Source organism: Bacillus mojavensis, assembly GCF_012648005.1.
Lineage (GTDB): Bacteria > Bacillota > Bacilli > Bacillales > Bacillaceae > Bacillus > Bacillus mojavensis.
The window spans coordinates 754,214-940,000 of sequence record NZ_CP051464.1; the positions used below are offsets into that span (position 1 = coordinate 754,214).

General features: G+C 46.4%; 169 protein-coding genes, 2 rRNA genes and 5 pseudogenes (2 of these 176 only partly in view). 121 read left to right on the forward strand and 55 right to left on the reverse strand.

From position 1 onward, the window contains the following. The 23 genes from HC660_RS03890 to HC660_RS04000 all read left to right on the forward strand — a co-directional run. On the forward strand, positions 1-154 hold the 3' portion of the coding sequence (locus tag HC660_RS03890; RefSeq protein WP_168747140.1) for a YesK-like family protein. The gene continues 128 nt to the left of window position 1, outside the view; 154 of the gene's 282 nt are visible here — the last part of the coding sequence; its start codon lies off the left edge, out of view; the stop codon is at positions 152-154. Positions 155-268: 114 nt separating this feature from the next. Then, positions 269-898, forward strand: a complete 630-nt coding sequence (locus HC660_RS03895) for a YesL family protein (protein WP_168747141.1) — start codon at positions 269-271, stop codon at positions 896-898. Beyond that, entirely contained in the window at positions 895-2,628 is a 1,734-nt protein-coding gene (locus tag HC660_RS03900) for a cache domain-containing sensor histidine kinase (RefSeq protein WP_168747142.1), read from the forward strand. The genes HC660_RS03895 and HC660_RS03900 overlap by 4 nt, the downstream gene beginning before the upstream one ends. Then, on the forward strand, positions 2,628-3,743 hold the full coding sequence (locus tag HC660_RS03905; protein WP_168747143.1) for a response regulator transcription factor: 1,116 nt from the start codon (positions 2,628-2,630) through the stop codon (positions 3,741-3,743). The genes HC660_RS03900 and HC660_RS03905 overlap by 1 nt, the downstream gene beginning before the upstream one ends. 103 nt (positions 3,744-3,846) lie before the next feature. After that, the gene (locus HC660_RS03910; protein ID WP_168747144.1) at positions 3,847-5,130 is read left to right on the forward strand and encodes an ABC transporter substrate-binding protein; all 1,284 of its coding nucleotides are present in this window, start codon (positions 3,847-3,849) and stop codon (positions 5,128-5,130) included. Continuing rightward, on the forward strand, positions 5,127-6,056 hold the full coding sequence (locus HC660_RS03915) for a carbohydrate ABC transporter permease (RefSeq protein ID WP_168747145.1): 930 nt from the start codon (positions 5,127-5,129) through the stop codon (positions 6,054-6,056). The genes HC660_RS03910 and HC660_RS03915 overlap by 4 nt, the downstream gene beginning before the upstream one ends. Before the next feature lie 3 nt (positions 6,057-6,059). Beyond that, positions 6,060-6,950, forward strand: a complete 891-nt coding sequence (locus HC660_RS03920) for a carbohydrate ABC transporter permease (protein ID WP_168747146.1) — start codon at positions 6,060-6,062, stop codon at positions 6,948-6,950. 15 nt (positions 6,951-6,965) lie between these two features. Further along, entirely contained in the window at positions 6,966-8,000 is a 1,035-nt protein-coding gene (gene yesR / locus HC660_RS03925; RefSeq protein ID WP_168747147.1) for a rhamnogalacturonyl hydrolase YesR, read from the forward strand. A gap of 22 nt (positions 8,001-8,022) precedes the next feature. Next, positions 8,023-10,308 carry a transcriptional regulator YesS gene (yesS, locus tag HC660_RS03930; protein ID WP_168747148.1) on the forward strand — a complete coding sequence of 762 codons (2,286 nt, stop codon included), beginning with the start codon at positions 8,023-8,025 and terminating at the stop codon, positions 10,306-10,308. A 13-nt stretch (positions 10,309-10,321) separates the two neighbouring features. Then, positions 10,322-11,020: a rhamnogalacturonan acetylesterase gene (locus HC660_RS03935; RefSeq protein ID WP_168747149.1), complete on the forward strand. Its 699-nt coding sequence runs from the start codon at positions 10,322-10,324 to the stop codon at positions 11,018-11,020. Next, positions 11,013-11,675, forward strand: coding sequence for a YesU family protein (locus HC660_RS03940; RefSeq protein WP_168747150.1), 663 nt, complete (start codon positions 11,013-11,015; stop codon positions 11,673-11,675). Before HC660_RS03935 ends, HC660_RS03940 begins: the two co-directional genes overlap by 8 nt. Continuing rightward, positions 11,672-12,301 (forward strand): YesL family protein, encoded by a 630-nt coding sequence (locus tag HC660_RS03945; protein WP_168747151.1) that lies wholly within the window; start codon positions 11,672-11,674, stop codon positions 12,299-12,301. The genes HC660_RS03940 and HC660_RS03945 overlap by 4 nt, the downstream gene beginning before the upstream one ends. Positions 12,302-12,440: 139 nt before the next feature. Beyond that, positions 12,441-14,285, forward strand: coding sequence for a rhamnogalacturonan lyase (locus HC660_RS03950; RefSeq protein WP_483398306.1), 1,845 nt, complete (start codon positions 12,441-12,443; stop codon positions 14,283-14,285). Positions 14,286-14,334: 49 nt separating this feature from the next. Next, complete coding sequence (locus HC660_RS03955) at positions 14,335-16,173, forward strand: rhamnogalacturonan lyase (protein ID WP_168747153.1); 1,839 nt, start codon at positions 14,335-14,337, stop codon at positions 16,171-16,173. A gap of 9 nt (positions 16,174-16,182) precedes the next feature. Next, entirely contained in the window at positions 16,183-17,193 is a 1,011-nt protein-coding gene (gene mgrA, locus HC660_RS03960; protein WP_168747154.1) for an L-glyceraldehyde 3-phosphate reductase, read from the forward strand. A gap of 3 nt (positions 17,194-17,196) precedes the next feature. After that, positions 17,197-17,850, forward strand: coding sequence for a rhamnogalacturonan acetylesterase (locus HC660_RS03965; RefSeq protein ID WP_168747155.1), 654 nt, complete (start codon positions 17,197-17,199; stop codon positions 17,848-17,850). Positions 17,851-17,855: 5 nt separating this feature from the next. Continuing rightward, positions 17,856-19,850 (forward strand): beta-galactosidase, encoded by a 1,995-nt coding sequence (locus HC660_RS03970; RefSeq protein WP_168747156.1) that lies wholly within the window; start codon positions 17,856-17,858, stop codon positions 19,848-19,850. Between the two features lie 44 nt (positions 19,851-19,894). Further along, positions 19,895-22,468 (forward strand): exo-rhamnogalacturonan lyase family protein, encoded by a 2,574-nt coding sequence (locus HC660_RS03975; RefSeq protein ID WP_168747157.1) that lies wholly within the window; start codon positions 19,895-19,897, stop codon positions 22,466-22,468. Between the two features lie 121 nt (positions 22,469-22,589). After that, a complete protein-coding gene (locus HC660_RS03980) occupies positions 22,590-24,098 on the forward strand; it encodes an extracellular solute-binding protein (protein ID WP_168747158.1) in 1,509 nt (502 codons plus the stop codon). Between the two features lie 54 nt (positions 24,099-24,152). Continuing rightward, positions 24,153-25,109: an ABC transporter permease gene (locus HC660_RS03985; protein WP_168747159.1), complete on the forward strand. Its 957-nt coding sequence runs from the start codon at positions 24,153-24,155 to the stop codon at positions 25,107-25,109. Between the two features lie 12 nt (positions 25,110-25,121). After that, positions 25,122-26,009, forward strand: a complete 888-nt coding sequence (locus tag HC660_RS03990; RefSeq protein ID WP_010333314.1) for a carbohydrate ABC transporter permease — start codon at positions 25,122-25,124, stop codon at positions 26,007-26,009. Between the two features lie 8 nt (positions 26,010-26,017). Continuing rightward, a complete protein-coding gene (gene lplD, locus HC660_RS03995) occupies positions 26,018-27,361 on the forward strand; it encodes an alpha-galacturonidase LplD (protein ID WP_168747160.1) in 1,344 nt (447 codons plus the stop codon). Between the two features lie 76 nt (positions 27,362-27,437). Then, on the forward strand, positions 27,438-28,133 hold the full coding sequence (locus HC660_RS04000; protein WP_010333316.1) for a DUF421 domain-containing protein: 696 nt from the start codon (positions 27,438-27,440) through the stop codon (positions 28,131-28,133). A 37-nt stretch (positions 28,134-28,170) separates the two neighbouring features. On the opposite strand, the gene hmoA is transcribed toward HC660_RS04000, so the two are convergent. The 3 genes and pseudogenes from hmoA to HC660_RS20920 form a co-directional block, all read right to left on the reverse strand. Then, positions 28,171-28,494 (reverse strand): heme-degrading oxygenase HmoA, encoded by a 324-nt coding sequence (hmoA, locus tag HC660_RS04005; protein ID WP_168747161.1) that lies wholly within the window; start codon positions 28,492-28,494, stop codon positions 28,171-28,173. A gap of 112 nt (positions 28,495-28,606) precedes the next feature. After that, positions 28,607-28,790 (reverse strand): annotated as a pseudogene (locus HC660_RS04010) (VOC family protein); the annotation flags it as partial. A gap of 108 nt (positions 28,791-28,898) precedes the next feature. Then, on the reverse strand, positions 28,899-29,453 hold the full coding sequence (locus HC660_RS20920; RefSeq protein ID WP_211090769.1) for a hypothetical protein: 555 nt from the start codon (positions 29,451-29,453) through the stop codon (positions 28,899-28,901). 196 nt (positions 29,454-29,649) lie between these two features. Between HC660_RS20920 and HC660_RS04020 the strand changes: the two genes are divergently transcribed. From HC660_RS04020 to HC660_RS04030, 3 genes are all read left to right on the forward strand, one after another. Continuing rightward, positions 29,650-30,519, forward strand: a complete 870-nt coding sequence (locus tag HC660_RS04020) for an STAS domain-containing protein (RefSeq protein ID WP_168747162.1) — start codon at positions 29,650-29,652, stop codon at positions 30,517-30,519. 155 nt (positions 30,520-30,674) lie between these two features. Beyond that, positions 30,675-30,842, forward strand: a complete 168-nt coding sequence (locus HC660_RS04025; protein WP_010333321.1) for a YezD family protein — start codon at positions 30,675-30,677, stop codon at positions 30,840-30,842. A 115-nt stretch (positions 30,843-30,957) separates the two neighbouring features. Beyond that, the gene (locus HC660_RS04030; protein WP_010333322.1) at positions 30,958-31,602 is read left to right on the forward strand and encodes a Bax inhibitor-1/YccA family protein; all 645 of its coding nucleotides are present in this window, start codon (positions 30,958-30,960) and stop codon (positions 31,600-31,602) included. Positions 31,603-31,780: 178 nt separating this feature from the next. Here the strand turns inward: HC660_RS04030 and yetL are convergent, their stop codons facing one another. After that, entirely contained in the window at positions 31,781-32,284 is a 504-nt protein-coding gene (yetL, locus tag HC660_RS04035; protein WP_168747163.1) for a transcriptional regulator YetL, read from the reverse strand. 161 nt (positions 32,285-32,445) lie between these two features. On the opposite strand from yetL, the gene HC660_RS04040 reads away from it, so the two are divergent. Both HC660_RS04040 and HC660_RS04045 read left to right on the forward strand, forming a co-directional pair. Beyond that, positions 32,446-33,555: an FAD-dependent oxidoreductase gene (locus HC660_RS04040; protein WP_168747164.1), complete on the forward strand. Its 1,110-nt coding sequence runs from the start codon at positions 32,446-32,448 to the stop codon at positions 33,553-33,555. A gap of 183 nt (positions 33,556-33,738) precedes the next feature. Then, positions 33,739-35,244, forward strand: a complete 1,506-nt coding sequence (locus HC660_RS04045; RefSeq protein ID WP_168747165.1) for an excalibur calcium-binding domain-containing protein — start codon at positions 33,739-33,741, stop codon at positions 35,242-35,244. A 74-nt stretch (positions 35,245-35,318) separates the two neighbouring features. Here the strand turns inward: HC660_RS04045 and HC660_RS04050 are convergent, their stop codons facing one another. Further along, complete coding sequence (locus HC660_RS04050) at positions 35,319-36,392, reverse strand: DUF3900 domain-containing protein (protein WP_168747166.1); 1,074 nt, start codon at positions 36,390-36,392, stop codon at positions 35,319-35,321. Between the two features lie 149 nt (positions 36,393-36,541). On the opposite strand from HC660_RS04050, the gene HC660_RS04055 reads away from it, so the two are divergent. The 7 genes from HC660_RS04055 (at position 36,542) to HC660_RS04085 (ending at position 47,160) form a co-directional block, all read left to right on the forward strand. Next, on the forward strand, positions 36,542-39,730 hold the full coding sequence (locus HC660_RS04055; RefSeq protein WP_168747167.1) for a bifunctional cytochrome P450/NADPH--P450 reductase: 3,189 nt from the start codon (positions 36,542-36,544) through the stop codon (positions 39,728-39,730). 454 nt (positions 39,731-40,184) lie between these two features. Beyond that, on the forward strand, positions 40,185-42,104 hold the full coding sequence (ltaS1, locus tag HC660_RS04060) for a lipoteichoic acid synthase LtaS1 (protein WP_024120525.1): 1,920 nt from the start codon (positions 40,185-40,187) through the stop codon (positions 42,102-42,104). Positions 42,105-42,344: 240 nt separating this feature from the next. Continuing rightward, positions 42,345-43,109, forward strand: a complete 765-nt coding sequence (locus HC660_RS04065; protein WP_010333331.1) for a glucose-1-phosphate cytidylyltransferase — start codon at positions 42,345-42,347, stop codon at positions 43,107-43,109. Positions 43,110-43,115: 6 nt separating this feature from the next. After that, a complete protein-coding gene (locus tag HC660_RS04070; protein WP_168747168.1) occupies positions 43,116-44,084 on the forward strand; it encodes a GDP-mannose 4,6-dehydratase in 969 nt (322 codons plus the stop codon). Positions 44,085-44,106: 22 nt separating this feature from the next. Further along, positions 44,107-45,018, forward strand: coding sequence for a putative nucleotide-diphospho-sugar transferase (locus HC660_RS04075; protein WP_010333333.1), 912 nt, complete (start codon positions 44,107-44,109; stop codon positions 45,016-45,018). A 28-nt stretch (positions 45,019-45,046) separates the two neighbouring features. After that, positions 45,047-46,210 (forward strand): glycosyltransferase family 2 protein, encoded by a 1,164-nt coding sequence (locus tag HC660_RS04080; RefSeq protein ID WP_010333334.1) that lies wholly within the window; start codon positions 45,047-45,049, stop codon positions 46,208-46,210. 14 nt (positions 46,211-46,224) lie between these two features. Next, positions 46,225-47,160 carry a putative nucleotide-diphospho-sugar transferase gene (locus tag HC660_RS04085; protein WP_168747169.1) on the forward strand — a complete coding sequence of 312 codons (936 nt, stop codon included), beginning with the start codon at positions 46,225-46,227 and terminating at the stop codon, positions 47,158-47,160. Between the two features lie 29 nt (positions 47,161-47,189). On the opposite strand, the gene HC660_RS04090 is transcribed toward HC660_RS04085, so the two are convergent. The 3 genes from HC660_RS04090 to bcaP form a co-directional block, all read right to left on the reverse strand. Beyond that, positions 47,190-48,422 carry an MFS transporter gene (locus tag HC660_RS04090; RefSeq protein ID WP_010333336.1) on the reverse strand — a complete coding sequence of 411 codons (1,233 nt, stop codon included), beginning with the start codon at positions 48,420-48,422 and terminating at the stop codon, positions 47,190-47,192. A 113-nt stretch (positions 48,423-48,535) separates the two neighbouring features. Continuing rightward, positions 48,536-49,246 carry a YjjG family noncanonical pyrimidine nucleotidase gene (locus tag HC660_RS04095; RefSeq protein WP_168747170.1) on the reverse strand — a complete coding sequence of 237 codons (711 nt, stop codon included), beginning with the start codon at positions 49,244-49,246 and terminating at the stop codon, positions 48,536-48,538. A 103-nt stretch (positions 49,247-49,349) separates the two neighbouring features. Beyond that, positions 49,350-50,735 carry a branched-chain amino acid transporter BcaP gene (gene bcaP / locus HC660_RS04100; RefSeq protein ID WP_010333339.1) on the reverse strand — a complete coding sequence of 462 codons (1,386 nt, stop codon included), beginning with the start codon at positions 50,733-50,735 and terminating at the stop codon, positions 49,350-49,352. A 247-nt stretch (positions 50,736-50,982) separates the two neighbouring features. Here bcaP and yfmT point away from each other — a divergent pair, with 247 nt between their 5' ends. The 6 genes from yfmT (at position 50,983) to HC660_RS04130 (ending at position 57,712) form a co-directional block, all read left to right on the forward strand. After that, on the forward strand, positions 50,983-52,440 hold the full coding sequence (gene yfmT / locus HC660_RS04105; RefSeq protein ID WP_168747171.1) for a benzaldehyde dehydrogenase: 1,458 nt from the start codon (positions 50,983-50,985) through the stop codon (positions 52,438-52,440). Positions 52,441-52,908: 468 nt separating this feature from the next. Next, positions 52,909-53,313 carry a methyl-accepting chemotaxis protein gene (locus tag HC660_RS21335; RefSeq protein ID WP_369888597.1) on the forward strand — a complete coding sequence of 135 codons (405 nt, stop codon included), beginning with the start codon at positions 52,909-52,911 and terminating at the stop codon, positions 53,311-53,313. Positions 53,314-53,447: 134 nt separating this feature from the next. After that, the gene (locus HC660_RS04115) at positions 53,448-55,337 is read left to right on the forward strand and encodes an ABC-F family ATP-binding cassette domain-containing protein (RefSeq protein WP_168747173.1); all 1,890 of its coding nucleotides are present in this window, start codon (positions 53,448-53,450) and stop codon (positions 55,335-55,337) included. A gap of 124 nt (positions 55,338-55,461) precedes the next feature. Then, on the forward strand, positions 55,462-55,908 hold the full coding sequence (locus HC660_RS04120; protein WP_168747174.1) for a YfmQ family protein: 447 nt from the start codon (positions 55,462-55,464) through the stop codon (positions 55,906-55,908). Positions 55,909-56,033: 125 nt separating this feature from the next. Beyond that, a complete protein-coding gene (locus HC660_RS04125; RefSeq protein ID WP_095714401.1) occupies positions 56,034-56,456 on the forward strand; it encodes a MerR family transcriptional regulator in 423 nt (140 codons plus the stop codon). Positions 56,457-56,521: 65 nt separating this feature from the next. Then, positions 56,522-57,712, forward strand: coding sequence for an MFS transporter (locus tag HC660_RS04130; protein ID WP_168747175.1), 1,191 nt, complete (start codon positions 56,522-56,524; stop codon positions 57,710-57,712). Positions 57,713-57,746: 34 nt separating this feature from the next. Here HC660_RS04130 and HC660_RS04135 read toward each other — a convergent pair whose 3' ends face one another. Then, positions 57,747-58,292, reverse strand: a complete 546-nt coding sequence (locus HC660_RS04135; protein WP_168747176.1) for a GNAT family N-acetyltransferase — start codon at positions 58,290-58,292, stop codon at positions 57,747-57,749. A 284-nt stretch (positions 58,293-58,576) separates the two neighbouring features. Here HC660_RS04135 and HC660_RS04140 point away from each other — a divergent pair. Further along, positions 58,577-58,730 (forward strand): annotated as a pseudogene (locus tag HC660_RS04140) (hypothetical protein). A gap of 118 nt (positions 58,731-58,848) precedes the next feature. Here HC660_RS04140 and HC660_RS04145 read toward each other — a convergent pair. Continuing rightward, on the reverse strand, positions 58,849-60,405 hold the full coding sequence (locus tag HC660_RS04145) for an ABC-F family ATP-binding cassette domain-containing protein (RefSeq protein WP_168747177.1): 1,557 nt from the start codon (positions 60,403-60,405) through the stop codon (positions 58,849-58,851). 172 nt (positions 60,406-60,577) lie between these two features. Here HC660_RS04145 and HC660_RS04150 point away from each other — a divergent pair, with 172 nt between their 5' ends. Beyond that, a complete protein-coding gene (locus HC660_RS04150) occupies positions 60,578-61,711 on the forward strand; it encodes a DEAD/DEAH box helicase (protein ID WP_168747178.1) in 1,134 nt (377 codons plus the stop codon). 68 nt (positions 61,712-61,779) lie between these two features. Beyond that, a complete protein-coding gene (locus HC660_RS04155) occupies positions 61,780-62,226 on the forward strand; it encodes a GNAT family N-acetyltransferase (RefSeq protein ID WP_168747179.1) in 447 nt (148 codons plus the stop codon). A gap of 48 nt (positions 62,227-62,274) precedes the next feature. On the opposite strand, the gene HC660_RS04160 is transcribed toward HC660_RS04155, so the two are convergent. From HC660_RS04160 to HC660_RS04185, 6 genes are all read right to left on the reverse strand, one after another. After that, positions 62,275-63,294: an NADP-dependent oxidoreductase gene (locus tag HC660_RS04160; protein ID WP_168747180.1), complete on the reverse strand. Its 1,020-nt coding sequence runs from the start codon at positions 63,292-63,294 to the stop codon at positions 62,275-62,277. Positions 63,295-63,399: 105 nt separating this feature from the next. Beyond that, the gene (gene yfmF, locus HC660_RS04165) at positions 63,400-64,197 is read right to left on the reverse strand and encodes a Fe(3+)-citrate ABC transporter ATP-binding protein YfmF (RefSeq protein WP_010333352.1); all 798 of its coding nucleotides are present in this window, start codon (positions 64,195-64,197) and stop codon (positions 63,400-63,402) included. A gap of 12 nt (positions 64,198-64,209) precedes the next feature. After that, positions 64,210-65,211, reverse strand: a complete 1,002-nt coding sequence (gene yfmE / locus HC660_RS04170) for a Fe(3+)-citrate ABC transporter permease YfmE (RefSeq protein ID WP_101860588.1) — start codon at positions 65,209-65,211, stop codon at positions 64,210-64,212. Continuing rightward, entirely contained in the window at positions 65,208-66,209 is a 1,002-nt protein-coding gene (gene fecD, locus HC660_RS04175) for a Fe(3+) dicitrate ABC transporter permease FecD (RefSeq protein ID WP_024120546.1), read from the reverse strand. The genes yfmE and fecD overlap by 4 nt, the downstream gene beginning before the upstream one ends. A gap of 71 nt (positions 66,210-66,280) precedes the next feature. After that, the gene (locus HC660_RS04180) at positions 66,281-67,231 is read right to left on the reverse strand and encodes a Fe(3+)-citrate ABC transporter substrate-binding protein YfmC (RefSeq protein WP_168747181.1); all 951 of its coding nucleotides are present in this window, start codon (positions 67,229-67,231) and stop codon (positions 66,281-66,283) included. 118 nt (positions 67,232-67,349) lie between these two features. Then, positions 67,350-67,718, reverse strand: a complete 369-nt coding sequence (locus tag HC660_RS04185; RefSeq protein WP_010333356.1) for a DUF3212 family protein — start codon at positions 67,716-67,718, stop codon at positions 67,350-67,352. Positions 67,719-67,954: 236 nt separating this feature from the next. On the opposite strand from HC660_RS04185, the gene HC660_RS04190 reads away from it, so the two are divergent. From HC660_RS04190 to HC660_RS21340, 4 genes are all read left to right on the forward strand, one after another. Next, positions 67,955-68,302 carry a YflT domain-containing protein gene (locus HC660_RS04190; protein WP_010333357.1) on the forward strand — a complete coding sequence of 116 codons (348 nt, stop codon included), beginning with the start codon at positions 67,955-67,957 and terminating at the stop codon, positions 68,300-68,302. 198 nt (positions 68,303-68,500) lie between these two features. Beyond that, a complete protein-coding gene (locus HC660_RS04195) occupies positions 68,501-69,763 on the forward strand; it encodes a pectate lyase (RefSeq protein ID WP_168747182.1) in 1,263 nt (420 codons plus the stop codon). 126 nt (positions 69,764-69,889) lie between these two features. Further along, entirely contained in the window at positions 69,890-71,326 is a 1,437-nt protein-coding gene (locus HC660_RS04200) for an anion permease (RefSeq protein ID WP_168747183.1), read from the forward strand. Between the two features lie 310 nt (positions 71,327-71,636). Then, the gene (locus HC660_RS21340; protein ID WP_168747184.1) at positions 71,637-74,525 is read left to right on the forward strand and encodes an NTTRR-F1 domain; all 2,889 of its coding nucleotides are present in this window, start codon (positions 71,637-71,639) and stop codon (positions 74,523-74,525) included. A 104-nt stretch (positions 74,526-74,629) separates the two neighbouring features. Here HC660_RS21340 and HC660_RS04210 read toward each other — a convergent pair whose 3' ends face one another. Genes HC660_RS04210 through HC660_RS04225 form a run of 4 tightly spaced genes read right to left on the reverse strand, consistent with a single transcriptional unit; the run spans position 74,630 to position 78,471 of the window. Beyond that, on the reverse strand, positions 74,630-75,301 hold the full coding sequence (locus HC660_RS04210; RefSeq protein ID WP_168747185.1) for a glycosyltransferase family protein: 672 nt from the start codon (positions 75,299-75,301) through the stop codon (positions 74,630-74,632). Further along, positions 75,298-76,005: a class I SAM-dependent methyltransferase gene (locus HC660_RS04215; protein WP_168747186.1), complete on the reverse strand. Its 708-nt coding sequence runs from the start codon at positions 76,003-76,005 to the stop codon at positions 75,298-75,300. Before HC660_RS04215 ends, HC660_RS04210 begins: the two co-directional genes overlap by 4 nt. Next, a complete protein-coding gene (locus HC660_RS04220; RefSeq protein ID WP_168747187.1) occupies positions 75,992-77,098 on the reverse strand; it encodes a glycosyltransferase in 1,107 nt (368 codons plus the stop codon). The genes HC660_RS04215 and HC660_RS04220 overlap by 14 nt, the downstream gene beginning before the upstream one ends. Next, positions 77,095-78,471, reverse strand: coding sequence for a glycosyltransferase (locus HC660_RS04225; RefSeq protein ID WP_168747188.1), 1,377 nt, complete (start codon positions 78,469-78,471; stop codon positions 77,095-77,097). The genes HC660_RS04220 and HC660_RS04225 overlap by 4 nt, the downstream gene beginning before the upstream one ends. A gap of 233 nt (positions 78,472-78,704) precedes the next feature. Here HC660_RS04225 and HC660_RS04230 point away from each other — a divergent pair. The 6 genes and pseudogenes from HC660_RS04230 to nosA all read left to right on the forward strand — a co-directional run bounded on the left by HC660_RS04230 (position 78,705) and on the right by nosA (position 85,513). Continuing rightward, positions 78,705-80,337 (forward strand): annotated as a pseudogene (locus HC660_RS04230) (sensor histidine kinase). Further along, positions 80,309-80,989, forward strand: a complete 681-nt coding sequence (locus tag HC660_RS04235; RefSeq protein ID WP_010333368.1) for a response regulator — start codon at positions 80,309-80,311, stop codon at positions 80,987-80,989. Before HC660_RS04230 ends, HC660_RS04235 begins: the two are co-directional and overlap by 29 nt. 2 nt (positions 80,990-80,991) lie before the next feature. After that, complete coding sequence (locus HC660_RS04240) at positions 80,992-81,951, forward strand: tripartite tricarboxylate transporter substrate binding protein (RefSeq protein ID WP_168747190.1); 960 nt, start codon at positions 80,992-80,994, stop codon at positions 81,949-81,951. Positions 81,952-82,149: 198 nt separating this feature from the next. After that, complete coding sequence (citM, locus tag HC660_RS04245) at positions 82,150-83,451, forward strand: Mg(2+)/citrate complex secondary transporter CitM (RefSeq protein ID WP_168747191.1); 1,302 nt, start codon at positions 82,150-82,152, stop codon at positions 83,449-83,451. Positions 83,452-83,506: 55 nt separating this feature from the next. Then, positions 83,507-84,301 carry an MBL fold metallo-hydrolase gene (locus tag HC660_RS04250; protein WP_168747192.1) on the forward strand — a complete coding sequence of 265 codons (795 nt, stop codon included), beginning with the start codon at positions 83,507-83,509 and terminating at the stop codon, positions 84,299-84,301. A 120-nt stretch (positions 84,302-84,421) separates the two neighbouring features. After that, entirely contained in the window at positions 84,422-85,513 is a 1,092-nt protein-coding gene (gene nosA / locus HC660_RS04255; protein WP_168747193.1) for a nitric oxide synthase, read from the forward strand. Here the strand turns inward: nosA and HC660_RS04260 are convergent. Then, positions 85,504-85,779 carry an acylphosphatase gene (locus tag HC660_RS04260; RefSeq protein WP_168747194.1) on the reverse strand — a complete coding sequence of 92 codons (276 nt, stop codon included), beginning with the start codon at positions 85,777-85,779 and terminating at the stop codon, positions 85,504-85,506. The genes nosA and HC660_RS04260 overlap by 10 nt on opposite strands. Before the next feature lie 66 nt (positions 85,780-85,845). On the opposite strand from HC660_RS04260, the gene HC660_RS04265 reads away from it, so the two are divergent. Next, positions 85,846-86,511, forward strand: a complete 666-nt coding sequence (locus HC660_RS04265; protein WP_168747195.1) for an MOSC domain-containing protein — start codon at positions 85,846-85,848, stop codon at positions 86,509-86,511. A gap of 37 nt (positions 86,512-86,548) precedes the next feature. Here the strand turns inward: HC660_RS04265 and HC660_RS04270 are convergent, their stop codons facing one another. From HC660_RS04270 to map, 4 genes are all read right to left on the reverse strand, one after another. Continuing rightward, complete coding sequence (locus HC660_RS04270) at positions 86,549-86,686, reverse strand: YflJ family protein (protein ID WP_010333376.1); 138 nt, start codon at positions 86,684-86,686, stop codon at positions 86,549-86,551. Between the two features lie 159 nt (positions 86,687-86,845). Continuing rightward, a complete protein-coding gene (locus HC660_RS04275; protein ID WP_010333377.1) occupies positions 86,846-87,001 on the reverse strand; it encodes a hypothetical protein in 156 nt (51 codons plus the stop codon). 105 nt (positions 87,002-87,106) lie between these two features. Beyond that, on the reverse strand, positions 87,107-87,421 hold the full coding sequence (locus HC660_RS04280) for a DUF3243 domain-containing protein (RefSeq protein ID WP_010333378.1): 315 nt from the start codon (positions 87,419-87,421) through the stop codon (positions 87,107-87,109). A gap of 72 nt (positions 87,422-87,493) precedes the next feature. Then, on the reverse strand, positions 87,494-88,243 hold the full coding sequence (map, locus tag HC660_RS04285; protein ID WP_010333379.1) for a type I methionyl aminopeptidase: 750 nt from the start codon (positions 88,241-88,243) through the stop codon (positions 87,494-87,496). Positions 88,244-88,413: 170 nt separating this feature from the next. On the opposite strand from map, the gene nagE reads away from it, so the two are divergent. Continuing rightward, positions 88,414-89,772 (forward strand): N-acetylglucosamine-specific PTS transporter subunit IIBC, encoded by a 1,359-nt coding sequence (nagE, locus tag HC660_RS04290; protein ID WP_168747196.1) that lies wholly within the window; start codon positions 88,414-88,416, stop codon positions 89,770-89,772. Positions 89,773-89,806: 34 nt separating this feature from the next. Here the strand turns inward: nagE and ltaS are convergent, their stop codons facing one another. Beyond that, entirely contained in the window at positions 89,807-91,756 is a 1,950-nt protein-coding gene (gene ltaS, locus HC660_RS04295) for a lipoteichoic acid synthase (protein ID WP_168747197.1), read from the reverse strand. Positions 91,757-92,011: 255 nt separating this feature from the next. Here ltaS and HC660_RS04300 point away from each other — a divergent pair, with 255 nt between their 5' ends. From HC660_RS04300 to HC660_RS04325, 6 genes are all read left to right on the forward strand, one after another. Beyond that, positions 92,012-92,404 carry a DnaJ family domain-containing protein gene (locus tag HC660_RS04300; protein WP_168747198.1) on the forward strand — a complete coding sequence of 131 codons (393 nt, stop codon included), beginning with the start codon at positions 92,012-92,014 and terminating at the stop codon, positions 92,402-92,404. 137 nt (positions 92,405-92,541) lie between these two features. Then, positions 92,542-93,957: an alanine/glycine:cation symporter family protein gene (locus HC660_RS04305; protein WP_168747199.1), complete on the forward strand. Its 1,416-nt coding sequence runs from the start codon at positions 92,542-92,544 to the stop codon at positions 93,955-93,957. 642 nt (positions 93,958-94,599) lie between these two features. Continuing rightward, entirely contained in the window at positions 94,600-96,012 is a 1,413-nt protein-coding gene (gene treP / locus HC660_RS04310; RefSeq protein ID WP_168747200.1) for a PTS system trehalose-specific EIIBC component, read from the forward strand. A gap of 73 nt (positions 96,013-96,085) precedes the next feature. After that, on the forward strand, positions 96,086-97,774 hold the full coding sequence (treC, locus tag HC660_RS04315) for an alpha,alpha-phosphotrehalase (RefSeq protein WP_168747201.1): 1,689 nt from the start codon (positions 96,086-96,088) through the stop codon (positions 97,772-97,774). Positions 97,775-97,794: 20 nt separating this feature from the next. After that, complete coding sequence (gene treR / locus HC660_RS04320; protein ID WP_168747202.1) at positions 97,795-98,511, forward strand: trehalose operon repressor; 717 nt, start codon at positions 97,795-97,797, stop codon at positions 98,509-98,511. A gap of 137 nt (positions 98,512-98,648) precedes the next feature. Next, positions 98,649-99,314: an NAD(P)H-dependent oxidoreductase gene (locus HC660_RS04325; RefSeq protein ID WP_168747203.1), complete on the forward strand. Its 666-nt coding sequence runs from the start codon at positions 98,649-98,651 to the stop codon at positions 99,312-99,314. Between the two features lie 33 nt (positions 99,315-99,347). Here HC660_RS04325 and HC660_RS04330 read toward each other — a convergent pair whose 3' ends face one another. Beyond that, the gene (locus tag HC660_RS04330; RefSeq protein WP_168747204.1) at positions 99,348-103,730 is read right to left on the reverse strand and encodes a multifunctional 2',3'-cyclic-nucleotide 2'-phosphodiesterase/3'-nucleotidase/5'-nucleotidase; all 4,383 of its coding nucleotides are present in this window, start codon (positions 103,728-103,730) and stop codon (positions 99,348-99,350) included. 242 nt (positions 103,731-103,972) lie between these two features. Here HC660_RS04330 and HC660_RS04335 point away from each other — a divergent pair, with 242 nt between their 5' ends. Beyond that, positions 103,973-104,491, forward strand: a complete 519-nt coding sequence (locus HC660_RS04335) for a type 1 glutamine amidotransferase domain-containing protein (protein ID WP_168747205.1) — start codon at positions 103,973-103,975, stop codon at positions 104,489-104,491. 34 nt (positions 104,492-104,525) lie between these two features. Here HC660_RS04335 and HC660_RS04340 read toward each other — a convergent pair whose 3' ends face one another. Continuing rightward, positions 104,526-105,722: an MFS transporter gene (locus tag HC660_RS04340; protein WP_168747206.1), complete on the reverse strand. Its 1,197-nt coding sequence runs from the start codon at positions 105,720-105,722 to the stop codon at positions 104,526-104,528. Between the two features lie 201 nt (positions 105,723-105,923). Further along, complete coding sequence (locus HC660_RS04345; protein WP_010333391.1) at positions 105,924-106,139, reverse strand: DUF1128 domain-containing protein; 216 nt, start codon at positions 106,137-106,139, stop codon at positions 105,924-105,926. Between the two features lie 201 nt (positions 106,140-106,340). Here HC660_RS04345 and HC660_RS04350 point away from each other — a divergent pair, with 201 nt between their 5' ends. The 3 genes from HC660_RS04350 to HC660_RS04360 are packed head-to-tail and all read left to right on the forward strand — an operon-like array spanning position 106,341 to position 108,004. Beyond that, complete coding sequence (locus HC660_RS04350; protein WP_010333392.1) at positions 106,341-106,811, forward strand: low molecular weight protein-tyrosine-phosphatase; 471 nt, start codon at positions 106,341-106,343, stop codon at positions 106,809-106,811. Between the two features lie 18 nt (positions 106,812-106,829). Then, positions 106,830-107,153, forward strand: a complete 324-nt coding sequence (locus HC660_RS04355; protein ID WP_010333393.1) for a hypothetical protein — start codon at positions 106,830-106,832, stop codon at positions 107,151-107,153. 23 nt (positions 107,154-107,176) lie between these two features. Beyond that, positions 107,177-108,004 carry a YihY family inner membrane protein gene (locus HC660_RS04360; RefSeq protein ID WP_010333394.1) on the forward strand — a complete coding sequence of 276 codons (828 nt, stop codon included), beginning with the start codon at positions 107,177-107,179 and terminating at the stop codon, positions 108,002-108,004. A gap of 198 nt (positions 108,005-108,202) precedes the next feature. Here the strand turns inward: HC660_RS04360 and HC660_RS04365 are convergent, their stop codons facing one another. Next, positions 108,203-109,378, reverse strand: a complete 1,176-nt coding sequence (locus tag HC660_RS04365) for an MFS transporter (RefSeq protein ID WP_168747207.1) — start codon at positions 109,376-109,378, stop codon at positions 108,203-108,205. Between the two features lie 167 nt (positions 109,379-109,545). Between HC660_RS04365 and cax the strand changes: the two genes are divergently transcribed. Next, positions 109,546-110,601 (forward strand): calcium/proton exchanger, encoded by a 1,056-nt coding sequence (gene cax, locus HC660_RS04370; RefSeq protein WP_168747208.1) that lies wholly within the window; start codon positions 109,546-109,548, stop codon positions 110,599-110,601. 70 nt (positions 110,602-110,671) lie between these two features. Further along, positions 110,672-111,466, forward strand: coding sequence for a YfkD famly protein (locus HC660_RS04375; protein WP_081720826.1), 795 nt, complete (start codon positions 110,672-110,674; stop codon positions 111,464-111,466). 34 nt (positions 111,467-111,500) lie between these two features. Here the strand turns inward: HC660_RS04375 and mscC are convergent, their stop codons facing one another. Continuing rightward, complete coding sequence (mscC, locus tag HC660_RS04380) at positions 111,501-112,343, reverse strand: mechanosensitive ion channel protein MscC (protein WP_168747209.1); 843 nt, start codon at positions 112,341-112,343, stop codon at positions 111,501-111,503. Then, on the reverse strand, positions 112,344-113,465 hold the full coding sequence (yfkAB, locus tag HC660_RS04385; RefSeq protein WP_168747210.1) for a radical SAM/CxCxxxxC motif protein YfkAB: 1,122 nt from the start codon (positions 113,463-113,465) through the stop codon (positions 112,344-112,346). 145 nt (positions 113,466-113,610) lie between these two features. Here yfkAB and HC660_RS04390 point away from each other — a divergent pair, with 145 nt between their 5' ends. Beyond that, positions 113,611-113,796 (forward strand): SE1561 family protein, encoded by a 186-nt coding sequence (locus tag HC660_RS04390; RefSeq protein ID WP_010333401.1) that lies wholly within the window; start codon positions 113,611-113,613, stop codon positions 113,794-113,796. Between the two features lie 99 nt (positions 113,797-113,895). After that, positions 113,896-114,687 carry a delta-lactam-biosynthetic de-N-acetylase gene (gene pdaA / locus HC660_RS04395; RefSeq protein ID WP_059291644.1) on the forward strand — a complete coding sequence of 264 codons (792 nt, stop codon included), beginning with the start codon at positions 113,896-113,898 and terminating at the stop codon, positions 114,685-114,687. A 35-nt stretch (positions 114,688-114,722) separates the two neighbouring features. On the opposite strand, the gene HC660_RS04400 is transcribed toward pdaA, so the two are convergent. Then, on the reverse strand, positions 114,723-115,586 hold the full coding sequence (locus tag HC660_RS04400; RefSeq protein ID WP_244956484.1) for an NAD(P)-dependent oxidoreductase: 864 nt from the start codon (positions 115,584-115,586) through the stop codon (positions 114,723-114,725). Positions 115,587-115,685: 99 nt separating this feature from the next. Continuing rightward, the gene (gene corA, locus HC660_RS04405) at positions 115,686-116,645 is read right to left on the reverse strand and encodes a magnesium/cobalt transporter CorA (RefSeq protein ID WP_168747212.1); all 960 of its coding nucleotides are present in this window, start codon (positions 116,643-116,645) and stop codon (positions 115,686-115,688) included. Between the two features lie 116 nt (positions 116,646-116,761). Here corA and HC660_RS04410 point away from each other — a divergent pair, with 116 nt between their 5' ends. The 11 genes and pseudogenes from HC660_RS04410 (at position 116,762) to HC660_RS04460 (ending at position 128,567) form a co-directional block, all read left to right on the forward strand. After that, positions 116,762-117,625 (forward strand): DNA-3-methyladenine glycosylase family protein, encoded by an 864-nt coding sequence (locus HC660_RS04410; protein ID WP_168747213.1) that lies wholly within the window; start codon positions 116,762-116,764, stop codon positions 117,623-117,625. A 113-nt stretch (positions 117,626-117,738) separates the two neighbouring features. Continuing rightward, on the forward strand, positions 117,739-119,139 hold the full coding sequence (rlmD, locus tag HC660_RS04415) for a 23S rRNA (uracil(1939)-C(5))-methyltransferase RlmD (RefSeq protein ID WP_168747214.1): 1,401 nt from the start codon (positions 117,739-117,741) through the stop codon (positions 119,137-119,139). Positions 119,140-119,476: 337 nt separating this feature from the next. Further along, entirely contained in the window at positions 119,477-120,457 is a 981-nt protein-coding gene (locus HC660_RS04420) for a tRNA dihydrouridine synthase (protein WP_168747215.1), read from the forward strand. Positions 120,458-120,629: 172 nt separating this feature from the next. Further along, positions 120,630-121,082, forward strand: a complete 453-nt coding sequence (locus HC660_RS04425) for a DUF6884 domain-containing protein (protein WP_168747216.1) — start codon at positions 120,630-120,632, stop codon at positions 121,080-121,082. 29 nt (positions 121,083-121,111) lie between these two features. After that, positions 121,112-121,549: pseudogene (locus HC660_RS04430) on the forward strand (YfjL-like protein). Positions 121,550-121,776: 227 nt separating this feature from the next. Beyond that, positions 121,777-122,778: an acetoin:2,6-dichlorophenolindophenol oxidoreductase subunit alpha gene (gene acoA, locus HC660_RS04435; protein WP_168747217.1), complete on the forward strand. Its 1,002-nt coding sequence runs from the start codon at positions 121,777-121,779 to the stop codon at positions 122,776-122,778. Position 122,779: 1 nt separating this feature from the next. Beyond that, complete coding sequence (acoB, locus tag HC660_RS04440) at positions 122,780-123,808, forward strand: acetoin:2,6-dichlorophenolindophenol oxidoreductase subunit beta (protein ID WP_010333415.1); 1,029 nt, start codon at positions 122,780-122,782, stop codon at positions 123,806-123,808. A 13-nt stretch (positions 123,809-123,821) separates the two neighbouring features. Next, positions 123,822-125,018, forward strand: coding sequence for a dihydrolipoamide acetyltransferase family protein (locus tag HC660_RS04445; protein ID WP_168747218.1), 1,197 nt, complete (start codon positions 123,822-123,824; stop codon positions 125,016-125,018). A gap of 20 nt (positions 125,019-125,038) precedes the next feature. After that, positions 125,039-126,415 carry a dihydrolipoyl dehydrogenase gene (gene lpdA, locus HC660_RS04450; protein ID WP_168747219.1) on the forward strand — a complete coding sequence of 459 codons (1,377 nt, stop codon included), beginning with the start codon at positions 125,039-125,041 and terminating at the stop codon, positions 126,413-126,415. A 102-nt stretch (positions 126,416-126,517) separates the two neighbouring features. Further along, the gene (acoR, locus tag HC660_RS04455; protein ID WP_168747220.1) at positions 126,518-128,335 is read left to right on the forward strand and encodes an acetoin dehydrogenase operon transcriptional activator AcoR; all 1,818 of its coding nucleotides are present in this window, start codon (positions 126,518-126,520) and stop codon (positions 128,333-128,335) included. 52 nt (positions 128,336-128,387) lie between these two features. Continuing rightward, a complete protein-coding gene (locus HC660_RS04460; RefSeq protein WP_010333419.1) occupies positions 128,388-128,567 on the forward strand; it encodes a small acid-soluble spore protein H in 180 nt (59 codons plus the stop codon). A gap of 36 nt (positions 128,568-128,603) precedes the next feature. Here the strand turns inward: HC660_RS04460 and HC660_RS04465 are convergent, their stop codons facing one another. The 5 genes from HC660_RS04465 to HC660_RS04485 are packed head-to-tail and all read right to left on the reverse strand — an operon-like array spanning position 128,604 to position 131,865. After that, positions 128,604-128,933, reverse strand: a complete 330-nt coding sequence (locus HC660_RS04465) for a YnfA family protein (RefSeq protein ID WP_081720824.1) — start codon at positions 128,931-128,933, stop codon at positions 128,604-128,606. A 50-nt stretch (positions 128,934-128,983) separates the two neighbouring features. After that, positions 128,984-129,541 (reverse strand): YfjD family protein, encoded by a 558-nt coding sequence (locus tag HC660_RS04470; protein ID WP_168747221.1) that lies wholly within the window; start codon positions 129,539-129,541, stop codon positions 128,984-128,986. Positions 129,542-129,554: 13 nt separating this feature from the next. After that, on the reverse strand, positions 129,555-130,331 hold the full coding sequence (locus HC660_RS04475) for a YfjC family protein (protein WP_168747222.1): 777 nt from the start codon (positions 130,329-130,331) through the stop codon (positions 129,555-129,557). A gap of 11 nt (positions 130,332-130,342) precedes the next feature. Continuing rightward, the gene (locus HC660_RS04480; protein WP_168747223.1) at positions 130,343-131,545 is read right to left on the reverse strand and encodes a YfjB-related protein; all 1,203 of its coding nucleotides are present in this window, start codon (positions 131,543-131,545) and stop codon (positions 130,343-130,345) included. Between the two features lie 5 nt (positions 131,546-131,550). Continuing rightward, on the reverse strand, positions 131,551-131,865 hold the full coding sequence (locus HC660_RS04485; RefSeq protein ID WP_010333424.1) for a WXG100 family type VII secretion target: 315 nt from the start codon (positions 131,863-131,865) through the stop codon (positions 131,551-131,553). Between the two features lie 333 nt (positions 131,866-132,198). Between HC660_RS04485 and glvA the strand changes: the two genes are divergently transcribed. From glvA to lnrN, 12 genes are all read left to right on the forward strand, one after another. After that, positions 132,199-133,548 carry a maltose-6'-phosphate glucosidase gene (glvA, locus tag HC660_RS04490; RefSeq protein ID WP_168747224.1) on the forward strand — a complete coding sequence of 450 codons (1,350 nt, stop codon included), beginning with the start codon at positions 132,199-132,201 and terminating at the stop codon, positions 133,546-133,548. Positions 133,549-133,613: 65 nt separating this feature from the next. Beyond that, positions 133,614-134,378, forward strand: coding sequence for a MurR/RpiR family transcriptional regulator (locus HC660_RS04495; RefSeq protein ID WP_010333426.1), 765 nt, complete (start codon positions 133,614-133,616; stop codon positions 134,376-134,378). A 14-nt stretch (positions 134,379-134,392) separates the two neighbouring features. Further along, positions 134,393-135,979, forward strand: a complete 1,587-nt coding sequence (gene malP / locus HC660_RS04500) for a PTS maltose transporter subunit IIBC (RefSeq protein ID WP_168747225.1) — start codon at positions 134,393-134,395, stop codon at positions 135,977-135,979. 105 nt (positions 135,980-136,084) lie between these two features. After that, positions 136,085-137,806, forward strand: coding sequence for an ABC transporter ATP-binding protein (locus HC660_RS04505; protein WP_168747226.1), 1,722 nt, complete (start codon positions 136,085-136,087; stop codon positions 137,804-137,806). Further along, positions 137,800-139,614, forward strand: a complete 1,815-nt coding sequence (locus HC660_RS04510; protein WP_168747227.1) for an ABC transporter ATP-binding protein — start codon at positions 137,800-137,802, stop codon at positions 139,612-139,614. Before HC660_RS04505 ends, HC660_RS04510 begins: the two co-directional genes overlap by 7 nt. Positions 139,615-139,776: 162 nt before the next feature. Beyond that, positions 139,777-140,181: a DoxX family oxidoreductase CatD gene (gene catD, locus HC660_RS04515; RefSeq protein WP_024120620.1), complete on the forward strand. Its 405-nt coding sequence runs from the start codon at positions 139,777-139,779 to the stop codon at positions 140,179-140,181. 17 nt (positions 140,182-140,198) lie between these two features. After that, positions 140,199-141,056 carry a catechol 2,3-dioxygenase gene (catE, locus tag HC660_RS04520; RefSeq protein ID WP_168747228.1) on the forward strand — a complete coding sequence of 286 codons (858 nt, stop codon included), beginning with the start codon at positions 140,199-140,201 and terminating at the stop codon, positions 141,054-141,056. A 330-nt stretch (positions 141,057-141,386) separates the two neighbouring features. Then, positions 141,387-142,589: a two-component system sensor histidine kinase LnrJ gene (locus tag HC660_RS04525; RefSeq protein WP_168747229.1), complete on the forward strand. Its 1,203-nt coding sequence runs from the start codon at positions 141,387-141,389 to the stop codon at positions 142,587-142,589. After that, complete coding sequence (locus HC660_RS04530) at positions 142,586-143,248, forward strand: response regulator (protein WP_168747230.1); 663 nt, start codon at positions 142,586-142,588, stop codon at positions 143,246-143,248. The genes HC660_RS04525 and HC660_RS04530 overlap by 4 nt, the downstream gene beginning before the upstream one ends. Positions 143,249-143,391: 143 nt before the next feature. After that, on the forward strand, positions 143,392-144,327 hold the full coding sequence (locus tag HC660_RS04535; RefSeq protein WP_168747231.1) for an ABC transporter ATP-binding protein: 936 nt from the start codon (positions 143,392-143,394) through the stop codon (positions 144,325-144,327). 11 nt (positions 144,328-144,338) lie between these two features. Then, complete coding sequence (gene lnrM / locus HC660_RS04540; protein WP_168747232.1) at positions 144,339-145,529, forward strand: linearmycin resistance permease LnrM; 1,191 nt, start codon at positions 144,339-144,341, stop codon at positions 145,527-145,529. A gap of 14 nt (positions 145,530-145,543) precedes the next feature. Continuing rightward, entirely contained in the window at positions 145,544-146,701 is a 1,158-nt protein-coding gene (lnrN, locus tag HC660_RS04545) for a linearmycin resistance permease LnrN (RefSeq protein WP_168747233.1), read from the forward strand. Positions 146,702-146,809: 108 nt separating this feature from the next. Here lnrN and HC660_RS04550 read toward each other — a convergent pair whose 3' ends face one another. Further along, a complete protein-coding gene (locus HC660_RS04550; protein ID WP_168747234.1) occupies positions 146,810-147,373 on the reverse strand; it encodes a transcriptional regulator PadR in 564 nt (187 codons plus the stop codon). A 402-nt stretch (positions 147,374-147,775) separates the two neighbouring features. On the opposite strand from HC660_RS04550, the gene HC660_RS04555 reads away from it, so the two are divergent. After that, positions 147,776-148,408, forward strand: a complete 633-nt coding sequence (locus tag HC660_RS04555; protein ID WP_029441297.1) for an esterase EstB — start codon at positions 147,776-147,778, stop codon at positions 148,406-148,408. Between the two features lie 108 nt (positions 148,409-148,516). Here HC660_RS04555 and HC660_RS21345 read toward each other — a convergent pair. After that, positions 148,517-148,627: pseudogene (locus HC660_RS21345) on the reverse strand (TetR/AcrR family transcriptional regulator); the annotation flags it as partial. A 251-nt stretch (positions 148,628-148,878) separates the two neighbouring features. Between HC660_RS21345 and HC660_RS04560 the strand changes: the two are divergent. Together HC660_RS04560 and bstA are read left to right on the forward strand one after the other, a co-directional pair. Next, a complete protein-coding gene (locus HC660_RS04560) occupies positions 148,879-149,967 on the forward strand; it encodes an acyltransferase family protein (RefSeq protein ID WP_168747235.1) in 1,089 nt (362 codons plus the stop codon). 157 nt (positions 149,968-150,124) lie between these two features. Then, the gene (gene bstA, locus HC660_RS04565) at positions 150,125-150,661 is read left to right on the forward strand and encodes a bacillithiol transferase BstA (RefSeq protein ID WP_029441296.1); all 537 of its coding nucleotides are present in this window, start codon (positions 150,125-150,127) and stop codon (positions 150,659-150,661) included. Here bstA and HC660_RS04570 read toward each other — a convergent pair. Next, positions 150,658-152,214 carry an MFS transporter gene (locus HC660_RS04570; RefSeq protein WP_168747236.1) on the reverse strand — a complete coding sequence of 519 codons (1,557 nt, stop codon included), beginning with the start codon at positions 152,212-152,214 and terminating at the stop codon, positions 150,658-150,660. The two genes, bstA and HC660_RS04570, sit on opposite strands and share 4 nt — an antisense overlap. A 114-nt stretch (positions 152,215-152,328) precedes the next feature. Continuing rightward, positions 152,329-152,811, reverse strand: coding sequence for a MarR family transcriptional regulator (locus HC660_RS04575; protein ID WP_168747237.1), 483 nt, complete (start codon positions 152,809-152,811; stop codon positions 152,329-152,331). 172 nt (positions 152,812-152,983) lie between these two features. On the opposite strand from HC660_RS04575, the gene mprF reads away from it, so the two are divergent. Further along, entirely contained in the window at positions 152,984-155,554 is a 2,571-nt protein-coding gene (gene mprF, locus HC660_RS04580; protein ID WP_168747238.1) for a bifunctional lysylphosphatidylglycerol flippase/synthetase MprF, read from the forward strand. Between the two features lie 18 nt (positions 155,555-155,572). Here the strand turns inward: mprF and HC660_RS04585 are convergent, their stop codons facing one another. Further along, positions 155,573-156,550: an ABC transporter substrate-binding protein gene (locus HC660_RS04585; RefSeq protein WP_029441294.1), complete on the reverse strand. Its 978-nt coding sequence runs from the start codon at positions 156,548-156,550 to the stop codon at positions 155,573-155,575. A 156-nt stretch (positions 156,551-156,706) separates the two neighbouring features. Here HC660_RS04585 and HC660_RS04590 point away from each other — a divergent pair, with 156 nt between their 5' ends. The 4 genes from HC660_RS04590 (at position 156,707) to HC660_RS04605 (ending at position 160,399) form a co-directional block, all read left to right on the forward strand. Next, positions 156,707-157,708: a FecCD family ABC transporter permease gene (locus tag HC660_RS04590; protein WP_168749397.1), complete on the forward strand. Its 1,002-nt coding sequence runs from the start codon at positions 156,707-156,709 to the stop codon at positions 157,706-157,708. Further along, on the forward strand, positions 157,705-158,736 hold the full coding sequence (locus tag HC660_RS04595) for a FecCD family ABC transporter permease (RefSeq protein ID WP_010333443.1): 1,032 nt from the start codon (positions 157,705-157,707) through the stop codon (positions 158,734-158,736). The genes HC660_RS04590 and HC660_RS04595 overlap by 4 nt, the downstream gene beginning before the upstream one ends. Before the next feature lie 112 nt (positions 158,737-158,848). After that, the gene (locus HC660_RS04600; RefSeq protein ID WP_168747239.1) at positions 158,849-159,727 is read left to right on the forward strand and encodes a PhzF family phenazine biosynthesis isomerase; all 879 of its coding nucleotides are present in this window, start codon (positions 158,849-158,851) and stop codon (positions 159,725-159,727) included. Positions 159,728-159,814: 87 nt separating this feature from the next. Continuing rightward, the gene (locus HC660_RS04605; RefSeq protein WP_024120644.1) at positions 159,815-160,399 is read left to right on the forward strand and encodes a nitroreductase family protein; all 585 of its coding nucleotides are present in this window, start codon (positions 159,815-159,817) and stop codon (positions 160,397-160,399) included. A 38-nt stretch (positions 160,400-160,437) separates the two neighbouring features. On the opposite strand, the gene HC660_RS04610 is transcribed toward HC660_RS04605, so the two are convergent. The 3 genes from HC660_RS04610 to HC660_RS04620 all read right to left on the reverse strand — a co-directional run bounded on the left by HC660_RS04610 (position 160,438) and on the right by HC660_RS04620 (position 161,770). After that, the gene (locus HC660_RS04610; protein WP_010333446.1) at positions 160,438-160,629 is read right to left on the reverse strand and encodes a YfhD family protein; all 192 of its coding nucleotides are present in this window, start codon (positions 160,627-160,629) and stop codon (positions 160,438-160,440) included. A 65-nt stretch (positions 160,630-160,694) separates the two neighbouring features. Further along, the gene (locus HC660_RS04615) at positions 160,695-160,805 is read right to left on the reverse strand and encodes a YfhE family protein (protein WP_010333447.1); all 111 of its coding nucleotides are present in this window, start codon (positions 160,803-160,805) and stop codon (positions 160,695-160,697) included. Positions 160,806-160,858: 53 nt separating this feature from the next. After that, positions 160,859-161,770 (reverse strand): TIGR01777 family oxidoreductase, encoded by a 912-nt coding sequence (locus HC660_RS04620; RefSeq protein WP_168747240.1) that lies wholly within the window; start codon positions 161,768-161,770, stop codon positions 160,859-160,861. 88 nt (positions 161,771-161,858) lie between these two features. On the opposite strand from HC660_RS04620, the gene recX reads away from it, so the two are divergent. The 3 genes from recX (at position 161,859) to HC660_RS04635 (ending at position 164,309) form a co-directional block, all read left to right on the forward strand. Then, positions 161,859-162,650, forward strand: a complete 792-nt coding sequence (gene recX, locus HC660_RS04625; RefSeq protein ID WP_168747241.1) for a recombination regulator RecX — start codon at positions 161,859-161,861, stop codon at positions 162,648-162,650. A gap of 7 nt (positions 162,651-162,657) precedes the next feature. Then, positions 162,658-162,978, forward strand: coding sequence for a YfhH family protein (locus tag HC660_RS04630; protein WP_010333450.1), 321 nt, complete (start codon positions 162,658-162,660; stop codon positions 162,976-162,978). Between the two features lie 137 nt (positions 162,979-163,115). After that, positions 163,116-164,309 (forward strand): MFS transporter, encoded by a 1,194-nt coding sequence (locus HC660_RS04635; protein WP_168747242.1) that lies wholly within the window; start codon positions 163,116-163,118, stop codon positions 164,307-164,309. A gap of 33 nt (positions 164,310-164,342) precedes the next feature. On the opposite strand, the gene HC660_RS04640 is transcribed toward HC660_RS04635, so the two are convergent. Beyond that, the gene (locus HC660_RS04640) at positions 164,343-164,495 is read right to left on the reverse strand and encodes a small, acid-soluble spore protein K (protein ID WP_010333452.1); all 153 of its coding nucleotides are present in this window, start codon (positions 164,493-164,495) and stop codon (positions 164,343-164,345) included. A 124-nt stretch (positions 164,496-164,619) separates the two neighbouring features. Here HC660_RS04640 and HC660_RS04645 point away from each other — a divergent pair, with 124 nt between their 5' ends. Further along, on the forward strand, positions 164,620-164,889 hold the full coding sequence (locus tag HC660_RS04645; RefSeq protein WP_024120650.1) for a YfhJ family protein: 270 nt from the start codon (positions 164,620-164,622) through the stop codon (positions 164,887-164,889). A gap of 36 nt (positions 164,890-164,925) precedes the next feature. Here the strand turns inward: HC660_RS04645 and HC660_RS04650 are convergent, their stop codons facing one another. Together HC660_RS04650 and HC660_RS04655 are read right to left on the reverse strand one after the other, a co-directional pair. Then, positions 164,926-165,309, reverse strand: a complete 384-nt coding sequence (locus HC660_RS04650) for a hypothetical protein (RefSeq protein WP_168747243.1) — start codon at positions 165,307-165,309, stop codon at positions 164,926-164,928. A 1-nt stretch (position 165,310) separates the two neighbouring features. Next, positions 165,311-165,439: a helix-turn-helix transcriptional regulator gene (locus HC660_RS04655; protein ID WP_244956485.1), complete on the reverse strand. Its 129-nt coding sequence runs from the start codon at positions 165,437-165,439 to the stop codon at positions 165,311-165,313. A gap of 145 nt (positions 165,440-165,584) precedes the next feature. Between HC660_RS04655 and HC660_RS04660 the strand changes: the two genes are divergently transcribed. The 5 genes from HC660_RS04660 (at position 165,585) to HC660_RS04680 (ending at position 171,249) form a co-directional block, all read left to right on the forward strand. Then, positions 165,585-166,103: an SH3 domain-containing protein gene (locus HC660_RS04660; protein WP_010333456.1), complete on the forward strand. Its 519-nt coding sequence runs from the start codon at positions 165,585-165,587 to the stop codon at positions 166,101-166,103. 85 nt (positions 166,104-166,188) lie between these two features. Then, the gene (locus HC660_RS04665) at positions 166,189-166,521 is read left to right on the forward strand and encodes an SdpI family protein (protein WP_168747244.1); all 333 of its coding nucleotides are present in this window, start codon (positions 166,189-166,191) and stop codon (positions 166,519-166,521) included. After that, positions 166,508-167,371 carry an alpha/beta fold hydrolase gene (locus tag HC660_RS04670; RefSeq protein WP_010333458.1) on the forward strand — a complete coding sequence of 288 codons (864 nt, stop codon included), beginning with the start codon at positions 166,508-166,510 and terminating at the stop codon, positions 167,369-167,371. The genes HC660_RS04665 and HC660_RS04670 overlap by 14 nt, the downstream gene beginning before the upstream one ends. A 232-nt stretch (positions 167,372-167,603) precedes the next feature. After that, the gene (locus HC660_RS04675) at positions 167,604-168,593 is read left to right on the forward strand and encodes a glycosyltransferase family 2 protein (protein ID WP_010333459.1); all 990 of its coding nucleotides are present in this window, start codon (positions 167,604-167,606) and stop codon (positions 168,591-168,593) included. 70 nt (positions 168,594-168,663) lie between these two features. Continuing rightward, complete coding sequence (locus HC660_RS04680; protein WP_168747245.1) at positions 168,664-171,249, forward strand: YfhO family protein; 2,586 nt, start codon at positions 168,664-168,666, stop codon at positions 171,247-171,249. On the opposite strand, the gene HC660_RS04685 is transcribed toward HC660_RS04680, so the two are convergent. After that, positions 171,246-172,229, reverse strand: a complete 984-nt coding sequence (locus HC660_RS04685; protein ID WP_168747246.1) for a metal-dependent hydrolase — start codon at positions 172,227-172,229, stop codon at positions 171,246-171,248. The genes HC660_RS04680 and HC660_RS04685 overlap by 4 nt on opposite strands. Before the next feature lie 215 nt (positions 172,230-172,444). Between HC660_RS04685 and mutY the strand changes: the two genes are divergently transcribed. Then, complete coding sequence (mutY, locus tag HC660_RS04690; RefSeq protein ID WP_168747247.1) at positions 172,445-173,560, forward strand: A/G-specific adenine glycosylase; 1,116 nt, start codon at positions 172,445-172,447, stop codon at positions 173,558-173,560. Positions 173,561-173,566: 6 nt separating this feature from the next. Here mutY and HC660_RS04695 read toward each other — a convergent pair whose 3' ends face one another. Next, on the reverse strand, positions 173,567-173,791 hold the full coding sequence (locus HC660_RS04695) for a mother cell protein YfhS (protein ID WP_010333463.1): 225 nt from the start codon (positions 173,789-173,791) through the stop codon (positions 173,567-173,569). A gap of 82 nt (positions 173,792-173,873) precedes the next feature. Between HC660_RS04695 and fabL the strand changes: the two genes are divergently transcribed. The 5 genes from fabL to HC660_RS04720 all read left to right on the forward strand — a co-directional run bounded on the left by fabL (position 173,874) and on the right by HC660_RS04720 (position 177,889). After that, positions 173,874-174,626 (forward strand): enoyl-[acyl-carrier-protein] reductase FabL, encoded by a 753-nt coding sequence (gene fabL, locus HC660_RS04700; RefSeq protein WP_010333464.1) that lies wholly within the window; start codon positions 173,874-173,876, stop codon positions 174,624-174,626. A gap of 70 nt (positions 174,627-174,696) precedes the next feature. After that, the gene (gene sspE, locus HC660_RS04705; RefSeq protein WP_010333465.1) at positions 174,697-174,954 is read left to right on the forward strand and encodes a gamma type acid-soluble spore protein SspE; all 258 of its coding nucleotides are present in this window, start codon (positions 174,697-174,699) and stop codon (positions 174,952-174,954) included. A 173-nt stretch (positions 174,955-175,127) separates the two neighbouring features. After that, entirely contained in the window at positions 175,128-175,388 is a 261-nt protein-coding gene (locus tag HC660_RS04710; protein WP_010333466.1) for a YgaB family protein, read from the forward strand. A gap of 143 nt (positions 175,389-175,531) precedes the next feature. Next, positions 175,532-176,062, forward strand: a complete 531-nt coding sequence (gene ntdP / locus HC660_RS04715; RefSeq protein WP_003223272.1) for a nucleoside tri-diphosphate phosphatase — start codon at positions 175,532-175,534, stop codon at positions 176,060-176,062. An 84-nt stretch (positions 176,063-176,146) separates the two neighbouring features. Continuing rightward, entirely contained in the window at positions 176,147-177,889 is a 1,743-nt protein-coding gene (locus HC660_RS04720; RefSeq protein ID WP_168747248.1) for an ABC transporter ATP-binding protein, read from the forward strand. Between the two features lie 72 nt (positions 177,890-177,961). On the opposite strand, the gene HC660_RS04725 is transcribed toward HC660_RS04720, so the two are convergent. Both HC660_RS04725 and HC660_RS04730 read right to left on the reverse strand, forming a co-directional pair. Further along, positions 177,962-179,023 (reverse strand): aromatic acid exporter family protein, encoded by a 1,062-nt coding sequence (locus HC660_RS04725; RefSeq protein WP_101863566.1) that lies wholly within the window; start codon positions 179,021-179,023, stop codon positions 177,962-177,964. A gap of 220 nt (positions 179,024-179,243) precedes the next feature. Beyond that, positions 179,244-180,533, reverse strand: a complete 1,290-nt coding sequence (locus HC660_RS04730; RefSeq protein WP_168747249.1) for a glutamate-1-semialdehyde 2,1-aminomutase — start codon at positions 180,531-180,533, stop codon at positions 179,244-179,246. A 151-nt stretch (positions 180,534-180,684) separates the two neighbouring features. On the opposite strand from HC660_RS04730, the gene bcp reads away from it, so the two are divergent. Then, positions 180,685-181,158 (forward strand): thioredoxin-dependent thiol peroxidase, encoded by a 474-nt coding sequence (gene bcp, locus HC660_RS04735; RefSeq protein WP_168747250.1) that lies wholly within the window; start codon positions 180,685-180,687, stop codon positions 181,156-181,158. 134 nt (positions 181,159-181,292) lie between these two features. Then, the gene (perR, locus tag HC660_RS04740) at positions 181,293-181,730 is read left to right on the forward strand and encodes a peroxide-responsive transcriptional repressor PerR (protein ID WP_010333472.1); all 438 of its coding nucleotides are present in this window, start codon (positions 181,293-181,295) and stop codon (positions 181,728-181,730) included. Between the two features lie 30 nt (positions 181,731-181,760). Here perR and HC660_RS04745 read toward each other — a convergent pair whose 3' ends face one another. After that, the gene (locus HC660_RS04745) at positions 181,761-182,114 is read right to left on the reverse strand and encodes a YgzB family protein (protein WP_010333473.1); all 354 of its coding nucleotides are present in this window, start codon (positions 182,112-182,114) and stop codon (positions 181,761-181,763) included. 206 nt (positions 182,115-182,320) lie between these two features. On the opposite strand from HC660_RS04745, the gene HC660_RS04750 reads away from it, so the two are divergent. The 3 genes from HC660_RS04750 to HC660_RS04760 all read left to right on the forward strand — a co-directional run. After that, positions 182,321-183,205, forward strand: a complete 885-nt coding sequence (locus tag HC660_RS04750) for a nucleotidyltransferase-like protein (RefSeq protein WP_168747251.1) — start codon at positions 182,321-182,323, stop codon at positions 183,203-183,205. 229 nt (positions 183,206-183,434) lie between these two features. Continuing rightward, positions 183,435-184,984, forward strand: a 16S ribosomal RNA gene (locus HC660_RS04755). 169 nt (positions 184,985-185,153) lie between these two features. Further along, a 23S ribosomal RNA gene (locus tag HC660_RS04760) occupies positions 185,154-185,787 on the forward strand (it continues 2,294 nt past the right edge of the window). Together the 16S and 23S rRNA genes form the textbook arrangement of a ribosomal RNA operon.

Below are 185,787 nucleotides of genomic sequence, written 5' to 3' on the forward strand. Positions count from 1 at the left end.
TGTGATCACAATTTGGTGCAGCATCTTTTTTGTCGGCGGCTGGGATGGCATGGCGCTGGGCATGCTTGGGATTCATGTGATAGTCGGAGCGTTTGCCGGGTACTTGATCGAGACGGTGTTCCGGCTGTTGAAAAGGCAAATCAAGAGAAGGTAAGGCATTTGCCGTCTCAAATGATGTCGAATTTTTTACGGGGCGGCAGGAATTTTCTTTCGAGTGGAGAAATACATATTACTTTACAATGAAAGCGTTTTCTGTAGTAGGAAGGTGATGTTGATGATACATAGCCTGACAAATGGGCTGAATCGTTTTTGTACATGGGTAATGAGACTGGCTTATGTCAATGTGCTGTGGGTCTTGTTTTCTCTTGCCGGGCTCGTTGTGTTTGGGTTGATGCCTGCTACGGCCGCGATGTTTTCGGTGGCGAGAGAGTGGGCGAAGGGGAACACGGATGTCCCGGTGTTTTCTGTCTTTACCCGGACGTTTAAGAAGGAGTGGGGGGCAGCTCAGCTGTTGGGGCTCATTCTGGTGACGGCCGGCTTGTTTTTGTTTGCGGATATACGGATTGCCGCTCAGATGAATCAGCCTGTGCTGGTGAATGTGTTTATGAGCATCGGATTGATTTTCGCGTTTGTGCTGTTATATGTGTTTCCGGTCTTTTCTCATTTTGACGTAAAGCTCAGACAGGTGCTGAGCATCAGCTTTTTGATTGCCTTCAGCCGGCCATTGGTGACGCTGATGATGGCAGCGGGTGCGGTCGGAATGTTGTTTCTTGTGCTGTTTCATGTGACGTTTTTGCTGTTTTTCAGCGGCAGTGCGCTGAGCTTGTTGTTAACGAAGCTGTCATTTAAAGCATTTATGTCAATAGATCAGCGTCAGGAGAAAGAAAAGGCGGCATGAAAGGAAGAGTCGCGGGCTGGTACAGGCGGATGAAGATTAAGGATAAGCTGTTTGTGTTTCTGTCATTGATTATGGCCGTGTCCTTTTTGTTTGTATACAGCGGGGTGCAGTACGCTTTTCATGTCTATGATGAACAGATTTACCGCAAATCCTCGGAGGTGCTGCGGATGTCTTCTGAACGGATTGAAGACGAGCTGAAGAAAATTGAAGATGTATCGTATGAAATTATTACCGATGAACACATTCAGCGCATTCTCAGCATGCAAAACCGTGATGATACGTATGACCAGTATCAAATGAAGCAGGAGCTGTGGGATCAGCTTGCGCAATATGCCGGCGATGAAAAGTACATTGATTCGATTCATTTGATTGATGCCCGCGGCTCAGAGTATTCCGCCGGAAGCAGTTCATCGGACCTTATGAAGCAGCAGCAGGAAGAGGTATTTGAACGGGCGAAAGCGCAAAAAGGCAGAAATCTTTGGATGACCCTAGGCAGTTCAGATCCTGTCCTGATTTCAGCGCGGCAAATCAGATCGTTTCATCAGCTGAGTTTAAATGGCTTGGGCATGGTGCTGATTCAAGTGAATGTGAAACAGATGATTCGTGATTTGCCGAAGGATTGGGGCGATTCGGTCGGAGATATGATGATCGCAGACAAGGACGGCAATCTGGTATATTCGGCACATGCATCGGTGCTTACGCCTGAGATGACAAAGCAGACGCTGCGGCATCCTGGTTATGACTTGGTAAAAAAGAATGGCAAACGTTATTTTATTTCTTTCCTTCAATCATCCTATCAAAACTGGAGCTACTACAATGTCATCCCCTTTGATCAGATGTTCGCGAAAATTTCCTTTATGAAAACGGTGATCGGTACGTGCTTTCTTTTGTTTTTTAGTGTGGTTTTGCTTTTCGGGCGGAAGATTGCCAACAGCATCACAGAGCCGATCGAGCAGCTTGTATCCGCAATGAAATCGGTGCAGCACGGCGGGATTGAGGCGGGCGTGTCGCTGTCACTGCCGGAACACACACAGGATGAGGCGGGAACGCTGAACCGCCATTTTACCGTAATGATGAAGCGGATCAATGAGCTGATGGAAGAAAATGTGGAAAAGCAGCTTATTATTAAAGAAACAGAATTGAAGGCGCTGCAAGCCCAGATTAACCCGCATTTTTTGTATAACACGCTTGAGTCCATCAATTGGCTGGCGAAAGCGAATCAGCAGAAGCAAATTTCTCAAATGGTAGAGTCGCTCGGTTTTCTCCTGCGAAACAGCATTCATATCAAAGAAGATACAGTGACCCTTCAGGAGGAGGCGGATATTGTGCTTCACTATATGACGATTCAGCGGTTTCGGTTTGAAGAGCGCTTGAACTTCACACTGGACATCGCCGAAGAGGTAAAGCATTGCCGAATTCCGAAGCTGACACTCCAGCCGCTGGCGGAGAATGCGATTCAGTACGCGCTTGAGCCTTTTACTCGTCCATGCGCCATCCGCATTCAAGCGAAAAAAACGGAGGACTGCGTCTGTATTACTGTCGAAGATAACGGGCCTGGCATGAACGAACGTATTCTTGAAAAAACGGGCGGAAGAGGGATCGGGCTCTGGAATATTCATGAACGCATCCGACTGATGTTCGGGGAGCCGTATGGCTTACGCATTCAAAGTGAGAAAGGGAAGGGAACGGCGATTTTGCTGACTATACCGTGCCGAAATGAGGTGGTGTGATGTACAAAATACTGCTTGCTGATGATGAGAGAATTATTCTTGACGGAATGGCAGGGATCATTGAGTGGGAGACGCTTGGCGCTTCTTTAGTCGGCAAAGCGCAGAACGGAATTGAAGCGTATGAGAAGATCGTAAACAAGCAGCCGCATATCGTCGTCACTGATGTAAAAATGCCCGGTATGGACGGGCTTGAGCTGATCAAAAAGGTGTCAGCCGTCTGCCCGTCCGTGCAATTTATCGTCCTGTCTGGTTTTGGGGAGTTTGAGTACGCGAAGGAAGCGATGAAATACGGGGTAAGGCATTATTTGCTGAAGCCCTGCAATGAACAGCAGATTATCCGTTCATTAGAGGAGATCATCGCCGAGCTGAAGCAGCATGATGTGCGGAAGAAGAAAGCCGCCCACCTGAAACATGAGCTGAATCATATCCGTTCCTTTGCGGCTGATCAATACCTGGAAGGTTTGATCGCCGGTGTCACCCAACTGTCTCCGCCGCCTTCGCTTGCAGGAAAGAAGATTCGCCTTATCATCGCGGAGAATACTCAGCCTGGAGATTCTGCGGCCAGAGAGGCGTTTGGTTCCGCGCTGACAGCTTTTTGCTGCAGCGGAGGACGTGCGGTGTTTGCCGTGGAGGAGGGCACGCCCGATCTGGAGAACAAGGCGGAAGACGGCTTGGCAGGCTGCCGGGTAATCATCAGCCGGACGGGGGAGCTGCGTGACGCAGGACAGCTATTCCGGGAAGCAACTGAAACAGCCGGTGACCAAAAGCGGAGTGATTTGATTTCTAAAATCACCAGGCTTGTCGCCGACGAGCTCGGCAATCCGAATCTCTCTCTGAAATGGGCAGCAAAAGAAATGCTGTTTATGAACCCTGATTATCTGGGGAAAATCTTTAAGCAGGAGACAGGGGAAAAGTTTTCTCAATATGTTACACGGGTGCGTCTTGAGCATGCGATGAAGCAGATGAAGCTGAGGCGGGATGTGAGTGTATCAGAAATCGCGGAAGAAATCGGATTCGGTGATAATCCGAAGTATTTCAGTCTTGTCTTTAAAAAATATACCGGTCTGACACCGTCAGAATTCAGAAGAAAACAGGGAGGCGCTTCCGCAGGATAGCCATCTCTGTTTTTTTTACTTTCGCCACTGTTTTTTGAGTGTTTCGCCCCGTCACAACCCTTTAAAATAAAATGTAAGCACTTACATTAAAGGGGGGATTGATTTGAAGAAGGTTTATTACGTGCTGCTGTCACTTGTATGCGTCTTTTTCTTCAGCGGATGTTCTGCGGGTGAAGAGGCGTCAGGGAAAAAAGAGGACATGACGCTCAGAATCGCATGGTGGGGCGGACAGCCGCGGCATGACTATACAACAAAGGTCATTGAATTATATGAGAAAAAGAATCCGCATGTCCATATTGAAGCGGAATTTGCGAACTGGGATGACTATTGGAAGAAGCTTGCGCCAATGTCTGCCGCGGGCCAGCTGCCTGATGTCATTCAAATGGATACGGCATATTTGGCGCAATACGGAAAGAAAAATCAGCTTGAGGATTTAACGCCATATATGAAGGACGGAACAATTGACGTCAGTTCAATCGATGAGAATATGCTGTCCGGCGGAAAGATTGACGGAAAGCTTTACGGATTTACACTTGGGGTCAACGTGCTTTCAGTGATTGCGAATGATGATCTGCTGAAGAAAGCCGGTGTTTCAATTCATCAGGAAAACTGGACGTGGAAGGATTATGAGAAGTTGGCGTATGAGCTGCAGGAAAAAGCCGGCGTATACGGATCTAACGGAATGCATCCGCCTGATATTTTCTTCCCGTATTATTTGCGCACGAAGGGTGAGCGTTTTTATAAAGAGGACGGCACGGGCCTTGCGTATCAGGATGACAAGCTGTTTGTCGACTATTTTGAGCGGCAGCTGAGGCTGGTCAAAGCAAAAACATCGCCAACGCCGGACGAAAGCGCCCAAATTAAAGGGATGGAAGATGACTTTATTGTCAAAGGCAAATCAGCCATTACATGGAACTACTCCAATCAATATTTGGGCTTTGCCCGGCTGACAGACTCACCGCTGTCTCTCTATCTGCCGCCTGAACAAATGAAGGAAAAGGCACTGACGCTGAAGCCGAGTATGCTGTTTTCCATTCCGAAAAGCTCTGAGCATAAAAAAGAGGCCGCGAAGTTCATTGATTTCTTCGTGAATAATAAAGAAGCGAACCAGCTGATTAAAGGCGAGCGGGGCGTTCCGGTATCCGACAAGGTGGCAGATGCGATAAAACCGGAGCTGAATGAGGAAGAGGCCAACATTGTGGAATATGTGGAAGCCGCGTCGAAAAACATCAGCAAAGCCGATCCGCCGGAGCCGGTGGGAAGCGCTGAGGTTATTAAGCTGCTGAAGGATACGTCTGATCAGATTCTGTATCAGAAGGTATCGCCGGAAAAAGCCGCCAAAACGTTCCGGAAGCAGGCCAACGACATTTTAGAGAGGAATAATTGACGGGAAATGGGGCTGACAGAATGAAAATAAGCCGGAGTAAGAGAAAAGACAATCTGGCGGGATATGCTTTTATTTCTCCGTTTATTATCGGCTTCTTTTGTTTTACGGTGATTCCAATGGGCGCGTCTCTGTTTCTGTCCTTTACAAGCTACGATCTGTTTACGGCGCCGAAGTGGATCGGGCTCGATAACTATAAGGAAATGTTTACGGGTGACGAAAAGTATTGGCAGTCGCTGAAGGTCACTTTCACGTACGTGCTTGCCGGGGTTCCGCTCCGCCTCGGCTTCGCGCTTTTTATTGCCGTCATTTTAAACAACGCGGCAAAGGGAACAGCCATCTACAGGACGCTGTTTTATCTGCCTTCGATCATCGGCGGAAGTGTGGCTGTTGCCATTATGTGGCGCAATATTTTCGGCAATGACGGGGTCATCAATGCGCTGCTGTTTTTCGTCGGGATCGATCAAAAAATTCTCTGGTACCAGGACCCGACAAGCGCGTTATGGACGCTGATTCTCTTGTCCGTCTGGCAGTTCGGGTCATCCATGCTGATTTTTCTGGCCGGGCTGAAAAACATTCCGGCATCGTATTTGGAGGCGGCCAGCGTGGACGGCGCAAACCGCGTGCAGCGCTTCTTTAAGATCACGCTGCCGATGCTGACGCCGATTATTTTCTTTAACCTGGTCATGCAGACGATTTCTGCTTTTATGACCTTTACCCCAGCCTATATCATCTCAAAAGGCGAGGGCGGGCCGCTTGACGGAACGCTATTGTATTCACTCTATTTGTTCCAGCGGGCGTTTAACTATTTTCAAATGGGCTACGCCTCGGCGATGGCGTGGATCATGCTGATTATTGTCGGGCTGATTACACTGATTTTATTTAAAACATCATCATATTGGGTTCACTACGAATCAAAGGAGGAATAACGGATGGAGCCGGTCAACCAGCCTGTCAGGCAAGCCCCGGTGTTTGAAGGGAAAAAAGCCGGGCGCATCAAGCCAAAACGCATTCTGTTCCATGTTCTTACGGCGTCACTGGCGGTGTTATTGCTGTATCCCGTCATTTGGCTGTTTGTCAGTTCTTTTAAAGAAAGCTCCAGTATTTTCACAACCTCTCATTCTCTCATTCCAGATCCTTTTATTCTCAGCAACTATGCTGAAGGGTGGAAGGGCATTGCGGGTCAGCCGTTTTGGGCCTTTATTAAAAACTCGGCGATCATTGTCGGGCTGTCTACAATCGGCGCCGTCCTGTCATCGGCTGTCATTGCCTACGGCTTCGCGCGCATCCCGTTTAAAGGAAAAGCATTTTGGTTCGCCTGCATGATGGGGACGTTAATGCTGCCGCATGAAGTGCTGATGATTCCGCAGTACATTATGTTTGCGAAATTAGACTGGCTGAATTCTTTTAAACCGATTGTCGTTCCGCAATTTTTCGGGCATGCGTTTTTTATCTTTCTGATGATCCAGTTTATCCGAACGATCCCTGAGGAGCTGGATGAAGCAGCGAGAATCGACGGGTGCGGGCGCTTTGCCTGTTTTTGGCGGATCATTCTGCCGCTCATTGCACCGGCGCTTGCAACGTCTGCGATTTTTTCTTTCTATTGGAAGTGGGAGGAGCTGATTCAGCCGCTGCTCTATTTGAATAAGCCGGAGCTTTATCCTGTTTCTCTTGCGCTGAAGCTTTTCCTGGACACGGAATCAGCTTCAAACTGGGGCGCGATGTTTGCCATGTCGGCCGTCTCTTTACTGCCTGTGATTCTCGTATTCTTTCTGTTTCAAAAATATATCGTTCAGGGCATCAGTACGACCGGATTAAAATAAAAAGGAGTGTTGCAGATGGCACAGCTTATCTTTGATGAAGAAAAGGTCACATCCGTTATGGACAGAATTGTGAAACGGACATTTCAAATGGATTTTGCGTGGGATTGGCCGGGCGGCGTCGCGTTTTACGGCGTGGCAGAGGCGTATGAAGCGACGGAAAACGAGGAGTATATCAAACTGTTAAAAACGTGGGTGGATGAACAGCTTGAGGATGGGCTGCCGCCGCTATCGATCAACGGTGTATCGATCGGGCATACGCTTTTGTTTCTGCATCAGGTGACGGGAGATAACGTCTATTTGGAAACGGCTGGCGAGATGGCGGAATATGTGCTTCATCACGCGCCCCGCTTTGGGGAAGGTATTCTTCAGCATACGGTGAACTCGTCGGATTATGTGTTTCCTGAGCAGGCATGGGCGGATACGCTGATGATGGCGGGGCTGTTTATGCTGAGAATCGGCCGTGTGATGGAGCGGGAGGATTATTTTGAGGACGGCCTGCGCCAGTTTCATGGACATGAGGACGTGCTGCAGGACCCCGTGACCAATCTGTATTACCATGCCTGGGACAATAAAGCGCAAAACCACCTGTCGGGGATTTATTGGGGACGGGCGAATGGCTGGGCTGCGCTTACGATGGCAAAAGCGCTCCCGCTCATCGAGGTGACGCATCCTTCTTTTATGATCATTGACGGATCGCTTAGAGACCAGTTAAGCGCGCTTGTCCGGCTGCAGGACGATTCAGGGCTGTGGCATACCATTTTGGATGATCCGGATTCGTATTTGGAGGTTTCGGCATCGGCGGGTATTGCCTCTGCTTTGCTGTCGAGCGGGAAGCTCTATACAAAATACGCGCAGAAATCACTTGCCGCTATTTTGGATGCGGTGGAAGAGGACGGACGTGTCAGCAAAGTATCCGCGGGCACAGCCGTCATGAAAAATGCGGAAGGATACAAACAAGTGCCTTACAAACGAATACAAGGCTGGGGACAGGGACTTGCACTCACATTTCTCGCTGATGTGCTGAGAACGAAAAAACGCGTGTATCAGTAAAGACGGCGGCGGGGGGAAAGGGATGAAAAAACAGCCTCAACAGAAAGAACGGGTTTCACGCTGGAAGGGAACGTATTTCAAAAGAAACTTTGTTTTCATTTTGCTGATTGCCTGTATTCCCGGACTGCTGACAGGCGGGGCCATCTACTTTTTATCTATCGATAAAGTGGAGAAAGAGCTGCAAAAGTCGCATGAAACACAGGTGGCGCGTGAAGTCAGCCGGATGGATGAGAAGCTGGAAGGGCTTGAGCTGACGCTTGCCCAAATGGCATACGATTCCTCGCTGATGAACGGATTGGCCGAAAAGGATTTGGAGAAAGACTTTACATTCTCCTATCAATTAACGAAAAAGCTGTTTCTATTGCGGGACCAGCAGCCGCTGATTCAGCAGGCTGCTATCTTTCTGAACAGCCCCCGGCCTCTTGTGCTGAGCCCTGAATACAGCGTGCTAACAGAACAGGATATGCTTCATAAATACCGCTCCCTTCTCGACTCCGATCGGAGTATTTATTGGAGCCGATCGGGAAAAGACGCCGCGCTGATTCAGCTCATTCCGGGTGCGGCTGAGAAACCGTTTGGCGCGATCATGCTGACGGTAGATCCGAAAGAAATGGAGGCGCTTCTGCAAAGTTTGTCTCCTTACCCTGAAGGCAGCGCGCTACTTCTTGATCAAAAGCGGGAGGTGCTTTTCCATGGAGGAGATAAGGATTTTGAAAATGCTTTAATGAATGAGGTGAAAAAACAGCCTCGCCAGAAAGGCCATTTTCAGATGGATTGGAATGGCACGGTGTATTCCGTCTCCTATGGAGAAATGAAGCGAATGCACCAGAAGTGGACCTTTGTTTCTGCGGCGCCTCTTTCAGCTATCACAGCGCCGATGGTGTTTTTATCAAAGGTGATTATTGTGATGCTTGTCGTTTGTATCGGCTTGGCTGTGTGCATGACGTGGTACGCTTCGAGGAAAATCTATCGCCCGATTCAGCATCTGCTCGGACTGTTTACGGGAGGAGAGAAACAAGCATGGCAGGCGTCAGGTCAGGACGAATTTAAGTGGATTGAAAAGAGATGGAATGATCTTTCCCTTGAGAGCCGGAGGCTTCATGAGCAGCTGCTCCGGCAGACGCCCCATATGAAAAAGAGTTTTTTGCAGCACCTGCTTCAGGGTGACTTTTACTATGACACAGAGGACAGCCTCAGATCGCGGATGGAGGATGCGGGATGGGACATCGGGGAAAACGTATTTCACGTGCTTGATCTTCAGGTGACAGGGCTTCGCTGTGATAATAGCATGTTCTATGCCGACGATGAACAGCTTGCTGTGTTTACACTGACCAATTTACATGAGGAGCTCGCGGCAAACCGGCGTTTTCAACCTTTAATTCTTGATATTGGGCGCCTTTCCGTCACCGTGCTTGTGATGAAAACGAGCGGCTCGGATCTGAAGGCGCATCTTTCAGAGCTGGCCCACATATTTGGTGCTGTCACGGGACTAAGCCTGACCGGAACAATGAGCAGGCAATCGGCCCGTATTAAGGATATCCCATCTTTGTTTAAGGATGTGAAAAGCGGCAAGTCCCGCAGATGTTTTGCCAATCGCCATCAGATCATCGATTTGCAAGATGATGTTTTTCAGGCTGAGCCATCCGCACCCTACTATCCTTTTGAACTTGAAAAACAAATCGTTCAGGCCATTCGGCTGGAAAGAAAAGCGGAAGCAGAGGAGCTGATTCGCTTATGTATGGCTGAAATGGCTGAAATGGCGGTCAGCGACAGACAAGTGCATTCTGCGCTGATACAACTGTTTTCCCGCATCCAGGAGGATATTCTGCATTCCGGCCTTCACCCGAGCGAGCTGTTCGGCAACAGGGATATGCTTCGCGAAATATCTGAGCTGCATGAGCCTGTCCAAGCGGCTGCCTGGCTGATGGATGCGGTTGTCACCCCGTACCTTGCCAAGCTTGAAGGCAGGAAAAACAGACAGCAAAAACAGGTGGCGGAACGTGTGATTGCGATGATTCATGAGCAGTATATGGCGGATCTTTCTCTTGAAAGCTGCGCGGATGCGCTGGGCATGAATTCTTACACCTTGAGCAAGGCCTTTAAGCAAGTGACGGGCGTTAATTTTATTGATTATGTGACCCGCATCAGAATCGAAAAAGCAAAAGAACTGCTGGTCAATACAAATAAAAAAATTCATGATGTGTCAGAAGAAGTCGGCTATCGCCACAATTATTTCAACCGGATTTTTAAAAAGCAAGTCGGCATGCCGCCGGGAGTCTTCAGGCAAATGTATCAGGAAACGCCGTGAAAGGAGAGGACATGTGATGGAAAAAACGATTCAGGTATTTTTAGCAGGGGATTCCACCGTAAGCGACTGCCCGCCGCATGAAGCGCCGATGGCAGGCTGGGGGCAGGTTTTCGGTCAATTGTTCACTGAACAGGTGAAGGTGTGCAATCACGCCAAAGGGGGAGCCAGCACCAATTCATTTGTTGAGGAAGGAAGGCTTCAGACGATTGCTGAGCGTATATCCCAAGGCGATTATTTGTTTATCCAATTCGGCCACAATGACCAGAAACCGCGGGGAACGAAACCATACTCGACGTATCAGCAATTTCTCACTTTGTTTGCGGACACAGCGCGTGAAAAAGGCGCGCAGCCTGTGTTCGTTACATCGGTGCAGCGCCGCCGCTTTGATGAAAACGGAAGGATTGAGCACACGCTCGGTGAGTATCCGGATGCGATGAAAGCGTTAGCGAAGGAGCTTGATGTGCCAGTCATTGATTTGCTAACGAAAACGAAGGCGCTTTATGAAGCATACGGCCCGGAGGAGTCAAAGCGTTTGTTTATGTGGTTTCAGCCGGGTGAACATCCGAATTATCCAGACGGCATTGAGGATAATACGCATTTTTCAGAAGAAGGGGCCATGGAGGTTGCGAAGCTCGTTGCTGAGGGCATCGAAGAAATCGGCTTTCCGCTGAAGGATCATCTCGTAAGCCGGGAGGGGAAAGAACATGTATAAAGAAGGCGCGTGCCTGTACCGCAATCCGCTCCGTTCAGCAAGCGATGTGAAAGACTGGCGGATGGAGGGAGGCGGGCACGTTTCATTCGAAGATCAGCGTATGCACCTGTCACATGTAGAGGACGAAGCGCACTTTGTTTATTGGTGTCCAGAAACATTTCCCGACGGCATCATTGTGAAGTGGGATTTTTACCCGATTGAACAGCCGGGGCTGTGTATGCTGTTTTTCGCGGCTGCCGGCATCGGAGGCGAGGACTTATTTGACTCGCGACTCAAGAAAAGAACAGGAAAGTACCCCGAATACCATTCCGGAGACATCAATGCGCTCCATCTGTCGTATTTCCGCAGAAAATACCCGGAGGAAAGAGCGTTCCGCACCTGCAATCTAAGAAAAAGCCGCGGTTTCCACCTCGCTGCACTGGGAGCTGATCCGCTGCCTTCTCCGGACGACGCTGTTTCCCCGTATCATATGAAGCTCATTAAGGATAAAGGATATGTGCATTTTTCGATCAATGATCTGCCCATTCTGGAGTGGCAGGATGACGGAAGCACATTCGGGCCTGTGTTAACGAAAGGAAAAATCGGGCTGAGGCAAATGGCGCCGATGAAAGCCGCTTATCGTGATTTGTCTGTGCACCAAGCGGTGAGAGGATGAAGACGACTGTGACGGATGCGCTTTATGCAGGCTGTGAAGCGGTTGTGAAAATCGCGTGGCTGAACGGGCTGTGGCTGTTGTTTACGCTTTTGGGCGGCGTTCTTTTCGGATGGGCGCCGAGCACAGCCGCGATGTGTGCCGTCATACGGAAATGGCTGATGGGGCATAAAGATGTCCCGGTATTTGCGTTATTTCTGGATACCTACAAAAAAGAGTTTCTGAAGGTTAATGTAATTGGACTTGCGTTTATTGCTCTTTTGCTTATGTTGTCCGCCAATTATTATTATTTTTCGGCAAGTGCGGATTGGCTGTCCTTTACTGTGACGAGCTGCACACTCTTGGCGGGGCTTTTGTACACCGTCGCGCTCATGTATGTGTTCCCTCTTTATGTGCATTACGAGCTTCCGCTTCGCCAATATATTCCGCAAGCGCTGCTGTTCGGCGCCATGCGGCCGCTGACCACCGGCTGCATGTTGATCGGCTGCGGATTTGTGCTTTACTTGCTGTATACGCTTCCGGGTCTGATCCCATTTTACGGTCCTAGTTTATTTGGGCTCGTGTCGATGTTTTTTGCTTACAGAGGGTTTCAAAAAACAGAGGCCCGGCACCGTCATCAGGCCGGGTAAACAAAAAAATGACAAACCGGCAAAAAAGTGCAGCCAACCAAAAACGTTTATGCAAAAAAGTGACATTGAAGACAACTTCTTAAGCGCATAAAATCCAATTTAAGTAAGCGCTTACAGATAAATGATAAGGAGCTGTCTGATGATTAGACGAAGAAAAAGCATGTTTACCACTCTCACACTGTTGGTGTTATTGATGATGGGGGCTTCTGTATTTCCTGTCAAAGCAGAAGGAGCGGCGCGGCAGATGGAAGCGTTGAACTGGGGCCTTGTGGCAGTCAAGACGGAAGGCGGCATTTTTGTCAGCTGGCGGTTTCTTGGGACAGAAAACGCAGCCGTGGCGTTTAATGTGTACAGAGACGGACAAAAGCTGAATGCTTCGCCTGTCAAATCCACGAATTATATCGATAAAAACGGATCTGCGGGCTCAACGTATTCCATTCGGGCTGTTGTAAACGGTACCGAGCAGGCAGCTTCTGAAAAAGCCTCTGTATGGGCACAGCCGTATCACTCCGTTCCACTTGATAAACCGGCTGGCGGCACGACGCCAAAGGGTGAAGCCTATACCTACAGTGCCAATGATGCCAGTACGGGTGATGTGGATGGAGATGGGCAGTATGAGCTGATCCTCAAATGGGACCCGTCTAATTCAAAGGATAATTCACAGGACGGCTATACGGGTGAAGTATTTATTGATGCGTATAAGCTGGACGGAACAAGATTATGGCGAATCGGTCTCGGCAAAAACATCAGAGCAGGCGCACACTACACTCAGTTTATGGTGTATGACCTGGATGGTGACGGAAAAGCGGAAGTGGCGATGAAGACCGCTGACGGAACAAAAGACGGCACGGGAAAAGTGATCGGAAATGCGAATGCCGATTACAGAAATGAGCAGGGGCGTGTGCTTTCTGGTCCTGAGTACCTGACTGTCTTTCAAGGTGAAACGGGGAAAGAGCTTGTCACTTCAAACTTTGAACCGGCACGAGGGAACGTATCGGATTGGGGCGACAGCTACGGCAACCGGGTCGATCGTTTTCTTGCGGGCATTGCGTATCTCGACGGGCAGCGGCCGAGTCTGATTATGACTAGAGGCTATTATGCCAAAACCATGCTTGTTGCGTATAACTTCAGAGACGGAAATTTGTCAAAACTCTGGACGCTTGATTCCTCTCAGTCGGGCAATCAAGCGTTCGCCGGACAGGGCAATCACAATCTTAGCATTGCGGATGTTGACGGAGACGGAAAGGATGAAATCATCTTCGGCTCAATGGCTGTTGACCATGACGGCAAAGGCATGTACTCGACAGGCTTAGGCCACGGTGATGCCCTCCATACCGGGGATCTTGATCCGAGCCGGCCGGGGCTTGAAGTATTTCAGGTTCATGAGGACAAAAACGCGCAATATGGCTTATCCTTCCGGGATGCCGCGACAGGAAAAATCATTTGGGGTGTTCACGCCGGCAAGGATGTAGGCCGGGGGATGGCCGCTGATATTGATCCGCGCTATTCGGGACAGGAGGTTTGGGCGAACGGTTCTCTTTACACATCGAAAGGCGCCAAAATCGGCAGCAGTGTGCCGTCGTCAACCAATTTCGGCATCTGGTGGGACGGTGACCTGCTGCGGGAACAGCTGGACAGCAACAGGATCGATAAATGGGATTATCAAAACGGCGTTTCTAAAAACCTGCTGACTGCATCAGGTGCTGCCTCCAATAACTCTACAAAAGCAACACCGGCTCTTCAGGCTGATCTGCTCGGTGACTGGCGGGAGGAGGCTGTGTGGAGAACCGAGGACAGCAGTGCGCTCCGCATCTATACCACCACCATCCCGACCGAGCACAGGCTGTACACGCTGATGCATGACCCTGTGTACCGGCTCGGCATCGCCTGGCAAAATGTCGCGTATAACCAGCCGCCGCATACAAGCTTCTTTTTAGGAGACGGCATGGCGGCACAGTCTAAACCGAATATGTATACGCCTTAACAGAAGGGGGGAAGGAACGGGCCGCACGCTTGGCCCGTTCCCATTTAAAATGAAACCAAAAAAGAGGCAGATGGAGTATTTGACCAGAGGCTTAATTGCGGTCAAGACGGAGCAAGGCGTATTTGTGAGCTGGCGTTTTCTCGGAACGGATCATGAGACGATGGCTTTTCACCTTTATCGGGATGGAAAGCGGATCACCCGCAAGCCGATCGCGGACAGCACCAATTTTCTCGATCAAAACGGAATGGCGGACTCTGTTTACCAGGTGGCAGCCATCAATAAAGGACGGGAAGAAAAGCTGTCTAAAGAAGCTCCCGTCTGGCGGGAAAATGTCCTAGAGGTGCCGCTTAACAAACCGGAAGGCGGTATCACGCCGGACGGAAAGCCGTACACGTACAGCGCCAATGATGCGAGCGTCGGAGATGTGGATGGGGACGGAGAATATGAAATCATCCTGAAATGGGACCCGTCCAACTCAAAAGATAACGCTCACCATGGATATACCGGAGACGTTCTCATTGACGCCTATAAACTGGACGGCACTTTTCTGTGGCGAATCAACCTCGGCAGAAACATCAGAGCGGGTGCCCATTATACGCAGTTTATGGTCTATGACTTAGACGGTGACGGAAAAGCAGAAATCGCTATGAAAACAGCCGACGGCACAATAGACGGCAAAGGAAACATCATCGGTGACGAGCATGCTGATTTCAGAAATGAGCAGGGCCGAATTCTGTCAGGTCCGGAATATTTGACAGTGTTTAAAGGGGAAACCGGTGAAGCGCTCACGACTGTCGATTATGAACCGCCTCGGGGAAAACTGGAGGATTGGGGAGACGGCTACGGCAACCGCATGGACCGTTTTCTCGCCGGAATCGCTTATTTGGATGGAGAGCGGCCGAGCCTGGTGATGGCACGGGGCTATTATACGAGAACAGTACTCGTCGCTTATGATTTCCGGAACGGCAGGCTGAAAAAACGCTGGACGTTTGATTCAAATCAGCCGGGGCATGAAGCATACGCGGGACAGGGAAACCACAGCTTGAGCGTGGCTGATGTTGATGGAGATGGAAAAGATGAAATTATTTACGGCGCCATGGCGGTTGATCATGACGGAACCGGTCTGTACACGACGGAACTCGGCCACGGAGACGCCATGCACGTCGGCGATCTTGATCCGTCACGCAAAGGGCTTGAAGTGTTTCAGGTTCATGAGGACGCAAGCAAGCCGTATGGGTTGTCGCTGCGTGATGCCGGAACAGGTGAGGTGTTATGGGGCGTCCATGCCGGAACAGATGTTGGCAGAGGAATGGCTGCTCATATTGACCCTCGGTATAAGGGATCGCTTGTCTGGGGAATCGATCCGCCCGGCAATGATGGAATGTCATATGGGCTCTATACGAGCAAAGGAGAAAAAATCAGCGCCAAAGCGCCTGCTTCAGCCAATTTCGCCATCTGGTGGGACGGAGACTTGGTCAGGGAGCTTTTGGATCATGATTGGAATGGAACGATCGGCAAACCAAAGATTGAAAAGTGGGATGCTGAAAACCGCTGTTTAAAAACGATTTTTCAGCCGGAAGATGTGCTGTCCAACAACGGGACAAAAGGAAACCCGGTTCTTCAGGCCAACCTGTTCGGAGACTGGCGGGAAGAGGTCATTTGGAGAACCGAAGACAGCAGAGCGCTCCGTATCTATACAACGACACATTTTACCCATCACCGTATTTACACGCTGATGCACGATCCGGTTTACAGGCTCGGGATCGCTTGGCAGAATACAGCGTACAACCAGCCGCCGCATACAAGCTTTTATCTCGGAACAGGGATGAAAAAACCGCCGAAACCCGCTCTGTACATAGCGGGAAACAAAGCGGAGACCCCGCTTTAGGAGGAATGTATGGGATACGAAGCAAAGGCTGAACGCTATGACAAAATGACCTATCACAAAGCCGGGCGAAGCGGATTAAGACTTCCCGCTATCTCTCTCGGCCTCTGGCATCAGTTTGGCGATGCCTATTCTTCGGAAAACGCGCGGTCCATGCTGAGAGCTGCATTTGATGCAGGCATTGTCCATTTTGATCTGGCCAACAATTACGGCCCGCCGCCCGGCTCCGCTGAGGAGATGCTCGGGCGCATGCTGAAAACGGATTTTGCGCCTTACCGTGATGAACTCATCATCAGCACTAAAGCCGGCTATGACATGTGGAAAGGGCCGTACGGTAATGGCGGATCGAAAAAACATTTGACTGCCAGCTTGAATCAAAGCTTAAAGCGGCTGGGTCTTGATTATGTGGATCTCTTCTATTCGCACCGTCCTGATCCTGAAACGCCGCTTGAGGAAACGATGGAGGCGCTGGCGGACTTTGTGAGCCAAGGAAAAGCTTTGTATGTCGGACTGTCAAACTACAGTCCTGAAGAGACTGAGCGCGCGGCCGAACTTTTACATCAACTCGGCGTTCGGCTCGCCATTCATCAGACGCAATATTCAATGTTTCACCGCGATCCGGAAAAAGGGCTGCTTGATGTGCTGGACAAAAAGGGAGCCGGCTGCATCGCGTTTGCGCCGCTTGCTCAAGGGCTTCTCACGACAAAGTACGTTTCAGGCATCCCGGAAACATCAAGAGCTAAAGATGCGAACAGCCCTTTCCTGCAGACGGAGCATATAACCGAAAGGGCGGTCAATAAGGCGCAAAGGCTGAATAAGATTGCGAAAGAACGGGGACAATCGCTCCCGCAAATGGCGCTCTCATGGCTTTTAAAGGATGCCCGGATGACCTCTGTTTTAATTGGAGCAAGCCGGCCGCAACAAATAGAGGAAAACGTTCAAGCCTTGCAATCAGCGGACTTTTCAAACGAAGAGCTTTCTGCCATTGAGTTTATATTAAGTGAAAAAAACGAGGGGGAATGAGACATGGCAAATCATATTTATCTTGCTGGTGATTCGACTGTCCAAACGTATGGAGAAAGGACAAATCAAGGGGGCTGGGGGCAGTTTCTCGGTTCGCATCTGCCGGAGCATATTCAGGTGATCAATAAAGCGATCGGCGGCAGAAGCTCAAAAACCTTTGTGGAGGAAGGCAGGCTTCAGGCGATCCTTGATGTGATCGAGCCGGATGATTGGCTGTTTGTGCAGATGGGCCATAATGACGCGTCGAAAAACAAACCTGAGCGCTATACTGAGCCCTATACCACCTATAAACAATATTTAAAGCAATATATCGCAGGCGCGCGGGAAAAAGGCGCGCATCCGCTTCTCATTACCCCAGTAGCCCGCTTTCATTATGAAAACGGCGTGTTTTTGAACGACTTTCCTGATTATTGCATTGCTATGAAGCAGACGGCTGCTGAGGAGAATGTCCAGCTTATTGATCTAATGGAAAAAAGCCTCGCTTTCTTTACTGAGAAGGGCGAAGAAAAAGTATACACCTATTTTATGGTTTCTGAGGGGATTGACGATTACACGCACTTTACAAAAAAAGGCGCAAATGAAATGGCAAAACTCGTAGCGAAAGGCATGAAGGAGCTCGGACTGCCATTAACAGAATCTATCGTCAAAGAAGGGTGAAGGACTTGGGGAAAAAACTATATCACGGCGCATGCTATTATCCGGAATTATGGGATGAAGACACGATTCAGCAGGACATTGACAGAATGCGGGAGGTCGGCATCAATGTTGTGCGAATTGGTGAATTCGCCTGGTCTGTGATCGAGCCGGAAGAAGGAAACATTGACGTGAGCTTTTTTAAGGAAATGATCAAAAGGATGTATGACAACGGCATCGAAACGATTATGTGCACACCGACGCCGACACCGCCTATTTGGCTCTCGCACGGGCGGCCGGAGCGAATGCACATTAACGAAAAAAGAGAGGTGATGGGGCACGGCTCCCGTCAGCATGCGTGTACAAATAACCCATATTTCCGAAAAAGAGCCGCCATCATCACCACAAGCATCGCCAAAGAGCTGGGACACCTGCCGGGGCTGATCGGCTGGCAGCTCGATAATGAATTTAAATGCCATGTGGCTGAATGCATGTGTGAGACGTGCCTAAGCTTATGGCATGAATGGCTCAGAAACCGTTACGGTGTGATTGAACGGTTAAATGAAGCGTGGGGGACTGATGTGTGGAGCGAAACCTATCAAACCTTTGAGCAGGTGCCGCAGCCGGGTCCGGCCCCATTTTTGCATCACGCTTCATTGCGCACGATGTATCAGCTGTTTTCGATGGAGATGATCGCTCAATTTGCGGATGAACAGGCGAAAATCATTCGCAGTTATTCGGATGCGCCGATTACTCATAACGGCTCGGTCATGTTCAGCACAGACAATGAGCGGATGTTTCAGAATCTCGATTTTGCTTCCTATGATACGTACGCTTCCCAGGATAATGCATCTGCATTTTTATTAAATTGTGATATTTGGAGGCATTTCAAAAAAGACCGCCCGTTTTGGATTTTGGAAACAAGTCCGTCGTATGCAGCATCGCTCGAAAGCTGTGCCATGCCGCACGCCGATGGGTATTTACAAGCTGAAGCCGTGTCTTCTTATGCCTTGGGGAGCGAGGGATTTTGCTACTGGCTGTGGCGCCAGCAGCGTTCCGGCAGCGAGATTTCACACGGTTCCGTCCTTAGTGCATGGGGAGAGCCGACGATCGGTTATCAAAACGTTTTGGCGGTTGAGCGGGCAAGAAAGAAAATCGAACCGATCATTCTTTCTACTGTGCCCGTGCAGGCTGATGTTGCGATGACCTATTCCGACAGGGCGAAAGTGTTTCTGAAAACAGAACCTCACCGGGGACTCCAACACCGAACGCTTATCACACACTTTTACGAGCGCATCCTCAACACGGGCATTCATCGTGATCTCGTTCCGGAAGGCTTTCCGCTGGAGGGCTATCGTGTGCTGTTTACGCCATTTATGCCTTATCTGTCCTCTGCTTTTATCAAAAAAGCTTCCGCATTTGCTGAAGAGGGCGGCATATGGATTGCCGGGCCACTGACGGGAGGGCGTACGGGCGAGCATACGGTTCATACCGATTATGGCCTTGGAGAACTGGAGAAAACAGCCGGAATCAAAACGCTGTTTACGTTCCCGATGAACGAGGATGCACATACAGGAAAAGCGTTTGGCATGACGGCGCCGCTCGGACTGTGGAGCGCGGTGTTTGATGCAGGGAGCGGAAATACTCTCGGCACGGTTGAATCCGGGCCTGGTGCCGGCCATGCCTTTCTGTCAGAACGAGAGCACGGCAAAGGGAAAATCGTCTTGCTCGGCTCGCTTCCATCAGGCAAAAAAGGAGATGCGATGCTGGAAGCACTCGTCAGGCATTATGCGGGAGAAGCAGCAGTTTCTGTCAGATCCGATGTCACCCCCGGCACGATTGTTGCCCCGAGAAAAGGAGAAAACGGCCTCGTATGGGTCATCGTTAATATGAATGGAAAAGGCGGAAGTGTGACGCTTCCAAAAGAGGGGACCGACCTTTTGGCCAATCGTTCAGTCGGAGCCGGGAGACTGTCAGTCGGACCACACGAATACCATGTGATTCAGTTTGATAATCGCAGCTGATTCTTTGCATTGAATCAGCTTTTTTATATGGAAGGAGAGAACCGATGAAAAAGATCAAATGGCTATCAGAACAGCCTCAGCTGAAAAGCGGTGTAACGTGGGGGGTGCCTTGGAAAAAAGGAGAATTGAAAAAGGGAGACTGTCTGGCGCTTATCAATGCAAAGGGTGAAAGCGGCTATGTGCAAAGCGAGCCGTCGGCCTATTGGCCGGACGGGAGCATCAAATGGACGAAGCACGCGGCTGTGTTCAGTCAACAAACCGATACAAGCTTTACCCTGCAAAAAGAAGAGACCCAGCCGCCAGCGAAAAAGCTCATGATCCACGAGTCAAAGAATGCAATCCAAGTGGATACCGGAGCGCTTGTCTGCACTGTGAATAAAACGGGCTCCGACATCATTCAATCGCTGGTGATGAACGGGAAGCCGATTGCCGCAGGCGGGCGGCTGATCGCAATAAAGGAAACGAGAAAGGAGATGGCGGCAGAAAAGGTTTTTTTTCATGAAACATCGGTCAGTCTTATCAAACGTGTGGTCATTGAACAGAGAGGTCCTGTAAAAGCAGTCATCAAGATGGAGGGGGTTCATGTACTCCGAAAGACAAAAGAAGAGTGGCTGCCCTTTATCATCAGATTCACATTTTATGCCGGGCTTTCAGAGATGAATATCATGCACACTCAGCTGATCGACAGGAATTTCAAACGAGAGTTCATCAAAGGGCTTGGCATGCAGTTTGACCTCTTGTTACAGGGAGAGCCGTACAACCGCCATTTCCGTTTTGCGGGGGACAAAAGCGTTTATAAAGAACCCGCCCAGCTGTTTGGCACCCGCAAATGGAGTGAACGGTATCCTCTTTATCAGCGGCACATCAATGGCGAACCGATTTCTCCAAGTGAAGAGCACAAGGAATGGTTCGCACACGGCGTACAGAACGCAATTTGGAATGATATGAAACTCGTTCAGGACTCCAGCGATCATTACCGTCTGGCAAAACGGACCGGCAAGGAATATTCGTGGGTTGACGTGCTGCATGGCAAGCGGGCGAAGGGGCTTTGCTATGCGGGCGGCGAAAATGGAGGGGTAGCACTCGGTCTGCGGTATTTTTTTGAGAAATATCCATCGTCACTTGAAATAACAGGTCTTGCCGTTGATCAACCGAACATGACCGTCTGGCTCTGGCCGCCAGACGCGGAAGCAATGGATTTCAGGCATTATACAGGGAACACCCATGTCGTCAGCGCGTACGAAGGGTTTGATGAGATGCGTTCTGATCCGACAGGCATTGCCAACACAAACGACATCAGCCTGTCATGCTTCTCTCAGATGCCGTCAGATGACGTGCTGAATGCGTTAGCGGACAAATGGCAGGCACCGCCATTGCTCATTTGTGAGCCGGACGTTTATTACGAGTCAAAAGCGCTTGGCGTTTGGAGTGTGATCGATACGGCCGATCCGGTCAAAAAAGAGCTGGAAGAACAGCTGGACGCCGCCTTCTTGTTTTATCAAAAAGAAGTGGAGCAGCGCAGATGGTACGGGTTCTGGAACTATGGGGACGTCATGCATACGTATGACCCGATCCGGCATATGTGGCGGTATGATCTCGGCGGATACGCCTGGCAAAATAATGAACTCGTTCCGACCTTGTGGCTGTGGCAGGCGTTTTTCCGCTCCGGCAGAGAAGATCTGTTCCGAATGGCTGAAGCAATGACCCGCCATACAAGTGAAACCGACTGTTTTCATCTCGGAGAATATGCGGGGCTTGGCTCCCGGCATAACGTGGTGCACTGGGGATGCGGCTGCAAGGAAGCGAGAATCAGCATGGCCGGCCTTTATAAATTCTACTATTATCTGACGGGGGATGAGCGCACGGGAGATCTTTTGACAGAAGTGAAGGACGCCGATGCCACCCTAGTGAACACCGATCCGATGCGTGCCTTCTACGAGAAAGGAGAGCACCCGACTCACGTCAGAACGGGGCCGGATTGGGCGGCGTTTTGCTCGAACTGGCTGGCGGAATGGGAGCGGACTGAGAATCCTGAATATCTGAGGAAAATCCAAACGGGCATCAGCTGTCTGAAACGCCTGCCGCTTCGCTTATTATCAGGTCCAACGTTTGAATATGATCCGGCGACGTCTATGCTTCATCACATGGGAGACGGTATCGCGGGCGGCTATCATATGATCATTGCGTTTGGCGCGCCGCAAGTGTGGATGGAGCTGGCTGAGCTTCTCGATGACCGCGAATGGGAGGAAATGCTGAGTGAATTTGGCGAGTTTTACACATTCAGTGATGAAGAAAAACGCAAAAAAAGCGGAGGTGTGCTCCATGACGGGCACTTTCACTGGCCAATGTTTGCGGCTGGTATGACAGCCTATGCTGCGAGAAAAAAACAAGACCATTACCTCGCCGAAAAAGCGTGGAATCTTTTGCTCGACCATAAACTGAGCCATACGCCGCTTCCGATCAAACCCGTGCCAATCGAGACATGGACTCAGCTTGAAGAGCTTCCGTGGGTAACGACAAACACTATATCTCAATGGTGTTTAAATGTCATTGCGGCACTTGAATTAATAGGTGAATACCTCCCTGCAAAAAAAGATATATCCTGCAAAAAAGGATAACAGCCTTCATTCTATAGGAAAAATGATGCAAAAAATGAAGATTGCAGGAATTTATGTAAGCGCTTTATATTAGGGGTGGCAAAGGTGAAATGAAAAGGAGAAAAAGGGGGACTGACGCATCATGAAAAAAAGAATACGAAAAAAATGGCTCGCTCTACCGCTCGCTGCCATGATGATAGCCGGGTGCAGCAATTCAGAAACATCCAATTCAGCGAGCGATTCAAAAAACACGATCAACATCATGGCGCCGCTGCTGTCACCGGAAAGCCCGAGTGATAAAAGCCCATCATTAAAAGCGTTAGAGAAATACACAGGCAAAAATATTAAGGTCACATGGGTGCCTGATTCATCCTACAACGATAAATTTAACATCGTCATGGCCTCTGGAGAGATGCCTCATGCGATTGTGATTAAAGATAAGTCAGCCGGCTTTATCAAGTCTGTCAAAGCGGGCGCTTTTTGGGAGCTGTCTCCTTATTTAAAAGACTACAAGAATGTAAGCCAGGCTGATGAAAAGATACTCAAGAACAGCTCAATAAATGGCGAGGTGTACGGGGTCTACAGATCGAGAGACTTGATTAGAGCCTGTATGATCATCAGAACCGACTGGCTCAAAAACGTCGGACTCGATATGCCGGAAACGCTAGATGATTTTTATGAAGTGCTGAAAGCCTTTAAGGAAAAAGATCCTGACGGAAACGGCAAGGACGATACGTACGGCATGGTCGTGCCGAAATGGATGGGGCTTGGCAACGGAAGCCCGTGGGATGTTCTGCAAATTTGGTTCGGCGCCCCGAATCGCTACGGCGTTGAAAACGGGAAGCTCGTGCCTGATTTTACAACGAAGGAATATATGGAGGCGCTCACCTTCTTTAAGAAGCTGTATGATGAAGGGTTGATCAACAAGGATTTTGCTGTTATGGATTCGGCGAAGTGGAATGACCCGGTTGTAAAAGGAAAAGCGGGTGTCATCGTTGATACAGGCTCCAGAGCGTCGCAAATTCAAAGTGCCATGGAAGAAGCGGATGAGTCGAACAAGGATGTCATTGATATCGTCGGCACAGTAGAAGGACCAAAAGGCAAGCGCACCTTCCCGACATCAGGATATTCAGGCATGATTGCGATACCAAAATCAAGCGTGAAAACGGAAAAAGAGCTGAAAGAGGTACTGTCCTTCCTTGATAAGCTGAACGATAAGGAAGCACAGATTTTGACCAACAACGGAGTGGAGGACCGAAATTATGAGCTGAAGGACGGCGTATTCACCTCTCTTGAAAAAAGCAACAAATCCCTCCTGTATGAGCATGAAGGCTTGGCCCAGTTCAGCATGTCCATCCCGAAAAGCGAGTACTACATCGAAGATCAGAAAACAAAGCTCTTCCAGCATCGCAAGGACATCATCACGAAAGGAGAAAAAATAGCTGTCTTTAACCCGGCGGAGTCGCTTGTCTCCGATGTCTATACCCAAAAAGGAGCCCAGCTTGACAACATCATTCTTGATGCGAGAACGCAATTTATTATCGGAGAAATCGATGAAAAAGGCTTCAAGGATGCGGTGAAGCTTTGGGAAAACAGCGGCGGCAATGAACTGATGAAGGACTTAAACAAATTGTATCAAACGTCAAAATAAACCGATGCGCCTGCCGTTCGGCGGGCGCGCCGGTATCACGAAAGGAGAACAGATATGGAAACGGTGCCGAAGAAGGGAAACGCACCTGTTCTCACTGCTGAGAAAGGCATCAGCTGGATGGCTGCGCTCAAAAGAGACAAATGGCTTTATCTTCTTCTTATTCCCGGTCTGCTTTATTTTTTGGTTTTCAAATACCTGCCGATGTGGGGCGTTCTCATTGCATTTAAGGATTATTCGCCATATCTAGGATTCTGGAAAAGCGAATGGGTCGGTCTTGATTATTTTAAAGACTTTTTTATGAATCCGGATTTTTTCCGGCTGCTGCGCAACACGCTCATGCTGGCAAGCCTTGATCTGCTCTTTGCCTTTCCTGCGCCGCTCATTTTGGCTTTGCTGTTGAATGAGCTGAGGAAGGCTGTGTATAAAAGGTGCGTTCAGACCCTTATTTACGTGCCCCATTTTGTCTCATGGACAATCGTGGTCAGCATCACCTTTGTTTTCTTTACAGTCGATACAGGCGTCATCAACAAAATGGTCATGAGCCTGACGGGGAATCAGATCTCTTTCTTATCAGACGCTGACTGGTTCCGGCCGATGATTGTCATGCAAAGCATCTGGAAGGAGACAGGCTGGGGAACGATTTTATTTCTCGCCGCTTTGGCAACGGTGGATCAGGAGCAATATGAGGCGGCGATCATGGATGGGGCCGGCCGGTTCAGGCGGATGTGGCATATTACGCTTCCGGCAATCAGGGGCACCATCATTGTACTTTTAATTTTACGGATCGGAAGCTTTTTAAATATCGGTTTTGAACAGGTGTATTTGATGACAAACTCGCTCAACCGCAGCGTGGCCGACATCTTCGACACGTATGTTTACATGATGGGGATTACCCAAGGCGCATACAGCTACAGCACGGCTGTCGGTTTGTTTAAATCGGTTGTCGGGATTATCTTAATTTTCGGTGCCAATTACATCGCGAAAAAGTTCGATCAGGAAGGATTGTTTTAGAGGAGGGAGAGTATGGCTGACATACACACGATGCACAACACAAAAGCCGGACGGGTATTTGATGTCTGCAACATTCTGTTTCTCGGCGGCGTCGGCGCGATTACCATTTTGCCGTTTTTGTATATTATCGCAGGTTCCTTTGCGACAGAAGCTGAGCTGGCTCAGCGCAGTTTCTTTATTTTCCCGGAAACCTTTACCCTTGACGCTTATCGGTACGTGTTTTCGACACCGACGTTTATCAGAAGCATGGGCGTATCCATCTTCATCACTGTTGTCGGGACAGCCGTGCAATTGTTTTTCACTTTTACGATGGCGTATCCGCTGGCGAAACGGCATGTGAAAGGACGGAATCTGCTGTTAAACCTGGTGATTTTCTCGATGCTGTTTTCCGGGGGGATGATTCCGACGTACCTTGTCGTCAAATCACTTGGGTTGCTGGATTCCTATTGGGCGCTGATTCTGCCGATGGCGATCAATCCGTTTAACCTCATAATTATCAAAAACTTCTTTCAGCAGCTGCCGCGGGAGCTTGAGGAATCAGCAAAAATTGACGGCTGTTCGGAAATCGGCGTCTTTTGGCGGATCGCCTTGCCGCTGTCAAAGCCGGTCATTGCCACTTTTGCGCTGTTTTATGCGGTCGGGATTTGGAATGATTTCTTCCATGCTCTCTTATATATCAATGACAGTGCAAAATGGCCGCTGCAAATGGTGCTTCGCCAGGTCACGATTTTATCGGACTTAACGGCGACCAATGGCGATACGATGCAAAATACAATTCCGCCGGAGCAGGGCATTAAGCTTGCTGTCATCGTCATCGCGACCATACCGATACTGGCGGTTTATCCATTTTTACAAAAACATTTTGCCAAAGGCATGCTGATCGGTTCTGTGAAAGGCTGAGAAAGGGAGTGTTTCATATCAGTACGTTAGATCAGGTCAAAATCGCGTATATCGGCGGAGGTTCCCAAGGCTGGGCCCGAAGCTTGATGAGCGATTTGTCCCTTGATGAACGAATGTCAGGCACGGTGGCGCTCTATGATCTGAATTTTGAAGCGGCAAAGAAAAATGAAATCATCGGCAATCACAGCGGAGACGGCAGATGGAGGTATGAGGCGGTTTCTACTTTGAAAAAGGTATTATCCGGTGCAGATATCATCATTATTTCGATTTTGCCGGGTACCTTGGATGACATGGAAACGGACGTTCATCTGCCTGAGCGATACGGCATCTATCAATCGGTTGGTGATACTGTCGGACCTGGGGGAATCATGAGAGGTTTGCGGGCCGTTCCGATGTTTGCAGAAATTGCCCGGGCAATAAGAGACTACTCCCCCGAATCATGGGTCATCAATTATACAAACCCAATGTCTGTGTGCACGAGAACGCTGTATAAAGTGTTTCCCGGTATAAAAGCATTCGGCTGTTGCCACGAAGTATTCGGCACGCAAAAACTGCTGGCGGAGATGGTCACAAATAGGCTTGGACTAGAGGTGAATCGGCGTGAAGACATTCATGTTCATGTGCTGGGCATTAACCATTTTACATGGGTGACAGCAGCCTCTTACCGGCATATTGATCTGCTTCCAATTTTCCATGATTTCTGTGCGCATTATGCCGAATCCGGCTATGAGCTGGAGGGGGAAAGCTGGAAGGACAGCGTATTTCGCTCTGCACACCGTATTGCATTTGATTTATTTGAAACATACGGTGCCATCCCCGCTGCGGGTGACAGGCATCTGGCTGAGTTTTTCCCCGGTTGTTATCTCAAACAGCCTGAGACATGGAAGTTTCACCTCACACCCATATCCTTCAGAAAACAGGACAGAGACCGGAAACAAAAAGAAACGGATTACATGGCACAGCAAAAACGGGGTGTTGAGAGGAAAGCATCAGGAGAAGAGGGCGTGAACATCATGGCGGCACTCCTCGGGCTGGGCGAACTTGTAACAAATGTAAATCTGCCGAATCAAGGCCAGGTCGCTCATCTGCCATTAGATGCGATCGTGGAAACAAACGCATTTATTACCCGCAACCGTGTCCAGCCGATTGTTTCCGGAGCGCTGCCGAAGGGTGTGGAACTGCTGGCTGCACGACACGTATCCAATCAGGAGGCAGTGGCGGAAGCGGGATTAACAAAGGACCGCGGCCTCGCTTTTCAAGCGTTTCTCAATGACCCGCTTGTCACACTCGACCGCCAGGATGCGGAGCAGCTTTTTGACGACATGCTGTCAAAGCACCAGCCGATTTTATAATAGCAGACAGTGACCGTTTAGAAATAGTGCAGTTGACCATAATGATAGTAGCTCTTAAGAAGTAGGTGCTATCAACATGGGAGATTATCTCAGTGTAGCGGCAGAATTAGTTTGCGGTTTGGGTATTTTATTTGTCATTTTGAAGTTTCTCGGAAAAACCCAATTCTCTCAAATCACTCCGTTTGACTTTATTTCTGCTTTGATTTTAGGGGAACTGGTCGGAAATGCAGTGTATGATCATGAAATTAAGATCAAAGAGATCATTTTTGCTTCACTGCTGTGGGGATTGCTGATTTATCTGATTGAATTCATTACCCAAAAAATAAAGGGCTCCAGAAAGTTCCTGGAAGGTGAACCGAGTATTGTCATTCATAGAGGGAAGCTGAAATATGAGATGCTAAAGAAAAACAAGCTCGACATTAATCAGCTGCAGAGCCTTTTAAGGCAGGCAGGCTGCTTTTCCATACAGGAAGTGGAATATGCCATATTAGAAACAAACGGGATGGTCAGCGTTCTTCAGAAATCCGATTTTGGCAATCCGACGAGAAAAGATATGAATCTTCCGCCGCAAGATGTGTCTTTGCCCACCACGTTAATTCTTGATGGAGAGATTGTGTATGACAACCTGCAAGAAGCGGGGGTAGACGAACAATGGCTGCGGCAAACGCTGAAAAAGCAGGGAATTGAAAAGACTGAGGATGTGTTATTTGCTGAATGGCATGCTAATAAACCGCTGTACGCCGTCACATTTGAAGAAAGCAGATTTTCATGAAAAAAAGAGCTTGCGGCACAGCCCAAGCTCTTTTCCGTTATTGATGAGTCCCTTGTTTGACAGCTCTCACGTGATACATGCTCACTTCAGTGCTAATCATATAGTCAGGCTTTGGCTTGCCTTTGTTCGCTTTATGCCCGGCGATATGCGCATCGCTTTTTTCCCACTGCTTCCAGTGATCCTCGGATTCCCAGCGGATCATGACAACGACTTCCTCATCGCCGCGGCGGACGTTTTTCTCAAGCACGGTCACATCAATTAAGCCTTCCTGTTTTTCAATGATTCCTTCAGCGCTGAAACGGTCAATCACCTGATCAGCATGGCCCTCTTTTACCGTCATTTTTCTCAACTGAACAAACATTTATCTCTCCCCAATCACACTCATATATCCGTTATTGTAAATGAAATTCATTCTCAATGTCAAAAAAAGAGCACGGCGGAGCATTTTCTCCGCCGCCGCATTATGCTTTCAATCAAAACTCATTGCCGTCCTCGTCCTGAAATTGAACAAAGGTGCCCCACTCCATTAGGTTCGGCTCACTGAGAATTCTACACTGTTTGCCCTCATTCAATCATATGAACCAAAGATGCCTTCACACTCAAAGAGACCTCCAGCCAGCTTGCGTTTGGTCCCATCGGATGGTCCGCCACAATGTCGATTTGTTGATCATAGGGAGACCTCCAATTCAATAGATATGTATATCTTAACCTGTTAAAGCTAAAGGAACACAGAAAAATCAGCCGGAAGAACCGGCTGATTGACCATTAATATGAACAGCTTACGACATCTATATGTTTTGTGTCCAAGGCGTAATAAAACCAGCGATGGTGTGAGGCATCCCAATAAAAGCCGCCGACGGATTCTCTTCCAAGAATGATTGGGAAGAACCAAAATGAGCTGCCGTTGGTTAACCAAACATAGGTAAATCGGAAGAGACAAGGCTGAATGAGAACGGGTTCAACTAAATAAGCTGCCCCATGCAAGCCCTGAGGCTTTTGCGGTTTTGCCGGCTTTTTATGAGGCGGAGGCCCTTGCGGCGCTCCTCCGCCAACACCCGGCACGGCGCCTCCGCCGATACCAGGCACGGCACCTCCGCCAATACCAGGCCCAGCGCCTCCACCAATTCCCGGCACGGCGCCTCCGCCGATACCAGGAACAGCACCTCCGCCAATTCCCGGCACAGCACCTCCGCCAAATCCAGGTACGGCGCCTCCGCCGATACCAGGCCCTGGATATCCAACTGGGTAGCGGTAATCATATTCTACTGGGGACCATGGATCATAGATCGGCCCATCATACATATATGGATCATAATACATATCATAACGTCCTTTCTCAAGTAAACTGTACATTTGACAGGATATGAAAGTGGGCTTATTTTGGTGAATCTGCCTATGGATAGAATTGGCATGCGCTCAGTGTGCAGAATCAATCTATTTTTCCCTAGTCCCATTCACAATTTCGATTTATAATTTTATAATATAAGAGCTTCTATTACGAAAAAGGAGACAGACCGTGAATATCGATCAAAAACTATATCAATATATCATAGACCATACGGCTGACATTACTGAGAAATGGTTCAGTTTACGGAGGCAGCTGCAGGGCGAATTATATTCCGCCGAGCATTTAAGTGAAGATACGAAAAAGCTTTTGACGGAGCAACATACGTTTACTAATATAACAATCGCAAGTGCATTCCTGGAGGAACAAACCGAATTTCAAGACAATATGGCAAAATGGGCGCTGAATGTTGCGAAAAAAAGAGTAGAGCAAGATGTTCCGGTGCATGAGGTCGTTGAAGCCATATCAAATTCAAGAATCGCATTCTGGGATGCTGTTGTTACGTTTATAAAAGAGCATCGGGATATCGTCACAAATGAGGATGCTGACCGCTGGAATCGTATTGTGAATCAGTCTTTCGATAAGCTGATTATTGAGTTTTCCGAGCAGTATCAAAAATTTATGCTGATGAGGCTCACTTCTCAGCAGGAATTAATCAGTGAATTAGGCTGTCCGGTGATTTCCATTGCGGATGGAATCGGCATATTGCCGCTGATTGGCTCTGTCGACACAAAACGTGCGCAGGTGATTTTAGAGACAGTGCCGGTACGATGCATTGAGAGAAAAATTACAAGCCTTGTAGTCGATCTTTCCGGCGTCCCGATTGTGGATACAATGGTTGCGCAGCAATTGTACAACCTGTCGAAAACACTTTTCTTACTTGGCGTCAAAGCCGTTTTTTCAGGTATTCGACCGGATGTCGCCCAAACATCGATTCAATTAGGGCTTGATTTCAGTGAATATGAAACATACGGCTCGTTGAAGCAGGCGCTTGAAAACATGGGCGTCCGTTGTATTATTGAGGAATTGGAAGAAAACTAAGATGAAATCTGATGAGGCATATGACCGTCCCTTGAGTGGGTGATCATATGCCTTTTTGATTTGAATGGAAATCACCATTGATTTATTGGAAAAAACATAATATTATAATTCTTATAAGAATACTATGAATTAAAACTGAACAGGGGGTAAGGTCATTGCTTTCAAAAACAACCGTTGATCCGAAAGTGATTGAAAAAATCATCAGCTCGTTGGAAACACTGGATTTCGGCACCGTTCAAATCACCGTACATGATTCCCAGGTCACCCAGATTGAGAAGGTGGAAAAGCACCGTTTCTCACTGAAAAGCAAAGAATCGAAGTAAAAGAGGTGTTTTAAAGGTTTTTGTTCGACATTAAATTCTCCTTAAAACATATACATATTTCATCCATTTTTTATATAATAGACCTTTAAGATCATTTCTTAGGAGGATTTTTGACATGCAAGCTACAGTTCATGAGAGTAAGCATTCGATCATGCAGCGCATTTTGACAGTGTTTATCTTTACACTGCTGATCGCAACCGTCGGGCTGTACATCGGCCAGTTTATTCCTGTCGCTTTGATGCTGCCGCTTTCGATCCTTGAAGTGGCGATGATCATTATCGCCTTCTGGATGCGCAGAAGAAAAGCGGTCGGGTATGCGTTTGTTTATACATTCGCCTTCGTTTCCGGCATTACCCTATTTCCGATTGTCAGCCACTACGCTTCGATTGCCGGCGCCTATGTGGTACTTGAAGCGTTCGGATCTACATTTTTAATTTTTGCTGTGCTCGGTACAATCGGCGCAAAAATGAAGAAGGATTTATCGTTCCTGTCATCGTTTCTGCTCGTAGCGCTCATCGCACTAATTGCGGTTGGCATTTTCAGCATCTTCAGCCCGCTGAATTCCGCGGCGATGATGGCGTATTCCGTTATTGGAACCATCGTCTTTTCCCTTTATATCTTGTATGATTTGAACCAAATCAAACACCGCGATATTACGGAGGACTTAATTCCGGTTATGGCATTATCACTGTACCTTGACTTTATCAACTTGTTCATCAACCTGCTTCGCTTCTTTGGCATTTTAAGCAGTGATGATTAATCAGAAAGCGCCTGTCATTGAGATAGGCGCTTTTTGTGACGGTTGGCGTTTTATTATGTACCAGTGGTGTCCGGCATTTTTACATCTGTTCTGAGCGGCATTGTGTTTGTGATCAGCGGCATATTTGTCACCGTGCTTAAAAAAAAGTACTGTAGCCTGTCCAGATCAGACGGGTTTTTTAGTCTTTAAACACGCTTAGCTTTTCAAACATATCACTCAGCATATTTACGAACATGTCTTTTTCCTCATTGCTGTAGTTCTCCATTACTGCGGAAATCCTGCTGAAATGGCCCGGCAGAAATTGCTCCAGCCGTTCTTTGCCTTCCTTTGTCAGCTCAATGCTGATTTTTCGTTTATCCTCGTTGTGATGCCTGCGCCGGACAAATCCGTCCCTCGTCAGTCCGTCAAGCAGGCCGGTAATCGTTGCCTTCGTGACGTTTGATTGCTTGGCGAGCTCCGTTGGGCTTAACGTGTGGTCCTTTGCGTCGAACAAAAGCATCAGGATTTTAAATTTTCCTTCAGACAATCCGCGTCTGGAAAAATAATGCTCCATCACATGATTCATTTTTTTCGAGATATCAAACAAAGATAAAAACAATTCAAGAGAGCCGGCGTCCACATTGGAATACGTCTCGGCGTGTTCTGTTATATGCTTGTATTGCGGTAAATGTTTTAATTCCATCACAATAAGCTCCCGTACGTTTGTCGTGACACGATTATAATGGAGAGAAAATCAGAACGCAACCTGTGTTGGAGGTGATTGACAGCTGTTTACCGGACATAGTAAGGTAATGTAGTTAGGTGCCTAACTACATACAGCGAACTGAAAAGGTGGTTATCAACATGAAACATATACTGATAGCGGGAGGCGGAATTGGCGGGCTGTCGGCAGCCATTTCTCTCAGGAAAGCAGGTTTTTCCGTCACCTTATGTGAAGCGGCTGCAGAAAACCGCAAGACCGGCGCGGGGATTCTCCAGCCGCAAAACGCACTGGCGGTGTTAAAGGAGCTGGGCGTATTTGAAGAGTGCTGCGAGCATGGATTTCAAACAGCGTGGTTTAAAACATTCGATAAGCAGGGGAATCTATTATTCAAAGTCAGTGAGTCTTTCTTAGATGATAAGCTTCCGGGCCGCAATAATATCCTGCGAAAAACGTTAAATGACATTCTCATCAAGCATGCCGAAGCTTCGGGCGCAAGGATTTTGTGGGGGAAAAAGATTGTGGCTTATGAAGAAACGCCTGAAGCGGTTACTGCTGTATGTGATGATGGAGAAAAGATGCAGGCTGACATTCTGGCGGGCTTTGACGGCATTCATTCCATTGTGCGGGATGCAATGCTGCAAAAAGAAATAGAAAAAGAGTTTCTCGGCATGGGGGCGTGGCGCTTTTATATCGAGCTTCCCGATTACACATTTGAGGACGCGACATTGATGTACAGAAGCGGAGAGACACAAATTGGCGTCGTGCCATTGGCGGAACACGCCGGCTATGTCTTCGTCCTCCAGCCTTGCACGAGCGATTACTGGGATGAGGAAGAGACCCGGTTTGATAGAGTCAAAGAGATCCTCTCAGGCTTCCCGGGGCTTGATTTTGTCACAAAGCATATGTCAAAAGAACACCCCGTCATTTTTAATAAACTGGAGCAGGTCGCCGTGCAGGAGCCATGGTACAAAGGCCGCGTTGTCATCGGAGGAGACGCCGCCCACGCCGGAGCGCCGACCTTGGCACAAGGAGCGGCCATGGCCATTGAAGATGCGATTGTGCTTTCCGAAGAGCTCAAAAAGCATGACGACCTCGAAACCGCGTTTCAGGCATACGACGAAAGAAGAGCACCAAGAGCGCTCAAAGTGCAGGACTTATCTTCAGAAATCGTCCGCCGCGGGCTGAAAGGAGAGCCGGGAGCGGAAGAGCTGATTGGGGAGTGCTATGCGGTGTTGAGGGAAGGGTATTAAAAAGGAAAAGTCCAGAATTGAATTCTGGACTTTTTAATTTTTTAAAGAGGTAGGTACTTTATGACAATTAGGATTTTTTAATATCAATCTCTTGATGTAAATACATTCTCTATTTGGTAAAATTAACTTAAAATTATTTCTTGCTGACTAGTTTTTATTAACGGTTAACATAGGGAGGAAATTATGCAAAAGTGGGTAGGTAAACGCCCTACAATGGGGCAAAAAAACTTAGTAGCAAAGTACAAAAGATTATTACAAAAGGAAGAAAGTGTTACCTTAACGTCACAAGAAAAAGTTCTAAAGATCATTGAAGTTGAATGTGATAAAAAAAGTAGCCGGGAACTAAAAGGAGTACTAGGACTTACTACACAAGCCATTTTCTTCGTTTCCAAGCATGAAAGAATGAGATATGAGTATTCCCAGATCAGTGATATTGATGTAAGAAATGATGAAAAAGAAAAAAATAATTTGAGATTAAGCCTTAAGATAGGTCGGTCAAAGCGCAGGTTTGATGATATTAAAAAGAATGATGATAGCCAAGAATTTATAGAGATTTTAGAATACATGATATCTAATCAATCAAAAGAAATTCTAACAACTGTTACACATGATTTTGATTATTTTTTACATGCTGAAAAATTAGCTGTTTTACAAAATCAAAACGTTCATATTACCTCTTTTCTATTGGAGAGAGACAATCTAAGTTTTACGAAAAATGGTGAACGCTTATTGCGTGAAAAACATAAAAATGCTGCCTTAGTAGCTGAAGGTTTTTTCCAAGAGGATAAACAAAAAAAGGGTAATTTTATTGTGCTTGAATCTCAAGTGGTCTATTTATATGAATTTGATAATAAAGAGAGAAAAGCAAGATTGCTATACAAATGGGATTTTATATACTTTTCTGGCGCAATGGTTGATCGGTTTGCAATAAAAACAGTTGTTAATGTTCCGGAAACAGGCAATAGACTGGTTATATATTTATTTGGCAAGGAATTTGTTTCTATTTTAAATGACGCAAATATTCTCCTTAAACAGAAGAAGCGCAAGTGGTATCAAAAAATATTAGGATTCAGGAGCGGTATATGGTGGAAGAGATCGATTGCTTCGCTGGTATACCTTTTGTTATTGCTATTAATCTTTAGCACAATTTTTGGAGAGGAAACTAAAGAATCTAATTCTGCAGAATCAAGCGATAAAACTTCTGTTTCAAATACCGAACAAAAGGTAGAACAGAAAGAAAAAGAAAGCAATCATGAAGATAATGGGCAACAAAATAATAAGTCTAAGCAAGAGGAAAAAGCAGAAAAGCAAGCAGAAGAAAAACGTAAGCAAGAGGAAGAAGCAAAGCAAGCAGAGAAAGAACGACTAGCAGAAGAGAAACGTAAGCAGGAGGAAGAAGTGCGACTAGCCGAAGAAAAGCGTAAGCAAGAGGAAGAAGCAAAGCAAGCAGAAAAAGAACGACTAGCAGAAGAGAAACGCAAGCAGGAGGAAAAAGTGCGGCTAGCCGAAGAAAAGCGTAAACAAGAGGAAGAGGCACAACAAGCAGAAGCTCAAGAACAACAGACTAATGTCTATTACAAAAATTGTACAGCAGCACGTCAAGCTGGTGCAGCTCCTATACATATCGGTGAACCCGGTTATGGAAAACACCTCGACCGTGATGGTGACGGAATTGGTTGTGATCGTTAACTAATAATGAATATATGACTGTTTTAGAAAAAGAGAGAATGTTATATTCTGAATCATTCTCTCTTTTTATTTATTTAATCATCATTTAAATGTTTCCCTTTTATCCGCTCAATCACCTCATGCAGCCCCTCCGGTTTATAAAACTCCACCGGCGAACTGCCCTTCTCAAACGAAATCGTCTCCGCTTCAATCAGCGCGACATAGCGCCCGTTCACTTTTGCGAGATGAATCGATTCGCCAAAATCAGCTAGCAATCCTTTAATCTCGGTTTCTCCGACTTTCATTTTCAGCTCGGCCTCCGGCGTGTGCTCAATGATCTGGGCGGAGGCTTCGATCACTTGATGTGTGTCGAGGCGTTCTTGGATTTCCCGCTTTTCGCTCGCTTCCCAGATTTCGATGTCTTGTTCAAACTGCTTGAGCTCTTCGCTATTGTCCTCAAATGTCTCATAGACGTGTTCCTGCACCATGTTCATGACCTGGGTTTTCATGATTTCCGGCATTGATTCACCGTACTCAACGAATTTCAGGAAATCCTCGAAATAGCGGGCGTGCGAGGCCTGGTGGATTTTCAGCTCGCCTTCCTCGATCATTCCTTCCTCCGGCATGAACGGGTATTGGATGCTCTTCATGTTTTTTGTCGTGATGGCCATTTCGACTTTTTTAATGAGGGAAGACGCGTCTGAGATGCGGGCGACCTTCGGCTCAAAATCACATTTCATAATGAAGACAAATGACTCGTCGAAGTATTTTCTCGGCACAGCCGAAGCGACTAAGAACACACCGCCGCGGACCGCGCTCGTGTCGAGGTACGTGCGGACGAACTGTTCGCTCAGCTCGTTAAAGTCCTCTTTTGTTTCCGCCAGGCGGGCGCGGTTGAACAAGTTGTAGTTCGGGTTGGAATCCAGCTCGTGGCCGGGCTCGACGATAAAGTGGCCGATTTTCGTCGGCACCTGCTCGGATGGCGGATGGCGGTCGGCTTTCCGTTTGACGATTTTTTTTAGCTCTCCGTCAAGAAAGTCCTTCAGCTCGCTTTCTTCAAACTCCTCTGTATCAAGGGTCTGGAAGTGCTTGAATTGCTTGTTTGCCTGCTCATCCTTGCCTTCCACCTGTATGACATAAAAGGATAAAAATCGAATTTCAAAATCCATATGTGAACTCACCTTATTTGCGTATTGTACAGCTTCTCAAGTATAGAAAAAACAACGATCAGGCGTCAATCAGAGAAATGGAATAATCGTCACCATGAAAGGGAAATGTAGTCAGATAGAAAGCATTACATACGGAAAGGAATGGTTCGATGAAGGAAACAAGCCCGATTCCTCAGCCGAAGACGTTTGGACCGCTCGGCAATCTTCCTTTAATTGATAAAGATAAACCGACTCTGTCACTGATCAAATTGGCGGAAGAACAAGGCCCCATTTTTCAAATTCACACACCGGCGGGTACGACAATTGTGGTGTCCGGCCATGAATTCGTGAAAGAAGTTTGTGATGAAGAGCGTTTCGATAAAAGCATTGAAGGCGCTTTGGAAAAGGTTCGAGCGTTTTCGGGTGACGGATTGTTTACAAGCTGGACGCACGAGCCCAACTGGAGAAAAGCGCACAACATTCTCATGCCGACGTTCAGCCAGCGGGCCATGAAGGATTATCATGAAAAAATGGTTGATATCGCTGTTCAGCTGATTCAAAAGTGGGCTCGGCTCAATCCGAATGAAGCAGTCGATGTTCCCGCTGATATGACCCGGCTGACATTGGACACGATTGGGTTATGCGGGTTTAACTATCGTTTTAACAGCTACTACAGAGAAACGCCTCATCCGTTTATCAACAGCATGGTGCGCGCGCTGGATGAAGCGATGCACCAGATGCAGCGGCTCGATGTTCAAGATAAACTCATGGTCAGAACAAAGCGTCAATTCCACCACGATATTCAAACGATGTTTTCGTTAGTCGACAGCATTATTGCGGAGCGCAAGGCGGATGGAGATCAGGATGAAAAAGATTTGCTCGCCCGGATGCTGAAGGTGGAAGATCCGGAGACCGGGGAGAAGCTTGATGATGAAAATATCCGTTTTCAGATCATTACATTTTTAATTGCCGGGCATGAAACAACGAGCGGCCTGCTGTCGTTTGCGATCTACTTTTTATTGAAGCATCCTGACAAACTGAAAAAGGCGTATGAAGAGGTCGACCGGGTGCTGACGGGTGCAGCGCCGACCTATAAACAAGTGCTCGAGCTGAAATACATACGGATGATTTTAAATGAATCACTGCGCTTATGGCCGACGGCTCCGGCTTTCAGTCTTTATCCGAAGGAAGATACGGTCATTGGCGGAAAATATCCGATCACAACCAAGGACAGAATTTCTGTCTTGATTCCGCAGCTTCACCGCGATCAAGACGCATGGGGAGAGGACGCTGAAGAATTTCGTCCAGAACGGTTCGAACATCAGGACCAAGTGCCTCATCATGCCTACAAGCCGTTCGGGAATGGACAGAGAGCCTGTATTGGCATGCAGTTTGCCCTGCATGAGGCTACGCTTGTGCTGGGCATGGTATTAAAATATTTTACTTTGATTGATCACGAGAATTACGAGCTTGATATCAAACAAACGCTGACACTTAAGCCCGGTGATTTTCACATCCGAGTTCAAACGCGAAATCAGGAAGCGATTCATGCCGGCGTCCCGTCGGAGGAAAAAGCGGCGCACGACGATGAACAAAAGAGCAAACAGGAAACGAAGAGTGCTTCGGTTATCGGTCTCAACAACCGGCCGCTACTCGTACTGTATGGCTCTGATACCGGCACCGCGGAAGGCGTCGCCCGGGAGCTTGCCGATACAGCGAGTCTTCACGGGGTAAGGACTGAGGTGGCGCCCTTGAACGATCAGATTGGAAAGCTGCCGAAAGAGGGAGCCGTTGTGATCGTCACCTCTTCCTATAATGGAAAACCGCCAAGCAATGCGGGTCAGTTTGTGCAGTGGCTTGACGAAATACAGCCAGGTGAGCTGGAGGGTGTCCATTATGCGGTGTTTGGCTGCGGAGATCATAACTGGGCAAGCACGTATCAGTACGTTCCGCGAACCATCGACGAGCAGCTAGCGGAAAAAGGGGCGACCCGTTTTTCTGCACGCGGAGAGGGCGATGTCAGCGGTGATTTTGAAGGACAGCTTGACCAGTGGAAAAAAAGCATGTGGTCGGACGCCATCAAAGCCTTCGGACTCGAACTTAATGAAAACGCTGATAAGGAACGAAGCACGCTGAGCCTTCAGTTTGTCAGGGGGCTGGGAGAATCCCCATTAGCCCGGTCGTATGAAGCGGTTCACGCATCCATTGCGGAAAATCGAGAACTCCAGTCCGCAGACAGTGGCCGCAGCACCCGCCATATCGAAATTGCGCTGCCTTCTGGCGTCGAATATCGGGAGGGCGATCACCTTGGCATTCTTCCAAGGAACAGCCGGACAAATGTCAGCCGGATTCTTCACAGATTTGGCTTAAAAGGAACGGACCAAGTTACACTGACGGCAAGCGGGCGCAGCTCCGGGCACCTGCCTTTGGGTCGGCCTGTCAGCCTGCATGATCTGCTCAGCTACAGCGTTGAGGTGCAGGAAGCGGCAACCAGGGCGCAAATACGCGAGCTGGCCGCATTTACCGTCTGTCCGCCTCATAAACGTGAATTGGAAGATATGACGGAAGAGGGCGTTTATCAGGAACAAATTTTGAAAAAACGGATTTCCATGCTGGATCTGCTCGAGCAATATGAATCATGTGAAATGCCGTTTGAACGGTTTTTAGAGCTTTTACGCCCGTTAAAACCGCGGTATTATTCGATTTCAAGCTCCCCGCGGGTGAATCCGGAACAAGCCGCGATAACTGTAGGCGTTGTGCGCGGGCCGGCTTGGAGCGGCAGCGGCGAATATCGTGGAGTGGCATCGAATGACTTGGCGGAGCGGAAGGCGGGAGATGATGTCGTGATGTTTGTCCGCACGCCGGAATCCCGATTTCAGCTTCCGGAAGACCCTGAAACACCAATCATCATGGTGGGGCCGGGAACAGGAGTTGCGCCATTCCGCGGATTCCTGCAAGCCCGGTCAGCTTTAAAACGCGAGGGAAAAACGCTCGGCGAAGCCCATCTTTATTTTGGCTGCAGAAACGATCGCGATTTTATTTACCGAGATGAGCTTAGGCAGTTTGAACAAGACGGAATTGTTACTGTGCACACGGCTTTTTCCCGTAAAGAAGGCATACCGAAAACGTACGTTCAGCACCTCATGGAGGAGCATGCGGAAACCTTAATTTCGATCCTCGACCGCGGCGGCCGTCTTTATGTATGCGGTGACGGCAGCAGGATGGCGCCTGATGTGGAGGCCGCGCTGCAAAACGCGTATCAATCTGTTCATGGCACCAGTGAAGAAGAAGCGCAAAACTGGCTCAGACATCTGCAGGAAACAGGCATGTATGCAAAGGATGTCTGGTCGGGAATTTAATTGATTGTTTTTACAAAGGACTGGAGAGATCCAGTCCTTTTGTTATGTCCTTTTTAAAAAAATGTGATCTCGCTAAACGTCTGTGCATACAATAACCACAGTCCGCCTGAAGGGCGGGCTGTCCTTAAGACCTATTTTTCGTTTTTGCTAGTTTATGTTATTCTTATACTCGGTATCTATTTCTTTTTTTCCAAAAGCGGGCAGGACAAAAGAAACCTTTTTTATTTCCGAGAAAAAAGTGAAACGAATTGAGGGCTTCTTTCGTCCAGTGTTTGGTTTGAAATAGGTGTAATAGAAATGGTATGTGCAAAACGTAAATATCCCGGTATAGCGCGGTATATTTATTTGTTGTGTGATGACTTGATTTTGTTGGAAAGAAGGAATTGGAAGACAGGATAAAAGAGAAAGTAAAAGTAAATAAAGACTTAACGTGTTTAAGAAAGTAGAGGTTGCCATGAAGAAACTTTTTTCTTACAAACTTAGCTTTTTTGTGTTGGCTGTTATACTGTTTTGGGCAAAAACGTATTTATCCTACAAAACAGAGTTTAACCTTGGGGTAAAAGGCACAACCCAAGAAATCCTTTTGGTGTTTAACCCGTTCTCAAGCGCCGTCTTCTTTTTAGGACTGGCTTTGCTTGCGAAAGGGCGAAAATCGGCTATTATCATGCTGATTATTGATTTTGTGATGACGTTCATTTTATATGCAAATATTTTATTCTATCGTTTCTTTGATGATTTCTTAACGTTCCCGAACATTAAACAGTCCGGCAACGTCGGAAACATGGGCGACGGTATTTTCAGCATCATGGCCGGTCATGATATTTTCTATTTCTTAGATATTATCATCTTGATTGCGGTATTGATCTGGAGACCTGAATTCAAAGGATTCAAAATGAAAAAACGTTTTGCGTCTTTGGTGATTCTTTCCGGGGTCGCACTGTTTTTCATCAACCTGCATTTTGCGGAAAAAGACCGCCCGCAGCTGCTGACAAGAACGTTTGACCGCAATTATATCGTAAAATACTTAGGTCTTTACAATTACACCATTTATGACGGTGTGCAGACGGCTCAAACAGAAACGCAAAGAGCGTATGCAAGCAGCGATGATCTGACAAGTGTCGAGAATTACACGACGTCTCATTACGCGAAGCCGAACGCTGAGTACTTTGGGTCTGCCAAAGGCAAAAACATCATTAAGATTCACCTGGAAAGCTTCCAGTCGTTCCTGATTGATTACAAGCTGAACGGTGAAGAAGTTACGCCATTCTTAAATAAACTGGCCCACGGCGGCGAAGACGTCACGTACTTCGATAACTTCTTCCATCAGACAGGTCAGGGGAAAACATCTGATGCCGAGCTGACAATGGATAACTCGATCTTCGGTCTTCCAGAAGGCTCCGCATTTGTAACAAAAGGCGAAAACACATACCAGTCGCTTCCTGCGATATTGGATCAGAAGGAAGGCTATACTAGCGCCGTCCTGCATGGTGACTACAAATCGTTCTGGAACCGCGACCAAATTTACAAACATATCGGCTATGACAAATTTTTCGACGCAAGCACGTATGACATGTCAGAAGAAAACATCATTAATATGGGGCTCAAGGATAAGCCGTTCTTTACAGAATCAATTCCAAAACTTGAATCTCTGAAAAAGCCGTTTTACGCACATTTGATTACCTTGACAAACCATTATCCGTTTAACTTGGATGAAAAAGACGCGACGATTAAGAAAGCGACGACTGGCGATAATACAGTCGACAGCTATTTCCAGACTGCCCGTTACCTTGACGAGTCCCTTGAGCAATTCTTCAAGGAACTGAAGGAAGCAGGTCTGTATGACAACTCAGTCATCATGATTTACGGTGACCACAATGGTATCTCTGAAAACCATAACCGCGCGATGAAAGAAATTCTCGGAAAAGAGATCACAGATTATCAAAACGCGCAAAACCAGCGCGTGCCTCTGATGATCCGCATCCCTGGCAAAAAAGGCGGAGTGAACCATACGTATGGCGGCGAAATTGACGTCATGCCGACACTTCTTCACTTGCAAGGTATTGATTCTGAGAAATATATCAACTTCGGTACCGATTTATTCTCTAAAGACCACGACGACACAGTGGCGTTTAGAAACGGCGACTTCGTAACGCCGAAGTACACATCTGTCGACAATATCATCTATGATACGAAGACAGGTAAAGAAGTAAAAGCGAATGAAGATACGAAGAACCTGAAAACAAGAGTGACACAGCAGCTGAAGCTTTCTGACAGTGTCCTTTACAAAGACCTGCTGAGATTCCACAAACTCAGTGACTTTAAAGCCGTTGATCCGTCTGATTATCATTACGGCAAGGAAAAAGATATCGAATAAGACAAAGAAGAGCCTTGAGCGGGCGTATTGCCGCGCTCAGGGCTCTTTTTTTGTGTGGTTACATAACCAAGTTGAAAAAATAGATTCCATTTGGTCACCAAGGCCGCCTCTCTCTCATATCATTACAGTAGATTTTGAAACCGGTATTGGAATCGGACAAATTATCGGGGAAATGCCTTGATAGATTGTAAGGAGGTACCAAGGTTTCGAACTCAATATTCATAGAGATGAGGGGTAGAGATGAAAGCGGTCATTCTCTGCGGCGGAAAAGGAACGAGAATGAGTGAGGTCACGAATGAACTTCCTAAACCGCTCGCCATGATAGGCGGAAAACCGATTCTATGGCATATTATGAAAATCTATCAGTACTACGGAGTGAACGAGTTTATTCTGCTTTTAGGCTACAAAGGAGAAAAAATCAAAGAATATTTTCTGAATTACGAATGGAAGCACAACAGCCTCACGCTCGACAGCTCTACAGGAGAGGTGCAGATGCTGGGACAGCCTGAAACGTGGAAAATTACGTTTTTGGAGACAGGGGAAGATACGCTGACAGCCGGAAGAATCTTGCAGGCAAAGGACTATATCGGCAATGAAACGTTTATGCTCACCTATGGGGACGGGCTGGCCAATATCAATCTTTTTCATCTCATCAGCTATCATCAGACAAAGGGTGCTGCTGCGACTGTCACCGGCATTGATAAAGTCTCGCAGTTCGGCACCTTGACGGTTGAGGATGGTATAGCGAAAACTTTTTCTGAAAAGACATCGAGTGACGGCATCATCAATGGCGGATTTTTCGTTCTCGATCCAAAGGTTTTCGATTATTTGCCGAAGGACGGGAACGCCATGTTCGAAGACGAACCGCTGAAAAACCTTGCGAAAGACGGTGAACTTGCCGTGTATCGCCATTACGGATTTTGGACGGCAATCGATACGTATAAAAATCTTTTGGAAGTCAACAAGATGTGGGATCAAGGACAACATGTATGGAAGGTATGGTGAACTGATTTGAGTTTCTGGAAAAATAAAAACGTATTTGTTACGGGTTGTACAGGTCTTTTAGGAAGCTATTTGGTGAAAGAGCTGATCGAACAGGGCGCAAACGTGACGGGGCTTGTCAGAGATCATGTGCCTCAGTCCAATCTTTATCAGGGTGAACATGTGAAGAAAATGAACATCGTGCAGGGCGCTCTTGAAGATTTGCCCGTGATTGAACGCGCGCTTGGAGAGTATGAAATCGATACGGTGTTTCACCTCGCTGCACAAGCGATTGTCGGCGTTGCGAACCGCAACCCGGTTTCCACTTTTGAGGCGAATATTCTCGGCACGTGGAATGTTCTTGAGGCCTGCCGGAAGCATCCGTTAATCAAGCGTGTCATTGTCGCGTCAAGCGATAAAGCATACGGCGATCAAGAAAACCTTCCGTACGATGAAGATATGCCGCTGCAAGGCAAGCATCCGTACGACGTATCGAAAAGCTGCGCGGATCTGATCAGCCATACGTATTTTCACACCTATGGCCTGCCGGTCTGTATTACGCGCTGTGGAAATCTATACGGCGGCGGGGATTTGAACTTCAACCGTATCATTCCGCAGACGATTCAGCTTGTGCTGAACGGGGAAGCTCCCGAAATCCGCAGCGACGGCACCTTTGTCCGCGACTATTTCTATATTGAAGATGCCGTTCAGGCTTACCTGCTTCTGGCGGAGAAAATGGAGGAACTCAATCTCGCCGGGGAAGCCTTTAACTTCAGCAATGAGATTCAGCTGACTGTGCTTGAATTAGTCGAAACAATATTAAAGAAAATGAACAGCAATCTGAAGCCAAAGGTGCTGAACCAGGGAAGCAATGAAATCAAGCACCAATATTTATCCGCGGAAAAAGCGAGAAAGCTGCTGAATTGGACACCTGCTTACACCATTGATGAAGGACTTGAAAAAACCATTGGGTGGTATACAGAATTCTTCAAAAAGTAACGCGAAATGAGGTGAACATACCATGACGAGCGCCTATTGCACCGTTTTATCAAAAGGAAGATTATATCAGGCAGTCGCCTTATTTAAGTCTTTAGCGCAAGTCGATCAAGACAGCCCCATTTTTACGCTTTGTATGGATGATGACACGCACCGCGTATTGCAGAAATTGAATATGAAGCAGCTGACTCTTGTGCCGGTGGCAGCGCTTGAAAATGAAACGCTCCTGAAGCTGAAGGATACAAGGGATCAAAGCGAGTACTGCTGGACGATGAAGCCGATCTTTCTGCAAGCTGTGCTGAACAGCAATCCCGAGCTGGAACGGGTGACGTATATTGACGGAGATTTATTTTTCTACACCGATCCGTCACCGATATTTACGAATCAGCCGGACTGCTCGGTGCTGCTTTCCCGGGGCGATATCATTATTCCTTCGTTTGAAAGAGAGCAAATTGATATGCTGCAGCGTCTGTTAGGCAGATATAACTCTGGCTTTATCAGCTTTAAACATGATAAAGCAGGGACGGATTGTTTGGAGTGGTGGAAGGAGCGCTGTCTTGAGGAATGTAAAAATGCGCCGGGGGAAGGGAAATTCGGGGATCAGGGCTATTTGGATTATATGTCTGAGCTGTTTCCGAATGTGTGTGACATTACGACACCAGGTGTGAACATCGGCCATTGGAATTACGGACAGCACACGTTTTCCTGGAAGGATGGCCGGATTGTATTGGAAGATGGAAATCCGCTGATCTTCTATCATTTCAGCGGATATCGAATCGTCAGCATCAATGAAATCAAACAGATTCACGAAACAACACGCACAGACCTGCCGTTTGTGCATGAGCTGTACCAGCAGACCCTGCCGCATATCATTCAGCATATCAAAGCGCTAGACCCTGAATTTAACGGTTTTGCTTCAAAAGATGATAACAAATAAATGATTAAATACAGGAAGTGAAAATGAAGTGAAAGCAAGCGTTATTATTCCTGCATATAATTCAAAGGAGCGCCTCTATAACAGTCTTCTGTCCTTAAACCAGCAGGAGTGCGCTGAAGAGTTTGAGGTCATCGTAGCGGATAATGGCTCTGAGGACGGGACGCTCTCGATGCTCAAATCGTTTCAAGCGGACTTTCCGTTGATTTTTGTACGGATTAAAGAAAACAGGGGCATTGCCTACGGAAGAAATCAGGCGGTCCGCAATGCCAGAGGAGATATTCTGATATTCCATGACAGCGATATGCTTGCTGCCAAGGATCTTGTGGCAAAGCATATCAAAGCGCATGAAAACGAAGAGAATCTTGTCGTGTGCGGTTTGTTTTGGAAAAGAATCTACAGCTATTATTATGAGCGCTTTGAAGATGAACATAAGAAGCAGCTTGCAAAGTTATATGATGAAATGCCGAAAAAAGACAAACAAAAGCTTCTGTCAGAGGCGGATATCAAAAACGAAAGCTTCTTAAATCAAAGCTTTGACCTTGATACCGATTTTATTGACGTGCTGAAGCGGATACTGGATGAATACGGCGATGACTTAAAGGGCTACCATATGCCGTGGCGTTTTTTTATCACAAACAATTCATCAGTAAAACGAAAGCATGTGGCTGATCTCGGTTTGTTTGACGAAGGCATTGTACGGTACGGGTTCGAGGATTATGATCTTGGGATCAGGCTCCATCAGGCCGGACTGACGTTCAGACTGCATCGCGATATTGTCAGCGTTCATCAGGAGCACCCAAGCAATTGTCAGTCAGTAGACGATATCAGAACAAACATTGCCTATATGTGCGACAAATATAACAACATTCAGTCATTAGATGTTCATCTTGCCTTTAACGGCCCATTCCCTCCAGACATGACCAACAGGATCATGTCTGATATACACAAACTGCTGGACTCGAAGAAATACGACATGCTGTTGCATCTGTTTCTTGAGCTGCTCCATGTCGTGAAGGATCGCAATCTGGACCCGGATTGGCAGAAAAAAACACCGAGGGTGACTGCGAAAAACTTTGATTTGCAAGCCGTTAAAAAGCTTCTGCCAAAAGCGAAGAAGAAGCTTGGCGTGAACGATTTTTCTAATGCACTGTATGCGCTTGTCAATGATTTACTGCACGTGGATCTTAGATAAATGGATGTGGTATGGTGAGTCAATTTCATTTTTCAACAATAGTGTCAAGGACGCACATCTTTAAACTGATGCCTATGATTCATTCCCTCCATGAGCATTGTGATGATTTTCATTTATATGTGCTGTGTGTTGATCAGAAGGCATATGAATTGCTTCAGCACGTGCCATGGGAGCATGTCACCTTTGTGCAGCTTCATGAAATGGAAGATCCGGAGCTATTGGAAGCGAAAAGCAACAGAACGTTCCATGAGTATTGCTGGACACTGAAGCCCGCATTTTTGTTCCATGTCATGAGCCAGTGGGATGACGCCGAATATTATGCCCATATGGATACCGATCTGTTTTTCTTTTCTGATCCAGCGCGCATTTTTGCCGAAAACCCGGCGGCTGCTCTGTATTTGACCGATCACCGCAACTCGCCGCGGTTCATGTCTTATTATGAGCGGACCGGACGTTTTAACACAGGCTTTGTCGGCGCCCGGAATACAGAAGAAGCTTATAAAGCGGTATGGCAATGGAGACAGGATTGCATTGAATATTGCACGGTGGAAATGAATACGGAAAGAAAGACGTACGGAGATCAAAGGTATGTGGAGAAGTGGCCGGCGCAGTATCAGGGTGTGCATGTTGTCAAATCAACCGGAGTCAATACGGCGCTTTGGAATATAGAAAATTATAAGGTGACTCAAAAGAGCGGGCGCGTTTATCTAGATGAAACGCCGCTGATTTTCTATCATTTCTCCGGGTTTACGTTGGTGACGGAGAACGAATTTAATCTTTGCTGGTATTACCGCATTGAAGACGAAGCGGCAATTGAAATGATTTATATGCCGTATGTGTTAAATCTGAAAAGGTGGATTGACGAAATACAGACGGCATTTCCGGACTTTGCAGACGGCTTTATCCCGAAACACGCGGTGCCGGACACTCATTTTATACAGCTTGATTAAAAAACCCCTGCCGCCCGGCAGGGGTTTTTTCAGCTATGCCATTCTCTCAGTTTCTGGTCACTCGGCAAAAGAAACGCGAGGATGCCAAGAATCGGGAGAAACGCGATGGCAATCATGGTCGGGGTCAGTCCCGCGGCGTCAATTAGAGCACCAAGTGCCACAGCGCCGATTGCTCCCATACCGAAGGCAAGGCCGACGGTTAAACCGGACATCGTGCCGATTTTTCCGGGGACAAGTTCCTGTGCATATACAACCGTTACGGAAAAGCTCGACATGAGAACCAAGCCGATCAAAGCGAGTACGCCATAGGCCAGAACCGGACCGGCAAATGGAAGCAAAATCGCCAGCGGCGCTGAGCACAGCAGCGAGCAGAGAATGACGAATCGTTTTCCGAAACGGTCTGCGAGCGGGCCGCCGAGAAAGGTTCCGACAGCGCCAAACAGCAAAAAGACGAAAATATAGCTCTGAGCCTGCTGAATGCTTACGTGATATGTATTCATCGCATAAAACGTGTAAAAGTTGCCGATCGCACTCGTATACCAAGAACGCGCGAAAATCAAAAAGATAATAATAATAAGAGCAGATATAACGGACTTGGTGACAGACGAGTTTTGTACAGCGGCTCTCTTTTGGGTGCCCTGCTTCTGTGCAAGACTGCCGAGCCGAGCGGCGTACCATTTTGCAATATAAAGCAGAAACATAACTGCGAGCGCGGCAACAAGTGTAAACCAGACAGCACCGAATTGTCCGAGCGGAACAAGGATCAGCGCGGTAATCAGGGGTGCCATCGCTTGGCCTGAGTTTCCTCCGACCTGATAAATGGACTGGGCAAGCCCGCGTTTTGTGCCGGCGGCCATATAAGCCACACGGGAGCCTTCCGGGTGAAAAATAGCGGAGCCTAATCCGATGAAAAACACACAGCACAAGATCGTCACAAATGACGGGGCAAATGCAAGGCCCAATATGCCGAGCATGCTGGCAGTCAGGCCGATCGGCAGGGCGTACGGCCGCGGCCGTTTATCCGTATACCAGCCGACAACAGGCTGCATGACGGATGACACCATGTTTAACGTGAAAGCGATGATGCCGAGCTGTGTGAACGTCAAGCTCATGGAGCGTTCCAATATCGGAAACATGGCCGGAATCACAGCTTGCAGCGAATCGTTGAGCATGTGGCAGATTCCGATGATCATCAAGATCGGATACACGGTGGTGCCGGGTTTTTGAACAGGTTTTTCTTTAAGCGGGGCGGCAATAGCCAAATGATTCTCCTCCTAACATATATAACCAGTGCATACCACCATATTATTCATAAGGTGAAGGATTTATCAACAGGAAAAAAGACTCCTTCTGGAAGGGAAGCAGCACCTGCCGCTTAACAGTTGATGATTGTGTTTTCGATTTTGAGAATATGATATAGCTCTTCAAGCTTACGGATGTGATACGTCGGCACAACCTCTGTTTCATTGACATTCATGCCAGGGTTAAGCCAGCACGTATCAATTCCGGCGAGCTGTCCGCCTTTGATGTCCGCTGTCAGCGAATCGCCGATGAGTAAGGTGTGCTCCGCTGAAAAATGGGGAATCCGTTCGAACACATAGTCGAAGTACTCTTTCATCGGTTTTTGGAAACCTGTGTCTTCAGAAACGAAAATGTCCTTGAAGAACGGAAATAATCCTGAATCTCTGAGACGCTTATATTGAGTTCTGGAAACGCCGTTTGTCACGATATACAAATCAAAATGCTGTTCCAGTTTTGTGATGAGATCAAATGCCCCGTCCATAAGCTGGTGCCCTTCTTCAAGAAAGCTGCGATATTTCTGGTCTAGCAGCACTCCGTCTGCTTCATAGCCATATTCCTTGAACAAAGCGGAAAAGCGGGTGATCATCACTTCATCGCGAGTCATGTTTCCTCCTTCAAAGGCTCTCCAGAGGCCTTGATTAATTGTTCGATAACGGGACTCTATTTCATCGGTAAGAGGAATGTTCTGATCTTCAAACAGCAGGCGGAGCGCTGATTTTTCTGCTGCTGTAAAATCCAAAATGGTATTATCTACATCAAATAATAAAGTGCGGTATGGTTTCAAGGCTTGTCTTCCTTTCTGTATGTGTACTCAAAGTATAGCACACGCCAAAACGAAAAAAGCCGGCGGATTGGACGTTTAAAATGTCCGCACCGACGGCTTATCATTATTTGTTTAATAAGCTGTGTTTTTTTGCATAAAGGAAATAAACGAGCGTTCCGACGGCGATCCAGATAACAAATGAAAGCCATGTGATGCCTGGAAGGCTGTACATAAACCAAAGGCATATTCCAGCACTGATGATTGGCACAACCGGAACGAAAGGCACCCTGAAGGAGGCTTTGATTTCCGGATGTTTCTTTCTTAACACAATAACAGCGATCGAAATGACTGTAAATGCCGCAAGCGTCCCCATGTTTACAAGGTGCGCAAGTGTGCCGAGATTAATGAACCCTGCGATTCCCGCCGCGACGATTCCTGTCAGCCATGTGTTTCGGAACGGCGTTTTGAATGACGGATGAATTTTTGCGAACAAACCCGGCAATAGACCGTCTCTGCTCATGGCAAAGGTTAAACGGACCTGGGCGTACAGCAATGCGAGCATCACTGTTGTAATTCCGATGATGGCACCGACAGAAATAATTCCCGCAACCGCATCCTGGCCGACGAATTTAAGCGCAAAGGAAACCGGATCACCGACATTTAATTTGGCATAAGGCATCATCCCTGTCAAAACAAGCGATACCGTGATGTACAAAATGGTACAGACGGCCAGAGCTGAAATGATGCCGATCGGCATGTTTTTTTGCGGATGCTTCACTTCTTCTGAAGCGTTGGATACCGCGTCAAATCCGAGATACGCGAAGAAAACCGTTGCCGCGCTGACAATGACGCCTTTCATTCCAAACGGCATAAAAGGCGTCCAGTTATCAGGTTTGACATAACCGAAGCCGACAATAATGAACAATAAAATGATTCCAATTTTCATCAGCACAATCACGTTGTTGAAGCGTGTGCTTTCTTTGACGCCTCTGCTGACAATTGCAGTGATGATGAGAATAATGACCGCAGCCGGAAGGTTAAACACGGCACCCGGCGTACTTCCCGGAGCTCCTGCCAGCGCAGCAGGAATATGATAGTTGAAGCCGGCGAGCAGCGATTGAAAGTATGACGACCAGCCCGTGGCAACCGCCGACAGCGCAATGACATATTCAAGCATGAGATCCCAACCGATTAAAAAGGCGAGCAGCTCTCCAAGTGTGATATAGGAGTATGAGTACACGCTTCCCGAGATTGGTATCGAAGACGAAAACTCAGCATAACAGAAGGCGGCAAGCGCACAGGCAAGGCCCGCTAAAATAAACGATAAGATCAGGGCGGGACCGGCACCGGTCGCGGCCACTGTTCCTGTAATAACGAAGATCCCAGTGCCGATGACACACCCGATACCGAGAAGTGTTAAATCAAATGCGCTTAAAGTGCGAGCGAGGCTGTTGGATTGGCTCTGCGCATTTAATGTTTCAAGCGGTTTTTTCCTAAATAATGAACTCATGAAAAGTTCCTCCTGAAGATTTCAAAATATTCTAATCATTATATACATTTCTTGTTGTATTATATTGTCGAAATTTGACACAGTCAATCATATATTTTTCTGCTTTAAACGATAGAAGCTAAAAAGCGTTGTCGTATCATAATATAGTAATTTTTACAAAGGGGATATTGAATTTTGCTGATGGTGAACCGATAGAAATGATAGATTGGCCATATTTTGATTTGCTGGTAAAAAGGAGATGCTGACCATGTTTCAATATGAAGAATTAAACAAACAATTTATTGGCGGAAAATGGCAGGAGGGCAGCAGCCCAAATGTATTGGAAAACAAAAATCCTTATACTCAAAAAACAATCACATCCTTTCAAAAAGCGACAGCTGATGATGTAGATGAAGCGTACCGGGCGGCGGCTTTGGCAAAGAAAAAATGGGATGCGGTCAACCCATTCGAGAAAAGAGCAATCTTAGAAAAAGCCGTTACGTATATTGAAGAGAATGAAGAAGCCATCATTTATTTGATTATGGAAGAGCTGGGCGGAACAAGGCTGAAAGCAGCTTTTGAAATCGGACTCGTGAAAAACATCATCAAAGAAGCGGCGACGTTCCCTGTCCGCATGGAAGGGAAAATCCTTCCTTCTACAATAGACGGCAAGGAAAACAGATTATATCGAGTGCCGGCAGGCGTTGTCGGTGTCATCAGTCCTTTTAACTTCCCATTCTTTTTATCTATGAAATCAGTAGCCCCGGCACTGGGAGCAGGCAATGGCGTCGTTTTGAAGCCGCACGAAGAAACACCGATTTGCGGCGGTACGCTGATTGCGAAGATTTTTGAAAATGCGGGCGTTCCGGAAGGACTGCTGAATGTTGTTGTCACTGACATCGAAGAAATCGGTGACAGCTTTGTCGAACACCCGGTGCCGCGGATCATCTCATTTACAGGCTCTACGAAAGTGGGCAGTTACATCGGCCAGCTTGCGATGAAGCACTTTAAAAAGCCGCTTCTTGAGCTTGGCGGAAACAGCGCCTTTATCGTGCTTGAAGATGCGGATATCGAATATGCAGTCAATGCGGCAGTGTTCAGCAGATTTACCCATCAAGGACAGATTTGTATGTCAGCCAATCGCGTACTGGTTCACTCATCAATTTATGATCAATTCCTTGAGCTGTATCAGGCAAAAGTGGAATCGCTGAAAGTTGGTGACCCGATGGACCCTGATACGATTATCGGGCCTTTAATCAACAGCAGGCAGACTGACGGGTTAATGAAATCTGTTGAGAAAGCGATTGAAGAAGGGGCTGTTCCGGTGAAGCTAGGCGGATTTAACGGAACGATCGTGGAGCCGACCATCTTAAAAGACGTGAAACCGTTTATGAGCATTGCCAAGGAAGAGCTGTTCGGGCCAGTCGTCTCCTTCATGACATTTGATTCAGAAGACGAAGCGGTGGATATTGCAAACGATACCCCGTTTGGCTTAAGCGGAGCCGTACATACCTCCAACCTTGAACGCGGTGTGGCTTTTGCGAAACGCATTGAAACAGGCATGATTCACGTGAATGACACGACGATTAATGATGAACCGAATGTGGCATTCGGCGGTGAAAAGCAATCTGGCCTCGGCCGATTAAATGGCGAATGGAGTCTTGAAGAATTTACGACACTGAAATGGATTTCAGTTCAGCACGAAAAACGCAGCTTCCCTTACTAATAAAAGGAGTGATTGGAATTGAGCATAAGAACGGAAAATGAAACAGCAGATCTTCTAGACGCATTTGTAAAAGTAGCCCCTTATTTAAACAGCCTGGTTCAGGATGATATTACAATCGGCATTTATGATACAGAGAAATTGCTGGTCAATATTCCGGCAAAAACCTTCTCCCTTAACGTAAAAGCCGGAGATCCGCTGCAAGAAGGAGATATCATCACAGACGCGATCCGCAGCAATCAGAAAAAAACGAGCATGGTGCCGAAGGAATTGTTCGGTTTCCCATTGATCGCACGCGCCATCCCGCTTCATGACCAGAACGGAAGAGTGATTGGAGGAGTGGGCCTCGGCACGAGCCTTGAGGCGTCCTCTAAGCTTCATGATGTAGCGGAAAGCTTATCGGCTGTCGTTGAACAAACGGCTGCGGCCATTTCCGATATATCTGACTCCATTAATGGATTCTCATCGCAAATGTCGGGCATTTCCTCACAAGCGAAAAAGGTAAGCGAAAGCGCGGGAGAAATCGCCGATATTTCAGTAACCGTGAAAGGCATTTCTGATCAGAGCAATCTGCTCGGTTTAAATGCTGCGATTGAAGCCGCACGGGCAGGGGAGTCCGGAAAAGGCTTTTCTGTCGTAGCCGATGAAATCAGAAAGCTTGCGACGCATTCGAAAGAAAATGTCGGCCAGATCGATCAGATCACGAAAAAAATCCACAGCCTGTTAAAAGGGCTAGAAGAATCGATTGAATCGATTAATCAGCATACTGACGGACAAGCTGCGGCTGTTGAACAGATTTCCGCCACGATGCAGGAGATCTCAGGCAGTGCGCAGCATCTCGCTAAAATGGCAGAAAAAGCGCTTGAAGAAGAGTAAGAGACTGGGGACAGAGTCCCCGGTCTTTTTTTCTGTCCGGTACTTCCATGAAATTTGTCTGCTCTTTTACTAGTTTTATTCCAGCGGCTGATTTAAAATGTACACATGAACTTACGTGAGGATTGATAGGAACCATGAGCATATTAAAAGCGGAGAACCTTTACAAAACATACGGAGATAAGACGTTATTTGACCATATCTCCTTTCATATTGAAGAGAATGAGAGAATCGGATTAATCGGGCCGAACGGCACCGGAAAATCAACGCTGCTGAAAGTGATCGCCGGCTTGGAATCTGTTGAAGAAGGCGACATCGCCAAATCCGGCAGCGTGCATGTTGAATTTCTTCATCAGGACCCGCAGCTGCCTGCTGGACAAACTATTCTTGAGCATATTTATTCCGGTGAATCGGCTGTCATGAGAACGCTCCGTGAATACGAAAAGGCGCTCTATGAGCTGGGAGAAGACCCGGAAGATGAAAAACGCCAGAAACACCTGCTGGCGGCGCAGGCGAAAATGGATGCAAACAACGCGTGGGATGCGAATACCTTGGCGAAAACGGTATTATCGAAACTGGGAGTAACTGACGTGACAAAGCCTGTGAACGAGCTCTCAGGCGGACAGAAAAAACGGGTGGCGATTGCGAAAAACTTAATTCAACCCGCTGATCTTCTGATTTTAGACGAGCCGACGAACCATTTGGATAATGAAACGATTGAATGGCTTGAAGGGTATTTGGCGCAATATCCAGGCGCCGTCATGCTGGTGACGCACGACAGGTACTTCTTAAACCGCGTGACAAACCGCATTTATGAGCTTGAACGGGGCAGTCTTTATACCTACAAAGGCAACTATGAAGTCTTTTTGGAAAAGCGCGCGGAACGGGAAGCGCAGGCTGAGCAAAAAGAAACGAAGCGGCAAAATCTGCTGCGCCGTGAACTGGCCTGGCTCAGACGCGGAGCGAAAGCACGCTCCACAAAACAAAAGGCGAGAATCGGCAGGGTAGAGTCGCTTAAGGAGCAGAAAGGCCCTCAGTCAGCCGGATCGCTCGACTTTGCGATCGGCTCCCACCGTCTTGGAAAGCAAGTAATTGAAGCGGAGAACGTGATGATCGCTTATGGAGGAAACGTGCTTGTCGATCGATTCAATGAACTGGTTATACCAGGTGAACGAATCGGGATCATCGGGCCGAATGGCATCGGAAAAACAACGCTGTTAAACAGCCTTGCCGGACGAATCACTCCTGACGGCGGCCATATTACGATCGGCCAGACAGTACGAATCGGCTACTATACCCAGGATCACAGTGAAATGAACGGTGAGCTGAAGGTGATTGAATATATGAAAGAAACAGCGGAAGTCGTGAAAACAGAGGACGGCGATATCGTCACCGCTGAACAAATGCTTGAGCGCTTCCTCTTCCCGCGCTCCATGCAGCAAACCTATATCCGCAAGCTGTCCGGCGGAGAAAAGCGGCGCTTATACTTGCTTCAGGTTCTAATGCAGGAGCCGAATGTGCTGTTTCTCGATGAGCCGACAAACGACTTGGATACAGAAACGTTAAGCGTGCTTGAGGATTATATTGAACAGTTCCCTGGCGTTGTCATCACCGTATCCCATGACCGCTACTTCCTTGACCGCGTCGTAGACCGTTTGATTGTCTTTGAAGGGAATGGCGTGATTTCTCGCTTCCAAGGCTCCTACAGCGACTATATGGAGCAGGCCAAAGCAAGAAAAACGGCTGAAAAACCCGCAGCTGAAGTCAAAACAGCTGAAGCGGAACCGAAGAAAAAACGGAAAAAGCTTTCTTACAAAGATCAGCTTGAATGGGACGGCATTGAAGATAAAATTGCCGAGCTTGAAGAAAAGCATGAACAGCTCGAAGCGGATATCGCCGCGGCGGGCAGTGATTTCGGGAAAATTCAAGAGCTGATGGCCGAGCAGGCAAAAACAGCGGAAGAGCTTGAGGCAGCGATGGATCGCTGGACAGAATTGTCCCTCATGATAGAAGAGCTGGAAAGCTAAAAAAGTGCGGCCTACTGCAGGCCGCACTTTTTTTCACATAATGTACAAAAACGAAACAGCCAGCTTATGATAGGATGGAATTGTGTGCCAGCGGCACATGGAAAACTAACGGAGATGATGAAGTATGACATGGGCTATCGTGATGTTAATCCTCATGAGTCTGGTGAAAATCGTTTTAACCTGCCTTCCAACAGGCGTCATAGAATGGCTGCTTAGCAAATTCGAGGTGCACGCCAAGGTGAACAACGAAGATGCTGTTCTCTCTGTAAATGGAAAGCGTCTCGAGGGTGAAGAGAAAAGGAACATGATTGATCAATTTAACGAAGCTGTCTTCCTGGAGAAATATTATATTTACCCAGGCGACGAGGAGCGTTATTTATACCCTGAAAACGGCGGTACACCGCTTGTGATAGATACGAAAAAAGGCAAAAAAGATGTAAAGCTGTTTGTGTACAGCTACGACGACCATATCGACGTCGTGAAACAGTATAAGAAGAAAGTGATTGCGTATCGATTGCTTTCTGAAAGCATGCAAAAGCAGTCTTTGTCAGTGACAGGGAGCTTAGCTTAAAAATAGGCTAATGAAGGACGGGTGCTTTACGTACTCGTCTTTTTTATTGCATTTCAAAACTTAACGTTTACGTTAAGGTGTAAAAGGTGTATAATGATTACAGAAACGGCGAAGGGGGATTTACCTTGGAATGGATGAAGATTGATCAAGTTGCCAAAAGAAGCGGGCTGACAAAGCGAACCATTCGGTTTTATGAAGAAATCGGCTTAATTCCAGCACCGAAACGGACGGACGGCGGCGTAAGACTTTATTCAGAGGATGATATGGAGGAGCTTGAGAAAGTGATCAGCACAAAGGAAGTGCTTGGCTTTTCCCTTCAGGAGCTTCAGCATTTCATGGAAACCAGCCGCCAGCTAGAGTTAAACAAAGAGGGGTATTTGTTGTCACTGGATCCAAAGGAACGGAAAGAGAAGCTGGAGGAAATTCAGGAAACGCTGAATCACCAGCTGAATTTGATTGATGAAAAAATCCGCACATTCCAAAGCTTTAAGGAACGTCTGCACGGCATGAAAGATAAAGCGGAGCGTGCCATTCAATCAATCGAATGAAAAGTTTGCCAAACGCTATTTTTGTAGCGTTTCTTTTAATGGAATAAAGATGGAGGTTAGGTCAAATGGATAAGACAAAACAAGTAAAGCAGAAAACGGGCTTGCTCAGTCAGCCGAAAGCTGTATGGGCTGTCGCGTTTGCCTGTGTGATTTCCTTTATGGGAATCGGGCTGGTCGATCCTATTCTTCCGGCGATTGCCGCACAATTACATGCTTCACCTAGTGAAGTATCACTCTTATTTACAAGTTATTTGCTCGTTACCGGATTTATGATGTTTTTCTCAGGAGCCATTTCCAGCAGGATCGGCGCAAAATGGACGTTAATTCTCGGACTTATTTTTATTATTGTCTTTGCAGCGCTTGGCGGAAGTTCAAGCTCAATTGCTCAGCTTGTTGGCTATCGCGGCGGCTGGGGACTAGGTAATGCTTTATTTATTTCAACAGCGCTTGCGGTCATTGTCGGCGTTTCTGTCGGCGGCAGCGCTCAAGCAATTATTTTGTATGAGGCAGCGCTCGGACTCGGGATTTCAGTCGGACCGCTTGCAGGCGGAGAGCTTGGAAGCATCTCATGGCGCGCGCCGTTCTTCGGGGTATCGGTCCTGATGTTTATTGCGTTAATCGCGATTTCTTTCATGCTGCCGAAATTGCCGAAACCGGCGAAACGCGTTGGGGTATTTGACGCCATGAAGGCACTCAAATATAAAGGCCTGCTGACAATGGCGGTATCGGCTTTCTTATACAACTTTGGATTTTTTATTTTGCTCGCTTATTCTCCGTTCGTTTTGGATTTAGATGAGCACGGCCTTGGATATGTCTTCTTCGGCTGGGGCCTTCTGCTGGCCATTACATCAGTCTTTACCGCGCCGCTCGTGCACAAAGCGCTGGGCACAGTGCGTTCCTTGGTTGTTCTCTTTATCGCTTTTGCGGTCATTCTGATCATCATGGGGATCTGGACAGACCATCAGACTTTGATTATTACATGTATCGTTGTCGCTGGTGCTGTCCTTGGTATGGTCAACACGATCATGACAACCGCTGTGATGGGGGCTGCGCCTGTTGAACGATCAATCGCGTCCTCAGCCTACAGCTCAGTCCGCTTCATCGGCGGCGCGCTCGCTCCGTGGATTGCGGGAATGCTGTCAGAACACTTCACCGCAAGCACGCCGTATACAGTTGGCGGAATCGTCGTTTTTGTCGGCATGCTTGTCCTTCTCATGGGACGTAAACATCTTGCCGGAATTAAAGCGGGACATTAATAACGAAAGACACTGCGCATATGCAGTGTCTTTTTTAATCATGGAACCTTCCCATTACAACCGTATTGTAGTAGTTTCCGTCAGAAAGCAATTTCTCCTTTTTTAAGATTCCTTCTGCTTCAAATCCGTATGTCTTATATAGTGAAATGGCTCTTTCGTTTGTTTCCAGGACATTCAGTGAGATTTTTTTCATTCCGTTGGTGTCCGCCCAAGAGAGAGACTGCTGTAAAAGATGCTTCCCGATGCCATAACCCCAAAATTCTTTTAACACGCATACACCGAACTCCACTTTATGAGAGGATCGCTTTAAATCAGTACCCTCACATCTGGAAAACCCCGCGAGCCTGTCCTGCACTTCAGCAACTAAAAATAAATTTCTCTTCTTCTCAGTATCTTCCTTTATCCGTTGTTCAAAACCGGGTGCATCTATGAAATCCTCACCCTTCTCCCGATCCATGTATTCCGTTTCTCCATCAATTTTCAGCCTTAATACAGACAGCTTCTGTGCATCCTCTGCACGAGCTGATCGAATGGTGTATTGAAGTTCATTTACATTGAATTCTTTTTTGTCGATGATCATGATATACCCCTTGACTATCAGTAAATATTATTCGTTATAATGGCATCATAATCGAATTGGTGCAGGAAAGGACAGCCTTTATGACACAATTTTACTATTTAACGGCTAAAACTCCTTTAGAAACCGGTTTTTTCGGTCAGCAAGAACGGCGTTCACGGAAAGGGCATCCGCTTCGGTCAGGCATCGACGCGGCGGGCATTTATCTTGAAGAAACTGAGGATGTATCCGTTCATTTGCGATTGCCATATCAGGTGATGGTTCATGCTGAAGAGGGGGCGTTTGCCATGGATAAGGCAAAGCCTGACGAATATGATCAGAAGTGTTTACAGGTGCTCTATCATTACATACACGGCGTCATGAAAAACAGCTTTTCTGTCGAGTGGTTCACCGCATGGGCTGATGAGGAAGACTTTGAGCTGTCTGCCAAAAGAGAGCTGACACTTGATGAATTCACCTCGCCATTGCAGCTCATTTTAAAAGACAGAGAGCTATTGAGAATCGTTCAGAAAAAATGGCAGTAAAAAACCCGCCCTTCAGCAGGCGGGTTTTCTTCGGTTTAAAGCACTTTCGTCGTCCAAGACTCGCAGTTCCATGTTTCTGTCGCTATGTCCATATAGAATTCAGGCTCGTGAGAAATAAGAAGAATGGAGCCTTTGTATTCTTTAAGGGCGCGTTTGAGTTCTTCCTTGGCGTCAACATCCAAGTGGTTTGTCGGCTCATCGAGCACCAGCAGGTTGGTTTCCGAATTGATCAGCTTGCACAGTCTGACCTTCGCTTTTTCGCCTCCGCTTAAGACAGAGACGCGGCTTTCGATATGTTTTGTTGTCAGTCCGCATTTTGCCAGAGCGGCGCGGATTTCATACTGGGTATACGAAGGGAATTCGCTCCAAACTTCTTCAATACACGTATTGTTGTTTGTTTCCTTGACCTCTTGCTCGAAATAGCCGGTAAAGAGGTGCTCGCCTCGTTCAACAGAGCCTTCGAGCGGCTGAATCTCACCAAGCAGGCTTTTCAGCAATGTCGTTTTCCCAATCCCGTTTGCGCCGTAGAGGGCAATTTTTTGGCCGCGCTCCATGCGGAGGTTCAGCGGACGGGAGAGCGGGGAATCGTAACCGATCACGAGATCCTTCGTTTCGAAAATCAGCTTGCCTGACGTTCTCGCCGGCTTGAAGTGGAATTCCGGTTTTGGCTTTTCTGCCGCAAGCTCGATCATATCCATCTTATCGAGTTTCTTTTGGCGGGACATCGCCATGTTTCTCGTGCTGACGCGGGCTTTGTTGCGGGCAACAAAATCCTTCAGCTCTGCGACTTCCTGCTGCTGCTTTTTGTAGGCTGCTTCAAGCTGCTGTTTCTTCACCTCGTAGACTTCCATAAACTGATGATAGTCACCAACGTAGCGTGTCAGCTCCTGATTTTCTACATGATAAATCAGGTTGATGACACTGTTTAAGAACGGAATGTCATGGGAAATCAAGATGAACGCATTCTCGTACTCCTGCAGGTAGCGTTTCAGCCATTCGATATGCTGTTCATCAAGGTAGTTGGTCGGCTCATCGAGAAGCAGGATTTCCGGTTTTTCCAGAAGCAGCTTGGCGAGAAGCACTTTTGTGCGCTGACCCCCGCTCAGATCAGTAACGTCACGGTCCAGTCCGATATCACTCAAGCCGAGGCCGCGGGCGATTTCTTCTACCTTGGAATCAATCACATAAAAATCATTGTTTGTCAGCGCGTCTTGAATCACACCGACGTCTTCAAGAAGCTTTTCAAGCTCGTCAGGATCAGCTTCACCCATTTTGTTATAAATCTCATTCATTTCTTCTTCCATTGCAAATAAGTAATGGAATGCGTCTTTCAGCACATCACGGATGGATTTTCCTTTTTCCAGCACGGTATGCTGATCCAGATAGCCGACACGGACATTTTTTGACCATTCGACTTTTCCTTCATCAGGTTCAAGCTTTCCGGTAATAATATTCATGAAGGTCGATTTTCCTTCACCGTTTGCGCCGATCAGACCGACGTGCTCGCCTTTTAAAAGACGGAAAGATACATTATTAAAAATGGCCCGGTCACCGAAGCCGTGGCTTAAGTCCTTTACAGATAAAATACTCATGTTTACACCTCTATCGTTATCAAACACGCACAATCGGCGTGTAATATTCACCCTTTTGATTATAAAGGAGGAAGTCGATTGTTGAAAGGCATAGGAAAGAAAAAGAAAAATTGCGTTCCGCGCGCTGTTTTGAGATACTATGGAATAGATTTTAAGAATCGAGGAGAACAAAATGACGCAAACTTGGCCATTTTTACATAATGCACAATCATTTATCAAAGAAAATTGGAACGCTTCAGGCTTCCAAGAGCCGACTCCTGTACAGGAGCAGGCAGCCGAACTCATCATGGAAGGTAAGGATGTCATCGCTGAATCGCCGACAGGAACGGGTAAGACGCTTGCCTACGCACTGCCGGTATTGGAGCGCATCAAACCTGATCAGAAGCATCCGCAGGCTGTGATTTTAGCACCTTCACGTGAGCTGGTGATGCAGATTTTTCAGGTGATCCAGGACTGGAAAATGGGATCAGAATTACGTGCAGTTTCCTTAATCGGCGGGGCGAATGTGAAGAAGCAGGTCGAAAAGCTGAAGAAAAATCATCCGCATTTGATCGTCGGGACGCCTGGCAGGGTGTTTGAGCTGATTCAAGCGAAAAAACTCAAGATGCATGAAGTAAAAACGATCGTACTTGATGAAACCGATCAGCTTGTCCTGCCGGAGCATCGTGAAACGATCAAGCAAATCATTAAAACGACATTAAGAGACCGCCAGCTTCTTTGTTTTTCTGCCACACTGAAGAAAGAAACAGAAGATGTGCTCCGCGACATGACGAAAGAGCCTGAGGTTCTGAAGGTAGAACGCAGCAAGGCGGAAGCGGGAAAAGTGAAGCATCAATACATCATCTGTGACCAGCGCGACAAAGTGAAGCTGCTGCAAAAGCTTTCAAGGCTTCAAGGCATGCAGGCGCTTGTGTTTGTGAGAGATATCGGCAACCTGAGTGTGTACGCGGAAAAGCTGGCGTACCATCATGTCGACCTTGGCATCCTTCACAGTGAGGCGAAAAAAATGGAGCGTGCGAAAATCATTAAAGCGTTTGAGCAGGGCGAGTTCCCGCTGCTTTTGGCAACTGACATTGCCGCGCGCGGTTTGGATATTGAAAACCTGCCGTATGTGATCCACGCCGATATTCCTGATGAAGACAGCTATGTTCACAGATCAGGGAGAACAGGACGGGCTGGAAAAGAAGGAAACGTGCTGAGTCTTGTCACGCGTATGGAAGAATCAAAGCTGAAGAAAATGGCGAAGAAGCTTGGCGTGGAGCTGAGTGAAGCTGTGTATGCCGGCGGAAAATTGAAGACGAAATAAAAAGGAGGGCAAAAGCCCTTCTTTTTTGTTGTAAAATAATAGAAAAGGTTTCGCGCGGGGGTGGGAAGATGGTTTCAATAGACAGATTTCAAGTAGTGAAGGAGCCAGAGCTGAAAATCCTTGAACACTGGTTTGAACATGAAGATACCAGGCGGAGAATGGATGGCATGCTGCCATTAGATGAGTGGTATGCACGAGTAAATAAAGATGAACAGGATACTGTCATCATGGCATATGATGGACAGCTGCCAGCAGGGATGGCCGTTATTGAGTTCGGGGAGGAGCGGACGTATATTGGATTGATCGTTAATCCTATGTACCGGCTTCAAGGGTACGGAAAACGGATATTGCAAAAACTGCTGACCGAACCTGATTTTACTAGCGTGCGGGAATGGGTGGCATGCATTGAAGAAGACAATCAAATCAGTTTAGCTTGCTTTCAAGCAGTAGGTTTCACTTTGGAGGATACGGAACCAGATGAAGATGGTTTTCTTACGCTGATTCTTCGTAGCTGACCTCATATAAACCCAAAAGGAGGGCAAAAAGCCCTCCCATTTTCATCTTCAGCTCGGATCGCTGACTTTGATCAGCTGTTTTCCTTTATTTTCTCCTTTAAATAAGCCAAGAAACGCATCCGGAATGTTTTCGAAGCCTTCAGTGATGGTTTCCTCATAATGAAGCTTTCCATCTCTCAGCCATTCCGCCAGCTGTTTTGCGCCTTCAGGAAAACGATCGGAGTAGTCGCTTACGATAAACCCTTGCATCAGCGCCTTCGTTTTGATTAGCTTGGATTGGACGCGAGGGCCCATGTCATCCGCTTCGTTTTCCGCGTTGTAGGAAGAAATGGCGCCGCACACCGGAATGCGGGCAAACTCATTAAGGAGGTTCATGACCGCATCTGAAATCGGCCCGCCGACATTGTCAAAATACACATCGACACCGTTCGGACAAGCGTCAGCGAGCGCTTTTTGAATATCATCTGCGGTTTTGTAATTAATCGCTTCGTCAAATTGCAGTTCATTCTTTAAGTAGTCAATTTTATCATCAGAGCCTGCGATCCCGACGACGTGTGCGCCTTTGATTTTGGCGATCTGTCCGACAGCGGAACCGACAGCCCCTGCAGCTCCGGAGACAACCACGGTTTCGCCTTCCTTCGGGCGGCCGATGTCCAATAGGCCAAAATAAGCCGTCAAACCGGTCATTCCTAAAATGCCGAGATACGCTGAAGCAGGAGCGAGACTTGTATCAATTTTTCGCACGGCGGACTCGCTGACAGCGGAATATTCCTGCCAGTTCAGGTTTCCGATGACGATTTCACCTTGTTTGAGCTTATCTCCGTCTGACATGACTTCAGCAATGACACCGCCTGACAGCGCTTCGTCTAAGGCAAATGGCTCTACATATGACTTCGTGTCTTGCATTCGCCCGCGCATGTAAGGATCGACTGACACATAGAGTGTTTTGACAAGCACCTCACCTTGCTTCGGCTCAGGAATGGATATCGTTTCAAAGCGGAAGTCTTCGTGAACAGGCACCCCTTGCGGACGTCTGGCTAATTGAATCTGCTGTTGAGCTATTGTCATATTCATCCTCCTATCATTTGATTGACACCAATGTAACACGGACAAGTGATGAAATACAAAAAGTAAGCCGCATAAAAAAAGGAGAGGGTATCCTCTCCTTTTTCATCACGTCCGTAGTTTCGGGCACAGTCCCATCGGCAGGCACATCGGCTTCTGGTCGATCGGGCTTCTCATGATGCAGCATTCCAAGCCGAAGACTTCCCGGAAAAACGGCTGGGTAAAGACGTCTTCCGGTGTTCCGGCATTGTAGATTTTTCCGTCCAGTACACTGATCAGATAGTCAGCATATTGAGCGGCTTGGTTTAAGTCGTGAAGCACCATGACAACTGTGCGTCCATGATCCCGGTTCAGCTTTTTCAGCAGCTCCAGCACCTCAATTTGGTGAGAAATGTCCAAGTAAGTGGTCGGTTCATCGAGCAAGAGCAAATCAGTGCCTTGTGCAAGCGCCATGGAAATCCAGGCTCTTTGTCTTTGACCGCCTGAAAGGGCATCAAGTGTCCGATCCTTCAGCTCATTCATCCCGGTTGCGTCAAGCGCCCACTCTACCATATCGTGATCCTCTTGCGTATGCTTGGATAACAGTTTTTTATGAGGATGTCTGCCGAAATAGCATAGTTCCTGTACCGTCAATCCTTCTGGCGCCTGAGGAGACTGAGGAAGAATCGCCAGCTTTTTAGCCACTTCTTTGGACGGCTGGCGATGAATATCTTTTCCTTCTAATAGAACCGTGCCGCTTTTTGGAGCCATCAGCCTGGCAAGCGATTTGAGGATTGTTGATTTTCCGCAGCCGTTGGCGCCGATGAGCACAGTGATCTTTCCTTCTTCAATCTTTAAATCGACTCCGTCAATAATCACTGTGCTGTCATATGAAAGAGTGAGCTGGTCTGCAGCCAGTTTTCCCATGGTATCCTCTCCCTACTGTTTCCTCGCTTCGAATTTCAATAAATATAAAAAATAAGGCGCGCCGATCACAGCTGTCAATATGCCGGCTGGTATCTCAACCGGAGGCATGATGCCGCGTCCTAATGTATCTGCGATTAGTAATATAATAGCACCGATTAATGCCGATGCAGGCAGTAAATATTTAGCTTTTTCTCCGGCAAGCCTTCTGGCGATATGCGGAGCGAGCAGCCCGATAAAACCGATTGATCCGACGACGGCTACACAGCTCCCCGCCAGCGCAACTGCGGTGAAAATCAGAATGAATCTCAGCCTGTTTGCGTTTTCGCCGAGACCCTGCGCTAGCTCATCTCCGAGTGACATCAGATCCAGCTTCGGAATGAGGATGCAGACAATCGGCAAAAGGACAAGCAGCCATGGCGCAAGGAGCTTGACTTCTTCCCAGTTTCTCCCCCAGAGGCTGCCTGTCAGCCAAATGAGCGCTGCATTAACGTCCCCCGGAAATTTGACCATCATATATTGCATGCCGGCGTGGCAGACCGCGCCTAAGGCAATGCCTGATAAAGCCAATGATGAGGGCTGAATGCTTTTTTTGCGGGCTATCATTAATAATACTACAGCAATAATGGCTGCTCCGGCAAATGCGGAGAACGGCAGCACGTAGACCGGAGACTCAGGAAAAATGAGAATAACGGCCATGGCGGCCAGTCCGGACCCTTTTGAAATTCCGACAACGTCCGGAGACGCAAGGGGATTTCGGATGACACCCTGCAAAATGGCTCCGGCAGCGGCAAGCCCGGCGCCTGCCAGAATCGCCAGTATAATGCGGGGGAGCCGGTACTGCTGAATAATAAACTCGAAGGAATGATCCATCCCTAACAGATTCGTAACCACCGCATCAGGTGAAATATACAATGCCCCGAAGCCGATGCTGATCACGGACAGCACTAGCAAGATGACAGCCAATATAAGGATGGCCAGCAAGGGGCGTTTTTGTTTTCTGGTTGATTTCTTCATTTCAGATTTCGCCCTTTCCTTGCTAAATATAAGAAAAATGGTGTGCCGATAATGGCGGTGACAATGCCGACCGGGGATTCATAAGGGAATGCAATCCATCTGGCCAGGACATCTGCGTACACCAATAAGATGGCGCCGAACAGTGCCGAAAACGGCAGCACATACTTGTAATTTTCTCCGATCAGCTTACGGACGATATGCGGAACGAGCAGCCCGACAAAGCCGATTGGGCCGGCAACCGCCACAGAAGCGCCGGAAAGAATTAAAATGATAAAGCTGATCAGAATCCGCATGCCGTTCATGTTTTGCCCGAGTCCTTTTGCCGTTTCATCACCGAGTCCGAGAACAGAAACGGGACCTGAAAACACAAGGGCAAGTCCGATACCGATGACAGAAAACGGGGCAATGGTCATGACGTCCTGCCAGTTGCTGCCGTCAATCGCACCCGTCATCCAATACAGCACATCCTCTCCCGACTCATTTAAAATAATAATCGCCTGTGTCATGGAGGACAGGAACAAATGCACCGCCATTCCAGACAGCGCCAGTTTGACAGGTGTCATTCCACCGGAAGAGGCAATCATATACACAATTGCGCCGCCTGCCGCCGCACCTGCAAAAGCAAACACGACCGATGAGTAGGACGATGCCGGCAGAATGACGAGAGAAGCAACGACAAACAGCGATGCACCCGCATTCACACCGAAAATTTGAGGTGAAGCCAGAGGGTTTCTTGTCATGGCCTGCATCAGCGCCCCAGCTACAGCCAGGCTGGCGCCGACGAAAACACCGATTAATGTGCGAGGGAGGCGAAGAGTAGAGATGATAAGCTGTTCTTTTGATCCGTCCCATACAAAAAGATATGTCAAAGCATCAATGATGCCGATGTCTGAGGCGCCTACTGAGAGATTCAGCCCAAGCCCGAAAATAAGGATGATCAGTGCAATGATAAAAACCATTAATCTTGATGATGAGCGCCGTTTGGCTGAGTAATACAACAGTCTCACTTCCTTACTGCGTCTGTTTGCAAAAACGAAGAAGCAAGGATTCTCCTCGCTTCTCTTTTGTCCTACTTATTATACACTTTTTTGAGCACGTCTTTGGCGCTTGTTTCACTGGATTTGATTCCTCTGAATCTTGTCCAAATGTCGCGGTCTGCATCGTAGATTTGTCCGTTTTTCACCGCTTTTAGGTTTTTCCAGAGCGGATTCTTTTTCCACTCATCTACGATTGTTTTACCCTCGTTGGCTGAAATAAACAAAATATCAGGATCGATTTTGCTTAACTGCTCGAGGCTGACCTCTTGATACGCGTTATCTGACTTCACGGCGTGCGTAAAGCCGAGCATGCTGAAGATTTCTCCGTCATAAGAAGATGACGTATGAAGCTGGAAGGAATCGGCTCTTGCCACTCCGAGAACGATGCTGCGGTTTTCATCTTTCGGAAGCTCCGCTTTCAGACCGTTAATGACCTTTGTATGGTCGGCGAGTTTTTCTTTTCCTTCTTTTTCTTTATTTAATGCTTTAGAAATGGTTTTGAAGCTGTCCATTGTTTCATCATAAGTCGCTTCCCGGCTTTTTAATTCAACGGTCGGCGCAATTTGTTTCAGCTGTTTGTAAATGTTTTTATGGCGTTCAGCGTCAGCGATGATTAAATCAGGCTTCAAGGAGCTGATGACCTCAAGATTCGGTTCGCTTCGCGTGCCTACTGATGTATAATCAATCGAGCTGCCAACCAGCTTTTGAATCATGTCTTTTTTGTTGTCATCGGCGATGCCGACCGGCGTGATGCCGAGATTGTAGACAGCATCCAGGAATGAAAGCTCAAGCACAACGACTCTTTTAGGTGTGCCGGTCACTGTTGTTTTCCCGTCTTCGTGCTGAATGACTCTTGAATCCTTAGATTTGCTTCCGGCTTTGCTGCCGCTGTTATCCTGACTTGATGAACAGCCGGATATAAGGAAACAAGCGATTAATAAAACACTGATGATGGCAATAAACTTATTAGGATAGGTGCGCATTTGTTTTCTTCCTTTTTTTCTGAATTTAATAATGAGAATCATTATCACAAATAAACACTATAATAGTATGGCTTTCTATGTCAATATTTTTTAAATAAAGAAACAGAAGCCCTCTGTTTTATGTTTTTTTGATGTAAGCGTCATCTGGCACAAATAAATCGTACACAGCATCGCCATGTCTGTGGGATAAAAACGAACTGGCGTTGGCTTTAGAGGCTTCAAGCATATCTCTGCTGACATGGGGAAGGAGAACGCTGAGATAGCCGGACAATTTTTTTTCTATTTCTTCAGAGATCGCAAATTCAATGTCACCGATATTCATAACAATAGAGAAAACAAAGTCAATATCGATGTGAAATGTTTTCTCGGCGAAGATGGCAAGCTGATGAATGCCTGCTGAATAGCCGACACGCTGATGGAAGACCTGTTTTACTAAATCACTCACAACCCACGCATTGTATTGCTGTTTTGGTGAAAAGTATTGCATTGGACATACCTCCTGCTTGTACGGATAAAGATGGCGATTCAAAATCGGACACTCCGTGCAGCGGTTTTGATTTAAGACTATTCTGAAAATACTATGTTCCTATCACTTTACCATGATCAGAAAATAAATATCTACTACCATTCTTCCTGTTTTTATGCCTAATGCTCTGGATGCTGTTTCATAGAAACAGGATCGGGTATAAACATAACATAGACATGATGAAGGAGGAATTAGAAATGAAACCAGTTGTAAGAGAATATACAAACGACGAACAGCTCATGAAGGATGTAGAAAAACTACAGCAAATGGGTGTCGCAAAAGAGGATGTATACGTCTTAACTCACGACGATGACAGAACGGAACGACTGGCAGACAACACCAATGCCAACACGATCGGAGCCAAAGAAACAGGTTTCAAACACGCGGTAGGGAACATGTTTAACAAAAAAGGGGATGAGCTTCGCAATAAAATTCATGAAATCGGTTTTTCAGAAGACGAAGCGGCTCAGTTTGAAAAACGGCTCGATGAAGGGAAAGTCCTTCTCTTTGTGACAGACAACGAAAAAGTAAAATCTTGGGCGTGATGCAGGATTGTAACCCCAAAAGGCGATTATCGTCCTTTTGGGGTTTTTTATTTTTGCGGTCTTTGCGGTGTTTTTTTGCAGGATACCGCAATAATAGGCGGTACATTTTCGGTTATGGATGTCCATGAATTTGCTATTATATTTTTGTGAGAAAATGGAACAAATTCTCATAAAATAGAAAATGGGGGTTCATACTGAATGAAAAAAGTGATGTTAGCTACGGCTTTGCTATTAGGCTTGACTCCGGTTGGGGCGAACGCAGCGGATTTGGGCCATCAGACGTTAGGATCGAATGATGGCTGGGGAGCCTACTCGACCGGTACAACAGGCGGATCAAAAGCCTCGTCATCCCACGTGTATACAGTCAGCAACAGGAATCAGCTCGTTTCGTCTTTGGGCAAGGACACAAACACAACGCCAAAAATCATTTATATCAAGGGAACGATTGACATGAATGTTGATGACAATCTGAAGCCGCTTGGTCTGAATGATTATAAAGATCCAGAGTACGATCTGAACAAATATTTGAAGGCCTATGACCCAGGCACATGGGGCAAAAAAGAACCATCCGGAGCACAGGAAGAGGCCAGAGCACGCTCACAGAAAAACCAAAAAGCACGCGTGATGGTGGATATCCCTGCAAATACGACGATCGTCGGTTCAGGGTCAAATGCTAAAATTCTGGGCGGAAACTTCCAGATCAAGAGCGATAACGTCATTATCCGCAATATCGAATTCCAAGACGCATATGACTATTTTCCGCAATGGGATCCGACTGACGGAAGTTCAGGAAACTGGAACTCACAATATGACAACATCACAATAAACGGCGGTACACATGTATGGATCGATCACTGTACATTTAATGACGGTTCCCGTCCAGACAGCACCTCTCCAAAATATTTTGGGAGAGAATATCAGCACCATGACGGCCAAACTGATGCCTCTAACGGCGCTAACTACATTACAATGTCTTATAACTTCTATCACGATCATGATAAAAGCTCCATTTTTGGATCAAGCGACAGCAAAACTTCTGATGACGGCAAATTAAAAATCACACTGCATCACAACCGCTACAAAAATATCGTTCAGCGCGCACCGAGAGTCCGTTTTGGACAGGTACACGTTTACAACAACTATTATGAAGGCAGTACAAGCTCTTCCAGTTATGCTTTCAGCTATGCCTGGGGAATCGGAAAATCATCTAAAATTTACGCACAAAACAATGCCATTGACGTTCCGGGATTGACCGCTGCTAAAACGATCAGCGTATTCAGCGGAGGAACGGCCTTATATGATTCCGGCACACTGCTGAACGGTACGCAGATCAACGCATCGGCTGCAAACGGGCTGAGCTCCTCTGTCGGATGGACGCCATCTCTGCACGGAACAATTGATGCTTCCGCCAATGTGAAATCAAATGTTACATCTCAAGCGGGCGCGGGTAAACTAAATTAAGTAGAAAAAAACACAAAGGGTGCTCACCTTTGTGTTTTTTTAATTAATTAAAATGTTTATTAACTTAGTTAAGGAGTAGAATGGGAAAGGGGATCGGAAAACAAGTATATAGGAGGAGACCTATTTATGGCTTCAGAAAAAGACGCAGGAAAACAGTCAGCAGTTAAGCTTGTTCCATTGCTTATTACTGTCGCTGTGGGACTAATCATCTGGTTTATTCCCGCTCCGTCCGGACTTGAACCTAAAGCATGGCATTTGTTTGCGATTTTCGTCGCGACAATTATCGGCTTTATCTCCAAGCCCTTGCCAATGGGTGCAATTGCAATTTTTGCATTGGCGGTTACTGCACTAACTGGAACATTATCAATTGAGGATACATTAAGCGGATTCGGGAATAAGACCATCTGGCTTATCGTCATCGCATTCTTTATTTCCCGGGGATTTATCAAGACCGGACTAGGTGCGAGAATTTCGTATGTATTCGTTCAGAAATTCGGGAAGAAAACCCTTGGACTTTCTTATTCACTGCTGTTCAGTGATTTAATATTATCACCTGCTATTCCAAGTAATACGGCGCGTGCAGGAGGCATTATATTTCCTATTATCAGATCATTATCCGAAACATTCGGATCAAGCCCGGCAGATGGAACAGAAAGAAAAATCGGTGCTTTCTTATTAAAAACCGGTTTTCAGGGAAACTTGATTACATCTGCTATGTTCCTGACGGCGATGGCGGCAAACCCGCTGATTGCCAAGCTGGCCCATGATGTCGCAGGGGTGGACTTAACATGGACAAGCTGGGCAATTGCCGCGATTGTTCCGGGACTTGTAAGTTTAATCATCACGCCGCTTGTGATTTACAAGCTGTATCCGCCGGAAATTAAAGAAACACCGGACGCAGCGAAAATCGCAACCGAAAAACTGAAAGAAATGGGACCATTTAAAAAATCAGAGCTTTCCATGGTTATTGTGTTTCTTTTAGTGCTTGTTCTTTGGATTTTTGGCGGCAGCTTCAACATCGACGCAACCACAACCGCATTGATTGGGTTGTCAGTTCTTTTATTATCACAGGTTCTGACTTGGGATGATATCAAGAAAGAACAGGGCGCTTGGGATACGCTCACTTGGTTTGCGGCGCTCGTTATGCTGGCCAACTTCCTGAATGAATTAGGCATGGTTTCTTGGTTCAGCAACGCCATGAAATCATCTGTATCAGGATTCTCTTGGATTGTGGCATTTTTAATTTTAATTGTTGTGTATTATTACTCTCACTACTTCTTTGCAAGTGCGACGGCTCACATCAGTGCGATGTATTCAGCATTTTTGGCTGTGGTCGTGGCAGCGGGCGCACCGCCGCTTTTAGCAGCGCTGAGCCTCGCATTCTTCAGCAATCTGTTCGGGTCAACAACCCACTACGGTTCTGGAGCGGCTCCGGTCTTCTTCGGAGCAGGCTACATTTCGCAAGGCAAATGGTGGTCTATCGGATTTATCCTGTCGATCGTTCATATTGTCACATGGCTTGTGATCGGCGGGTTATGGTGGAAAGTATTAGGGATATGGTAGAAAGAAAAAAGGCAGACGCGGTCTGCCTTTTTTTATGTTTGATCGCATTACTTCAGGGCGTGAGTAACAGATGATGAATGGCAGGTGATTGCTTAACCTAGTGAGAAATGTCCGGCGTACTTTCAGCATATCTAGCTTAGATGCGGCAATTCGTGTTTTTCATGCAACAGGTTTTCCGCAAATACAGGGAAAAAAGGTGATGCAGGGACAATCACCTTTTTTTATTTTTGCTAGTGACCTTACAGACCGATGATAGTTTTGCTGCATATAATAGCTGGAACTAAGAAAAGAGGGCGGGGAATGATGTAGGGTGAATAATGTGATTGTAAATGGAGGTTTTGAAACCGGCAATCTGACGGGGTGGGCTTTTGCAAATACGTCCCTTATTAATACTTTTGCCCATTCTGGAAGCTATTCCGCACAGTTTATCAGCAGCCAGCCTTATGCTTTTTTAGGGCAGATCGTGCCTGTCGTTTCTGGACAATCTCTTATATTCACTGTTTCGCTTGGGAAAACGGGGAACAATCCAAGTCCTCAAGTCACTATACAAATTTTATTCGTTAACAGTGAAGGAGAACAAATTGAAGGCGGACAGAAATTTATCATTGCTACTGGAAAATTGCCAAATGTCTCATTTAATACATGGAATGAAATATATAGAACAATTGAAACCCCCGCTGAAGCAGTAAACGCAGTAGTGGTAATAAGTAAAACTACTTTTGGGTCTGTTCTAATTGATGATGTTTCTTTAATAGAGTCTGCTGGGGGGATTGGACCGACCGGGCCAACAGGTCCTCCAGGATCAACAGGATCAACCGGTCCAACAGGATCAACGGGAGCAACCGGACCAACTGGTGCAACAGGATCAACCGGTCCAACGGGATCAACAGGATCAACCGGTGCAACAGGAGCAACGGGATCAACAGGAGCAACGGGATCAACCGGATCACCCGGACCAACAGGACCAACAGGAGAAACCGGAGCAACGGGATCAACAGGAGCAACAGGAGCAACGGGAGAAACAGGACCAACAGGAGCAACCGGAGCAACCGGACTGACCGGTGCAACCGGAGTAACCGGACCAACAGGAGCAACCGGAACAACAGGACCAACCGGAGCAACGGGATCAACAGGACCGACCGGTGCAACCGGAGTAACCGGACCAACGGGAGTCACGGGATCAACAGGAGCGACTGGACCAACTGGTGTAACAGGAGTAACCGGATCAACAGGTGCAACAGGAGAAACCGGACCAACAGGTCCAACGGGAGTCACGGGATCAACGGGAGCGACTGGAGCAACAGGTGTAACCGGATCAACGGGATCAACCGGTCCAACGGGAGTCACGGGATCAACCGGAGCAACAGGATCAACGGGAGCGACGGGATCAACAGGAGCAACCGGATCAACCGGATCAACCGGTCCAACCGGACCAACAGGAGTAACTGGACCAACGGGAGAAACAGGAGCAACCGGATCAACCGGATCAACCGGAGCAACCGGAGTCACGGGATCAACCGGTGCAACAGGAGAAACCGGATCAACGGGAGCGACCGGATCAACAGGTGCAACCGGACTAACCGGATCAACGGGATCAACAGGACCGACCGGTGCAACCGGAGTAACCGGATCAACGGGATCAACCGGACCGACCGGAGCAACCGGAGTAACCGGAGCAACGGGAGAAACAGGACCAACAGGAGTAACCGGATCAACGGGATCAACCGGTCCAACGGGAGTCACGGGATCAACGGGATCAACAGGTGCAACAGGAGAAACCGGACCAACAGGTGCAACCGGATCAACAGGATCAACAGGATCAACAGGAGTAACAGGATCAACGGGATCAACAGGATCAACAGGAGTAACCGGATCAACGGGATCAACCGGTCCAACGGGAGTCACGGGATCAACGGGAGCGACTGGATCAACCGGACCAACAGGTCCAACAGGATCAACGGGAGTCACGGGATCAACAGGACCAACCGGAGCAACAGGATCAACGGGAGTCACGGGATCAACGGGAGCGACGGGATCAACCGGACCAACAGGAGTAACTGGACCAACGGGAGAAACCGGAGCAACAGGTGCAACAGGAGTAACCGGAGCGACTGGATCAACAGGTCCAACAGGATCAACGGGAGCGACTGGATCAACAGGTGCAACAGGAGTAACCGGAGCAACCGGAGTAACCGGAGCAACGGGATCAACAGGACCAACAGGATCAACGGGAGTCACGGGATCAACAGGACCAACAGGTGCAACAGGAGTAACCGGAGCAACCGGACCAACGGGAGAAACCGGACCAACAGGATCAACCGGACCAACAGGTCCAACGGGAGTCACGGGATCAATAGGATCAACAGGACCAACAGGTCCAACAGGATCAACCGGTGCGACCGGATCAACAGGATCAACCGGACCAACAGGTCCAACGGGAGTCACGGGATCAACCGGAGCAACGGGAGTCACAGGATCAACGGGAGCGACGGGATCAACGGGAGCGACTGGATCAACAGGTCCAACAGGATCAACAGGATCAACAGGTCCAACAGGATCAACGGGAGCGACGGGATCAACAGGATCAACAGGTCCAACAGGATCAACGGGAGTCACGGGATCAACAGGACCAACCGGATCAACAGGATCAACGGGAGTCACGGGATCAACAGGAGCGACGGGATCAACAGGTGCAACAGGATCAACAGGACCAACCGGAGTAACTGGACCAACGGGATCAACAGGAGCAACAGGACCAACAGGATCAACGGGAGTCACCGGACCAACCGGACCAACCGGGGCAAATCCGCAGCTGTTTTACAATGAGGTAGCAGGCCCAGTTACAGTTGCTGTTAACGGTACTGAAACGTCAATTGGAACTTTAAGTCTGCCAACAGTCGCTGGCCAATTAATAAAATTAGATCTTGCCATTTCTGTTGATGTGACAACGACAGCTAACTCGAACTTTACTTTCCAAACCAGAATTTATAGAAACGGAGTATTGATAGACACACGCGCTGTCCAAAGAAATGTTAATGTTGCCATTACGTCAAGATTTCCAATGGCTACAACGTATGTAGATGCTACAACAGTCACAGGCACGACTGCTTATGAGGTTAGGATAATTTTTACCACAGTAAGTAATGTGAGTGGCAGCTCCGCACTAAACCTAGATATAAATGCTATTAGGTTCCCTTAATAATAGAGAATGAGAGTCACTTCTTTTTTAAAATTCAAGCATATGAAACAAGAAACCTACTTTATAAAAAAGTAGGTTTCTTGTTGTGCTCAATGGAAGACTTATCATGTTTGAAAGTACTCCCTCAAAAATTTTTCAAGGTAATCAGAATACTGGTCAGAATCAAACTCATTGCCGCATGCATGTATGACCCATGGCTCTTTTTGATGGGGGATGCCGACCAAATACCCCTTTTTCCTGAACTCAAAGCATTGCGAAGTATCATACAAATGCCAGCCGTCAAAGATCTCTTTCCGCCACGGGAGATCGTACTGGGTGGCCAGCAATAAACCGTCTAATGCTTCAACTGTTTTTACGGTCTCGTCTATCTCATCAAACGACAAATAGCTATACGTACTGCGATATTCAATGACTTTTCCCGCTTTTTTAGAAGCCTCCCACCAAATTCCGCTTTGCGGCACTTCTTCAGCTCCTATGACGCCTATCATGCCAAGCGCATCGTTCTGCTGAAAGACATGCAGGATATCGTAAATAAATGAACGATTGATGATAAATGTATCCTGATGGACATACACTTTATATTTTGCGTCTGACTGATGCATTGCCGCCTGGTAGCCGGAGGCCATACTGTCAGCCTTTCGTATATCAATTAACTCAACCTCCATATGCGGCGGCACTGATAGAGACTGGATATGTCTCAGGCAGAGGTCATAAAGGGTGTCATCATTAACACATGTAATGAAGCAAATGGAATTTTCATTTAGATGCTGTTTCATCTTTTTTGCGCCTTTATGACATATTGATAGGCCCTGGCTTCCTCCTCGAAATTTGCATGGTGAATTCCCATGTTGGCTTTGACATGTGCCAGTTTGCTGATCATTTTTTCGTAATAGTGAGTCGTAAAGGAAATAGGCTCAATTTGGCTGACCTTGTAACCCGTTTCATGAAACATTTTCTTCATTTCCTGCAAGGTGAAGAAACGGAAGTGTGTTTTATCGAGCAGCCCAGCCTGTGTATACGTCCATTTGCCGGACAGCAGACTTTCAAAAATTGAGATATGCCCGATATTCGGAATGCTTGCCAAAATGCTCCCTGTTTCGTTTACGTAAGGCTTCATGTTAGCTAACACTGCCCAAGGGTCTATTAAGTGCTCCAATACATCCCCGAAGATGATGTGATCAAATGTGTTTTTTTCAAAAGGCAGCTTCAGTGTTTCGATGTCTCCTGTTATCACTTCGTCAATGTGATGAGCGGCTTTTTCGGCAGCGGGCGGATATGATTCAATCCCATAATAGGAGCATTTCGTTTTTTTCTTAACAGCTGCGCCAAACAGGCCTTCAGCACAACCGACTTCAAGAATGGTTTTCGCATGGGGTTCTACCAGGTCAAACAGCTGCCGGTTGATGCCTTTGTAATATTCTTTATCTTTTCGCTCATATTCTTTCATAGAATCAGCAAGTGACCTTTTATTGATTTCCATGATGTTCACCTCCGGAGCCAGCCTGCTGCTGCAGGATCTCTTCAAAGTATGTTTTGTTGGCAAGCATTCTTGAATCATGAGGACGGTATTGTAAAGCCGATTCATTATGCTGATAGGCAAGCTGATGCTGGCCAAGCTTATCGTAGCAGACAGCTAATTGTAAGTGAGGCAGCCAGGTGGCACAGGCGCGGTTTTGAAAAGCCAAGCTTTCTGAGCCTCTATTTTCAATTGCTTTTTCATACCAATAGACCGCGCTTTGGACATCGTTTTTTTCTAAAAAAGAGAACCCCAATCTGCAGCACGTTTCCGCTCTGGGAGGCCCGTAGACGAGCGTGTGGAGCACCCAGCTTAATTCTTTTTCCTTCAATCCCAATGAATGATAGCAATCTGCTAATTTATTGCATGCTCTGATATTATCCTCGACCCACCCCTGCTTGGTTTTCAAATAACGCAAATAGTATTCTATCGCTTTTTCTATTTTTCCGTGATCACACAGCTCGTTTGCATAGTAAAATAAATCTCTTGGCGAAAAATCCTTCCCTGACGAGGCCATGTTTTCATAAATTCGCAGATTTCGGTGAGCGTCATGACTAAGCGGCATATGAGAAACCGCTGCGTCACTGTGTTGGAGATTTCCGTACACCTCTAAATATTCATGGACCGCGCCGATCCACTTAAAGCCCCTTTCCCGTTTTACGAGCCGGTATCTTCGTAAGCTGGATGTGACGTTGCCTTCTTCATCAAACGCCAGGTGATAGTTCATTGATACCGCGTCAATATGCGGATCAAGCGTTCTTTTTAGTTCCAAGAACAGTTCTTGATCCTTCTCGGTAAACACATCATCGGCATCAAGCCATAAAATATAGTCAGCTGTTGCCTGCTGAAACGAAAAATTTCGAGCGGCCGCAAAATCGTCTATCCATTCAAAATCAAAGATACGGTCTGTATAACGGGCAGCGATGTCTTTCGTCTGATCAACTGAGCCGGTATCCACGATGTTAATTTCATCAGCAATCCTCCGCACAGAATCTAAGCAGCGGCCGATGACGGCTTCCTCATTTTTCACGATCATACATAGACTGATAGAAATCAAATCGCCACCTCCGCTTCAGGCTGTTTTTTCTTCATTGCATGGACAAACATGTAATCAATTTGAGCATGTTTTGACAAGTCATCTAAAGGCAAACCAAATTGCCCGGCAAGATATTCAGCTTCTTGTAAAAATAGCTGTATGTTCGATTCAGGAACGGCTGAATGAGAGGTGGTTGATTTTATGTCATAAAGGTGTTCGGGAAATAGTGTGTTCACGTTTTGAGGCGTGATGAAATGTGTGTGTGCCGGTGTTCCGCATAATAATGAGAAAAGCGTGTCTGCATAAGCTGTATTCGGGATGCTGCAAATCAATGAACCTGAAGGCTTTAGATAAAGGGCAAGAGCTTCAATCGTTCGCTGGGGATACATCGCGCAGTTCAAAAGGTCTCCTATCAAAATGGCATCGAAAAAAGCTTCAGGATAAGGAAGGCGGCATGTTTCGGTATCGGCAGAAGTGACTTGTTCATAATAGGCGCTTGCTATTGTACGTAGCAATGTATCTTCTTCAATGCCGTGCAATGTACAGGTTTGCCGGTTCAACAGCTCTGCACCCGCAGCTCCTGCGCCGCAGCCGATATGCAGGATGGAGCGGGCTTTTGAAGGCACAAGGGCTGTCAGCTCTGGCTGGGGATCAATAAAAGCCGTCACATCCTGCTTCCATTTATCTACGAAGGCTTGGCGGTTGACCTGATATAGTCGGCTGATACTTACATCCGGATTGCCGGAAAACGTGGCATGCCCGTGATGATGCACGAACGAATCAAGGGCGATTTTCAGCTGATAACCGGCCTGCAGAGCGCGAAGGCACAAATCATCGTCCTCAAATGAACCGCCTCCAAAACGCTCGTCAAAGCAGCCGATTTTGTCCAGCACCTCTTTTTTGACAAGAAGGCAAAATCCGACCAGCCTTAAAACGCTTCTTGATTTGCCCCGGTGCCGCATGCAATGGCGCTGAGAAAAATCTTCAATTCCTTCTAAACTGGTGTAATCAACTGAAATTTGCTGAGGACCGCTGACATAATTGCTTACAGGCCCGACCATGCCGATTTTATCATTATGATAAAGCAGCTTGATCATTGGCTCCAGCCAATGATTCGTCACAACAGTATCATTGTTTAAAAAAAGAACATTGTCTCCAGAAGCGGCCTCAAGGCCTTGATTGCAGGCTTTCGCGAACCCCTTGTTTGTTTCATTAAAAATCGTTTTGATTGAAGGAATCTGTTTGAGGTAGTCCTGTGTCCCGTCATGAGAGCCGTTATCTACAACAATCACTTCTATACAGTCATCATCGGTATGCGTCCATATGCTCTCCAAGCATTGTTTTGTCAGCGCCAATTGATTATAAGTCAGCACAATAATACTCGTTTTCACCATAACCACCGCCCTTCACCAAATCATTCAGATACTATATATATATCGAAATGTTCAGATGGAATGATTCCTTCCTGAAAAAAGGAGTGTTCAGCAAAACAGGCTGCTGGAAATCTGGAGAGGAAAAATCATGATCTGAATCATAAACTCTGATCATCAATGAAATGGATTTTGAAAAATAAGAAAATTTACGGGAGAAAAATGGTATGATCTAGGTAGAAAGGACGGCTGGTGCTGTGGTGAAAAAGCGTTTCCATTTTTCTCTGCAAACGAAAATAATGGGGTTGATTGCGGCGCTGCTGATCTTTGTGATTGGCGTGCTAACGGTCACGTTTGCCGTTCAGCAAACAAAAGAAGGGCGAAAACAGGCAGAGCAGCTGGCGGTGCAGACGGCGAGAACGATTTCCTATATGCCGCCGGCAAAGGGACTCATCGTGACGAAAGACGGGCAAGCTGCCGAGGCGCAGGAGGTCATTGAACAAATGAAAGAACAGACCGGCGCTTATGCCATTTATGTGCTTGATGAAAAAGGAATGGTCCGAATCGCCTCGGACAATAGCGAAAATAAGCATCTGACGAGAAGCAGAGAAATCCTGTTTGGAGGCTCTCACGTCTCAGAGACAAAAGCGGATGGACAAAGGGTGATTCGTGGCAGCGCACCGATTATCGAGGAACAAAAGGGGCGCAGCCAAGTGATCGGCAGCGTGTCCGTTGATTTTCTGCAAACGAAGACAGAGCAAGGCATTAAGAGACATCTGCGAGACTTAAGCTTCATGGCTGTACTCGTGCTGCTGCTTGGATTTGCCGGTGCCGCCGCGCTTGCCAAAAGCATCAGAAAGGATACGCTTGGCCTTGAACCGCACGAAATTGCCTCTCTCTATCGGGAGCGGGATGCGATGCTGCGGGCGATTAAGGAAGGGATCATCGCCACCAACCGTGAAGGCATTGTGACGATGATGAACGTATCAGCGGCTGAGATGCTTAAGCTTTCTGAGCCTGTGATGAACGTGCCTATTGATGACGTAATGCCGGGAGCAGAACTGATGTCTGTGCTTGAGCAGGAAGAAATGCAATCGAATCAGGAGGTATGTGTCAACGACCAAGTCTTTATTATCAATACAAAAGTCATGACACAAGGCGGACAGAGGTACGGAATCGTTATCAGCTTCAGAGAAAAAACAGAACTGAAAAAGCTGATTGACACGCTGACAGAGGTGCGGAAATACTCAGAGGACCTGCGCGCCCAGACTCATGAATTTTCCAATAAGCTCTACGCGATTTTAGGGCTGCTTGAGCTTGGCGAATATGAGGAAGCGATTGAACTGATTAAAGAGGAATACGCCATCCAAAATGAACAGCATGATATTTTATTCCAAAACATTCATTCGCAGCAGGTGCAGGCGATTTTGTTAGGAAAGATGAGCAAAGCATCGGAAAAAAAGGTGAAGCTGTCGATCGATGACAACAGCACACTAGGACCTCTTCCTCCTCATGTCGGCTTGTCTCATCTCATTACGATTATCGGCAACTTAATTGATAACGCTTTCGAAGCTGTAGCAGATCAAAGCGTACAGGAGGTCTCATGTTTTATTACAGATATCGGACGGGATGTTGTTATCGAAGTATCTGATACAGGGGCGGGAGTGCCGCCCGATAAGATGGAAGCGGTGTTTGAAAGAGGCTACTCTTCAAAGGGGATGAAGAGAGGCTACGGGCTCGCCAACGTAAAAGAGTCAGTGCGTGAACTGGGAGGCTGGATCGAACTGACAAATCAAAAAAGCGGGGGAGCGGTATTTACTGTTTTTATACCGAAGGAGAAACAGACAAAGGGGGAATCCATTTGATTCACATCGTGATTGCGGAGGATGATTTTCGGGTTGCGCAAATCCATGAGAGATTGATTCAGCAGCTAGATGGATTCAGCATTATCGGCAAAGCGGGTAATGCCAAAGAGACAATGTTGCTTTTAAAGACACACAAAACGGATTTGCTGTTATTGGATATTTATATGCCGGACGAGCTCGGAACAGCATTGATTCCAGAGATACGGAGACGGTTTCCGGACGTTGATATTATGATCATTACAGCCGCAACGGAAACCCGCCACTTACAGGAAGCGCTACGGGCGGGAATCGCAAACTATTTGATAAAGCCCGTAACGGCTGATAAGTTCAAGCAGGTGCTGCTCCAGTATAAAGAAAAAAGGCAGGTGCTGCTGTCTCAGCCGGAGGTCAGCCAATCCATGATTGACCATATTTTCGGGGGCGCCCCTAAGGAAGCTGTCACTGCGGAGAATTTGCCGACAGGCATCAATCCGATCACACTGAAAAAAATCAAAGAGGCGCTGCGTACTGCGGCCGGAGGGATGACAGCGGAAGAACTCGGAGAAACAATGGGCGCGTCACGAACAACAGCCCGCCGTTATGCCGAGTATCTTGTGTCTAAGGAAGAAGCGCGGGCCGAGCTGGAGTACGGGATTATCGGCAGACCGGAGAGAAAATATTATTTGGCGGCAGAATAGTCATGAGAAAAATTGTGATCATATTCATTTGTCTATTAGTCTTCACACAAGGTGATATCCGGCAGGCGGCCGCTCCCCGACTGCCGGACGGGCCAGTTGAGATCGTTGTGCCTGCCGAGCCTTCCGGGGGCTGGGATGTAACGGCGCAGGCCATCCAATCCGTGCTCAGGCAAAAACAGCTGATGAAAGGCAGTATTCATATTGTGTATAAGCCCGGGAGCGGAGGCGACAAAGGCTGGAAATATGTCAACCAAAGCGGTAAGCAGACCATCAGTATGATGTCCAGTTTAATCCTGAGCAATTACCTGCTTGGACAAAGTAATTTAAAAACAGATGATTTTACGCCTCTGGCGATTCTCGCTAAGGAATGGCAGACTGTCGCTCTTCCGAAAGGATCGTCTATGAAAAGCGGGAAGGATGTGCTGAAGGAAATCAAGATGCATCCAGGCAAAGTCAAAATCGGTTTTTCTCCGGGCCTTGGCAATGACGATCAGCTCTCATTCGTCAGAGCCGCTGATATGTACGGGATTGATCCTTTTGACATTGAGTTTTTACAGTTTGACAGCAGTGAAGAATTGATTCAGGCGCTTATCAGACATGAAGTTGAAGCAGCTTCCATGACCGTTTCAGAAGCCAAGCCGTACGAGCGAAACGGCGAGATTACATTAGCCGCCGTCACGTCAGAGAAAAGGCTGCCCGGTTTTCCAAAAGTGCCGACGTGGAAAGAACAGGGCATTCCGTTTGTCTTCTCTCATTGGAGAGGGGTGCTGGGACCGAAAAACATGTCTGAGGAAGAGATTTCTTACTGGGACCAAGCATTAAAAAAGGTGACATCCTCGCCCGAATGGAAAAAGAAAATAAATGAGCAGGATTGGGAAAGCTTTTATTTAAACAGCAAGGAAACGAAACGGTTTCTTGAAGAACAATCAGCGTTTTATCAAACCATTATGACAGGCAATTAAGCAAAAAGCATTCTGCCGTATGCGGAATGCTTTTTTGTGTTGGAGAAATGACCAAAAAGAACAAAACGGTTTTAAAAAATTAAAAATACATAAAAACCAAATTATTTACTTGAGACCGTTTTTCTCATACGATGACAAAAAGGCAAAAGGGGAATAGGGGATGAAATGTAAGCGGATTCATTTAAAGGGGGAATGAATGTGTTAGCAATCTTAGGATTTCTTATGATGCTTGTGTTTATGGTACTGATCATGACAAAACGGCTTTCTGTCCTGACCGCATTGGTTTTGACGCCGATTGTGTTTGCGCTGATAGCCGGTTTCGGGTTCACTGAAGTTGGCGATATGATGATCTCGGGGATTCAGCAGGTGGCGCCGACGGCTGTTATGATTATGTTTGCGATTTTATATTTTGGAATTATGATTGATACTGGGCTTTTTGATCCGATGGTTGCAAAAATATTAAATATGGTCAAAGGCGATCCGTTAAAAATCGTTGTCGGGACAGCGGTTCTTACGATGCTCGTTGCTTTGGATGGAGACGGTTCAACAACCTATATGATTACAACAAGCGCGATGCTTCCGCTCTATCTGCTGCTCGGCATCCGGCCGATTATATTGGCGGGAATCGCCGGAGTCGGCATGGGGATTATGAATACGATTCCATGGGGAGGCGCGACGCCGCGGGCGGCGAGCGCGCTCGGGGTTGATCCGGCTGAGCTGACCGGGCCGATGATCCCTGTGATCGCAAGCGGAATGCTTTGTATGGTCGCAGTTTCGTATGTTCTGGGTAAAGCGGAGCGCAAACGGCTCGGTGTGATTGAACTGAAACAGCCGGCCGATGTCAACGAACCAGCCGCTGCGGTTGAAGATGAGTGGAAGCGGCCGAAGCTTTGGTGGTTCAATTTGTTGTTAACGCTTTTACTGATAGGGTTTTTAGTATCAGGCAAAGTCAGTTTAACGGTGCTGTTTGTCATCGCATTCTGTATTGCACTTATTGTGAATTATCCGAACCTCGATCATCAGAGACAGCGTATTTCAGCACATTCAAGCAACGTACTGGCCATTGGCTCCATGATCTTTGCAGCCGGCGTTTTTACGGGAATTTTAACAGGCACCAAAATGGTTGATGAAATGGCGATTTCGCTTGTGTCGATGATTCCTGAACAAATGGGCGGGTTTATCCCGGCGATTGTAGCCTTAACTAGCGGCATTTTCACATATCTCATGCCAAATGACGCGTATTTTTACGGAGTGCTGCCGATTTTATCAGAAACGGCTGTCGCATACGGTGTGGATAAAGTGGAAATTGCCAGGGCTTCGATTATCGGCCAGCCGATTCATATGCTGAGCCCGCTTGTGCCATCAACACATTTGCTTGTCGGGCTTGTCGGAGTCTCCATTGACGATCATCAAAAATTCGCTTTGAAATGGGCGGTTCTCGCCGTGATTGTCATGACGGTTACCGCTTTATTGATCGGTGCCATTTCGATTTCTGCATGATAATTCGGGCGGAATGACATACACTAACGGCATACAACGTACCGGAGGTGTCTACATGAGTGATCCTTATATGCCGCTGACTTCAGTCAGAAGCGGGACTGGGTTCGAAGCCGCAAAGGGTGTACATGGTCTGACCGTGCAAATTGCGAATGTCTATTTTATTCAATATCCTTCTGAACCTCATTCATTTATTTTAATAGATGCCGGCATGCCTCAATCAGCCGGCATGATTCTAAACGAAGCAAAACAGAGATTCGGCGATGACTATCACTTGAAAGCCATTATTCTGACACACGGGCACTTTGATCATATCGGGGCCATTGAAGAGATCCTTGAGCATTGGGATGTTCCTGTTTATATTCATTCGCGGGAGATGCCTTTTGTAACCGGAAAAGAGGATTATCCGCCGGCGCGGCCAGACAGCAAAAGCGGGCTGGTCGCCAAGCTGTCGCCGCTGTTTCCGCGCCACTCAATCGATATTTCCTCTCATGTTCAAGCATTGCCTGAAGACGGCACTGTTCCGTTTCTGGACGAGTGGATCTGGATCGCCACACCTGGCCATACACCCGGCCATATTTCACTATTCCGCGAGGACGGCCATGTGCTTGTCGCAGGTGATGCGGTGATTACAGTTGAACAGGAAAAAATGGCGGACGTCTTCATTCAAAAACAGGAGCTTCACGGCCCGCCGGCTTATTTCACACCTGACACCGAGACGGCCGCCGAGTCCATTCAAAGACTTGCCGAACTAGAACCGGAAGCGCTGCTGACCGGGCACGGCATCCCAATGACAGGCAGAAACTTTCGCAGTGATTTAATGGAATTGGCCAATCATTTATCATCCCTTTGACACTCGCAAACGCGGGTGTTTTTTTTATTTGTTTTTCCAAGAAGATGCAGAAAAATCATTTGTCTTCCCGCTCAAAAACGATACAATGAGAAGCATGAATGCGATTTGGAGGAGAGTTTGTTGGAAGATAAAGAAATACTATGGAATGAAGCGAAAGCGTTTATTGCCAATTGCTATCAGGAACTCGGAAAGGAGGATGAAGTGCAAGACCGTCTCGATGATATTAAAAGTGAGATTGACCGAACTGGAAGCTATGTACATACAAAGGAAGAGCTGGCGCACGGGGCGAAAATGGCTTGGAGAAACAGCAACCGCTGCATCGGGAGACTATTCTGGAATTCGCTGAATGTCATTGACAGACGTGACGTCCGGACAAAAGAAGAAGTGCGGGACGCTTTATTTCATCACATTGAAACCGCAACAAATAACGGGAAAATCAGGCCGACGATTACGATTTTCCCTCCGGAAGAGAAGGGCGAAAAGCAGGTAGAGATCTGGAATCATCAGCTGATCCGGTACGCGGGATACGATTCCGACGGAGAAAGAATCGGCGATCCTGCTTCCCGTTCTCTTACCGCAGCCTGTGAGCAGCTTGGCTGGCGCGGAGAGCGGACTGATTTTGATTTGCTGCCGCTTATTTTCCGCATGAAGGGTGACCAACAGCCGGTCTGGTATGAGCTGCCCCGGTCACTGGTGATAGAAGTTCCGCTGACCCACCCGGAATTCGAAGCGTTTTCTGACCTGAAGCTGCAATGGTACGGCGTGCCGATTATTGCGGATATGAGGCTTGAGATCGGCGGCGTTCATTATAATGCCGCACCATTTAACGGCTGGTATATGGGAACGGAGATCGGTGCGAGAAACCTGGCTGATGAAAAGCGGTATGATAAGCTCAAAAAAGTGGCATCCGTTATCGGTATGGCCACTGATTACAATGCGGATTTATGGAAGGATCAGGCGCTTGTTGAATTGAATAAAGCTGTTTTGCATTCATATAAAACGCACGGCGTCAGCATCGTTGATCATCACACGGCTGCAAGCCAGTTTAAACGGTTTGAAGAGCAGGAGGAAGAAGCGGGCAGAAAGCTGACGGGTGACTGGACATGGCTAATTCCGCCGATTTCACCAGCTTCCACACATATTTTTCACAGGTCCTATGACAATTCAACCGTCAAGCCGAATTACTTTTATCAGGATAAGCCTTACGAATAGACTATTGAAAACCGATGATGGCCTTCAAGGCTGCTGGATTCAGTGACAGAGATGCCGGTAACTTTTGAAAAGGGGCTGCCTTTCTTCACGGCCTCAAGAAATGATTGCAAGGCGTTTTCCGGCCCTTCGGCCAAAATCTCGACACGCCCGTCTTCACGGTTTTTGACCCAGCCGGTGAGTTTATGCTTATCGGCTTCCGCTTGAACAAAGTAGCGGAAACCGACTCCTTGAACCCGGCCGTCTGCAACGATTCGATATTGAAGCATGTAAAAACCACCTTTTCTTTTTATGATAATCAATCATTTTATATACTGTAAAGGGGATGTGTTCGTATGACATCAGCGCATTATTCCATTCTTTCTCTTAACCTGGGAAAGCCGCAGACGCTTGAATACGATGGAAAGAAAATAGAGACCGGCATCATGAAGCGGCCGGCTGCTTCCGCGGTTATGCTGTATCGGGAGAATTTTGAAGGAGACGGACAGGCAGACCTCGTCAATCATGGCGGCCCTGATAAGGCTGTCTGTGTCTATCCCGCGGAGCACTATCCGTTTTGGACGGAGTTTCTCTCCAGATCGCTCCCGGCCGCCGCGTTTGGTGAAAATCTCACGGTGCAAGGCCTGACTGAGGAGGACGTTTGCGTAGGGGATGTCTTTCAGCTTGATGATGCCGTTGTTCAGGTCAGCCAGCCGCGTCAGCCGTGTATAAAACTGGCCAAAAAGTTTGGTGTGAAGGATATGGTGCTGAAAGTTCAGCAAACCGGATATACAGGATTTTATTTTCGCGTGCTGGAAGAGGGCAGGGTCGCTCCGGATGCAAAGCTCGAACTGCTGTCCAGAGGCGAAAAAGGCATATCCGTCCAATTCGCAAACCATATCAAATACCATGACACAAAAAATCTCACTGCCATTGAACGGATGTTAAGTGAAGAAGCATTGTCTGAAAGCTGGAGATCTTCCTTTATCAAAAAACGGGACAGGCTGCTTTCGATTCAATAAAAAAGCCGCGCATCTAAACGTGCGCGGCTTCACCATGTCAGGATTGTTTTTTCTTTGTTTCAAGCAGGTTGGCAAGAAAATAGGTTTTATAGCTTTGAAGCTTTCTTCCTTCATATTTCGTGATGCCCTGCTTTTTTAATTCTGCTACATACCAGCCTTTACTGCCGTAATGCATGTCAGAAAACTCCTTTCCCTATCTGATTGACCAAACGATTGGCATTGTAACATCTATCAAAAGATGCTGAAAAGAGATGCGGGGGAAACTGAGTCTTTCGCACTAGTGATGCGAACGTTCTTCCTGTATGTATATGCGGAGTAAACGCTGAATATGATTTTAATGCCCGGTGAGTTTCAGCACGACAATGCCAAGTGTCATGATGCTGAACACAATACCGATATATGTAAGCATCCCGTTTTTTTTCTTCACGCCGAAAACGGTCATGATGATGCCTTCAATGAAAAAGACGATTCCAAAAATAATAAACCACATGCGGACAAAGGCTCCTTTCACAGACATTAATCCTAGTGTAGCATATCTGGATGGGCCGGGCTGTGACAATATAAAGAAGCCGGGCATACGCCCGGCTTAGGTGTTTTATTGTTTCTCAACCAATTTGACTAATAGCTGTGCCAAATGATTTTTCTCATCATCATCCGCAACGCTCCAAAGTTCCTGAAGCAGCATTTCTTCGCCGTTTTGCGGCTCTTCATGTTTCGCGAGGTAGTCTCCCAGGATCGCAGCGCTTTTGACAAGCTTGCCGTCATCTAATCCTAATTTCTTGCCCCGGTTAACTTGTTTTTTCAGGTAGTCTTTAAATTCTTCAAAGTCTTTTAAAATTTCTTCTTTTATTGTTCCGTGCATTGCATTCATTTCGTTTTCAATTTGGATTTTTTCTTGATCTCTGTTCATTACAGTGCCTCCTCCTGTGAATAGTGATGATTTACCTGTAAAAGGAGGAGGTTAAACATACGAAATGTGTTTTTACAGCTTTGTCAGGATAATCGGCTCGTCTTTGGTGATGACGATGGTGTGCTCAACTTGGGCGACCATGCTTTTATCCGGCGTCTTAAAGGTCCAGCCGTCTCCAGCTTCGACGATGGTTTCCGCTTTTGTTGAAATGAATGGTTCAAGTGCAATCACTGTGCCGTTTTTGAAGAGTGCGTTATCAAATGGATCATAATAGTTCATGATGTGGTTCGGCGCTTCGTGAAGGCTTCTGCCGATTCCGTGGCCGGTCAAGGTTTTAATGACGGTAAATCCTTGAGAACGTGCTTCATGATAAACGGCTCTCCCAATCTGATTTTGGCGCTTGCCGGCTTTTGCCTGCTGCAGGCCTTTTTGGAAGGCATCCTCCGCGCATTGGCATAGCTTATGAAGGCGTTCTTCTCCTTCACCGAGCACAAATGAGATGCCTGTATCGGAGTAGAACCCACCGAATTCAGCAGAGATATCAATGTTCACAAGATCTCCGGCTTTTAAAATAGTGGATGTGCTTGGAATACCGTGCGCCACTTCATCATTTACACTGATGCATGTAACACCGGGAAAGTCGTATTCTTTTTCCGGAGCCGAAACAGCGCCATGCTCGTCAAGCACCGCTTTTCCGATAAGGTCAAGGTCTTTTGTACTCATGCCGGGCTCTGCTTTCCGCTTCATTTCTTCACGCGCCAGCGCTACGATTCTGCCGATTTTTTTCAGGCCTTCTAATTCTTGATCGTTTGTTACAATCATCTGTCATTCCCGCTTTCTTTTTTAAATAATCTAGTTTAAGCTTACCACAATTGGCTCTAGAATAGGAAACACACGAACCTGAGAAAAAAGAAATAGGCCGGGAAAATTGGTATAGATCACTAGATATCTTGTATGGTATATTTTTAAAAAAGGGTAAGAGGGGGATGGGTATGCTTTCATTTTTACAAAAGCTTGGAAAGTCATTTATGCTCCCGATTGCGGTTTTGCCTGCAGTCGGGATTATCCTTGCACTTGGCAGGGAGGATTTATTCGATATCCCGTTTGTTTATCAAGCGGGAACTGCTGTTTTTGATCACCTGCCGCTTATTTTTGCGATTGGGATTGCCATCGGCATTTCAAAGGACAGCAATGGGGCCGCGGGTTTATCAGGGGCGATATCGTATCTGATGCTCGACGCGGCAACAAAATCAATTAATGAAGCAAACAACATGGCGGTATTTGGGGGAATTATTGCCGGTTTAATAGCGGGTTACACCTATAACCGCTTCAAGGATACAAAACTGCCGGAATATCTCGGATTCTTTAGCGGCAGACGGCTTGTGCCGATTGTCACCGCTATTTTCACAATCATTTTAGCAGGGATATTCGGTGCGATATGGCCACCAATTCAATCGGGAATTAACGCGTTTGGGGAGTGGATGCTTGGGCTTGGCGGGATCGGCGCGGGCATATTCGGTTTATTCAACAGGCTGTTAATTCCGCTTGGTCTTCACCACGTGCTGAATAATATTTTCTGGTTCCAATTCGGCGAATATAACGGAGTGACAGGCGATTTGGCGCGCTTTTTCGCTAAAGACCCGACAGCGGGCACATACATGACGGGCTTCTTCCCGATTATGATGTTCGGTCTTCCGGCCGCATGTCTGGCAATGATTGTGACTGCCAAGCCGTCAAAACGAAAAGCAACGGCCGGAATGATGATTGGTTTTGCTTTGACTGCCTTTATCACAGGAATTACGGAGCCGATTGAGTTTGCATTTATGTTTTTATCTCCGCTGTTATACGCTGTGCATGCAGTTTTAACCGGACTGTCGTTATTCATCGTTAATTTGCTCGGCATACGCTCTGGATTTTCTTTTTCAGCCGGTGCCATCGATTATCTTTTGAGCTACGGAATTGCAGAAAAGCCGCTGCTTCTGCTTCTGGTAGGTATATGCTATGCGGCTGTATACTTTGTCGTGTTTTACGTCTTAATTAAGACGTTGAATTTGAAAACGCCGGGACGGGAAGATGATGACTTGGGTGAGGTGCTGGATGAGAACACAGCACAGTCTGTCAATGAAAACATCATGCTGAAGGGGCTTGGCGGAAAAGAAAACCTGCAGACGATTGATCACTGTGCGACAAGGCTGAGACTGACAGTGAAAGATACTTCTTTAGTGGATGAAGCGTTATTAAAGAAAGCAGGCGCAAAAGGAGTCGTCAAATCGGGCGGGCAATCAGTACAAGTCATTATTGGCCCGAATGTCGAGTTTGCGGCAGAGGAATTACGTGCTGCGGTGAAATAGAAAAAGCAGAGAGGCTGGCCTCTCTGCTTTTTTCTTATTTATCTTCGTCTTCTGTTGACGTCTCTGAATCTTCGCCGTGTTTTGTGTAATCATAATCGGAAGGGTTCACCTTTTTAAAACCTTTCGGGTTGTAGAAACGCAGCAGGTCTCCGTTTATGATTTTATCGGACATTTCGAGTTCCTTCTTGACGAGTGAGTCTTCTGACTTGTCGATCTCAGATTCATCAAGCTGTTTACCGGTTTTTGTGTCATAGTACTTGCCGGATATTTTCGTGTACTTCGGTGATATAAAGTCTCCGTTACGGAACGGAATCACTTCACGGTGTTCTTTAGATAAAATATCAGAACCGGACATCAAGTAGTCTTTCGTATCCACTCCGAGCAAATGCAGAAGGGTTGGAGCCACATCGACGTCTCCGGCATATTTATGAACTTTTTCGCCCTTCACGCCGGCAGCATGGATAAAGAGCGGCACCCGCTGAAGCTGGGCGTTGTCATAATCGGTAATTTCATCTTTGCCAAGCACTTTGGCCATCGCGTTATTGTGGTTTTCAGAGATGCCGTAGTGGTCTCCGTACATCACGATAACCGATTTATCATATAACCCGTCTTTTTTCAGGTCATTGAAAAATTGTTCAATGGACTGATCAAGGTAATGGGCTGACTGGAAGTAGTTGTTGACGACAGAGTCACCAAAGTCTCCAGCCGGGAAGTCCGTATCCCCCTCATCCATTCCGAATGGGAAGTGGTTCGACAGGGTAATGAACTTCGTATAGAACGGCTGCGGCAAGCTTTCTAACAGCGGCATTGATTCTTTGAAGAACGGTTTGTCTTTCATGCCGTAGTTTTTCGTGTTTTCTTCGTTCATGTCATAGTAGGCAGAGTCGAAGAACTTATCGATGCCTTCCGCTTTGTACATTTCGTTTCGGTTCCAGAACGTCTGCGTATTCCCGTGGAACGTAGCAGATGTGTAATCTTTAGACTTCAAAATCGCCGGAACGGATTGAAGCGTGTTTTGCGCTTTGTTAACGAAAACGGAACCTTGAGCCAGCGGATACAGAGAGTTTTCCATCATAAATTCCGCATCTGATGTTTTACCTTGTCCTGTTTGGTGGAAAAAGTTATCAAAGTAGAACGTTTCGTTATCGTGTGCCAGTTTATTTAAGAACGGTGTAACTTCTTTGCCGTCAATCTTATAGTCGATGATAAAGGACTGCAAAGATTCAAGTGAAACGTAAATGACGTTTTTTCCTTCCGCTTTGCCGAAATACACATTGTTCGGCACATCGTAATTGGCTTTCATGTAGTTCTCAACTTCCGTCACGTCACTTGAATCGGCGAGTGCGCGCTGGCTGTTGGATTTGACATTCTGCACAGCATCATAAATCGTGAAATTGTATGTTCCTAAATATTTGACAAGGTAGTTTCGGTCAAATGATCTAGTCAGCAATTCAGGACGGTCTGATTCCGCAACTGCCAGGTTGATTAAGAAAACGAGAATCGAAGACGCAAGAACGATTCGGAATGATTTTTTGTTAGACGACGCCTCGGCAGGCTTGTTCACTTTAATCGCTAAGATAATCAGAATGATCGTATCAATAAAGTAAAAGGCGTCAGTCGGTCTCATCAGCGAAAATGCGCTGTCACCGAGTTGGCCGCCGTTTGTTTTAGCCTGCATAATGACCGGAATCGTAATAAAATCATTGAAGAATCGATAATACACAATGTTTGCGTACAGTAAAAAAGACATTAAAAAATGAATCACTATGATGGCTGTCTGCTGTAATTTTTTCTTGAACAAAAGTCCAAATCCAAGAAAGAATAAGCTTGAGCTGAGCGGATTCACAAAAAGCAATATTTTCTGGATCGTGTTGTCTATTCCTAAGTTAAAGTTCAGGACATAACCGACATACGTCTTTACCCATAACAGGACGACCGCAATTAAGAAGAAGGCCAGTCCTCTTTCTTTTATAAATGTTTTCATTGTTACACTCCTTTTTTCCGATCACAGTTCGAGCGAAACGATAGAAAAAACGAACGTATCCAATATAACACGAATCGGCTGATTAGAAAAGTGAAAATCGTCCGATGGAAAATGTGGCGAAAAACGCCGTCGAATCAACGTTTTCCTAGGAAATCGCCAGATGTAAAAACAGGTTTCTTTCTGTCAATAAAGGAATAATATGGTTTGTACAGCTGTATGATAAAATATGTTCATTACATGAATAGAGGTGGGACGATGGATTTTTCTCATATTGTGTCTGAAGATAAGATTAAACGCGCCATCAAAGACGGAGAATTTGACAACCTGCCGGGAATGGGAAAACCGCTGCCAAAGGATGATGCGGCCCACTTGCCGGAATCTCTGCGGATGGGATATCGTATGTTAAAAAATGCAGGGATGGCTGATGATGAGGGGGCACTTAAAAAAGAGCTTATGACCCTCAACCATTTAATCTCCAAGTGCTATGACGAAAAGGAACGTGAACAATTAGTAAGAAAAAAATCAGAGAAGCAGCTGATGCTCGATAAGCTTGCCGACAAAAAAGGCATGTTTTCCAAACCGGCGTCATCGTTTTATAAGAATCAAGTATATGATCGCCTTGGGCGAAACAGACCTTCTTCCACTTAATTTTCCTTGCCAGACGGCTGTTTTTTAGCCATCCAGCTTCCTTTCTTCCTCAATTTGACTCAGTTCTGTCTGTTCTAAAAGGTTTATGTTTTTCCATCTGTGGGGAAATGACCCGTAAACGGGTAAAGGGTGATGGGATGGAACGACTATTGGAATGGGTAGAGCGTATATCTGATTGGCTGTGGGGACCCCCGCTAATCATCTTACTGACGGGGACGGGATTGTACTTCACCATTTTGCTGAAGTTTTTTCAATTTCGCTATCCTCTATACATTTTGAAGCAGACGATCGGCAGCGTAGGAAAAAAGCCGAAGGGAGAGGGGACAGTTACGCCGCTTCAGGCATTGACGTCAGCCCTCAGTTCGACGATTGGGGCGGCGAACATTGTCGGGGTGCCTGCGGCTATCATGTTTGGCGGTCCCGGGGCTGTTTTTTGGATGTGGCTGGTTGCCTTATTTGCTATGGCGATTAAGTTTTCAGAAAGTGTGCTTGCTGTTCATTACAGGGAAAAAAATGAGCAGGGTGAATTTGTCGGGGGACCGATGTATTACATAACAAAAGGACTGCGCATGAAATGGCTCGGCGTGTTTTTTTCTGTTGCACTGATCGTAGAGCTGATTCCAAGCATAATGGTTCAGGGGAATTCAGTTTCAGTCTCTCTTGCCGAAACGTTTTCTTTCAATAAAATATACGCCGGAATCGGCATCGCGTTTTTGATTGGTTTAGTTGTAATTGGCGGGGTGAAGCGGATCGGAAAAGTAACTGAGTTTGTCGTGCCTCTCATGGCAGGGGCATACGCGGGAGCCGGTCTCCTGATTGTTCTAATGAATCTTTCATCTGTGCCGGTGTTTTTCTCTCTTATTTTTTCGAATGCGTTTACTTCTTCTTCGGCAGCAGGAGGATTTGCAGGCGCTGCCTTGGCTGAAACCATCCGCTGGGGGTTTGCCCGCGGCCTGTATTCTAATGAAGCCGGGATGGGAACAGCCCCGATTGCACATGCGGCGGCAATGACTGACCACCCCGTAAGACAAGGCTTCTGGTCTGTGATCGGAATTGTCATTGACACCTTGATTATCTGCACCACCACGGCATTTGTCGTCCTTGCATCCGGTGTCTGGACAGGGAAGGACGCCTCAAATGACCCAGCAGCATTGACTACGGCTGCATTTCAGCATTATTTCGGAGCTGGCGGAGGGTACTTCGTTTCGATTTCTCTCGTCTTTTTTGTTGTCTCGACCATTATGGTTGTCATATTTTACGGCGTAAAACAAGCTGAATTTCTATTCGGACGGCTGTCGGGACATGTCATTAAATTCGTCTATTTAGCGGCTATTATCATAGGTGCCGCAGGCGGAGCAAAAGCCATCTGGGGCTTTCTGGACTTAGCGTTAGCTTTCATTCTCGTTCCGAATGTGATTGCGCTGTTATTATTGAGCAAGAAGGTAAAAGCGCTCTATACCGAATTTTTCACATCTGAACAGTATTACCTGAAAGATAGAAGAAAAACGAAACAGGGCCCTGTTTACCAAACAAAAGAAGCTAAAAATTCGTAGTGGTCTTGGAATTCAACATCGTCTAACTCTTGATGATCAAATAGATGAACAAAGGCAGCACAATCGCATCACCCCATTAATGAGCGTTATTGACTCTGAGGCTTTCTGTAAAGCCTCTCTTGAACCTCCTTTAGCCGCCTTTCATTTTTTCAATCAGGCATTTTGACGCCGACAAAATAATAGTTTTAAACTCGTCTCTGCCAATACACTGGAAATAGACAACGTATTGGCAGAGATTCCTCCTCTTTCTCTATTTCATCCTTCAGTTGCCGCAAAAAGGAAGGAGGGCGTGATCCTGAATAGATTTACGATTCCTTCGATATATACAACAAATCCGCACAGACCATTTCCGAAGTCAAACCCCAGCCTTCTGTTAATAGTGTTTTCCTTGAGATAGGAGAAAGCGGCCCTTCCTTGTTGGCCTCGAGCTCACGGAGGAACTTGCAGGGTATTCTCGTGTTTATTTATAGGGCTCACCTCTCAAAACAGTTGCTAGCTTTTTAGAGCAACCTTTCTGTTAAGCCATTCTATGACTTTACGAATAGTATGAAAGCGCTACAAAAAGTTGTTGACTACATGTATATACAGGACTACAATATAAACATAAGTTGTATATACAAGTTATCAAACGGAGGGGTTGGCATGGGGGAACTGAACAGATCAGCACGGCAAATTGTTGAAGCAGTCGGCGGTGCTGAAAATATTGCAGCGGCAACTCATTGTGTAACACGTTTACGCTTCGCGTTAATAGATGAAAGCAAGGTTGACCAAGAGGCGCTGGATCAAATCGATGTTGTAAAGGGATCGTTTTCGACAAACGGACAGTTTCAGGTTGTAATCGGCCAGGGAACAGTCAACAAAGTATATGCGGAACTGGTCGAGGAAACGGGGATTGGCGAGTCAACAAAGGACGATGTGAAGAAGGCCTCAGAAAAAAATATGAATCCTTTGCAGCGTGCTGTGAAAACGCTTGCAGATATCTTTATTCCGATTTTGCCGGCGATTGTCACGGCAGGTCTCTTAATGGGGATCAACAATATCTTAACGGCGCAGGGGATTTTCTTCAATACGAAGTCGATTGTGCAGGTGTATCCGCAGTGGGCGGATCTCGCCAATATGATCAATTTAATCGCAGGCACGGCCTTTACGTTCCTGCCAGCGCTGATCGGCTGGTCGGCGGTGAAGCGGTTTGGCGGAAATCCGCTCCTTGGCATTGTACTCGGCGTTATGCTCGTGCATCCTGATTTACTGAATGCGTGGGGCTATGGCGCCGCGGAACAAAGCGGAGAGATCCCCGTATGGAATCTTTTCGGCCTTGAGGTGCAGAAGGTCGGCTACCAGGGGCAGGTGCTCCCGATTTTGCTCGCTTCGTATTTGCTTGCCAAGATTGAATTGTTTTTGACGAAACGGACGCCCGAGGGAATACAGCTTTTAGTCGTCGCGCCGATTACCCTGCTCGTGACGGGTTTTGCGTCCTTTATCATTATCGGTCCGGTCACATTTGCAATCGGGAATGTGTTAACTTCAGGGCTTATCTCGGTGTTCGGCTCATTTGCCGCGCTGGGCGGGCTGCTGTACGGCGGCTTATACTCAGCGCTGGTGATTACCGGAATGCATCATACGTTTTTGGCAGTTGATCTGCAGCTGATCGGCTCTAAGCTCGGAGGCACATTTTTATGGCCGATGCTGGCGCTTTCAAATATCGCCCAAGGATCAGCGGCGCTGGCGATGATGTTTATCGTAAAGGATGAGAAACAAAAAGGTCTTTCCTTAACATCAGGCATTTCCGCTTATCTGGGCATTACAGAGCCTGCCATATTCGGGGTGAACCTTCGCTACAGATTTCCTTTTATCATTGCGATGATCAGCTCAGGGCTGGCCGGGATGTATATCTCATCTCAAGGCGTTTTGGCAAGCTCCGTCGGTGTCGGCGGCGTGCCCGGCATTTTCTCGATTATGAGCCAGTACTGGGGCGCATTCGCAATTGGAATGGCGATTGTCTTAATTGTTCCGTTTGCCGGAACATACGCTTATGCGCGACTGAAACGTAAATAACAAAGGGGAGCGGGACGTGTGATTGACGGTCCCTTTTTCCTTTTTTCATTAAAAAAGACGGTGGTGGAGACAGATGACAACAGAACAAACACCATGGTGGAAAAAAGCCGTGGTTTATCAAATTTATCCGAAAAGCTTTAAAGATACGACGGGTAACGGCATTGGCGATTTGAATGGAATTATTGAAAAGCTTGATTACTTACAAACGCTTCAGGTTGATGTTCTTTGGCTAACGCCGATTTACGACTCGCCGCAGCATGATAATGGATATGATATTCGGGATTACTACACGATTTATCAAGAGTACGGCACAATGGAAGATTTTGAACGCTTATTAGCGGAAGCGCACAAAAGAGGCTTAAAAGTCGTCATGGATCTTGTGGTCAATCATACGTCAACTGAGCACAAATGGTTTAGAGAGGCGATTTCTTCAAAAGACAGTCCATACCGTGATTTTTATATATGGAAAAACCCGAACGAAGACGGCACAGCCCCGACAAACTGGGAATCGAAATTCGGCGGCTCGGCATGGAAGCTTGACGAAGCCTCAGGCCAATATTATCTGCACCTGTTTGATGTTACACAGGCTGATTTGAATTGGGAAAATGAAGAGGTCAGAAAGCATGTTTACGAGATGATGCATTTTTGGTTTGAAAAAGGAATTGATGGCTTCAGGCTTGATGTTATCAATCTGATTTCAAAAGACCAGCGCTTTCCGAATGCCAAAGACGGCAGTGACGGCCGTTCCTTTTATACAGACGGACCGCGTGTACACGAGTTTTTGCATGAGATGAACAGGGAGGTATTCGCAAAATATGACAGCATGACAGTCGGTGAGATGTCTTCTACATCGATTGACCATTGCATCCGTTATACAAATCCGGGCAACGAAGAGCTTGATATGACGTTTAACTTCCATCATCTCAAGGTCGATTATCCAAACGGAGAAAAATGGGCCTTGGCTCCGTTCAATTTTCTGAAGCTGAAGGAGATCTTATCCGTGTGGCAGACGGAGATGCAGGCGGGAGGGGGCTGGAACGCTTTATTCTGGTGCAATCACGATCAGCCGCGCATTGTATCGAGATATGGAAATGACGGTCCATATCGGGTGAAATCGGCAAAAATGCTTGCGACGGCCATTCATATGATGCAGGGCACACCTTATATTTATCAGGGTGAAGAGCTCGGCATGACGAATCCGAGATTTACCGGCATCAGCTCCTATCGGGATGTTGAGTCGCTGAACATGTATCACGCTTTCAAGAAAAAAGGCATGCCGATGAAAGAGATTTTAGCCATTTTACAGGAAAAATCCCGTGACAATTCCAGAACACCCGTCCAGTGGGATGATACGCCAAATGCCGGATTCACATCAGGCACGCCATGGATACCAGTTGCCGGCAATTACCGGGAGATCAATGCAGAGGCGGCGCTGAAGGACAAACATTCGGTCTTTTATCACTACCAGAAGCTGATTCAGATTCGCAAAGCGTATGACATTGTCACAGACGGAACGTATGAACTGATCGCAAAGGACGATCCAAACGTGTTTGCGTATATGAGACATGGCGAAAATGAGAAACTGCTCGTCATCAATAATTTTTACGGGACGGAGGCAGCCTTTACACTGCCGGACACGCTTAAGCCCGACGAGTGGGAGGCAGAGGTGCTTCTGACAAACGATGAAGAGAGAGAGGAACTGAAGAATATGACGCTCCGCCCGTATGAGTCCATTGTTTATCATTTAACAAAACCGTGCTAAACTAAGCTGGGTGGTCATAAATGAAGGTGAATAAATTTATCACAATCTATAAAGACATCGCACAGCAAATTGAAGACGGCCAATGGAAGGCGGAGGAGATTCTTCCGTCTGAACATGAATTGACTGCACAGTACGGCACATCAAGAGAAACGGTCCGAAAGGCGCTTCACATGCTGGCTCAAAATGGATATATCCAGAAAATCAGAGGGAAAGGCTCTGTGATTCTCAACCGTGAAAAAATGCAGTTTCCGGTCTCAGGGCTTGTCAGCTTCAAGGAACTGGCGCAAACTTTGGGGAAAGAAACGAAAACAGCCGTTCACAAATTCGGGCTGGTGCCCCCGTCAGATCTGATCCAAAAACAGCTTCGGGCACAGCCGAATGATGACATATGGGAAGTCATCAGGTCAAGAAAGATTGACGGGGAGCATGTCATTTTGGACAAGGACTACTTTTTCAGAAAGCATGTGCCTCACCTGACGAAAGAAATTTGCGAAAACTCCATTTATGAATATATTGAAGGAGAGCTTGGTCTTTCGATCAGTTACGCACAGAAAGAAATTGTGGCCGAGCCTTGTACGGATGAAGACAGGGAATTGCTTGATTTACGCGGCTATGACCATATGGTGGTTGTGAGAAACTATGTCTTTTTAGAGGATACAAGTCTCTTTCAATATACGGAAAGCAGACACCGTCTGGACAAATTCAGGTTTGTCGATTTTGCGCGACGGGGAAAATAAAGAGCGCCTGCCTGCGGCAGAGCGCTTTTTCTCTTGGTATCAAAATTGATACTATCATACAAAAATGTGCGTACTTTTACTTTTTATGAGAATGGCTACAATAGAAGTGAGAGTAACCAAAAGGAGAGGTGTTTAACATGGCAGAATTAAAAAAACAAATTCTGGATGCGTACCATTTCAGACATGCGACGAAAGAATTTGACCCGAATAAAAAAGTATCAGACAGCGATTTTGAATTTATTTTAGAAACAGGAAGACTGTCTCCGAGTTCACTCGGCCTAGAGCCTTGGAAATTCGTTGTCGTGCAGAATCCGGAATTCCGCGAGAAGCTTCGTGAATTCACATGGGGCGCGCAAAAGCAGCTGCCGACTGCAAGCCACTTTGTACTGATTCTGGCACGTACGGCGAAGGATATCAGATATGACGCTGACTATATCAAACGCCATTTAAAAGAAGTGAAACAAATGCCTCAGGACGTGTACGAAGGCTACCTGAGCAAAACCGAAGAATTCCAGAAAAACGATCTGCATTTGCTTGAAAGTGACAGAACATTGTTTGACTGGGCATCCAAACAAACCTATATTGCGCTTGGCAACATGATGACAGCCGCTGCGCAAATCGGCGTTGATTCCTGCCCTGTGGAAGGCTTCCAATATGATGAAATTCATCGTATTCTTGAAGAAGAAGGCCTTCTGGAAAACGGAAGCTTTGATATTTCTGTTATGGTGGCGTTCGGCTACCGTGTGCGAGACCCTCGTCCGAAAACAAGATCTGCTGTTGAAGATGTTGTGAAGTGGGTATAAAAAAGAAAGCTGCTCGATAACGAGCAGCTTTTTTTATGCCTGATTCGCTCTGTTCTGTTTTCTTCGCTGATGCAAATATAACGCTGTTCCGAGTGCGCTGATCAGAAATCCGGCCAGCAGGATGGAATACATGGATGTGGCTGTGTCAGGAAGCAAGCCGCCGGCTGGGCCATCGGTTCCCGAACCGCCCGATCCATTTGTTGGTTCAGTGCCGGGAGGTGTTTGATCCCCGCCTCCGCTGCCTTTGCCGTCAGTTGGCTGTTTTCCGCCTGGTTTATCGGAGCCTCCGCCATTGCTGCCGTCATCACCGCCTGTCGGCTGATCGGACGGGAATGCCGGCGGTTTATTGTTCTCACCGGAATTTAAGATCGTGTATTCGCTGAAGTGGTTTGTGTATCCTGTTACCATATCATTGTCAACTGATCCGTTTTCTGTCTTTGTGAAAGCTTTCTTTTTCCGGTCGACATGGTAAATGGCAGGGTTGTGAGCTTCTTCAATATCAAACATCCGAAGCGAAAGCTGAACGGGTTCTTTAAATGATTTCACTTCTTTTCCTTTTTGCTTCAATGTAAAGTCATATACATTTGATAAAGAGACGTTTAATTCTCCTTTAGATTTAATTCCGATCTCAGTATCCGCGGTTTTGATGTTCGCCATCGGAAGCTTCATGCTGTACCAATAGTTGAACACCGTCAGGGAAGGATCTAAATCTCTATCTTTCAATAGCTTGACCTGATCTTTTTTCATTTTTAGATTGATAGGCTTCTCTTGAGATCCTTCAGCCATTTCATAATAGACAAATGGCGTGTTGGCATTTTTAGCATAAATCGCAAATTTGTCTTCATCGAGTGCCCAGCTGCCATCCTTCTGCTTAGTCGGCAGGAATACTTCTTTAATGCGTCCTTCGATTTTAGGAGAGACCTTGTTTCCTAGTTTTTTCAGCTGTTCGGTGAAAATCTCATAATCTACGTAACCAAGGTCTTCACCATGGGATGCCTCCGTAAAGACAGAGTATCCGTCTCCACCGCCGCCGACAAACTGATTTGTTGCGACGCGGTAGGTATCATCTGAATTCAAATCAACTTTTTCTCCGTTAGGCGATTCGAATTTCACGTCTACAACACGGTGTCCAGGTTCGTTGTTTAATGTAAAGGTATATTCGATTCCAGCCACCTGAGGGAAAGCGCCGCCTCCGTTTTCCACATTGCTTAAGCCTTGTTCAAGAGCTTCTTTAATTTGTTTTCCGGTTAAATCAGCGACGTAAAGTGTGTTGCCGAACGGCATGACGTTCAGTACTTCGCCGAGAGTAATCACGCCTTTGTCTATGCCGGCTCTGATGCCGCCGCCATTTGTGATCGCAATGTCGGCTCCTGCTGATGCTTTCGCTTTTGCCAGCATGCCGTCCGCGATGAAGTTTCCGAGGTTTGTTTCCTTCGTTCGCACATGCTCACGCTGGCCGTCAAGCGCCACATCCGTGTAACCGACTTCTTCATTTTTAACGTCCTCTAATTCATTTTTGAACTGATCAAGCTCTTTTTTTGCTTCTGCGTTTTCTTCTGTATGTTCATCAATTGGCAGCACGCTCAGATTTGATTTGTCTGTTTGTACAACGCCATTTTCATCAAACACGACATCGACACGCCCTAAGAATTGGCCATATTCTTTTGCCTGCGCCACGATAGTCGGTTCGTCGTTTTCCACGACCTCCATTTTGTCCACGAGGGTGTGGGTGTGTCCGCCGATGATCAAGTCAATGCCTTTCACTTTTTTGGCTAGCTCAAGATCGCGGTTATGCCCAATGTGGGTGAGTGCGATAATTTTGTTTACTTTTTCATCTTCCTGAATCGTTTTCACGGTGTTCTGCGCAGTTTGAAATGCGTCGTTAAATACAATGCTTTTGCCCGGGCTTGATGTTGTGGCTGTGTCTTCTGTTGTCAGTCCAAAAACGGCGACTTTTTCACCGTCAACGTCTAACAGAATGTACGGATGGATGCCCGGCTCTTTCTTTTCTCCCGCAGTAAAGGTCTGTGGCTTTTTGACATATGATTTCAGCTTAGGTTCATTTGATACGTCCACGTTCGCGCTGACGATCGGAAAATCGGGCGCTTCAAAGTGATACCGGTTTGCCGGATCGACAGTTGTGCTGTTCCCGCTGAGAAAATCAGAAAGCACGGACGGACCTTTATCAAATTCGTGGTTTCCGAAGGTCATGGCGTCATAACCCATCATGTTCATCAGCTTCAGGTCGGCTAAACCGTTCCATTTCGTGAAATATAGGTCGCCGGAAAACACATCTCCCGCGTCAAGCAGGATGTTGTGGTCTGTTTCGTTTCTTACTTCGTTGATTTTCGTCATTCGTCTGGCTGCGTCATCCAGGTGCGCGTGCGTATCATTCGTATGCATGACGGTAAGATCCCATAATCCGCCTTTAGGAGGATCGGTATCTGAATCGTCGTCAAATTGAAGCTTGTACACGCCATAGCCTTCATTTGAAGAATGTTTTACATAAGCAACATCATCGGCTTTGTCAGCAAAAGGCTTGGCTAAAAGTGAAGATTCAAACGTCAAATTCGTGCCGGAAACCGGTGCAATCGACCAGTTGTTGTCGGCTTTTGGATTTAATGTTTCCTGTTCAATAATGTAATCCATTAGCACCTGTCTGTTTTCAACTGCGGAGCCGTGGACAATCTTATCACTCGTCAGATGAGGGAAACCGCCTCCGCCGGATGCGCGGTAATTATTTGTCACTACGAGAAATTCCTGGCTCGTGCTGATTGGTTTGCCTTCATAGGAAAGATTGATGATCCGGCTTGAATTCCCGTTGATCACTTTTCCGTTTTCGTTGTATTTGGCCGGTTTTGTGACATCGACTTGATAGGTGACGCCGTCAATTACATCAAAGTTGTAGGAGCGGAAATTCTCATTCAGTAAGGCTTGATCGCCGCCTTTTGACGGATCGATTTGATTAAATTGGCCCGCTGACATGTCGAGCCAGTCCTTCACTTCGCTGCCGGTCAATTTTACGATCTGGAGGGTATTATCGTACAGATACAAGTCACCGACGTTTTTAATCGCAAGATCCCCGGCCGGAATGTTGGTATAGTAATTGGCTCCGTTTCTGCCGCCGGCTTTAAACGGCGCGCCGGCTGACAAAATCGGGAGATCCTTATACTCGGTATCCTTCATTTCGTTTTCCGCGTACCATTTTTGCGCATCTGTCACAATTTGAATAGAAGGATCGTCCTTGACCTGTGCAAAGAAGCTGTTAATGTCAGCTTCTGTTTTGCCGACAGGCTTTCTGACATATTCCAGCGTGTTTTGATGTGTTTGCTGAATGGTGTTTGTGACGGCTTCGTTTCTGGAAGCGACACTGCCGGCAATTGATTCGATGCTGCCCTTGGAATCTGCGACCTTCCACGAGCCTTCTGTTTTTTCAAGCTTGAGGTCAATAACGCCTAAATATTTGCCCCAGCTGCTTGGCATGACGACCGGAATGCCGTTTATTGTTCCTTTTTCAACATCAAACTGAGCGGCACCCGCATATTCTGCGGAAGGGAAGAGTCCGTGCTGGTGGCCCGAGACAATCGCATCAATGCCCTTGGTTTTCGTGGCCAGGTCAAAAACGACGTTTTCTGCACCTGACGATTGCGCCTGCTTTTCAATACCAGTGTGGGCAAGGGCAATAATGACATCCGCGCCTTCTGCCTTCATTTTCGGAATCGTTTCATTGGCAGATTCGACAATATCCTGCACCTGAACCTGTCCTTCGAGATTTTTTTTGTCCCAGGTCATGATCTGCGGCGGGACAAAGCCTATGTAGCCTATTTTGACCTTCTGTTCGTTTCCGTTTTCATCTGTGACTGTTTTTTCGTTAATAACATACGGCGTATAACGGTGTTTGCCGCCAGTTGTTTTGACATTGGCATTTACAATCGGGAAATCGGCTCCTTTGATCGTGCCGTCGAGAAAGCCGAGCCCGTAATTAAATTCATGATTCCCCAATGTGCCGGCGTCGTATTTCAGCGCATTCATGACGCTGATGATCGGGTGGGTTTTCGCGCCGGAGATAATGTCGTCTTTTTCATATTTCACCACGTATTCGCCCAGCGGATTCCCTTGAATCAAGTCGCCGTTATCGACGAGCAGGGTGTTTGGGTTTTGCTCACGGTGCTTTTGGATCAGCTGAGCCGTTCTGGCAAGCCCGAATTCTGTCGTTTCTTTGTCGCTGTAGTAATCGTAATCCATCATGTTGGCATGAATATCAGTTGTAGCCAAAATACTGAGATTCACTTGAGGAGCCGTGTTTTCTTCTGCGTAAACGGGCGGTGTTGGGAGGATTAGGCTAAGTATCATAATGAGGGGCAGCAGAATACGGAGAATGTTACTGACGTCTTTTCGTCTTTTCTGTATTCTCACCAGTTCTCCACCTTTCAACGAAATTTATGTTACAGGTTCTATTGTAAGAATATTTTGTAAGCATTTGTAGATGTTTCTTTATGATTATTGTAAAAGGGAGAAAAATAAGTATTATGTATCATCTTTGGGTGATGTGAATTGGGTCATTGTGCTTATCGTGTGTCAGATCTGCAAAATGTTTATTATATTGTGGCTGGGGTAGAGTGTTTTATGTAGACATATTAAGGGGGAGGTTATCAATCATGGGTAAAAAAATCGCCGTTGTGCTGACAGATTATTTCGAAGACAGCGAGTATACTGAACCAGCCAAAGCATTTAAAGAAGCGGGGCATGAGCTGACCGTTATCGAAAATGAAAAAGGGAAAACCGTAAAAGGCAAGCAGGGGAATGCGCAAGTCACAGTCGATGCGTCCATTGATGACGTAAACCCTTCCGACTTTGACGCGCTGTTAATTCCGGGAGGGTTTTCACCCGACCAGCTTCGTGCCGATGAACGGTTCGTCCAGTTTGCAAAAGCGTTTATGACGGACAAAAAGCCAGTATTTGCGATCTGCCACGGCCCGCAGCTGCTGATTACTGCTAAAGCGCTGGAAGGCAGAAAAGCGACAGGCTATACGTCTATTCGTGTAGATATGGAATACGCGGGGGCTGATGTCGTCGACCAAGAGGTAGTGGTTTGCCAAGATCAATTGGTCACCAGCCGAACGCCGGATGACATTCCTGCATTTAACCGCGAGTCTTTGGCACTGCTTGAAAAATAACAAAAACGGACGCCCTGCGGGGACGTCCGTTTTTTCATGATCGCTTGGAGCCTGCGGTTAGTTTATTGTATCTGTAATACAAAAAGGCAGCGGAGGCTGTCCCGATGACTGCAATGCCGAAGTCGAACATAAAGATATGGGCTATGCCTCCCGCTTTTGCAATGAGTCCTGTAGCAATCGGCAGCAGAATCGACGCAAGACTTGAAGCTGTCGCAACAATTCCGGTGACGGTGCCTTTGCGTTTCCAGAAAAGCTCTGTCATTAATGTAACGGTAATTTGAAACACGCCAGCGGTTGAAAATCCTAAGAAAAAGGCTGTGATGTCCAGCACCACTGGTTCGTGAACTGTCAGCATAACCGCAAGCGTACATAATGTAATAACAGGGTACAGCAGCGTAATCATCACCGGTTTTACCCATCTGTTCAGCAAAAGAGCTAATAATAAAACCGATACCAAAGATCCTATACTATAGTAGCTCAGCAATTGTACGGATGCTGATTCAGCTAACCCTGCAGCCTTTTGGGCATAGCTTGGGAGCCAAATTTGAGATACTGTAAATAAAGCTGTTGAAGTAAAGCCAATAATAATCAGGGCAGCGCCTTCTTTCTTCATGTCGGGTTCTGATAAGAAAGCTGGAGATCCCTGTTGCCCGGAGCTGATTGGTTGTTTCTGTTTTTTTGGCAGCGAAACTGCTGATAAATAGAGGATATTCAGCGCATAGACGGCTGCCGGCAAATAAAATGCAAATCCGTAGAATAGGCTATGGTCTGCCAAAACTGTAATCAGGAGCGGCAAAAGAGCGGCCCCGAGAGACATAAAAGCTTTTACCAAGACATTCGCCGAGCTGGGGGCAGTTGGAAAGAGCTCCGTTAAAGCCGGATATGTTCCTGCGTCCATGGCTGAATTTGCGACTCCGGCTAATAAAGCAAACACAAACGCAAGTTCATAACTCGGTGATAAGGGAATACCGACTAAAAAGACAGCCATCATTCCGGCGGAAGCCACAATGAGCGGTTTTCTGCCTACTTTATCTGATAAAACGCCAGATATTCCGTACGTCAGCAGCTTGCCGAATCCGATAGCAGCAATCACATAACTGATGCCTGTCGGGTCGGTATTCCACTGCTTTGTTAAGGAGGACATGTTGGATGCGAGAATAATATTGACCATTCCGAGCAAGAAGTAGTTTATGTACATTCCGGTTGCTGTTTTGACGTATTTCGTTTTCATTCTAGTACTCCTTCAAAATCTTATTCGACCATTTGCTGTGTTCGCCAAGACCGGCCCCTTGCTGTCATCATGCTGATGTCATCGGGTAGATGTTTGCGGGCATGCCTGCTGCCGCGTCTTTCCGGCTCCCAACGAACGAAAGCAAAAAGAATCATCTTTATCCATAATAAAAAAAGACTTGCCGAATGCCGGCAAGCCCCATTATTTTCGAAGTGATGCAAGTTCTTGAGCGATCGCCTGCATTTCGCTCGGGCTGAATGCTTCTTTTTTCATCACCATTTTATGAAGGTAGGTGAGATCCTCTATTTTTTCGTCGCTGAAGTCTTCCGCTTTGATAACCCCGACATTCAGCATGTTCAGTTTTTGTGAAATCTCTTCAATCATTTGAGTTAATGTTTCTGTATTTTGGCTGGACAAATGATTACATCCTTTCTTTCGCGTCATTTGGTATGTTTTATTCTAACAGAATTCCATCAGAAAAAAACCCTATTCTCATTTCGTCCATTTATTTCAAAAAAGTAGTGACATCAGTTGAAATGTGATTGAACATCCTACTAAGATAGCGGTAAAGGTTTCTTTTTAGAGAAATATGGGCAAAGAATAGGGAGGTTGCACAACATGATCAGCGTATTATTTGTTTGCTTGGGAAACATTTGCCGGTCTCCAATGGCGGAAGCGATATTTCGGGACTTGGCAGCAACAAAAGGTTTAGAGGGGAAAATCAGAACAGACTCAGCCGGCATCGGCGGCTGGCACATCGGCAATCCTCCGCATGAAGGAACGCAGGAGATATTGCGCAGAGAAGGAATCAGTTTTGAAGGCATGCTGGCGCGCCAGGTGCGCGAACAGGATTTAACCGATTTTGATTACATCATTGCGATGGATGCAGAAAATATCGGAAGCCTGAGAAGCATGGCGGGGTTTAAAAAAGCCGCACAGATCAAGAGGCTGCTTGACTACGTTGATGATTCAGATCTTGCGGATGTTCCCGACCCTTACTACACTGGGAACTTTGACGAAGTCTATCAATTGATCAGATCAGGCTGTGAGCATCTGCTTGCATCCATTCAAGAAGAAAAACTATTGTAAGGGAAAGGAGAGTTCATCATGAACAATGAACGCTGGTTGCTGAAAGGGGTCATTCTCGGAGCCGCGGCAGGCGCTGCGCTATCCTTATTCCATAAGCCGACGAGACAGGCCTGCGGCATGAGATGGATGACGTGCAAGCATAAAATGTCTCTGTACAAAAACAATCCTGAACTATTGAAAAACAATGTCATTACAAAAATTGATCAAGCAAAACAGCTGGCCCAGACGCTGTCAGATGAAGTCGGCTTCGTTAATCAGCAAGTCAAAGAGCTGAAGAAAACAACGCCGAAAGTGATGGAGCTGGTACAGGAAACGAAGGACCACTTTTCAAAAGATAAATGATCAAACATTCGAGGTGAGACGACATGAACTTTCTGAAAGAGCTGTTCGGCAGATACACCCTTCATGAGGGGCAAAGCAAATCTGCGGAGCTGGCGTATTTTTTTCTATTATCGCTGTTTCCGTTTTTGATTTTTATGCTGACGCTCACCGCGTATCTTCCGATTTCTACAGATGACGTTCTGGGGGTTGTAAAACAATACGCTCCCGGGAGTGCGATGTCCCTCATTGAATCCATTACCCACCAAACATTAAATGACCGAAACGGCGGATTGCTGTCATTCGGGATTATCGCGGCGTTATGGTCTGCGTCTAATGGAATGAATTCCATCGTCAGATCGTTAAACCACGCGTATGAAGTGGAGGAAAACCGCTCTTTTATCATTGTTCGTCTGACCTCAATTTTTCTGACGATTGCCATGGTGTTTACCATTTTAGTTGCCCTCCTTCTGCCGGTATTCGGCCGGCAGATCGGACTGCTTGCTGCGGATTTTGTCGGCGCGTCGGACCTGTTTTTATCCATCTGGACTGCGATTCGCTGGGGAGTCAGCCCGCTTGTGCTGCTGATTGTTTTTTCTGCTTTGTACATCATCGCTCCTAACAAAAAGCTGTCGCTTCGCTTTGTGATGCCGGGTGCACTGTTTGCGGCCATCGGCTGGATTGTCGTCAGCACCTTGTTTTCGTTTTATGTCAGTACATTTGCGAACTATAGTGCCACATATGGAAGCATTGGGGGGATCATCGTCCTGATGATCTGGTTTTACTTAAGCGGGATTTTAATCATTTTAGGAGGAGAAATCAATGCGCTTTTACATAAACGTAAAAAGCTTCCTGATGAAAATCCCTACAATTAGCGCACCCTATAAAGGAACTTCAGTTCAAAAATGATCCGGGGGGCTATACGTGATGACAAAGCATACGAAAAAAGGCGGAAGCCATAACAAACAGAACTCAAAGAGCAAATCGAGTCAAAAAACTAGCGGAAGTGCCAACGGACAAAACGGCTATCATTAGAACAAAAGCCTCCTGACATCATGTCAGGAGGCTTTTTCTTATGAAGAGGAAGAATAGGTCTCAGCCGAGGGCCAGCTTTTCGGTTTGCCTAAAGCAATAGCGAGCCAGACAGCGGCCAGAATGAGGGTAATCAAATAAAACAAGTTAGCGCTATCGAAGGTTTGCATATACCAGCCGCCCGCAATCGGCCCGAAAATGCTGCCGAGACTGAATGAAATGCCGCAAAGCAAATTCCCCGCCGGCAGCAGGTGGGACGGAAGAAGGTCTGTCATAAAGCTGATGCCGAGTGTAAAGGTTGACCCGACTGCCATCCCCGCAATAAAGAAGCAGCCGCCGATCACATAAGGAAACGGGAACACGCCTGCGATGAGAAAGCAAAAGGCCCCCGTCAGCAAAATCACAAGCAGCACATTCCGTCTTCCGTATTTATCGCTGAGAATGCCGAGCGGGAATTGAAAAATAATGCTCCCGATCGCAAATGCAGGAAGAATCAAAGCGACGGCGTCCACAGATAAACCCAGACGCAGCGCATATACAGGAAAGCTGCCGTTTAATGCTGTCTCCAGAAATCCGTACCCGAACGTAGGCATAAACGCAACCCATGCAAACAGCATAGCCTGATAAAAGCGTCTGAAACTATTGTCTGATTGGGTTTCATGAGGGCTGGTTTCCGGGTATGCATTTTGTAGCAAGAAAACAAACAGCCACGCAAGCAAACTGATGCAGCCTGACACGATAAAAGGCAGTGCCGGACTCAGCTTAACAAGCGGAACCATGAACGGACCCGCAGCAAAACCAAGGCCAAAGGAGAGTCCGTAAATGGAAAGATTTCTCCCGCGGTTTTGCTTTGACGACATGGAGGTCACCCACGTTTGCGTAGAAAAATGAAGCATATGGTCGCCGATTCCGATGAAAAGACGAAGCAGAAACCACATCCAAACCGACTGAAGCCAAATGAACCCGAACAAGCTTAAAATGACGATGCTTCCGCCAATGACAATCAGCGGTTTGAAGCCCAGTTTTCTAAGCGGAGTCTCCATAAACGGAGAAGCCAATAGCACCCCGATGTACAGTCCGGTCGCATGCAGGCCGTTAATCGCCGCTGATTCACCATTTGTTTCAAAAATAATCGAGATGACGGGCAGCAGCATGCCTTGTGAAAAACCGGATATGGAAACAAGCAAAACCAGAATAAAAAAATGCTTTCGTGACATCGTGTCTGTTCTCCTTTGTGAGATCTATGTTGATCGTACACCGATTTCCAAAAGCCGGCAACCTGAAAAAAGCCTAAATCGCCCGTAAACATTTGACCTCGTGTAATCATGATGATTTTTGTGAAGAATAAAAATAAAACAAGTCATACAAAAGGAGTCAATTCACTATGAATCGTATCTTTTTTATATTAGTGGCGGCGGGTGTCCCGCTGTCTGTTATCGGCAGTTTGATGCATTGGCCTTCTGCCGTTCTCTTTGCAGTCTATTGTGTAACGATTATTGCTTTGGCAAGCTATATGGGAAGAGCGACAGAATCGCTGTCCATTATTGCAGGGCCGCGGATCGGCGGTCTGTTGAACGCCACCTTCGGGAATGCGGTTGAGCTGATTATCTCGCTATTTGCATTAAAGGAAGGTCTCACCGGAATCGTGCTTGCTTCTTTAACCGGTTCAGTGCTAGGAAATCTCCTGCTGGTTGCGGGTTTATCGTTTTTTGTCGGCGGTTTAAAATACAAGCGGCAGGAGTTTAATATCCATGACGCGCGCCATAATTCCGGGCTTTTGATTTTCGCCATTATTGTGGCTTTCGTAATTCCCGAGGTGTTTTCGGTTGGTATGGGGGATACAAGCAAGCTTAATTTGAGTATCGGCATCAGCATCATTTTGATTCTGTTATATGTGGCGGCTCTGTACTTTAAACTTGTTACGCACCGCGGTGTATATCAGCCAAAAAATGCTGTCAAGCCAGAGGAAGAGGAGCAGCCGGAATGGTCAGGGAAGGTTGCCACGCTCGTCTTGTTTGCGGCAACAATTGTCGTGGCGTACATATCCGAAAACCTGGTGCACACATTCCACTCGGTTGCTGAACAGTTTGGCTGGAGTGAGCTGTTTATCGGGGTCATCATCGTTGCGATTGTCGGTAATGCGGCGGAACACGCTTCAGCGATTATCATGGCTTATAAAAACAAAATGGACATTGCGGTGGAGATCGCTGTCGGCTCCACTTTGCAGATTGCCATGTTTGTCGCGCCAGTGCTCGTGATCTGTTCCATCTTTTTCCCGGTAAGCATGCCGCTTGTCTTTACACTGCCGGAGCTTGTCGCGATGGTATCTTCCGTTCTCTTGATGATTGCCATTTCGAATGATGGTGATTCCAACTGGTTTGAAGGTGCTACGCTGCTAGCGGCTTATGTCATTATGGCGATCGGCTTTTTCCTTCTTTAACCTGAAAAAATGATGGATAACAACAAAGCGGGAAGAAAAGACTAAGGGAAAATGCCATAGAAAGAGTGATATGATGAAAAAGCTATTTCATTCCACACTTATTGTGTTATTATTCTTTAGTTTTTTCGGCGTTCAGCCCATCCACGCGAAAAAGCAGTTTAAGGTGCCTAATTCTGTAGCAAGCATCTCGAAGGAAAACACATATCCGAATGCTTCACAGGATCAGCCGATGCTTCAGCCGAGTAAGCTGGCTAAGGAACTGCTGAATTCATCAGAGGTACAGATCCAAAATCCGCACCTCATCAAAATGCTGAACGAGTCTACGGTCTCTGGCACACCGCTTGCGGTCGGCTACCGGGCCACAATATTTCTCGGGAAATGGGCGCTCGGATATGAATCGAATGAAACGGTCGCCAACTGGGAATATAAAAAAATCAATACAAACCGTTCGGATAACCGCGGCGGAAAACAAACGGCTGAAATGCATTACGCTCAAGAGCAGCAATATAAAGTAACGGGCGGCCTGACAGCAAAAGTTCCAAACTCGGAAGACGTCAAAAGTATGATGATGCTGAAGGCGATGGAAAAAACAAATCTTCCGCTTGCATTTGAAACGGTCATCGGAGCGGGAACAAAACGAGATCAAATTTATAAAGTCGCTCCGAAAAAGCTTGGTTATTTAAACGCATATGCTCCGGCTGTGAATGAAAAAGGGAAAGTGACTTACGGAGAAGTCTATTTAGTGCTCAAAGGCAATAAACGAAAACTTGTTGTAAAAAATGTCACGTCACAGGGAATCGGCGCGTGGATTCCGGTTCAAGACCATGTCACGTTTAGCTTCCAGCTTTCCTCACAGCCAAGATAAATAAAAAACTGATTCCATTATGGAATCAGTTTTTTTATTGGGTTCTTTCGATTCTTACCGCTTCCTCAAGCATTTGAACATTGTTTTGGTACAGCTGGCGAACGAGAACCCGTCTGGCGGCAAGGCTGGCGCTGAAATAATCTTCATCCCGCACCATGCCCTTCACGGTAAATTCAACCCCGCGGTTGATTTTATTCAAAGCGGTAATGCCGTGTATTTGAAAAGGCTCTGTCGGGTTTCCGAATTCATCCCGCTTCAGTGAATCGCGAAGCTCTTCATTCAGCCTGTCGCAAGCTTCCTCCAGCACACTGTATACACGGTCTGGATCTTCTTTAAAGCTGATGAGAAAGGATTCGGTAATCCGCATAAAATCGATATTATAATTTTCTATCTGTCTGACCTCACCATTGCTGATGGTGAGCAGTTTTCCGCTCCACTCGCGGATTTGCAGCGAGCGCAGGCCAATTTCTTCGACAGTGCCGTTAAATAAATTGTTTACCGTCACATAATCGCCTTTGTGCAGCTGGCGTTCATAAATTAAAAACACACCCGCCAGCACATCCTTAATCAGCGATTGGGCGCCAAAACCGATGACGATACCGGCTACACCCGCCCCGGCTAAAATCTTGCCGAAATCATGCACAAATAAAGAAATAACATAAAAGATAAAACCAATTGTCGCCGTATATTGGGTGATAGAACGGACAAGGCTTTCGATGGTCTTCTCTTTTTTTTCTTCAATAAAGTCCGTTCGTTTGAAAAATAACTGTACCAATCGGTTAATGATAAAGACACCGATCCACAAAATAACGGCGACAAGGAGAATATCAACGATTTTATTCTGAAAAATCTCCGTAAGTGTTTCTTCCATCCGCATCTAACTCCTGGCTTGACGTTTTGAAAAATCTGTATCCTGGTAGTAGCTGTTTTTGACGAGTACGTTTGGTCCGAGACACCGGACATTCGGGCAGTGGCAGTTCAGCTCTTTGGCCAGCTTTGTTTCTCTCCACTTTTGGTAGGCGGAAGGCAGGCTGTCCGTTTGTATATTGCCGAGCGGCGGTGTATCGCCAAAGTCTGTCACGATAATATTTCCGTCAAAAATATTGACATTCAGGCGCGACCGGCCGTCAGGGTCATTTCTCACTGTCACGTTTTTCGCCGTGCGAAGCCGGCGCAGCAGCTCTTGATCCTCTTCATTGGGACTGCATGCGTAAAACGGCAGTGTTCCGAACAGCATCCATGTATTTTCATCACGAATATCCAGCAAGCGGTGAATGGCCTGTCTCATGTCTTTCAGGCTGAGAGATTCAAGGGCGCTCGCAAAATCACTCGGATACATCGGATGGACTTCATGGCGCTGACATTTCATATCTTCTGTGATTTGGCGGTGAATATGCTCAATATGCGGAAGTGTGCGTTTGTTCAGCATCGTTTCCGCTGATACCATCACTCCGGCATCCACTAGCTTGCGGCTGTTTTCGATCATTTTATCAAAATAGCGCGCGCGCTGCTCGAAGGTCGGTTTTCTGTCCATCATAGCGAAACCGATTTCCGCAAACTCTTCAACCGTTCCCCAGTTATGAGAAATATGTAACACATCAAGATACGGAATAATCCATTCGTATCGCTCGATATCGAGAGTCAGGTTTGAATTGATTTGGGTCCGCACCCCGCGTTCGTGGGCGTATTTCAATAACGGCACGACATATTCCTTTACGGATTTTAATGAAAGCATCGGCTCTCCGCCTGTAATACTGATGGATCTGAGGAGGGGAATTTCCTCCAGCCGTTTTAACAGAAGATCTATTGGGAGAGCATTCGGGTCTTTGGGCTGCAATGTATAGCCGACAGCGCAATGCTCGCATCTCATATTGCACAGTGTCGTCGTTGTGAATTCAACGTTCGTCAGCTGCATATCTCCATACTGGTCGACATCCATATAGGCTTCCCAAGGGTCGAACTCAGGTGTAATCGGACGCAGCTTCGTGTTTTGTGTCATGACTATCTAACTCCTTTATAAATGGGGCATACTAACGCTGCCAACAGTTAATTTTAGACCTGATTTGCCAAGATCGCAAGTAGCGGGGCGATTGAAAAACGGCAAAAAATGAGCTACCATGATAAAAAATGAATGGAGGCGCAGAATGGGGAACGCAGTAAACAATAAAGATCAGCAGCTTGATTATTTAAAAAACAGATTAGACATGTTTATGAACGTCATTGATTCATTAGACCCTGAAGCAACAGACGTAGAAGATATAGATAGGCTCATCGGCATGCTGGATGACCTGGAAGCCAAATATGAACGATTTAAAAAAGACTGGGAATAAAACCGCGCTTGCCGCGGTTTTTTATATTGGCATAAAGCGTCAGTATAAAATGGAGCGCCTTTCTGTAAAATAAGAAAAAATGCAGAAGGAGCGCTGGCCATGAAGTGGATGTGTGCAATATGCTGTGCCGCCGTCCTGCTTGCAGCAGGAGCAAAACAGGCAGATGCGGTACCGAATGAGCCGATTAATTGGGGATTTAAGCGAAGCGTTAACCATCAGCCGCCTGATGCGGGAAAACAGCTGAACAGCCTGATCAAAAAATACGACGCGTTTTATTTAGGCAATACTAAAGAAAAAACAATTTATTTAACTTTTGATAACGGCTATGAAAATGGATATACGCCAAAGGTGCTTGATGTCTTAAAAAAACATCACGTGACAGGAACGTTTTTTGTCACCGGGCATTTCGTGAAAGATCAGCCCGAGCTGATCAAACGGATGTCGGATGAAGGGCATATCATCGGCAACCACTCCTTTCACCATCCAGATCTGACGACAAAAACCGCTGACCAAATTCAGGACGAGCTCGATTCAGTCAACGAAGAGGTTTATAAGATCACGGGAAAGCAGGACAATCTGTACTTACGGCCGCCGCGCGGCGTGTTCAGTGAATACGTGCTGAAAGAAACGAAACGCATGGGCTATCAAACCGTTTTCTGGTCCGTCGCTTTTGTCGACTGGAAAATCAATCATCAAAAAGGGAAAAAATACGCCTACGATCACATGATCAAACAGGCGCATCCGGGAGCGATTTACCTGCTTCACACTGTCTCCAAGGACAACGCCGAGGCGCTGGACGATGCGATTACCGATTTGAAAAAACAAGGCTATACCTTTAAAAGCATTGATGACTTGATGTTTGAGAAAGAAATGAAGCTGCCGTCTTTGTAAACAAGAAAGCCTCTCCGCAATGGAGAGGCTTCTTTCTATTTTTCTATGCATGTTATTAAAGCGGCCCAATCTAGGTTTCCAAGCCCTTTTTCAATACCGTTTTCAAAATGGCTTTTCGCCAGCTCGGCAAGAGGGAGCTTGGCGGAGACCTGCTCCGCGGCGGCGAGCGCCAGATTGGTGTCCTTCAACCCTAATGACATTTTAAAGCCCGCCGGCTCAAATGTTTGCTCGGCCATGATCGTTCCGTAATTTTGATATACAGGGGAGCTGAAAAGCGCGTTGGCGATGGCTAAAAATTGCTTTTGCTCTAATCCGTATTTCTCCATCATCAGGAATGATTCAGATAACGCCTCCAGCATGGATACGAGCAGGAAATTGATGCTGATTTTCGCTGCGTTTGCTGTTTTGCTTTCTTCGCCGACGTCAAACACTTGCTGACTCAAGCTTTCGAGCAGAGGTTTTGCTGTTTTTTTTGCTTCCGCGGGTCCTGCCGCAATTATCCGAAGCGCGGCGTTTGCTGCGGCATCTGGTCTTCCCAGCACAGGAGCGGCGAGAAAGGATTGTCCTTTTTCCGCATGGGCGGCCGCGAGCTTTTCTGAGAACTCAACACTGATCGTGCTCATCGAAATGTGAATCCCATTCTCTGATAATCCTTCAATCAATCCATCTTTGCCGAATGTCACAGCGCTGACAGAATTGTCATCAGAAAGCATTGTCACGACGATATCAGCGGTCTCAGCCGCCTGGCGAGGCGTTTTTGCCACTTGGGCGCCTTGGGATGCAAATTCCTCCGTCTTTTCTTTCGTCCGATTGTATACTGTCAAACGATAGCCTGCTTGTAGCACGTTTTGGGCAATGGGCTGTCCCATATTGCCAAGTCCGATCACAGCGATTTTCAATCTGATCACTCCCTGAACATTTTTTTCATTATATACAAAACGAACAGGATATGCTGGAAATCGGCTTGCCAAAATAAAAAGAACAGCTTCACGCTGTCCTCATTTAAAAATGTTGAACCATCCTTTATGTACAAACCATATCAGCATGCCGATCACAAGGGCGGCCATCAGGCCAAGCACGGCGTAATATCCGTATTCCCAGTGAAGCTCCGGCATGTTGTCGAAGTTCATGCCGTAAACGCCGGCGATAAACGTGAGCGGGATAAATATCGTAGACACGATGGTCAATGTCATCATAATCGCATTCATCCGGTTAGAATTCAGTGTCACGTAGCTGTCACGCAAATCGGACGTCATGTCACGGTTAGATTCCACAATTTCTGAAAGCTTTAATAAATGATCGTAAATATCGCTGAAGTATGCCTTTGTTTCACGCTGGTCTTTCACATGGTCAAGGCTTAAAATCCGATACAGCAAATCACGCATCGGAATAATGGTCCGCCTGAGATGCAATAGGTCTGTTCTGAGCTCAAACACCTCGCTCATCAGCGTTCCGTACGTTTTATGGCTGCGGCTGTCTTCAATCTCATTCAGCCGGTCTTCTATTTTGTACACCAGAGGAAAATATTCATCAACAAGCTGATCCATAATCATATAAGAAATATGCCCCGGCCCTTTTTTTAACAGATCCGGTGAAGCATATAAACGCTCCCGGACTTTGGCGATACCGGGCGTTTCGTGTAAATGAAAGGTGACGACAAATTTTTCGCCCTGAAAGATATCGACTTCTTCGGTCTCAAGCGTTTCCTGATTCAGCGCATGAAGCACGTAAAAGCGATAGCCGTCGTAATGGTCAAGCTTCGGGCGCTGCATATGCTGAAAGCAATCTTCAATCGCAAGCGGATGAAAATGAAAAAAATCTCTCAATAACGCGGTTTCTGTTTCCTCCGGGCCGTAAAAATCAACCCAGTACCACGCAATATCCGGCTGTTCAACCCGTTCAATCGGTATATTTTTTAAAAGCTGATGCTGTGTTGTGATAGCGGTAATGTTGATCATAAACAACCCTCCACCTGCCATTATATCATGCGGCCTTTTTCAGAAAAGTATACAGTGTTTTCTGCCGGTTTTCAGCGGCATGGTATACTGAAAAAAAACGGAAAAGGGCTGATCATATGTGGAAAGAAAAAGTATCGGTCACACCGCCGTACCATTTTGACCGTGTGCTCGACAGGCTGGCGTTAGACCCTTTGAATGCAGTTGATCTGAAAGCGCGGGACATAAGAGTGCCGATCAGAAATAAGACCGGTGACGTATGTATCGTGAAGGTGCAGGCTTTAGGCGATGCTGACGAGCCCGAGTTTCTCGTCAGCGGGGAAACAGAGCAGGAAGACATGATGAAGGAAATCAAACGGATTTTTCAATGGGAACATGATTTGCGGCATGTCCTTGAGCATTTCTCTAAAACGAATCTTTCCGCGATATTTGAAGAGCATGCAGGCACGCCGCTTGTATTGGACTACAGCGTGTACAACTGTATCATGAAATGCATTGTGCACCAGCAGCTGAATCTATCTTTTGCGTACACCTTGACAGAACGGTTTGTCCATACGTTCGGCGAGCAGAAGGACGGCGTGTGGTGCTATCCGAAGCCGGAAACGATTGCGGCGCTGGATTATCAAGATCTGCGCGATTTGCAATTCAGCATGCGAAAAGCGGAATACGCTATTGATACGTCGCGAATGATCGCCGAAGGCACGCTCGACTTGTCAGAGCTGCCCTTAATGACAGATGAAGACATCATGAAGAAACTGATCAAAATTAGAGGCATCGGCCCGTGGACGGTACAAAACGTGCTGATGTTTGGGCTCGGACGGCCCAATTTATTCCCGCTTGCTGATATCGGACTGCAAAACGCGATCAAACGCCACTTTAATTTGGACGATAAACCGGCAAAGGATGTTATGCTCGCGATGAGCAGGGAGTGGGAGCCTTATTTGAGCTATGCGTCTTTGTATTTGTGGAGGAGTATAGAATAATTCGTCTGACAATGAAGGAAATCGTGTAAACGTGTTATACTAGAAAGATGTGAAAAAACCATTTCACTTTCTGCCATCCGCAGAAAGCTTCATATAGAAACGGAGAGAACAACGTGAACCAACAAAACAAAAAGGCGCCCGTCGAACTGAAAGTCGGACAGACCTTTCCGCTGACGATTAAACGTCTCGGGATTAACGGGGAAGGCGTCGGCTATTTCAAGAAAAAAGTCGTATTCGTGCCCGGCGCGCTTCCAGGTGAAGAGGTTGTCGTCCAAGCGACGAAAGTGCAGCCGAAGTTTTCGGAGGGACGGATCAAGAAGATTCGCAAGGCTTCGGAGCATCGAGTGGCACCGCCTTGCCCTGTCTACGAGCAGTGCGGCGGCTGTCAGCTTCAGCATCTTGCATACAGCCAGCAGCTTCGGGAAAAGCGCGACATCGTCATCCAGTCTCTGGAGCGCCATACGAAGTTCAAAGTCGAAAACATGGATATCAGAGAAACGGTCGGCATGGACAACCCATGGAACTATCGTAACAAAAGCCAATTCCAGATCGGACGCTCACAAAGCGGCAGCATCATTGCCGGCTTATACGGTCTTGATTCTCATGATATCGTGCCAATCAAAGACTGCATCGTCCAGCATCCGGCAACCAACAAAACAACAGGCATCGTCCGTCGCATTTTAGAGGACTTCAATGTGTCTGTTTATAATGAAAGAAAACGAAAAGGCGACGTCCGCACGATAGTGACGAGAGTCGGCTTTGAAACAGGCGAAGTGCAGGTCGTGCTTGTCACAGCAAAAGATACGCTTCCGCACAAGGAAGAAATCGTCAAAGCGATCCAAAAGCGCCTGCCTGAGGTGAAATCCATTATTCAAAATGTAAACGGAGCGAAAACCTCTGTTATTTTCGGTGAAAAATCAAAACCCCTCGCCGGACATACCGTGATTCAAGAAGTGCTCGGCGACGTATCTTTTGAATTGAGCGCCCGCGCCTTCTTCCAGCTCAATCCGGAGCAAACCGTCAAGCTGTATGACGAAGTGAAAAAAGCGGCGCAGCTGACCGGGAAAGAAAAAGTCGTTGACGCGTATTGCGGCGTCGGCACCATCGGCATGTGGGTGGCGGACGGAGCGAAGGAAGTCCGCGGCATGGACGTCATCAAAGAATCGATTGACGATGCCAAGAAAAATGCCAAAAAACACGGTATGACAAACGCCACGTACGTAACAGGAACAGCCGAGCACTGGCTCCCGAAATGGACGAAAGAAGGCTTCCGCCCGGACGTCGTCATCGTGGACCCGCCAAGAACCGGCTGTGACACTACGTTCCTGGACACGATCAAAAAAGTCAAACCGAAACGCTTTGTCTACGTTTCCTGCAATCCATCCACGCTTGCGAAGGATTTGCAGGCGCTGTCGAAGGACTATCGCGTGGAATATATTCAGCCTGTCGATATGTTTCCGCAGACGGCTCATGTGGAAGCGGTGGCGAAGCTTGTATTAAAATCATCTAACTAAAATAAACAATTTCTAATCAGATCTGGATTTCGGTAAAATAAACAATTCCGATTTCCGGGTCTTTTTCATGCGCAGTCCAAGCTATTGAAAGAAAATTTGCAGGAACATACACTGAAACTTGGATTATGTACCTGACCCTATGACTCAAACTGCTTTTCTAGTCGGTTTGTTTTGTCGCTTGTTATATGTTATTAGTAAAGATTTAAATGTTCAAAATTTACTTTCGTTTGATAAGAAGTGCTTAAGCATGCTATAAGTGTAAAAGAAGTATGGTCAGCTTTTTAATTTTGGGATAAAGGTTTGCGTTGGTATCCCATAATGAAAGGATTTGAATGGAATGACGATAGATAATTTCTGGCGTGAATTACCACGGCCTTTTTTTGTACTGGCCCCAATGGAAGATGTGACGGATGTTGTTTTCCGTCATGTAGTAAGTGAAGCAGGCAGGCCGGATGTATTTTTTACAGAGTTTACAAACTCGGAGAGCTATTGTCACCCGGATGGGAAGGATAGTGTCCGCGGCCGTTTGACCTTCACGGAGGATGAACAGCCAATGGTGGCTCATATATGGGGAGACAAGCCTGAGAACTTTCGCCAAATGAGTATTGGTATGGCGGAGCTAGGATTTAAGGGGCTAGATATCAATATGGGCTGTCCTGTGCCTAATGTGGCAGGCAATGGGAAGGGAAGCGGCCTTATTTGCCGTCCTGAAGTTGCGGCAGAATTAATACAAGCTGCAAAAGCAGGGGGATTGCCTGTAAGTGTGAAGACAAGGCTTGGTTACACGAATGTGGATGAATGGCGCGATTGGCTGACACACGTATTGAAGCAGGACATTGCTAATCTCTCTATTCATCTTCGTACAAGAGCGGAAATGAGTAAAGTGGATGCGCATTGGGAACTCATCCCGGAGATTAAGAAACTTCGTGACGAGGTGGCGCCAGATACGCTATTGACGATCAATGGGGATATCCCTGACCGTCAAACTGGCTTGAAACTCGCTCAAGAATACGGTGTCGATGGAATTATGATTGGGCGTGGTATTTTTACAAATCCATTTGCCTTTGAAAAGGAGCCGAAAGAGCATAGCAGCAAGGAATTGCTTGATCTCTTAAGGCTGCATCTGGATCTTCATGATAAATATTCAGCATTAGAAGCGCGTCCGTACAAGCCTCTTCCTCGCTTTTTCAAGATTTACCTCCGCGGGTTCCGAGGAGCAAGTGAATTAAGAAATCAATGCATGAACACAAAGTCAACGGATGAAGTGCGGGCATTGCTCGATGACTTTGAGAGAAAGTATCTTTCAGGGATAGAGTAACAGCAGTGCTTGAAAATTTAATCCAATTCTAATCCTGGATCTCGGTAAAATAAACAATTCCGATTTCCGGGTTTTTTTGTACGCAGCTTTTACTCACCTGTCTTTTCTCTAATTTATTGTAAGAAAATAATGGTATATTTAGTGGAGATATCTTATAAAGGGGGGGAGAAAAATGAAACGACTATGCATCATCCCCTGCGGCAAGAAAAAAATCTGGGATGTCCAGCCTGATGCCGGGCCGGTAAGAGCAGAGGACGCTTATCTCAGCCCGTTTCATCAGGCGTGCGAGCGGTATGCGAAATCATTTTTCGATGAGTGGGTGATTTTGTCGGCGAAGCACGGCTTTCTTCGCCCTAATGATATCGTATCAGGAAATTACGATGTGACTTTTGGCACCGGTCATCCGGAAATCATGACAGCGGAGGAGCTGCGCCACCAATTTTGCGAAAAAGGCTTTTCCGACATCGAAGAGCTTGTCATGCTTGGCGGGAAAAAATATCGAAGCGTCCTAAACGCTGTCACCGGGGAGCATCAGCATATCAGCTGGCCGCTGTCATCGTACAAAGGCATTGGCTACATGCTTCAAGCGCTGAACCGGGCTGTTGAAGAAAAGCAAGAATTGTAGCACGTATATAAGAAGAAAAGAGTGTGAACATGAAAAAACTTGTGTTTGGCTTGCTGCCATAGCGGTATTTGGGTGCGGACTATATATCTATCATGTATGGTTCGGTGATCCATTTTCGAAAAGTGCTGCAGAGCAGAAGCTTACCTCTTATGTGAAGGAAACCTATCCAAAAAAAGAAATCAAGATCACAAATGGGGTATATAACGCTAAAACCTCTGAATATGTATTCCAAGCAAGCAAACACCCAATCTCATCGTTATCCAATGTGTACGAAGGGATTTCTCCATCCTAAAGTAAAGTGCGATGGAATTGAAGAAGCATATATCGAATCAGTAGCAAAGCATGTAAATGAAGTAGCATCGAAGGCAATTGAAGCAGATCTGAAAAAAGCGGTTCCGCAATATTCAATTGATTTTCTTTCAAAAGCAGCGATTCAGTCAAACGATGCAGAGGAACTGGGAAGTTAAAAAATTTCCAAGGAAATAAATACGTCGAACCTTGTCAAAGGCCGGGTGATATCCGGTCTTTTTTGCATCTGTAAAATGATACAAATGAATCAGTATGAGACAAAACGAGACACCCGTCTCAAACTGTCTCCAGGGTGAAGACGAGAAGACTGATTTTACGGGCTCCAAAGATTGGCACACTTCTTGCATTTATTATTGTGAACCCTAAATAGAAGGAGGCACACACAATGGAACTGTTAAAACGAGAAGGCTTGTCATTAACTGAGGAAAAAGCGCTGTGGATGTACCAAAAGATGCTGGAAATCAGGGGCTTTGAGGACAAAGTGCATGAACTGTTCGCAGAGGGAGTGCTTCCCGGATTCGTCCATTTGTATGCTGGTGAAGAAGCGGTAGCTGTAGGCGTGTGCGCTCACTTAGATGATGGCGACAGCATTACAAGCACACACAGAGGGCATGGCCATTGTATCGCCAAGGGCTGTGATCTGAACGGCATGATGGCTGAAATTTTCGGGAAAGCGACCGGGCTTTGTAAAGGCAAAGGCGGATCGATGCACATTGCTGATCTCGATAAAGGCATGTTGGGGGCAAATGGAATCGTCGGGGGCGGGTTTACGCTCGCATGCGGGTCAGCGCTCACGGCTAAATATAAACAGACTAAAAATGTAAGCGTTTGCTTTTTTGGAGACGGAGCAAATAACCAAGGAACCTTCCATGAAGGCCTCAACTTAGCGGCTGTATGGAACCTTCCAGTTGTGTTTATTGCTGAAAACAATGGCTACGGCGAAGCCACGCCATTTGAGTACGCGTCAGCCTGTGATTCAATCGCTGATCGGGCAGCTGCCTATAACATGCCGGGAGTAACCGTGGACGGAAAAGATATTTTAGCAGTTTACCAGGCAGCGGAGGAAGCAATTGAACGAGCAAAAAACGGCGGAGGCCCGTCTTTAATTGAATGCATGACCTACCGAAACTACGGCCATTTCGAAGGAGATGCCCAAACCTATAAAACAAAGGATGAAAGAGCTGAGCACCTTGAAGAAAAGGACGCCATTCAAGGCTTTAAAAACTATCTGTTAAAAGAGACGGATGAAAAAAAACTGGCAGACATTGAACAAAGCGTGAATGAAGCAATTGAAAAAGCAGTCTCCTTCAGCCAAGACAGCCCATATCCAAAAGAATCAGAGCTGCTGACAGATGTATATGTCTCATATGAAAAAGGAGGAATGTAAGATGGCAAGAGTCATAAGCATGTCAGACGCGATCAATGAGGCGATGAAACTTGCGATGAGAAGGGACGAAAATGTGCTGTTGATCGGTGAGGATGTAGCCGGAGGAGCGGCAGTCGATCATTTGCAGGACGATGAAGCATGGGGCGGCGTATTAGGCGTCACCAAAGGGCTCGTTCAGGAATTTGGACGGAGCAGGGTGCTGGATACGCCTATTTCTGAAGCGGGCTATATGGGCGCCGCTATGGCTGCGGCATCCACAGGGCTGAGACCGATTGCGGAGCTGATGTTTAACGACTTCATCGGCACGTGCTTTGACCAGGTCATCAACCAAGGGGCAAAATTCCGCTATATGTTCGGCGGAAAAGCGCAAGTGCCAATTACCGTCCGCACCACATACGGAGCGGGTTTCCGGGCTGCGGCACAGCACTCCCAGGCGCTGTACGGCCTTTTCACAAGCATTCCGGGGTTGAAGACGGTTGTTCCATCGAATCCGTATGACGCCAAAGGCCTGCTGCTTGCGGCAATCGAAGACAACGATCCGGTGTTCTTTTTTGAAGATAAAACGTCCTACAACATGAAAGGCGAAGTGCCGGAAGAGTATTATACAATCCCGCTTGGAAAAGCGGACATCAAACGCGAGGGCAGCGACATCACGCTGTTTGCGATCGGCAAGCAGGTCAATACCGCACTCGAAGCGGCAGCACAATTATCAGAAAAAGGCATCGAAGCCGAGGTACTCGATCCCCGCAGTCTGTCTCCTCTGGATGAGGACGCGATTTTCACATCGTTAGAAAAAACAAACCGGCTGATCATCGTGGACGAAGCCAACCCGCGATGCAGCATAGCGACAGATATTGCCGCGATTGTGGCTGACAAAGGCTTTGATCTGCTAGATGCGCCGATTAAGCGGATTACAGCGCCGCACACACCTGTGCCGTTTTCGCCAGTGCTTGAAGATCAATATTTGCCGACACCAGATAAAATCGTCAGCGTCACGCTTGAATTGCTTGGCGAGCCGGCAGTGAATTAAAGGGGGGACACATATGGCGGTCAAAGTAGTGATGCCAAAGTTGGGAATGGCCATGAAACAAGGAGAAGTATCAATTTGGAACAAAAAAGTGGGAGATCCGGTTGAAAAAGGAGAAAGCATCGCCAGCATTCAGTCGGAGAAAATTGAAATGGAAATTGAAGCGCCAGAAAAGGGCACGCTCATTGATATCAAGGTGAAAGAAGGGGAAGAGGTTCCGCCCGGTACGGCCATCTGCTACATCGGGGATGCCGATGAATCGGTGCAGGAAGAAACGGAAGAGCCAGCCGCTGAAGCAAGCAGGCAAGCAGATCCCCAGCCTCCTAAACATGAAAACAAACCCGCAAACACTAAAAAAGATAGACTGAAAATCTCTCCAGTCGCCAGAAAAATAGCGGAAAAAGCAGGGTTAGACCTGAAAAATCTGAAGGGCACGGGACCGGGTGGACGAATCGTGAAGGATGATGTCACAAAGGCGCTTTCTGAACAAAAAAGAGAACAGGCTGAGCCAGTTTCCGACCAAAAGGCGCAGGAAACGCCGGTTACAGGCATGAGAAAAGTGATCGCGTCCAGAATGCAGGAAAGCTTGGCAAACAGCGCCCAGCTGACGATTACAATGAAGGCTGATATCACTAAGCTGGCAGCGCTTCAAAAACAGCTTTCGCCGACAGCAGAGGAACGGCACGGTACGAAATTAACGATGACTCATTTTGTCTCAAGAGCTGCGGTGCTCGCTCTCCAATCACATCCTATGCTGAACAGCTTCTACAAAAATGAGCGCATTATCACACATCCTCATGTTCATCTTGGAATGGCTGTTGCTCTTGAAAAAGGGTTGGTTGTGCCTGTGATCCGCCATGCTGAAAAGAAATCGCTGATTGAACTGGCTCAATCCATCTCGGAAAATGCCAAAAAAGCACGAGAGGGATGGGCGGGAAGCGAAGAACTGCAAGGCTCAACATTCTCCATTACAAACCTTGGCGCTTTTGGAGTGGAGCATTTCACGCCGATATTAAATCCGCCGGAAACAGGCATTCTCGGCATCGGAGCAAGCTATGACACGCCGGTGTATCTAGGGGAGGAAATTGTCAGAAGCACGATCCTGCCGCTCAGCCTGACATTTGATCACAGAGTCTGTGACGGCGCTCCGGCCGCTGCCTTTCTGAAGGCGATTAAAACATATTTGGAAGAACCGGCAGCATTAATTTTATAGGAAAAGCAGGTGAAAACGACATGACACTAGCCATTATCGGAGGGGGACCGGCAGGCTATGCCGCTGCAGTCTCCGCGGCACAGCAGGGCAGAAACGTGCTGCTCATTGACAAAGGCTCGCTTGGAGGAACCTGTCTGAATGAAGGCTGCATTCCGACGAAGTCTTTGTTAGAAAGCGCAAACGTACTTGATAAAATCAAACATGCCGGGCGCTTCGGAATTGAACTTCCGCCTGGTGCCATCTCGGTTGATTGGAACAAGATGCAGAGCCGGAAACAGCAGGTTGTCAGTCAGCTTGTCCAAGGCGTACAGTACTTAATGAAGAAAAATCAAATACAGGTCGTAAAGGGAGAGGCTTCCTTTCTTTCTGACAAGAAGCTCTTGATCAAAGGGGAGAACGGAAAAGAAATCAGAGAGGCGGAACAAATATTGATCGCAACCGGATCAGAGCCGATCGAGCTGCCCTTTGCCCCGTTTGACGGCGAATGGGTGATTGATAGCAAAGACGCACTCGCCCTTTCAGACATTCCCGCTTCGCTTGTGATTGTCGGCGGCGGTGTGATCGGCTGCGAGTATGCCGGATTGTTCGCCAGACTTGGAACGAAGGTGACGATCATTGAAACAGCCGGCCAGCTGATTCCGGCAGAGGATGAGGATATCGCCCGTCACTTTCAGGAAAAGCTTGAGGAAGACGGAGTTGAAGTTCATACCTCCTCCCGGTTAGAGCGTGTTGATCCAGCAGCCAAAACGGCGATATGGAAAAGCGGACAGCGTGAGTTTAAGACGAAGGCCGATTATGTGCTGGTGGCGATTGGAAGAAAACCTCGTCTGGATGGATTACAGCTTGAGCAGGCGGGAATTGATTTTTCCCATAAAGGTATTCCCGTAAATGAGCAGATGCAGACCAATGTGCCTCATATCTACGCATGCGGGGACGCGATCGGTGGCATTCAGCTGGCTCATGCCGCTTTCCATGAAGGGATCATCGCAGCTTCACACGCTTCAGGACGGAACGTCAAAATGAACGAAAAAAATGTGCCCCGATGTATTTATACATCCCCGGAAATTGCTTGTATCGGATTGACAGAAAAACAGGCGAGACACGTTTACGGAGATGTACAGATTGGTGAATTTCCTTTTTCCGCAAACGGGAAGGCGCTCATCAAACACCAAGCAGAAGGAAAGGTCAAAATTGTGGTTGAGCCAGAGTTCAGTGAAATCGTCGGAGTCTCAATGATCGGACCGGATGTGACCGAGCTCATCGGCCAGGCGGCTGCCATCATGAACGGTGAAATGACGGCGGATATGGCAGAGCATTTTATCGCGGCTCATCCGACACTCTCGGAAACGCTGCACGAAGCATTGTTAAGCACAATTGGGCTTGCGGTGCATGCATAACAAGAAAAGCTGGCGAATGCGCCAGCTTTTTTATTGTTGAAAGCGCTTTACTTTTCCCCTACAATAGATGAAAACGGCGTGTAAGGGAGGAGCGATCAAGGAATGAATTCGATCCCGAACGATTTGCAAACCTGGAAACGTTTTGTGAAGGACGGCGTGCTGGACGAAGCCCGAATAAGAAAAAGGATAGCCGAGTCCTGGCATCGCTGCAGAAAGGCTGAGGTTAACCCCTATTTGGAAAAAGGCCCGAAGGTTTTGCAGCAAACGGAGCTGGATCAGCAGTCAAACAAACATTCATTCTTTCTGTCGACCGCAATGCCTTACCTGGAAAAATTGCTGCCTGCAATAAAAGAAATGGAAATGATGGCGCTATTAATTGATGCGGACGGCGTGGTGCTGGCGCTTGACGGGCATCGCCGCGCGCTCCATGAAGCCAAACGCATTAACTTTATCGAAGGCGCGTGCTGGACGGAAACGGCGGTTGGCACAAATGCAATCGGAACGGCGCTTCACATTAGCGAGCCGGTTGTCATTCAAGGTTCAGAGCATTATTCTGTCGCCTCCCATCACTGGAATTGCTCAGCAGCACCGATTCATTATGAGGACGGCACTCTTGCGGGGGTGATTGATATCTCTTGCCCAGCAGCGCACGCACAGCCAAATATGCTCGGCATTGCCGCGGCCATCGCCTTTGCCGCGGAACGGGAATTGGCAGCCAAAAGCAGGGAGAAAGAGCTTGAACTGCTCAGCCGCTTTGCCGATAGGGCAGCGTCCCGTGTGCCGATCGTGCTTTGCAATGCCAAACAGCACATCATCGGCGCAAGCCTGCCGATACGATCGTCAATACCGGATTGGCAAGGCCGGCATCTTTATGAGTTGAAGGAAAAGGGTTTTACGATCGAAAAAGCGGTCACCATGGGGGACAGCGGCACTTGTTTTTATTTATCGGAACAAAAGAAAAAAACGGCCTTTCGATTTCATGGAGTCCTCGGACAAAGCAGGCAATCGCAAGCCATGCTCATAAGCCTCGAACGAGCGGCCGCGGCAGATGCGACAGTTTGTCTGTCGGGCGAAACCGGCACGGGGAAGGAAGTCGCGGCCCGCGCGCTTCATGAAAATAGCGACCGTAAGCACGGGCCGTTTGTAGCCGTGAATTGCGGAGCGATCCCGTCGGATTTAATCGAAAGCGAGCTGTTCGGCTATGCAGAAGGCGCTTTTACGGGAGCGAAACGAAATGGCTACAAAGGCGCCTTCCAAAAAGCGAATCATGGCACCTTATTTCTAGATGAAATCGGAGAAATTTCCCACTCGATGCAGGTAGCGCTTTTACGGGTGCTTCAGGAACGCAAGATTACACCAATTGGCGGGACAAAGGAAATTCCAGTTGATATCAGAGTGATTGCTGCCACACATTGTGATTTGCGTGAACTCGCAGAAAGCGGAAAAATCAGAGAGGACCTGTTTTACCGCCTTCATGTCTACCCGATTCAGCTTCCTCCTCTGCGGAACCGTCTTGAAGATATTGAGGATCTCTTTGCGTACTACACACAGAAAAATGGATGGCCGGGAGAGCTTCCGCCAGGCTTTTTGGACGTGCTGAAGCAATGGAAGTGGCCGGGGAATATTCGCGAGCTGTTTAATGTTTTTGAACGCCTTTCCATCAGATTTCCGGACGGAAGGCTGAGTGACGAGCCGCTTTCCTTATTGCTCGAAGCGTCAGGCTTGCCGATCGGCCCCGTAAAAGAAAAGCGGGCTGAAACAAAGGCGCTGAATCTCCGAGAGCAAATTCAAAAAGATATCCTCATCAATGCGCTTGAAACAGCAAAAGGAAACGTCTCCAAAGCCGCAAAAATCAGCGGCATTCCGCGCAGCACCTTCTACAAACGATTGAAAAAATTTAATATGACCGCTGGATCATAAAGCATACTTCTTTCAAGAAGTGGAAACGTTATGTGTGAAGGAGGGTGTTGAGATGAATATACAGAGAGCAAAAGAAATCGTGGAATCACCGGATATGAAGAAAGTAACATACAACGGAGTGCCGATTTACATTCAGCATGTGAATGAAGAAACCGGAACAGCAAGAATTTATCCGCTGGATGAACCGCAGCAGGAGCATGAAGTGCTGCTGAACAATTTAAAAGAGGATTAAACAAAAATGGCCCGCTTTCATAAGCAGGCCATTTTGTTATGCTCGCGGCGCAAATAGAATCACACAAACGCCAATCAGACAAATCAGTGCGCCGATCCAGTCATACAGATCTGGAGTTTTTCGATCGACAAGCCACCCCCAAAAGACAGCTAGTACGATGAACACCCCTCCATAAGCGGCGTATACACGGCCGAAGGAAGGGAAGGATTGAAACGTCGGGAGAATGCCGTACACAATCAAGATCAGCGCCCCGGCTACCCCATAGCCGACGGGCTTCGCTTCTCTCAGCCACAGCCAAATCAAATAGCCCCCGCCAATTTCAGCAAGCCCCGCCGCTAGAAATAAAAGAATGGTCATCAGCATCACGCGCACCCCTCAAACTGCAGTTGTATTTCATTATAAAGGAGCGAGACGCGTTAAAGCTTCGGATTCTCTTCAAATTCCTTCAAATACACACTGCGCTGAATCTCCGTAAATTGGCTGATCCAATTGTTTTTCGCCTCTTCCGTCATATGGGGCAGCATATAGCGTTCAACCGCTTCGAAAAATAATGGATTAGCTATGATGTTCCAAGTCGGAATGCGAACGATCTTGCCGTCATTCTTCTCAATGATAATATCCTCAAAGAAAATCCCTTTCAAACTGTATTGATGGCGCCCCATATAAATGCGCTTGATTTCAGCAAATGGCACGCTGCGTTTTTTTGTGAAAATCTTCCCATCAGGCCCTTGTTTGATACGAAAAATAACATTTCCTCGGCTTGTGAACGCTGGTAAAACCATAGAAAATGTGATCAAGCCATAGACAATTGCCATCAATCCGCCACCTAAATAAAGCAGAGCGTATTTGGATTCGAACGTAATGGCTTCTGACACCAGCCACACACCTGCAATCACGGCGCCTCCAGTTGCAAGAAACAGCCAGATTCTGAAAAACATTCTGCTTTTCACTTTAATGACTTCATTGTTCTTCAATTGTTTTTCTCCTTTATCGCTCTTTAACAAAAAGCATATCTTTTATTATATCTACACTTGCTGTTATGACAGAAAATTCATTTTGCGTGATACCCGTGACAAGCCAAGTATGGCGGGTACCGGGCAGGATAAAAGCCATGTCATCCACTTCCGGCGCGTTATCTTTATCGTAAGACAGGCGCATCAGTGTATCCAGCTTTCCTTTACGCAAAGCCAAATCATTTATAAACCGGGTAATGTCCTCCTGATAGTCATGCTTTCCAAGGAATTCCTTCAGATAGGAGGGAGTCTCGGAAGCACCTTCCAGAAGTAATTCAAATTCATTTGATGTCAAAGCCAGGATAGATTCGCTTTTATCCTCGGTATCTATTATATTTAAAAACTCAGCTGCTTTTGTAAGCAATCCGTCATTTGATTCCATTTTTTTTATGCTATGTACTTGCTCATCAAAAAGAAGCTCATGGGAGTAGGTGCCAAATTTAGAAACGTGGCAGGAAACATTCCGTTCACTGCCTTGTTCGTCAAACTTGGAAAGCTTTACTGTATAGTCCGCGTCATTTAATACGTGGATAAACGGGCAGTACTCGTCTTTTAACCTGTATTGATGATTCCGGTATTCAACAGCATCCTTCGCCAAAAGCGAACGGCAGGCTGCTTCAAATAAGAAACCGAGCTGCTCATCTTCAATTTCAGGGAAATAGGCTTGCTTCAGTGACATGCCCTGTTCAAAAAAGCCTTCGCTGTAAAAACAAAATATGAGCTCTTCTAAGCTGATCGTAAACTGATTCATGATTTATTCTCCTATCCGAATGAAAGTTTGCCTTTAAGGAAATGGGTTGCGCCGTGTATAAGCGAGTCCGCCGTTTTCTTTGCTTTCTCCATTCCTTTATGAATTGTTTTATTGGCCGCATCTATGCCGTCATTCACTGATTCTACGACCTTGCCGGCAGCTTCCAAGCCTTGCTTGGCTGTATCAACGGCAGCATGAATCGGTTCTTTTAGCTTTATGGCTGCTTTTTCAGCGAAACCTGATGTGAATTTGGCAATTTTCTCCCCAACAAAACCGCCTACAGCGGAACCAATCGTACCGCCGATGACTGTGCCAACAGGGCCTAACACACTTCCGACGGCACCGCCGACGACTGCGCCTGCCGTTGCCCCGCCAGCGATAAAAATCGTGTTATTCACTGCATTGCCAACAGCTTTTGCATTTTCCCTTTTGAGCACTTCGGGTTTGTCTGCGTATTTCGAGTAGTTTTCTGCGATCTTTAACCCTGCTCCAAACGTTTCTGTCGCTCCGGTTATGAGTGTCGCTGTAATGGCATTTCCTTTTGCGAATTTCAAGCCTGTTTTTCCGACATCCTTCAACGTTGAGCGTACGCCGGCTTCATTAACAAATCCTCTTGTATAGCTCCTTACGCTGTTTGAAAAATCCACTGTGTCTTGCGGAAAGTACTTTGTAAACTTTTTATGTACCAGATCAGAAAATGGTCGGTTTGTCTTTTTAAACAGATATTTTGGGTTCAAAAGCACTCTGGCTGCTTTTTGATAACGGGAGCTGTCTACTGCTCTTGAAATGTCTAATAGAATGTTTGAATGGCGTGCAGTATGTAAGCCGCTTGGCTGTTTCACAAACTTTGTAAGCCCTAATCCGTAGTATTTTCCCTGGGTCAGCATAAGGGCGGTTAAGCTTGTCATCGTTCCATATTTGTCATAAGCGTTATAAAGCTTTCGTAAAATATTGTCTTGCTCAACAAATTTGTCGCTCGTTTTTCTGATGAATATCTCATTGTCACTCAGCTTGCTGACGAGCGCTTTTCCTGAGCTCCAAGCATCCCCGACCCCCGAAAAACAGCTGCTGTAGCGGGGATCGCATTTTAAAATCAGCTGTCCCAGCTCCCCATGCAAATCCTTATATTTGTTTTCCATATCAGTTAATTCTGTGACCACATCATTTGCCAGCTGTTCAAGCTTATCCGGATCAACTGCAATGTTTCCTGACACGCTATTCACCTCTCGAGTTTATGTCTTTCCTCTCTTGCTTTTCTTTCTAATTCTTCCATTCTGGCAATCTCAGCTTTTCGTTCTTCTATTTTTACGGCAGCTGCCTTAAGTTCCTGGCTTGTTTCAAGCAGCTCCTGTTCGAACTGGTCGTAGGCAGCTCTTGTTTCCTCAAAATCCTGGTCAAATGTGTCTCTTGCTTTTCCCTGCCACGCATCGCCCAATGCAGATAACCGGGAGTCAAGGAGCATTTTTGAGCTTCTGACCTCTTCTGCGGCTGCACTGTACTGATTTGCAAGCTCGATGACTTTATGTGAGTCCAACTTTTGTCCCCTGCCTTTCCTAAATTAACGCACAAATGGATGTTTTATATAAATGATTATAAATAATTCGGCATGTATCCGAATCGTACAAAAGAACCTTTTCATAAGAACTGGAAGGGCGTATATTCACTCAAATTTCACAGATGATGAGACTTTGAGAGTGCAAAAAAGGTAAAAAAATCAAATTTCTTACATGATAGCAAGTGAGAAATTTCCCGCTCTATGGGAAAAAAAACTAAAACTGATCAAATGACCTAAGTGCGCCAAAAGCATTACGAGACAAGCTGTCACATGGTATAAATAAAATGTAAACGTTATCAAGGAGGTCGTCATATGAAGAAAAAATCATTCTCAATCGTAATAGCGGGCGGAGGGAGCACATTTACTCCCGGGATTGTTCTGATGCTCTTGGATCATTTGGAGGAGTTTCCGATCAGAAAGCTGAAGCTGTATGACAATGATAAGGAAAGACAGGAGCGGATTGCGGGGGCCTGTGACGTTTTTATCAGAGAAAAAGCACCGGAAATTGAATTTACAGCGACGACTGATCCGGAAGAAGCTTTTACAGACGTTGATTTTGTCATGGCACACATCAGGGTAGGGAAATACGCGATGCGCGCGCTTGATGAGCAAATTCCGCTGAAGTACGGAGTTGTGGGCCAGGAGACGTGCGGGCCGGGCGGTATCGCATACGGTATGCGTTCAATTGGCGGCGTGCTTGAAATATTAGATTACATGGAAACATACTCGCCAGATGCGTGGATGCTGAATTACTCCAACCCAGCGGCGATTGTGGCGGAAGCAACGAGACGCCTCAGACCGAACTCAAAAATCCTCAACATCTGTGATATGCCGGTCGGTATCGAAGACCGTATGGCGCAAATTCTCGGCCTGTCCTCAAGAAAAGAAATGAAGGTCCGGTATTACGGGTTAAATCATTTCGGCTGGTGGACATCCATTCAGGATCAAGAGGGCAATGATTTAATGCCGAAGCTGAAGGAACATGTGTCTCAGTACGGGTATATTCCGAACGCAGAGTCCGAAGCGGTGGAGGCGAGCTGGAATGACACGTTCGCAAAAGCGCGTGACGTGCAGGCCGCCGATCCAGACACATTGCCGAATACGTATTTACAATATTATCTGTTCCCGGATGACATGGTGAAAAAATCAAATCCGAACCATACGCGGGCAAACGAAGTTATGGAAGGACGCGAAGCCTTTATTTTCAGCCAATGCGATATGATTGCACGCGAGCAATCCTCTAAAAACAGCGACATCAAAATAGACGATCACGCGTCATATATCGTCGATCTGGCTCGTGCCATTGCCTACAATACAGGTGAAAGAATGCTTTTAATCGTTGAAAATAACGGCGCAATCGCAAACTTTGACCCGACAGCGATGGTAGAGGTGCCGTGTATCGTCGGCTCAAACGGGCCTGAACCGATCACAGTCGGAAACATTCCGCAGTTCCAAAAAGGACTGATGGAGCAGCAGGTATCAGTTGAGAAATTGACAGTTGAGGCGTGGACGGAAAAATCCTTCCAAAAACTATGGCAGGCGCTCATTCTCTCAAAAACAGTGCCGAACGCCCGTGTGGCAAGGCTCATTCTCGAAGATTTAATGGAAGCCAATAAAGATTTCTGGCCTGAGCTTGATCAAAGCCCTAGCCGCATCTCCTAACTGAAAAATCCCCCATTTTCGAAATCTATATTGTATATAATAGAAAGAAAATGGGGGGATCTGATATGCAGCTCGAAGAACTGATTAATCAGCATTACAGTAAATTAAATGACAATGATTTTCATATTTTGAAATATATATTGAATCACAAGAACACGTGCTATCGTCTTGGAATCGATGCCCTTGCGAAAGCGTGCAGTGTATCGCGTTCCTCGATTTTGCGTCTTGCCCAAAAGCTTGGTTTCAGCGGCTACAGTGAATTTCGCGTTTTTTTGAAGTGGGAAGATCAGTCGGAAGAAGGCGAGAGTATGAGTTTTCAAAAGCTGCTGGATGACATTGAAGCAAACCTGAAATTTTTAAGGACAAAGGACATGACGGACATGTGCCAGCTGATTGATGAAGCGGACCGCATGTTCGTGTACGGGTCCGGAACGGCGCAAAAGATATGCGCCCATGATCTGCAAAGAATGTTTATCCCTCTCAATAAGTATCTGATTTTAATTGAGGGCAGAAATGAATTTGACCAGATGCAGGATGATTTTAAGGTGAATGACCTGTTTATCATCATTTCGCTGTCCGGAGAAACACCTGAGCTGATCCCGCAGGCAAGAATGCTTTCCGCAAAGGGTGTTCCCTTTATTTCCATTACGAATCTGAAAAACAATGTCCTCGCCCAACTGACACCGCATAATCTTTATGCGACAAGCAAGGCCGTGACATTGAGCGATAAAAAAGAAATTGTCGCTTTTGCGCCGTTTTTTCTCGTTGGCGAAGCATTATTCCGCGCATATGTTGATTACAAAGAAGCTGAAAAAAACGACATTGAGTAGCAGGGGGTTTTGGTATGATGCAAAAAGTCCAGCGCTTTGGAAGCGCGATGTTTGTGCCTGTTCTATTATTCGCGTTCGCCGGCATTATTGTCGGTGTCAGCACACTTTTCAAAAACGAAACCCTGATGGGGCCGCTCGCCGATCCTGACGGGTTTTGGTACCAGTGCTGGTATATCATTGAGCAGGGCGGCTGGACCGTATTTAATCAAATGCCGCTCTTATTCGCCATCGGCATTCCAGTCGCTTTGGCGAAAAAAGCTCAGGCGCGCGCTTGTTTGGAAGCGCTTACGGTTTACTTGACGTTCAACTACTTTGTCAGCTCGATCCTGACGGTATGGGGAGGAGCATTCGGCGTCGACATGAACCAAGAGGTCGGCGGAACGAGCGGATTAACGATGATTGCCGGCATTAAAACGCTTGATACCAACATTATTGGGGCAATCTTTATTTCTTCCATTGTTGTATTTTTGCATAACCGCTATTTTGATAAAAAACTGCCTGATTTTCTCGGCATCTTTCAAGGCTCCACGTATATCGTCATGATTTCCTTCTTTATTATGATTCCGGTCGCTCTGGCCGTGTCTTTTATCTGGCCGATGGTCCAAACGGGAATTGGCTCGCTTCAAAGCTTCCTTGTTGCCTCGGGGGCAGCAGGTGTATGGGTTTACACGTTCCTGGAACGGATTTTGATCCCGACCGGCCTTCATCATTTTATTTACACGCCGTTCATCTACGGTCCGGCTGTGGCGGAAGGCGGGATTGTCACGTACTGGGCGCAGCACCTCGGTGAATATTCACAAAGCGCCAAACCGCTGAAGGAGCTGTTCCCGCAAGGCGGATTCGCGCTTCACGGCAATTCGAAAATCTTCGGCATTCCGGGGATTGCGCTCGCGTTTTATGTCACAGCCAAAAAGGAAAAGAAAAAACTCGTCGCCGGCCTGCTGATTCCTGTCACACTTACGGCGATCGTCGCCGGCATTACAGAGCCGATTGAGTTTACTTTCTTATTCATCTCTCCTTTCCTATTTGCGGTTCACGCCGTACTCGCCGCGACAATGTCGACGGTCATGTATATGGCCGGTGTTGTCGGAAACATGGGGGGCGGGTTAATCGAGGCGGTTACCCTGAACTGGATTCCGCTCTTTGGCAGCCACGGTATGACGTATGTGTATCAAGTTCTGATTGGACTCTCATTTACTGCTATTTATTTTTTCGTCTTCCGATTTCTGATCCTTAAATTCAATATTGCCACACCGGGACGGGAAATTGACGATCAGCAGGAAACAAAGCTGTATTCAAAACAGGAATACAGAGAAAGAAAAAACAAAAAGGATGAAACCGCCTCTGCTGCGGAAACGGCAGATGAAACCGCTGCATTGTACATCGAAGCGTTAGGCGGAAAAGACAACATCGCCGAGGTCACAAACTGCGCCACGCGCCTCAGAGTCAGCGTCAAGGATGAAAAAAAGGTCGAACCCGACAGCGTCTTCCGCGCGCTTGGCGCACACGGCGTCGTCAGAAACGGGAAAGCGTTTCAGGTGATTATTGGATTGAGTGTGCCGCAAATGCGGGAGCGTGTGGAAAAACTATTAGATCAATAAAGCAGACCCTCCTTTATAGGAGGGTTTTCGTTTGCCGTCAAAAAGACCATCATAGTAAAGTAAAGATAGAGACAATCGATTATAAAGGGATTTGGAGGCTTTTACATGTCAAAGGCTTTATCATATTTAAAACCATACTCACTTCTGGTGGGAATTGCGCTGATTCTCATGCTGACGGAACTCGCGGTTGAACTGGTACAGCCTCTATTGATTGCAAAAATCATCGACGATGGGATTTTGAAGCAAGACATGCAGCACGTTTGGGTATGGGGTGCGGTCATGATCGGACTGACCATTTTATCATTTGCGGCGGGTATGCTGAATTCCTTTTACGCTGCCCATGTCAGCCAAAGCTTTTCCTACGATACGAGAAAAGGGCTTTTTCAAAAAATCCAGTCCTTCTCTTATTCAACATTTGGACAGTTTTCATCCTCATCCTATATGACAAGGCTCACAAACGATGTAACACAGGTGCAAAACCTGATTTTTATGAGCCTGAGGTTTATGCTGCGTGCGCCGTTAATGATTGTGGGCGGCATTGTGCTGTCACTCGCTGTTAATGTGAAGCTCGGCTTTTTTCTTCTTGTGACGATTCCGATCCTGATTTTGTTTTTGCTTTGGGTACTGAAAAAAGGTGGAGCGCTGTTTAGATCTGTGCAGAAACGGCTGGATCAAGTGAATACGATCATGCAGGAAAATTTAACTGCGATCAAGCTGATTAAAGCGCTGCTGCGCGGAAGCCATGAGGTCAAGAGATTTATCAAAGCAAACACGATGCTGATGCAAAAAACGGTCTCGGCATTTCAGCTTGTAGAATTTACAATGCCTGTGCTGATGCTGCTGATGAACCTCTGCATTCTGTTTATTTTATGGGCGGGAGCTCACAGCATTACAAGCGGAGGCACTCAGGTCGGCGATGTCGTCGCTGTTATTAACTATGCGACACGAATTACGGGTGCGCTTTCTATGTTCCCGTTTTTGATTATGATTTTTACCCGGGCAAAAGCCTCAGGCGACAGAATCGGCGAAGTGCTTGAAACAGAAGGTGACGAGCAGGAGGGAGGATTACTCTCAGATCGCTTGTCAGGCCGAATTGACTTTCAGGATGTGTCCTTCCGATATCCGGATATGGACAGAGAAGCGCTGCGGCATGTCACATTTTCCGCAAAGCCGAAAGAAACGATCGCGATTCTCGGGGCGACAGGATCAGGAAAATCAACGCTTTTTCAGCTCATCCCGCGGCTTTATCAGCCGGATTCGGGCAGCATTTACATAGATGAAAAGCCTATTGATGACTTTCCGGCGGAGGGCCTTCGCAAGCAAATCGGATTTGTGCCCCAGGAAGTGCTCTTGTTCTCAGGCACGATCAAAGAAAATATTGCTTGGGGCAAAGAACATGCTTCACTTGATGAAATAATGGAAGCGGCCAAACACGCGCAAATCCATGAAACGATTATGAAGCTTCCGAAGGGATATGATACCGTCTTGGGACAAAGAGGCGTCAATTTGTCCGGCGGCCAAAAGCAGCGGATTTCTATTGCAAGGGCACTGATCAGAAAACCATCCATCCTTCTTTTGGATGACAGCACAAGCGCGCTTGACCTGCAAACGGAAGCGAATCTGCTTGAGGCCATCAGCACATATGAGTGCACAACCTTAATCATTACACAAAAAATAACAACGGCCATGAAAGCTGATGAAATCTTGCTGATGGAGGATGGCGAGCTGATAGAAAAAGGCACACACAGCGAGCTGCTTTCTGAATCACATTTATACAAGCGCATTTACGAGTCGCAATTCGGAAGGGAGGGGAGCGAGTCATGCTGAAAGACATCCGCAAGCCTTTCCAATATCCCAAAATCCCAATCGATAAAAAGGAACGCGCCAAAAAAAGAGCGAAAGCAAAGGATACAAAAGGCACCCTGAGGCGAATCTGGTCATACCTGGCAGAACGCAAAGGGCTACTCATACTCGTAATGCTGATGGTCGTAATCAGCGCGATATTCGGCCTCCTCGGCCCCTTTGTGATCGGAAAGGCCATCGATCATTTCATCGTCGGCCAGACGGTCAGCGGGCTTATTCCCGTTCTGCTCATTCTGCTTGGCATATATCTCATTCAATCTTTGTCACTCTGGTTTCAAAACTATTGGATGATCACGATTTCGCAAGGCACAGTCTTTAGAATGCGAAGCGAGCTGTTCACCCATCTGCATGAGCTGCCGATCCCGTTTTTTGATAAACAGCGGCATGGAGAGCTGATGAGCCGGGTGACCAATGACATCGAAAATGTCAGCTCCACTTTAAATACGTCAGTGATTCAAATTCTGTCGAGCGTCATTACCTTCGTCGGAACGATTGCCGTCATGCTGTATATGAGTCCGCTGCTGACGGTGATTACGCTGACGATCATTCCAGTAATGGCGGTAAGTTTGAAATGGATCACTAACCGTACGGGGAAACTCTTTAAAGAACAGCAAAAAAACCTTGGCGAGCTGAACGGATATATTGAAGAAAGCATTTCAGGCGCAAAGGTCATCAAAGCGTATTCACGGGAAGACCAGATCACAGCTGAATTTCTGGAAAAAAACGCCGCACTCAAGACTTCAGGCTTCTGGGCACAGACGATTTCCGGCTTTATCCCGAAAGTGATGAACTCTTTAAACAATTTAAGCTTTACAATCATTGCCGCAATCGGCGGACTGTTTGCGCTGAAAGGCTGGATATCCATCGGCACCATCGTTGTCTTTGCCGAGTACTCAAGACAGTTCACACGCCCTTTAAATGATCTGGCCAATCAGTTTAATACGATGCTGTCCGCTATTGCCGGCGCTGAACGGGTGTTTGACGTGCTGGATGAAAAAGAGGAGCGGGAGGATGAAAAGAATGCTCTGCATCAGCCGATACAAACAGGCAGCATTGAATTCCGAAATGTTTCCTTCGGCTACGAGGAAAACAATCAGACGCTGAAACACCTCCAATTCACAGTGCCGGCCGGGCAGTCAATCGCCTTTGTCGGCCCGACGGGAGCGGGGAAAACCACTATAACCAATCTCCTTGCCCGTTTTTACGAGCCCAATGAGGGGAGCATTTTAATCGACGGGATTGATATTAAAAAGCTGACAAGAGCCAGCCTGAGAAAAAACATGGGGTTTGTGCTTCAGGATTCGTTCTTGTTCCAAGGCACGATCAGAGAAAATATCCGCTACGGCAGGCTTGATGCCTCCGATCAGGAAGTCGAGGCCGCAGCAAAAACAGCGAATGCACACAGCTTTATTGCGCGGATGCCAAAAGGATATGATACAGTGCTGACACAAAACGGCTCGGGCATCAGTCAAGGGCAGAAGCAATTGATCTCCATAGCAAGAGCCGTGCTGGCCGATCCGGTTCTGCTCATTTTGGATGAAGCGACAAGCAACATTGATACCGTAACAGAAGTGAAAATCCAAGAAGCGCTTGCCCGCTTAATGGAGGGGAGAACGAGCGTCATCATTGCCCACAGGCTGAATACCATTCAACGAGCGGATCAGATTGTTGTGTTAAAAGACGGCGAAATGATTGAAAAAGGCAGCCATGATGAGCTGATACGCCAAAAAGGATTTTACAGTGACTTATACGAAAGCCAATTTAAGCAATAATGAAAAAGACCTTTGTCCTGCACAAAGGTCTTTTTTGTTACAGATTTATAGTACTTTCATTTCAATTTCGTAAAATGTAACAAAATTACTTGACGTAAACAAGTTATGTATATATACTAGCTTACATTAAGTAAGTGATAACATTTATCAAGGAGGATAAAAATGAATAAATCATTTGAAATTGGCACATTACTTTTAAGAGTCATCACAGGTATTATCTTTTTTGTTCACGGTTTATCAAAGTTTCAGGCAATGGAGGGCACGATCCAATTTTTCGGCAGCATAGGGCTTCCAAGCTTTATGGCGTATGTCATCGCAGCGATTGAACTCGTTGGCGGAGTACTCGTCTTTTTCGGATTGGCTACACGTATTGTCGGTGTTCTGTTTGCTCTTACGCTGATCGGAGCCATTATTACAGTGAAGCTGAAAGCGCCATTTATGGGCAATGCAGAATTTGATTACCTTCTGCTTTTGACATCCATTCACCTGGCGCTTACTGGAAGCAGATTCCTGGCACTGGACCCATTCGTGTTTAAAGCAAAAAAGAACGAAAACGTATCAGCATAAGAAAAGAGGCATACAGCATGACCAGCATGCATGAGGGTACAACCATTGGCTATGTCAAACTCACAATCCGCAGTCTGGAGCGTTCCCTTCAGTTCTATTGCAATGTGATCGGCTTTCAAGTCTTGAAAAAGACGGACCGCCGAGCTGAATTAACAGCTGACGGATTACGCCCCCTCCTTATTCTTGAAGAAAATCCAAGCGCTGTCGTCTTGCCTGAACGCACGGTAACGGGCCTGTATCACTTTGCGATTCTGCTTCCCAACAGAAAGGAACTTGGTATCGCACTCGCCCGCTTGATTGAAAACGGGATTGCCCTCGGACAAGGAGACCACGCCGTCAGCGAGGCGCTCTATCTCTCTGATCCTGACGGAAACGGAATTGAAATGTACGCTGACCGCCCCCGAAGCACTTGGCAGCGGGATCGTGAAGGAAACTATGTCATGACGACAACCGCTGTCGACATCGAGAGCCTTTTGGAAGAGGCCGGAGAAGAGCGGAAAACAACACTTCCAAACGGTACGGTCATCGGGCACATTCATCTGCATGTCAGCGATCTGAAAGAAGCAAAAGCGTTTTACACAGATGTGCTTGGCTTTGACATTGTCGGTGACTATGCGGGCATGTCTGCTCTCTTCGTTTCAGCCGGTGGCTACCACCACCATATCGGTTTAAACATTTGGGCGGGAAGAAACGCGCCGCCTAAACCGGCAAATGCCAGCGGACTAGACTATTACACTGTTGTCCTGCCTCATCAAGAGGAACTCAAACGTGTGGCGGACCGAGTCAAAAACGCTGGATATTCGATTGAAGAAACGGAAGATCATTTTCATGTGAAAGACCCTGTCTCCGGAGCGCTTATCAAATTTGTGATTTGACTGTCATCCCTTTGCCGTAAATAACGGCAGGGGGATTTTTTATTTTTGTCCGCCTTGTTATGGTAAGAGAACCAACCTGTAAGGGGGCGTTAGACATGGAACTGAACCATCTTGTAACGGGCTCAATCGCTTTAAATAGAGCAAAATGATGCTTTATTTAACACCTATTATTCGGGAGCGATGAATTCGAATAAATAAGTGACAGCGCCGCATTTGACATAGAGTTCATATGAGGTTTTTTAATTCCGGTATTTATCTTCCAGAAACACCTGTAAAAAATAACAAGAGGCAGGTATGATAAGAAAGGAATTGCTTATAGGAGTGATGAGCGTGAAGGCTCTTTTATTTACAAGAATTTTCACCTTAATGGTGAGCTGTTCGATGTATCTGCCCCTCGTAAAGAATGATAATTGGTTTGAATATCTATTTATAGCGTTAGGAGCTGCCGTGTATGCAGCCAATCATTTTCTGCTGAAAATAGAGAAGTATGACGTCTGGTTTTGTCTGATTGATATTACGGTCGGCTTTTCGTTTGGATTCATGTTTCCCGGCACTGGTTTGTTCATTATTATGCTATGTCCGGTAGCTGTCGCATTTTTTCTGCGCGGGTTCAATAGAAAAATGGCATGGTCTGTGTTATGTCTTTGCTCCATTTTGTTTTCAATTGTCCTCATTCGTACATATCTATTAGTCGGCAATGAATACGTCATGGATCATATCACCAGCATGACATTTGTGGTGTTCTGCGGGGTGGTCGGTAAATTAATCGGCAAACTTTTTGAAGCACAAGAAACGGCAAAACAGCAGTTTCAGGAACTGACGGATTCGCATCGGGCGCTGTCAGCCGCACACCAGGAGCTGCATTTATATGCGAAGCAGGTCGAAGAACTCACCGCCATTCACGAGCGGAACAGAATGGCACGGGACATCCATGATACAGTGGGGCACAAAATGACGGCGCTTCTTGTCCAGCTGCAGCTTCTGCGTGAATGGCAAAAAAGAGACAGCCGAAAAGCGGAAGAGACAGTCGGGGTATGTGAAACGCTTGCCCGTGAAGCGCTTGATGATATCCGCTTATCAGTACGCACCCTGCAAACGGAGAGCGATCCCTCATTCATTGAATCGCTGAAACAGCTGACAGAAGACTTTTACAAAAATGCGGGCGTCACATCCGAACTGACGGTCAGCGGCGACCCTGCGCTGGTCCCGCTGTCTCTGCACCCAACTGTGATCAGAACAGTGCAGGAGGCGCTGACCAATGCCAAACGGCACGGCGGCGCCACAGCCTGTTCAATCCAGCTTGCCTGCACAACGGACAGCATCAGCCTTGTTATGAAGGATGACGGAAAAGGAAATCCCGAGGCGTCACTCGGCTTTGGCCTTTTGAATATGAAAAAGCGGGCAGCGGAGCACGGCGGATCGATCCGCTTTGAAAGTGAAATGGATCAAGGATTTACTGTAATCGCCGAATTTTCTTTGGCCAATAAAAAATGGAGCTTTGGGCCCGCGCAGCAAAAGGAGAGTTTATCATGATTAAGATCATCATTACCGACGATCAGGATATCATCAGGGAAGGGCTGGCATCCCTGCTTCAGCTTCGAGAAGAACTCGATGTCATCGCCACAGCGCGAAACGGACAGGAAGCCTTTGAAAAAACGAAAGAGCTGGAACCGGATATCGTATTAATGGACATTCGCATGCCGGTTTCCAACGGGGTGGAGGGAACAAAATTGATCACCAGCTCGCTAACGGGCGTAAAGGTGCTGATGCTGACAACCTTCAAAGATTCAGAGCTGATTGCTGAAGCGCTTGAAGAAGGGGCAAGCGGGTACCTGTTAAAGGACATGTCAGCCGATACAATTGTGAAAGCGGTCATGACTGTTCAATCAGGCGGAATGGTGCTCCCGCCGGAACTCACAGCCCAAATGCTGAATGAATGGAAACGGGAAAAACAGCTGAAGGGAACGGAAGAGAAAGAAAAACCGAAGGAGCTGCACGACTTAACCGAGCGCGAAATGGAAGTGCTGGCTCAGCTCGGGTACGGGCTGAACAATAAAGAAATTGCTAAAAAACTGTATATTACAGAAGGCACAGTGAAAAATCACGTGTCAAACATTATCAGCAAACTGTCAGTCAGAGACAGAACCCAAGCCGCCATTTATTCCGTCAGACATGGCGTATCTGTCTTTTGATAGATGACGTTTGGCATATGCGTTACCTTGAAAAGGCCTGCCGCAGGCCTTTTTTTTATGCCTGATGTTCTATCCGGCGCCACATGTTTTACACTCTCATCTCTTCTACAATGGCAATGGGATAAAAAAAGGAGTGAAACGGCGTGCTTCAAGCAGAAAATATCAAAAAGGCATACGGAAAAAAAACAATTGTCAAAGGAATCTCTTTTTCTTTGAAAAAGGGTGAGTCGTTCGGACTGCTCGGACCGAACGGAGCGGGGAAGTCCACAACCATTTCTATGATTTCCGGACTTGTGCCGCTTGACGGAGGGGAGATTACAGTCGGCGGGTATGTTATCGGCAAAGACACGAACAAAGCCAAACAAACAATCGGCATTGTCCCGCAGGAAATCGCCCTGTACCCGACACTGACGGCTCAAGAAAATCTCGTATTCTGGGGGAAAATGTATGGACTCACGCATGGAGAGGCCAAAAAGAGATCAGCAGAAGTCCTTGAGTATGTCGGACTGACTGAGCGTGCTAAAGAGAAAATCGAAACCTTCTCAGGCGGAATGAAACGGAGAATCAATATCGGCGCCGCCCTTATGCATAAGCCTGAGCTGCTAATCATGGATGAACCGACCGTCGGCATCGACCCCCAATCGAGAAATCATATTTTAGAAACAGTCAAACAGCTCAACGAAACAGGCATGACTGTGATCTATACGAGTCACTACATGGAAGAGGTCGAGTATTTATGCGACCGGATCGGCATTATTGATCAGGGAGAAATGATTGCGATCGGCACAAAAAACGACTTGTGCAGCCGTCTTGGAGGAGACACGATCATCCAGATGACTGTCAGCGGGGCAGATGAAGGATTTCTTTCAGCTATCCGCTCGCTTGCCCATGTGAATGATGTAACAGTGAATGAATCAGAGCTCAAAATTGAGGTTGCTGCGGCGCACCATGAGAAAGTAGTCACCAGCCTGCTCACGGAAGCCGCTGCCCATCAAATGAATCTCCTGTCTCTTCAGGTTCAGGAGCCAAATCTGGAACGGCTGTTTCTGAATCTGACAGGCCGCACATTGCGGGATTAGGAGGGGCGGCGATGAAAAAAGCAATATGGATCGCATGGAAAGATGTCAAAATCAGAATCACGGACAAAAAAGGGTTTATGATGCTTATCCTAATGCCGCTGATCTTAACAGCCATATTAGGGGCCGCTCTTGGATCAATCCTTGGCGGAGGCAGCGAGATTGATGAAATCAAAGTCGGCTATGTCCAGTCTGATCAGTCAGGCGCGTCGAGGATGTTTAAAACAGATGTACTTGAAAAAATGAAGATGATCAAGGTCACAGAAGCCGGCAGTGAAAAGGAAATGAAAAAGCTGCTGGCGGAAAAGAAAATTGATGTCGGAATTGCCATCCCGGCACATTGGGGATCCGGCAAGAAACCGGCCGCTGTCTATGCTGGCACTGATCAGGAATTAAAAGGCTCTATCATAGAAACGGCTGCAGTGTCTTTTATAGATCAATACAAGGCGGTCCGAGAAGCGTCATCCGCCTCAATGGAATATGTCACCAAGACGGAAGCTGTAAAACGAGGAAAGCTCAATCCTTCCCTCATTGCAGAAAACCTTGCAAAGACGCTTGAAAAAGAAGCGGGTGCCAGGCTTGCTGTTACAGAGAAATCAGTCGGTACAAAAGAAGTTACCAGTTTTCAATACTATTCGGCGGCAATGCTATGCATGTTTATGCTGTTTCATATGACGGTCGGCGCGAAATCATTTTTGCTGGAAAAGGAAACGGAAACCCTTGCCAGACTGCTGATGACGCCTGCACAAAAATACGCCATTCTCTTCGGGAAGTGGCTCGGAACCTATTTGTTTGCCATTATACAATTTTTCATTTTTCTTATTGTAACCATCAATGTGTTTGATGTGGACTGGGGAGACAATCTCTTGTTCGTGAGTGTGCTAGGGCTGTCTTACGCAGCAGCTGTATCCGGCATTTCAATGCTTCTTGCATCATGCCTCAGCGATATGAAGTCAGCGGATGTTTTAGGCGGTTTTGGGATACAGGTGCTTGCCGTTCTCGGCGGTTCGATGCTTCCGCTTTATCAATTTCCGGATTTCCTGCAGTCTGTTTCAAAGGCGGTGCCAAATCGATGGGCGCTCGAAGGCTTTCTTTCCTTAATGGAGGGGGGAGGCTGGGCTGAACTTCAAACGCCGGTCCTTCTTTTTGCGGCAATCGGCCTTTGTTCACTGGCTGTTGGCATCAGAAGACTTCACACAAGATAAGGAGGTAAAACACGGTGAAAAAAATCATAGCCATTTGTGGCGTTGAGCTTTCTCTCATTTTCAAGAAGCCGCAGAACTATTTGATGATGTTCGCTGCCCCGCTGCTGCTGACCTTGGTATTCGGCGGTCTGCTCGGCGGAAATGATGATAAGGTGCGGCTTGCGATCGTCGATCAGGATGATACGCTTCTTTCGCAGCATTATATCCGGGAGCTCAAGCAACTTGATGATATGTATACCTTTCAAACGATGTCTAAAAGCAAAGCTTCAGAAAAACTGAAACAAAAGAAAATTGCCGGAGTCATCACCCTTTCCCGCACTTTCCAAGAGAAGCTTGAAAAAGGCGAGAAGCCGGAGCTGGTCTTCAGCCACGGTCCAGAACTAACAGGAGCGCCCGTTGCTAAACAGTATGCCGAAAGCAAGCTGGCAAAGCTCAACATTCAGGTAACCGCGGCAAAAACGGCGGCCGAGGCGGCGGGGGAGAGCTGGAAGTCGGCTTATAAAACGGTAATCGCCAAAGATCATAGAGATAGCGCTCCAGCTGTAAAACGGGAATCTCTCAATGATAAAAAAGAAGGCAAGGGCGTAAGTGACACAGCTTCACGAGCTGCAGGCTTTTCCATTCTGTTTGTAATGCTGACAATGATGGGGGCAGCGGGCACGATATTAGAAGCGCGAAAAAGCGGTGTTTGGCAGAGACTGCTCACAGCGTCTGTCAGCCGCGCGGAAATTGGAGCGGGGTATGTGCTGTCGTTCTTTGTGATTGGCTGGATTCAATTTGGAATGCTGCTTCTCGCATCCCATTGGCTGTTCGGAATCAGCTGGGGCAATCCGGCTGCGCTGATCGTGTTAGTATCCTTTTTTCTGTTTGCAGTCGTGGGTATCGGGCTGATGATTGCTGCCCATGTCAGAACACCAGAACAGCAGCTTGCTTTCGGCAACTTGTTCGTTATTGCGACGTGTATGGTAAGCGGAATGTATTGGCCGATAGAAATTGAGCCGAAGCTGATGCAGTCCATTGCTGACTTTCTCCCGCAAAAGTGGGCGATGAGCGGACTGACTGAAATCATCGCTAACGGGGCAACCATCACGGATATACTCGGCATTTGCGGCATCTTGTTTGCTTTTGCAGCTGTCACCTTCACAGCGGGGCTGAAAGCGCTCCGAACGTAAAAGCATCCGCCTCCGGGCAGATGCTTTTTATCATTATATCTTGTTTTCTGTCAGGTTCAGTCTTTGTTCCAGATGTTGTTTGACGGACGGCCAGTCACTTTCGATCATTTAAGGCCGCTCCTGGGTATCCTCTTGTATCATGGCTGAAATATGCTCCAGCCAAGAAACGTAGGTTTTCTCCCGCTCCAGCGCTTTCGTCAGCACAAGGTAGTGGCCGAAATCCGGTGAAGAAAACGAAATCGGCTCTGCTGATGCCATTAGCTTTTCATAGCTCCTTTGCAGGTCAGCGAGCTTCTCCTTGCGCTTCAGCAGCTGGTCTGTAAACAAGTCGGCTGCCTCTTGGCGTGACAGAGAAGAAATGAAATAAGCCTTTAGCATAAATTCGTCCTTCACTGTTTCCGGAATAGGATGGTGGCGGGTCAGCCACGCGTGCAGCTCCTGTTTTCCGCTGTCAGTCAAGGTATACATTTTTTTCTCAAGTTTTGTGCCCTGAATCGTTGTCCGGAATGTGATAAAACCTTCATCTGTCAGCTTTTTGAGCTCAGGATAAATCTGGCTGTGCTTGGCGCTCCAAAACTGGCCGAGCTCCGCTTTGAAATAACTTGTAATATCATACCCGCTCAATTCGCCTTTTCGTAAAAGCCCTAATATGGCGTATTTTAATACTCTCATGCTGTCCTCCGTGTCTATGGCTGTTTTTGCAAAACAGAAGTTTTTTAAATGCCTTGCCGCAAATCGTTCTTTTCTCTTATACCAGGAAAACAAAATTGAATTCCTTCTTGAAACTTGTCCTATATCAAATAGTCATTGCCATCTCATGTCTAGCTTTCATCTGTTCCCTATATTATAGGAAAGGGAGGCTGGGAACACAACCGCATGTCTCCTACGCTTATTGTCCTTTCAAGTTGCTATCGAGTGTATGAATCAAGTGTACTGCAGACAACTGCCATCGACAGGTTTATGCTTATTTCAAAATAATAGAGAAATTGAAGATTCTGATAAGTTTATATTTACCAAGTTTAAATTTAATTGTATAATCATTCTGGTAAATACATAATTGAGGAGAAACGGAAAATGAAAAGATTACTTATTGCATCATCTATTTGTCTATCATTGATTTTGTCTATTCTAGCCGCTCCGCCTTCAAGTGCAAAAGCGGAAACAGCACATAACCCTGTTGTTCTTGTTCATGGGATTAGCGGCGCGTCATACAATTTTTTTGCTATTAAAAATTACTTAATCTCTCAAGGCTGGCAAAGCAATAAACTATATGCGATTGATTTTTATGATAAGACAGGGAATAACCTAAATAACGGGCCGCAGCTTGCAGCATATATTGATCGTGTTTTAAAAGAAACAGGAGCAAAAAAAGTAGATATTGTGGCTCATAGCATGGGAGGAGCCAATACTCTATACTATATAAAATACTTAGGCGGGGGCAATAAGATTCAAAATGTTGTCACGCTTGGAGGAGCTAATGGTTTAGTGTCATCTGTTGCGCTGCCTGGTACAGATCCTAATCAAAAGATTCTCTATACATCAATCTACAGTCTAAATGATGAAATTGTCATCAATAGCTTGTCTCGATTACAAGGAGCCAGAAACATCCAGCTTTATGGCATCGGCCATATTGGCTTGCTTTCTAATAGCCAAGTCAACGCCTATATCAAAGAAGGATTAAATGGCGGGGGACTAAATACGAACTGATGCCTCAGGGTATGCGCTAGATTAAACCTGCTGTTCATGACAGCAGGTTTTTTGTTTTCTGATAGATTGAGGAATTCAGATCCTAGAGTAAGCGGTTATTCAGCTTCTATATTCCAGCTCAACCACTTCTTTACTGAAGCTTTTCGCTATTGCGGGAGCCCCACCGCCTTCAGGACAAATTGTCCCTTCCGTAACGCCAGCTTTTTTGGCGATTTCACTCGGGAATGCTGAAATCGAATTGGATTATTATCAAAAGGTGAATAGGACACTGTTCCAGCGCGTCAAGCATAGCAGCCCGGCTGTACGGGACAAATGGCTGAGGGCGGTATACCAAAAAGTTATAGGTTTTTATGGGTCTTATCTTTCATGCATTGCTGAAAGATAAGAAATCAGGCACTTTTTTCAATTGAAGCAGGTGTGTTATGGTACAACCATCGATTTCTAAAAATTTGAAATAAAGGAGCGCTGTTATGCAAATTAAAGAAATTTTTGTGATCCGCTGCATTTCGTGCTTAAGTGTCGTTCTGCTCCATATCATTTCAATGGTTCTGATGCTTCAGGCGGAAGCACTTGCCGATATTTCTCACACGGTTGATTCTTTGCGCACACTCCTGATGTTCAGCACGCCTGCTTTCATTTTCATCTCTGAGTTTTTGCTGGCGCGTTCTTATCCTGATGGGGTGCCGGAGGGGTTTTTGAAGAAGAGAGGAAAAGTGATTTTTATTCCGTTTTTGTTTATCGCAGCCATAGATGCCTTGCTGATGACCAGTGCAATGGGGGGAAAGCTGACATTTCTGGCGTTTGTTCAGAAATATCTGGAAAACGTATTTTTAGGAAACTTTATCGGATATTTCATTCTTGTCATCTTCCAATTTTACATCCTGCACATGCTCTTTCATGAGTATTTGAAAAAAGCATCGCCCAAATGGGTGCTGTCTGTCTCGTTTGTGGTGACAGCCGCTTATTTGGGCTATTTCTCAGCAGTCAGTCCGGCTCCCGCTTCTGAACAAGGCGGTTCCTTTCCGTTTTTCTGGGTTCCGTTTGCAGGCTGGCTTTTCTACTTTTGTCTCGCTTATTACTGCGGAAAAGAGTACAAGCAGTTTTTAGCGCTGCTGAATCAATACCGCTGGGTGATATACAGTGCTGCGATCGGATCCGCCGCGTTGGTTGTGGCTGTTTCTTATTTCGGAGAGGTCGGCATGATCAGCTCAAAGCGGCCTGACATCATGCTTTATTCAACAAGTATGATTTTCCTGTGCTTTCACCTGTTTTCTAACATAAAGCACGTGCCGAAAATCATTATGTTTATCAGTAACTACTCCTTTTCGATTTATCTGCTGCACGCCTATTTTATGATCATTGGCTATGTGTTGCTGTTGAATATGCCGGACATTCCCGCTGTGCCGGCCGTTTTCTTGATGTTTGCCGTCTGCACAGCGGGCCCGATCCTGACATCCTGGACACTGAACAAGTTTAAATATGGATATTTGTTTGTAGGGAAAATCTATCAGCCGAAGAAGCGAAAAGTAAAAATGGAAGTGCGAGACCACGCAGGCTGAAACATCGCGGCAGGAGAAACGTTCCTGCCTTTTTTTTACGCAAATATATACATGATAGAACAACTATTAAACCATTTCCTTTAAAATAAAAGTGAATTTAATATATGCCAATGATTCAGGATTATTAGATGCCTGTTTATTGAAAGGAGACCAAACCATGTCAACAGCCAATCTAAGCTATCCGATAGGAGAGTACAAACTTAGGAAATTCATATCAAACGAGCAGAAAGAAGAATGGATTCAAGTGCTGGAGGAAGTGCCGGCTAAGCTGAAGCAAGCTGTTGAGGGGATGACAGACAGCCAGCTTGATACACCGTACCGAGACGGCGGATGGACCGTCCGGCAAGTTGTACATCATCTGGCTGACAGTCATATGAATGGCTATATCCGTTTTAAATTAACCTTGACAGAAGAGACACCGGCTATCCGTCCGTATGATGAAAAAGCATGGTCGGAGCTTGAAGACTCCAAAACAGCGGAGCCGAGCGGTTCACTCGCGCTTTTGCAGGAGCTTCACGGAAGATGGACAGCTCTTCTTCGCACTCTGACAGATCAGCAATTTCAGCGCGGATTTTACCATCCCGATACAAAAGAGGTCATTACCCTAGAGAACGCGCTCGGGCTGTATGTCTGGCACTCCCATCACCATATCGCTCATATTACGGAGCTTTCCAAACGGATGGGGTGGTCTTAACGCTTTTGCCGGCGGAAAGCCGGAAGACTGATTGCTGCAACCACCAGCAGTGAAATCACGGCCGCCGCCGCATATAAATGATCATAGTCGCTGGCAACACTTGCATGAATGGCATCGCTTATCGCAGTTTTGACTTCAGGCACAGGTATGCGTTCGATCTGTTCTTGTAAAGAAGAAACATCTGAACTGTCGATCTCGGGAATCATCTGCATATCCTTCCCTGACTGTCCGCTGTCCGATAAGCGGCTGCTGATTTCATCACCGATTTGGTCAAACCCTGCTGTAATAAAACCTGCATAAAGAGTAGGCGCCAATGTCAGCCCGATTTGCCTTACCAATGATAGCGTGCCAAGCGCCGTGCCCTTATTCGTTTTCGCTGCCTCTGATACAAGGACGTTCAGCGGCGCGCCTAACAGAAAGCCAAAACCAATCCCAGCTACCACACTTGCGATCACAAACTCCCATTTCTCCGTCACCCAAAGCGGAAATAAAGCAAATCCCGCACATGAAATGATTCCTGAAAGCACAACAGTTTTCACCGGTCCTTTTTTGTCGGTGAGCGCTCCGCCAAGCCAAGCGCCGATTCCGGAAGCTAAGGCGAGAGGTGTCATCCAATAGCCGGCTTTTGCGGCAGGAACGCCTAAATATTGCTCAACATAGGACGGAATAAAAATAACCGCTGCCAACAGGCCCCCGGATAATAAACCGATGATAAGCGTTCGCTGAAACAGGTGATTCCGAAGTAAAGAATACGCTAGAATGGGATCGCCCCCGCGCATTTCCATCCGCTTCTCAAACCATACGAGCGCCGCAAAACAGAAAATACCAATTAGAATAAATCCATAAACCTCAGGATCTCCCAGGCTTTTAAAGAGATTTGTTCCGTCAAGGTTTGTCATGCCGTACATTACAGCCAAAATTGACAAGGACAGAAGAAAAATTCCGGCCGTGTCGAGACGTTTGGCCTCCGGGGCTTTGGTTTCCACAATAAAAAATGCACCGAAAACAACCAGCAGCACCGCAATCGGCAGGTTAATCAAAAACAGCCAATGCCACGATCCGGTCCAATCAAGCAGAAAGCTTCCGACATTGGGTCCTAGCACAGCAGCCATCCCGTTCATCGCCCCTAGCAAGCCAAGGGCCTTCCCTTGCTTTTTCTTTGGAAGCGTAGCAAGGACGTGAGAACTTCCGATGATGAAAATCCCGCCGCCTCCAAGCGCCTGAATCAGCCGTGAGATAAGAAAAAGCGGAAAGTTTTGGCTCAAGGCGACAAGCAAAGAACCAAGCCCGAAAAGGCCGACTTCAATAAGAAACAGCTTTTTTCTGCCGTAGCGATCGGAAAGCTTTCCGACGATCGGCACACTGACGCTGAGTCCGAGCGTATAAAGCGTAATGCCCCACGAACCCCAAGACGGGGAAACAGCAAATGATTCGTTTATCGTGGTCAGCGCAGCGGAGATGATCCCATTATCCAACGCAGCCATAAATACCCCGATGGTAAACAGGCTGATCGCCCACTTTTGGCTTTTTTGATCTGCCAATGCCTTTGGCATACTCATCAACTCCTTTTAATTCACTTGAAATATATTATTCATTTAAAATGAACTAAATGTCAAATGAAAAAAGTCTGCCTCCGCAGTTTGCGGGAGGACAGACTTCGCCTGACATTATTCTTTTTTTGCCTGCTCCAGCGCTCTGGAAAGAATAGAAAGCCCTTTGGAAACAGCTTGCTTTTCATCAGGAGACAGTATTTCCAAGGAACGCTTCAATTTCATATGGCCCTTTTGATAAAGCCCGCGAAAAATATTTTTCGCATCCTCCGTTAAATGGACAACCACTGAACGGCGGTCCTCTTCAGAGTGTGATCGTTTAACAAAGCCAGATTTCTCAAGGCGGTCTAGCAGCCCGGTTGTATTTGACAGGGAAGCTCCCATTTTCTCTGCAATATCACTGACCTTCAGCGTTCCGTGATTGTTTAAAAGCATCAGCACTTTCATTTGCGGCATGCTCATATCCAGCTTCATCCACTCAGACACATCACCGAGCCCGGCAGATGTTAAGACTTTCATATAAAGCACCCAAATTTCACGTTCCTCAGATGAAAGAATATTTTCGTTTAATACTGTTGTATCATGTAAGTTATATTCCATTTGATCACTTCCTCATCATTCGCTCCTCTTACCATATTACTCGATTTTAACTGCTGAAAGAAAGTCAGCATAAACCGCAGATGGGACTTTGTCCGAAAAATAGCGGTAGTGTATAATGAGTTGGAGATTATTGGGGAAAGAAATATCGAACTGTATATGATTGGAGAGACCATTGCTGATTAAAAAGAATGCTTTATCAATTTTAAAAATCGTTTTTCCTGTTGCTGTTTTACTATTTGTGTTTTATCAGTCGAAAAAAGAATTGACAAACCTGTCATTCAAACGAACGCTTATGGTGATCAACGGGCTGGAGCGGACCGACTTATTCATTCTTGTGCTCATCGGCCTGCTTGCTGTTGCGGCCATGTCACTATATGATTACGTTCTTAAATATTCGCTGCGCCTTTCGATCACAAACGGAAAGGTGTTCAGGGTATCCTGGATTGCTAATTCATTTAATAATGTCCTTGGCTTCGGAGGGTTAGCCGGAGTCGGGTTAAGAATGATGTTTTATAAGGAGCATACAAAAGACCATAAAGCGCTGGTGAAAGGAATTGCCTGGCTTACATCCTCGATGCTGCTCGGCCTTTCAGTTTTCAGCATTTTCGTTATCGCAAGATTGCTGCCCGTGGATGAAGTCATCAATGAAAAACCATGGCTGTGGGCGGTTGTTATCGGCTTCGCGCTGATTGTGCCGATCTCTTTGGCGGCGGCTATACGAAAAGGCCGCAAAGCAGAGGATGAAGAGGGCGGAGACATAGTGAAAAATCCGATTTTCGCTTATATGGGCGCTTCCATAGCAGAATGGCTTATGGCTGGAATCGTAATCTATCTGTCTCTGCTCGCTATGGGAATTCATGCTGACATCAGGTATGTGTTCGGGGTATTTGTGATTGCGGCAATCGGAGGCATGATCAGTCTTGTTCCAGGCGGCTTCGGCTCGTTTGACCTTTTGTTTTTGCTCGGAATGGAGCAGCTGGGCTACCATCAGGAAGCCATTGTGACGTCGATTGTGCTGTACCGGCTCGTCTATTCATTTATCCCGTTCGTTTTGGGGCTGTTCTTTGCTGCCGGCGACCTGACCGAAAGTACGATGAAACGGCTTGAAACGAACCCGCGAATTGCACCGGCAATCGAAACGACAAACGTTCTGCTTGTCGTACAGCGGGCCATGTTAGTGAGGATTTTGCAGGGATCGCTTTCACTCATTGTGTTCGTAGGCGGTCTCATTGTCCTTGCGTCGGTGTCACTGCCGATTGATCGGCTGACAGTCATTCCGCACATTCCGCATCCGGTCCTTTTGCTGTTCAATGGGCTGTCCTTAAGCTCAGCGCTCATTTTGCTGATATTGCCGATCGAGCTTTATAAACGGACAAAACGGTCCTATACAATGGCGGTTACAGCGCTTGTCGGCGGGTTTGTTTTCAGCTTTTTAAAAGGTCTTAATATCAGTGCTATATTCATATTGCCGATTATCATCGTTTTGCTTGTGCTGTTGAAAAAACAATTTGTCAGAGAACAGGCTTCCTATACGCTCGGGCAAATGATTTTCGCTGCGGCTCTGTTTACTGTGGCGCTGTTTAACTATAACCTTATCGCAAGCTTCATCTGGGATCGGATGAAGAAGGTGCTGCGCCACGAATATTTCGTCCACAGCACTTCTCATATTACACATGCGACCATTATGGCAGTCATCGCCGTTCCGCTGTTCTTCTTTATCTTTACAGTGGTGTATCATAAGAAAACCAAACCAATTGGGGAAAAAGCTGATCCAGAACGTCTTGCTGAGTTTTTGAATGATAAAGGCGGCAACGCGCTCAGCCATCTCGGCTTTCTGGGGGATAAGCGGTTTTATTTCTCAAGCGACGGCAATGCATTGCTTCTGTTTGGAAAAATCGCAAGACGTCTGGTCGTGCTTGGCGATCCGTCCGGCCAAAAGGAATCGTTCCCCCTTGTGCTCGAAGAATTTCTGAACGAAGCACATCAAAAGGGCTTCAGTGTTCTGTTCTATCAAATCGAACGAGAGGACATGGCGCTGTACCATGATTTTGGGTATAACTTTTTTAAACTTGGCGAGGAAGCCTATGTGGACTTAAACACGTTTACCATATCAGGGAAGAAAAAAGCCGGTCTGCGGGCGATCAATAACCGGTTTGAACGGGAGGAATATACCTTCCATGTTGACCATCCTCCATTTTCGGAAGCCTTTTTAGAAGAGCTCAAACAAATCTCAGATGAATGGCTCGGCTCGAAAAAGGAGAAGGGCTTTTCACTCGGGTTCTTTGATCCGTCATATTTACAGAGAGCACCGATCGCTTATATGAAAAATGCTGAAGGGGACATTGTGGCTTTCGCAAATATCATGCCGATGTATCAGGAAGGCGAAATCTCGGTCGATCTGATGCGCTATCGCAGCGACGCCCCGAACGGTATTATGGATGCATTGTTCATCCGCATGTTTTTATGGGCGAAGGAGGAGGGATGCACGTCATTTAACATGGGTATGGCGCCTTTGGCCAATGTCGGCACAACCTTTACATCCTTCTGGTCAGAACGCTTCGCGGCTGTCATTTTTAATAATGTTCGGTATATGTACAGCTTCAGCGGGCTCAGGGCATTTAAAGAAAAATACAAACCCGAATGGCGCGGAAAATACTTGGCGTATCGGAAAAACAGATCTCTTTCTGTCACCATGTTCCTCGTCACGCGTCTGATCGGCAAAAGCAAAAAAGACTCCGTCTAAACAGACGGAGTTCTTTTTTTATTTAGACGTTAAGAAATACGTTTCAATATCGTCAAGCAGATAGTTTGCGGCTTTGATTCCGCCTGCGGTTGTCCACACGACGTCATCGACCTCATGGGCGTTCCCTGACTTCACAGCCTTAAGGTTTTTCCATAGTGAACTGCTCGTCCACTGGTTGGCCCATTTTTCATTATCTTTTGCATTATCGGCTTTATAAGTGAAATAAAAAAGCACATCGCCATCCATATCAGGAATGGATTCTTTGCTGTCTGTTGAGAACGTAAACTGGTCCTTTTGCTTCTTGAATAGCTCCACTTGCTTTTCAGGACGTTTAAAACCTAGCTGGTCTAAAATAATGCCGGAGAATGAATCTTTATAATAGATTCTCGACTCGCCGGACAGAAACCGTACAACAGACACGGTTTTGTTTGTCTGATCGCCAAGCTTATCTTTCATATCGGCAACGCGCTTATCAAAATCGGCAATGACTTCTTTGCCTTTGTCGGCCTTATTCACCGCGTCGGCATAAAGAGTCAGGTTATCCTTCCAGTTCCCGGCTAAAGATTCAGCAAAAACCGTCGGCGCAATCGCATTTAGCTGATCATAAATCTTTTCTTGGCGCACTTTATTTCCAATAATCAAATCAGGCTTTAATTCCGCGATGGCTTCCACATTCGGTTCGGTTTCGAGCCCGACGTTTTTCACACCTTTCATGTCGTCTTTCAGGTAGTCATACCACGGATCACCCTTCCAAGACTTCACGGCCCCGACTGGTTTAATGCCAAGCGCTAAAAGCGCCTCTGTCCCTTCATTTGTTAAGACGACAATCCGTTTTGGATTGGCTGGAATATTGTCTGATGTCCCCATTGCATGTTTAACCGTTCTTGTTTTGCTGTTTGCCCCCTGGCTGTTACCGGAACTTTCTGAACTATTACAGGCAGAAAGCACCATAACGGCCATAAGGAATACAAATAGCATGCTGATATGCTTTTTCATCTTTTTCCTCCCAATATTGAAATTCATTATCATTTAGATCATAATAAGCAGTGGTGAGAGTGTCAATCATTAATTGAGGATGGTTCTCAAAAACAATTAATTTACTGCAGTCATGGTGAAGAATGGTACATAGTAAATCACTAGGAGAATTGGATGATTATCTTCAAAGAGGCTTATTCGAAATGGATTTTGTTATTATGTCTGCTTTTCGTTTTGCTGGTGGCTGTCTGCGCAAGTGTCATTTATGGCTATACCGGTACGTCATGGGGACAGGTCTATCAAGCATTTACATCTTTTAACGGATCAAATGAGCAAGTCATCATTAAAGACGTCAGGCTCCCGCGAGCACTGGTTGCCACAGTTGTCGGCGCTTCCCTTGCGGCTGCCGGCGCTCTGATGCAGGCGCTGACAAAAAATCCGCTAGCATCACCAGGGATTTTCGGAATCAACGCAGGGGCCGGCTTTTTTATTGTTGCCGGATCATTTTTTCTGCATATTCAATCACCCCAAGCGCTTGTATGGAGCTCATTCCTCGGTGCTTCCTTTACCGCCGCGATTGTCTATGCCGCAGGTTCGCTTGGAAGAGAAGGGCTCACGCCGATCAAATTGACGCTGGCTGGAGCAGCCATGGCGGCAATGTTTTCTTCGCTGACACAAGGCATGCTTTCCGTCAATGAACTCGAGCTGGCTCAGGTGCTATTTTGGCTGACGGGCTCTGTGCAGGGCAGGAGTCTTGATTTGCTGCTGACAATGCTTCCGTATGCCGCGGCAGCGCTTATGATCAGCTGTTTCCTCGGCCAAAAAATTAATCTTCTTGTCATGGGAGAAGATGTTGCCAAAGGACTCGGTCAAAAAACGGGGCTGCTGAAATTCGTTATGGCACTATGTATTGTCCTGCTTGCCGGTTCGGCTGTCGCCATTGCCGGGCCGATTTCCTTTATCGGCATCATCATCCCGCACTTTGCCCGCTTTATCATCGGCAATGACTATCGCTGGGTTCTGCCGTTTTCCGCTGTTTTAGGTGCGATTTTACTTGTTGCCGCGGACATCGGGGCACGATATATCATTATGCCTCAGGAGGTTCCGGTCGGGGTCATGACGGCGATGATTGGCATGCCTGTCTTTGTTTACATCGCAAGAAGGGGGGCGAATCTATGAAACTACGTTTTGGCTTTACAGCGGCTGAAAAGAAAGCATGGATTGTCTTTTTTGTTTTACTCGGTTTAACAGCGGCTGTGTTCATCATAAGCGCCGGGCTCGGGCAGCGGTTCATTCCTCCTTGGGATGTGGCCAAAACATTTTTCGGTGCAGGTTCAAAGCTCGATGAAATGATGGTGATGTCGTTCCGCATGCCAAGAATTTTGACAGCTGTATGCGCCGGCGTTTGCTTGGCTGCGGCAGGCGCAATTTTGCAGGGGCTGGTCAGAAACCCTCTCGCATCCCCGGATATTATCGGAATCACGGGGGGAGCGGCTGTGGCTGTGGTGCTTGTCATGATGTTCTTCTCAGACCGGAGCGATTCACTGACGATCAGTCTGTCATGGCTTCCGGCAGCCGCATTTATCGGGGCATCAGTTGTTGGACTTATCGTTTATTTACTCGCATACAAAAATGGCGCCTCCACGTTTCGGCTGGTGCTGATCGGAATCGGATTTTCAATGTCTGCACAAGCGATGACCACATTGCTCATGATCAAAGGCCCGATCTACAGGGCGTCTCAAGCCAATGTATACATAACAGGTTCAGTCTACGGATCGAACTGGCAGCATGTAAAAATAGCCGTGTTGCTGTCAGCCATTCTCTTATTCATTTGTTTTATCTGTCTTAAAAATATGAATATACAAATGCTCGGTGAAGATATTGCGGCAGGCGCGGGAAGCTCCGTGCAAAGAAACCGGTTCTTCCTGCTGCTGCTGAGTACGGCTCTTACGGGCTGTGCGGTTTCGGTTGCCGGAACGATTGGTTTTGTCGGTCTGATGGCGCCGCACATCGCAAGGCGTCTCGTCGGCTCGTCTTACGGTGCGCTGCTCCCGGCATCTGCACTGATCGGGGCTCTGCTCGTATTAGGAGCAGACATCATCGGCAGAACCTTATTTGCCCCGGTCGAAGTTCCGGCAGGCGTTTTTACAGCGGCGATCGGCGCTCCCTATTTTATTTATTTGCTCTATAAAACAAGAAATTCCTGATCGTAAACCCATTTTCTCTGAAAGAAAATGGGTTTTTTAATAATGACTGAAAATTGCCACTAATATTTTGTTATACTGACAGAGACATTGATGCAGAAAGGATGGCAGGCGAATGAAAGCAGAAGTATTAAAATATGAAGCATTTACGGAAAATCCCGGCAAAGGCAACCCCGCGGGAGTGGTATTGCACGGGGATGCTTACACAGAAGAAGAAATGCAGAGAATAGCTGAGCTCGCAGGATATTCAGAAACCTCCTTTATTCGGAACAGCGAGGCGGCTGATCTTGAACTCCGTTACTTCACTCCGGGACACGAAATGGATTTATGCGGACATGCGACGGTCGCTTCCCTATACGCGTTATGTGAAAAAGGAAGGCTAGAGATTGGTAAAACGTACAGCATCCAGACAAAAGCCGGTATCCTGCCAGCAAACATTTCTGAAAAAGAGAGGCGCATTCATATCACACTTGAACAGGCTGCCCCGAAATTCAAACCATTTACGGGCGATCGGGAAAAACTCGCGGACGCATTGGGAATTACGGCGGAGGACTTTCATGATGACCTTCCAATTGTTTTTGGCAGTACAGGCATATGGACTGCAATTGTTCCGCTCAAATCATTAGAAGCCTCTAAAAAAATGGTGCCGAATAACAAACAATTTCCGGAAGTTCTAGTTGATCTGCCAAAAGCCTCAGTGCACCCGTTTACCTTTGAAACGATTCACTCTGACAGCGACCTGCACGGACGCCACTTTTCGTCGCCGTATTCAGGAACAATAGAAGATCCCGTGACTGGCACAGCATCCGGCGTGATGGGAGCTTACATGCAGCAATACGTCAGGTCCGGGCAGCGCACATTTATCATTGAGCAAGGACAGGAGATAGGGAAAGACGGAAGAGTGGAAATTGAAATAAACGGAGATAACGATCACATCAAAGTGAACATGACAGGGACTGCCGTTTACTCAGAAACTCGGATTCTTGAAATCTAATAAGGCTGGAGGTTTACAAAAAGCCGCACTTTCCGTTATGATTATGATTGATAATCATTTTCAATTGGATAGAAAGGGTGAAGCGGTATGCCTCAAGCCGAACAGATAAATCAAGATTCAGCACTGCGGGATATCATACGCAGCAGAAGATCAATCCGTAAATTTAAACAAGATCCCGTCCCTCCGGCTGTCATCCTTGACATGCTAGAAACGGCAAAATATGCGCCGAATCACAGAGTAACGGAGCCTTGGAGATTTATTTACGTTTCCAGTGAAACAGGAAAAGCAAGCTTGATTAAAACCTTTGCTTCATTTTCTAAAAAATCAAAGCCGGACATGACGGAAGAAAAACTCCAAAATTTCAAAAAGACACTCAGCCGTGTGCCTGGATTTCTGCTTGTTGTATTTCAGGAAGATGAGAACGAAAGAGCAAGAGATGATGATTTTGCGGCAACCAGCTCATTGATTCAAAATCTCCAGCTTCTTGCCTGGGAAAAAGGAATCGGCATGGTTTGGAAAAGCGGAAAGATCCTCTATGATAAAGACGTGCATCAAGCCTTCGGTTTACAGGATAACGAGCGCTTCGCCGCGATCATACAAACAGGCTATCCTGATGAAATGCCGGAAGTGAAAAAACGCACACCGATAAAGGAACGGTTCACCGAGCTGTAAAAAACCCCCTGTCTCAAGCAGAGACAAGGGGTTTTTCATTAACGTTTTTTGCTTTTCGCTCTCTTATCGGCCGCTTTCGCGCGCTCCTGCGCTTTGCGGTCATCCGCATCAGCGAGTTCGCTTGAATATTCCTCGTAAACGCCGTCAGTTTCTCGTTTTAACGCATCGGGAACCTGAGGAAGTTTTTGTTTGTTTTTATCACGGTTTTTGTGGATATGATTTCTGCCCATATCAAATTCCCCCTAAAAAGTGATATCAAACAAACATAGTATCTGCTTTCCGGCGCTATGTATCCCTACTTCCGCTTAGCAGCTTTTTCCGCCTTTTTAAATTCACTTGAATAAAGAACTTCCTGCATTTTCTTCAGGTTGGCTCCTTGCTGGTGCTTCTCCCTTTTCTTTTCCATAAAAGGACCTCCTTCAACCATGTTATTCTTAAGGTTGACGCTTCCTTCCGTTTTTATACAGCCTTTCGGTCCGTCAGCAGCTGCGAAAGGGCGAATTCAAGATCTGAAAATGTAAAACGGAATCCGGACGTAATTGCTTTTTTAGGCAAAGCGCGCTGTCCTTTCACAATAAGCAGGCTCATCTCACCCAATGCTTTTGATAAAAAAAATTCTGGAACGGGGAGCCAGTGGGGACGATGTACCACCCGTGCAATCGTTTTTCCGAACTGCTTCATTTCAACCGGATTAGGCGCTGTCACATTAACGGGACCTGAGATGCTGTCGGTTTCAATTGCATATAGAATCAGCTGGGCGGCGTCCTCCACGTGAATCCAGGACAGCCACTGATTGCCCGTCCCGATCGTTCCGCCGGCCAGCAGTTTGTATGGCAGAATCATTAGCGGAAGAGCGCCTTTTTCTCCAAGCATCACGCCAAATCTCGCGTAAACCGTTCGGATGCCCATCGCCTCAATAGTTTGCCCTTCCCGTTCCCACAGATGTGAAGTATGGCTGAGAAAATCCTCGTCTGACGTGGGAGAGTCTTCTGTAAAGGTCTTTTCAAGGTCAGTGCCGTAAATGCCCACTGCACTGGCTTGAATAAGCGCCTTCGGTTTTTCCGCCTGTCTATGAATAAGCCGCCGTACTTCCCGGGTTGCATCGATCCGGCTGGAGAGAATTTGCTGCTTCGTTTTTTCATTCCAGCGGCCAAAAATCGATTTTCCCGCAAGGTTTACCCAGACATCAATATGAGGAAGATCTTGTTCAGGCGCAGCATCTTCAGTCAGCCATTGGACATAAGTGATATTTTTTTGTTCAGTTTTTCCCGCGTTTCTTGATAAGATATAAACATGATGTCCCTGGCGGGTGAGGACGCCAGTCAGATGCGTACCGAGAAAACCCGTTCCGCCCGTCATTGCAATATTCATACACATCTCTCCTCATCGTTCTGATAACTATACTTTACCTCATTTTTATCATAGAAAACGCGTTTGAGACCGAAGAAGGGAGATTAAGATGCCATTTATTACAAAGATATCAGCGCAAAAGAAAAATACTGAACGTTTTAATATTTTTCTGGATGAAAAATATGCTTTCAGCGTTGACGCAGATGTGCTCGTGAAATTTGAGCTTAAAAAGGGAAAAGAGCTTGATGACCTCGAGATCATTGAGATTCAATACGGCGATGAAGTGAAAAAAGGCTTCAACCGTGCGATTGAGTTTTTATCCTATCGAATGAGGTCAACGAAAGAGGTAGAAGACTACTTAAAGAAAAAAGAAACCTCGGCGCCCGTCATTGCGGAAGTGATTCATAGGCTGAACGATTACAGCTATTTAAATGACCAAGAGTTTGCGGCGGCCTATGTAAGCACTCACAAAAAAACAAACGGAAAAGGGCCTGACGTTTTGTTCAGAGAGCTGAAGGCGAAAGGAATCGATGACGATACGATTAAAGATACGCTAGGTTCTTTCTCGTTTGAGGAACAGACGGAAAAAGCAGTTAAGCATATCGAAAAGCTTCTGAAGAAAGACAAGAAACTCTCTTCAAAAGAAATCAAACAGCGAGCACAGATGCAGCTGCAGCGCAAAGGCTTTTCATTTGATGTCATCTCTGCGGCGCTGGAGCAGATTGAATACGAAAATGATGAAGACACTGAAAAAGAAGCGCTGCGTCTTCATGCGGAAAAAGCGTTTAGAAAATACCGTTATGACGGCTCCTATGAAAGTGCCATGAAGGTCAAACAATTTTTATTTAGAAAAGGATTCTCACTCGATTTAATCGAGCAATTTCTGCGGGAAGAGGAGTAGCTGAAAAATGGAGAAACGATACAGTCAAATGACAACGCACGAACTCAATACAGAAATCGCAGGACTTTCAGAAAAAGCAAGAAAAGCGGAACAGCTTGGAATCATCAATGAACTGGCAGTGCTCGAACGGAAAATTGCAATGGCAAAAGCATACTTGCTGAACCCGGAGGACTTCTCACCGGGAGAAACGTATATTGTGGACGGCTCTGAGGACGAGTTTTACATTAACTATTTAAATGGCGTTTTCGCTTGGGGATACAGAACATCGGCTCCCGATCAAGAAGAAGCGCTTCCAATCTCAGTATTGCAGCAAAAGAAGCAGGGATGACCGAGAGGCTGAATATCAGCCTCTTTTTTATTTGAGCACATTCAAGGCGATTTTTAGAGTAAAAATGATTGAATTCATCCTGGATTTCTTTTAAGATGGAACTCGTTGTTTTTTAAAAATTAAAGGAGGCGATGACGTTGAGTATGAAAAATCCATCTGTAAAATTCATTATTTTTGTTCTTATGATCTGTACGTTTTCAATTGGATACACAGAATATGCGGTGATGGGTATTTTGACGTCGATTGCCAATGACTTTCATATACATGTTTCCTCTGCGGGACTCCTTGTTACCGCTTATGCGGCAAGCGTCTGTGTGACAGGCCCGCTTGTCACGATTGTTTCTGTCAAGCTCCCGAGAAAGCCGGTGCTTCTTGGATTGATGGGGATTTTCATCCTTTCCAACCTGTTAAGTGCGCTGGCACCGAATTTTGCGGTATTGGCCGTCTCAAGAATATTATCTGCTTCCATTCACGGCGCATTCTTTGCAATTGCGATGGTATTTGCTAGTGAAATGGTGCCGCCAGAAAAACGTGCCGCAGCCGCTGCGTCTATGAACGGTGGTTTAACAGTGGCTTTAATGCTGGGTGTTCCATTCGGTTCCTACTTGGGCGATGTCCTAAACTGGAGAGTCGTGTTTTCCATCATTACAGTGCTTGGAGTGATCGGATTTATAGGCCTGATGGCTACCGTGCCAAACAGAAAACCAAAAGTCATCCCGATGCTCATGAATGAGTGGGGGGTATTTAAACACAAACAGGTGCTGTATTCCTTTGCGATTACCATTTTAGGCTATTCAGGCGTATTTATCGCTTACACGTTTATCGAACCGATTTTAAGAAATTCAGCGGGTTTCAGCACAGTCGGCATTACAGGCGCCCTCTTCGCTTATGGTTTGGGCGGGGTTGCAGGGAATTTCTTTGCGGGAAAAGTGCCGCTTCCTCTGCTGACCCGGACCATGATTGGCGTCATGATCGGTTTGATCGGCGTACTTGCGGTATTTCCGTACATCGCCGTTTATCCGGCCGCAGCCATTGTCGGGACTTTCTTATTTGGCGCTTGCGCATTCGGCACGCCGCCTCTTTTGCAAACAAAGGTTCTTTCTTCATCTGAGAACGGCACAACGATCGCCGCAGCTGTGAGCGTGTCTGCATTTAACCTGGCCAATGCGCTCGGCGCGTGGATCGGCGGTATCATTTTAAGCGGGACCGGCTCCTATTCCTGGCTGTTTGCAGGAGGGGCGCTGATGACCGCGTGCGGACTGGTGCTGTCAACCTTTGCGCATCTGTCTGAAAAGAAAAGCGTCTATGAATATCAAGTCAATAAAGGGTAAAAAAACAGCTGCACATGTGCAGCTGTTCTTCTTTTACCGTTTGCCGGAGGCTCTCATTTTCTCCTGAGGATGCTGATTGATTGACCCGTCAGGACGCTTTGAAGCATAGTCGTCCTTCGCTCTCGGTTCACCTTGAAACTTGTTTTCGTTTTCGTAAGGAAATCCTTTTTCTTTATTGCGGACCATGTCATATCCCCCTAGGTTCGAGATCAAAAAGTTGCGTCTTGCCGGATGAAGACGTAAGGTTAGTATATGGAGAACATGAAGTTTTAAAGCGTAATTTTTTTCCTGAAGGAAAGGAGACCACCAAATGAATACGTATATTGAAAAACTGACAAATCTGCTTCTGGAAAAAAACGATATGATCAGCTACATTCAGGCGAAAACATGGGTGGAATTGTTATGGAGCGACTTTGAGGCAACCTATGCAAAAGCCGGACACGCCTACCAGGGCGAAAAAATGACTGAAAAAATCGTCACACAGTGGATTGAGAACTACGGCGGCCAGCTCCACCTTTTCCAAAGCGGCCGTGAAGACGTGAATGATTACTTAAACCAAAGCAGAGGGCTTTTACATTAACACAGCCTGCCGGCATAAAGTACGGCAGGCTGTTTTTTACACATTTGTATTGAGTACATCACTCATCACCATTCTAATCATAAAACCAAGAAAAGCAGTATATGCAATCAGCTGCAGATAGGATAAAGGAAGCATAGATTGATGAATAAGAACAGCACCTATTAGCAATAGAACAATCATTACCCAATGTGATATATAGCCCGCGAAATGAGCATTTGAGCGGGTGCGTTGGTCATTATGAAAGTGTACGTTTCTCCAGAGTTTATTTCTATGAATATGCGCGGCAGAATAAAGAACTCGGGCTGTTCCGATGACTGCTAACAGAAGTGTTAAGGTTGAAGGTGAATGCCAATAAAGGACATACAATAAAATGGGAAGCAAAGTTTGCAAAAACAATCCAGTACGATACGTCATGTTCATATTATTTGTCTCCTTCTATCCAGAATAATTGATCTAATGAGCACTCTAATACTGAAGATAATTTAATTGCAGTGCCTATCGAGGGTTCATATCTTTGTTTTTCAATTGCAATGACCGTCTGCCTTGTCACTTGAATTTTTTCTGCAATGTAATGTACACCTTACAAACCTTAACATTTCCTTAATTGTTAGAAAAAATAAACAAATAGTGTTTCATTCACCGGGCAATAAGGGAATACCTCTTATATCTTGTCAACATACGAGGAGGAGCTATAAATGAAAAAGAAACAAGTATTGCTCGCTTTAACAGCCGCCGCAGGACTGAGTTTCACAGCATGTAGCACCGCTCCCGCAGCAAAAGCCGCAACCCCTCAGACCATGAATGTCACCATGCCATCATCAGATTCTTATGTTATTAAAGCAGGAAAACTGAATGTGCGAACTGAGCCAAATCAAAAAAGCGCGATCCTCGGCACGGTATCATCTGAACAGAAAGTCACTGTAAAGGGATTTGCAAATGCTAATTGGGCTCAAATCGAATTCAAAGGGAAAAAAGCATATATTTCAACACACTTCTTAATGAAAACCGCAAGTCAAGCAAAAACAGCAAAACAGACTGCCTTCTATTCACCAACACCGGAAAATGGAAAAGCCAAACAGCTTTCCTCCGGGACAGAAGTCACTTTGCTCGGCTGGGGATTCAGTGAAAACGGAGGATTTGATTTCAGCTGGGCATTCGTTGATTATGGCGGGGTAAAAGGCTATATTCAGACAAAGGATTTACAAATACGCTAAATAGACAGGCTCTTGCTTGTCTTTTTGCCTTGATATTGAAACATTTCTTCTTTCTGAACGTAACAATGAGAAAGGAGATGATCATATGGCTTGTTTAGTCGGCGGAGGGCTCATGATCATTGCAGGTCTTCTCATCAAATTGTTCCCTCCAAAATCCATTAACAGTGTATATGGATTCAGAACGAGACGCTCAATGTCAGATCAAAGATTATGGAATGAAGCCAACCGTTACAGTGCGGCGCTCATGATCCTGTCAGGTTTGATTGTCTTGGGGGCCGGGGTGCTGCTGAGATCAAGCTTTATCATTCTTCAGCTGATCATGCTTATTGCTGCTTGTATCATCACTTTTATGCTGACGGAGAAAAGGCTGAAACATATGACGAAAAGTCAAGGAGGAGAGTTGAGTGGAAGGAGTTAACAGTCAGTTTATCAAAACAAATGGGATCACGCTCCACGTTGCTTCCGCAGGGCCGGAGGACGGCCCGCTTATTGTCCTGCTCCATGGGTTCCCTGAATTTTGGTATGGCTGGAAAAATCAAATCAAACCGCTTGCCGATGCGGGGTATCGGGTGATTGCTCCCGATCAGCGCGGTTACAACCTCAGTGATAAACCCGAAGGAATTGAGGCTTATCGAATTGATACATTAAGAGATGATATCATTGGGCTTATTTCGCAATTCACTGATCAAAAAGCAATCGTGATCGGGCATGACTGGGGAGGAGCAGTAGCCTGGCACTTGGCATCAACACGTCCGGAATATGTTGAAAAGCTGATCGCCATTAACATACCGCATCCGCACATCATGAAAACCGTAACGCCAGTCTACCCGCCGCAATGGCTGAAAAGCTCGTACATTGCCTTCTTCCAGCTGCCGGACAAACCGGAGGCCGCGTTAAAAGAAAATAATTATGAGAAATTAGATAAAGCCATCGGGCTATCTGATCGGCCGGAGCTTTTTTCTTCTGAGGATATCAAAAAGTACAAAGAAGCGTGGAAGCAGCCTGGCGCCCTGACGTCAATGCTGAACTGGTACAGGGCCCTCAGAAAAGGCAGCCTTGCGGAAAACCCCCGCGAATACCATACAGCCCCTTACCGGATGATCTGGGGAATGGAAGACCGCTTTTTAAGCAGAAAGCTTGCAAAAGAAACAGCAAGCCGCTGTCCAAACGGGCATTTAATATTTGTGGATGAAGCGTCCCATTGGATCAGCCACGAAAAGCCGGCCATCGTGAATCAGCTTATTTTAGAATATCTTGAAAAACAATAAGTCAGATTTTCTTTGCACCGTCTGTCGAAATGGCAGACTTTTTCTATGCTTTTTTTTCATACTCTATTTTAAACCTGACAAAATAACATTACATATACTCAAATGTCATACCAAAAATGTAACAAAAAACAGGTTTAAACGACTTTAAAAAAAGGAATAGCCTTACTGAAGATTTGTGTACAAATTCCCCTAAGGCAATACTTAAAAAGAATAATAAAAAGAAGGTGCCTTAATGAAGCAAGGATTAATCTCGATTATTATCCCGTCTTACAATGAAGGTTATAATGTCAAACTCATTCATGAATCTTTAAAAAAGGAATTCAAAAACATTCATTATGATTATGAAATATTCTTCATTAACGACGGAAGTATTGATGACACGCTTCAGCAGATCAAAGACCTGGCATCCAAATGCAGCCGAGTGAAATACATATCATTTTCGCGAAACTTTGGAAAAGAAGCCGCGATCTTGGCAGGATTTGAACATGTTCAAGGCGAGGCAGTTGTCGTGATGGACGCCGATTTGCAGCATCCGACCTATTTGCTGAAGGACTTTATCAAAGGCTACGAGGAAGGCTATGATCAAGTCATTGCCCAGAGGAACAGGAAAGGGGATAACCCCGTGCGTTCGCTTCTTTCGTCCCTTTACTACAAGTTCATTAATAAAGCTGTGGAAGTTGATTTGCGTGACGGTGTCGGAGACTTTCGGCTGTTAAGCCGCCAAGCTGTAGATGCACTTTTGAAATTGAGCGAAGGCAACCGCTTTTCAAAAGGCCTGTTTTGCTGGATCGGTTTCGAACAGAAAATTGTTTTTTACGAAAATGTCGAAAGAAAAAACGGCACATCCAAATGGTCATTCAGCAGCCTTTTTAATTACGGAATGGACGGCGTTGTCTCCTTTAACCATAAACCGCTGAGAATATGCTTTTACACCGGCATTTTTGTATTGCTGCTCTCTCTTATTTATATCATCGCCACGTTCGTCAAAATTCTTACAAACGGTATTTCTGTGCCCGGATATTTCACAATTATATCTGCGGTCTTATTTCTTGGCGGGGTTCAGCTGTTAAGCCTTGGCATCATAGGAGAATACATCGGCAGAATCTATTACGAAACAAAAAAACGGCCGCATTATTTGATCAAAGAAGCAAATATCCCAAGCAAAGATCTGCCTGAAACGAACGAATTGAAAAACATGCGGCGCCTGACTAAACTGCACTGAAATGAATGAATTGCCATTGGCAGTGCTTTTTTGCATGCTTACAAGTTAACGGCAAGACTGGAGAATCCTTATGAAAAAAAGAAAACATGTCTTCATTTATGCGGCCAGTCTGTTCATAGCGGTTCTAGCACACGCTTTTTTTGTGAAAGAATGGGCGGATGGCAGATATATGACCGGTCCCGGTGACGGACTGGCGCAAATGATCGTATTTAAGAAATTATTATATGAACAATACACGCAAGGAAACTTTTTCTATCATTATTCATTCGGACTCGGCGGAGGCACATTCAGTCAGCTTGGCTATTATTTTTCTGCTTCTTTTCCTTTTCTTGCGACTTCCGCCGCAGTATGGCTGCTGCAATCCGTTCATCTCATCGGCGAGGCGGATACGCTTTTTTGGGCGCAGTCAGCCGTTTTTATCAGCATTATTAAGCTAAGTCTGATTATTTTTACAGCAGCTTCTGTTTTTAGCTATTTGCTCAAACGCAGAGCAGCGGCATTTACGGGTGCTGTCCTATACGGAGTATCGATTATTTACTTTCGCCACGAAGCGTATTGGGAATTTTTCACCGATACAATGATTTGGCTCCCGCTTCTCGTGCTCGGAGCAGAAAAAATCATCCGAGAGCGGCGTCCGGCATGGTTTATCATTGCTTGCTCCTTGAGCTTAATCAACAATTTTTACTTTGCATACATAAATCTGATTTTCATTGGAATTTATATCTTGTTCAGATGGCTGATCAAGCTGGAAGAACATGAAGTGAAAAAATGGGTTCAATGCAGAATGTTTATCGTCTCGGGACTCATTTCTTTTGGTATCAGTGCGGCGGTATTTGTGCCGGTGGTTTACGGATATTTAAATAACCTGCGCCCACCGTATAATGAAAAAATAGAGTGGCTGAATTTCGATGATAATATTTTATTTTCGAGCAGGATTATCGTGGTGCCAGCCATCTTTTTACTGTTTTTGTTTGTCATTTCTTTTTATAAACACCGCGTGTTTCGCCTTTTTGCCGGAATGAGCCTTCTGTTTATTCTCTTTCATTTCAGTCCGTATGCGGCAAGCGCCTTTAACGGCTTTTCCGCACCGCAAAACCGGTTTGAATATATTTTGGCCTTTACAATCGCCGGGGCAGCAGCGGCAGGTTTATCACAGCTGCAGGAGCTGAGGCGGAAAGAGCTGCTTCCAGCAGCAGCGGTTGTTCTGCTTCTTTACTGGTATCATGTCCAAAGATATGAGCTTGATATATGGAAGCCAGCGAATGAAAGCATCTTACTGCTTTTGTTCCTGACAATCGCTGCTTTGTTTGCCGCAGTTTTTGTGAAAAAACGGGCAAAGCTTGCTGTATACGGTGTGGTGATTTTGTCTTCGCTGCTTGTCGCTAACACCTATCAGAAATATGCGCTCTCAGAAGGAGGCGGGCTGGATAGTGTTTCAAAATCCTATATTACAAGCGAGGAATACAAAGGAGACGAACAATCTAAGCTCATCAGACTTGTGCAAAAGGAAGACAATGACCCGCTCGTGAGAATCGACTGGATGAATGGCGTGCGCAATAACACTCCGATTATTTACGGGTTTAATGGATTCAGCGCCTACTCGAGCATTTTAAACAGCCATCTGCTCTCCTTTTATTGGAATGATCTTCGCATCGATATGGGAAGAGAAAGTGTCAGCCGCTACGCTTCATTGGGGGACAGAGCGAACTTGTACAGCCTGCTTTACGGCAGATACTATATGACGGAAAAAATAAACGAAGCGAATGTTCCATACGGCTTTACAAAACATATGGAATCAGAGCACTACACCGTTTATGAAAATCAATATATGCTTCCTTTCGTCAAATCAGCCGAAAGGGTTTACGCAGAAAGTGACCTGAAAAAGTTGCCTGCACTTGCAAAAGAGCAAGCGATGCTCAAAGGAATTGTATTAGCAGATCCAACTGAAAAAACAGAGCAGCCCCCTGATCTGACGAATCTGATTTCCAAATCGGACATCGCTGCAAAACAAGCTCAATATCAAAACGGACTCCTGACTGTAACTGGAGAAAACGGAGGAGAATTGATCATCACCCCGAAAAAGCCATCAGTCGGTCCGGGCGATTACTATGTCAGTTTTTATTTGAAAAGCAAAGCAAGAGACAAAGGATTTACGCTAAAGGTAAATGATTATGTCACAACAAGAAAATCAAATCAATCGATCTATAAAACGGGAGTAAACGATTTGACCATCAGAGTGCCTAAAGCAGATCATATCTCAATCAGGCTTCCGAAAGGAACGTACGAGCTTTCACATATCGCGCTTTATGAAGAAAATTATCAAACATTAAAAAACGCTGCGTCGCAAAACAAAACGGAGAAAACAGACAGCCTGGAATGGAATAAAAACAAGCTGACATTCACATATCACAATTCCAAACCTCAGTACATCATGCTCCCGATTCCGTATGAGAAAGGCTGGGAGCTGAAAATTAACGGAAAGCAGCAGAAAATTGAAAAAGCCGATTACACTTTTATTGGTTTTAAGGCGCAAAAGGGAGACAATCAAATTGAACTGACCTACTATCCGCCATATTTTAAGATATCGGCTGTGATTTCTTTCATCAGTCTGCTCCTAGCTGTTTTTTATACAAGACGCAAAAAAGCCCGGCTCTAAATAGAGCCGAGCTTTAATTTTTTCTGAAGCTTTTCTTCGCTGAATATCCAGCCAGTATAAGATGAGCGTATTTCAAGATCATGGCTGATATGAACGATTGCCACAAACGGATAGTGCCCTTTACTCCGATAACGCAGGTCAATAAACCGGACCTCATAATGGTCTTTATACGTATCCACTTCCCACCTGTAAACCGGAGAGAACGAAAGAAACGCCGCAATGTTGTCATCCTGCTTCGCAGCTTGCATAACATCGGTTTCAGGAACCGGCACCCGATTAAACGTATCAAGTATCACCACATGCCCGTCCATGCTCCTTCCTACATAAAAAGCATGCGCGGTCGTAACGGCAATTCGCCATTGCCGGAATTTCATCGTCGGCGAAATGATAATGCTTTCGATCTCTTCATCAATTAGCTCACGGAGCTGCCGTTTGATTCGCAGCTGCATCATCAGGCGCAAGATATAATAGCCTGCCAGTATGACGTATAAGGTGAGAAATGTGATACCGGGGCTGCCGCCGACATACCAGACCGCGATGGCAGCCAGGTGGCTGATGAAAATAAACGGATCAAATGTGTTAATCAGCCCGAGTGCCACCCATTTTTTCGAAAACGGCCGGATGGCTTGTGTTCCGTATGCATTGAAAATGTCCACAAATACATGCAGCACGACTGCCAGCAAAGTCCACAGCCACAGATGCAAAAAATCAGCCTGAGGATAAAATAAATACAAAATCGCCGGAATGATGACAGACCAAAACAAAACGGCAGGAATAGAATGGGTAAAACCTCTGTGATTTCTTATATAAACAGCATTATTTTTAAGTTTTAACACAGTATCGATATCAGGAGCCTGTGAGCCCGCAAGCGTAGCGATCATGACTGCGTGAGCCATTGCCGGATCTGTTCCGACAACCGGATCCAGTGTCGCAATTCCGCCGAGTGCGATGCCCATGACAACATGTGTGCCCGTATCCATAGGTGACCTCCTTGCAGGTTTATCCTGCACATTCACTTTGTAAGACATTCCCTAATTTTATATACCCAATCTTTTAACCTGTTCAATCGTTCTCATATGTTTCCGCTTTTTCTTTACTTCTATTTAATGTAACATATTATCGTACTGTGCCCTTAGTGTACAACAAAAAACAGTCTAAAGAAAAGCGGGGCGCGAGAGACTGGGGAGAAACACATATGAATGTACTTGAAGATAAGGTAAGACAAAAAGATATACAGCAATTTCAAAATGATTTAATTACATGGTTCGAAAGAGAACAGCGCATTCTGCCGTGGAGAGAGGACCAAGATCCGTATAAAGTGTGGGTGTCTGAAGTGATGCTCCAGCAAACGAGAGTAGAGACAGTCATTCCTTACTTTTTACGGTTTGTGAAGCAATTCCCGACAGTAGAAGCGCTCGCTGATGCCGATGAAGAAAAAGTGCTCAAAGCATGGGAAGGTCTCGGTTATTACTCGCGGGTCAGAAACCTGCAAAGCGCTGTAAAAGAAGTGAAGCAGCAGTACGGAGGAGTTGTTCCATCAGAAGAAAAAGAGTTTGGCGGCTTAAAAGGCGTAGGCCCTTACACAAAAGGAGCAGTGCTAAGCATTGCCTACAATAAACCGATTCCCGCGGTTGACGGAAATGTGATGCGTGTTATGTCGAGAATTCTGTCCATCTGGGATGATATTGCTAAGCCAAAAACAAGAACCGTTTTTGAAGAAGCGATCCGTGTGTTTATTTCAAAAGAAAAACCCTCGGAATTCAATCAAGGTTTAATGGAACTGGGAGCCATCATCTGCACGCCAAAATCACCTTCTTGCCTGCTTTGTCCTGTCCAGCGGCATTGCTCAGCGTTTGCAGAAGGGACTGAACGGGAACTCCCGGTGAAAAGCAAAAAGAAAAAACCCGGGATCAAAACAATGGCTGCAATTGTACTGACAGATGATGACGGACAAGTCTATATTCATAAACGCCCGTCTAAGGGACTGCTAGCCAATCTGTGGGAATTCCCGAATCTTGAAACACAAAAAGGAATTAAAACAGAGCGCGAGCAGCTCACTGCATTTTTAGAAAGTGATTTTGGCATACAAGCTGAAATCAGTGACCTCCAAGGTGTAGTGGAGCATGTTTTCACCCACCTGGTATGGAATATTTCTGTGTTTTTCGGTAAAGTAAAACAAGTGTCGGATGCTGCAGAACTGAAAAAAGTAACGAAGGAAGAGCTCGAAGAATTCGCGTTTCCAGTGTCACATCAAAAAATTTGGAAGATGGCAGTGGAAGCAGCCGGAGTATATAATTCGGCTGCTCGGTAAGAGTACTTAATCATAACTGACGCGCGTGCCGTGGCTGTAGTCTGCTTCATTGCGCTTCATTCCGCCGCGCGCTTCAATCTCTTGCGTTAATTCCCGGTATTTTGATTGGCCTTCTTCGTTCAAATAAGGCATAATTTGCTGAAAGGCATGATGAAAATAGGCGAGTTCACTGTTTTTCCAGTCCTTTTTGGAAATCATGGTCAATTCGCTCATATCTCGTCCGACATACATAACGGAAGACCCCCTTTAAAGTTCTTGCCATTATTGTTTGTGGAATGAAGAGAACTATACGCTACAAGGAGCTGAGGAAAAAATGGAACAAAATAAATGCGCACTCGTAACAGGAAGCAGCCGCGGCGTCGGAAAAGCAGCGGCGATCAGACTTGCGGAAAATGGCTATAATATTGTCATTAACTATGCACGCAGCAAAAAAGCCGCTCTGGAAACAGCGGAAGAAATCGAAAAACTTGGTGTTAAAGTGCTTATTGTAAAAGCAAACGTGGGACAGCCCGCAAAAATTAAAGAGATGTTTCAGCAAATTGATGAAACCTTTGGAAGGCTGGATGTCTTTGTTAATAACGCTGCATCAGGTGTATTGAGACCGGTTATGGAATTAGAGGAGACACATTGGGACTGGACGATGAACATCAATGCAAAAGCCTTGCTTTTCTGCGCTCAGGAAGCGGCAAAGCTGATGGAGAAGAACGGCGGCGGTCATATTGTCAGCATCAGCTCATTAGGTTCAATCCGGTACCTTGAAAACTATACGACAGTTGGTGTGTCAAAAGCTGCATTAGAGGCCTTAACCCGTTATCTCGCAGTAGAGCTTTCACCAAAACAGATTATCGTAAATGCAGTATCAGGCGGAGCGATTGACACAGATGCGCTCAAACACTTCCCGAACAGAGAAGATCTTTTGGAGGATGCGCGTCAAAATACCCCGGCGGGACGTATGGTAGAGATTAAAGACATGGTCGATACAGTTGAATTTTTAGTGTCTTCAAAAGCTGATATGATCCGCGGACAGACCATTATCGTTGACGGCGGGCGCTCACTGCTCGTTTAAAAAATTTTTTTGAAAAAAGGAATAGCCAATCGATTACCTGCACATTCTAATGACCGTGGAGGTGATAACAATGGCTAACTCAAATAATTTCAGCAAAACTAACGCTCAACAAGTTAGAAAACAAAACCAACAATCAGCTGCTGGTCAAGGTCAATTCGGTACTGAATTTGCTAGCGAAACAAACGTTCAGCAAGTCAGAAAACAAAACCAACAATCAGCTGCTGGCCAACAAGGTCAATTCGGCACTGAATTCGCAAGCGAAACTAACACACAGCAGGTAAGACAGCAAAACCAATCTGCTGAACAAAACAAACAACAAAACAGCTAATCACTGAAACAGAAAAAAGCACTTCATCTTCGGGTGGAAGTGCTTTTTTCTGTTTGAAAAACGACAAAACTTGTGAAAGCTCAACAGAATGAGTCAAAGGGTTTGCCAGATCAGGATCGAAATAATTAATGGTGGAAACGTTTAGACTTTGACCAGGGCTGAAGGAGGAACCGATGACGGAATTTGAAAAGCTGGTAATAGAACAGATGAAAACGATGGACAAGCTTCTCGATCTCCAATCAGAGCTCGACCGCTGCAAACAAATCGAAGCAGAACTCCGGCACTTGGAAAGGGATGCAAGGCTGCGCGGTATTCAGGATGAAATTGCGGTAAAACGAAAACATCTTGCAGATATACAGGATATGTTTCAAAAGCAGACAGAGCAGGTGATTCGTTCATATCGCAGCTCAGAAAAGCCGTCTTCCTTTGTGTAGAGCAGGAATGTGCCATTCCCAAGCCGGAATGGCTCTTTTATTTTCATTTTTCAATTTGTAACGTTATAATAGGTAAAAGACGTTGTCGGTAAGCAAGTTTGGACATACTAACTGTAGGGCTTTATAGAAAGTAGGGGAGAAATATGGGTTATCCCAAGGAAGGAGAAACCATTCAAATTCACAGCTATAAGCATAACGGGCTGATCCACAGAATTTGGAATGAAACGACAATCTTAAAAAGTACAGAAATGTGTGTCATCGGAGCCAATGACCGGACGATGGTAACCGAATCAGACGGCCGGACATGGATAACCAGAGAGCCCGCAATCTGTTATTTTCACGCAAGACAATGGTTTAATGTCATCGGGATGCTGAGGGAAGACGGGGTTCACTATTACTGCAACATCAGTTCTCCGTTTGCCTATGATGGCGAAGCAATTAAATATATTGATTACGACTTGGATGTCAAGGTATTTCCTGACATGACCTATAATATTCTCGACGAAGATGAGTATGATGATCATCGGAAAGCCATGAATTATCCAAAAGAAATTGACAGTATTTTAAGAGACTACTTAAATACGCTGCTTCACTGGATTCATCAGCGGCAGGGACCGTTTGCGCCCGAGTTTGTCGATATGTGGTATGAACGGTATTTGCGCTATACAAAATAATGGTTACGTAAAAACCTGTTGCGGGGTACAACAGGTTTTTCACATGGGCTCACACACATCATGATAAAGAGAGGGGGAATCAACGTGGGGGTTATGAAACGCTATATGCAATTCGTCAAACCTTATAAAAAGCAAATTTTCATTACAGTATTAATCGGGATCGTAAAATTCTCCATTCCGCTTGCTCTCCCATTGCTTTTGAAGTACGTAGTTGACGATATTATTCAAGGAGGCGGCACGGCCAGTGACAAAACAACGTCATTGTTCACCATTATGGCGATCATGTTCGCCTTATTTTTAATTTTGCGCCCGCCAGTTGAATATTATCGCCAATATTTTGCCCAGTGGACAGCCAGTAAGGTACTCTATGATATAAGAGCCAAGCTGTTTGATCATATACAGAAGCTGAGTCTTCGTTTTTATGCGAATACTAGAACAGGGGAAGTCATTTCCCGAGTGATCAACGATGTGGAACAGACAAAGGACTTTGTGATCACAGGTCTGATGAATATATGGCTCGATATGCTGACGATTTTGATCGTGATCTCTATCATGCTGACACTGGACGTGAAATTAACGCTTATTTCCGTGGTTTTATTTCCATTATACGGAATATCAGTGAAGTATTTTTACGGCCGTTTAAGAAAGCTGACAAGAGAACGGTCACAGGCGCTTGCTCAGGTGCAGGGGCATTTGCATGAACGGATTCAAGGTATGCCGGTGATCAGAAGCTTTGCGATAGAAGACCATGAGCAGGCCAACTTTAACGAAAAAAACAGCCATTTCTTAGATAAAGCAATTAGTCATACGAATTGGAATGCCAAGACCTTTGCAGTTGTCAACACCATTACAGATCTGGCACCGCTCATCGTGATTGCATTTGCCGGATATTTTGTCATCAACGGACCGCTGACTGTCGGAACGATGGTTGCGTTTGTCGGATATATCGACAGAATGTATAACCCTGTCAGAAGGCTGATTAATTCATCTACAACCTTGACGCAGTCAATCGCTTCAATGGACAGGGTGTTTGAATTTATTGACGAGCCGTATGAGCTGACTGACAAACCAAATGCCATCAAAGCTGACCATATCCGCGGAGAAGTCGAATTTCAAAATGTATCGTTTCAATATGAAAAGGAAAAAGAAAACATCCTTCATGACGTGTCATTAAAAGTAATCAGAGGAGAAACTGTAGCTCTCGTTGGAATGAGCGGCGGAGGGAAATCCACGCTCGTCAGCCTGATTCCAAGGTTTTATGATGTATCAAGCGGCAGTCTATTGATTGACGGGACAGATATTCGGGATTATGAAGCAAGAAGCCTGCGCAATCAGGTTGGCATGGTGCTTCAGGATACCTTTTTATTCAGTGAAACGATTAGAGAAAATATCGCGATCGGAAAACCTAACGCCACGCTTGAAGACATTATGGAAGCCGCAAAAGCAGCTAATGCACATGATTTTATTATGAGTTTTCCGGAAGGGTATGAGACCCGTGTAGGAGAAAGAGGCGTTAAGCTCTCCGGGGGACAAAAACAGCGGATTTCCATTGCGCGTGTATTTCTGAAAAATCCGCCGCTGCTGATCTTGGATGAAGCCACTTCAGCTTTGGATCTTGAAAGTGAACACTACATTCAAGAAGCGATGGATAAACTGGCGAAGGACAGAACAACTTTTGTCGTGGCTCACCGCTTATCAACGATTACGCATGCGGATAAAATTGTCGTCATGGAAAACGGAACAATCATTGAAACCGGAACTCATGATGAACTGATGGATTATGACAGTCAATACAAGCACTTATTCACAATCCAAAACTTGAATTAAACTTCAATCTTATATCCTTTTATCAAGGATATAAGATTTTTTTGTATAAAAAAACCCGGCATATGAACCGGGCTACTCTTCTATTTCCATTTCGCAGTCTTTCGGATGGTACGTTTGAAAGCTTGTAATAAGTGTTTCTAAATGTTCAAGCTGCTCGCGGTATTCTACAGCGCTTGCCATAATATTAAGCATATTATAATCAAGAAGCTCATCATCTGAGTTGCGCTGGTTTTTAAGAAATGACTTTGTCAGCAGCTGTTTGTATTGGATGCCTTCTTCATCTGTATCATCATGCGGTTTAATTTTGCCGACAAACCTCATCAAAATCCGCTCGTGCCAATAAAGCAGGTAATCAAGTTCTTCAGTCAGTGTTTCCTGAAACTCTTCAGGCATATGATAAATCTCGTTTTCCAGGCGATGCAGCTTCTTCAGCGTGTCGAGCGCCCGGTTTGCGGTTATTATCGCCTGTCTGAACAGGACAAGTTTTCTTGATTTCACGTAAGTCGTTTTCTTAAAGTAGCTTCTTTCTTCTTTATATAGAAGATATGTCTGATCTAGCTTGAGCATTTTTTCTTTCAATTTTTCAATATCCTCTTTCAAAATCGAATGCTCTGTTGACTGGCGCATGATCAGCCTGATCCATTTCATGATTTCTTCAGTGTTTTCGACTGTGTTATGAATCAGCTTTGTCTCGTACTTAGGCGGCAGGAACACCAGGTTGACGATAAAGGAAGAAAGCACCCCTAAAATGACTGTGCTTGTTCTGATCAGCGCAAACATTAAAAAGTCGTCACCGGCAGATTCTAAAATCGCAATAACTGTAACAAGAGCAATGGAAATCGTATGTTCAATTTTAAGCTTCAGCATTATGGTAATAACAATCACTGCTGTCAATCCGATCATAATCGGACTGGGTCCGAAAATAAGACCGAATACTGTGGCAATAACAGCTCCGATAATATTTGCCTGAACCTGATCAATAATAATAAGAAAAGAGCGGTAAATTGATGGCTGGATCGCAAATATCGCTGCAATCCCAGCAAAAATCGGTGCGGGAAGTCCGATCCACGAAGCTAAATAAAGAGCCAGCGTAATCGCGATCCCTGTTTTGAAAATGCGGGCACCAAGTTTCATTGGTTTGTGCGTGCATTCCTTTCTATAATAAATTGTTTGACCTAGCAAATGGCTAATCATTAAAATTCCCTGTGAGTTTATTTGCTAAACAATTAAGTAATATACAGGGATCAATACAATTATTCAAGCTATTTCTCAAGAAAAAGACCAAAATCTTACACGCTTTTTAAAAGTACACAAAAACAGGAGCTTATAAGCTCCTGTCTGGGGATGTGCAATATTACTTTTTAAGATGTTTAAAAGCATCCTCAACAGCAGCAAGCGTATCTTTAATGTCCTGCTCTGTATGTGCTGTTGTAATAAACCACGCTTCATATTTAGAAGGTGCGAGATTAATGCCGCGCTCCAGCATCAGCTTGAAAAACGTAGCGAATGTTTCACCGTCACTGCGTTCTGCCTGATCGTAATTTTCTACTTTCTCATCAGAGAAGTAAACCGTCAGTGCACCCTTTAAGCGATTGACTGTTATTGTGATGCCATGGGTTTCTGCGTGTGCCAAAATGCCTTCCTCAAGCATAGCGCCAAGACGGTCAAGCTTTTCATACACGCCTTCTTCTTTCAGCACTTCCAGGCAAGCAATGCCAGATAAAATAGAAGCGGGGTTTCCGGCCATTGTTCCTGCCTGATATGCAGGGCCGAGCGGTGCGACTTGCTCCATAATTTCTTGTTTCCCGCCATAGGCTCCAATTGGAAGTCCGCCGCCAATAATTTTTCCGAGTGCAGTTAAATCCGGTTTAACCTGTAAAAGATCCTGAGCACCGCCATACATAAAGCGGAAAGCAGTAATGACTTCATCATAAATAACGAGGGCGCCCGCATTGTGTGTCAGTTCGTTTACTTGCTCTAAGAAACCTTCTTTTGGCTCAACGATACCGAAGTTGCCGACAATCGGTTCAACGAGAACCGCTGCGATTTCACTGCCCCATTTATCTAAGGCCGCTTTGTAGCTCTCAATATCATTAAATGGAACTGTAATGACCTCGTTTGCAATGCTTTTCGGTACACCGGCTGAGTCAGGTGTGCCCAGAGTAGACGGACCGGAGCCGGCCGCTACGAGCACAAGATCTGAATGGCCGTGATAACAGCCTGCAAATTTAATGATTTTGGTGCGGCCTGTGTAAGCACGAGCCACTCGGATGGTCGTCATCACAGCTTCTGTCCCTGAATTGACGAATCTTACTTTATCCATAGCAGGAATGGCTTCCTTCAGCATCTTTGCAAAAGTAACCTCATGTTTTGTCGGTGTTCCATATAATACACCGTTTTCTGCCGCTTTTTTAATCGCCTCTGTAATATGCGGGTGGGCATGTCCGGTGATGATCGGGCCGTAAGCCGCCAAATAATCAATGTATTTGTTTCCGTCGACGTCCCAAAAATAAGCGCCATTTGCTTTCTCCATTGCAACAGGAGAACCCCCGCCAACTGCTTTATATGATCTTGAAGGGCTGTTTACACCGCCGACAATATGCTCTAATGCTTCACGGTGAAGTTCAACTGATTTTGTATACAAAAATAATAACCTCCTATATCTCCATGCGTCCCCTCTATTGTAGCATGCTTCGAGACAAGAACAACGGATTCAGGCTCAAGTTCAAGGCCCATGGTTGTAATCTGGACAAGAATTGGATACGCTTAATACAAAAACATCCGGAGGTAATGAAATGACTATTGAAATCGGACAAAAAGCGCCTGATATTGAGTTGAAAGGTGATCATGGGGAGATAGTAAAATTATCGGATTATGAAGGGCAGTATATCGTCCTTTACTTTTATCCAAAAGACATGACACCGGGATGCACAACTGAAGCCTGCGATTTTCGTGACAGCCATGAAAACTTCGCTGAGCTGGATGCTGTGATTATCGGCGTTAGCCCGGACAGCGAGGAAAAACACGGGAAATTTAAAGAAAAGCACAATCTGCCGTTTTTGCTGCTTGTCGATGACGAACACAAGCTGGCGGAGGCATTTGATGTGTGGAAACTGAAGAAAAACTTCGGAAAAGAATATATGGGAATTGAACGCTCCACTTTTTTAATTGACAAAGATGGCCGGCTCATTAAAGAATGGAGAAAGGTAAAAGTGAAAGACCATGTAGCCGAAGCGCTCCAGACGCTGAAAGATATGTCGGAAAAGTAAAATTGTCAGTCAGCTTTATAATAGATGCTGCAACTTTTACCCTAATATCAATTGACAAATTATCGTAAAAAGAGGTACACTAATTATAAACATTATAATGTAAGAATCTTTTTTAGAAGAGAGGTGCATGACGGATGGCTGCACATGAACTAAAAGAAGCCTTAGAAACGTTGAAGGAAACCGGAGTTCGCATTACTCCTCAACGTCATGCGATTCTGGAATATCTCGTTAACTCTATGGCTCATCCAACAGCGGACGATATATATAAAGCTCTGGAAGGGAAATTTCCTAACATGAGCGTAGCGACGGTATATAACAACTTGCGTGTGTTCCGGGAATCCGGCCTGGTAAAAGAGCTCACATATGGCGATGCTTCTAGCAGATTTGATTTTGTTACATCCGATCACTATCACGCCATTTGTGAAAGCTGCGGTAAAATTGTGGACTTCCACTATCCCGGTCTTGACGAAGTGGAGCAGCTCGCTGCACATGTGACCGGCTTTAAAGTAAGCCACCACCGTTTAGAAATTTACGGCGTCTGCCAAGAGTGTTCAAAAAAAGAAAACCATTAAAATAAGCTGACCGCAAAACGGTCAGCTTATTTATTTCGACATTTTCTTCTTATTATAAGACTCATCAAATTCTTTTCCTTCTAAGCTTTGATCTAAAGTCAGCGGCTCTCTGCAATGCATACACATATCTACTCTGCCTAAAACCTTGGTCTCTTTTTCACAGCCCGGACAAATGACCCGAACCGCTTTGGTCGAGAGCATGCCGATCCAAAAATAAACAACCGTACTGAGTCCGATGGATAAAAGCCCAAGTATCATAAACAAACTCGAAAGCAAAACGGACTCCTTAAAAAAAATCCCGATGTACATAATGATAAACCCAACGAAAACCAAACTTAACGCAAACGTTCTGATCTTATTAATTTTGCTGGAGTATTTCGCCATGTCCATCCCCCTCTGAATTAAATATAGCACAAACCCGATGGGATTTTCTTCATGTTTTCGTTTGAAATGGAATTTAAATATGGAGACTTGCTTTGAAATTGTTTATAATAGTTCAATGTGTTTAGAAAAAAGGAATTTCGATTTAACCATAGAATTGAATCAAATAGAGAATGAAAAAATTGAACAATTGCATTGGAGGAATAGTGATGGAAAATCTTCTCCGTCCAATTTATCAAGAAAGAGCAAGCCATCCTAATACATTGGCTGTTATTATGATTGAGAGAAGAAACAAAACATCTTCCCTGACAGATAACTTTGATGCCGCTTTACTTGTCATTGTAAAGCAGTCTGATAAACCTGTTTTTATAAAGCATTATGAATTTGATCACAAAACAGCCTCTTTACATGTGATAACTGATGCTCAGGTTCAAGAATGGATTTTGCTCGGCACAAATAGAAGAATAATAGATTGGATTGTAAACGGAAGAGTCATGTTTGACCGCAATGAGTATATTGCAGAGCTTATCGACAGGCTTAATACTTTTCCGTTTGCAGAACGCAAACTGAAGATCGGCCTTGAATACGGCAAGTTAATTAGAAGATACGTTGAAGGAAAAGCTTTCTTTGAAGCCAATCAATTTTTAGATGCCTACAATGCGGTAGTTCATGCCCTGCATCATCTCGCACGTATTGAAGTAATAGACAGAGGATTCCATCCCGAAACCACTGTGTGGAGTCAAGTGCGTCAAATAGAGCCTCAAGTGTACAAATTATATTCCGAGCTGATTGAAAGTCACGAAAGCTTGGAAAAAAGGCTTGAATTATTATTCTTAGCAAATGATTTTCTGATTCATTCTAAAGCTGAGATTGGTTCAGCACATCTTTTCGAAGTCATGAAAGAAAAGGACATATGGCAATTTAGCGAGCTTCTTCAGCATCCTGACTTAATCCATTTCACTCAAGACCTTGGCGTCATGCTTGATTACCTGACGGAAAAAGGTCTTATCAGCGTGTGCCGAATGGAAACCAAAGGACAGTCTGTCTTTCATCGAGGATATTCTTTTAAAAAAGATGTTGACTCTGATTCTTGAGCATGGTATATTATTAAACGTCGCTGATGCGCTTCTGAAAAAACAAGCTCACAGCGGCGGAGAAATAAAATAAAAAACATTTGACAAAACAAAGTCGAAATGTTATACTAATAAAGTCGCTTCTCCAAGAAGTGTTGATGATCTTTGAAAACTAAACAAGACAAAACGTACCTGTTAATTCAAGTTTTAAATAAATCGCACAGCGATGTGCGTAGTCAGTCAAACTACTTTATCGGAGAGTTTGATCCTGGCTCAGGACGAACGCTGGCGGCGTGCCTAATACATGCAAGTCGAGCGGACAGATGGGAGCTTGCTCCCTGATGTTAGCGGCGGACGGGTGAGTAACACGTGGGTAACCTGCCTGTAAGACTGGGATAACTCCGGGAAACCGGGGCTAATACCGGATGCTTGTTTGAACCGCATGGTTCAAACATAAAAGGTGGCTTCGGCTACCACTTACAGATGGACCCGCGGCGCATTAGCTAGTTGGTGAGGTAACGGCTCACCAAGGCAACGATGCGTAGCCGACCTGAGAGGGTGATCGGCCACACTGGGACTGAGACACGGCCCAGACTCCTACGGGAGGCAGCAGTAGGGAATCTTCCGCAATGGACGAAAGTCTGACGGAGCAACGCCGCGTGAGTGATGAAGGTTTTCGGATCGTAAAGCTCTGTTGTTAGGGAAGAACAAGTACCGTTCGAATAGGGCGGCACCTTGACGGTACCTAACCAGAAAGCCACGGCTAACTACGTGCCAGCAGCCGCGGTAATACGTAGGTGGCAAGCGTTGTCCGGAATTATTGGGCGTAAAGGGCTCGCAGGCGGTTCCTTAAGTCTGATGTGAAAGCCCCCGGCTCAACCGGGGAGGGTCATTGGAAACTGGGGAACTTGAGTGCAGAAGAGGAGAGTGGAATTCCACGTGTAGCGGTGAAATGCGTAGAGATGTGGAGGAACACCAGTGGCGAAGGCGACTCTCTGGTCTGTAACTGACGCTGAGGAGCGAAAGCGTGGGGAGCGAACAGGATTAGATACCCTGGTAGTCCACGCCGTAAACGATGAGTGCTAAGTGTTAGGGGGTTTCCGCCCCTTAGTGCTGCAGCTAACGCATTAAGCACTCCGCCTGGGGAGTACGGTCGCAAGACTGAAACTCAAAGGAATTGACGGGGGCCCGCACAAGCGGTGGAGCATGTGGTTTAATTCGAAGCAACGCGAAGAACCTTACCAGGTCTTGACATCCTCTGACAATCCTAGAGATAGGACGTCCCCTTCGGGGGCAGAGTGACAGGTGGTGCATGGTTGTCGTCAGCTCGTGTCGTGAGATGTTGGGTTAAGTCCCGCAACGAGCGCAACCCTTGATCTTAGTTGCCAGCATTCAGTTGGGCACTCTAAGGTGACTGCCGGTGACAAACCGGAGGAAGGTGGGGATGACGTCAAATCATCATGCCCCTTATGACCTGGGCTACACACGTGCTACAATGGACAGAACAAAGGGCAGCGAAACCGCGAGGTTAAGCCAATCCCACAAATCTGTTCTCAGTTCGGATCGCAGTCTGCAACTCGACTGCGTGAAGCTGGAATCGCTAGTAATCGCGGATCAGCATGCCGCGGTGAATACGTTCCCGGGCCTTGTACACACCGCCCGTCACACCACGAGAGTTTGTAACACCCGAAGTCGGTGAGGTAACCTTTATGGAGCCAGCCGCCGAAGGTGGGACAGATGATTGGGGTGAAGTCGTAACAAGGTAGCCGTATCGGAAGGTGCGGCTGGATCACCTCCTTTCTAAGGATATTTACGGAATATAAGACCTTGGGTCTTATAAACAGAACGTTCCCTGTCTTGTTTAGTTTTGAAGGATCATTCCTTCGAAACGTGTTCTTTGAAAACTAGATAACAGTAGACATCACATTCAATTAGTAATACAAGATATCACATAGTGATTCTTTTTAACGGTTAAGTTAGAAAGGGCGCACGGTGGATGCCTTGGCACTAGGAGCCGATGAAGGACGGGACGAACACCGATATGCTTCGGGGAGCTGTAAGCAAGCTTTGATCCGGAGATTTCCGAATGGGGAAACCCACCACTCGTAATGGAGTGGTATCCATATCTGAATTCATAGGATATGAGAAGGCAGACCCGGGGAACTGAAACATCTAAGTACCCGGAGGAAGAGAAAGCAAATGCGATTCCCTGAGTAGCGGCGAGCGAAACGGGATTAGCCCAAACCAAGAGGCTTGCCTCTTGGGGTTGTAGGACACTCTATACGGAGTTACAAAGGAACGAGGTAGATGAAGAGGTCTGGAAAGGCCCGCCATAGAAGGTAACAGCCCTGTAGTCAAAACTTCGTTCTCTCCAGAGTGGATCCTGAGTACGGCGGAACACGTGAAATTCCGTCGGAATCCGGGAGGACCATCTCCCAAGGCTAAATACTCCCTAGTGACCGATAGTGAACCAGTACCGTGAGGGAAAGGTGAAAAGCACCCCGGAAGGGGAGTGAAAGAGATCCTGAAACCGTGTGCCTACAAGTAGTCAGAGCCCGTTAACGGGTGATGGCGTGCCTTTTGTAGAATGAACCGGCGAGTTA

Excerpts from the sequence above, each read along its gene's own strand:
- catE (WP_168747228.1), top strand. The coding sequence starts at position 140,199 with ATGACCAGCATGCATGAGGGTACAACCATTGGCTATGTCAAACTCACA.
- acoR (WP_168747220.1), top strand. The coding sequence starts at position 126,518 with ATGAATTCGATCCCGAACGATTTGCAAACCTGGAAACGTTTTGTGAAG.
- yfmE (WP_101860588.1), bottom strand. The coding sequence starts at position 65,211 with ATGAAGAAATCAACCAGAAAACAAAAACGCCCCTTGCTGGCCATCCTT.
- HC660_RS04595 (WP_010333443.1), top strand. The coding sequence starts at position 157,705 with ATGAAACTACGTTTTGGCTTTACAGCGGCTGAAAAGAAAGCATGGATT.
- HC660_RS04675 (WP_010333459.1), top strand. The coding sequence starts at position 167,604 with ATGAAGCAAGGATTAATCTCGATTATTATCCCGTCTTACAATGAAGGT.
- bstA (WP_029441296.1), top strand. The coding sequence starts at position 150,125 with ATGTCAACAGCCAATCTAAGCTATCCGATAGGAGAGTACAAACTTAGG.
- HC660_RS04505 (WP_168747226.1), top strand. The coding sequence starts at position 136,085 with ATGTCAAAGGCTTTATCATATTTAAAACCATACTCACTTCTGGTGGGA.
- HC660_RS04460 (WP_010333419.1), top strand. The coding sequence starts at position 128,388 with ATGAATATACAGAGAGCAAAAGAAATCGTGGAATCACCGGATATGAAG.
- HC660_RS04375 (WP_081720826.1), top strand. The coding sequence starts at position 110,672 with ATGATGAAAAAGCTATTTCATTCCACACTTATTGTGTTATTATTCTTT.
- HC660_RS03900 (WP_168747142.1), top strand. The coding sequence starts at position 895 with ATGAAAGGAAGAGTCGCGGGCTGGTACAGGCGGATGAAGATTAAGGAT.
- HC660_RS04600 (WP_168747239.1), top strand. The coding sequence starts at position 158,849 with ATGAAAGCAGAAGTATTAAAATATGAAGCATTTACGGAAAATCCCGGC.
- HC660_RS04200 (WP_168747183.1), top strand. The coding sequence starts at position 69,890 with ATGGCTTCAGAAAAAGACGCAGGAAAACAGTCAGCAGTTAAGCTTGTT.
- HC660_RS21335 (WP_369888597.1), top strand. The coding sequence starts at position 52,909 with ATGTCGGGCATTTCCTCACAAGCGAAAAAGGTAAGCGAAAGCGCGGGA.
- HC660_RS04365 (WP_168747207.1), bottom strand. The coding sequence starts at position 109,378 with ATGTCACGAAAGCATTTTTTTATTCTGGTTTTGCTTGTTTCCATATCC.
- HC660_RS03945 (WP_168747151.1), top strand. The coding sequence starts at position 11,672 with ATGAAGACGACTGTGACGGATGCGCTTTATGCAGGCTGTGAAGCGGTT.
- HC660_RS04050 (WP_168747166.1), bottom strand. The coding sequence starts at position 36,392 with ATGGATTTTGAAATTCGATTTTTATCCTTTTATGTCATACAGGTGGAA.
- malP (WP_168747225.1), top strand. The coding sequence starts at position 134,393 with ATGATGCAAAAAGTCCAGCGCTTTGGAAGCGCGATGTTTGTGCCTGTT.
- HC660_RS04575 (WP_168747237.1), bottom strand. The coding sequence starts at position 152,811 with ATGGAATATAACTTACATGATACAACAGTATTAAACGAAAATATTCTT.
- HC660_RS03985 (WP_168747159.1), top strand. The coding sequence starts at position 24,153 with ATGGAAACGGTGCCGAAGAAGGGAAACGCACCTGTTCTCACTGCTGAG.
- bcp (WP_168747250.1), top strand. The coding sequence starts at position 180,685 with ATGACTATTGAAATCGGACAAAAAGCGCCTGATATTGAGTTGAAAGGT.
- HC660_RS04115 (WP_168747173.1), top strand. The coding sequence starts at position 53,448 with ATGAGCATATTAAAAGCGGAGAACCTTTACAAAACATACGGAGATAAG.
- HC660_RS03905 (WP_168747143.1), top strand. The coding sequence starts at position 2,628 with ATGTACAAAATACTGCTTGCTGATGATGAGAGAATTATTCTTGACGGA.
- HC660_RS04185 (WP_010333356.1), bottom strand. The coding sequence starts at position 67,718 with ATGCAATACTTTTCACCAAAACAGCAATACAATGCGTGGGTTGTGAGT.
- HC660_RS04075 (WP_010333333.1), top strand. The coding sequence starts at position 44,107 with ATGACGAGCGCCTATTGCACCGTTTTATCAAAAGGAAGATTATATCAG.
- HC660_RS04280 (WP_010333378.1), bottom strand. The coding sequence starts at position 87,421 with ATGAACAGAGATCAAGAAAAAATCCAAATTGAAAACGAAATGAATGCA.
- HC660_RS04190 (WP_010333357.1), top strand. The coding sequence starts at position 67,955 with ATGAAACCAGTTGTAAGAGAATATACAAACGACGAACAGCTCATGAAG.
- HC660_RS04265 (WP_168747195.1), top strand. The coding sequence starts at position 85,846 with ATGACATCAGCGCATTATTCCATTCTTTCTCTTAACCTGGGAAAGCCG.
- mscC (WP_168747209.1), bottom strand. The coding sequence starts at position 112,343 with ATGCGGATGGAAGAAACACTTACGGAGATTTTTCAGAATAAAATCGTT.
- HC660_RS04300 (WP_168747198.1), top strand. The coding sequence starts at position 92,012 with ATGGATTTTTCTCATATTGTGTCTGAAGATAAGATTAAACGCGCCATC.
- HC660_RS04570 (WP_168747236.1), bottom strand. The coding sequence starts at position 152,214 with ATGCCAAAGGCATTGGCAGATCAAAAAAGCCAAAAGTGGGCGATCAGC.
- HC660_RS04725 (WP_101863566.1), bottom strand. The coding sequence starts at position 179,023 with ATGAAACTTGGTGCCCGCATTTTCAAAACAGGGATCGCGATTACGCTG.
- HC660_RS03980 (WP_168747158.1), top strand. The coding sequence starts at position 22,590 with ATGAAAAAAAGAATACGAAAAAAATGGCTCGCTCTACCGCTCGCTGCC.
- HC660_RS04120 (WP_168747174.1), top strand. The coding sequence starts at position 55,462 with ATGACATGGGCTATCGTGATGTTAATCCTCATGAGTCTGGTGAAAATC.
- acoB (WP_010333415.1), top strand. The coding sequence starts at position 122,780 with ATGGCAAGAGTCATAAGCATGTCAGACGCGATCAATGAGGCGATGAAA.
- yetL (WP_168747163.1), bottom strand. The coding sequence starts at position 32,284 with ATGGAATTAAAACATTTACCGCAATACAAGCATATAACAGAACACGCC.
- HC660_RS04445 (WP_168747218.1), top strand. The coding sequence starts at position 123,822 with ATGGCGGTCAAAGTAGTGATGCCAAAGTTGGGAATGGCCATGAAACAA.
- HC660_RS03955 (WP_168747153.1), top strand. The coding sequence starts at position 14,335 with ATGAAACCAAAAAAGAGGCAGATGGAGTATTTGACCAGAGGCTTAATT.
- HC660_RS04195 (WP_168747182.1), top strand. The coding sequence starts at position 68,501 with ATGAAAAAAGTGATGTTAGCTACGGCTTTGCTATTAGGCTTGACTCCG.
- HC660_RS04710 (WP_010333466.1), top strand. The coding sequence starts at position 175,128 with ATGACGGAATTTGAAAAGCTGGTAATAGAACAGATGAAAACGATGGAC.
- HC660_RS04215 (WP_168747186.1), bottom strand. The coding sequence starts at position 76,005 with ATGGAAATCAATAAAAGGTCACTTGCTGATTCTATGAAAGAATATGAG.
- HC660_RS03975 (WP_168747157.1), top strand. The coding sequence starts at position 19,895 with ATGAAAAAGATCAAATGGCTATCAGAACAGCCTCAGCTGAAAAGCGGT.
- HC660_RS04130 (WP_168747175.1), top strand. The coding sequence starts at position 56,522 with ATGGATAAGACAAAACAAGTAAAGCAGAAAACGGGCTTGCTCAGTCAG.
- bcaP (WP_010333339.1), bottom strand. The coding sequence starts at position 50,735 with ATGAGTTCATTATTTAGGAAAAAACCGCTTGAAACATTAAATGCGCAG.
- HC660_RS04160 (WP_168747180.1), bottom strand. The coding sequence starts at position 63,294 with ATGACAATAGCTCAACAGCAGATTCAATTAGCCAGACGTCCGCAAGGG.
- HC660_RS04495 (WP_010333426.1), top strand. The coding sequence starts at position 133,614 with ATGCAGCTCGAAGAACTGATTAATCAGCATTACAGTAAATTAAATGAC.
- HC660_RS04055 (WP_168747167.1), top strand. The coding sequence starts at position 36,542 with ATGAAGGAAACAAGCCCGATTCCTCAGCCGAAGACGTTTGGACCGCTC.
- HC660_RS04475 (WP_168747222.1), bottom strand. The coding sequence starts at position 130,331 with ATGAATCAGTTTACGATCAGCTTAGAAGAGCTCATATTTTGTTTTTAC.
- HC660_RS04000 (WP_010333316.1), top strand. The coding sequence starts at position 27,438 with ATGGGAGATTATCTCAGTGTAGCGGCAGAATTAGTTTGCGGTTTGGGT.
- treP (WP_168747200.1), top strand. The coding sequence starts at position 94,600 with ATGGGGGAACTGAACAGATCAGCACGGCAAATTGTTGAAGCAGTCGGC.
- sspE (WP_010333465.1), top strand. The coding sequence starts at position 174,697 with ATGGCTAACTCAAATAATTTCAGCAAAACTAACGCTCAACAAGTTAGA.
- HC660_RS04610 (WP_010333446.1), bottom strand. The coding sequence starts at position 160,629 with ATGGGCAGAAATCATATCCACAAAAACCGTGATAAAAACAAACAAAAA.
- HC660_RS04665 (WP_168747244.1), top strand. The coding sequence starts at position 166,189 with ATGGCTTGTTTAGTCGGCGGAGGGCTCATGATCATTGCAGGTCTTCTC.
- HC660_RS04250 (WP_168747192.1), top strand. The coding sequence starts at position 83,507 with ATGAGTGATCCTTATATGCCGCTGACTTCAGTCAGAAGCGGGACTGGG.
- perR (WP_010333472.1), top strand. The coding sequence starts at position 181,293 with ATGGCTGCACATGAACTAAAAGAAGCCTTAGAAACGTTGAAGGAAACC.
- HC660_RS04605 (WP_024120644.1), top strand. The coding sequence starts at position 159,815 with ATGCCTCAAGCCGAACAGATAAATCAAGATTCAGCACTGCGGGATATC.
- HC660_RS04180 (WP_168747181.1), bottom strand. The coding sequence starts at position 67,231 with ATGCGCACCTATCCTAATAAGTTTATTGCCATCATCAGTGTTTTATTA.
- fabL (WP_010333464.1), top strand. The coding sequence starts at position 173,874 with ATGGAACAAAATAAATGCGCACTCGTAACAGGAAGCAGCCGCGGCGTC.
- catD (WP_024120620.1), top strand. The coding sequence starts at position 139,777 with ATGAATAAATCATTTGAAATTGGCACATTACTTTTAAGAGTCATCACA.
- HC660_RS04585 (WP_029441294.1), bottom strand. The coding sequence starts at position 156,550 with ATGAAAAAGCATATCAGCATGCTATTTGTATTCCTTATGGCCGTTATG.
- yesS (WP_168747148.1), top strand. The coding sequence starts at position 8,023 with ATGAAAAAACAGCCTCAACAGAAAGAACGGGTTTCACGCTGGAAGGGA.
- acoA (WP_168747217.1), top strand. The coding sequence starts at position 121,777 with ATGGAACTGTTAAAACGAGAAGGCTTGTCATTAACTGAGGAAAAAGCG.
- ltaS (WP_168747197.1), bottom strand. The coding sequence starts at position 91,756 with ATGAAAACATTTATAAAAGAAAGAGGACTGGCCTTCTTCTTAATTGCG.
- HC660_RS04045 (WP_168747165.1), top strand. The coding sequence starts at position 33,739 with ATGCAAAAGTGGGTAGGTAAACGCCCTACAATGGGGCAAAAAAACTTA.
- lnrM (WP_168747232.1), top strand. The coding sequence starts at position 144,339 with ATGAAAAAAGCAATATGGATCGCATGGAAAGATGTCAAAATCAGAATC.
- HC660_RS04660 (WP_010333456.1), top strand. The coding sequence starts at position 165,585 with ATGAAAAAGAAACAAGTATTGCTCGCTTTAACAGCCGCCGCAGGACTG.
- HC660_RS04530 (WP_168747230.1), top strand. The coding sequence starts at position 142,586 with ATGATTAAGATCATCATTACCGACGATCAGGATATCATCAGGGAAGGG.
- HC660_RS04135 (WP_168747176.1), bottom strand. The coding sequence starts at position 58,292 with ATGATCATCGACAAAAAAGAATTCAATGTAAATGAACTTCAATACACC.
- ntdP (WP_003223272.1), top strand. The coding sequence starts at position 175,532 with ATGGGTTATCCCAAGGAAGGAGAAACCATTCAAATTCACAGCTATAAG.
- HC660_RS04325 (WP_168747203.1), top strand. The coding sequence starts at position 98,649 with ATGGCAGAATTAAAAAAACAAATTCTGGATGCGTACCATTTCAGACAT.
- HC660_RS04560 (WP_168747235.1), top strand. The coding sequence starts at position 148,879 with ATGCAAATTAAAGAAATTTTTGTGATCCGCTGCATTTCGTGCTTAAGT.
- HC660_RS04615 (WP_010333447.1), bottom strand. The coding sequence starts at position 160,805 with ATGGAAAAGAAAAGGGAGAAGCACCAGCAAGGAGCCAACCTGAAGAAA.
- HC660_RS04240 (WP_168747190.1), top strand. The coding sequence starts at position 80,992 with ATGAGAAAAATTGTGATCATATTCATTTGTCTATTAGTCTTCACACAA.
- HC660_RS04355 (WP_010333393.1), top strand. The coding sequence starts at position 106,830 with ATGAACAATGAACGCTGGTTGCTGAAAGGGGTCATTCTCGGAGCCGCG.
- ltaS1 (WP_024120525.1), top strand. The coding sequence starts at position 40,185 with ATGAAGAAACTTTTTTCTTACAAACTTAGCTTTTTTGTGTTGGCTGTT.
- HC660_RS03965 (WP_168747155.1), top strand. The coding sequence starts at position 17,197 with ATGGCAAATCATATTTATCTTGCTGGTGATTCGACTGTCCAAACGTAT.
- HC660_RS04210 (WP_168747185.1), bottom strand. The coding sequence starts at position 75,301 with ATGAAACAGCATCTAAATGAAAATTCCATTTGCTTCATTACATGTGTT.
- HC660_RS04225 (WP_168747188.1), bottom strand. The coding sequence starts at position 78,471 with ATGGTGAAAACGAGTATTATTGTGCTGACTTATAATCAATTGGCGCTG.
- cax (WP_168747208.1), top strand. The coding sequence starts at position 109,546 with ATGAATCGTATCTTTTTTATATTAGTGGCGGCGGGTGTCCCGCTGTCT.
- HC660_RS03950 (WP_483398306.1), top strand. The coding sequence starts at position 12,441 with ATGATTAGACGAAGAAAAAGCATGTTTACCACTCTCACACTGTTGGTG.
- HC660_RS04275 (WP_010333377.1), bottom strand. The coding sequence starts at position 87,001 with ATGTGGTTTATTATTTTTGGAATCGTCTTTTTCATTGAAGGCATCATC.
- yesR (WP_168747147.1), top strand. The coding sequence starts at position 6,966 with ATGGCACAGCTTATCTTTGATGAAGAAAAGGTCACATCCGTTATGGAC.
- HC660_RS04620 (WP_168747240.1), bottom strand. The coding sequence starts at position 161,770 with ATGAATATTGCAATGACGGGCGGAACGGGTTTTCTCGGTACGCATCTG.
- HC660_RS04155 (WP_168747179.1), top strand. The coding sequence starts at position 61,780 with ATGGTTTCAATAGACAGATTTCAAGTAGTGAAGGAGCCAGAGCTGAAA.
- HC660_RS03895 (WP_168747141.1), top strand. The coding sequence starts at position 269 with ATGTTGATGATACATAGCCTGACAAATGGGCTGAATCGTTTTTGTACA.
- HC660_RS04750 (WP_168747251.1), top strand. The coding sequence starts at position 182,321 with ATGGAAAATCTTCTCCGTCCAATTTATCAAGAAAGAGCAAGCCATCCT.
- glvA (WP_168747224.1), top strand. The coding sequence starts at position 132,199 with ATGAAGAAAAAATCATTCTCAATCGTAATAGCGGGCGGAGGGAGCACA.
- HC660_RS03990 (WP_010333314.1), top strand. The coding sequence starts at position 25,122 with ATGGCTGACATACACACGATGCACAACACAAAAGCCGGACGGGTATTT.
- HC660_RS04650 (WP_168747243.1), bottom strand. The coding sequence starts at position 165,309 with ATGAACATGACGTATCGTACTGGATTGTTTTTGCAAACTTTGCTTCCC.
- HC660_RS04260 (WP_168747194.1), bottom strand. The coding sequence starts at position 85,779 with ATGCTTCAATATCGAATCGTTGCAGACGGCCGGGTTCAAGGAGTCGGT.
- HC660_RS04350 (WP_010333392.1), top strand. The coding sequence starts at position 106,341 with ATGATCAGCGTATTATTTGTTTGCTTGGGAAACATTTGCCGGTCTCCA.
- treC (WP_168747201.1), top strand. The coding sequence starts at position 96,086 with ATGACAACAGAACAAACACCATGGTGGAAAAAAGCCGTGGTTTATCAA.
- HC660_RS04410 (WP_168747213.1), top strand. The coding sequence starts at position 116,762 with ATGTGGAAAGAAAAAGTATCGGTCACACCGCCGTACCATTTTGACCGT.
- HC660_RS04640 (WP_010333452.1), bottom strand. The coding sequence starts at position 164,495 with ATGGTCCGCAATAAAGAAAAAGGATTTCCTTACGAAAACGAAAACAAG.
- HC660_RS04420 (WP_168747215.1), top strand. The coding sequence starts at position 119,477 with ATGACGATAGATAATTTCTGGCGTGAATTACCACGGCCTTTTTTTGTA.
- HC660_RS04695 (WP_010333463.1), bottom strand. The coding sequence starts at position 173,791 with ATGTATGTCGGACGAGATATGAGCGAATTGACCATGATTTCCAAAAAG.
- HC660_RS04030 (WP_010333322.1), top strand. The coding sequence starts at position 30,958 with ATGCAAGCTACAGTTCATGAGAGTAAGCATTCGATCATGCAGCGCATT.
- yfmF (WP_010333352.1), bottom strand. The coding sequence starts at position 64,197 with ATGGGAAAACTGGCTGCAGACCAGCTCACTCTTTCATATGACAGCACA.
- HC660_RS04360 (WP_010333394.1), top strand. The coding sequence starts at position 107,177 with ATGAACTTTCTGAAAGAGCTGTTCGGCAGATACACCCTTCATGAGGGG.
- mgrA (WP_168747154.1), top strand. The coding sequence starts at position 16,183 with ATGGGATACGAAGCAAAGGCTGAACGCTATGACAAAATGACCTATCAC.
- HC660_RS04645 (WP_024120650.1), top strand. The coding sequence starts at position 164,620 with ATGAATACGTATATTGAAAAACTGACAAATCTGCTTCTGGAAAAAAAC.
- pdaA (WP_059291644.1), top strand. The coding sequence starts at position 113,896 with ATGAAGTGGATGTGTGCAATATGCTGTGCCGCCGTCCTGCTTGCAGCA.
- map (WP_010333379.1), bottom strand. The coding sequence starts at position 88,243 with ATGATTGTAACAAACGATCAAGAATTAGAAGGCCTGAAAAAAATCGGC.
- lpdA (WP_168747219.1), top strand. The coding sequence starts at position 125,039 with ATGACACTAGCCATTATCGGAGGGGGACCGGCAGGCTATGCCGCTGCA.
- HC660_RS04745 (WP_010333473.1), bottom strand. The coding sequence starts at position 182,114 with ATGGCGAAATACTCCAGCAAAATTAATAAGATCAGAACGTTTGCGTTA.
- HC660_RS04685 (WP_168747246.1), bottom strand. The coding sequence starts at position 172,229 with ATGGATACGGGCACACATGTTGTCATGGGCATCGCACTCGGCGGAATT.
- HC660_RS04425 (WP_168747216.1), top strand. The coding sequence starts at position 120,630 with ATGAAACGACTATGCATCATCCCCTGCGGCAAGAAAAAAATCTGGGAT.
- HC660_RS04340 (WP_168747206.1), bottom strand. The coding sequence starts at position 105,722 with ATGAAAACGAAATACGTCAAAACAGCAACCGGAATGTACATAAACTAC.
- HC660_RS04555 (WP_029441297.1), top strand. The coding sequence starts at position 147,776 with ATGAAAAGATTACTTATTGCATCATCTATTTGTCTATCATTGATTTTG.
- HC660_RS04065 (WP_010333331.1), top strand. The coding sequence starts at position 42,345 with ATGAAAGCGGTCATTCTCTGCGGCGGAAAAGGAACGAGAATGAGTGAG.
- mutY (WP_168747247.1), top strand. The coding sequence starts at position 172,445 with ATGAATGTACTTGAAGATAAGGTAAGACAAAAAGATATACAGCAATTT.
- HC660_RS04630 (WP_010333450.1), top strand. The coding sequence starts at position 162,658 with ATGGAGAAACGATACAGTCAAATGACAACGCACGAACTCAATACAGAA.
- recX (WP_168747241.1), top strand. The coding sequence starts at position 161,859 with ATGCCATTTATTACAAAGATATCAGCGCAAAAGAAAAATACTGAACGT.
- treR (WP_168747202.1), top strand. The coding sequence starts at position 97,795 with ATGAAGGTGAATAAATTTATCACAATCTATAAAGACATCGCACAGCAA.
- corA (WP_168747212.1), bottom strand. The coding sequence starts at position 116,645 with ATGATCAACATTACCGCTATCACAACACAGCATCAGCTTTTAAAAAAT.
- hmoA (WP_168747161.1), bottom strand. The coding sequence starts at position 28,494 with ATGTTTGTTCAGTTGAGAAAAATGACGGTAAAAGAGGGCCATGCTGAT.
- HC660_RS04550 (WP_168747234.1), bottom strand. The coding sequence starts at position 147,373 with ATGAGAGTATTAAAATACGCCATATTAGGGCTTTTACGAAAAGGCGAA.
- yfmT (WP_168747171.1), top strand. The coding sequence starts at position 50,983 with ATGTTTCAATATGAAGAATTAAACAAACAATTTATTGGCGGAAAATGG.
- HC660_RS04390 (WP_010333401.1), top strand. The coding sequence starts at position 113,611 with ATGGGGAACGCAGTAAACAATAAAGATCAGCAGCTTGATTATTTAAAA.
- HC660_RS04335 (WP_168747205.1), top strand. The coding sequence starts at position 103,973 with ATGGGTAAAAAAATCGCCGTTGTGCTGACAGATTATTTCGAAGACAGC.
- HC660_RS20920 (WP_211090769.1), bottom strand. The coding sequence starts at position 29,453 with ATGTATTATGATCCATATATGTATGATGGGCCGATCTATGATCCATGG.
- HC660_RS03940 (WP_168747150.1), top strand. The coding sequence starts at position 11,013 with ATGTATAAAGAAGGCGCGTGCCTGTACCGCAATCCGCTCCGTTCAGCA.
- HC660_RS04145 (WP_168747177.1), bottom strand. The coding sequence starts at position 60,405 with ATGAGTATTTTATCTGTAAAGGACTTAAGCCACGGCTTCGGTGACCGG.
- HC660_RS04510 (WP_168747227.1), top strand. The coding sequence starts at position 137,800 with ATGCTGAAAGACATCCGCAAGCCTTTCCAATATCCCAAAATCCCAATC.
- HC660_RS04305 (WP_168747199.1), top strand. The coding sequence starts at position 92,542 with ATGGAACGACTATTGGAATGGGTAGAGCGTATATCTGATTGGCTGTGG.
- HC660_RS04150 (WP_168747178.1), top strand. The coding sequence starts at position 60,578 with ATGACGCAAACTTGGCCATTTTTACATAATGCACAATCATTTATCAAA.
- HC660_RS04040 (WP_168747164.1), top strand. The coding sequence starts at position 32,446 with ATGAAACATATACTGATAGCGGGAGGCGGAATTGGCGGGCTGTCGGCA.
- HC660_RS03920 (WP_168747146.1), top strand. The coding sequence starts at position 6,060 with ATGGAGCCGGTCAACCAGCCTGTCAGGCAAGCCCCGGTGTTTGAAGGG.
- HC660_RS04680 (WP_168747245.1), top strand. The coding sequence starts at position 168,664 with ATGAAAAAAAGAAAACATGTCTTCATTTATGCGGCCAGTCTGTTCATA.
- nagE (WP_168747196.1), top strand. The coding sequence starts at position 88,414 with ATGCTTTCATTTTTACAAAAGCTTGGAAAGTCATTTATGCTCCCGATT.
- HC660_RS04270 (WP_010333376.1), bottom strand. The coding sequence starts at position 86,686 with ATGCATTACGGCAGTAAAGGCTGGTATGTAGCAGAATTAAAAAAGCAG.
- yfkAB (WP_168747210.1), bottom strand. The coding sequence starts at position 113,465 with ATGACACAAAACACGAAGCTGCGTCCGATTACACCTGAGTTCGACCCT.